Origin of the sequence: Aquimarina aggregata (assembly GCF_001632745.1) — a bacterium.
Lineage (GTDB): Bacteria > Bacteroidota > Bacteroidia > Flavobacteriales > Flavobacteriaceae > Aquimarina > Aquimarina aggregata.
The window spans coordinates 346,028-576,713 of the sequence record NZ_LQRT01000035.1; the positions used below are offsets into that span (position 1 = coordinate 346,028).

The 230,686-nt window shown below is 32.8% G+C and carries 189 protein-coding genes and 2 tRNA genes (2 of these 191 cut by a window edge); 92 read left to right on the plus strand and 99 right to left on the minus strand.

From position 1 onward, the window contains the following. The 6 genes from AWE51_RS19850 to AWE51_RS19875 form a co-directional block, all read left to right on the plus strand. On the plus strand, nucleotides 1-385 hold the 3' portion of the coding sequence (locus tag AWE51_RS19850) for a DinB family protein (protein WP_066317231.1). 86 nt of this gene lie to the left of the window's left edge; the window shows 385 of its 471 coding nt (coding positions 87-471); the start codon falls outside the window, past its left edge; the stop codon is at nucleotides 383-385. Nucleotides 386-446: 61 nt separating this feature from the next. Beyond that, entirely contained in the window at nucleotides 447-1,097 is a 651-nt protein-coding gene (locus tag AWE51_RS19855) for an ArsR/SmtB family transcription factor (RefSeq protein ID WP_262482909.1), read from the plus strand. A gap of 231 nt (nucleotides 1,098-1,328) precedes the next feature. After that, nucleotides 1,329-1,874, plus strand: coding sequence for an HD domain-containing protein (locus tag AWE51_RS19860; RefSeq protein WP_066317236.1), 546 nt, complete (start codon nucleotides 1,329-1,331; stop codon nucleotides 1,872-1,874). Between the two features lie 7 nt (nucleotides 1,875-1,881). Then, nucleotides 1,882-2,343 carry a hypothetical protein gene (locus AWE51_RS19865; protein WP_066317237.1) on the plus strand — a complete coding sequence of 154 codons (462 nt, stop codon included), beginning with the start codon at nucleotides 1,882-1,884 and terminating at the stop codon, nucleotides 2,341-2,343. 145 nt (nucleotides 2,344-2,488) lie between these two features. Beyond that, the gene (locus AWE51_RS19870; protein ID WP_066317238.1) at nucleotides 2,489-3,550 is read left to right on the plus strand and encodes a helix-turn-helix domain-containing protein; all 1,062 of its coding nucleotides are present in this window, start codon (nucleotides 2,489-2,491) and stop codon (nucleotides 3,548-3,550) included. A gap of 63 nt (nucleotides 3,551-3,613) precedes the next feature. Continuing rightward, the gene (locus AWE51_RS19875; protein ID WP_066317241.1) at nucleotides 3,614-4,756 is read left to right on the plus strand and encodes an NAD-dependent epimerase/dehydratase family protein; all 1,143 of its coding nucleotides are present in this window, start codon (nucleotides 3,614-3,616) and stop codon (nucleotides 4,754-4,756) included. A 107-nt stretch (nucleotides 4,757-4,863) separates the two neighbouring features. Here the strand turns inward: AWE51_RS19875 and AWE51_RS19880 are convergent, their stop codons facing one another. Then, a complete protein-coding gene (locus tag AWE51_RS19880) occupies nucleotides 4,864-6,171 on the minus strand; it encodes a phosphatidylserine decarboxylase (protein WP_066317243.1) in 1,308 nt (435 codons plus the stop codon). A gap of 656 nt (nucleotides 6,172-6,827) precedes the next feature. On the opposite strand from AWE51_RS19880, the gene AWE51_RS19885 reads away from it, so the two are divergent. Then, entirely contained in the window at nucleotides 6,828-7,166 is a 339-nt protein-coding gene (locus tag AWE51_RS19885; RefSeq protein ID WP_066317245.1) for a hypothetical protein, read from the plus strand. 39 nt (nucleotides 7,167-7,205) lie between these two features. Here the strand turns inward: AWE51_RS19885 and AWE51_RS19890 are convergent, their stop codons facing one another. Next, complete coding sequence (locus AWE51_RS19890; protein WP_066317247.1) at nucleotides 7,206-8,228, minus strand: PorP/SprF family type IX secretion system membrane protein; 1,023 nt, start codon at nucleotides 8,226-8,228, stop codon at nucleotides 7,206-7,208. Nucleotides 8,229-8,481: 253 nt separating this feature from the next. Here AWE51_RS19890 and AWE51_RS19895 point away from each other — a divergent pair, with 253 nt between their 5' ends. From AWE51_RS19895 to AWE51_RS19920, 6 genes are all read left to right on the plus strand, one after another. Continuing rightward, entirely contained in the window at nucleotides 8,482-9,387 is a 906-nt protein-coding gene (locus tag AWE51_RS19895) for a NifU family protein (protein ID WP_066317249.1), read from the plus strand. A 124-nt stretch (nucleotides 9,388-9,511) separates the two neighbouring features. Continuing rightward, a complete protein-coding gene (locus AWE51_RS19900) occupies nucleotides 9,512-9,712 on the plus strand; it encodes a dodecin family protein (RefSeq protein WP_066317252.1) in 201 nt (66 codons plus the stop codon). Between the two features lie 222 nt (nucleotides 9,713-9,934). Continuing rightward, nucleotides 9,935-11,968: a thioredoxin domain-containing protein gene (locus tag AWE51_RS19905; protein WP_066317255.1), complete on the plus strand. Its 2,034-nt coding sequence runs from the start codon at nucleotides 9,935-9,937 to the stop codon at nucleotides 11,966-11,968. 271 nt (nucleotides 11,969-12,239) lie between these two features. Then, entirely contained in the window at nucleotides 12,240-12,947 is a 708-nt protein-coding gene (locus tag AWE51_RS19910; protein WP_066317258.1) for a hypothetical protein, read from the plus strand. Nucleotides 12,948-13,240: 293 nt separating this feature from the next. Continuing rightward, nucleotides 13,241-13,942 (plus strand): hypothetical protein, encoded by a 702-nt coding sequence (locus AWE51_RS19915; RefSeq protein WP_147405017.1) that lies wholly within the window; start codon nucleotides 13,241-13,243, stop codon nucleotides 13,940-13,942. A 231-nt stretch (nucleotides 13,943-14,173) separates the two neighbouring features. Further along, on the plus strand, nucleotides 14,174-14,881 hold the full coding sequence (locus tag AWE51_RS19920) for a hypothetical protein (protein ID WP_066317263.1): 708 nt from the start codon (nucleotides 14,174-14,176) through the stop codon (nucleotides 14,879-14,881). On the opposite strand, the gene tsaB is transcribed toward AWE51_RS19920, so the two are convergent. From tsaB to cyoE, 15 genes are all read right to left on the minus strand, one after another. Beyond that, nucleotides 14,835-15,500, minus strand: a complete 666-nt coding sequence (tsaB, locus tag AWE51_RS19925) for a tRNA (adenosine(37)-N6)-threonylcarbamoyltransferase complex dimerization subunit type 1 TsaB (protein WP_066317265.1) — start codon at nucleotides 15,498-15,500, stop codon at nucleotides 14,835-14,837. The two genes, AWE51_RS19920 and tsaB, sit on opposite strands and share 47 nt — an antisense overlap. 48 nt (nucleotides 15,501-15,548) lie before the next feature. After that, complete coding sequence (locus tag AWE51_RS19930; protein ID WP_066317268.1) at nucleotides 15,549-16,826, minus strand: efflux RND transporter periplasmic adaptor subunit; 1,278 nt, start codon at nucleotides 16,824-16,826, stop codon at nucleotides 15,549-15,551. A gap of 88 nt (nucleotides 16,827-16,914) precedes the next feature. After that, nucleotides 16,915-18,363 carry a TolC family protein gene (locus AWE51_RS19935; protein ID WP_066317274.1) on the minus strand — a complete coding sequence of 483 codons (1,449 nt, stop codon included), beginning with the start codon at nucleotides 18,361-18,363 and terminating at the stop codon, nucleotides 16,915-16,917. 139 nt (nucleotides 18,364-18,502) lie between these two features. Beyond that, on the minus strand, nucleotides 18,503-19,624 hold the full coding sequence (locus AWE51_RS19940; RefSeq protein WP_066317276.1) for an efflux RND transporter periplasmic adaptor subunit: 1,122 nt from the start codon (nucleotides 19,622-19,624) through the stop codon (nucleotides 18,503-18,505). 29 nt (nucleotides 19,625-19,653) lie between these two features. After that, a complete protein-coding gene (locus AWE51_RS19945) occupies nucleotides 19,654-20,916 on the minus strand; it encodes an ABC transporter permease (protein WP_066317278.1) in 1,263 nt (420 codons plus the stop codon). A 16-nt stretch (nucleotides 20,917-20,932) separates the two neighbouring features. Beyond that, nucleotides 20,933-22,162, minus strand: a complete 1,230-nt coding sequence (locus tag AWE51_RS19950) for an ABC transporter permease (RefSeq protein WP_066317280.1) — start codon at nucleotides 22,160-22,162, stop codon at nucleotides 20,933-20,935. Then, nucleotides 22,155-22,856 (minus strand): ABC transporter ATP-binding protein, encoded by a 702-nt coding sequence (locus AWE51_RS19955; RefSeq protein WP_066317282.1) that lies wholly within the window; start codon nucleotides 22,854-22,856, stop codon nucleotides 22,155-22,157. Before AWE51_RS19955 ends, AWE51_RS19950 begins: the two co-directional genes overlap by 8 nt. A 220-nt stretch (nucleotides 22,857-23,076) precedes the next feature. Next, complete coding sequence (locus AWE51_RS19960) at nucleotides 23,077-23,307, minus strand: hypothetical protein (RefSeq protein ID WP_066317284.1); 231 nt, start codon at nucleotides 23,305-23,307, stop codon at nucleotides 23,077-23,079. Between the two features lie 32 nt (nucleotides 23,308-23,339). Beyond that, nucleotides 23,340-23,882 (minus strand): DUF420 domain-containing protein, encoded by a 543-nt coding sequence (locus AWE51_RS19965; protein ID WP_066317286.1) that lies wholly within the window; start codon nucleotides 23,880-23,882, stop codon nucleotides 23,340-23,342. Beyond that, nucleotides 23,875-24,609, minus strand: coding sequence for an SCO family protein (locus AWE51_RS19970; protein ID WP_066317290.1), 735 nt, complete (start codon nucleotides 24,607-24,609; stop codon nucleotides 23,875-23,877). The genes AWE51_RS19965 and AWE51_RS19970 overlap by 8 nt, the downstream gene beginning before the upstream one ends. Nucleotides 24,610-24,675: 66 nt before the next feature. Beyond that, nucleotides 24,676-25,332 carry a hypothetical protein gene (locus AWE51_RS19975; protein ID WP_066317292.1) on the minus strand — a complete coding sequence of 219 codons (657 nt, stop codon included), beginning with the start codon at nucleotides 25,330-25,332 and terminating at the stop codon, nucleotides 24,676-24,678. A gap of 147 nt (nucleotides 25,333-25,479) precedes the next feature. Further along, nucleotides 25,480-25,839 carry a cytochrome C oxidase subunit IV family protein gene (locus AWE51_RS19980; protein WP_066317294.1) on the minus strand — a complete coding sequence of 120 codons (360 nt, stop codon included), beginning with the start codon at nucleotides 25,837-25,839 and terminating at the stop codon, nucleotides 25,480-25,482. Nucleotides 25,840-25,860: 21 nt separating this feature from the next. After that, nucleotides 25,861-26,844, minus strand: coding sequence for a cytochrome c oxidase subunit 3 (locus AWE51_RS19985; protein ID WP_066317296.1), 984 nt, complete (start codon nucleotides 26,842-26,844; stop codon nucleotides 25,861-25,863). 139 nt (nucleotides 26,845-26,983) lie between these two features. Next, nucleotides 26,984-27,565, minus strand: coding sequence for a cytochrome c oxidase subunit 3 (locus AWE51_RS19990; RefSeq protein WP_066317300.1), 582 nt, complete (start codon nucleotides 27,563-27,565; stop codon nucleotides 26,984-26,986). Beyond that, nucleotides 27,556-28,458, minus strand: coding sequence for a heme o synthase (gene cyoE, locus AWE51_RS19995; RefSeq protein ID WP_066317813.1), 903 nt, complete (start codon nucleotides 28,456-28,458; stop codon nucleotides 27,556-27,558). The genes AWE51_RS19990 and cyoE overlap by 10 nt, the downstream gene beginning before the upstream one ends. Nucleotides 28,459-28,779: 321 nt before the next feature. Here cyoE and AWE51_RS20000 point away from each other — a divergent pair, with 321 nt between their 5' ends. Further along, nucleotides 28,780-29,649, plus strand: coding sequence for an MBL fold metallo-hydrolase (locus tag AWE51_RS20000; protein WP_066317302.1), 870 nt, complete (start codon nucleotides 28,780-28,782; stop codon nucleotides 29,647-29,649). A 65-nt stretch (nucleotides 29,650-29,714) separates the two neighbouring features. Here the strand turns inward: AWE51_RS20000 and AWE51_RS20005 are convergent, their stop codons facing one another. The 23 genes from AWE51_RS20005 to ruvB all read right to left on the minus strand — a co-directional run bounded on the left by AWE51_RS20005 (nucleotide 29,715) and on the right by ruvB (nucleotide 61,407). Beyond that, on the minus strand, nucleotides 29,715-30,455 hold the full coding sequence (locus tag AWE51_RS20005; RefSeq protein ID WP_066317304.1) for an energy transducer TonB: 741 nt from the start codon (nucleotides 30,453-30,455) through the stop codon (nucleotides 29,715-29,717). Nucleotides 30,456-30,561: 106 nt separating this feature from the next. Beyond that, a complete protein-coding gene (locus AWE51_RS20010; RefSeq protein WP_066317305.1) occupies nucleotides 30,562-31,287 on the minus strand; it encodes an energy transducer TonB in 726 nt (241 codons plus the stop codon). Nucleotides 31,288-31,446: 159 nt separating this feature from the next. Further along, a complete protein-coding gene (locus AWE51_RS20015) occupies nucleotides 31,447-31,836 on the minus strand; it encodes a VanZ family protein (RefSeq protein WP_157766182.1) in 390 nt (129 codons plus the stop codon). Then, nucleotides 31,826-32,206: a glycine cleavage system protein GcvH gene (gene gcvH / locus AWE51_RS20020; RefSeq protein WP_066317308.1), complete on the minus strand. Its 381-nt coding sequence runs from the start codon at nucleotides 32,204-32,206 to the stop codon at nucleotides 31,826-31,828. The genes AWE51_RS20015 and gcvH overlap by 11 nt, the downstream gene beginning before the upstream one ends. Nucleotides 32,207-32,345: 139 nt before the next feature. Next, nucleotides 32,346-39,554, minus strand: a complete 7,209-nt coding sequence (gene sov, locus AWE51_RS20025) for a T9SS outer membrane translocon Sov/SprA (RefSeq protein ID WP_066317316.1) — start codon at nucleotides 39,552-39,554, stop codon at nucleotides 32,346-32,348. Between the two features lie 5 nt (nucleotides 39,555-39,559). Further along, the gene (ruvA, locus tag AWE51_RS20030; RefSeq protein ID WP_066317318.1) at nucleotides 39,560-40,141 is read right to left on the minus strand and encodes a Holliday junction branch migration protein RuvA; all 582 of its coding nucleotides are present in this window, start codon (nucleotides 40,139-40,141) and stop codon (nucleotides 39,560-39,562) included. Nucleotides 40,142-40,321: 180 nt separating this feature from the next. After that, nucleotides 40,322-41,242, minus strand: a complete 921-nt coding sequence (locus AWE51_RS20035; protein WP_066317321.1) for a M23 family metallopeptidase — start codon at nucleotides 41,240-41,242, stop codon at nucleotides 40,322-40,324. Between the two features lie 96 nt (nucleotides 41,243-41,338). Continuing rightward, nucleotides 41,339-42,088 (minus strand): Type 1 glutamine amidotransferase-like domain-containing protein, encoded by a 750-nt coding sequence (locus tag AWE51_RS20040; protein WP_066317323.1) that lies wholly within the window; start codon nucleotides 42,086-42,088, stop codon nucleotides 41,339-41,341. 78 nt (nucleotides 42,089-42,166) lie between these two features. Then, nucleotides 42,167-44,476: an NADP-dependent malic enzyme gene (locus tag AWE51_RS20045; RefSeq protein ID WP_066317327.1), complete on the minus strand. Its 2,310-nt coding sequence runs from the start codon at nucleotides 44,474-44,476 to the stop codon at nucleotides 42,167-42,169. Between the two features lie 249 nt (nucleotides 44,477-44,725). Then, nucleotides 44,726-46,660: a trehalase family glycosidase gene (locus AWE51_RS20050; protein WP_082832525.1), complete on the minus strand. Its 1,935-nt coding sequence runs from the start codon at nucleotides 46,658-46,660 to the stop codon at nucleotides 44,726-44,728. Nucleotides 46,661-47,160: 500 nt separating this feature from the next. Continuing rightward, nucleotides 47,161-47,898, minus strand: a complete 738-nt coding sequence (locus AWE51_RS20055) for a hypothetical protein (protein ID WP_066317331.1) — start codon at nucleotides 47,896-47,898, stop codon at nucleotides 47,161-47,163. A gap of 431 nt (nucleotides 47,899-48,329) precedes the next feature. Further along, a complete protein-coding gene (locus tag AWE51_RS20060; RefSeq protein WP_198403851.1) occupies nucleotides 48,330-48,752 on the minus strand; it encodes a hypothetical protein in 423 nt (140 codons plus the stop codon). Nucleotides 48,753-49,223: 471 nt separating this feature from the next. Then, complete coding sequence (locus AWE51_RS20065) at nucleotides 49,224-50,627, minus strand: serine hydrolase (RefSeq protein ID WP_082832526.1); 1,404 nt, start codon at nucleotides 50,625-50,627, stop codon at nucleotides 49,224-49,226. 848 nt (nucleotides 50,628-51,475) lie between these two features. Next, nucleotides 51,476-51,817: a LysE family translocator gene (locus AWE51_RS20070; protein ID WP_262482910.1), complete on the minus strand. Its 342-nt coding sequence runs from the start codon at nucleotides 51,815-51,817 to the stop codon at nucleotides 51,476-51,478. 102 nt (nucleotides 51,818-51,919) lie between these two features. Further along, nucleotides 51,920-52,504: a CPBP family intramembrane glutamic endopeptidase gene (locus AWE51_RS20075; RefSeq protein ID WP_232517420.1), complete on the minus strand. Its 585-nt coding sequence runs from the start codon at nucleotides 52,502-52,504 to the stop codon at nucleotides 51,920-51,922. Nucleotides 52,505-52,818: 314 nt separating this feature from the next. After that, nucleotides 52,819-53,943 carry an epoxide hydrolase family protein gene (locus AWE51_RS20080; protein WP_066317338.1) on the minus strand — a complete coding sequence of 375 codons (1,125 nt, stop codon included), beginning with the start codon at nucleotides 53,941-53,943 and terminating at the stop codon, nucleotides 52,819-52,821. Between the two features lie 173 nt (nucleotides 53,944-54,116). After that, the gene (locus AWE51_RS20085) at nucleotides 54,117-54,854 is read right to left on the minus strand and encodes a DUF3108 domain-containing protein (RefSeq protein ID WP_066317339.1); all 738 of its coding nucleotides are present in this window, start codon (nucleotides 54,852-54,854) and stop codon (nucleotides 54,117-54,119) included. Between the two features lie 17 nt (nucleotides 54,855-54,871). Continuing rightward, nucleotides 54,872-55,162 carry a hypothetical protein gene (locus AWE51_RS20090; protein ID WP_157766183.1) on the minus strand — a complete coding sequence of 97 codons (291 nt, stop codon included), beginning with the start codon at nucleotides 55,160-55,162 and terminating at the stop codon, nucleotides 54,872-54,874. A gap of 25 nt (nucleotides 55,163-55,187) precedes the next feature. Further along, nucleotides 55,188-55,937 (minus strand): helix-turn-helix domain-containing protein, encoded by a 750-nt coding sequence (locus AWE51_RS20095; protein ID WP_066317342.1) that lies wholly within the window; start codon nucleotides 55,935-55,937, stop codon nucleotides 55,188-55,190. A 260-nt stretch (nucleotides 55,938-56,197) separates the two neighbouring features. Next, nucleotides 56,198-57,916, minus strand: coding sequence for a sodium:solute symporter (locus AWE51_RS20100; RefSeq protein ID WP_066317348.1), 1,719 nt, complete (start codon nucleotides 57,914-57,916; stop codon nucleotides 56,198-56,200). A gap of 181 nt (nucleotides 57,917-58,097) precedes the next feature. Further along, nucleotides 58,098-59,027, minus strand: coding sequence for a tRNA epoxyqueuosine(34) reductase QueG (gene queG / locus AWE51_RS20105; RefSeq protein WP_066317349.1), 930 nt, complete (start codon nucleotides 59,025-59,027; stop codon nucleotides 58,098-58,100). Between the two features lie 7 nt (nucleotides 59,028-59,034). Next, nucleotides 59,035-60,363 (minus strand): cytochrome P450, encoded by a 1,329-nt coding sequence (locus AWE51_RS20110; RefSeq protein WP_066317350.1) that lies wholly within the window; start codon nucleotides 60,361-60,363, stop codon nucleotides 59,035-59,037. Nucleotides 60,364-60,384: 21 nt separating this feature from the next. Then, nucleotides 60,385-61,407 carry a Holliday junction branch migration DNA helicase RuvB gene (gene ruvB / locus AWE51_RS20115; protein ID WP_066317351.1) on the minus strand — a complete coding sequence of 341 codons (1,023 nt, stop codon included), beginning with the start codon at nucleotides 61,405-61,407 and terminating at the stop codon, nucleotides 60,385-60,387. A 239-nt stretch (nucleotides 61,408-61,646) separates the two neighbouring features. Here ruvB and AWE51_RS20120 point away from each other — a divergent pair, with 239 nt between their 5' ends. The 7 genes from AWE51_RS20120 to AWE51_RS20150 all read left to right on the plus strand — a co-directional run bounded on the left by AWE51_RS20120 (nucleotide 61,647) and on the right by AWE51_RS20150 (nucleotide 69,178). Then, nucleotides 61,647-62,297 (plus strand): GntR family transcriptional regulator, encoded by a 651-nt coding sequence (locus AWE51_RS20120; RefSeq protein ID WP_066317354.1) that lies wholly within the window; start codon nucleotides 61,647-61,649, stop codon nucleotides 62,295-62,297. Continuing rightward, on the plus strand, nucleotides 62,284-63,330 hold the full coding sequence (locus AWE51_RS20125; protein WP_066317818.1) for an isocitrate/isopropylmalate dehydrogenase family protein: 1,047 nt from the start codon (nucleotides 62,284-62,286) through the stop codon (nucleotides 63,328-63,330). Before AWE51_RS20120 ends, AWE51_RS20125 begins: the two co-directional genes overlap by 14 nt. A gap of 8 nt (nucleotides 63,331-63,338) precedes the next feature. Continuing rightward, nucleotides 63,339-63,974 carry a cyclase family protein gene (locus AWE51_RS20130; protein ID WP_066317358.1) on the plus strand — a complete coding sequence of 212 codons (636 nt, stop codon included), beginning with the start codon at nucleotides 63,339-63,341 and terminating at the stop codon, nucleotides 63,972-63,974. Beyond that, entirely contained in the window at nucleotides 63,974-65,377 is a 1,404-nt protein-coding gene (locus tag AWE51_RS20135) for a four-carbon acid sugar kinase family protein (protein WP_066317360.1), read from the plus strand. The genes AWE51_RS20130 and AWE51_RS20135 overlap by 1 nt, the downstream gene beginning before the upstream one ends. Before the next feature lies 1 nt (nucleotide 65,378). Further along, a complete protein-coding gene (locus AWE51_RS20140) occupies nucleotides 65,379-66,635 on the plus strand; it encodes an MFS transporter (protein WP_066317363.1) in 1,257 nt (418 codons plus the stop codon). Further along, nucleotides 66,628-67,653, plus strand: coding sequence for a Gfo/Idh/MocA family protein (locus AWE51_RS20145; RefSeq protein WP_066317366.1), 1,026 nt, complete (start codon nucleotides 66,628-66,630; stop codon nucleotides 67,651-67,653). Before AWE51_RS20140 ends, AWE51_RS20145 begins: the two co-directional genes overlap by 8 nt. A gap of 235 nt (nucleotides 67,654-67,888) precedes the next feature. Continuing rightward, on the plus strand, nucleotides 67,889-69,178 hold the full coding sequence (locus AWE51_RS20150) for a M12 family metallopeptidase (RefSeq protein ID WP_066317368.1): 1,290 nt from the start codon (nucleotides 67,889-67,891) through the stop codon (nucleotides 69,176-69,178). A 400-nt stretch (nucleotides 69,179-69,578) separates the two neighbouring features. Here the strand turns inward: AWE51_RS20150 and AWE51_RS20155 are convergent, their stop codons facing one another. The 8 genes from AWE51_RS20155 to AWE51_RS20190 are packed head-to-tail and all read right to left on the minus strand — an operon-like array spanning nucleotide 69,579 to nucleotide 81,422. Beyond that, complete coding sequence (locus AWE51_RS20155) at nucleotides 69,579-71,396, minus strand: cytochrome c oxidase subunit I (protein ID WP_066317369.1); 1,818 nt, start codon at nucleotides 71,394-71,396, stop codon at nucleotides 69,579-69,581. 48 nt (nucleotides 71,397-71,444) lie between these two features. Beyond that, a complete protein-coding gene (locus tag AWE51_RS20160) occupies nucleotides 71,445-72,521 on the minus strand; it encodes a cytochrome c oxidase subunit II (RefSeq protein WP_066317370.1) in 1,077 nt (358 codons plus the stop codon). A 33-nt stretch (nucleotides 72,522-72,554) separates the two neighbouring features. Next, on the minus strand, nucleotides 72,555-73,877 hold the full coding sequence (locus AWE51_RS20165; RefSeq protein WP_066317371.1) for a quinol:cytochrome C oxidoreductase: 1,323 nt from the start codon (nucleotides 73,875-73,877) through the stop codon (nucleotides 72,555-72,557). 40 nt (nucleotides 73,878-73,917) lie between these two features. Further along, nucleotides 73,918-74,598 carry a c-type cytochrome gene (locus tag AWE51_RS20170; protein WP_066317373.1) on the minus strand — a complete coding sequence of 227 codons (681 nt, stop codon included), beginning with the start codon at nucleotides 74,596-74,598 and terminating at the stop codon, nucleotides 73,918-73,920. Between the two features lie 5 nt (nucleotides 74,599-74,603). Next, complete coding sequence (locus AWE51_RS20175) at nucleotides 74,604-75,143, minus strand: DUF3341 domain-containing protein (protein WP_066317375.1); 540 nt, start codon at nucleotides 75,141-75,143, stop codon at nucleotides 74,604-74,606. 4 nt (nucleotides 75,144-75,147) lie between these two features. After that, nucleotides 75,148-76,893, minus strand: a complete 1,746-nt coding sequence (gene nrfD / locus AWE51_RS20180) for an NrfD/PsrC family molybdoenzyme membrane anchor subunit (protein ID WP_082832527.1) — start codon at nucleotides 76,891-76,893, stop codon at nucleotides 75,148-75,150. Between the two features lie 34 nt (nucleotides 76,894-76,927). Further along, nucleotides 76,928-80,047: a TAT-variant-translocated molybdopterin oxidoreductase gene (locus AWE51_RS20185; protein WP_066317377.1), complete on the minus strand. Its 3,120-nt coding sequence runs from the start codon at nucleotides 80,045-80,047 to the stop codon at nucleotides 76,928-76,930. Between the two features lie 52 nt (nucleotides 80,048-80,099). Further along, nucleotides 80,100-81,422 carry a c-type cytochrome gene (locus AWE51_RS20190; RefSeq protein ID WP_066317379.1) on the minus strand — a complete coding sequence of 441 codons (1,323 nt, stop codon included), beginning with the start codon at nucleotides 81,420-81,422 and terminating at the stop codon, nucleotides 80,100-80,102. 237 nt (nucleotides 81,423-81,659) lie between these two features. On the opposite strand from AWE51_RS20190, the gene AWE51_RS20195 reads away from it, so the two are divergent. Then, nucleotides 81,660-82,097, plus strand: coding sequence for an SPOR domain-containing protein (locus tag AWE51_RS20195; protein WP_066317381.1), 438 nt, complete (start codon nucleotides 81,660-81,662; stop codon nucleotides 82,095-82,097). 107 nt (nucleotides 82,098-82,204) lie between these two features. On the opposite strand, the gene infB is transcribed toward AWE51_RS20195, so the two are convergent. From infB to rimP, 3 genes are read right to left on the minus strand one after another with little or no spacing between them, the layout of a single operon-like run. After that, the gene (infB, locus tag AWE51_RS20200) at nucleotides 82,205-85,030 is read right to left on the minus strand and encodes a translation initiation factor IF-2 (RefSeq protein ID WP_066317386.1); all 2,826 of its coding nucleotides are present in this window, start codon (nucleotides 85,028-85,030) and stop codon (nucleotides 82,205-82,207) included. Nucleotides 85,031-85,074: 44 nt separating this feature from the next. Next, on the minus strand, nucleotides 85,075-86,307 hold the full coding sequence (nusA, locus tag AWE51_RS20205) for a transcription termination factor NusA (protein WP_066317388.1): 1,233 nt from the start codon (nucleotides 86,305-86,307) through the stop codon (nucleotides 85,075-85,077). A gap of 12 nt (nucleotides 86,308-86,319) precedes the next feature. Continuing rightward, the gene (gene rimP, locus AWE51_RS20210; RefSeq protein ID WP_066317390.1) at nucleotides 86,320-86,787 is read right to left on the minus strand and encodes a ribosome assembly cofactor RimP; all 468 of its coding nucleotides are present in this window, start codon (nucleotides 86,785-86,787) and stop codon (nucleotides 86,320-86,322) included. 260 nt (nucleotides 86,788-87,047) lie between these two features. Between rimP and AWE51_RS20215 the strand changes: the two genes are divergently transcribed. Further along, nucleotides 87,048-87,881, plus strand: coding sequence for a universal stress protein (locus AWE51_RS20215; RefSeq protein ID WP_317041840.1), 834 nt, complete (start codon nucleotides 87,048-87,050; stop codon nucleotides 87,879-87,881). Nucleotides 87,882-87,949: 68 nt separating this feature from the next. On the opposite strand, the gene AWE51_RS20220 is transcribed toward AWE51_RS20215, so the two are convergent. Further along, nucleotides 87,950-88,022: transfer RNA gene (locus tag AWE51_RS20220), tRNA-Gln, on the minus strand. A 211-nt stretch (nucleotides 88,023-88,233) separates the two neighbouring features. Between AWE51_RS20220 and AWE51_RS20225 the strand changes: the two genes are divergently transcribed. Together AWE51_RS20225 and AWE51_RS20230 are read left to right on the plus strand one after the other, a co-directional pair. Next, nucleotides 88,234-91,539, plus strand: a complete 3,306-nt coding sequence (locus AWE51_RS20225; RefSeq protein WP_066317393.1) for a glycosyltransferase family 117 protein — start codon at nucleotides 88,234-88,236, stop codon at nucleotides 91,537-91,539. A gap of 53 nt (nucleotides 91,540-91,592) precedes the next feature. Then, nucleotides 91,593-92,255: a polysaccharide deacetylase family protein gene (locus tag AWE51_RS20230; RefSeq protein ID WP_066317394.1), complete on the plus strand. Its 663-nt coding sequence runs from the start codon at nucleotides 91,593-91,595 to the stop codon at nucleotides 92,253-92,255. On the opposite strand, the gene AWE51_RS20235 is transcribed toward AWE51_RS20230, so the two are convergent. Together AWE51_RS20235 and AWE51_RS20240 are read right to left on the minus strand one after the other, a co-directional pair. Further along, entirely contained in the window at nucleotides 92,236-92,532 is a 297-nt protein-coding gene (locus AWE51_RS20235) for a thioredoxin family protein (RefSeq protein WP_066317397.1), read from the minus strand. The two genes, AWE51_RS20230 and AWE51_RS20235, sit on opposite strands and share 20 nt — an antisense overlap. Before the next feature lie 76 nt (nucleotides 92,533-92,608). Then, nucleotides 92,609-93,847 (minus strand): metallophosphoesterase, encoded by a 1,239-nt coding sequence (locus AWE51_RS20240; RefSeq protein ID WP_066317399.1) that lies wholly within the window; start codon nucleotides 93,845-93,847, stop codon nucleotides 92,609-92,611. A 380-nt stretch (nucleotides 93,848-94,227) separates the two neighbouring features. On the opposite strand from AWE51_RS20240, the gene polA reads away from it, so the two are divergent. Further along, nucleotides 94,228-97,056: a DNA polymerase I gene (gene polA, locus AWE51_RS20250; RefSeq protein WP_099098809.1), complete on the plus strand. Its 2,829-nt coding sequence runs from the start codon at nucleotides 94,228-94,230 to the stop codon at nucleotides 97,054-97,056. Between the two features lie 42 nt (nucleotides 97,057-97,098). Here polA and AWE51_RS20255 read toward each other — a convergent pair whose 3' ends face one another. The 5 genes from AWE51_RS20255 to AWE51_RS20275 form a co-directional block, all read right to left on the minus strand. Further along, entirely contained in the window at nucleotides 97,099-98,622 is a 1,524-nt protein-coding gene (locus AWE51_RS20255) for a KAP family P-loop NTPase fold protein (protein ID WP_066317407.1), read from the minus strand. A 110-nt stretch (nucleotides 98,623-98,732) separates the two neighbouring features. Beyond that, complete coding sequence (locus AWE51_RS20260; protein WP_066317410.1) at nucleotides 98,733-99,200, minus strand: hypothetical protein; 468 nt, start codon at nucleotides 99,198-99,200, stop codon at nucleotides 98,733-98,735. 426 nt (nucleotides 99,201-99,626) lie between these two features. Beyond that, a complete protein-coding gene (locus tag AWE51_RS20265; RefSeq protein WP_082832528.1) occupies nucleotides 99,627-101,168 on the minus strand; it encodes a DUF4832 domain-containing protein in 1,542 nt (513 codons plus the stop codon). A 178-nt stretch (nucleotides 101,169-101,346) separates the two neighbouring features. Further along, complete coding sequence (locus AWE51_RS20270) at nucleotides 101,347-102,540, minus strand: serine hydrolase domain-containing protein (RefSeq protein WP_066317414.1); 1,194 nt, start codon at nucleotides 102,538-102,540, stop codon at nucleotides 101,347-101,349. Between the two features lie 101 nt (nucleotides 102,541-102,641). Continuing rightward, nucleotides 102,642-105,341 carry a DUF5916 domain-containing protein gene (locus AWE51_RS20275; RefSeq protein WP_066317421.1) on the minus strand — a complete coding sequence of 900 codons (2,700 nt, stop codon included), beginning with the start codon at nucleotides 105,339-105,341 and terminating at the stop codon, nucleotides 102,642-102,644. Between the two features lie 280 nt (nucleotides 105,342-105,621). Between AWE51_RS20275 and rplM the strand changes: the two genes are divergently transcribed. The 10 genes from rplM to AWE51_RS20325 all read left to right on the plus strand — a co-directional run bounded on the left by rplM (nucleotide 105,622) and on the right by AWE51_RS20325 (nucleotide 120,051). After that, the gene (rplM, locus tag AWE51_RS20280) at nucleotides 105,622-106,077 is read left to right on the plus strand and encodes a 50S ribosomal protein L13 (RefSeq protein WP_066317423.1); all 456 of its coding nucleotides are present in this window, start codon (nucleotides 105,622-105,624) and stop codon (nucleotides 106,075-106,077) included. Continuing rightward, nucleotides 106,077-106,463 carry a 30S ribosomal protein S9 gene (rpsI, locus tag AWE51_RS20285; protein ID WP_066317425.1) on the plus strand — a complete coding sequence of 129 codons (387 nt, stop codon included), beginning with the start codon at nucleotides 106,077-106,079 and terminating at the stop codon, nucleotides 106,461-106,463. The genes rplM and rpsI overlap by 1 nt, the downstream gene beginning before the upstream one ends. A 128-nt stretch (nucleotides 106,464-106,591) precedes the next feature. Continuing rightward, nucleotides 106,592-107,416, plus strand: coding sequence for a 30S ribosomal protein S2 (gene rpsB / locus AWE51_RS20290; RefSeq protein WP_066317427.1), 825 nt, complete (start codon nucleotides 106,592-106,594; stop codon nucleotides 107,414-107,416). Nucleotides 107,417-107,580: 164 nt separating this feature from the next. Continuing rightward, complete coding sequence (tsf, locus tag AWE51_RS20295) at nucleotides 107,581-108,546, plus strand: translation elongation factor Ts (protein WP_066317429.1); 966 nt, start codon at nucleotides 107,581-107,583, stop codon at nucleotides 108,544-108,546. A 434-nt stretch (nucleotides 108,547-108,980) separates the two neighbouring features. Continuing rightward, entirely contained in the window at nucleotides 108,981-109,688 is a 708-nt protein-coding gene (pyrH, locus tag AWE51_RS20300) for a UMP kinase (protein WP_066317431.1), read from the plus strand. Nucleotides 109,689-109,714: 26 nt separating this feature from the next. Continuing rightward, nucleotides 109,715-110,278, plus strand: coding sequence for a ribosome recycling factor (frr, locus tag AWE51_RS20305; RefSeq protein WP_066317434.1), 564 nt, complete (start codon nucleotides 109,715-109,717; stop codon nucleotides 110,276-110,278). Nucleotides 110,279-110,319: 41 nt separating this feature from the next. Next, a complete protein-coding gene (locus tag AWE51_RS20310) occupies nucleotides 110,320-112,809 on the plus strand; it encodes a DUF5686 family protein (RefSeq protein WP_082832529.1) in 2,490 nt (829 codons plus the stop codon). An 85-nt stretch (nucleotides 112,810-112,894) separates the two neighbouring features. After that, nucleotides 112,895-115,303, plus strand: coding sequence for an efflux RND transporter permease subunit (locus tag AWE51_RS20315; protein WP_066317438.1), 2,409 nt, complete (start codon nucleotides 112,895-112,897; stop codon nucleotides 115,301-115,303). A gap of 668 nt (nucleotides 115,304-115,971) precedes the next feature. Next, entirely contained in the window at nucleotides 115,972-117,414 is a 1,443-nt protein-coding gene (gene asnS, locus AWE51_RS20320) for an asparagine--tRNA ligase (RefSeq protein WP_066317440.1), read from the plus strand. Between the two features lie 87 nt (nucleotides 117,415-117,501). Then, nucleotides 117,502-120,051: a DUF3857 domain-containing protein gene (locus AWE51_RS20325; protein WP_066317441.1), complete on the plus strand. Its 2,550-nt coding sequence runs from the start codon at nucleotides 117,502-117,504 to the stop codon at nucleotides 120,049-120,051. 123 nt (nucleotides 120,052-120,174) lie between these two features. Here the strand turns inward: AWE51_RS20325 and AWE51_RS20330 are convergent, their stop codons facing one another. The 3 genes from AWE51_RS20330 to AWE51_RS20340 form a co-directional block, all read right to left on the minus strand. Continuing rightward, nucleotides 120,175-120,789 (minus strand): hypothetical protein, encoded by a 615-nt coding sequence (locus AWE51_RS20330; RefSeq protein WP_066317445.1) that lies wholly within the window; start codon nucleotides 120,787-120,789, stop codon nucleotides 120,175-120,177. Between the two features lie 904 nt (nucleotides 120,790-121,693). After that, a complete protein-coding gene (locus AWE51_RS20335) occupies nucleotides 121,694-122,275 on the minus strand; it encodes a hypothetical protein (protein WP_066317451.1) in 582 nt (193 codons plus the stop codon). 20 nt (nucleotides 122,276-122,295) lie between these two features. Continuing rightward, on the minus strand, nucleotides 122,296-122,751 hold the full coding sequence (locus AWE51_RS20340; protein WP_066317453.1) for an ankyrin repeat domain-containing protein: 456 nt from the start codon (nucleotides 122,749-122,751) through the stop codon (nucleotides 122,296-122,298). A 409-nt stretch (nucleotides 122,752-123,160) separates the two neighbouring features. On the opposite strand from AWE51_RS20340, the gene AWE51_RS20345 reads away from it, so the two are divergent. Further along, nucleotides 123,161-125,266: a cellulase family glycosylhydrolase gene (locus tag AWE51_RS20345; protein ID WP_066317454.1), complete on the plus strand. Its 2,106-nt coding sequence runs from the start codon at nucleotides 123,161-123,163 to the stop codon at nucleotides 125,264-125,266. A gap of 67 nt (nucleotides 125,267-125,333) precedes the next feature. Here the strand turns inward: AWE51_RS20345 and AWE51_RS20350 are convergent, their stop codons facing one another. Next, nucleotides 125,334-126,092: a helix-turn-helix domain-containing protein gene (locus tag AWE51_RS20350; RefSeq protein ID WP_066317457.1), complete on the minus strand. Its 759-nt coding sequence runs from the start codon at nucleotides 126,090-126,092 to the stop codon at nucleotides 125,334-125,336. Between the two features lie 324 nt (nucleotides 126,093-126,416). On the opposite strand from AWE51_RS20350, the gene AWE51_RS20355 reads away from it, so the two are divergent. The 13 genes from AWE51_RS20355 (at nucleotide 126,417) to AWE51_RS20410 (ending at nucleotide 138,732) form a co-directional block, all read left to right on the plus strand. Then, a complete protein-coding gene (locus tag AWE51_RS20355) occupies nucleotides 126,417-126,812 on the plus strand; it encodes a type III secretion system chaperone family protein (RefSeq protein WP_066317459.1) in 396 nt (131 codons plus the stop codon). A gap of 3 nt (nucleotides 126,813-126,815) precedes the next feature. Further along, a complete protein-coding gene (locus tag AWE51_RS20360) occupies nucleotides 126,816-127,529 on the plus strand; it encodes a PspA/IM30 family protein (protein WP_066317463.1) in 714 nt (237 codons plus the stop codon). Between the two features lie 30 nt (nucleotides 127,530-127,559). After that, a complete protein-coding gene (locus tag AWE51_RS20365) occupies nucleotides 127,560-127,874 on the plus strand; it encodes a YbjQ family protein (protein WP_066317466.1) in 315 nt (104 codons plus the stop codon). 8 nt (nucleotides 127,875-127,882) lie between these two features. Further along, on the plus strand, nucleotides 127,883-128,008 hold the full coding sequence (locus AWE51_RS27140) for a hypothetical protein (RefSeq protein WP_255420472.1): 126 nt from the start codon (nucleotides 127,883-127,885) through the stop codon (nucleotides 128,006-128,008). Nucleotides 128,009-128,036: 28 nt separating this feature from the next. Next, on the plus strand, nucleotides 128,037-128,756 hold the full coding sequence (locus AWE51_RS20370) for a hypothetical protein (protein WP_066317468.1): 720 nt from the start codon (nucleotides 128,037-128,039) through the stop codon (nucleotides 128,754-128,756). Nucleotides 128,757-129,013: 257 nt separating this feature from the next. After that, complete coding sequence (locus AWE51_RS20375) at nucleotides 129,014-131,077, plus strand: flotillin family protein (RefSeq protein ID WP_066317473.1); 2,064 nt, start codon at nucleotides 129,014-129,016, stop codon at nucleotides 131,075-131,077. 203 nt (nucleotides 131,078-131,280) lie between these two features. Further along, on the plus strand, nucleotides 131,281-131,532 hold the full coding sequence (locus AWE51_RS20380; RefSeq protein WP_066317475.1) for a hypothetical protein: 252 nt from the start codon (nucleotides 131,281-131,283) through the stop codon (nucleotides 131,530-131,532). A 2-nt stretch (nucleotides 131,533-131,534) separates the two neighbouring features. Further along, nucleotides 131,535-131,756 (plus strand): hypothetical protein, encoded by a 222-nt coding sequence (locus tag AWE51_RS20385; RefSeq protein ID WP_066317477.1) that lies wholly within the window; start codon nucleotides 131,535-131,537, stop codon nucleotides 131,754-131,756. A gap of 45 nt (nucleotides 131,757-131,801) precedes the next feature. Beyond that, nucleotides 131,802-132,152 carry a DUF3592 domain-containing protein gene (locus tag AWE51_RS20390; RefSeq protein ID WP_066317480.1) on the plus strand — a complete coding sequence of 117 codons (351 nt, stop codon included), beginning with the start codon at nucleotides 131,802-131,804 and terminating at the stop codon, nucleotides 132,150-132,152. Between the two features lie 71 nt (nucleotides 132,153-132,223). Beyond that, the gene (locus tag AWE51_RS20395) at nucleotides 132,224-137,164 is read left to right on the plus strand and encodes a DNA repair ATPase (protein ID WP_066317482.1); all 4,941 of its coding nucleotides are present in this window, start codon (nucleotides 132,224-132,226) and stop codon (nucleotides 137,162-137,164) included. Nucleotides 137,165-137,215: 51 nt separating this feature from the next. Beyond that, on the plus strand, nucleotides 137,216-137,680 hold the full coding sequence (locus tag AWE51_RS20400) for a hypothetical protein (RefSeq protein ID WP_066317484.1): 465 nt from the start codon (nucleotides 137,216-137,218) through the stop codon (nucleotides 137,678-137,680). A gap of 90 nt (nucleotides 137,681-137,770) precedes the next feature. After that, nucleotides 137,771-138,262, plus strand: coding sequence for a MarR family winged helix-turn-helix transcriptional regulator (locus AWE51_RS20405; protein WP_066317487.1), 492 nt, complete (start codon nucleotides 137,771-137,773; stop codon nucleotides 138,260-138,262). After that, nucleotides 138,259-138,732: a GNAT family N-acetyltransferase gene (locus AWE51_RS20410; RefSeq protein WP_066317490.1), complete on the plus strand. Its 474-nt coding sequence runs from the start codon at nucleotides 138,259-138,261 to the stop codon at nucleotides 138,730-138,732. Before AWE51_RS20405 ends, AWE51_RS20410 begins: the two co-directional genes overlap by 4 nt. A 72-nt stretch (nucleotides 138,733-138,804) precedes the next feature. On the opposite strand, the gene AWE51_RS20415 is transcribed toward AWE51_RS20410, so the two are convergent. Next, on the minus strand, nucleotides 138,805-139,647 hold the full coding sequence (locus AWE51_RS20415; protein ID WP_066317492.1) for a carbohydrate-binding protein: 843 nt from the start codon (nucleotides 139,645-139,647) through the stop codon (nucleotides 138,805-138,807). A gap of 674 nt (nucleotides 139,648-140,321) precedes the next feature. Here AWE51_RS20415 and AWE51_RS20420 point away from each other — a divergent pair. The 7 genes from AWE51_RS20420 to AWE51_RS20450 all read left to right on the plus strand — a co-directional run bounded on the left by AWE51_RS20420 (nucleotide 140,322) and on the right by AWE51_RS20450 (nucleotide 147,414). After that, a complete protein-coding gene (locus AWE51_RS20420; protein ID WP_066317495.1) occupies nucleotides 140,322-141,062 on the plus strand; it encodes a hypothetical protein in 741 nt (246 codons plus the stop codon). Nucleotides 141,063-142,090: 1,028 nt separating this feature from the next. After that, nucleotides 142,091-142,774 (plus strand): hypothetical protein, encoded by a 684-nt coding sequence (locus tag AWE51_RS20425; protein WP_066317500.1) that lies wholly within the window; start codon nucleotides 142,091-142,093, stop codon nucleotides 142,772-142,774. Between the two features lie 26 nt (nucleotides 142,775-142,800). Then, nucleotides 142,801-143,487 carry a hypothetical protein gene (locus AWE51_RS20430; protein ID WP_066317503.1) on the plus strand — a complete coding sequence of 229 codons (687 nt, stop codon included), beginning with the start codon at nucleotides 142,801-142,803 and terminating at the stop codon, nucleotides 143,485-143,487. After that, complete coding sequence (locus AWE51_RS20435; protein WP_066317505.1) at nucleotides 143,442-144,257, plus strand: sensor histidine kinase; 816 nt, start codon at nucleotides 143,442-143,444, stop codon at nucleotides 144,255-144,257. Before AWE51_RS20430 ends, AWE51_RS20435 begins: the two co-directional genes overlap by 46 nt. 129 nt (nucleotides 144,258-144,386) lie before the next feature. Beyond that, on the plus strand, nucleotides 144,387-145,025 hold the full coding sequence (locus tag AWE51_RS20440; protein ID WP_066317507.1) for a response regulator transcription factor: 639 nt from the start codon (nucleotides 144,387-144,389) through the stop codon (nucleotides 145,023-145,025). Between the two features lie 323 nt (nucleotides 145,026-145,348). Then, nucleotides 145,349-146,809 (plus strand): RNA polymerase factor sigma-54, encoded by a 1,461-nt coding sequence (gene rpoN, locus AWE51_RS20445; protein ID WP_066317509.1) that lies wholly within the window; start codon nucleotides 145,349-145,351, stop codon nucleotides 146,807-146,809. Next, a complete protein-coding gene (locus AWE51_RS20450) occupies nucleotides 146,809-147,414 on the plus strand; it encodes a hypothetical protein (protein WP_066317512.1) in 606 nt (201 codons plus the stop codon). Before rpoN ends, AWE51_RS20450 begins: the two co-directional genes overlap by 1 nt. On the opposite strand, the gene AWE51_RS20455 is transcribed toward AWE51_RS20450, so the two are convergent. The 13 genes from AWE51_RS20455 to AWE51_RS20515 form a co-directional block, all read right to left on the minus strand. After that, entirely contained in the window at nucleotides 147,409-148,119 is a 711-nt protein-coding gene (locus tag AWE51_RS20455) for a porin family protein (protein WP_066317518.1), read from the minus strand. The genes AWE51_RS20450 and AWE51_RS20455 overlap by 6 nt on opposite strands. 132 nt (nucleotides 148,120-148,251) lie before the next feature. Beyond that, nucleotides 148,252-148,734, minus strand: a complete 483-nt coding sequence (locus AWE51_RS20460; RefSeq protein ID WP_066317520.1) for an ExbD/TolR family protein — start codon at nucleotides 148,732-148,734, stop codon at nucleotides 148,252-148,254. Between the two features lie 20 nt (nucleotides 148,735-148,754). Further along, nucleotides 148,755-149,363 (minus strand): ExbD/TolR family protein, encoded by a 609-nt coding sequence (locus AWE51_RS20465; RefSeq protein WP_066317522.1) that lies wholly within the window; start codon nucleotides 149,361-149,363, stop codon nucleotides 148,755-148,757. A 335-nt stretch (nucleotides 149,364-149,698) separates the two neighbouring features. After that, nucleotides 149,699-150,181 (minus strand): ExbD/TolR family protein, encoded by a 483-nt coding sequence (locus AWE51_RS20470; protein ID WP_066317524.1) that lies wholly within the window; start codon nucleotides 150,179-150,181, stop codon nucleotides 149,699-149,701. 23 nt (nucleotides 150,182-150,204) lie between these two features. Beyond that, nucleotides 150,205-150,813, minus strand: a complete 609-nt coding sequence (locus AWE51_RS20475; protein WP_066317526.1) for an ExbD/TolR family protein — start codon at nucleotides 150,811-150,813, stop codon at nucleotides 150,205-150,207. A gap of 2 nt (nucleotides 150,814-150,815) precedes the next feature. Next, nucleotides 150,816-151,289, minus strand: coding sequence for a hypothetical protein (locus AWE51_RS20480; protein WP_066317528.1), 474 nt, complete (start codon nucleotides 151,287-151,289; stop codon nucleotides 150,816-150,818). 80 nt (nucleotides 151,290-151,369) lie between these two features. Further along, nucleotides 151,370-152,170, minus strand: a complete 801-nt coding sequence (locus AWE51_RS20485; protein WP_066317531.1) for a MotA/TolQ/ExbB proton channel family protein — start codon at nucleotides 152,168-152,170, stop codon at nucleotides 151,370-151,372. Nucleotides 152,171-152,252: 82 nt separating this feature from the next. Beyond that, nucleotides 152,253-152,340: transfer RNA gene (locus tag AWE51_RS20490), tRNA-Ser, on the minus strand. A gap of 69 nt (nucleotides 152,341-152,409) precedes the next feature. After that, complete coding sequence (locus tag AWE51_RS20495) at nucleotides 152,410-153,444, minus strand: asparaginase (protein WP_066317539.1); 1,035 nt, start codon at nucleotides 153,442-153,444, stop codon at nucleotides 152,410-152,412. A gap of 28 nt (nucleotides 153,445-153,472) precedes the next feature. After that, nucleotides 153,473-154,261, minus strand: a complete 789-nt coding sequence (locus AWE51_RS20500; protein WP_066317542.1) for a TatD family hydrolase — start codon at nucleotides 154,259-154,261, stop codon at nucleotides 153,473-153,475. Between the two features lie 70 nt (nucleotides 154,262-154,331). Continuing rightward, nucleotides 154,332-154,619 (minus strand): hypothetical protein, encoded by a 288-nt coding sequence (locus tag AWE51_RS20505; protein ID WP_066317543.1) that lies wholly within the window; start codon nucleotides 154,617-154,619, stop codon nucleotides 154,332-154,334. Nucleotides 154,620-154,887: 268 nt separating this feature from the next. Next, complete coding sequence (locus tag AWE51_RS20510) at nucleotides 154,888-155,652, minus strand: tetratricopeptide repeat protein (RefSeq protein WP_066317546.1); 765 nt, start codon at nucleotides 155,650-155,652, stop codon at nucleotides 154,888-154,890. Next, nucleotides 155,649-156,236 (minus strand): RNA polymerase sigma factor, encoded by a 588-nt coding sequence (locus AWE51_RS20515; RefSeq protein WP_066317549.1) that lies wholly within the window; start codon nucleotides 156,234-156,236, stop codon nucleotides 155,649-155,651. The genes AWE51_RS20510 and AWE51_RS20515 overlap by 4 nt, the downstream gene beginning before the upstream one ends. Before the next feature lie 105 nt (nucleotides 156,237-156,341). Here AWE51_RS20515 and AWE51_RS20520 point away from each other — a divergent pair, with 105 nt between their 5' ends. The 6 genes from AWE51_RS20520 to AWE51_RS20545 all read left to right on the plus strand — a co-directional run bounded on the left by AWE51_RS20520 (nucleotide 156,342) and on the right by AWE51_RS20545 (nucleotide 164,591). Further along, nucleotides 156,342-156,914: a hypothetical protein gene (locus tag AWE51_RS20520; protein WP_157766184.1), complete on the plus strand. Its 573-nt coding sequence runs from the start codon at nucleotides 156,342-156,344 to the stop codon at nucleotides 156,912-156,914. Between the two features lie 96 nt (nucleotides 156,915-157,010). Next, nucleotides 157,011-158,048, plus strand: a complete 1,038-nt coding sequence (locus tag AWE51_RS20525; RefSeq protein ID WP_066317555.1) for a hypothetical protein — start codon at nucleotides 157,011-157,013, stop codon at nucleotides 158,046-158,048. A gap of 176 nt (nucleotides 158,049-158,224) precedes the next feature. Continuing rightward, entirely contained in the window at nucleotides 158,225-159,448 is a 1,224-nt protein-coding gene (locus AWE51_RS20530; protein ID WP_066317559.1) for a serine hydrolase domain-containing protein, read from the plus strand. A 130-nt stretch (nucleotides 159,449-159,578) separates the two neighbouring features. Next, nucleotides 159,579-161,564: a PKD domain-containing protein gene (locus AWE51_RS20535; protein WP_066317562.1), complete on the plus strand. Its 1,986-nt coding sequence runs from the start codon at nucleotides 159,579-159,581 to the stop codon at nucleotides 161,562-161,564. Then, nucleotides 161,545-164,157 carry a CHAT domain-containing protein gene (locus tag AWE51_RS20540; protein WP_066317564.1) on the plus strand — a complete coding sequence of 871 codons (2,613 nt, stop codon included), beginning with the start codon at nucleotides 161,545-161,547 and terminating at the stop codon, nucleotides 164,155-164,157. The genes AWE51_RS20535 and AWE51_RS20540 overlap by 20 nt, the downstream gene beginning before the upstream one ends. After that, nucleotides 164,154-164,591, plus strand: a complete 438-nt coding sequence (locus tag AWE51_RS20545; RefSeq protein ID WP_066317567.1) for a retropepsin-like aspartic protease — start codon at nucleotides 164,154-164,156, stop codon at nucleotides 164,589-164,591. The genes AWE51_RS20540 and AWE51_RS20545 overlap by 4 nt, the downstream gene beginning before the upstream one ends. 35 nt (nucleotides 164,592-164,626) lie before the next feature. On the opposite strand, the gene AWE51_RS20550 is transcribed toward AWE51_RS20545, so the two are convergent. Continuing rightward, complete coding sequence (locus AWE51_RS20550; RefSeq protein ID WP_066317569.1) at nucleotides 164,627-165,880, minus strand: ABC transporter permease; 1,254 nt, start codon at nucleotides 165,878-165,880, stop codon at nucleotides 164,627-164,629. 204 nt (nucleotides 165,881-166,084) lie between these two features. Here AWE51_RS20550 and purH point away from each other — a divergent pair, with 204 nt between their 5' ends. The 6 genes from purH (at nucleotide 166,085) to rodA (ending at nucleotide 173,266) form a co-directional block, all read left to right on the plus strand. Continuing rightward, nucleotides 166,085-167,617, plus strand: a complete 1,533-nt coding sequence (purH, locus tag AWE51_RS20555; protein ID WP_066317572.1) for a bifunctional phosphoribosylaminoimidazolecarboxamide formyltransferase/IMP cyclohydrolase — start codon at nucleotides 166,085-166,087, stop codon at nucleotides 167,615-167,617. Between the two features lie 43 nt (nucleotides 167,618-167,660). Continuing rightward, nucleotides 167,661-168,689: a rod shape-determining protein gene (locus AWE51_RS20560; RefSeq protein ID WP_066317573.1), complete on the plus strand. Its 1,029-nt coding sequence runs from the start codon at nucleotides 167,661-167,663 to the stop codon at nucleotides 168,687-168,689. A 132-nt stretch (nucleotides 168,690-168,821) separates the two neighbouring features. Then, nucleotides 168,822-169,646: a rod shape-determining protein MreC gene (gene mreC, locus AWE51_RS20565; protein ID WP_066317575.1), complete on the plus strand. Its 825-nt coding sequence runs from the start codon at nucleotides 168,822-168,824 to the stop codon at nucleotides 169,644-169,646. Beyond that, nucleotides 169,639-170,145 carry a rod shape-determining protein MreD gene (locus tag AWE51_RS20570; protein WP_066317577.1) on the plus strand — a complete coding sequence of 169 codons (507 nt, stop codon included), beginning with the start codon at nucleotides 169,639-169,641 and terminating at the stop codon, nucleotides 170,143-170,145. The genes mreC and AWE51_RS20570 overlap by 8 nt, the downstream gene beginning before the upstream one ends. Then, nucleotides 170,142-172,013 (plus strand): penicillin-binding protein 2, encoded by a 1,872-nt coding sequence (mrdA, locus tag AWE51_RS20575; RefSeq protein WP_066317579.1) that lies wholly within the window; start codon nucleotides 170,142-170,144, stop codon nucleotides 172,011-172,013. Before AWE51_RS20570 ends, mrdA begins: the two co-directional genes overlap by 4 nt. Further along, nucleotides 172,013-173,266 (plus strand): rod shape-determining protein RodA, encoded by a 1,254-nt coding sequence (rodA, locus tag AWE51_RS20580; protein WP_066317584.1) that lies wholly within the window; start codon nucleotides 172,013-172,015, stop codon nucleotides 173,264-173,266. Before mrdA ends, rodA begins: the two co-directional genes overlap by 1 nt. Before the next feature lie 7 nt (nucleotides 173,267-173,273). Here rodA and AWE51_RS20585 read toward each other — a convergent pair whose 3' ends face one another. Beyond that, on the minus strand, nucleotides 173,274-174,074 hold the full coding sequence (locus AWE51_RS20585; protein WP_066317587.1) for a DNA/RNA non-specific endonuclease: 801 nt from the start codon (nucleotides 174,072-174,074) through the stop codon (nucleotides 173,274-173,276). Nucleotides 174,075-174,307: 233 nt separating this feature from the next. On the opposite strand from AWE51_RS20585, the gene AWE51_RS20590 reads away from it, so the two are divergent. Further along, entirely contained in the window at nucleotides 174,308-175,897 is a 1,590-nt protein-coding gene (locus AWE51_RS20590; RefSeq protein WP_066317590.1) for a vitamin K epoxide reductase family protein, read from the plus strand. 83 nt (nucleotides 175,898-175,980) lie between these two features. Here AWE51_RS20590 and AWE51_RS20595 read toward each other — a convergent pair whose 3' ends face one another. Together AWE51_RS20595 and AWE51_RS20600 are read right to left on the minus strand one after the other, a co-directional pair. Then, complete coding sequence (locus AWE51_RS20595; protein WP_066317593.1) at nucleotides 175,981-177,093, minus strand: ABC transporter permease; 1,113 nt, start codon at nucleotides 177,091-177,093, stop codon at nucleotides 175,981-175,983. A 6-nt stretch (nucleotides 177,094-177,099) separates the two neighbouring features. Further along, a complete protein-coding gene (locus AWE51_RS20600; protein WP_066317595.1) occupies nucleotides 177,100-179,235 on the minus strand; it encodes a carboxy terminal-processing peptidase in 2,136 nt (711 codons plus the stop codon). Nucleotides 179,236-179,405: 170 nt separating this feature from the next. Here AWE51_RS20600 and surE point away from each other — a divergent pair, with 170 nt between their 5' ends. From surE to AWE51_RS20625, 5 genes are all read left to right on the plus strand, one after another. Beyond that, nucleotides 179,406-180,188, plus strand: coding sequence for a 5'/3'-nucleotidase SurE (gene surE, locus AWE51_RS20605; protein WP_066317597.1), 783 nt, complete (start codon nucleotides 179,406-179,408; stop codon nucleotides 180,186-180,188). Continuing rightward, the gene (locus AWE51_RS20610; RefSeq protein ID WP_066317599.1) at nucleotides 180,181-180,471 is read left to right on the plus strand and encodes a hypothetical protein; all 291 of its coding nucleotides are present in this window, start codon (nucleotides 180,181-180,183) and stop codon (nucleotides 180,469-180,471) included. Before surE ends, AWE51_RS20610 begins: the two co-directional genes overlap by 8 nt. Nucleotides 180,472-180,499: 28 nt before the next feature. After that, the gene (gene lpxB / locus AWE51_RS20615) at nucleotides 180,500-181,612 is read left to right on the plus strand and encodes a lipid-A-disaccharide synthase (RefSeq protein ID WP_066317600.1); all 1,113 of its coding nucleotides are present in this window, start codon (nucleotides 180,500-180,502) and stop codon (nucleotides 181,610-181,612) included. A gap of 119 nt (nucleotides 181,613-181,731) precedes the next feature. Then, a complete protein-coding gene (locus tag AWE51_RS20620; RefSeq protein WP_066317611.1) occupies nucleotides 181,732-182,250 on the plus strand; it encodes a C40 family peptidase in 519 nt (172 codons plus the stop codon). Between the two features lie 115 nt (nucleotides 182,251-182,365). Continuing rightward, nucleotides 182,366-184,414, plus strand: coding sequence for a ComEC/Rec2 family competence protein (locus AWE51_RS20625; RefSeq protein WP_066317613.1), 2,049 nt, complete (start codon nucleotides 182,366-182,368; stop codon nucleotides 184,412-184,414). Between the two features lie 2 nt (nucleotides 184,415-184,416). Here AWE51_RS20625 and AWE51_RS20630 read toward each other — a convergent pair whose 3' ends face one another. The 5 genes from AWE51_RS20630 to AWE51_RS20650 form a co-directional block, all read right to left on the minus strand. Then, nucleotides 184,417-185,697, minus strand: coding sequence for a serine hydrolase domain-containing protein (locus tag AWE51_RS20630; RefSeq protein WP_082832533.1), 1,281 nt, complete (start codon nucleotides 185,695-185,697; stop codon nucleotides 184,417-184,419). A gap of 228 nt (nucleotides 185,698-185,925) precedes the next feature. Next, the gene (locus AWE51_RS20635; protein WP_066317616.1) at nucleotides 185,926-186,465 is read right to left on the minus strand and encodes a thioredoxin family protein; all 540 of its coding nucleotides are present in this window, start codon (nucleotides 186,463-186,465) and stop codon (nucleotides 185,926-185,928) included. 95 nt (nucleotides 186,466-186,560) lie between these two features. Beyond that, the gene (locus AWE51_RS20640) at nucleotides 186,561-188,114 is read right to left on the minus strand and encodes a peptide MFS transporter (protein ID WP_066317617.1); all 1,554 of its coding nucleotides are present in this window, start codon (nucleotides 188,112-188,114) and stop codon (nucleotides 186,561-186,563) included. Nucleotides 188,115-188,123: 9 nt separating this feature from the next. Then, nucleotides 188,124-189,512, minus strand: a complete 1,389-nt coding sequence (locus AWE51_RS20645) for a peptide MFS transporter (RefSeq protein WP_066317619.1) — start codon at nucleotides 189,510-189,512, stop codon at nucleotides 188,124-188,126. Nucleotides 189,513-189,529: 17 nt separating this feature from the next. Beyond that, complete coding sequence (locus AWE51_RS20650; RefSeq protein ID WP_066317825.1) at nucleotides 189,530-191,701, minus strand: S9 family peptidase; 2,172 nt, start codon at nucleotides 191,699-191,701, stop codon at nucleotides 189,530-189,532. Between the two features lie 249 nt (nucleotides 191,702-191,950). On the opposite strand from AWE51_RS20650, the gene AWE51_RS20655 reads away from it, so the two are divergent. The 6 genes from AWE51_RS20655 (at nucleotide 191,951) to AWE51_RS20680 (ending at nucleotide 204,274) form a co-directional block, all read left to right on the plus strand. Beyond that, nucleotides 191,951-193,267 (plus strand): hydroxymethylglutaryl-CoA reductase, degradative, encoded by a 1,317-nt coding sequence (locus tag AWE51_RS20655; RefSeq protein ID WP_066317621.1) that lies wholly within the window; start codon nucleotides 191,951-191,953, stop codon nucleotides 193,265-193,267. 266 nt (nucleotides 193,268-193,533) lie between these two features. Further along, a complete protein-coding gene (locus AWE51_RS20660) occupies nucleotides 193,534-198,987 on the plus strand; it encodes a T9SS type B sorting domain-containing protein (protein WP_066317624.1) in 5,454 nt (1,817 codons plus the stop codon). 132 nt (nucleotides 198,988-199,119) lie between these two features. Continuing rightward, complete coding sequence (locus AWE51_RS20665; RefSeq protein WP_066317627.1) at nucleotides 199,120-200,043, plus strand: GYDIA family GHMP kinase; 924 nt, start codon at nucleotides 199,120-199,122, stop codon at nucleotides 200,041-200,043. Nucleotides 200,044-200,400: 357 nt separating this feature from the next. After that, the gene (locus AWE51_RS26685; RefSeq protein ID WP_066317630.1) at nucleotides 200,401-203,130 is read left to right on the plus strand and encodes a sulfatase-like hydrolase/transferase; all 2,730 of its coding nucleotides are present in this window, start codon (nucleotides 200,401-200,403) and stop codon (nucleotides 203,128-203,130) included. A 185-nt stretch (nucleotides 203,131-203,315) separates the two neighbouring features. Next, nucleotides 203,316-203,669 (plus strand): PadR family transcriptional regulator, encoded by a 354-nt coding sequence (locus tag AWE51_RS20675; protein ID WP_082832534.1) that lies wholly within the window; start codon nucleotides 203,316-203,318, stop codon nucleotides 203,667-203,669. Beyond that, nucleotides 203,666-204,274, plus strand: coding sequence for a hypothetical protein (locus tag AWE51_RS20680; protein WP_066317633.1), 609 nt, complete (start codon nucleotides 203,666-203,668; stop codon nucleotides 204,272-204,274). Before AWE51_RS20675 ends, AWE51_RS20680 begins: the two co-directional genes overlap by 4 nt. A 117-nt stretch (nucleotides 204,275-204,391) precedes the next feature. On the opposite strand, the gene bshB1 is transcribed toward AWE51_RS20680, so the two are convergent. The 5 genes from bshB1 to AWE51_RS20705 form a co-directional block, all read right to left on the minus strand. Further along, nucleotides 204,392-205,108: a bacillithiol biosynthesis deacetylase BshB1 gene (bshB1, locus tag AWE51_RS20685; RefSeq protein ID WP_066317636.1), complete on the minus strand. Its 717-nt coding sequence runs from the start codon at nucleotides 205,106-205,108 to the stop codon at nucleotides 204,392-204,394. A gap of 32 nt (nucleotides 205,109-205,140) precedes the next feature. Beyond that, nucleotides 205,141-206,022: a helix-turn-helix domain-containing protein gene (locus AWE51_RS20690; RefSeq protein ID WP_066317639.1), complete on the minus strand. Its 882-nt coding sequence runs from the start codon at nucleotides 206,020-206,022 to the stop codon at nucleotides 205,141-205,143. 95 nt (nucleotides 206,023-206,117) lie between these two features. Beyond that, nucleotides 206,118-207,164: a flavin monoamine oxidase family protein gene (locus tag AWE51_RS20695; RefSeq protein WP_066317642.1), complete on the minus strand. Its 1,047-nt coding sequence runs from the start codon at nucleotides 207,162-207,164 to the stop codon at nucleotides 206,118-206,120. Further along, the gene (locus tag AWE51_RS20700) at nucleotides 207,164-207,460 is read right to left on the minus strand and encodes a carboxymuconolactone decarboxylase family protein (RefSeq protein ID WP_232517421.1); all 297 of its coding nucleotides are present in this window, start codon (nucleotides 207,458-207,460) and stop codon (nucleotides 207,164-207,166) included. Before AWE51_RS20700 ends, AWE51_RS20695 begins: the two co-directional genes overlap by 1 nt. A gap of 134 nt (nucleotides 207,461-207,594) precedes the next feature. Then, entirely contained in the window at nucleotides 207,595-208,344 is a 750-nt protein-coding gene (locus tag AWE51_RS20705; RefSeq protein ID WP_066317646.1) for an SDR family NAD(P)-dependent oxidoreductase, read from the minus strand. Nucleotides 208,345-208,643: 299 nt separating this feature from the next. Between AWE51_RS20705 and AWE51_RS20710 the strand changes: the two genes are divergently transcribed. From AWE51_RS20710 to AWE51_RS20730, 5 genes are all read left to right on the plus strand, one after another. Further along, a complete protein-coding gene (locus AWE51_RS20710; protein WP_232517425.1) occupies nucleotides 208,644-209,252 on the plus strand; it encodes a VOC family protein in 609 nt (202 codons plus the stop codon). A gap of 8 nt (nucleotides 209,253-209,260) precedes the next feature. After that, nucleotides 209,261-210,061, plus strand: a complete 801-nt coding sequence (locus AWE51_RS20715; RefSeq protein ID WP_066317650.1) for a DUF6503 family protein — start codon at nucleotides 209,261-209,263, stop codon at nucleotides 210,059-210,061. Between the two features lie 183 nt (nucleotides 210,062-210,244). Further along, nucleotides 210,245-210,769 (plus strand): peptide deformylase, encoded by a 525-nt coding sequence (def, locus tag AWE51_RS20720; protein ID WP_066317652.1) that lies wholly within the window; start codon nucleotides 210,245-210,247, stop codon nucleotides 210,767-210,769. Nucleotides 210,770-210,793: 24 nt separating this feature from the next. Continuing rightward, on the plus strand, nucleotides 210,794-211,123 hold the full coding sequence (locus AWE51_RS20725; protein ID WP_066317654.1) for a hypothetical protein: 330 nt from the start codon (nucleotides 210,794-210,796) through the stop codon (nucleotides 211,121-211,123). Nucleotides 211,124-211,130: 7 nt separating this feature from the next. Then, the gene (locus AWE51_RS20730) at nucleotides 211,131-212,159 is read left to right on the plus strand and encodes a M14 family zinc carboxypeptidase (protein ID WP_066317657.1); all 1,029 of its coding nucleotides are present in this window, start codon (nucleotides 211,131-211,133) and stop codon (nucleotides 212,157-212,159) included. A 38-nt stretch (nucleotides 212,160-212,197) separates the two neighbouring features. Here the strand turns inward: AWE51_RS20730 and AWE51_RS20735 are convergent, their stop codons facing one another. The 4 genes from AWE51_RS20735 to AWE51_RS20750 all read right to left on the minus strand — a co-directional run bounded on the left by AWE51_RS20735 (nucleotide 212,198) and on the right by AWE51_RS20750 (nucleotide 218,083). Then, nucleotides 212,198-212,737, minus strand: coding sequence for a TetR/AcrR family transcriptional regulator (locus tag AWE51_RS20735; RefSeq protein WP_066317659.1), 540 nt, complete (start codon nucleotides 212,735-212,737; stop codon nucleotides 212,198-212,200). Nucleotides 212,738-212,804: 67 nt separating this feature from the next. Then, nucleotides 212,805-213,770 (minus strand): alpha/beta fold hydrolase, encoded by a 966-nt coding sequence (locus AWE51_RS20740; RefSeq protein ID WP_082832535.1) that lies wholly within the window; start codon nucleotides 213,768-213,770, stop codon nucleotides 212,805-212,807. A 239-nt stretch (nucleotides 213,771-214,009) separates the two neighbouring features. Continuing rightward, nucleotides 214,010-215,239 carry a 2-oxoglutarate dehydrogenase complex dihydrolipoyllysine-residue succinyltransferase gene (gene odhB / locus AWE51_RS20745; RefSeq protein WP_066317663.1) on the minus strand — a complete coding sequence of 410 codons (1,230 nt, stop codon included), beginning with the start codon at nucleotides 215,237-215,239 and terminating at the stop codon, nucleotides 214,010-214,012. 69 nt (nucleotides 215,240-215,308) lie between these two features. After that, entirely contained in the window at nucleotides 215,309-218,083 is a 2,775-nt protein-coding gene (locus AWE51_RS20750) for a 2-oxoglutarate dehydrogenase E1 component (RefSeq protein WP_066317666.1), read from the minus strand. Between the two features lie 115 nt (nucleotides 218,084-218,198). On the opposite strand from AWE51_RS20750, the gene AWE51_RS20755 reads away from it, so the two are divergent. Beyond that, entirely contained in the window at nucleotides 218,199-218,732 is a 534-nt protein-coding gene (locus tag AWE51_RS20755) for a hypothetical protein (protein WP_066317668.1), read from the plus strand. Between the two features lie 94 nt (nucleotides 218,733-218,826). Further along, nucleotides 218,827-219,177: a hypothetical protein gene (locus tag AWE51_RS20760; protein ID WP_066317671.1), complete on the plus strand. Its 351-nt coding sequence runs from the start codon at nucleotides 218,827-218,829 to the stop codon at nucleotides 219,175-219,177. 13 nt (nucleotides 219,178-219,190) lie between these two features. Here AWE51_RS20760 and AWE51_RS20765 read toward each other — a convergent pair whose 3' ends face one another. Continuing rightward, entirely contained in the window at nucleotides 219,191-219,559 is a 369-nt protein-coding gene (locus AWE51_RS20765; protein ID WP_066317674.1) for a hypothetical protein, read from the minus strand. Continuing rightward, on the minus strand, nucleotides 219,552-220,526 hold the full coding sequence (locus AWE51_RS20770; RefSeq protein WP_066317831.1) for a polyprenyl synthetase family protein: 975 nt from the start codon (nucleotides 220,524-220,526) through the stop codon (nucleotides 219,552-219,554). Before AWE51_RS20770 ends, AWE51_RS20765 begins: the two co-directional genes overlap by 8 nt. A 188-nt stretch (nucleotides 220,527-220,714) precedes the next feature. Between AWE51_RS20770 and AWE51_RS20775 the strand changes: the two genes are divergently transcribed. The 4 genes from AWE51_RS20775 to AWE51_RS20790 are packed head-to-tail and all read left to right on the plus strand — an operon-like array spanning nucleotide 220,715 to nucleotide 227,392. Continuing rightward, entirely contained in the window at nucleotides 220,715-221,314 is a 600-nt protein-coding gene (locus tag AWE51_RS20775; protein WP_066317676.1) for a TetR/AcrR family transcriptional regulator, read from the plus strand. Between the two features lie 2 nt (nucleotides 221,315-221,316). Beyond that, nucleotides 221,317-222,684 carry a TolC family protein gene (locus tag AWE51_RS20780; RefSeq protein ID WP_066317678.1) on the plus strand — a complete coding sequence of 456 codons (1,368 nt, stop codon included), beginning with the start codon at nucleotides 221,317-221,319 and terminating at the stop codon, nucleotides 222,682-222,684. Nucleotides 222,685-222,721: 37 nt separating this feature from the next. Continuing rightward, complete coding sequence (locus AWE51_RS20785; RefSeq protein WP_066317679.1) at nucleotides 222,722-223,888, plus strand: efflux RND transporter periplasmic adaptor subunit; 1,167 nt, start codon at nucleotides 222,722-222,724, stop codon at nucleotides 223,886-223,888. Between the two features lie 6 nt (nucleotides 223,889-223,894). Further along, entirely contained in the window at nucleotides 223,895-227,392 is a 3,498-nt protein-coding gene (locus AWE51_RS20790) for an efflux RND transporter permease subunit (protein ID WP_066317680.1), read from the plus strand. 168 nt (nucleotides 227,393-227,560) lie between these two features. Here AWE51_RS20790 and AWE51_RS20795 read toward each other — a convergent pair whose 3' ends face one another. Both AWE51_RS20795 and AWE51_RS20800 read right to left on the minus strand, forming a co-directional pair. Next, entirely contained in the window at nucleotides 227,561-228,925 is a 1,365-nt protein-coding gene (locus AWE51_RS20795) for a RagB/SusD family nutrient uptake outer membrane protein (RefSeq protein WP_066317687.1), read from the minus strand. A 19-nt stretch (nucleotides 228,926-228,944) separates the two neighbouring features. Further along, on the minus strand, nucleotides 228,945-230,686 hold the 3' portion of the coding sequence (locus AWE51_RS20800) for a SusC/RagA family TonB-linked outer membrane protein (protein WP_066317689.1). It continues 1,237 nt past the right edge of the window; 1,742 of the gene's 2,979 nt are visible here — the last part of the coding sequence; the start codon falls outside the window, past its right edge; the stop codon is at nucleotides 228,945-228,947.

Consider the following 230,686-nt stretch of genomic DNA (forward strand, 5'->3'; position numbering starts at 1 on the left):
TTTAAACTGGAAACCCGATCAAAAAGCCTTTTCAATTCTTGAAATGATTAGACACACACTTGAAACCGAACATTTGTTTCATACTATTATAAAAAATCGAGGGGATTTAGGAGATTATAAATCTCCTTGGATGGATTTAGAATATTCTAATTTAGAAAATGAGCTTGCCATTGCTAAAAAATATCGTGAAGATTTCATTTCTATGATTCAGAACTTAACGGCATCTGATTTAAAGACTATCAGGATCGAACGAAGAGAAGTAGGTCAAAGTAAAAACCTAGGAGATTATTTAAATAGAATCGCTTATCATGAATCTGTACATACAGGTCAAATGTTAGGATATTTAAGAACATTAGGCGTTAACCGGCCATTAATATGGGATTAAACAAATACAAAACTACACCATCATCGAAGAATTAGAAAATCAGTTTAGTAAAATAGCTTCTATTTTAGGAGACAAATCTCGTGCTATCATTTTATGGAGCTTACTTGATGGTAGGGCATATACAGCAACAGAATTGGCAATAAGTGCAAATATCTCTAGGCAATCGGCTAGTAATCACTTAACTAAACTTACAGAAGTCCAATTATTAACTGTAGAAAAACAAGGTCGTCATAGGTATTATAAACTTGCTAACGCCAAAGTTGCGCATGTTATAGAATCTATGGCCAGTTTAATTTCTTTAACAAAAGAGTATAAAAAAACTAACGCCCCCAAATTAACCGACTTCACCTATTTTAGAACTTGTTATGATCATATCGCAGGGAGTGTTGGTGTTAAAATAACAAATGCCCTACTAAATCATAAAATCATAGAAGTTTCTGGCAAAGATTACAAGGTCACAAATTCAGGAAAAAAATGGTTTAACAGTCTGGGTATAGATATTGATGCTATTAAACAAAAAAAACGTTCTTTCGCTTTTCAATGTTTAGATTGGAGCGAAAGAAAACATCATATTGCAGGAGCATTAGGAGCTTCGATCCTTGAAACAATGATAGAAAAAGATTGGATACGTAAAAAGGCAAACTCAAGAGAGTTAACAATGACTTCAACTGGAAAAAAAGAATTAAAGAATAGATTAAATATAGACGTATAATGTTTTTTATGATAAAATGTTAAAAAAATAACCAAACCTGATTTCCTAAATCAATACTCAAAATACAATAGATCATTCCATGGTTTGTCCTTCCGGTTCAATCAAAAAAATAAAAAATAACACTTTGATTCCATAGAAATTCAAAACTTTAGTATTTTTAATTGGATGGAAGAACAAAACAAATCAACACATTGCAAAAACTGCGCAAAAAATTCATTGTAAAATATTATTATGACGCAAGAACTATATCAAAAGGCTATTAAATTTGCTGGAGAAAAACATAGTGAACAAAAAGTTCCCGGAACAAATGCCAATTACCTTGTACATATCTCTAATGTCGCCATGGAAGTACTACTTGCCTATAATTTTGATAATTCTTTTGATCATAATTTTGCTATACAAATCGCTATTTTACATGATACAATAGAAGATACTGACACAAACTACGAAGAAATCAAATCTACGTTTGATGAATCTATAGCAAAAGCTGTACTAGCACTAACAAAAAATGAAAAAATACATTCTAAAAAAGAAAGAATGATTGACAGTTTAGCTCGTATAAACAAATTGCAAAAAGAAGTCGGGATCGTCAAAATAGCAGATCGAATTACCAACTTACAGTCTCCTCCAGGGCATTGGTCAAAAGATAAAGTAGTTAAATACTATGAAGAAGCTAAGCTAATATCCTTTGAGTTAAAAAATAAAAACAAGTATTTAAACAAACGACTAGAAACAAAAATTAAGGAGTACAAAGCAAAAATTAGTGAATTAGACTAATCATAAAATGGAAATTGTAATAACAAAAGGTAAAAATCGAAATACATTAACCTGCAAAAGAGTAGATGGAACCATAACTTCTGAAAATTTAGGACCTGACATTCCTAATCATGATATTGCTCATTATGTTATTGAAAAAAGGTTTAAGATGAAAAATGGGTTTTATGGAAAAATAAAATCAGGTATGACAATTACTGAATTATCTGATAAGGACGTTATTAAAAACTTGGGATCAGAAACTTGGTTATCCGAAATAATGTCACGAAATCTCCAATCTATTGGTTCTGGTGCCGCAAATATTGATCAATACATCCAATTAATAAATTGGGAGGCAAAAAGTATTGGTAACATTCCAGTTCCTAATATGGATACAACAGACATAATAGAAATGAAATCAGAATTTGATCTGATTTGTGAAAAGTGGAACGTAATACCCGAAAATGGCGAACTAAGCTTAAAATTTGAATAGATTATAATTTTATTTAAGTACTAGATATAAATTAAAGGTAGTGCATAACCCTATTCTTGTACTTTATCTACTTGATATAATTAAATGATTAGCTCCTAAAATTGATCCGTATTGTATATTTATAAAGTAAATTTATCCTTTTAAAATGTCAAATGCATTAGTTATAATTTTTGGAATCGGTGCAATCCAATGCATTTTGTTTGCCCTGCTCATTCTTTTAAAAAAGCAAAGAAAGTCATCTGATTGGGTTTTGTTTTCTTGGTTTATCATATTTTTTGTTCATTTAGTGTTAGGAATAGGTAAAAAAACAAACCCAACCCAAAGTATCGAAATCTGTATAATGACCATTGGTTTTTTGCATGGTCCGCTTTTTTTATTTTATGCAAAAACAATCTTTACAATACCTATTAAGAAAGTAGAAGTACTACACTTGTTTCCTTTTGCATTTTTTACCATTCTTAGTTTTTTTATTAACGAAGAAAAAGAGCAGTTATGGGAAATTGTAATTCTTATCGTAAAATTAATTTCTTTGATATTTTATCCCTTATACATTCTATATGTGCATCACAAAAAAATTACTTTATTAAAAACCAATATAGCCGATAATAGTATCTGGGAGTTTTCTTGGATAAGGATAATTGCATTTATATTTTTAGTTAGTACTGGAGTTAGTATGATACGACTTGCAACAGAACTTATTGTAGGAGTTACATATTTTGAATTTCTAGATGGATTACGTTATGTAATCTTGATTATTGTTATCGGGTTTTACGGATTAAAATATGGTATGGTTTACAAACCAGAAGGACACTTAAATATGATCGCACATGATAAAAAATACAAACACAGTCCTTTAAAAAATGGTGAGATTAATACATTTACAAATACAATTAATCGTTTCTTTCAGGACAATGATGCCTACCTCCTTCCTGATTTTTCATTAACAACTTTATCAGAATCTGTACAAATTCCTAAACATCACCTTTCTCAAATTATAAACTCAGAAATGCATACTACTTTTTATGACTTAGTAAATTCAAAAAGAGTGGCATATGCAGTGCAAAGAATACAAGAAGGAACGAATCTCACTCTAGAAGGTTTAGGGTATGAGTGTGGTTTTAATTCTAAATCTGCTTTCTTTTCTAACTTTAAAAAAAATATAGGCAAAACTCCAGGTCAATTCAAAAAAGAAATAAGTACTGATTAATTAAGAGGTTCCAATACCTCCAATTAACTTCTTTTTTTTGTATTCAGATATAAAATGAATCATATGGATAAAAGAGAGTTTATTAAAACAGTCGGAGCGGCCTCATTATGCACATTTATAAACCCACTAGATGCCTTAGGGTTTAACTTACTAAATACACAAAATAAAAAAGTACTCATCCTTGGCGGAAGAGGTTTTCTGGGCCCTTCTATTGTTGAAGCATTTTTGACATCCGGGTATCAAGTTACTTTATTAAACAGAGGAAAAACTAATCCTCACCTTTTTAAAAACCTACCAATTATAATTTGCGACCGAGAAAAAGAAAATAAAAAAGGACTGAAAGAAATACCTCAAAAATATAAAGACACGTATTGGGATGTTGTTATTGACACATGGCAAAAGTCTCCAAAATCAGTTGCAGATTTCCTTGACGAGTTTAAAGGTCGTTTTGGACATTATCACTATATATCTTCGATCTCTGTTTATGATAAATGGGATAAAAAATTTATTGTAGAAACCGAACCGTTAAACCCACTCCCTAAATCTCCAAAAACTATAAGCGAAGATTTTAGATATGCCATAAGAAAAACATTTGCTGAAGAAGCTATTAGAGAGCGAATTAATAATTTTACCATATACCGATCCCACGGCATGAGAGATTTTAGAGTTGGAGGACTAGGAAATCCAGATGCTGAACCCTTTTGGCCTGTTAGATTTTATAGAGGAGGAACTATTGCATTGCCTTATGAAGAAAACCATCACATGCAAGTTACTGACATAAAAAGTTTAGTTAATTTTATTTTGCAATGCTCGATAGCCAAGACCTATGGATCATACAACGTTGCATATCATCCAACACCTTTTAAAGATTATGTATCTAGTCTTATTCATGCTACCAAAGTTCCCGAAAAAATGCATTGGATTGATGGTGATTTTTTTATAAAAAATGAATTAATTCCGTATAAAATAGTTCCCTTCTGGAGACAAAAACCTAAAGGATTCTATCATTTCAATGTTCAAAAGGCTATCAATGCAGGATTAGTAAATCGACCTATGGTCAATATGATTACTGATCAAATAAATGGATACAAAAGTAGATATCCAAATGATGATGTTCAATTTGGAGAAATCATAAACGGGAAACAAGTAAAATATTACTCTGCCAAAAAAGAAAAAGAAGTTATACAAAAATGGCTAAACAGATAGAAGCATTATAAGTAAAAGGGTGAAATCAAGTTTAACCGATTCACCCTTTTATTGCATCTCAATGTTAAATCAACAAGGAGTAACAAACTTTTAAGTTTACATTTTAATTATTTATTATAATACACAGCAGTTTGACCATACTGAAAATGAATTGGATTATGTCCGGGGTCTTTTTTGAACATATATAGATCACTAGGATCTTTTTCGAACAACATGATAATATCAGATCCTCCAAACCTAAATTTACCAAACTCTTGTCCTTTGACCACTGTTTTATGTTCTAGTTCTGTATACATCTCAACACCCGATACCTGACACATCCCTATAGGTAGGATAGCTACTTTACCTACTACATCACCCCCATCTACAATAACCAATCCTCTAGCTTGCGTAAACTCATATCCATCAGTAGCGCCATCCGGAGCATCCCATTGCCCATCTTCGGTCATATTTACGTTCAAGTATACTTTACCTAATATCGCTTTGATCTCTAAAATCTTACCGCTAACAGGTGTATGAAAACGATGATAATCAAACGGACTCAAAAAGTAATGCACAAAAGTCCCACCATAAAAATCCTTAGCATATGGGCTATCACTTAATAATTCATCGATGGTTCCAATACTATGTGTTTTTTTAAATGTTACTCTTGTTTTTTCACCACTTTCATCCAGTACATTTCCGTTACTATCAATAGGGTAATCTTCTTTAAAAGTACAATCTGCCGGCGCAACAATTGTTGTATTCGTTTTCGGTTCTGCAATAGGACGTAACGGTGTTATTCCTGTCTCTGGATGAGCATTATTAAATTCTCTAAAGAAAAATGTATTAAAAGTATTCCAACTTTTCTCATTATCCGAATATAAAGGATAATTATACATCGTGTCGTATTTAAAAGAATGCAAACTTTCTTTTGTTAATGATGGTGGAGTATCAAGAAAACTACCCCATGCCTTTGCAAACTCAACCAACCAGGCAGCAAACTTTTCAAAATCCTGCATGGTATGCTTACTCCCTTCTATTTTTTGATCTACCAGCCAGTAAAACTGACATAACAGATCATATACCTTTTGGTTGTATCCATTTTGTTTCCCATTACTTTTCCATGCATTTGGATAATTGGGATTGTCACTCTCATTTGGGACAAGTCGTACATATAAATCTAGATAGTCTAAGTATGTAGGAATGGTAATAGGCCATCCATTTCCTTTAAACTCCTCATTTATGGCCTTATAAAGATCAGGGTTAAGATTTTTTTGAGCCAAAAAGTTTGCTTTTTCTAATGAAGCCAATAACGCCAAACGCATTTCTTTATTGCTATCAAGAAGTGCTTTTAATTTTTCTACAACCGAAGTGTGAACATTTCTTCTTAAACTAAGAGTTTCTACTTCTTCGAATGTTAATGTGTCTGCCATTTTTCAAATTTGTTATACTTACCTACTCTATTTAAAAATAGCTTTTCGGATTCCGCTATTCATAATCAAAAAAGGAATGTATTTCTTAATCTAAATTGTTATTTTTTTGATTACGCCTAAATTTAAAAAGAAGTGTTCAGAAATTTTATTTCATTGTATTTCACTACACATCAATTATTACACAAACCACTATTAAACAAATATTTAAACCTAACAACTACTGTAAAAACGTGGTGTAATTCTACTTATTATTTGGAGTATTTTTACAATGCATTAAACCTAAAATGAGCAATTAATTCTATTGCTCTAAAACGAGTTAAGACAGAAATGATTTTGAATTTGCTAAGATGATAGATCACCAGACAAAGGATCTTACCATATTTACAAATAGAACATCGACATAAAAGCGATCTATATAAAGGCCAATTTATGTAGCACAAAAACTACAATCCCAGAACTATTTTGTCTACGTGACAATACGACCTTTAAACACTCTATATCTAATACTGCAGTAGCAATTTCATTTACTATAAAGAACTAATAGAGAGCACTTTTCAAAGACAAATTCTTAGAAAAAGTATTGTTGTTTTTGTTTCATAACCAGAATTTTCCTTTTTTCGTTATAACCTATTGAGTCCGCGTATAAATCAAAAAAAATGAAAATTAATTTAAACAACAAAAGATTTACATCTATTTCAAATACTAATAATGCGGAGGTATCTTCTGCAACTATTTTTCGATACTATCAAAAACAAAATGTAGTTTGGGCATCCTATAATGGAGGTCAAATAGTACAAGGTCATTTAATTGGTAAGATCGTTAATGATCATTTAGAGTTTGTATATCATCACATTAATCTCAATAACGAAATTATGACAGGGGAGTGCAAATCATATCCCGAAATTACTATTGGTGGTAAAATTTTGCTTAAAGAATTTTGGAAATGGACCTGTAAAGATCATAGCTCTGGTGAGTCTACGTTACTTGAAATGTAATCTTTGCATTTTAATCAAATAAAATGTCCTAATACTTATTTAGTTTTTCGAATTTACCGCAGGGCAATCACAATTCCATCTTTCTTTACGCTTTCCGAAATCATACCCTAGTGTAAGCTGGTGAAAACCTCCATTACTTAGTACCACAGAATTAGATTGGTAACTATAGGTATAGCCCACCATCCATTGTTTGTAGTTAACTCCAAGAAATGGGGTAATATATTGCAATTGTTGGTTTTCTACTAAAAAACCATCTTGAGAAAATTCTGCACCATCTAAACTACGTCTGTATGACAGTCCCCCCCAAAGCGTTGCAACTTCAAATTCTCTATACAACTTGGCATTTACGTCAATTGTACTTTCTTTAGTTTGATCAGTAGCTTGATACATTACAGAAGGCTCAACACTCCAAGGACCCCCTCTTAACTTAAAAAATCTTCCTAATGAGAAAATATACCTTCGTTGATTATTAGACTCTGTAATGGGTGTATCATTATTGAAAATATCTCTTGTTGTAGGTAAGATATTCTTAACTGTAAAATGTGCATACCACTCTAAATAGTTATATGACATCCCTACATCCATATTATAATATGAATCTTTTTGTACTCTATCTAAAATAACAGGATCAGGATCAGAGGGATCATCGAGTCCTCTTAGATCAACATTTGATTGAATAAATCCTCCGCTTACTCCAAAGGAAAGCATATTTAAGTCCGACCGATCTCTAGAAAATAATAAATGATAAGCAAAAGTTACGTACACTCCTGTTTGGGAGAATCGCCCATTTTCATCTTTAAATACAATTCCACCAAGACCAGTTTTCTCACCGATTCTTGTACTCATATTTAACGTTTGTAAATTTGGAGCATCGTCTACATTGAACCATTGCTTCCTGGCGGTTAGTCTAATTTTGTTTGCATTTGCAGCACCAGCCATGGCAGGATGCACCAAATATAAATTATCAGATAAATAGTCAGCGAATACAGGAATTCCCTCTTGCGCAAAAACAATTCGGGAAAACAAAAGTAATACTACTACATAAGTTGTCTTTAAGTTCATTTGGGCACTATCTTTTACGGGGCTAAAATAGAGTTAGTGAATTAAATGTAAACTACTAAAAACAGTTTATATTGTGGGGCTTCACTACAAATTTTTAATTACACCATTACTTTTTGATCTCTCCAAAGATATAAATTTTTGTCAGAAACCAATATTTTAAGTTTTTTAAGTACAATAAGTTAAAAAATGTTAGTAGTTGGGATAGGATAATGTTATCGTATTGCTTTTTAGTAAATTTGCCAAAAATTAGCACATGGAAAAGAATTTTGAAATAAAGATTGAAGCTACTTCGAACCCTAGTATAGTTAAATTCGAAGCTAACTACTTCTTAACGCAACATACTAGTTATGAATTCGAAAATATAGATCAGGCAAAGAGTTCTCCATTAGCCCAACAATTATTTTATTTACCTTTTGTAAGAAGAGTCTTTATCGCACAAAACTTTGTTGCTATAGATAAATATGATATTGTAGAATGGTCTGATGTTCAAGATGAAGTAGCGGCCCAAATTAAAACATATCTTGATAGTGGTCAAGAGGTGATTACCGAGACAGAGACTGTTAAAAAAACGGCAATAACGATCTACGCAGAAAGCACTCCAAACCCAGCTGTACTTAAATTTGTAGCAAATAAAAAACTTGTTACGGCAGGGCATGAATTTAAAAGCATTGATGATGCTAAAGAAGCACCTATAGTTCAAGAGTTATTTCATTTCCCTTTTATTAAAGAGGTTTATATTGATGAAAATTACATCTCTATCAATAAATACGATATGGCCGATTGGAATGACATTACAATTGAGATACGAGAATTTTTACGCAACTATTTAGAACAGGGCAAAGAAGTATTATCAGCTAATGCAACCACATCTAAAACAGAAACGGAACAACAAGCAGATGTAGACTTTGAAAAACTTGACGATGTCTCTAAAGATATTGTAAATATTATTGAAGAATATATTAAACCAGCTGTTGCAAGTGATGGAGGTAATATTTTATTTGATTCTTATGATCCAGAAAGCAAAGGCGTGAAAGTAGTTTTACAAGGCGCATGTAGTGGTTGCCCTTCTTCAACATTTACCTTAAAAAATGGTATAGAAAATATGCTAAAAGAAATGTTGAAAGGCAAAGTTGAATATGTAGAAGCAATAAATGGGTAGTTTACCGACTAACCTTTAATTACATCGAAAAAATTGCCAAAAGAACATCGGTTTTTATTTAAAAAAACTAAAGTATCTCGTATCTTAGAGATTCTTTTAAAATATTAACTAAAAAATTATTAAAATGGCAATAGTAAAAACAATTGAAATTATAGCTAGTTCAGAAAAAGGATGGGAAGATGCTACTAAGAGTGGAATTAAACAAGCTTCAAAAACAGTAAAAAACATCAAATCTGCTTGGGTTTCTGATCAAAAAGTAATGGTAAAAGATGGTGAAGTTTCTGAATACCGAGTTAATCTTAAAGTATCATTTGAGATAAAATAATTTCAAATTAAGAATTTCATAAATTATTCTTGATTTGGTTTTCTAACCTACTTAATAGTAAGAAAATCGTATTTTATTGTATAATAAAGCAAAGCATCCTAATATTCTTGGGATGCTTTTTATATTTTTAGACATTATAAAAAAGTTACTCCAGTGAAATATTCGTTTTTTATCATCATCGCGTTCCTCTTTACACAATGCACAAGTCAAAACAAACCTTCTATGGAACATGCATATACCAATGACTTAGTTCATGAAACAAGTCCATATTTACTGCAACACGCTCATAATCCCGTAAATTGGAAGCCTTGGGGGCCTAAAGCACTTAAGCAAGCCAAAGATGAAAATAAACTTATCATTGTAAGTATTGGCTATGCTGCTTGCCATTGGTGTCATGTAATGGAACATGAAAGTTTTGAAGATCCTGAAGTAGCCGAAATTATGAATACTAATTTCGTAAGTATAAAAGTCGATCGCGAAGAACGTCCAGATATTGATCAAGTGTATATGAATGCTGTACAGTTAATGACTGGTAGTGGTGGATGGCCGCTTAACGCAATCACATTACCTGACGGAAGACCTGTTTGGGGAGGCACTTATTTTCCTAAAGGAAATTGGGTAGATGCTCTTAAACAAATATCTGGTCTATATGAAAAGCAGCCTGAAAAATTATTAGAATATGCTGAAAAACTGGAACAAGGAATAAAAGAAGTAGATATTATTGAAGTAAATACCGATGAAATTAGTTTTGAAAAAGATTTTGTGGCTACGGCTGTAAAGACTTGGAGTAAAAACTTTGATCATCAAAAAGGAGGCACAAAACGAGTCCCTAAATTCATGATGCCCAACAACTATCATTTCTTACTTAGGTATGCTCATCAAAGTGGAGATGATGAGTTATTAGAGTATGTAAAAAACACATTAACAAAGATTTCTTTTGGTGGTGTTTATGATCATGTTGGTGGTGGTTTTGCAAGATATTCTACCGATGATAAATGGCATGTACCCCACTTTGAAAAAATGCTATACGATAATGCACAATTGGTTAGCCTTTATGCTGATGCATATTTAGTTACCAAAGACCCTTGGTATAAAAAAGTAGTTTATGAAACTTTGGATTTTGTTGCTAATGAATTGACTAATAAACAAGGGGCTTTTTATTCATCGTTAGACGCAGATAGTAAAACACCAAATGATGAATTAGAAGAAGGTGCTTTTTATGTTTGGACAAAAAAAGAACTTAAAACACTTTTAAAAAATGACTATGAACTTTTTTCTAAATATTATAATGTAGACACATATGGATTCTGGGAAAAAGAAAACTATGTCTTGATAAGAAAAGATAGTGATATTGAATTCTGCAATAAAAACAGTATTGATAATAAAACACTAGTAGAAAAATTAGAGCAATGGAAAAAGACTCTTGCAGAAGAACGTGAAAAAAGATCCAAACCAAGACTAGATGATAAAACATTAACCTCATGGAATGCTCTTATGATAAAGGCCTATGTAGATGCATATAGAGTATTCGGAGAAAAAGATTTCTTGACTACTGCCTTAAAGAACGCACACTTTATAAAAGAAAACCAACTTAAAAAAGATGCTTCTCTATTTCATAATTACAAAGAAGGTAAAAGTACGGTTAATGGTTATTTAGAAGATTACGCCTCGGTTATAGATGCATTTATAGCATTGTATCAAAACACTTCGGATCAACAGTGGTTGGACATCTCCAAAAATCTTACAGAATATGCGATAACACATTTTTTTGATAAAGAAAAAAATATATTTTATTTTACATCAGATGAAGATCCTGAACTAATCGCCAGAACAATAGAATCAAGTGACAATGTGATTCCTGCATCAAACTCTATTATGGCCAAAAACTTATTTTTATTATCTCATTATTTCGATGAATCCAATTATAAAAATATAAGTCAGCAAATGCTACATAATATCAAGCCACAAATAGAAGCCTATGCTTCTGGATATTCGAATTGGCTGGATTTAATGTTAAATTATTCGTACGACTTTTATGAGCTTGTAATCGTTGGCACCGATGCTAAGGAAAAAATACAAGAAATAAACAAGACCTATATACCCAATAAACTTTTAGCAGGTAGTATTCTTGATTCTGAAAGTCCTCTTCTAAAAAATAGATTTGTAGAAGATGAAACCTTATTTTATGTATGTGTAAATAATGCATGTAAATTTCCTGTTAATGAAACTTCAAAAGCAATAGAATTACTTCGTTAATTTTTTAAGAAAAAAGAATCCAAGTTTCGTCAAGAAAAAACTACCATAAAACGATGAAAACAAACATTTTATAGTTAAAAATCATCAAAAAATACGGTTTTACCATAAAAATTCTATGTGAATTTTGTGTTAAAATGACGTTTTTGTTCTGAATAATTCAATTGTTCTTGGCAATGTATTATCAATTTCGTAAAAATTAACACAAAAAAACATATTAATTTCATACAAAACGTGATTTTATTAAATTTGTCATATCCAAATCAATGAAATTATGAGAAAAACATTACTTATCCTATTCTTAATAACAACCACTATTTCATTTGCTCAATTACCCAAAAATCTTTTAATTCCATCAAAGGAAAATTATACTTATGATGAATACGACGGAAGTATTTATATGAAATCTCGTTTTAAAGAGTCGAGCGTAATAGATGAAAAGTCAAGTTCTTATGATGCAAAATTGAAATACAATATTTTAGATGATGCTATAATGCATTCTTCTAATTCAGGTATTTATGAATTAGCAAAGACCCCAACAATTCATGCCAGAATCGACGGAGACTATTTTTACTATTGTAATTTCAAAAATCAAAGAGGTCTTAACAGAGATGGATATTATATATTGATAGAATTAACTGATCAATATCGAATTTATAAAAGGTTAACTCTTGACATAACAGATCCTGAAGAAAAAGGTCCCGTAAGCAGTGGTATAACTGCACCCGGAAATGTAAAAACGATTACCACCTATTATATCGAAGAATCCGGAATCATCATGGAATTACCTATGAATAAGAAAGGACTTCTTGCGACATTTAGTGATAAACAAAATGAACTAAAGGAATACATCAAAAAAGGAAAAATACGTGTTCGTAAAGAAGATGATTTAATCCGATTAGTAGCAAGGTACAATGCCTTAAAAAGTGATGAAACTTCTCAAAACAGAAGTCTTCTAAGTACTGCAGATGGCAATAGGTAATTTATACTAATCAATCTTCTTAAAATTTAAATTACCCCTATTTCATTAGACACAAACCTTTAAAACGATGTTAATCACATGTTTTAGAGGTTTTTATGCTTTACACACTAGCTTGAATAGGGTTTTACCCTTTAATTATTATGTGAATATCTCATAAAAAAAGCGTATTTACCTCGGATAATCAAAAAAGAATAGCATTATAATAAAAATTTAATAAAAATATTATCAAATAAACATTCTCATTGTATTTAAGCTTCTGATATTCTAATTTTAGCAAATCCAAATCTTAATATATGAGAAAAACATTACTATTATTATCCCTGATGATATCATCAGGATTATTTGCTCAATTACCCATAGATCTGCTTAAACCAATTCCTAGAATTACATCTTTTGATGAGTATGAAGGTTCTATGTATTTAAAATCAAGGTATAAAGAATCAAGTGTTGTAGACGAAAAATCTGGAACTTTTGATGCCAAACTAAGATATAACATTTATACTGATGGCTTAGAATTTAGCAGAAATTCTAAATTATATGAAATTAAGAAAAGTACAACAATACATGCCAGAATAGATGGTGACTATTTTTACTATTGCAATTTTAAAAACCAAAGAGGTCTTGACCGTGATGGTTACTACATATTAGTAGAGTTAAATGATAAATATCGTATTTACAAACGTTTAACTATCGATATTGTAGAACCTTCTCACAATTTAATTAAGAAAATTGATGAAGTTGGAAAACTTAAAATGCATTCTACATATTATATAGAAGAAGCAGGCGTAGTAATGCAATTACCATTAGACAAAAAGGATATACTTGTAACTTTTAGTGACAAAGAAAGTGAGTTAAAAAAATACTTAAAAAAGGAAAAAATACGTTTAAAAAAGGAGGAAGACCTAATTCGATTTGTTGCACGATATAATGCTCTTAAAAGTACTGAAAATAATGCTTCACAAAGTTTACTAAGCAATACCCTCAGAAGAGATTAATAAAAAATGTTATCTCATACTTTTTTTAGCCCTTAATACTTATTACCACTTACAATTTCTTAGTGGTGATTTTGTTGTGGATATTATTTTGATGTAACATTAATTAATTGAACTGGGTATTCAATTGGATGCTATAAATCAAAATAACATATAATACGCTATAAAGTTACAGGTTCTTTTACCTATGCTTTAGAATGGTGTATCTATTCATTACAATAAAAATAAGTAGTCATGAAAACAGTTGTCAAAATATTATTTTTCATAGTATCTCCTGTAGTATTTTCTCAATTTTCTAGAGAAATGGCAGAACCAACTGGTAAAGTAGCAGAATTATTAAAATATAACGGCTCTATTTATAGCAATGAAAAATATTCAGAAGCTAGAATTATTGATGAAAAATCGGGTACATATTACGTAAACCTAAGACATAATGTCTACAGTGATGTTCTTGAATACAAAGAAGGCCCAAAGTCGTATGAAGTCATTAAAAACTCTTCTATTTATGCCTACATTGATAGTGAAGAATATCGTTATTGTAATTTCAAAACTCATAAAGGTCAATTACGACACGGATATTATACTCCCATAGATAAAACAGATACGTATAGTGTCTACAAAAAACATGATCTAAAGATAACTGAGCCTAAAGAAAAGGATCCAATGACAGGAAGTTCTATGACATCAGGAAAAATCAAACTTGAAACGATATTTTTCTTAGAACAAGATGGTATCATAGTATCATTACCAACAAATAAAAAAGAAATACTTATAACTTTTCAAGATAAATCTGATGAGTTAAAAGAATTTATAAAGAAAGAAAAACTTCGTCTTAAAAAAGAAGAAGATTTAATCAAACTAGTAAAACATTATAGTATTTTAAAGAATAATACGGCTAACCAGCCACAAAATCTTTTAAATAATAGGGTTCAAAATAACTAACATCTTCACTATCTTTCTTTAAGAATTTTTCATATGCTATCTGTGCCATCTCTTGAGCAGAAGGTAATTTGTTCTGAATAAATATTGCATTCTCATGCTTACAAATTTCAGAAAATTTTTCTACTCCATTTCCAATAAAATAAACACTGTTTTTGTCTAAATATTCTTTAAAAGAATCTTCCGTTAGGATTTCGGCTCTTGTTTCTCTTAATTGTTCATAGGTATTTGAAAAAACAGCAGCATATACTTCCATTCTTCTTGCATCGATCATAGAAACAATGTAGCTCTCTTCTTCATCACTTTTAACCTGCATAGCAAGAGATTGTAATGTTGGTATAGAAATTAACGGAATATCCAGTGCATAACATAATCCTTTTGCTGCAGAAACACCAATTCTTAAACCAGTATATGATCCTGGACCTTTGCTAATCGCTATAGCCGAGATATCTTTAAAAGATAGTGCTTTATCCTTAATGATTTCGGCCATAAAGTTATGTAATCGTTCTGCATGTGAATATTTTGCATCGTAATCTTCTGCTAAGGCAATTACCTCGTCATTATAAGTTAGTGCAACAGAACAGTTTGTAGTTGAGGTTTCTACACAAAGGATATAGGCCATTCATAAAAAATTTATGCAAATTTAGGGGTTTCTTCTATAATCCAGAAACTATTTATCAGACTTCTCTTTACTCTCTAGAGTAACCTTATCTCCATTTTTAAGTGTTTTTGTAACTACATTATAAGGCCCAGTAATAACCTCATCTCCTACATCTAATCCATTAGTAATTTCAATATTACCGTCGTCTTGTATTCCTGTCTCAATTACCTTTAGTTTCGCATCTTCACCATCTTTAATAAACACACACTCAAATTTCTTGTCAGAATTATTTGTCGTTTTTTCCTTATTGGCAGTTTTGCGAACACTAGAAGTATCATTTTTTATAACAATAGCACTTATAGGCACACCTATTACCTTTTCTCTTTTATTGGTAATTACATCAACTGTTGCTGTCATTCCTGGACGAAATGGTGAATAACTTTCTGGTTTATCTTTAGTCAAATCGCTATAAGATTCTTCAAGAATACGCACTTTGACTTTAAAATTGGTGACTTGATCAGCACTGATTGTATTTTCTGCAGAATTTGCAATTTCTGTCACCAAGCCTTTAAACTCTTTTTTTAAATAGGCATCTACTTCTACTAAAGTAGAATCTCCTATAGAAATCTTAACTATATCATTTTCATTTACATCAACCTCTACCTCCATATTACTAAGATTAGCAACTCTTACAATCTCTGTACCCGCCATTTGCTGCGTACCTACAACGCGCTCACCTAGCTCAACAGATAGTTTAGAAATTGTACCATTCATTGGAGCATAAATAGTTGTTCTATCCAGGTTATCCTTAGCTTCATTTACTGTAGCTCGTGCACTTTTAACACTATAAAAAGCGGATTGCTTAGCAGCTTCGGCAACTTCATATGCTGATACAGCCCTATCCCAATCTGCCTTTGAAATCACACCTCTCTCAAATAATCCTTTATTACGATCATAACTTAGTTTAGCTTCTTTAAGGCTTGCTTCTGCTTGTTGCAAACCAGCTTTTACATTTTCTAAAGCGGCTTGTGATCTATTTAAACCGGATTGAATGATATCAGGATTAATTCGTACTAAAAGATCACCTTTTTGTACCTGTTGACCTTCTTTTATTGGTAATTCAATAATTTCCCCAGATACTTCTGATGAAAGTTTAACCTCTACTTCTGGTTGAATTTTACCAGTAGCAGAAACAGTTTCGACGATATCTATTTTTTCTATAACTGTAGTTGATACCTCCTTAAAATTACCACTCTTACCAAACCAACCGGCTTTTTTTCCATAAATAAGTAGTACTATAGAGAGTATAACTACACTTAATACAATGAGTAATGTTTTTCTATTCATAACGTACTTTAAGTTCTGCTGTATGTGAAAATACAATCTTTTTACTAGAGAAAGCCATAACAGTCAGAAAATGGAAGTTTAGGCCTTACTATAGTTTAATATCTGCAATTTTAACTCCGAAGTAAAGTTCTAATACTTTTAATTTAAAAATATAATCAAATTTATTTCTTACTTCCTGACTCTGTGCGTTCTCCAATCTAAATTTTGACTGACTGAAATCAAATGCATTAGTTAATCCTACATCATAACGATCCTTTGCATACTCATACGCTCTTTCTTGAGCTTTAACAGATACAAGAGATGCTTCATAAGCTTCGGCAGCACCTTTAGCATCAAGATAGGCTTGATATATGTTACTATCAAGATCTAACTCTGCTTGTTCAAGTTGAAATTCTGTCCTCTTTACATTGATCTTACTTCTCTTGACACTATTTCTAACTGAAAACCCATTGAATACAGGAATACTAAGAGATAGACCATAAGAGATCCCGTCGTTATCATACAACTGTTTAAAAAACGGACGTCTTGACGACTCTACCGAAATAATATTAGGATCCTGACCTAATACTGTTTCTCCTGTACTCTGAACAGTACCAATAGGAACAATATCAAAAGGATTATCCGGATCAAGAATTCTATCAATTGGTCTTGCGCCAGATTCTCTAGTATTGTAATTAAACCCCGCATTTAAAGTAGGATAATATGCCCCACGTGCAATTTGTAAATCTTTTTCGGCAATTAATTTATTTTGTTCTGCTATCTGAACCTCATATCTAGATTCTCTTGCCTTTGCAATTACCTCATTAATTGGTTTGCCTAACATCTCTGCTCCAGGTACTAAATATTCTTGTTCTGCAATATCAAAGTTTTCATAATCTTTAATTAACAATGCTTGCGCTAAACTTATTAATGAGATTTGCACAGAATTTTCTGCTTGAACAATTCTTGTTAATTCATCGGCAGAAGTCGCTTCTATCTCTAACAAATCTCCTTGTGGTAAAACACCTGCATCGACAAGCTCCTTAGTTCTTTTTAACTGCTCTAGAGTAATATCATGTTGCTTTTCTACTACTTTTAAAGATTCTCTATTAAGTAGTATTTGTAAGTACCCATTTGCAATAAACAAGGCTATGTCATCCTTTGATTTTCCTAAATTATATTGTGCTAATAAACTATTAAGTTTTGCTCTTTGGAAACGTCTTACATTTCTAAGCCCATCAAATAAATTTAAACCAACATCTACTCTATATGAAGAACTTCTAAATGTTAATGTTCTATTTTGGTTTGTAATTGGGTCAAGAGCTAAACCAGAGCTCCAAAAATTTGAACCTGAAGCATTAACAGTAGGTAAGAAATTACCAAATGCATCACTTTTATCTAACTCTGCAGCTTGTAAATTAAGTGCAGATTGTTTAATGGTAATATTATTTTCTATAGCGTACTCTAGACATTCACGTAATGTCCATTGCTTTTCTTGTGCCTGAGTCCCCAAAACTCCGATAAGCCCAATTAATAAAGTTAAAATTTTTATTCTCATAATGTCTATAAGTATATTATTACTTGATGATGTTACAGATATTTTTAAAAAAAAGTTTTTTTCTTTTAAAAGATGCTACAAAACGACATATATAACACACTATCATTTAGCATAAAACAGTCTAAATGATTATGTGTTACTAGTCTTGTGCTGTTTCAGGTTCTTTTTTAATTGGCTCTGTCTTATTCCAAACTTTAATTTCATCTTCTTCTGTTAATCCAGACAGTATTTCAACATTAATCCCATCAGATAAGCCAATTTCTATATCTTTTCTCTTAAACTCTTGATCACCAATTTTAACTTCTACATATGGATCTTCTGTATCTTTATCGAACTGCAATAGCGCTTCTTTTATCGCAAGAATATCATTTTTAGTGTCCAATACGATTGAAGCATTAGCACTATACCCTGCTCTTACAAAATAAGAATCGTCCAGAAACACTTCTCCTTCTATTTTAAACTGAACAGCTCCTTGCTCTTCATTACCCTTTGGCGCTATAAACTTTAATTTTGCATCAAATTCTTTATCTCTGATTGCTCCTAGACTAACTTTTAACGGCATATTAATTTTAAGCTTACTAACCTCTGCTTCATCCACTTTTCCTTCAAAAATCATTTTAGTAAGATCGGCTATGGTTGCAACAGTAGTACCATCATTAAAATTATTACTTTGGATAACCTGATCACCTTTTTCTACCGGAATTTCTAATATTGTACCAGCAACAGAGGCTCTAACATTTGTAATTGCTTGTGCACCACCTGTTGATCCTTGTCTAATGATTTGCAAATCATTTCTTGCATTCTTAACTTCTTGTTCTGCCTGATCATAACGTAATTTTACATTCTGAAAATCCTGCGTAGATATTACCCCTTTATCGAACAGCGCTTTATTTCTATTAAAATCCTGCTGGGCATTAGCTAAACTAATTTGTGCATTTTGAACACGTCCTCGCGCACTATTTAAAGCTTGCTCGTTTGGAACTACTTTTACCTTTGCTATTAAATCTCCTGTTTTTATTGCATCTCCTTCTTTAACATAAATCTTCTCGATTATTCCCGAAACCTGTGGTTTTATCTCTACTTCATCTTCTGGTATAACTTTTCCAGTAGCAACAGTTTTCTCTTCAATAGATGTTTTAAATGCCTTTTCTGTGGTAAAAATTATGGGTGATTTACTGTTAGAGTCTATAAGGTACTTGCCCGAAAAACCGAGTAAGGCTATAAAAACTACAACTAATAAAATTTTAAAAATCTTTTTCATTTTGATTGATGATTATTCTGGTTATTACTTTATTCTTCTCTTAACGCTTCGATTGGTTTTATACTTACTGCTTTTTGAGCCGGAATAAGCCCTATTAATGTTCCTAATAAAACTATAGATAACAATGCCCCTACTACAGCAAAGAAATCTACCGTAGGATTTAATATTGGGATATCTTCATTGGTTCCTACCGCAGTATTAATTGCCCATAGTACTAGTGTGCCAAATACGAAACCGATAAGCCCTGCTATAAACGTTAATAAGATTGATTCTAGCATTATTTGCCCTCTAACTTCTGCTGGCGTAGCTCCCAAGGCTCTTCGAACGCCTATTTCTCGAGTACGTTCTTTAACGGTTATTAATAATACATTACCGATAGCTATAACACCTGCAATAAGGGTAGCAATACCAACGATATATGTGATTAATCTCATCCCTGATAAAAAACCACTTACTTTAGCCACTTCTTCTCCTAAATTAAAACTACCAAAGGCCTGATTATCGTCTGGGTGCACATTATGTATGCGTTTAAGAGCACTTTTTATAGTGACCTCTGTATTTACAATATTCTTATCAGATTTTGCAGTAATTACCATCCAAGAGATATTTTTTCCTTGATTAAAGATGGTTTGAAATGTCGTGAATGGAAGAAAAATAGAATCATCTCCTTCAAAACCTTGTTGTGTTGGTTTATACACTCCTATAACTTTGAAATAGATTCCGTTAATTTTCACAAAATCTCCGATAGCGCTTTCATCTTTGTCATAAAATTGCTTGTATATATCTTCTCCAATAACACATACTTTACGCTCGTATTTAATATCTTCTTCATTAATAAACCTACCTCCATCAAACATTTTTTTCTTCGACACTTTATCTATAGTCGGGTAATCGCCAAAAACTTGGAATGCTCCTGATTTAGAACCTCGTACAAATTGCCCTGGAGGAGTTCCCCATCTTCCTGTTACATTACGAGGTGCTATATATTCTATATCTGTAACTTGAGATTTTAAAGCATCAACATCATCCAAAGTAAGCTGCATTCTTCTTCCTCTTTTAAAACCTTCGTTAGGAATACTTGTTTGCTGTCCCCAAAGAAACATTGTATTGGTTGCAAAATCATTAAATTGACTTCTAAAACTATTATCCAGTCCTTTTGCCAACCCAAGAAGAATCACAAATAAAAAAACTCCCCATGTCACACCAATAACCGTAATGATAGTTCTTACTTTATTCTTGCGAATAGCTCCGTATATTTCTTGCCATGTATCTCTTTCGAATATAAATTTCATCTGATCATGTTTTTAGTTATTCGTCTCTAAGTGCAATTATGGGTTTTATTTTTGCCGCTCTTCTTGCCGGAATATATCCTGCTATTAATCCTGAAAATATTAATGTAATTGTAGCCACAACAATAACTCCTGTTTCTACTTTGGGGTTGAGTATAAAAAATTCTTCTAGATTATTACCGATTAATCGCAATGATAGCATTCCTAATATTAAACCTATATAACCAGCAACCGAAGTAATTAAAACAGATTCTTGAAGCACCATTGCTATGATAGATCTAGGTGAAGCACCCAAAGCTTTTCGAATCCCTAGTTCTTTAGTTCTTTCTTTAATACTAAATGTCATAATATTACCTATACCAATAATACCTGAAATAAGTGTACCAATACCCACAACAAAAATAACGAGATAAATTCCTCCTAAAATCACCATGGTTTCCTTAATACCTTCGGCAAAACTTCTTACTCTGATTGCACTTTGATCATCTGGAGCTACATCGAATTTTTTCTTAAAATCCTCTTCAATTTGCTTAGAAAACGCTATGGCCTGTTCTGTATTCATAGCCATATTATATGTTAAGTTAATTTGGTCCAATTTTTCATTGTTTCCAAAAAGCAATTGTACTGTTTTATAGGGCATACAAATAATTCTCTCTTCATTATCTCCTCCACTATCTTGAAAAACACCGACAATTTTATAAGCTATTCCATCTATATCTAAAGATTTACCTAGAGCATCTTCATTTTTAAAAAGATCTTTCTCTACTAGCCTACCTATTGCAATATTTTTGGTCTTATCAATAATATCATTTTCATTGATATATCTACCCTTCATCATGATAGTTTTTTCTAGATACTGATGTTCGGGATTTACAGCTATTATTGTATAACTACCAGATTCTTTCTTGTATTTTGCTTGTCCATTACGATAAATTCTTGGGGTAGAATATTCTACTTTTCCTTTATAGTTCGTATTAATAAATTCAAAATCTTCATTTTCGAATTGAATTTTTCTATTTTCCTGAAAGCCTTTATATGCTTTTGAAGTTCTACCAGCTCTAATAAAAATTATATTTTGGGCATCATCAACGAAGCTACTTAAGAAGCTATTAAGCAATCCGTTTCCCAATCCAAGAAGAACCGTAAAAATTAAAATTCCCAATGCTACAGTAAATCCTGAAAGAAAAGTTCGCAACTTATTTTTACCAATAGCTTCAAATATTTCTTGCCACCTATCTCTATCAAACATATTGCGAAGCTCTAACTTGTTCTACTTTTTTATCTTCTACAATAACACCATCTTTTAGGTGTACAATACGTTTACACATATCTGCAATATCAGGCTCATGAGTTACCACTAATATTGTTTTTCCTTCGTCATTGATACCTTGAATAATATCCATAACTTCATAAGAGGTTTTACTATCCAATGCTCCTGTAGGTTCATCTGCTAATAAAACTTTAGGATCTGCAGCTAATGCTCTTGCTATAGCAACTCGTTGTTTTTGACCACCTGAAAGCTCACTTGGCAAATGTGTCGCCCATTCTGCCAAACCAACTTTACCTAAATATTCTATTGCTTTTTCTGTTCTTTCTTTACGTTTTTTTCTCTGGTAGTAAAGAGGTAGTGCTACATTTTCTAAAGCGGTTTTATAGTTGATCAAATTAAAAGATTGAAAAACAAACCCTAAGAACTTATTACGATATTGAGCCGCTTTGGTTTCATTTAATCCTTTAATAGGAACATTATCTAAGAAATAGCTTCCTGTATCTGCTTCATCTAGCATTCCTAAAATATTTAGTAATGTAGATTTTCCAGAACCTGATGACCCCATAATAGCCACTAATTCTCCTTCTTTAACACTAAAATCTATTCCTTTGAGAACGTGAAGCGAATTGCTTCCCATTTGATACGATTTGTGCAAGTCTTTAATTTCAATCATAACATTTGATTAAGATGTTCGAGGCATAAAAGCTATACCTCAATAAAATTGAGACCCACTAACTATTCAATTATACTATTTTTGATTGATTTTCTAGTTTTCCCTACTAGGATATTGTGATTGGTTAGCATCGTCTTGTTACATAAGACTAACAGTATCACATTTTTGTTACAATCTTTATTGTTATGAAAATGTTAAAAATTCAATTAGTCTAGAAACATTAATCGTTAAGAGGTATTGACTTCTTCTTATTTTTATAAATAAGATACCCAACTACCCCTATTAAAATATAAGGAACTATCATTAGATATACTATTCCATTATTAATTCCTTTTGCGGTTTCCTGACCTTCTTCACTCTCTAAGACTGCTCTACACATAGCACATTGTGCTTCTGCTGGAATAGCAAGAAGTAACAAAAAGATGAATACATATATCGCTTTGATTTTCATACTAGTCTTAATTAAATTAACCTTATACTTCGTTAAACATAATACGGAGAAATCATCAAGTATACAACAACACCAGTGATTGCGACATATAACCAGATTGGAAAAGTTATCCTTGCTATTTTCTTATGCCTATCAAACCGCTTTGCTAATGCTCTAACATATGTAATTAACACAAAGGGAATAACTACTATAGATAATATAATATGTGTAATAAGAATAAAGTAATAGATATATCGAATAGCTCCTTCTCCTCCGAAGACTGTAGAATCACTAGTCATGTGATATGCAACATACATAACTAAGAAAAGTACCGAACATGAGATCGCTATTTTCATTAACCTTTCATGCAATGCTATCTTTTTGTTTTTTACTGCCCATAGTGCGGCAATAAGAATAACAGCCGTTAAACCATTTATAGAAGCATAAATTGGCGGTAAAAACCTTAATGGTTCTACATCAAAACCTAATTTTCTTAAATTAACACCAAATAATATAGCTACAGCTAAAGGAATAGCAATAGACAACACTATTATCCACTTATTATATTTTTGCTCAACTTCTGATGTGTTACTCATTCTTTTTTAATAATTTTTTAATATCCTCTAATAAAATAGTTATTTGTTCTTCTTCTCCATCATCATCTATTTTCTCATCAACAGCAATAGTTCCTCTATAATAAATTATAGGATTCCCAGAAGCATCGTACCTAGATCTAACATACCCTTGTTGATCAATTAAAGCAAAATAACCATTATGCTCAAATCCTCCAGGCACATCTGCATTCTCTGCTGCATAAATATTAAACCCAGCATTAGCAAGGTCATAAATCTGCTCTCTATCCCCTGTCAAAAAATGCCAATCTGGATTGGTTACTTTATAATTCTCGGCGTATTTTTTCAATCTTCCAGGAGTATCAAATTTTGGATTGATTGTAAATGAAGCAACTCCAAAGTCTTTACTATCTAATAATTGGTTTTGTAAGTACACTAGGTTTCTACTCATTTTGGGACATATTGTAGGGCAACTCGTGAAGAAAAACTCAGCAACATACACTTTACCTAAATAATCATGATTAGTAATAAGAAGGCTATCTTGATTTAAAAAAGCAAACTCGGGTACTTTTTTAGGTGTATCATTTAATTTTATATAAGCTAGCTTTTCATTGGCAACAGGGTTACTAGCGCTCATTCTATCATTTTTCACAATCGATGACCCTTTAACTCGATTTACAATTTTAGGAATAAATATAATTCCAAAAATTAATACGATAAATGATATACCAACATAAGAATATTTTTTCATAACACTAAACAATTCAAGACAGGGTTTATACAACTTAATCCTTTTTAAAAAAGGAAATTCATTGTTTTATTTTTCTTTGCGATCCGCTTTATACTTTTTAAGAGCCAAACGATATTCTGCAAGAACTACTTTAATATCATCTGTCATTACATTTGCCAAATCGGCAACAGAACTTGCATCGTATCCGAATACTTTTTTGGGCTCATCCTCTTCTAATGTTCCGTCTCTACCTCTTAAACTGGCATTTTTATCAATTATGTACACATATTGTGTTGCTAGATTAGCATCTAATTTATGAGGAGTCTTAAGGCTATCAAACAATTTCTTTATGCTCTCTGGGGTGCCATAAACAAAATTCCACCCAGATACATCGGCGATATCATCCAACTCGTTTAATAGCTTCGTTGCCGCAGCTTCGCTTCCGAAAGGAAGTACCATAACAAACTGAAAGTCCTGAAATCCGTGATTCTTTTTGTAAATCTTTTGATTAAGATTAAAAGCATTACCCTGTTTATTATAAATATCCTTACCTAAAAAACCCAGAACTGTGATCTTATCTTTAAAGGTAATTTCTTTTTTATTTGGTGATTCGAAATCTTTGAGATTTCCTATTGAACTATTTATGACGGGAAGTTTGGCAAAGTTGTGTACTCCCGAAGCAAAGAATAAGTATGCTACTAAAGGCAGAACAAACAATATACCGAGTACAAGAAATTTTTTCATTTACAAGTAGCTTTATTTCTATTTAGTATTTAGAAAATTCACTTTTATATGGCTATAAAAAATGCGTAAAAACCAATTGTGCAAAAATAAAAAAAGACGGTTTAAAAACCGTCTTTTTACAATGCTTTTAACGTATAAAAATGAGAATTAAAAATCCCAGCTTTTATGACCCGCTTTAAATACCTCAAATACATAATCTCCTTCTGTAAGAAGAATGAAAATAAGGTAACAGATTAAGAAAATTGCAGTCCATACTACAGCTCTTCTTAGCCCCTTAGTCTCTCCTTCCATATGCATGAAAGACCATGTAATATAATATGCTTTATATATTGTTAAGATGATAAAAATCCAGTTTAATAATTTCATACTTATAAAAGTAGTCTCAATTAAAAAAGTTGGTTTTATTATCCCTAATATTACTTCTACTATCGTCACTACAGAAAGAAGAATAAACACTTTCCATATTTTTCCTGTGTTGGATTCGTGATGTGCTATATCGTGTGCCATGTTATGCTTATCTTTTATTTATTAAACCAGGTAGAAAAATGTAAATACAAATACCCATACTAAATCTACAAAGTGCCAGTATAAACCAACCTTCTCAACCATCTCGTAGTTCTTTCTTTTCTCATATGTTCCCAGAATTACGTTAATAAAGATGATAATATTAATAATCACACCAGATAATACGTGAAAACCGTGAAAACCTGTTATAAAGAAGAAGAAGTTAGCAAACAATGGTGTACCATATTCGTTATGTACTAGATTTGCACCTTCTACAATACCAATAGCATCGTTTTGCAGTCTTTTTAATGACTCTTCTCTACTCAGTATCGTTTTTTCTCCTTTTTCGGTAAGTACTTGAGTTCTTATAACTACATCATTTCGCTTAGCAAAACCTTTTCTTATTTCATCAATTGTATATGTTGGTAATGTAGCTTCGTTTTCGTACCAGATACCATTTTTGTTTTCGTGTTGCACTCTATTTTTATGCGCATCAAAAATCGCAATATCAGCAAGAGCCACTCTATGTCCGTCTGTATCTACAAATTGTAAAATTTGACCTCCTTTAGTTTCTATAGCCCCATACTCACCTTTAATAAAGTTTTTCCACTCCCAAGCTTGTGATCCTACAAAAATAGCTCCACCAATAATAGTTAAGAACATGTAAAAAATAACTTTCTTCTGTTTCATATGATGACCAGCATCAACAGCCAGTACCATTGTTACCGAAGAAAATATTAATATAAATGTCATTAAAGCTACATAATACATAGGAGCATCTACCCCATGTAAAAATGGAAAGTGATTAAATACTTGATCGGCAATTGGCCATGAATCAATAAATTTAAATCTTGAAAAACCATATGCGGCAAGAAACCCTGAAAATGTAAGCGCATCAGAAACGATAAAAAACCACATCATCATCTTACCGTAACTTGCTTTTAGCGGCTCATTACCACCACCCCAAGTTTTATCTTCTGTACCCGTTTTAGCAACAGCTGTGTCCATATAAAGAATTTGGTATTGTTAAATTTTCCACAAAAATAATCAATTTTATTATTTCACCTGCTCAATTTTATTTTTTAATTAAGTCAAATGTGATTCAAATAAGTAATCCTTTTTTTAGTATACCTACTATTATAATTTCTTATCTGATGAAATACAAAAACAAAAAGAGATAAACCCACAGAAAATCAACAAAATGCCAATACATAGCACCTAGTTCTAATCCTAGTGTTTGTCCTGTTTTATATTTTTGTTTAAAATGATTATAAATTACAACTAAAAGCACAATGAGTCCTCCAAAGATATGTGCAAGGTGTGTTACCACTATGATAAACATAAAAGTAGAAACAATATTTGATGTTGGCCCTGTGAAATGATAGCCTTGATTAATAATATCACTAAAGCCTTCGAATTGCAAAATCACAAAGAGAATACCAAGTCCTAATGTTGACAACAACAATACGGTTGCTAAACCTCGCTTATTTTGCTCAATAGCCTTCTTCACCATATAAAATGTTACACTACTAGCGATAATTACGAGAATACTATATATAAATGCTTCAGGAAAAACTAAATCTGTTTGCCAATCCTTTCTAGATTTACTTACAACATATGCACTAGTAAGTCCCGCAAAAACCATTGCCATACTTATCATAGCAAACCACATCATGGTTTTTTTAGCTCTATCAACTTTTTCTTGTGTTGTCCCTCGTGTTAAATCCATACTCTAATAAATTTATCTGCAACATAAATAACCTGTAACAATGTAATATACAGGACACTCATCAACATTAATTGTTTAGCGGTTTTAGCATCTCTTATTTTATACAATCGAATTGCCGATCGCAACAGAACTGCCCCCAGAATCAATAATATCACCCCTGAAACCGGAGTAAGATAAAGATCTCCTGTAACTCCAAAAACAGGAATTAAAGACGTTACAACCGTCCAAATAGTGTAAATTAATACTTGTACTGCTGTTCCTTTATCTTTTTTACCTGTTGGAAGCATAAAAAAGCCTCCTTTTTTATAGTCATCATACAAAAACCATCCTATTGCCCAAAAATGGGGGAATTGCCAAAAAAATTGCACCATAAAAAGAGTTCCTGGTTCTATCCCAAAATCATTGGTTGCTGCTACCCAACCCAGCATAAATGGAATTGCTCCGGGAATTGCCCCTACAAAAACAGACAAAGGAGTTTTTGTTTTTAAAGGTGTATACAAACTAACATAAATAAATATCGAAATTGCCCCAAACATAGCCGTTTTAGGGTTTATGGTATACAGTACCGTAATACCAATAATTGTAAAAATAGTAGCTATTATAAAAGCTGTATTAACCGACATTCTTCCTGATGGGATCGGCCTATCTTTAGTTCGATCCATCAACTTATCTAAATCCCTTTCGATTATTTGGTTAAAAGCATTTGACGCTCCAACCATACAATATCCACCTACAGTAAGTAACAAAAGTGTACTCCAAGAGATTACTTCAACACCTAATAAATATCCGGCGACAGAAGAAAAAACTACACTAAGGGCCAAACGCATCTTAGTGATTTCTTTAAAATCCTGAATAACAGAAACTTTTGCAGTATTAATTTGGGTTACGCTCAAATCTTGCACGTTTTCATCAATTTTTTGGTATTCCTCTTTTGAAAACACATAAAGCATTTATTCTCTATTGTTATAGTACAGTACTAATAACTCTGTAAATTTTTCAAAAACTGCCTTTTTCAAAAGTCGTGCAAAGATATACCTTAAAAGCATTTTAGACAACTAATAATCAGGTATTATTCACCTTTTAACAGACTTATCCTTAAATCGCAAGTGATTTTGATAATTCCGTTTAAAAAAGATTCTCATTAACAATATGTTATTTCTTCGTTTTATTATCGACTAAAACGATCTAAAACACAAACACCAAACTAATACGTGATGAAAAACCTTGTACTTTTTATGCTATTACTGTGCTATTTTATCTCAAATGCACAAAAAAAAGAAGTTACAATCACCTTAGACTTAATCTCTAAAGATATCTATATGCTTACTGGACAAGGGGGTAATATCGGAGTCTTAAAAAACGAAAAGGGTTTATTTATTATCGATGATCAATTTGCAAGACTATCAGACAAGATACTTACAAAACTTAAAACGATTAGTGACCAACCAATAACGATGGTTGCCAACACACATTTTCATGGAGATCATACTGGAGGTAACGAAAACATGGCAAATCAAGGAGCTACAATTTTTGCACAAAAAAATGTAAGATCAAGAATAGAAAAAAATCAAAAAGAGAAAGGAAAATTTAACCCTAAATCTTTGCCTGTAATAACATTTGACGAAGGGCTTCAGTTATATTTTGAAAACGAAAATATTAATGCATTTCATGTTCACAATGCACATACTGATGGAGATGCTATTATTTATTTTGCTAATGGAAATGTATTACACATGGGGGACACATTTTTTAATGGTCGTTACCCATATATAGATTTAAATTCTGGAGGAAGTATCGAAGGATATATTAAAGCTTCTGAAAAAGCGCTTATGATAGCAAATTCTGACACTAAAATTATTCCTGGACACGGAGCTTTAGCAACCAAAAAAGATCTAGAAAGCTTTTTGACAATGCTTAAAACGATCACAAACACTATTAAAAAAGAAGTCGATGCTGGTAAATCTGAAGAGGAAGTAAAAAACAATACAGCACTAACTTCGGTTTATGATACAAAAGGTTTCGGAGATGGTTTTATTAATTCAGAACGAATACGACAAACCATATACTTAAGTCTTACGAAATAAAGAATTTAAAAATGAGTGTTAATTTAAAAAGCCTACTAGTTTAATCGCTAGCAGGCTTTTTTTCTTTACCCTTGTATTTTAAACACTATCGGCAATTGATACTTTACAGTTACGTTTCTATCTCTCTGTTTTCCTGGCGTCATCTGCGGAAACAAATTAATAACTCGTCTTGCTTCTTCTTCTAATTTTGGATGCGATGCACGCACTCTAATATTAGTTACCTCTCCTTCTTGATTCACATCAAACTGTGTATAGATTTTTTGCAAACCACTTAAACCATATCGTTCGCCTAAACCTGTGTTAAATTTTCTTGCTACGATTTTACCCACTTTTTTAGAAAAACAAGTAGCTCTTTCTTTATTAGTTGCCAGCTTTTCACATCCAGGAAAAATAGGAACAAATTCTACAGCAGAAAAAGGAACCTCTACTGGATCAGGTTCATCCACATCATCAATTTCTCCAGGTGCTACAGGTGCAGAAGTTTCAACTGGATGAACATTTTTGAACTCCTCAGTAACTTTATTAACAACAGCAGTGTTATCAATAACTTTAAACTCTTGAGGCTCAACAGGAGGTTTTGTTTGTTTTACAGCTACTTCTTTTGGTTTGGGCTCTTGATACACCTCAAAGGCTCCATCCCACACATAAGAATCATCTTCTTCTACTATTGGCGGTTTTTGACCCAAAGCCGGAACCGTAGTATACACTTCAAACATAAAATAGGTAAATAGTAGACTTGCAATAAGTCCAATCTGGAAATTCACCAATGTACTTTTTCGTACATTAGCATCGTGCTTGTTACTCATGATATTTAGTTTTAACGTTACAATTGAAACTGAATCAACAAGCATACCAAAAAAAAATCCCGCTCACAGAAATGTGGCGGGATTTTGATATATAACGTACTTTGTTTTAGTCTTGTACTTGAAAAACTATTGGTAAGGAATACAATACACCTACTGCTTTACCTCTTTGTTTTCCTGGAGTCATTTTAGGTAATAACTTTACAACTCTTTGAGCTTCTTTTTCTAGTCTTGGATGCGGACCTCTTGCCTGCACTCCAACAATATTACCTGATCTATCAATTTTAAATCTTACATAGATTCTATTTACACCCGACAGACCTAACTCGTTACCTAATTCTGTATTAAACTTACGGTTAACAAACTTTTTAACCTTATCACTCATACATTTCTTTTTCGCATTATTGTTACCTGCTTTTTCACATCCTGGAAAAATTGGCACATTTTCTATAACTGCAAATGGTACATCAGAGATAACCTCTTCTTCTTCTACATCTTCTACCTCTTCAACTTCTACAATTTCTTCTTCCTGATTAGTTTCAGTAGACTCAATAATAGTTTCCTCTACTTCTTCTTCATCTTCTACTACATCAATAATTTCTGGTGCAGGTGGTGGAGGTGGCGGTGGTGGAGGTGTGTTCAAATTTTGAGTAATCGGAACATCTTCTTCTTCTAACTCATCAAGATTCACCTGACCTATGTCGATATTACTTCTATCATAGGTTTTCCATTCTATACCTCTCCATGTTAAAAATAGAACTAAAATAAGCCCTAGTTGAAGAAACAAGGTACTTCTTCTAGTTAAATCTGCTTTTGGATTTTTCTTCGATTCCATATTATTGTTATGTTATAGGATTGCTAAAATAGCTAAATTCTTTTGTAATTTCCAACTAAACATCAAAATGTAAAACGAAAAATTTGATTTTTAACGTTTATAACATCTGTTATGCATACTTGAAAATTGATTTATGAGATTCACTTAAGAAATTAAAATCTACTTTTCTTTGATCCTAATCAATTTATTTTCAAATATTTTCAATAAAATAACAGCAAAAACTATACCGCTTGTATTAGCTAAAACATCATACCATTCTGAACTACGATAATTCGTTAGTAATGTTTGTAACAATTCCATTAGTCCCCCGTATAAAAAGCAAATAATTGCACTTTTAACAATACTTTGCTTAAAGGTTTCCTTTCTTTTTTTTGAAAAAAAGAAAAAAGCAAACCAAACAATTGTAAAAATGAGGTAAGCAACAAAATGTCCTATCTTATCACTTCCTTGTACTCCGACTTTGAATGGAATAATTAATCGTGCTAATGATGCCCAAGTAATTAAAGCACTATATACAAGTAGTACTGCCAGTAGGAACTTATGCCCCAATAACCTCTTTATAACCATCTGCCGATAATAAACCGTCTATTTGAGAAGTATCAGCTATTTTTATTTTAACCATCCAACCCGCTCCATAAGGATCGCTGTTTACAAGTTCAGGATCACCCTCTAACGTTTCATTAAATTCAACTATCTCTCCTGTTAATGGCAAGAATAAATCAGAAACCGTTTTAACTGCTTCTACGGTACCAAAAACTTCTTCTTGATCTAGTTCTTCACCAACAGTTTCTACCTCAACATAAACTATATCTCCTAATTCACCTTGTGCGAAATCGGTTATACCCACAGTTGCGATATCACCATCTATTTTGATCCACTCGTGGTCTTTTGTATATTTTAATTCTGAAGGAATATTCATCTAAAAAAGTATTTATGAGTTCTTATTTTCTTTATGCTGACGAAAATAATTCTATTTTATTGAATTTTAAGAAAACCCATTAAAAAATTATCAAAAAACAATTGTCAATAACCTTTTCTACCTGTTCACCACAGAAATCTTAGTTTCCGAAGTTATATCGCAATGTAAATCCTCCTCTGATTGTAGTCTGAGGAAAGGCAGTAGAAATAGAGAACTCAGAAAATGTATGATCATAAAAGAATAATGCTGTCAAATTCTTACTTAAAGAATAATCTGCGGTAAACTTTAATCCATAAATATCTTGCCCAGCTGTTACTTGGGTATTTTCTAAGTCAAGATATCTTATCAATGTTTCATTCTGACGAAGTGATATATCTGCTCTTAAATTAAGGTCACTTTTTAGTACTTTTTTCCTACCTCCAATTCGAGTAGCAAAAGTTAATCCTTTAAGTCGATACCCCAATCCAATAATATACTCATTACCTTGAATTTCGGTAAGTAAATTATTATCAAAACTTAATGATAAAGCCCTATCCTTTTTCCATTCGGCAAGAATCTTGATTGAGTTTTTCATTTCCATATCAAATCTAACCAATGGACTAAATTGCTCGGTAAGATTTACATTTGAGTACAATAGTGGATTTCTAAAATTATTAGATTGATCTCTATCATTTGGATTTCTAAATTCGAGGTTAGTCCTAAATTGATTAATCGTATAATTTGCACGATACCCATGAGCTACAGAAAAACGTTTAAATCGTTTTTTAAACCACTTAAGATTCATTAATCCTGTGTATTTAATATCCCAATTTGGTAGCGGGACATCTCTTAAAGCTCCTTTTTGAACATTATCTGCACTAGCCCCTGTATATGCTGCTAAAAATGCTGGCAATAACACTGCTTGATTAGTCCCTCCAAAACCATCAGGAAAACCGTCTCTATCCGCATCTGAATCAACAAAACCATCACCATCAGTATCTGTGAATGGATCAATTCCGCGTTCTTGTGCTAAGCGTTGTGATATGATTAATCTATTTTCTCTAAATTGATCAAATGCTTCAGAACTGAATTGGTCACTTTTTTTAAACGCAGTCTTTATTAGCAATGTAGAAACCGTGAAATTACCAAAAGTGTTTGGCGTTAACGATGTATATGGTTGATTAGGATCACCGGGGTTCACTCTAAAGTTCTCTGTATAGGTTTCAGAATAATTTCTGGTCGCACTTATATCTATCTTAAGATCTTTTAATAATCCTAAAGAAGCTTGAATATTAAGTTGTCTACCTTCGACTTCTTGATACTGCTCATTAAAATCCTGATATAAAGTCAACCAACCATTACGAGCTGCTATATCTCTAATTTCTGCCTGACTACCAAAAACAAATCCTGCAGATGGTTTTAATGTACCAATAAAACCTGGTTCTCTTACAAACCCTGGTAACAAAATACCATTATCTTGTTGATAATTTATATTTACTTTCTTTACAGCAGTAACTAAACCTATAGCTGTATTTAATGCTTTATCACCTATTGTTAATTTACTTTTTACCTTTTTAGTTTTCTTTTTTGCGGCAACTTTTGTTTCTCCTGGTTTTTCTTTTTTAGAGTCTTTGTCTTTTTCCTTAGCTTCTTTTTCTTTCTTTTGTTTTTTCCTTCCAGGTTTTATTTTGGTTAATCCTACATATTTGTAAAGCGTATTCATATCCAAAGAACCATTTACCGTATGAACATTAGAATTTTGTATTGTATTACCTAAATCTGGTATATTCTCCAAAGATCTTAAAATCTCACTACCTTTTGTCCATTGGAAATTTGCACTATAAGAATAAGTAGATCTTATAAATTTAAGTACTGGGATTTTACTAAACGGCAGTTCATAGTTTACCTGAAGCTGCTGATTAAGGGTATTTGGATCTCCAACATCAAGGAAACCGCTCCAGATATCTACTGTATTATCTACAACATTATTCTCATCGATAAAATTCTTAACAATACGATTGTTTGCTGATGTAAAACTAAAATTTAATGATTTGGTAAGATTATAATTAATACCATACTGCCAATCAAAAAGAAAATTACGCTGAAATAATGGATCCAATTCAAGACTTCCTTCTGTACGTGTAATATCTCTAAATCTTTGTCTATTGTATTGTCTATTAATATTAGAACTTACCGAAACACTACTTGGAAGCAGGTTAAAGTTAAAATCTTTCAACAGATCAAAATATTTACTTTTTCCTAAAAGCTTTATCTTCTTAAAAGGTTCTATTTCTTTTGGTTGAAAACTAAAATCATACGTACCTCCAACTCTAACACTTTGATCCAAAGATTCTTCTATCTCAAAATCACGATGATTTGTCTGATTATACGTCCCCGAAAAGGTAAGATTCTCTACATCATATGGCATAGGTTTTGCCTCTCCTGTTCGTTCTTTACGCAATCCTATTACATTAAAACTTTGTCTTTTGGTATACTCGGTAGATTGTCGCTCTCTTCTTTCTCTACTCTCGGGTGTAGGTTCTGCATCTAATAAATCTTCAAGTTCTAAATCCTGGAATTCAGGATCAAATTGAGGGGTAATTAGTTCTTCACCTCTACTGTAATTAAAAGGAATTTGTACTCCCCATTTTTTAGGCAGAAGTTGTCCTAAATTCACATTGGTTGTTAAATCGTACTGCTTAAGATCTTCTCGGCTTCTTTCATTAGGTCCTTGCTCAATTCCTCCAAAACCAATCGTTGTAATTCTTCCTGAGGCGCTAACATTTGCAAAATCTGCAATATTAGCATCAAGACTACCTACGGCAGCCCAACCTCCTCTGTTTTTAAGATCACTAAGACGCATTTCATTAAACCAAACAGATCCTGATTGCGTATTACCACTTTCATTTTTAACCCCAACCATCATCACTCTTACATCTCCAAGACTAGGATTTCCTTTTATACCTACTCTTAAATTATTTGGGCCATCAAAAAAGTTAAGATCAGCGGCATTACCACTGGCTATTACTCTTGATTTTATCTCTTGAAGAAAAGCAAGAGGTACGTCTAATCTATTTTGTTCTGGCCAAATATCATTTTCGTTTCTGTCTGAAAGTTCTGAAACTGCTAGTGGTATTTCAATTTGGTAAAAATTATTGGTAAAATCATTACCCATTCTTACGAAAGCTCTTAAATCTCCGTCTTGAAGTGTCTGCCCTACTAAAGGTTCTGCATGCAGAAACATCTCTAAGTTTTCGTATTGACGCATATCAACATTGAAGTTTTTATACACTCCTCTTGCATCATCTGTTTGAAGATTATTTACTGTAAGCGCTAGTGACCTTTCATCTTCTCTAATAACATTATTGTTATTATTTAATTGTTCACGCACAACTCCTGGTGGCGTTACATATCTTTCTATTTCTTCTCGACTAACAGAGGTTACCACAACATCGCTATCTCCAAACACATTAAGACCGCTTGTTGGATCATTTGTAGTATTACCTACTTGTATATACCTTCTATAATCTCCTCGTACCAAATCTAAACTACCGAACCTAAGCAACACAGGGCTTTCAAAATCGGTAAGATACGTTCTCATAAATCTAATCGATCTAAAATCTGTAACATTCTCTGCCCTTGTTGGTTCATAAATAGGGATTTTAAATAAGAACCATCGATATTCTATATTTCTTCCAGACACCTCAACATTATCTTGTCTAACATCGGCTATAAAACCTGTATTACCATCATTTCCTACTCCCATACCATTAAAAATAGGGACTTCGTACTCAAAGTAACTATCAATAGTATTCATGGTATTATCTCTATTAACATCTTCTGCAGTAGGAAATGTTGTATTTCCACGGTCATCATTGGTTACATTTACTGGTGAGTTCCCTTGAGTACCGTTGTAATTTCTATACCTATTTACTACGTTATTAATCCCGTCAGGATTATCTTGAGGTTGTAAGAAATATGAATAATTATCTCCCGCTGGATCATTTCCTGTAAACCCTAAAGAACCATAAGCTTGAGCTTCTTGAGTATCATTTAATCCATCAAATCCTGCATCTTGATTTGTTCTTGCTTGCCCGTCAGAATCAAAAGCATAAATCAAAGATTGATTATTTGGTACTTGAGCTTTAAAGTTGGTAGGTGTAAATGTTTCTGGAACTTCTGGCAAACCATTCTCATACTGTTTTCTACCATCTTTTAATACATCTTCACTAATGTTTCCTAAATTAAAAACAATAGTACCATTATTTGACTGAGTTAGTGGTTCTTGCGCCCCACTAGGCCCTGTATAAAAAGGATCCAACAACCAAAATTCTATAAATTCTACATTTGATTGCTCAAAATTAGTAGATGTTAACTGTCTAGTAATCCCCCCAAAATTTTCTCTTGGATCTGGAGTAGTTGCACTTCCTTCTGCATAACCTGGGTTGAAATTGTATTGCCCTCTAGTAGTTGGATCATAATTAAGGTCCAATGTAAATAACGCTAAACTTTGTCCTTGCGCAATATCTGTTCTTGAAAAAATCTCATCTATAAACACCCTTCTTGAAGCATTACTTGCCAAGTCTTGATCTGTTATACCACTAGGTCTACTGGTACTATAAAATGTTGGATCAATAGAATACCATGATAGCTTTGCTCTTTTAAAACCAGTTGAAATCGTTGATAAAGGATCTGTATCGTTAGGGTGTCTTGGATTATCATCAAACCCTACTGGCACACTAGAAAGCTCCCAAGATAAAGGAGTACTTACATCTATTCTAGTCTGCGCTCCTTCAAAATCGTCTATATAGGTAGTTACTTTACCATCAAAATCAGCACCTTTTGGAGCACCGGCAATAAGATAGGCTCCTTCTGCTCTTACCGAAACATTAGAAGGTACATCTGTATCTATATTTGGTAATTTATTAACCATTCTTGTTAAAAAAGGAACCTCTGTAGAATAATTCACATTAAGTCCTAGAATGGTATTATTTATAGGTTCAAAATCATAACTAGATTTTTGGGTAATTGGTCTTTCATTTAAATTTAAAAAAGTACCTCCTACAATAAAATCATCACTAAACTTATGCTCGATATTTAATCCTGTAAATCGTTTTGTTTGCTGCCCAAAAACAGCATTATTTTCGGTAGAAACTTGTATTGGGGTATTCGATGACAGCAAGGCCTGGTCTAAGATATTTACTCTACCAAGCTGATAATTTACACTATAATCTACACCTTCTTGCAATACTCGTCCTCCTGCAGTAACAGTAACAGAACCTTGCGGCACATTAAATGCTCCTAACGGAATCCCATCCTGACCAGATGATTTATATCGCCCTTTAAGTTGAAAATAGTTCTTATCGGCAGATCTTTGTTCTGCAACAACCTTAGTTTGTGTATACAAATCTCTAAATACATATTCATCCTGATTAGGGTTATATGTACTTTCATCAGTATAGACAGATCCTACTGGACCATTATTTAATTTATTAAAAAGATGTTCTCCAAAAGGCTCTATACTTGGAAAAATAATTCTTCCATTTTCGGTATCAACAGTAATACCTGGAACATAATCAAAAAATCCATCACCTCCATCTACTGGATCTCGGTTTGGGTTAAGTTGATCAAGATTAAACACTTTAAGCAATGTCGTTTCATTAACATCGTCGGGTAATTCAAGAGTTGATCCTTCTGGCTGACTTATAAAGTTTACGGGAGAAGGGTTTGAGTATAAAATATTTAATCTAAAGTCACTTTGTTCCAGTCTAAATGCCCCAGTACTATAAATATTTTTCATCATTAAATCCCATATTGGCAGATTTACATTTACGATGGGACTTTTTAGCATTTTAACGACCAAACTTTGACTTGAACCAACTTGATCTGTAGTACCTGTATTATTACCAATTGTAGCATCTACGCCATCATTGGCAAATTCTCCTACTTGAAATACATTACCTCCTGCCGTATATTGAAAAGCAACTGCCAGAACCTCATCATTATTCAATCTTTGATTTAACGAGATGTACCCCAATTGTGTGTTTAAGGTATATTCGCTCTCATTTAATTTTCTTGCGTTTTCTAGAATAGCATAATCAAAACCTTCATTAAAACCTGATATAGGCCCTATAAACCCTTGTTGCACCGTAGAAACCTGCCTAACTGCTTCTGTAACAGGACCTGCTGCACTTATAGCTGTTGGATCTAGGTCATTATTACTGTTGTCCGGAAAAGCTCCTGCTCCTGGATTAAATAAACCAGAAGGGATCGTGAAGTTACCTTGCACTGGAGATTCTCCAACATCCTGAAGTGCTACAATATTACGTGCATTTGTAAGGGTCTGGGCACTAGTAGCCCTATTTGTCACCCATACTTCTATTCTAGTAATCTGTATATTATTATTAATAAAAGGATAACTTGCAAGCGACTTATCATAATTGTCTCTAAAGTAATGCGATAAGAAAAAGTGTCGATTCTCATCATAGTCTAAAGCAAAAAGTTCAAAATCTTGAACGGTACCTCCTCCTTCTACATTAACTGATCTTGTTTCTGATCGTTGTTCAGAAAATACTCCTGTGATCGTAGTTCTACCAAATTGTAGCCCTAACTTAACTCCAAAAAGACTTTGTGCTCCTTGTATCAGAGAACTATTTAAAGGCATACTTACGTTACCAACCTCGATACTTCTTATGATATCATCTTCTGTTGGGGTATATTCTAATTTTAATTGATTTTGAAAGTCAAAAGTGGATTCTGTATCGTAATTAGCTGTTACTTGTAATCTTGTTCCGATTTTACCTAGTAAACTCAAACTAATTCTTTGATCAAAATCAAAAGTAAAGTTACTACGATTACGAGGAGAAAATGCAGGATTATCTTGTTTGGTAAACAACAGACCTAAATCCATTTCTACAGATCCTTGTGGAATAATTTCTATTTCTGTACCTCCAAAGATGGATTCAAAAAACCTTGAGTTTACATAGAAAATTGGCAATAAATTTTTTCTTTTTTCTTCACTACCATCTTTCTTACCACTAAATGCTTCTATTTTTTCTTTAAAGTAAGCTCTTTGTTGCTCATCTTCAACTAATGCTATGTATTCGTCTGGTGTTAAAAAAAGAGGGTAACGCACATTAAAGTCACCTAACATTTCTCGATAAATATATCTATTGGTAATTGGATCGTACTCATATTTGGTTACGATACTATTAGGGTCGGGTAATGATAATTGACCAATAGAAAATGTAGTACTTGTAGAGTCACGAACGGTTTCGTTTTCCTGACTGTGTAACACCCCACTGTAAAGTGTTATCAAACATACTATTATTTTAAAAAAATTAAAGTGTAAGTGATTCGACGAACTCAATGTTTTTATAAATTTTTTAGTGCCTGTTTAATAATATTTTCAACTGTCTCTTTGGGGCTATTTTTCAAAACTCTATCAACAACTTTTTCGGCAAGCTTTCGATTAAATCCAAGAGTTTCTAAAGCTGATAACGCTTCATCTTTATTAGTATTGCTTTGCGATACTGAAACTTCATCTATATTATACACTTTAAGTATTTTATCCTTTAAATCTATAATAACACGTTGTGCTGTCTTGGCTCCAATACCCTTAATGGATTGAATGGTTGTTACATCATTTGATGCTATAGCATCTTTAATTTGATCTGGGTGCAAGGATGATAACATTGTACGCGCTGTACTGGTGCCTATTCCCGAAACTGAAATAAGAAGTCTAAAAATCTCTCTTTCTGATTTTTCTACAAAACCATAAAGTGTATGAGAATCTTCTTTAACTTGAAGATGTGTATATAACTGTAACGACTCTCCTTCTGGGAGTAAGGAAAAGGTATGTAATGAGATATGAATCATATAACCTACTCCTGTACAATCTATAACTACGTTTGTAGGATTTTTTTCTATAAGCCTCCCCCTAATATGTGTGATCATTAGTTAAGTTGATGTTAAGCAACCAAATGTAGTAAAATTATACTACAAAAAAGGATAAAAAAACACCCTTTAAACAAGGTTTTAAGCGTACATTATACTTTTAAACAAAAAATAACCAAATCTTCATCCCAAATATTTGAAATTTGGTTTCAAAGACTTCAATTCTTTTTTCTACATTTCTTACTTCTTATACATTCTTTTACGCTCTCTTTTACTCATCTCTTTTTCAATAATTTCCGGCAGGAAAGAAGATGTATATGTTGTATTTGGCAATAGGCTATGTGTCTCCCCTTTATCATAAAACAACGGATTGATATATGTATAACGCGAGGCTTCCTGTTTACCAGTTTTTTTATTATTTGACCTTTTAAATTCTGCATTACTTAAGTAATACAACAACAATCTCATTTCATGAGTATTGGCTTGATAACTACCTGAAACTCCTATTGGTGTTTGAGGATAAACCATATCCCCCTTCTTAACCATCATTCTACCTTTTCTTAGCACACTGTATTTTGCAAAACTACCATCTTTATGTTCTACTAATACAAAATTTGTATCTGTAGAATAACTTAGGCCTTCTTTGTAATTATCAAATTTATCTATTACATCTACTACTTTACCCTTGCGAATTGCACAAATCGTATCTTCTTTCTGAAAAATAAACTGATAGGCTGCCCAATTGTTATCGCGTTCTTTGTTAAAAAACTTCTCACTAATATTATTAAGAGGCTTTACTAATGCGGATGCTTCATTTTTATATGGCAATAAATACACAAAACTCTTATCAACCTTGGCTTTTCTAACCCCTCTTAAATAACGATATCCATAACCATAACCAATTCCTTTTTTAGGATCAATAGGCCTAAGCGTGAATAAAGTCCCTTTCGTTCCTTTAACAGTTTGCGTAATATCTGAAGATGATGCATTTACCAAAGTATTAAAATAGAGGTAGATCACGTAACTTCCCGGATCATTTTTCTCATAAAAAAACGTAACTGTATTATCATCATTACGCTCTGCTGTAATTTTAACTTTGTCCTGTTGTGCAAAAGATAAACAACAAACTAAGGTAAAACATATTATAAGTAACCATTTCATCAACTAATAAATTTAAGTATCAAGAATAAATGTCACAAACAATAGAAATGTTACCCAAGCATCAAAAAACTATTGATTATACAAAATTAGATTGCGTTATTCCTCAAGTATTTCTGGAATTAATTTTTCTTCAATAATTTTTCCATTTTTTTGATGTACGTAATATGAAAAGGATTCAGAATCCAAAGAAACACTTTTACTTAACTTGCCATTTAAAAACACAATTCCAGATTTATCATCACACGCATATCCGTTGGCTAGTTTTTTTTCTAAAATATTTTTATGATACAATGGCCTTCTTGTTTTTTCTGAATGATAATGAGGACAATGACTATAGTCTAAAAACCCAAGACCTTTTACAATTGTTAATTCTTTTGGTCTTGAATCTGTAGTTCCTGCTTTAAACCAACATAAAGAACCTGCACTACCTCCCGCTATTATTATTCCTTTATCATACGCTTTTTTTAGTGCTAAATCGATTTCTTGAGCTTTCCAAATAGCCAGCATATTTAATGTATTACCACCTCCAACAATGATGGCATCCATACTCATCAAAACTTCTTCAAACGATTCTTTTTGGGTCGTTGAGTTAATCCAAACTTTCATCACTTTGGGTTCCACTTCTAACCCCGAACACAGTTCGTACCAATAATTAATATAATATTCACTATCGCCAGTTGCAGTCGGTAAAAAACAAATTTTTGGCTTTTTTTTATTGGTTAACTCAGCCGTATATTTTATAAAACCTTTAGTTACCTGCCCTCCATAGGCAAATAATGTCTTGTCTTTTTGACTAAACACAAAATGACTATAACAAACGATCATTAGTAGCAAAACCCTCTTCATAGAACTAAATTTTAACAGCTTATAACCGAAAAGCACAGATATTACTATTCTCTTTTTGAAAAAAAATTAAACTTGCTATTAGATGTCTTTAGAAATTAAAGACAAATGTAGCTCTCTTTTTTCCTTTTCTTGAGCATCGATAACCGCAACAGCAGCCATATTGATCATTTCTTCTACACTAGCTCCTAATTGAAGAATATGCACAGGCTTATCCATTCCCATCATGATTGGCCCTATTGATTCTACATTATTTAATTCGCTTAATAGCTTATAATTACTATTAGCAGAATCCAAATTAGGAAACACTAAAGTGTTTACTTTTTGTCCATTAAGTTTAGAAAACGGGAATTTATCTTTTCTCATTTTCTTATTTAGTGCAAAATTCATTTGTAAACCTCCATCCACAATCAAATTCGGATAATACCGATGTAAATACGCAACTGCATCCTGCACCTTCTCTGCTGTTTCATGTTTAGAAGAACCAAAATTTGCATATGAGATCATTGCAACCACGGGTTTAATACCAAACATTTCTACCGTTTTGGCGGTCATCTGAGCAATTTTTGCTAATTCTTTAGGAGAAGGATCAATATTTATAGAAGTATCACTAATAAAAAGAGGTCCTTTATCGGTCATCATAACGTTCATCGTTGCAATACGAGTAGCTCCTTTTGCCAAACCTATCAAATCCAACATAGGCTTAACCACAGATGGGTAACTTCTAGAATATCCAGATAACAACGCATCTGCATCACCTTCGTTTACCATCATTGCAGCAAAATAATTACGTTCTCGCATTAACTTCTCTGCATCATAGAGCGTTATCCCTTTTCTTTTGTTTGTTTCCCAATATTTCTTTGCGTATCCATTTTTACGCTCATATTCTTCGTCTGCTTTAGGATCGATAATAAGTACATCACTTGGATCAAAATCAATCTCTTGCATCAATTCTAAAATAATATCTCTGCGACCTAGTAAAATAGGAAATGCTATCCCTTCTTCTTTTACTGTTTGTGCTGCTTTTAATACATCTAGATGATCTCCTTCTGTAAATACAACTCTTTTAGGATTAGTTCGAGCTCTATCTAATAGTAATCTTACAAGCTTGTTATCATTACCCATTCGTTCTAGTAGCTCATCCTCGTATTTCTGCCAATTGGTAATAGGCTCTGTTGCAACACCACTTTCAATTGCAGCTTTAGCTACAGCCGGAGGGACTTTTGCAATCAATCTTGGATCAAATGGTTTAGGAATTATATATTCTTTCCCAAAATTAAGACGTGTTTCTCCGTATGCAATATTTACTTGTTCTGGCACTGGTTCTTTAGCTAGTTCTGCAAGTGCTTTTACAGCAGCCATTTTCATCTCTTCATTAATACCTGTAGCTCTAACATCCAAAGCTCCTCTAAAAATAAATGGGAACCCTAATACATTGTTCACTTGATTAGGATGATCACTTCTTCCTGTTGCCATAATCACATCTTTACGAGTTTTTATAGCCACATCATATTTTATTTCTGGATCAGGATTTGCCATTGCAAATACAATAGGGTTATCCGCCATAGATAGTAACATCTCTGGAGTAACTAGGTTCGCCATTGATAAACCAATAAAAACGTCTGCATCTTTCATCGCGTCTGTTAATTCATGTAAATCTCTATCGGTGGCAAACTCTGCTTTTTCTTTGGTAAGGTTGTCACGATCTTTTCGTATCACACCTTTACTATCGGTCATCGCAATATTCTCTGCTTTTGCGCCGAACGCTTTATATAATCGCGTACAAGAAACTGCTGCAGCTCCTGCCCCACTCACCACTATTTTTACTTCGTCAATTTTTTTACCTGCAATTTCTAAAGCATTAAGTAATGCTGCCGCCGAAATGATAGCCGTACCATGCTGATCATCATGCATTACAGGAATATCGAGTTCTTCTTTTAATCTTCTTTCGATTTCAAAAGCTTCAGGAGCTTTAATATCCTCTAAATTAATACCTCCAAAAGTAGGCGCTATATTTTTTACCGTTTCGATAAAAGCATCTACGTCTTTGGTATCAACTTCGATATCAAAAACATCTATATCTGCAAAGATCTTAAAGAGTAGCCCTTTACCTTCCATTACGGGTTTAGAAGCTTCTGGACCAATATCTCCCAGTCCTAAAACTGCTGTACCATTAGATATAACCGCTACCAGATTTCCTTTTGCAGTGTACCTATACACATTTGATTTTTCTTTCTCAATTTCTAAACAAGGTTCTGCGACTCCAGGAGAATATGCTAAAGATAAATCTCTTTGTGTAGCATATTTTTTAGTTGGCACTACTTTGATCTTTCCTGGGGTAGGCTTTTCATGATAAATTAAAGCCTCGCTTCTTTTACTTTTTGTATTCATATTAAATCAAGATAAATGTGTGATTATATATCGTAATTCTCCAAATGATCTATCCCTTAGACTCGTTTGGTTTTTCAGTATTTAAAAACTTAAAACCATCATAATAGTATAATGGTTTTGCTTTCTTTCTAATACAAAGTTACATCTATGTGTGAGATGCCGAAATTAATAACAGGTTATCTTTAAAAAAATTAAGAATAGAAAAAAGAAATGGTTTTTTTAATACCTCTATTATTAATTATACAGCTATTATTCACTTTCCTTGAAAATATCGTTAGGATCTACTAACTGATCTAATTGATCTCTAAGGTTTTTATTTAAAAAAGTTAATCCTAACTGATATGACGCATTCATCCAGCCAAAACCACTAGGCGTTATATAATCGAATTCTGTTCCTACATTGCCATACTCTGCATATACTTTATGAGTACACTTTACTACATCATATTTTTCGGGAATTGTACCATTATAATTCACTGCATTTTTGGTGATCATCCATAGCCATCGATATGCTAACTCTTGTGCTTCTTTTTGATATCCTTGCGCCACTAATCCTCTCCAGATTAACATTTGATGTGGCGCCCACCCGTTTGGATAATCCCATTGGCGTTGCGGCGCATTAGGATTATTTGGATCTACAATATTTGCTGTACCTGCTACGCCTCCTTTTTCTACCAAACTAGAAAACAAGTTCTGAACCATTCTTGATGCTTGATCATCTGAGCATAACCCAACCCATAACGGATAATAATTTGTAGCAGATGCTATCTTTTGTTGCTTTTTTGTTTCAAAATTATAATCATAATACGTACCCGCAGTATCATCCCACATCAATTCATTCATTACATTTTTCCTTTTTTGGGCTCTCTCTAACCAATAGTTGCTACTTAACAACGCTCCATTATAGTCAAAGCTATTATCAAAGACTTCTTTAATTAAGAAAGCAATATCAAGTTCATATTTATACAACAAACTATTTAATCCTACTGTATTTAAATCTATACATAGGTCATCTAACCGATTAGAAGTATCATGACCACTTTCTCTCATTGCTCGGTCATGGGTAAAATAAAGATCTAATGCTTTATCTTTTAATTCACGGCTTATGTATTTTTTTGTAAACTCTGCAAGGGATAAATTATGCTCTTTTGCATGTTTGCTTAAAATAAAATCAAAATGACCCTCTTCGGTTTCTGGAGGCACCCCTATACCTTCACCATAAAAACGATTTAGTCCCGTATCTGTTAATCTAATTCCTTTTTTCATCCAAACGGTCTGATATTCTTGTATCACCATTTTTAGATTTTTAGAAAGCCAAGATTTAGAAATTTCTGGATCATCAAGATAAATTTCTTTGAGTAACGAACTAAAAAAAGGGGGTTGTGTTCTCGTAAGGTAATAGCTTCTATTGGCATTTAATATCTTACCATAATATTTAATTTGGTACCCGAAATTGTCTGCCATTGCTTTTGCTAAATCTGCTCTACCATCTAGTAATAAGCCTACTGATTCGAAATAACTATCCCAGCCATACATTTCATTAAATCGACCTCCTGGAACTACAAAAGGCGTTCCTTTATATATCCCATTAGTAGTGGTATGAGCAAGATTAAGAATCCCGGATTTGTTATTTAATGTTCTTACATATTCTGGTGTGATTTCTTTTGGTAGCATCTCTACTTTTAGCTTCTCAATTTCGGTTTCTAGAGATCGAAAATAGGCAGCTGCTTCGGCATCATCATGAGGAATATACAATCGCAAAGTATCGTTATTAGATTTGGTATCGCTCAAAACTCTAGTTAATCCTTCTTTATCAATAGATCTGGTTAGATTATCCCAAAATCTATTTTTAATTAATCTTGAGATACGATCAGAAGGTTTCTCTTTTATTTTATCAATTGCAATCTCTTGACCTTTCTTTGCTATTGCTAATTCCTGAAGTAAATTAGATAAATGATACGTTCCTTCTATTTTATGTGATTTTCCATTGGCATCAACAAACTCAAATTGTTTAGGACCTTTATCTTCGATTGTAATTTTTTTATCTCCATCGGTATCTTCTTGGGCAATTAAGGCTTGCAATACCGAGGCATGATCTTGAACCTGTTGCTTAACCTCATTTTTACAACTTATAAAAATGCTACTCATAACAAGTACACCTATACATCTAACATGTAGTTTCATAATATCAATCTTTTATAGCTAAAAAAACTTACCAGAACTGCTGTTAAAACTAATAGTAAAAATGATAAAATCCTATAATTTTATTTTGGGGACTCGTTATTCTTGTTCAAGATCAGTATATCATAAAAAAGATAGCCATCTTCAGTGTGACTATCCTTAATCTACTGGCTATATTTAAAGTATTTATTTATAGTATCATTACATCAAAAACACTGGAGATCGAGTAAAAAACATTCAAATTTGAGTATCAAAGACTCAAATTTGAACCAAAAACACTCGAGATCGAGTATAAAACACTTGAATTTGAATATCAAAGACTCAAAATCCAGCCAAAAACACTCGAACTTGAGTGTTTTTTACTCAAAAGATTACCTATTTTTTATTTTCTAGAAAAGCGTTATTTTAAAAGTGAAGGGAACAGACAGTTACTTCTGGTTAAATGTGGGTTAACGGTCTGTATAAACTACGTTTTAATACCACATACATTTTGTTATAGGTTTTTATACTTCATTATATGGTATCATGGAAAAACCAGCTTTCCAAGATGCATAAATTCTATGTCGTCCTTGAAACAACTCATACCCGATATCACCTCTAGTTACTTCTATTGGATAGACAGGTCGTCTTTGTGTGAATTCCTCCATGATATTTGCAACCTTAGATGTGTCTATATTTCTATTCGATTCTTTTTTCTCCCCAAACCTTTCAAGCATGTCAAGTGCTGCTTCAATAGTAAGATATCCTGATGTCACCTTATCTTTGTAAAAATCATACGATTTCCCACCTAAGTTAGCAATTCCAGGTCTTTCCTCACTTAAGTATTCCGACATATCCGCTTTCTGAGTAAGAAGTTCGTCTAAATAATAACCTTCCCCTGGTTCATAAAACAAAATTTTATCAGTTCCTTTAATTTGATACTCTCCGTATTTTGCAAGTTTAATTAATATCAATTGAGGATAGTCTGAGTCATGAAATTCATTATTATTTTCATTCTTTTTTGGAAAGAGTTGAATAGTTTTCTTCCCAACTGAATAATTATTAGCCCTCATCTGCAATTGAGCAGCTTGTTTAGCTTGAGGACTATTATTCGCCATCCCCTGGAGTTTCCTTTGAGCAACAGCTTCAGGTCTATTATCTACAAAGTAAAAAGTGGAATCACTACTGCTCTTTTTTAGGACAACAGAATTCGCGACCGATTGGCTTTTGTTCTCTTGAGTTTTGTCAGCGTGAGTATTCATAATTTTACTTTTCAGGTTTTGATTAATGCCTATAAAACTGTTGCATAATTACTATGGCAACTATATTTCTTTAGCATCAAGTATATAGCTACTATGCCTATATTCCTTTTATGATCTTAAAGCTCATAAAACTAAACTTATCTTTTAAGAATTGATTACGGAAATCCACATAGGTCCTTAAAAAGCTACACCTATAAAATTAATACCGTTTACGAAAAAAATGTATTAAAACAGTAGCTAACACTAACAGTACAACAGATAAAATCCTATAGTTTTTATACCATAGCAAGCTGGCAAGTTCTTTAGTTTCTTCTGTAAACATTTTCTTTTTGTAGGTATACTCTACAATTTGTTCTTCAGATTGTTGCTTGGTAGTAACGGTTTGACTAAACTGCGTTTCAATTCAGTTTATGTGGTATTGTGCGCTGTTTTTATTCATTTGTGATTATTTTGTTCAAGCATCTAGTAATTGCTTCTCGAATGTCATCTGCTTCAGTAGAACCTTGTCCTTCCGCTGTGCATGAACAAATAAGTGAATTAGTTGTTGATGATATAAACTGTATAGTAACTTCTATTGTATAACCACCTAATCCTGTATTTCTTCTACCACTTTCTCCGTAGTTAATAATCAAGGTTTTCCTAGATATATCATCTTTCAATTCTGGTATTAAAATATATCCTTGTTTTGCTAATATCCCTGTAATAACATCTCTTGGATTAACACTCTTACTAGTTGAATAATATTGTCCATTGATTGATGCTCCAGTACTCGAAGTCAGACTCTTTGTTTGAGAAATGTAAACATATTTATAATCCTTAATCTCTCCATTTTTTATTGCAGTTGCTGGTTTCAAACTAGCACAACTTATTATCGCTAAACAAAGGACAAATAATGTAACAATTTGATTTATTTTCATCTGTATTATTTTTAAAATCTAATTCAGTTGTTCTCGAATTGCGCACAACACTCTTATATAGCTACTATGCCTATATTCCTTATATGCTCTTTAACCCATAAAACTAAACTTATCTTTTAAGAATTCATTACGGAAATCCACATAAGCACTTAAAAAGTTATATACACAAGATAAATACCTTTTACCAAAAAATCCTTTTAAAACATTGGTTAAAAAATGTAATTTGTTAAGCGCTACTACAAGATCATAAATAAAGTACAAGGACCACCAATTCATAGGCTAACAAATGCATCATTACCATTGCGTTCCCCCTTTAAGATATCTCTTTTGAATATATTGATCGATACTTTTATATTAACAACTTACATTTTAAAAAAAACTATACAACGCATAAGACATAAAACAATTTTATTCATTTGATTTTAAAATATTTTTTATCTCCTCGATCTTTGCTTTAGCATTTCCGTTAGTTCCACCTAACTCAACCGCTTTATTATAATTTTTAAGTGCTAAATCATATTGTTTATTTGTATAGTAAGCTTCTCCTAAACTATCATACAAGTTTGCATTATCAGGAAATTCAGAAACAGCTAATTTGAATATTTCAATACTTGCATTCATCTTTTTTGATGTCAATAAATCATACCCAAGTCCATTTAATTCATTAGGATTTTCAAAGTCGTAGATCTCTAAACTGCTTTTTTTCAAGTCATAATAATACTGAATGCCCAACTCAATGTTTTCATGGCATTTTTTACGAATTTGTCTATAAATAGATTTCTTGGGTAAACTAAAAGATTTCCCTTTCATTATATTATGTACAGATTCAATTATTTCAAAGCTTTTGCTTTTATTGTTGGACATTAAAAGAACATTGAGGTCATCCTTAAATTCACTAATAAAAGCTGCTTCAAATTGATAGAATTGACCACCATGACTATGAGTTTCGAATAAATCATCAGATGAGCCAAGAATAGACCTTTGGTTTTCAAAATATTGGTTCTTTAGAAGCGATTTTAAGGATTCTCTAGAAATAAGTTTGTAATTGTGCAAAGCCGTAATCCATGTATTCAAATCATCGATTGAGACCCATAACCAACCTTTACTTGGGGGCATCTCTGCAGTATTTTGCTTATGTACATCAAAACATCTAACCCTATTTGGATAATCATAATCAAGATCAAACCCTACATTTGTCATTTTTAAAGGAATAATAATATTCTCCTTCGCAAACTCTTGAAATGTCTTTTTTGAAGCATTTTCGATAATCTTTTTTTGAAGAAAAATACTATTGTTATTATAATTAAAACCTGTACCCGGCTCAAACAGCAAACTAGGTAGCAATTGTAAACCTTCTAAGATACCTTTATCATTTTTTACATTAGCATAATCTATTTGAGGAATCCCACTAGTAAAGTTTAAAAGATGCTTTATGGTGACTTTTTCAGACCACGCTGGTAGCTCTAAATCAAATTGAGAAAGTTTGTCATCTAAATGTAAATCGCCTTTTTCAATTAACATCATAATAGAAACGGCAACAAATTCTTTTGCAATAGAACCCGGACTAAAAATAGATTTTTTTGTCAGTTCAGTTTGTCCTGAACCGTCTGTGTATCCAAATGATTTTTGATACACAATAGAATCATTCCTCGTAACTAACACATTGCCATTATAAATACCTCTTTCAAAACTAATCTGCATAAGCGAATCAATGGTTTCATTGTATTTTGAAAAGGGTTGAGTTTCTTGTTTTTGTGCGTTACTACATCCTAAAAAAGATAAAGAAAGGATAAGAATAATGTATTTTTTCATATTTATATGGTTTTAGATACAAAGGATAAGATAGTTTTGAAATTGTTACAATTTTTTATAATCTCGCCTCAAATTTTCAATTTAAAAGGTTCGCTATAAAGCTTGGTTGTTCGGTTATTTTTATACATAATTATTTTGAATTACACAGCCTTACTTTCAGGACGGGGTAGCTATAAATAAAGGGGAACTGACTGGCCGTAGTTAAATTCGTATTTCTGTACGTATGTTGATTAGATACTATGAATAGTATTTTGTCTTGTTCTTTCCTTGGGCTTTTACATCCGATTAGCATAGACAGGGTTAATAAAAGGAATGTTATTTTTCGCATACGATATTAATTTATTGTAATATGCAATCATTCCTATTTAAAAAGGTTTTCTATTATAAATCCGTACTACTACTATGTAAATAAAGACTTTTAATTGGTTTCCTTTTGAGGGTTTTGTTTGAGATACAGTATATAGGTACAGTGCTGATCCAATTAATACATAAGCAGAGAGCCCTATTTAAACAAAACACTAAATAAATTTGAATTAAAAAATAAGAATACAGATTTGATAATTCTTATACACAAGACCAGCAGTAATAACGCTAAAAAGTAATTTAAAAACTTTTTCCTTTGTATGACAATAGCAAAGTAGAGCGATACTAAAAATCCATTAAATACTCCTAAAGCACTAAAAAAAGAAGATGAGTTGGTTTCAAAATTCATTTATATAATTTGATTATTTTTTAAAGATTTCAACTGTTTGTTCTAATATTTGCTAACGGACTTGTGTATGAAACGTTGCGCGCAAAAAGGCACTAACTTTTCGGATTAACACAGAACTGAATGTTATATTGTGTTTTTATTTCACTTTTGCAAATGCCATTTTCATAGCGAGTCCAGTCAATACAGAAGCCATAAACCATTTTTGTATTCTTAACCAAATTGGTTTTTTCGAGAACCAACTTGCCATTTTAGCAGCTGATATGACGATCAGAAAATTAACTAAAAAACTTATTATTGTTTGTATAATTCCTAGTTGAAAACTTTGACTTAATACAGAGCCATATTCAGGTTTTATAAATTGAGGAAAAAATGAAAGATAAAATATTGCCATTTTGGGATTCAAGATATTTGTCAAAAGCCCAATATTAAAGAGTTTAAAAGGTCTATCCGATTTTAAGTTTTGGTTAGCGTCAAAAATTTTGTTGTTTGTTTACTTTAGTTTAGCTTTTAAAATCAAATTACGTTTATGTTAATTCTCGGTTTATAATATAATTTTGTAAGGTTGCATTTCCAGTTCTTGTCACCAATAATCTAATTTATTATTTTTTGCAGCAATCAACAAGCCTGGTTCTATAAGAGCGGTGATGATAGAATGAGCAATTATACAAGGCGCTAAACTTCGCTCAGAAATTACATATACAATTGCTAAGGCAACGCCTAATAAAGATGTAGAAATAAAAGCATTTATTCCTGCCTTTATATTTTTTATTCCCCACATAAGATGAATAATTCCAAAAGCAAAACCAGATAATATAACTTGCAATACTATAGAATAATCGTGTGAGTTGAGATAATCTATAATCCATTTTCTGTAAATTATCTCTTCCATTATTCCTGCAAAGATAGCTGCCAAAATTGCGACTACTTTCAGTTTATCCATTCTGAACATATAGTTCTTTACATCTGATAGTTTTGAAGCACTATAGCAATATATAATTATTGTAAGTAGTGCCAATGCCCAACCTAAAATAGTTCCACTATTGCCATTTATAAAGCCTAGATACGATAAAAAGCCAATAGGATTAGAAAAAAAATTAACTATAACAAATGAACCCCATAAAACAATCATGGATATTAGAATAATATAAATTGACCTATTTTTCACAGAATTTGTTTTAATTGGTAGTTAATACTTAAGATATATATCTTAATTTACTTAAAAGCTACTACACAAATTAGCAACCTATTTAGTTCTACGAGAATATTTTTGCTAACGTCTAGCATAAGAGACTTAGGCCCGGTGATAAACGATACGTTTCGTATTGGCATTGAGCCAAATATAAATATTTGCTTTTAGCTTTTTTCTCATAAACACCAAATTTTATATTTGACGACTTTGCCAATACGTACAGACCTTTTAGATACTAAAGTCCTATATATTTTCTTATACATTGTTGTTCGTTTGTGCTTAGTAGTCCACTATTCAATAGTTTTGTAAAATTTTATGATATCTTCTGCCAATAATGATGGCTTTTCCATAGCTGCAAAATGCCCTCCTTTCGACATATTTGTCCATTGTGTTACATTATAACCTTTTGACATGTATGCCCTAGGAGGCTTTGATAATTCTTTAGGGAAATTAGCATAAGCAACAGGAGGTTTTACGAAATCATTTACGCCAAACTTCATTGGGTTTTTACTGTTTTCGTTATAAATTCTTACCGATGAATGAATGGATTGTGTTACCCAATAGAGAGTAATATTAGCTAATATTTCATCTTTTGTAAATATGTTTTCAAGGTTACCCTCATTATCACTCCAACTATTAAATTTTTCTACTATCCACGCGCATAATCCGATAGGAGAATCATTTAATCCATAGGCCAATGTTATTGGTTTTGTGCTTTGTATATAAGCATATCCTGCTTCTTTTGCCGACCATTCTTCAAGTCCTTGATTGTATTTTATAACATCCTCAGAAATTTCTTTTTCTTTAAGATAGGGTTTAAAAGAATCAGAGACATAATTAAGATGTATCCCTATTATATGCTCAGGGTATTTCATACCTAGTCTAGTACTAATTCCTGAACCTATATCTCCTCCTTGTGCACCATATTTTTTATAACCAAGCTCTAACATTAATTTATGCCATAGATCAGCCACATAAGCATTATCACATCCAGTTTCTACACATTTGCTGGAAAATCCAAATCCAATAACAGAAGGGATTACTAAATCAAAAGAAAAATTTTCATCATTGGTTAATAGTGGTATGAGCTTTAACATCTCTATAAATGATCCAGGCCATCCATGTGTTATAATTAATGGTATAGATTTTTTACTTTTACCTCTAATATGTAAAAAGTGAATTTGATGGCCATCAATATCTGCCATAAAATTAGGGAATGAATTGATTTCACTTTCAATCTTTTTCCAACTAAAATCATTAAGCCAATAACTACTTAATTCTTTCATATAAGATAAATTGGCACCATAATTCCAATTAGAATTATTAATTTCATCAGGCCAACGACTATTCTTAATTCTTAAGTTTAAATCATCAAGAATTTCTTGGTCCACATTTACAAAATAGGGTTCTATCATATTTTTTTATTTAACTATGGTTTTTGCATGAAGCATAACTGTTCGTATAAGGATAATAGTCAATTTATAAGTACTTATTTTTTGATTTTAGACATATCCTAAATATAAAAAAAGCGATTTCGATGAAGTACCAAAACCGCTATTATTTTATACTTTGTTGTACATAGTGTTTTCTATTCAACCAATTTCATAATCATTTTTCTACCACTAATATCAATTTCTTGTTTTAAAGTTTTTCTTGTCGATATATCAATATAATAGGTATTTATAGCAGTATTTTTTGAAATCTCATCTGTAGTTTCAACCCTCCATATTTGTTTTAACTCTCCATTGTGTTTTATGGCTGATATTTCGGTATTCAAGATTGTTGCTGTAATGACTCCAATTTTTGATTTTGGATTATAATCAAATATAGAAATAGAGTTAGAATAACCATTTTTTAAAGGAAGTAACCTTATAAGTTGAGGATAAAAATTACTGTCAAAAAAGGGCTTGTCAGCTTCTTCAGATATCTGAGTTCTAGTGTTGGTTCGTTTATCTAAATAATAACCCGTTATTTTTTCGTCAAATTTTAAAACCATATCTCTTTGTTGGTTGAATGAAGAATGGTAAATAGGGGCAAAGTTTTTAGTGCTAACAATTGTACTATCAATCCATTTACTTGCTGATTGTTGCATCACTACGGTTGTTATAATAGAAGTTCTATCTTTTTCTTTACTAATTTTAGTGTGAATGTCTCCTATTTTAATTTCAATTGAATCCTTAACCATAAACCAAGACATTTTCGAAGTTTCCGACTCGAGCAGATTTATGTCCGAAGGATTGTTTTTAGGACTTAAGGGTAATTCTTGACAAGTTGCTAGAGTAGAAGATCCAAGAATAAACAATAAAAGGTAAAATATTGCTGGCATTTATAAGAAGTTTATTATTAATTACGTAATTGAAAAAGTATATCCATAATTTCAATATCTGGCGTTTCGGTGATAGTGTAGGCAGTTGGAATACTTTTGGCTAAATCAGATGTTTGGTATTTTTGTAGAGATGTTATAGAATCCCAAACATAAACTCCTCCATATTCTCCCTCAATACCTGTTTTTACATAGTATTTTTGTAGAAGTCCTGGAATAGATTTAAAATTCAATTCTCTTTCTTTTGCTCTTCGTAATAACTCATCTTCTGGCAAATCTGATTTCAACTTTATAATTTGTAATATCATCATGAATAAGTTTTATTAGAAATGCAAGCTATTCATTTTTAATAATTGAAAATTGTAAAAATCGGTCGTTTTTATTTTTCAGTAATACTTTTGGTGTAAATCCAGTTATTTTCTTTATTCCTTTTATAAAATGTGGTTGATCAAAATAACCTTGTTGCGGATATAATTCTCCTTTTTTTATCTGACTAAAAGTAGCAGCTCCTTTTCTAATATTACTATACGTTTTTAATGAAAGACCAAAAGTGGATTGAAAATATCGATTTATTTGTCGTTCTGACCAATGAGCTGTTTGCGAATAATATTGAACAGTCTTATTTCCTTTTGTTTGATTAATCGATATTAACAGCTTCTCTTTTCTTGGATCAATTGAGTTTTCTTCTTCAATACATGATTGTAAATATTGGTTAAAATGTTCAAATATACTTGAGTCAACATATTCGCTAAGCTTATAAAGATGTGAGTCAGATTTTTCTAATTCTTTTATAGTATTGAGCATTGTGCTCATTTTTTTACGAATTATATTTTCGATGGCAAGCAACCTAAATTGTACACCATAAATCGTAGTTTCTGGCGCGATAAGTACATTTGTTTTTTGATCCCATAAGCCACTTAAAAACACCCCTTCTAAATTGTTCTTATGATAACAAATCAATACATCGAAAAATCCATCGGGGAATATCGTGTAATATTGAAAATCTTTATTCTTGTTTTCAATCTTCCAATAACATCTTACATAGTCCTTAAGGTTTTGATTAGGTTGTTGCTGAAAATAAATCATCCAAAATTGTTATTTTAAATTTTGTCACTTCTTATTTACATTTATCTATCTTATTCCTTTGTTATTTATTAATTCTATTCTCAATTAATTATGTACAACACTGTAGTAAAGTTACCCTGGTAACTATATTTCTTTATTATCAAGTATATAGTTTACTCTTTTTATGCTCTTAAGCCCATAAAACTAAATTTATCTTTTAAGAATTCATTACTAAAACCCACATAGATTCTTAAAAAGTTATATGTATATGATGATACTTTTTACCAAAAAAAACTTATTAAAACAGTAGTTAACACTAACAGTACAACAGATAATATTCTATAGTTTTTATACCAAGGCAAGCTGGCTAGTTCTTTGGTTTCTTCTGTAAAAATCTCCTTTTTATAGGTATACTCTACAATTTGTTCTTCAGATTGTGGCTTGGTGGATAAACTGGTAATAACATGTACTAGTAAACTAATCACAAAAAGCAGATTTGCTTTGGCTAGAAAATGTAACTCGTTAAGCTCTATTACAAGATCATATTTAAGAGATAAAATCATAAATAAGGCACAGGCGCCACCAATTAACAGACTAACAAATGCACCATTACCATTGGCCCTTTTCCAGAACATCCCTAATAAAAAGGCTGCCACTACAGGTGGACATGTAAATGCAATCACCAACTGTAAATACCCCCAAAGAGAATCACTTACTTTCTCTATCACGGGCACCCATAATGATGCAAGAATCACCAAAATCAAAGTCGCTATTTGCCCTGCACGCACCAATTGTTTACTAGTCATTTCTGGTCGTAACTGCTTTATAAAATCCATAGTTATCAATGTCGAAGCAGAGTTAAAAGTAGCAGAAACTGATGACATCATAGCGGCCATTAATCCTGCAACCACTAGACCTAATACCCCAACAGGTAATAATTGAAACAATAGCACAGGATACGTTAGGTTAGGACAATCTGAAAGACTCTGGCACATGGTACCATCTGCTAGTGGGTAATTTAACTCAGAAATATCTAATGTATTAAATAATAACAATGCTAATACACCAGGTACAATCATTATAAAAATAACAGGTAGCTTAAGCAATCCCGCAAAAAGTGCTCCCCATCGACCATGATTTAAATTTTTGGCCCCAAGAACACGTTGCACCATAAATTGATTATTAGCCCAAAAATAAAACCCTAATAAAGGCACACCAGTAAGTAATCCCCACCAAGGCATAAATTCGTCATTACTTGGTCTGACCAAACTAAAAACTTCATTAGCATTTTGTGGTATAAATTTTCCTTCCTCGGCTCTATTTCCAAAATTTACTTCACCGGCAGCAAGCATTCCGTCAAGTTTACCCATCATCGCATTCCAACCACCACCCAACTCATCAAATGCAAAATAGGTAAGCAAACAAGATCCTATAATTAGCAATACTGCTTGAATTACTTCGGTTTGGATTACAGAATTTAATCCCCCAGGTATCGTATATGCTGCTGCTGCAATAGCTAAACCTATTATGATAACCGTAGATGAGGTCTCTGGAAACAATAACTTAAGAACAATACTACCCACATACAATCCTGCCGCAGTATCTACCATTACATTACCGATAATGGTAATAAAAGAGAAATAATACCGTGACCTTTTATCGTATCTTTTTTGTAGAAATTCTGGCATTGTATACACTCCAGATTTTAAATAGAATGGTAAAAAGAATATGGCAAAAAATATCAAAACAACAACAGCATACCACTCGTAGTTATATACATTAATATTTGTTTGATAGGCATCTGAGGCTAATCCAACAAGAGTCGAACTTGAAATATTTGCAGAAAATAAAGCAATCCCAACAATTGGCCAGGTCATTGTACGACCTCCTAAAAAATAATCCTCTGAGCTTTCTCGTTTAGATTTTGATATTCCGTAGATAATAATCCCGATTAAATACACAACAATTACTGTAATGTCTACGTATGATAATTCATTCATATGTGAAATATTTATATTCTATTTTTAACATGAAGATTAGGGGATTAAAAATTAAATAGTTTTTAATTTTTAGCACAACGTCAATGAAATATACAAGATAATTACAAAATGATCGTTTTTTTGGAAGACAAAAAGCGTAAAACCAGCAATACAAACGTTTGTATTATTAAATTTTCAAAATCTATTTATTTTTCAGGAATTGTATGTTTCTATTTAATCCTGAAAACTTAGTTCTTTTTACTGCAGATTTCTGAAAGACTTTAGAAAATACGTCTTGGGTAATTTCTTCCCAATCTTTTTTTGTCATCTCTAACAATTCTGGTTTTGGATTAAAAAGGGGTTCATTATGCGCTTTTGAGAACCTATTCCATGGGCAAACATCCTGACAAACATCACATCCAAACATCCAGTCATCAAACTTACCTCTATAATCTTGCGGAATTTCTTCTTTTAATTCAATTGTAAAATAAGAGATGCATTTGCTGCCATCTACAACATAAGGTTCTACAATCGCTTGTGTTGGACAAGCATCTATACAGGCAGTGCAAGTACCGCAATGATCTGTAACTGGCGTATCATACTCTAATTCTAAATCTATAATTAATTCTGCAATAAAATAAAATGAGCCAACACGTTGTGTAATAAGGTTACTATTTTTTCCTATCCATCCTAATCCACTTTTTGCAGCCCAAGCTTTGTCCAGTACAGGAGCAGAATCTACAAAAGCTCGTCCGTGAACTTCTCCTACCTCCTCCTGGATAGTATGTAACAATTCTTTTAATTTATCCTTAATTACAAAGTGATAATCTGTTCCATAGGCATATTTTGATATTTTTGGAGCTTCCGGATCTTTCTGTGTTTCTGAAGGATAATAATTCAGCAATAAGGAAACTACACTTTTTGATTCTTCTACTAATTTTGTAGGATCTAAACGTTTATCAAAATGGTTTTCCATATACTGCATTTGGCCATGCATATTTTTATGTAACCATTTTTCTAGACGCGGGGCTTCTTCTTCTAAAAAACCAGCTTTACTAATCCCGCAAGAAAGAAATCCTAATCTTTTGGCTTCTGCCTTAATAAATTGAGTATGTTTTCTACGAGAATCCATATCAACTTTATCTTTGTGTAAATTTTAAAGTAGAGCCTTGTGGTTTTAGGGTGATTAAAGGATTTACCTGAATTTCTTCTGACGTTGTTGTAATTGTATATTGTTGAATCAATTCACTAACCACAACAATCATTTCATACATTGCAAAATTACTTCCAACACACATTCTTGGTCCTGCTCCAAAAGGAAAATACCAATCAGCATATTCTTTTTTATTTTCGGGGTTAAATCGATCTGGATTAAATACCAATGGTTCTTTCCAAAAATCTAGATGCCTATGAATTTCGAAAAATGAAATTAAAACTGTAGTTCCTTTCGGTAATTGAAGATCTTTATAGGTATCGGATTCAATAGCAACTCTGTCTGAAAAATATACTGGCGGATATAATCGCATTGCTTCTTCTATGCACTGTTTTGTATATTGACTTTTTGCAAATTGATCCATAATTGACAAATCTTCATCTTTAGATTTCATCACTTCATCATATGCCTTTTCTTGTATTTCTGGATGCATCCCTAGTAGTAATAATGAAAAGGTTAATGCATTTGATGTGGTTTCATGACCAGCTACAAAAAGAATCAAGATTTCATCTATTAGTTGCTCATTATTCATAGATGTACCATCATCATACTTTGATGCCAATAGCATATCTAAAAGATCATCATAAGTAGCAGTATCGTTTCTGCGTTGCTCAATAATAGTATTTAATATATTCCGTGCTTCATTTGTGAGCATTTTTGAACTCTTCATCTGCCCACTAAGATAGAACCACCATCGTTTATAAGGTTGTCGTATCTCTTTGATTAAAGAATTTTGAGCAGTTTCGGTGATGTATTGCAATCTAGAAATTGTATTCCCTGTATCGGTATAACTAAATAATGATTTTGCGACTACTTTAAACGCTAAATCACTCATAAACGGATGTATATCTACAGTTTGATTTGGCGTTATCTTAGACAACTCTTCTTTGATTGTTTCTTTAATGGTTCCTGCAATAAGATCTAGTTTCTTTTTATAAAAAGCAGGTTGTATTAGTCGTCTTTGTTTTAACCAATACTCGCCATTAGATGTCAACAAACCATTTCCGATATACCTACCTAAGTCTTTTGTTTGTAATGAGGACTTATGATACGAACGATGTTGATGTTGTAACATATGTTTTGCAAAACCAGCATCTCGAGTAAAAATTGCAGATTTTCCGAATCCTAAATTCACTTCAAACACATCTCCGTGCTTCTCAAAATTTTCATTGTGAAAAGGAAGCGGGTTTTTTAAAATACGTTTTGCATTTCTAAGTACTCTAAGAAATGAAACCTCAGGAATTGTCTTACTCATATATTGATCAAATAAATAATCTTAAAATAATCCACCCTGGATTCCGCCTTTGATGCGTCCCAGATGCTTATATGCTGCTTCAGTAACTTCTCTACCGCGTGGAGTACGCATAATAAATCCTTGTTGTATTAAAAATGGCTCGTATACTTCTTCTATAGTTTCTGCACTTTCACTTACTGCAGTTGCTAAAGTTGTAATCCCAACAGGGCCACCTTTAAACTTATCTATTAATGTGGTTAAAATCTTATTATCCATCTCATCCAAACCGTGAGCATCCACATTTAAAGCTTTTAAAGCGAATTTTGAAATTTCAATATCAATTTTACCGTTACCTTTAATTTGTGCAAAATCTCGTACTCTTCGTAAAAGAGCATTAGCAATTCTTGGTGTTCCTCTACTTCTTCCTGCAATTTCGATTGCTGCTTCCATAGAAATAGGAACATTAAGAATATGTGCACTTCGTTCTACTATCGTAGCAAGAAGTTCGGTTGTATAATATTGTAATCGTGATTGAATACCAAAACGTGCACGCATTGGGGCAGTTAGTAATCCGGACCTAGTTGTAGCACCGATAAGAGTAAAAGGATTAAGAGTAATTTGCACTGTACGCGCATTTGGACCACTCTCAATCATAATGTCGATCTTATAATCTTCCATTGCAGAATATAAGTACTCTTCTACAATAGGACTTAGACGGTGAATCTCATCGATAAATAAAACATCTCTCTCATCTAAATTAGTAAGCAATCCTGCCAGATCTCCCGGTTTATCCAAAACCGGTCCAGAGGTTACTTTTATACCAACACCAAGTTCGTTTGATAAAATATGTGCTAAAGTTGTTTTTCCTAGACCAGGAGGACCGTGAAACAGGGTATGATCCAGTGCCTCTCCTCTTAGATTAGCCGCCTGAACAAAAATCCTAAGATTTTCTAATACTTGATCTTGCCCAGCAAAGTCTTCAAATGTAAGAGGCCTTAATGCTCTTTCAATATCAAGATCTTCATTAGATAAATTATCGTTTGTTGGATTAAGATTTTCGTTCATTTTTTAATGCATTATCAATTCCCGAGTAGATTGCAAAACAAATATACTAGAAAAAGTCCAGCAGTATTGACATATCCCCTATCGAAAATAAAATACACTTAATTGTCAAAGCACATAAGCATTGCCAACACAACTAGACCTATTAGATGATTTTTATTTTTAATTAAAACGTAACTACCTATTATACAGATTAAAAAAAATTGTATATTGCATTTTGTATACAAAATACAATATTATTCATGATACAATATACAGATCTAAGTCAACCAATTTATGAACGATTAAAAGAAATGATCGTTAACGACGAATTGAAACCTGGAGAAAAAATAGTGCAAGAGAAAATTGCTGAATTATTGGGAGTAAGCAGAACCCCCTTAATGAAAGCACTTCTTACTTTAGAAAATGAGTTCTTAGTAGAAAGTATTCCTCGTCGCGGAATATTTGTAAGAACTCCTGATTTAAAAGAAATCATTGATGTATACTTTTGTCGAGAAGCTTTAGAAGGTATGGCTGCAAGATTATTAGCAGAACAACATGACACCTCAATTATCAAACAACTCAAAGATTGTTTTACACCTTTTATAGCGAAGAAAAAAATCAACACTAAAGCCTATGCCAAGGCAGACGAAAATTTTCACAAACTACTCATTAAACTTACCGGCAACACCCCTCTCGACAAAATTTACTTCTTTAGCAATATCCATGACAAGGTAATAGGCTACGGATTAGTGAGACCCCCAGAAGAGACTATGGAAGAGCATTTTAAAATCATTAATGCCATAGCAACTGGGGATTCTGATACTGCAGAACAATACGCAAGAGCTCATATCAGAAAATCAAGAGAAATATTAATTGATCAATATAAAAAAAGAACCAGTGAAGAATTATAATATTGCCGTTGTACCAGGAGACGGCATAGGAAACGAAATTGTACCCGAAGGAATAAAAGTTTTAGAAGCGGTTGCAAAAAAGCACAATTTTAGCATTACTACAGAAAGCTTTGATTGGGGTGCAGGGTACTACTTAAAAAACAAAAAGTTTCTACCAGAAGATGGCTTAGAGGTTTTAAAAAAATTTGATGCTATTTATTTTGGATCCGTTGGACTACCTGAAGTAGATGACACACTACCCGCAAAAGATTACACTTTCAAGGTAAGAACAAACTTTGAACAATACGTAAACTTTAGACCGGTTCGCACATACCCGGGAGTGCAAAGACCATTAAGAACAGAAAAACATATTGATTTTGTTATTATTAGAGAAAATACTGAAGGTGAATTTGTGCAGGTGGGTAGTCAATATTTACCAGATTCAGAAAATGGAATGGGAGTCGACACTAGTATTTTTACTCGAAAAGGTATAGAACGAATCGCACACTATGCCTTTAAACTTGCTCTTAAAAGAAGAAAAAAAGTCACACATATTACAAAGTCTAACACTTTAATCAATAGTCTTACCTATTGGGATAGAATCATAAAGGAAGTAGCACAACAATATCCAGAGGTAGCGCATGACCAAATGTATATTGACAATTCTACAGCAAACTTTGTCCTAAAGCCAGAAATCTTTGATGTTGTTCTAACCACTAATCTTTTTGGAGACATTCTTAGTGACTTAGGTGGTGCTGTTATGGGTAGTCTTGGTCTAGGTGGTAGTGGCAATATTAATCCTGAAAAAGATTTCCCTTCAATGTTTGAGCCTATTCATGGATCTGCCCCAGATATTGCAGGTCAAAATATAGCAAATCCCTATGGTCAGATTTGGTCGGGAGCATTAATGTTAGAGCATTTAGGAGAAGTAAAAGCAGCAGATGCGATTATGCAAGCCATTGATAGATCAACAAAACGCGGAGTTTTAACTGTTGATCTTGGTGGTAAATCCAGCACTGTAGATGTTGCGAATGCTGTAATACAAAATCTTTAAAAAAAGTCATGTATAACGTCGTTGATCTTACGGTTGCCTATTCTAATGAAATAAATGGTTTTACTATACAACCCAGTAAAACCATTGAAACCGATGGATGGAACGCCAGTATGTTGAGTTTTTACTCTCATTGCGGCACTCATATGGATGCTCCTATTCATTTCGATGTTACGAATCAGACTATTGATCAAATTTCAATTTCTAATTGTATAGGCAAGGCATGGATAATAGACGTTCGAAAAGTTAGTGCTAAAGGTTTACTGTACTCAGACCATATTCAACAAAATATAAAAGAGCGATTTATAGCTGGAGATAGTTTAATCTTTTGGACCAACTGGTCGCAACACATATATTCTCCTAAATACAGAGATGAATTACCCAGAATAAGTGAAGAACTGGCATTATGGTGCCTTGAAAACAAAGTGAAAATGATTGGTGTCGAACCACCATCTGTAGCAGATGTAAACAATATAGAAGAGGTCACTAAAATCCATCAAATTTTACTAAAAGGTGTGATAATTATTGAAGGACTCACCAATATTGATAAACTTAAATCTGATTGTGTAGAACTAATCGCATTACCATTAAAAATAACTGGTGGAGACGGTGCTCCTGCAAGAGTAATTGCCATTGAAAAATATTGATGAATATAATCCTATCTGAAATAGAAAAAGAATTACCTGTAGTCGATAAAACCGATTACAGGAGTCAGAACAATTCTCTTTTTTCTCAACTTCATAGGACTTGTATTGTTATTGATGACGACCCCACAGGTAATCAAACCGTTCATGATATTACATTACTAACTAAATGGGATGTAGAGACTATTGCTAATCAATTTCGAAAACAAAATCCAATATTCTTCATCCTTACCAACTCCAGAAGTTTAACTTCTTCTAAAACATCAATTATTTATAATGAAATTATTAGCAATATTACTATTGCTTCAACCATTACACAACGCAGGTTTTCTATTATTAGTCGCAGTGACTCTACTTTAAGAGGCCATTTTGTCGAAGAAACGAATGCTTTACAAAAAGCAAAAAAATATAAAGATGCAATTACAGTTTTTATACCTGCAATGTTTGAAGGAGGTAGAGTAACAGTAAATGACATTCACTATATATCAGACAGCAAACAATTAACCCCTGTTAATGAAACTCCTTTTTCAAAAGATCATTCTTTTGGATATACTGAAGCCAATCTGGTATCATGGATTATAGAAAAAACTAAAAATAAGATTAATTCATCAGAAATATCAACATTCTCAATTTCAGAAATTAGAACACAATCTATTCAACAATTATCCAGAAAAATAATTGACTTAACTCCCAATACATATTGTATTGTAAATACACTCAATTATTCTGACCTCGATAAGATAAGCCACGCTTTATTAAAAGCGCAAAAAGCAGGAAAAACTATCCTGTTTAGAACCTCTAGCTCATTTGTACCTAGTTACATTGGTCTTATAACAAAAGGACTGTTAAAAGCAAGAGATTTTATTGCCGACCTCCCTCAGAACGGTGGCTTACTTATCGTTGGTTCATATGTACAAAAATCTTCAGATCAATTAAAATACCTTTTAAAACATTGCAATCCTGAAAACGTAATAGAAATAGATGTACATCAAGCCTTAAATGAAGATACAAGTACCTATATCAAATCTATAATAACTGTTATAAACAATCAACTTCTACGTCATAATGATATCGTAATATACACCAGTCGAAAACTAATTACAGGAAAAAATACCGAAAGCACTATTGATATTGCCTCAAAAGTATCGTACCTACTCACCTCTTTAATACGCAAGATTTCTACGAGGCCTAAATATATATTAGCCAAGGGTGGCATCACCTCTCATGACATTGCAGTCCATGGACTCGGAATGAACCAATCAAATGTTCTTGGACAGATATTGCCTGGTGTTCCTGTTTGGGAAATGGGTAACGAAACTAAATTCCCAAAGCTACCCTATATTGTTTTTCCTGGAAATGTAGGAGATGAAAAATCATTACACACAATAACACAAAAATTATCTTAACATGACTATAGCATCTAGAAGGTATGGCTTTTTTGCAGGTTCTTTTTTCATCACATTACTACTTTATATTGATAGAGTATGTATATCATCTGCCAAAGAGGCTATTAGTACTGATCTCACTCTTACTGATATTGAAATGGGTTGGGTATTAAGTGCATTTGCCTTAGGGTATGCATTATTTCAAGTCCCAGGAGGAGCTTTAGGAGATAAATTTGGTGTACGAAAAGTAATGACGATCATCATGATCACATGGTCCTTATTTACGTCATTAACAGGTGCTGCATGGAATTATGTTTCGATGTTATGTTTCCGGTTTATTTTTGGAGCAGGAGAAGCAGGAGCTTTTCCAAACATATCAAGAGCTGCATTTTCTTGGGTTCCTCTAAAAGAACGTGGAATTTTTCAAGGTATAAATTTCTCTGGTTCACGTCTGGGAGCCGCATTTGCATTACCATTAGTAGCTTATCTTATTGATGCGTGGGGCTGGAGAACCATTTTTTACTTTTTTGGAGCTATTGGTATTGTTATAGCCTTACTATTTTATTGGATGTTTAGAAATACTCCTGAAGAACATAACGCAATTTCAGAAAAAGAAAAACAATACATTATTGAAAACCGTCAAAAAGAAAAAATATCAGACAATAAAGGAGTCTCAATTAAACAAATTTTAAGCTCTAAAAATGTTCTTTTTGCCATGGGTCAATACATTGGTAGCAATTTTATTTTCTTCTTTACACTTACTTGGTTATTTCCTTATATCAAGCAAAAATATGGACTTAATCTTGTAGACGCAGGGTTTTACGCCATGGTTCCATTATTAGCAGGCGCACTAGGAAATTGGGTTTCGGGATTTATGGTTGATGTTATCTATAAAAAAGGTAAATGGAAACTCTCGAGAAGAGTTCCTGCAATAACAGGATTCATATTTGTTATTATTGGTATTATCTCAAGTTTATACATGAATACGCCTCTTGGTGCTGTTTTATGCATCTCTATTGCTATATTTGGTGCAGATATGACTCTAAGTCCCTCATGGTCTTTTTGTATGGATATAGGGCAAGAAAATTCTGGTAAAGTATCAGGAATGATGAATATGGCAGGAAATCTGGGAGCATTTGCGACAGCTCTTGCTTTTCCTTATTTACAAGAATGGACAGGATCAAATGATCCTTTCTTTTATACTGCCGCTGTATTAGCAGGAGTCGCAATTATATTTTGGTTAAATATGAATCCCGATAAAACCGTTGTGAATGACTAAGAAATTGAAAGGTGTAGCTATAGGAGCAGGATACTTTAGTAGATTTCAATATGAAGCTTGGACCAGAATACCTGAAGTAGCAATCACTGCGCTCTGTGATTTAAATACTACTCGTGCAAAAGAGGTCAAGAATACCTACTTGATTAAAAAACAATATCAGGATTACAAAGAAATGCTAATTCAAGAAAAACCTGATTTTGTTGATATTATTACGCCTCCAGAAACACATTTTGAAATGTGCTGTTTTGCAGCTGATCAAGGAATAGATATTATTTGTCAAAAACCATTGGCTCCAACTTATGAAGAAGCTATTCGACTTGTCGCTTATGTTAAAAGTAAAGGAGTACGATTTGTTGTTCATGAAAATTTTCGCTTTCAGCCTTGGCATAGAGAAATAAAAAAAATTATTGATCATAATGAAATTGGTGACCTTTTTAATCTGAATTTCAGGTCACGATTAGGCGATGGCTGGGGTAATGATGCCTATCTTGAAAGGCAACCCTATTTTCGGGACTACGAAAAATTATTAATTTATGAAACAGGTGTACATTACATAGACACTTTTAGATATCATGCAGGTGAAATCAAAAATGTATATGCAATACTAAAAAAACTAAACCCAATTATTAAAGGCGAAGATTGTGGTATGATGATCCTTAACTTTAAAAATAACGCACACGCCACCTGGGATGCCAATCGCTATAATGAGAGTAATTATCTATCCCCTAGATATACTTTTGGAGAATATCTTATCGACGGTTCAAAAGGCTCTATTAGATTATATCCAGACGGAAAAATAACTATACAACTACTGGGTGAAAACGAAAAAGAACATGCGTACACACATAATGATATTGGTTTTGCTGGAGACTGTTGTTATCTCTTTCAAAGAGATTACGTAGACAACATGATTTTTGATGGGGTTTTTGAAACTAATGTAGATAATTATTTAAAAAACCTTAGTGCCCAAGAGGCAGTATATCAATCTGCAAAAATTAACATGCCTGTTGAGGTTTAACTCCAAAAAACTTAGTTTAAACTAAATAAATTTCATTAAACAACTAAGACATATCTATAAACCCTTTTCTCTAATATAGGTGTATTACTACAACACTCTATACAGACAAGATTTGTTCTCTCTTCTTAGAAAAAGTGTAAAACAAAAGGTGCAAATTCCCTAAAAAAGGGGATGTTCTACCTATAACTTTTGTTGTTTATTTGCCGCATAAATATTAACTACAAACTAACAAATTATGAAAAAATCAAACGTACTTGGCTTTACTAGAATGTCTTGTATGCTAGCACTAGCTGCGGCACTATTAAGTTGTGAAAAAGAAAATGACACCACAGCTGTATCGGTAATCAACTCTACTGAAACTAATTTTTCGCAAGAATTAGCATTTCCAAATAAAACTGGAGATTTAAAAGAAGTTCTTCTGAACAATCAAACAGTTATTGTTGAAGAAATTAACAACAATTATGTTTATCAGGGTGATATTTTGATTAATCCAAATATTGAAAATACCCTTGAAGAAAAAAGTGTTGGTCGATCATTAGATAAATGGAAATGGCCAAATAGAACTGTATTTTTTACCATAGACAGTAATTTACCTAATCAAGCCAGAGTTACAGATGCCATTGCTCATTGGGAGCAAGAAACTGATCTAAGATTTGTAAGACGAACAAATCAGCGTGACTATATTCGTTTTAGAAACGGTAATGGATGTTCATCATTCGTAGGTAGACAAGGAGGTGCTCAAAACATAACACTTGCAAATGGTTGTTCTACTGGAAATACTATTCATGAAATTGGTCATGCAATTGGATTATGGCATGAACAAAGTAGAGCTGACAGAGACAGATACATAAACATTAACTTTAATAATATCGAAAATGGAAGAGCATTCAATTTTCAGACTTATGGACAGCAAAACCAAGACGGAAATGAATATACTTCTGCTTTAGATTTTGGAAGTATAATGATGTACGGACCATTTGCATTTTCTAAGAATGGACAACCAACTATTACTAGAAAAAATGGAACTACATATAGTGTACAAAGAAATGCTTTATCTCAACAAGATATTGATGGTATCGAAAGAAGGTATGCTAATGTGTCTTTTTGGTTAACAAATAATCGAAGAGGAGCTTCTAGAGGTCAAAAGATTATTGACGGTAGCGTTAGAGGAATAAAAGTAAGAGAACAATCTGGATATGGCGTTATCAATGCTGCTATTACCAGAGGCAGTGTCTCATCTGCTTGGACAACAACCAACACTAGAGGACGTATCAAATCTGTTTCTTTTAGCAACCCAAATGATTATGCTACTGGGATTGAAGTAAGAGAACAATATGGTTATGGAATCATTGATGTAAGGCTTATTAGCCAAAATGGAAACAAAACTCCTTGGGCGACTAATAATCCAAGAGCGAATAGAGTTTTAAGGTACAATGCTCCTTCTGGAAGATTTATTACTGGAATTGAAGCTCAAGAACAAAGTGGATATGGAATAATTGACTTAAGAGTTTTTGTAAACAACTAGATATAACACAAATTTTAATCACGTAATAGATTTGTAATCATAATCTAATAAAGGCTGCTACTAACATATAGCAGCCTTTTAACTTTATCAAACTTCTATAGGTTATATTACTTAATGGCAAACTTAACCCATACTCCATTCTTATATTTCAAACATTCTAAAACTTCTCTTTTATAAATTTCCATATTATAGATATGATAAAAGTAAATAGTGATTAATTTCTGCTTTAAATATTAGTTCTACGAGTAGATCTTTTAAGAATCTATTATATCTAAACAAGGTTTTTAAACAGTTTTATAGTTACATAAGTGATACAACTCTTTACTGTTCGATTGTACGTATAAAAAAAGCTCTTTCCTAGATGAAAGAGCTTTTATATTTTAAACATCAATATAAATCATTAATGATGCATTTCTTCTTCGTTATCCTGCAATGGTACGATTTGAGGAACAAAGTCCTGTCCAGCAATTACATACTCACCATTTTCATTAGTTTTACTGTAATCGTAAGGCCATCTATATACGCTAGGGATTGCTCCTGGCCAGTTACCATGCATATGCTCTACTGGTGTAGTCCACTCTAAAGTATTTGAACTCCATGGATTTTGCGTTGCTTTCTTACCATAGAACATAGAATGAATAAAGTTATATAAGAATACTAACTGTGCCGCAGCGGTAATTAATGCAAATACTGTTATTAACACATTAGTATCTTGTAAATCATCAAAATATGGGAAATTAGAATTTGTATAGTAACGACGTGGTAATCCTGCCATACCAATGAAGTGCATTGGGAAGAATACTCCGTACGCACCAATTGCTGTTACCCAAAAATGTACATATCCCAAGTTTTTATTCATCATTTTACCATACATCTTAGGGAACCAATGATATACACCTGCAAATAATCCATAAAGAGCAGATATTCCCATTACTAAGTGGAAATGCGCTACTACAAAATACGTATCGTGCACATTAATATCAAGAGTACTATCACCAAGAATGATTCCTGTAAGACCACCTGTTATAAAAGTAGATACCAATCCAATAGAGAATAACATTGCTGGGTTAAGTTGCAAATTACCTTTCCATAGTGTAGTGATATAGTTAAATGCTTTTACTGCTGATGGTATAGCGATCAATAATGTTGTAAATGTAAATACTGATCCTAAAAATGGATTCATTCCCGATATAAACATATGGTGACCCCATACAATTGTAGATAAGAATGCAATTGCTAATATAGAAGCAACCATCGCTCGGTATCCAAAAATTGGTTTACGTGAATTTGTAGCTATTATCTCTGAAGTAATACCCAATGCCGGTAATAAAACGATATACACTTCTGGGTGACCTAAGAACCAAAATAAATGTTCAAATAATACAGGTGACCCACCTTGATTATGTAATACTTCTCCTTGAATATAGATATCACTTAAATAGAACGAAGTACCAAAACTTCTATCCATTATTAATAGTAAAGCTGCAGATAATAAAACTGGAAATGATACAACACCGATGATCGCAGTTACAAAGAACGCCCAAATTGTAAGTGGCATTCTTGTCATAGACATCCCTTTAGTTCTAAGGTTTATAACCGTTACCACATAATTTAATGACCCTAATAAAGATGATGCTATAAATATAGCCATCGATACTAACCATAAAGTCATCCCTGTTCCGGAACCACCAATTGCCTGTGGCAATGCACTTAAAGGTGGGTAAATTGTCCAACCTGCAGATGCTGGCCCAGCTTCGGCAAATAATGATAGCACCATGATTACACTACTTAAGAAGAATAACCAGTACGATATCATATTTAAGAATCCTGAAGCCATATCACGTGCTCCAATTTGTAATGGAATTAGTAAGTTACTAAATGTACCACTCAAACCTGCAGTAAGTACAAAGAATACCATGATAGTACCGTGAATAGTTACTAAAGCCAAGTACATACTTGGATCCATAACCCCATCTTTACCAAATTTACCAAGTAAAACTTCATAAACTGTAAACTGGTGATCTGGCCATGCCAATTGCATTCTAAACAATAAAGACATTGCAATACCAATAATTCCCATAATCAAACCAGTAATCAAATACTGCTTAGAGATCATTTTATGATCTTGACTAAAAATATATTTAGTAATAAATGTCTCCTTATGGTGCCCGTGATCGTCGTGACCGTGATCGTGGTTATCTCCTTGATGTGCTGACATAACGCTCATTTCTTTTTTAATATACTATATTAATTTTTCTTTCTCTTCTTAGTTGCTTGCTTGTGCAGATAATTGTTCTCCAAAAGTTGGTTGTGTTTTTAACCAAGCTTCATAATCCTTTTCAGATTCTACAACAATCTTCATTTGCATATTATAGTGAGATGCTCCACAAATTTTATTACATAACAAATAATACTCGAATTCGTATGTTTCTAAAGCCTCGTCACCTTTTGCAACTAATTTTTTACTCTTTTCTTTTCTAATTTTATTGATCGTAGCAACTTTCTCAACCATAAAATCACTATTCTTCATCTCTTCAGAAGTCATTGTAGGTGTATATGAAAATTCTGTGATCATACCAGGAACAACATTCATCTGTGCTCTAAAGAAAGGCATATATGCAGAGTGCAATACATCCTGTGATCTCATCTTAAAGATAACCTTTCTATTAACAGGTAAATGTAATTCGGTAGTTATTTTATCATCTTTACCATAATTGTCTGCAACATCAATACCTAATGTATTAATTCCTTCAATAAAACGAACATTCGCTTTACCTAGTTCATTATCTGATCCAGCATATCTTGCTCTCCAATCAAACTGATAAGCATATAATTCGACAATTAATGGATCTCCTTCTTCTTCGTCGATATTCATAATATCGGTCCAAGTAAATAAACCATAAATAATTAATCCAGCTAATACGATTACCGGAATTATCGTCCAAATAAATTCTAATTTATCATTATCAGCAAAGAATAAAGCTTGATTTCCTTTCTTACCTCTGTATTTGTATGCGAAATAGTGTAACAATCCTTGTGTAAGGAATTGAACAATAAATATAAGCACCATAGAGATGAACATCAATTGATCATAATCTACCCCATGCTCAGAAGCCGATTCTGGAAGGAAGAACGTATGATACTGCACAAAGCAATATAAGGTTAATAAGTACATGAATATTACAAATGCAAGCATAAGCTTACCTTGTAAATTGTTATCCTTATCATTTGCGACTTGAGAATTATCCGCATTCTTTAATTGAGACAATTTCAAAATTTTTGACATTTGCCACAATGTAATTCCGAAAAGCGCTATAACTACTATGGTTAAAAATACACTCATTTTTATCTATCTTCTTATTTTACAATTCAAATTTTAATAATGGAAATGTTTACTTTCCTCTAAATACGGATTACCCTTAGCAAGCAACGGAGCTTTTGTTAGTGCTCTGAACACTACAAATAAGAACAGTCCTAAGAACAATAACACAGCGCTTATTTCGCTAATCCCAATAAACCAAGATTCACCAACAGTTGCAGGCATAACCATATTATATACATCTATATAGTGACCACAAAGGATTACAATTCCTGCCATTACCACGAACCAATTTACACGTTTAAAGTCACTATTCATTAACACTAATAAAGGGAAAATGAAATTCATTACTAACATTCCGAAGAATGGAAGTTTATAATCTTCGATACGTGTAATGAAATAGGTTACCTCTTCTGGTATATTCGAATACCAAATCAGCATAAATTGAGAGAACCAAAGGTATGTCCAGAAAATACTAATACCGAACATAAATTTAGCCAAATCATGTATATGACTATTATTTACAAATTCTAAATATCCTTTAGATTTAAGGTAAATTGTTATCAGTGCAATTGTAGTAATTCCCGATACAAATAAACTTGCAAACACATACCAACCAAATAATGTACTAAACCAGTGCGGATCAAAACTCATTATCCAATCCCATGACATCATTGATTCTGTATAAATAAAGAATACTAAGAATCCAGCTGCAATTTTAAAACTTTTCTTATACCAAACGTTACCTTCAGGGCTTTCGTCTTGTTTTCTAGAAAATTTAACGGCAAAATGGCGATATAATAACCAACCACCCATAAAAATAGCCGCTCTAATTATAAAACCAGTTCCGTTTAACCAACCTGATTTACCTTGGATTAATTTATCATGTGCAACAACTTCTGGATCTGCCCACACGAATAAATGGTTTACATGAAATCCTGATAAAGCCAAGATTACAAATAAGATCAAACCACCGGGAACTAGATATGCAGTAATTGCCTCCATTACCCTAAACAATACAGGAGACCATCCTGCTTGCGCCGCAAATTGTATCGCATAAAATGCAAGTACACCTAAAGCGATCATAAAAAAGAAGAACGCTGCAATGTATAATGAAGCCCAAGGCTTATTTTGTAGTTGATGTAAAATGTGTTCATAATGTGCGTCACCTCCATGAGCATCTTCAGCATGTGATTCTCCATGAGACGCGGCTTGTACTGCTTCACCATGACCACCTCCATGAGCGTCGTGCGCTGCCATCATTTCTTTTACCTCTTCTATAGAACCAGGTCTATCAGCAAATCCTATAACAAGACCTACAAGACCTACAACCATAAGGATGATAGAAAATAATCTTAATCTATTTGATAGCGTATACATATCTTTATAATATCGTTATTCTTAACTTTTTACTACTGCACTAGTGTGCGTTACTATGTTCTTCTGTTGATTCGTGATGATCTTCTTCTGTTGCTGTATGATGATCTTCTTTGATCTTTTCTGTTTCAACAATAGCAACATCAGCATCAATTCTCGGTGTTTTACCTTCGAGATCTGCTTTTAGTTTTTCAACATATTGAACAATCTGCCAACGTTCATGTTCATTAGTCTGAGAAGCATAAGACCCCATAGAATTAATCCCGTAGTACATTACATGATAGATACTTCCTTCTGTAATAGCTCTACCTGCATCATCGTAACTTGGTACTCCTAGAATCTTTTCTCTTTTTACTAAAGTTCCTTTTCCGTTTCCTTTATCTCCATGGCAAATCGCACAATAAATATTGTAAAGCTCTTTACCTTTTTCTTCATTTTCTTTTGTGTATCGAATAGGATTCTTTAATGTATCCTTAGCCAGTTGATACCCTTCGTTAGAGTTTTCAAAGTCATACGGCATCCAACCTCTTGGGATAGATCCTTCTGCTGGTAATTTAGCTTCTTGTCCATTTTCTCCAAATACACCATACTCACCATAAGTCTCGTAACCTACAGACTCATACATATTTGGCATATACTGATAATTTGGCTTTGTATCTTTTTGACAAGAAACAACACTAATCATCACTACTGCGGCTGCTAATATTTTAATAGTATTTTTCATTAGTACTAATGGTTATCTTCTTCCTTATCTATTACTTTAATTTCTACTGCTCCTGTGTCTCCTAATAAACTAGTTAGTTTATTAACATCATGATTTCCAGCATCAACTTCCATTAAGAAATGATCATCTGTAGTTCTTACATCAGGATTTTCTGCTTTTTTAAATGGCCATAATCTACTTCTCATATAAAAAGTAATTACCATTAAATGCGCTGCAAAAAATACAGTAAGTTCAAACATGATAGGCACAAATGCGGGCATGTTTTCAAGGTAACTAAAACTTGGTTTACCACCGATATCTTGTGGCCAGTCCTCGATCATAATAAAATTCATCATTAAGATCGCAACTGTTAACCCAACACAACCATACATAAAAGCTGTAATAGCTAATCTGGTATGTGGTAATCCCATTGCTTTATCAAGTCCGTGAACTGGAAAAGGTGTAAATATCTCTTCGATATGATAATGTTCTGCTCGAACTTTCTTAACAGCGTCCATCAGAACGTCGTCATCTATATATAATGCATGTATAACTTTTGATGCCATACTATTAGTTATTTTTAAGTTGTTCTGCCTGACCAGCCCAATCATCACGTTGTGCTCTACCAGGGAAAGATCCTGTTATACTATCTAATAAATCGTACTCTGCTTTAGTCATTTTACTTACTTGATCGAAAGTAAATATTCCAATCTCGTTAAGTTTATTTTCCATAACAGGTCCAATTCCGTTTACTTTCTTAAGATCATCAGCAGTTTGTGTAGAAGCATCAAAAGTACCTAAATTATCAAGTAAACTATTGATGTCATCTTGACTAGCTTCCTTAGCTTCTGTCTTTTCTACTACTTGCTCTGCCACTACCTCTTCTGTAGTAATCTTCACGTTACTTTTTGGTAATTGATCTCTATGATCAATCCCAGCTTCTCTTAATTTTTTATACTTCTCTCCCGAAGATTTCAAAATAGTTTTTACTTCAGCTTGTGCAATCACTGGGAATGTACGCGCATATAATAAGAACAATACGAAGAAGAATCCTATCGTTCCGATAAAAATTCCTATATCAACAAAAGTAGGAGAGAACATTGTCCATGAAGATGGTAAATAATCTCTATGTAATGATGTTACAATAATTACAAAACGCTCAAACCACATCCCTATATTTACAACAATAGAAATAAAGAAAGAGAACATGATACTTCTTCTCAGTTTTGGGAACCACATAAACTGTGGAGAGAATACGTTACACGTCATCATTGCCCAATATGCCCACCAGTAAGGTCCAGTTGCTCTATTTAAGAAAGCATACTGTTCGTACTCTACTCCAGAGTACCATGCAACAAACAGTTCTGTTATATATGCTACACCCACTATAGAACCAGTAATCATGATTACAATATTCATTAATTCTATATGCTGGATAGTAATGTAGTCTTCTAGATTAGAAACCTTTCTCATGATAATAAGTAAGGTATTTACCATTGCAAATCCTGAGAAGATTGCCCCTGCCACAAAATAAGGAGGGAAAATCGTAGTATGCCACCCTGGTATTACAGACGTAGCAAAATCAAAAGATACAATTGTATGTACAGAAAGTACAAGTGGTGTTGCCAAACCTGCAAGTACTAAAGACACTTCTTCAAAACGTTGCCAGTCTTTTGCTCTTCCACTCCATCCAAAAGAAAGGATACCGTATATCTTTTTATTAAATGGTGTAATTGCTCTATCTCTGATCATCGCAAAATCTGGTAATAAACCTGTCCACCAGAAAACTAATGATACTGATAAATACGTAGAAATTGCAAATACATCCCAAAGTAAGGGTGAATTAAAGTTTACCCACAGAGATCCAAATTGATTTGGAATAGGCAGTACCCAATATGCTAACCATGGTCTACCCATGTGAATAATTGGGAACAAACCTGCTTGAATAACCGAGAAAATGGTCATCGCTTCTGCAGATCTGTTAATTGCCATTCTCCATTTTTGACGGAAAAGCAATAGTACTGCAGAAATCAGTGTTCCGGCGTGACCTATACCTACCCACCATACAAAATTGGTGATATCCCAGGCCCAACCTACTGTTTTATTTAATCCCCAGGTTCCTATACCTGTAGAAACTGTATATATTATACAACCTATCCCCCAAAGGAAAGCAATAAGCGCGATAGAAAATACAATCCACCATGATTTGTTTGCTTTACCTTCAACTGGTGCTGCAACATCGACAGTTACGTCGTGGTACGTTTTATCGCCAGTTACTAAAGGCTTTCTTATAGGTGCTTCGTAATGAGACATAATCCTTTATAATTGAATTGATTCTTTATTTAGTTAATTAGGCTTCTGTAGTATTTCTTACTTTAGTTTGGTACATAACATTAGGTTTTGTTCCAACATGCTCAAGTAAGTGATACATACGGTTATCTTCTTTAAGTTTAGCAACCTCGCTATCCTTATCATTAATATCACCAAATACCATAGCACCTGATGAACAAGCAGCAGAACAAGCAGTTTGGAATTCTCCATCCTTGATTACTCTACCATCTCTTTTTGCATCCAAAATAGTTTTTTGAGTCATTTGGATACACATAGAACATTTTTCCATAACCCCTCTAGAACGTACTGTTACATCAGGATTAATAACCATTCTACCTAAATCATTATTCATATGATAATCAAACTCGTCATTGTTATTATACAAGAACCAGTTAAATCTACGTACTTTATAAGGGCAGTTATTTGCACAGTATCTTGTTCCAACACAACGGTTATATGCCATGTGATTTTGACCTTGTCTACCATGAGAAGTTGCCGCTACAGGACATACTGTTTCACATGGAGCATGATTACAATGTTGACACATTACAGGTTGAAATACTACTTGTGGATTCTCTGCAGGGCTTTCCATCTCTCCAAATTCTGACAAAGAACTTCCTAATCCAGCAATATTATCTTTTTTAACATTATCTGTATCAAAAGTATCTTGAGAAGAATAATAACGATCAATACGTAACCAGTGCATATCACGAGATCTACGTATTTCTGATTTACCAACTACAGGGACATTATTTTCTGCATGACATGCAATCACGCAGGCACCACATCCAGTACAAGCATTTAAATCTATAGAAAGATTAAAATGATGACCTACAGAACGATCGAATTCATCCCAAAGATCAACCTCTGGAGAAGTTACCTCATACTCAATATGATTTTTACTAACTTCAGGAATTGCATTCCATTCGTGCTTATCTTTTGTGTTGAATATTTCAAGCGTGGTCTCTTTTACAATATCACCACGTCCCATTAACGTATTATGCAACTGCACACAAGCAAACTCATGCGTACCTTCTGCTGCTGAAACAGATACATTCTGTACTGCATTAAGGTTTTGATATAATGTATAGGCATTAACACCTACTACCATTTCTTCTTTAAGGCCGTGAGATTTTCCGTAACCCAACGCTAATCCAACAGAACCTTTTGCTTGTCCTGGCTGAATAATTACTGGTACAACGACATCTTTTCCGTTAGCAGTAACTTTAGCATAACTACCATTTAATGCACCGTTAGCTACATTTTCATTTGTCAACCCTAACTCTTGAGCATCTGCTTTAGAAACTGTTAAATAGTTATCCCAAGAAGCTCTAGTAATTGGATCAGGCATTTCTTGTAACCAAGGATTATTTGCCTGTTGTCCATCTCCTAATGATGTCTTAGTATATAAAGTAAGTTCTAAACCACTTGCTTTAGCTATTGAAAGTCTTCTTGCAGCAGCACCAACATTAGGCCCACTTACAATAGGAGCTTCTCCTTCTACAACAGCATCTCCTTCTGGAGCTGCAATAGCATCAACCAATTCTTGTTTTGGTAATGAAGGTTGCACTAACACTCCATCATGCAAAGCTTGGTTCCAAGAAGATCCTCCTAGAATACCAGTCCATGCACTTTTAATATAATCGTGATAAGTAGATGAGTTACCTGTCCACTTCAATAATGTTTCTTGAAACTGTCTTGTATCAAATAAAGGCTTGATAGTTGGTTGCACAAGGCTATAACTTCCTTTCTTCAACTCAACATCTCCCCAGGCTTCTAAATAATGTGGAGTTGTAGCAATATAATTACACTCAGACGATGTTTCATCATCATGCATACTGAAAGCTACAGAAATATCAACTTTACCAAGACCTGTTTTAAATTCCTCGGCATTTGGCAATGAAAACACAGGATTTACTCCTGCTATCAATATACCTCCAACACGACCAGCATTCATATCTTTTACAAGCTGAGCAACAGCTTTAGCATCACCTTGTCTTATTTTACGAGGTGTACTTTCGTTAAATGCTTTACTTTTTATTGTCTTATTTATCTCTAGCACTACTAATTGTGCATCAACGTCTTGTATACCCGATACTACTAATGCGTTACTACCAGCTTTCTGGATTTCTTTAGCCGCTTTTACTACAGCTGCATCAAGATTAGCTCCTAAAGAGCTTTTTGATCCAGACCCTGTTACATAAGCGTATAATGCCGCCAACACTTGTTTTTGCTGTGAAGGCTTTATTGCTACTCTTGTATCTGCATTAGCTCCTGACAAAGACATGTTCGATTCAAACTGAATATGCTTTGACATTTTACCATTTTTAGGCACGCGCCCTTGAGCATATCCACCATCATATCCACCACCTTGCCAATCTCCTAAGAAATCTGCTCCAATACTTACCACGGTATTAGCTTTTGCAAAATCATAATCTGCTAAAGCTCTTTCTCCGTACATAATTTGATACGCATCTAAAGCTTCACTTTGAGAAATCGCATCATATACAACATGCTTTACATTTCGATATTTAGCTTTAAATTCTGCAATCAGCTTTGATGTAGAAGGACTAGCAAACGTTTGAGTAAATATTACTAACTCTTTTCCACCAAGTGCATTTAGCTTAGCCCCTACTTCTTTATCTAAATCTGCCCAACTAATATCTTCTTTCCCTTTTTTAGGTCCTTGAAGACGTGTATTATCATACAATGACAATACAGAAGCATGCACTCTTGCATTAGCTTCTCCATTAGATCTTGCCAGATTATTATTTTCTACTTTGATAGGTCGACCTTCTCTTGTTTTTATTAAAACACTAGCGAAATCAAAACCATCAGCTATAGTAGTAGCATAATAGTTTGCCACACCAGGAACAATTCTGTCTGGCTGAACAACGTAAGGTATTGATTTTTTAACAGGACCTTCGCATGCTGCAAGTGAAGCAGCTGCTGTACTAAAACCTACATATTTAAGAAAATCACGACGTGTAGTTGACGAATTCTCTAAGGATGACTTATCTCCCAAAAACTCATCTGTCGGAATTTCCTGTACAAATTCGTTTTGTTGTAGCGTCTCAACAATAGAGCTATTTTCGTTTAGCTCTTCAACACTTTTCCAGTATTTCTTGTTTGATGACATATATAATTGATATTAGCTTCTTAATATTTATCCGAAATCGGATACAATTTTATTAGTAATGACATTTACCACATTCCAGACCACCCATTTGAGCAGCTGTTAGTTTATCCACGCCATATTTTTTAGAGAGTTCTGAATGAATCTTCTCATAATATTTATTATCCGCCACTTTTACATTAGTTTCTCTGTGACAATTGATACACCACCCCATAGTAAGTGGAGCATGTTGATACATGATTTCCATCTCTTCTACCGGTCCATGACATTTTTGACATTCAACACCTGCAACGCTTACGTGTTGTGAGTGATTAAAATATGCAAAGTCAGGTAAATTATGAATACGAACCCATTTTACTGGCTCTGTTTCTCCTGTATATTTTTGAGCATCTGCATCCCATCCCACAGCCTTATATAGCTTTTGGATTTCACCGTCATAAAACTCCTTAGAATAATCTTCTGTAGCTGTAGTTTCTGCAACTTCACCTATAGATTTATGACAATTCATACACACATTAAGAGAAGGAATCCCAGAATGTTTTGAAACACGTGCAGAAGAGTGACAATACTTACACTCTATCTGATTATCACCTGCGTGAATTTTATGCGAGTAATGAATTGGCTGTATTGGCTGATACCCTTGATCAACACCAACCTGCATAAAGTACCCATAAACAAAGTAACCACTTGTTAACAATAAGAATATAGCTGTAACTAAAACTAAGAATTGATTTTGAACAAAAGCTTTCCAGATAGGAGTTCTAGCTTCTGGTTCTGGTAATTCTATATTACTAGCTTCTGCAAAACGTTTAAGTGTATTATTTACTAAAAACAATATCACAACTAACATTAAGAAAACTAATGCCAAACCAGCAAGGATAATATCGGTAGATACTCTTGAATCACTAGATGTCGGAGCAACCGTAGATCCTGAACCTGCAGCAACGGCTGGCGCAGCTTTTGGCTCCATTACATACGCCAAAATATTATCTATATCACCATTAGTTAACTGCGGAAATGCGTTCATCGCAGTTTTGTTATACTCTTCATAAATAGCTACCGCTTGTGCATCACCAGATGCAATCATTGCTGCACTATTTTTTACCCAAGAGTATATCCACTCTCTTTCGTACTTATCAGCAACTCCAAAAAGAGCTGGACCTGTCATCTTTTTATATCTTTTATGACATGCTGCACAAAGAGAATTAAATAATGCTTTTCCTTTTGCTGCATCACCTCCAGCAGAGGCTTCTGTTGCAACAGCACTATCAGCAACTGCTTCTTCCTGTCCAAAAACAGGATTAAAAAAAGTAAATAAAAAAACAGTTCCTATGATTAGGATTTTGGAGGCTGAATTTCGGTGTTTCACCTGTTTCATATTATTACGTAGAATTATCGTCTTAATTTTGGCATGGTTTTTTCGTTTACTATCTCGAAAAGATAAAAAACCATCACTTTTAATTCGACGACAAAAGTACTATAATAAGTCGATTTTAGAAATGTTAGAGAACCGTTAAGTATTAATTTATAATAATTCTAAATAATATTTTTTAACCATTGTGAGTTATTAAACTTTACCTTTGCTTCAAATCAATTTGTAATGAGAATGTTAAACATGAAAGGCTACATTTTACTATTAGGTTTTTGTTACTTTAATAGTTCATCTTTAATTGCTCAGGATACTATAAATACTCAAATTCCTGACAGTAATGGCTTTGTAAAAGCTATTATCCCCCCTAGACAAGAGGCTTCTGTGACCATAAATCAAGACCCTAGAATCAAAATGCTTCTTGATTTAAAATCAAAAATGGAAAAAGATGGAGAGTTTAGTGATCGCTATAAAATTCAGCTATATTATGGAAATTTAAATAAAGCTAACGAAATTATGAGGTCCGCTAAAGAGAATTTTCCAGATTGGAGCGCAACAATGCAATGGGAAACACCAAATTATAAAGTATGGATAGGGAACTACAGAACGCGTCTTGATGCAGATAAAGCTCTTAAAGAAATCCACGCTGAGTTTCCAAATGCCTTTATTTTTAAACCCGAATAACAAAGTATTAAACCGAAGTCCTATCTTTTAATAAAGATAGGTCACTTATACATAAAAAAAAGCCGTTACAATTGTAACGGCTTTTTTTTATGTATAAACTTTAATAGCTACAGTTTCTTTTTAACTGCTACTTCTTGATAAGCTTCAATAACATCATCGACTCTTATGTCATTATAATTCTTGATTTGCATACCACAGTCATAACCTTTACTTACCTCTTTAACATCGTCTTTAAAACGTTTTAATGAAGAAAGCTCTCCTGTATACACCACAACACCTTCTCTTATCAATCGGATTCCTGAATTTCTAAAAATCTTACCATTCTGAACCATACATCCTGCAATTGTACCAATTTTAGAGATTTTGAATGTCTCTCTAATCTCTGCAGTACCTGTAATCTCTTCCTTCATTACTGGAGAAAGCATACCTTCCATTGCATCTTTCAGATCATTTATAGCATCATAGATAATAGAATATGTTCTGATATCTATTTCTTCTTTATCAGCAACCTGTCTGGCATTACCTGCAGGTCTAACATTAAACCCAATAATAATTGCATCAGAAGCAGAAGCCAATAACACATCACTTTCGGTAATAGCACCTACAGCTTTATGAATAATATTTACATGAATCTCTTCTGTAGACAATTTCTGGAAAGAATCTGTTAATGCTTCAACAGAACCATCAACATCACCTTTAAGAATTATATTTAACTCTTTGAAATCTCCAAGTGCAATACGTCTACCAATTTCATCAAGAGTAATATGTCTTTGCGTACGCACCGATTGTTCTCTATGCAACTGAGCTCTTTTAGAAGCAATATCTTTTGCCTCACGCTCATCTTCTAGCACATTAAACTTATCACCAGCTTGTGGCGCACCATCTAATCCTAAAATTGACACTGGCGTTGAAGGACCAGCTTCTTTTACATTATTACCTCTCTCATCCTGCATTGCCTTAACCTTACCACTATTTTTTCCTGCAAGAACATAATCTCCTACTCGAAGCGTTCCTGTTTGAACCAAAATAGTAGAAACGTATCCTCTTCCTTTATCCAAGAATGCCTCAACAACAGTTCCCGATGCTAATCTATCTGGATTTGCTTTAAGCTCTAATATCTCAGCTTCTAAAAGTACCTTTTCTAATAATTCTTTTACACCTAATCCAGTTTTTGCAGAAATATCATGAGACTGTATTTTACCTCCCCAATCTTCCACTAACAAATTCATAGAAGCAAGCTTCTCTTTTATTTTCTCTGGATTAGCTTCTTGTCTATCTACTTTGTTTATAGCAAATACAATAGGAACGCCAGCAGCTTGTGCATGACTAATAGCCTCTTTTGTCTGGGGCATCACATCATCATCTGCAGCAATCACAATAATTGCTAAATCTGTTACTTGTGCACCACGAGCACGCATTGCTGTAAATGCTTCGTGACCTGGAGTATCTAGGAATGCGATTTTTTGCCCTCCTGCCAACTGAACTCCATATGCACCAATATGCTGTGTAATACCACCACTTTCACCGGCGATTACATTTTCTTCTCGTATATAATCTAGAAGCGAAGTTTTACCGTGATCTACGTGACCCATTACAGTGACTATAGGAGCTCGTGTAACTAAATCTTCAGGAGCATCAACAACTTCTTCAATAGACTCTTCAATATCTGCGGTTACAAAATTAACCTCATAACCAAATTCATCTGCAACAATAGAAAGTGTCTCTGCATCTAAACGTTGATTCATGGTTACCATAATCCCTAAAGACATACAAGCTGAAATTATATCAGTTGTTGGCACACTCATCATCGTAGCGACTTCTGCAGCTGTAACAAATTCTGTTACCTTTAGAACTTTACTTTCTTGTTCTTGTTGTGCAACATCATCTTCTGCTTTTTGACGGTGTTGATCCCTTTTATCTCTACGGTATTTAGCTGCTTTTGACTTGTTAGATTTACCTTGTAATTTCTCTAAGGTTTCTCTAACCTGTTTTTGCACTTCTTCTTCGCTTGGCTCTTCCTTTACAACAGGCGGTCTTTTGCCTTTTGCGGCACCACCACGACCCCTATTACCAGGACCTCTATTACCAGGGCCTCTATTACCTCCCTGGCCACCCGGTCTATTACCACCTTGTCCACCAGCGTTATCTTTACTTATTCTTCTTCGACGTTTTTTAGCGTCTGCAGAACCACCACCAGTCTTCTTATCAGACTTATCATCTTTTTTCTTTACCGGCTTCTTAAACTGAGTTAAGTCAATTTTTTGTCCTGTAAAGTTTGGACCATCTAACTTTTTATACTGAGTTTTAACACGCCCCGACTCTTCTGGTTTCTCTTCTGTAGCAGGTTTTTCTTCGCTAACAGGCTCAACAACCTTTGGCTTTTCCTCGGCTACTACAGGTGCTTTTGGCTTTTCTTCTTTTTTCACTTCCTTCGGAGGAGCTTGTTTCGTAATCTTTATTCCTTTTTTAACAGGTCTATTTGAAACTATTTCAGGCTCTTTTGCCTTCACCTCTTCTTTTTCTTTTTTAGGAGGAACATCTGCTACTTTTTCTTCGGGCTGCGATGTTTGCTCCTCTTTCTTATTTAAGTCAATTTTGCCTACTTGTTTAGGCCCACTTAGTTGAGCTTTGGCTTTTACGACTTCACGAGCTTCTGCTTGCTTACGCTTTTCTTCTTGCTCATTCTCGATCTGCACGCGTAACGCTTCTTTCTCTTTCTTCTTTTCTTCACCAACCTCTTTTGAAGCGACTTTCTTACTCTTATCAGTCTGAAATTCATCACACAAGAGCTGATAAATCTCTGAAGAAATTTTTGTGGTAGGACGCGCATCAATATCATGACCTTTTGAACTCAAAAAGTCAACAGCCCGATCTAGCGAGATATTGAATTCACGTAATACCTTATTTAATCTCATTGTTTTTGCTTCAGCCATAAATGCCTATTATTTTATGCTCAAATATAAATTAATTGTGTTTATTAATCCTCAAATTCTGATTTTAATATTTTAAGGACTTCACTAACAGTTTCTTCTTCAAGATCTGTTCGTTTTACTAAATCAGCTAAATCTTGCTCCAAAATACTCTTCGCAGTATCTAACCCTATCTTAGAGAACTCTTCTATTATCCAAGAATCTATCTCATCAGTAAATTCTGTAAGCTCTACATCTTCTTCAACACCTTCTCTAAATACATCTATCTCATAACCTGTAAGTTGACCAGCCAGTCTGATATTGTGTCCTCCACGACCTATTGCCTTAGAAACTTCTTCTGGTCTTAACATTACCTCTGCTCTACTTGTTTCTTCATTAATCTTAATCGAAGTTACTTTTGCAGGACTTAATGATCTTGTTATATATAACTGTAAGTTATTTGTATAATTTATAACATCAATATTTTCATTTCCTAATTCTCTCACTATACCATGAATACGAGAACCTTTCATTCCAACACATGCTCCAACAGGATCAATTCTATCATCATAAGAATCTACAGCAACTTTTGCCTTTTCTCCTGGTATCCTAACTACTTTCTTAACCGTTATTAATCCATCAAAAACTTCAGGAATTTCTGATTCAAAAAGTTTTTCCAAGAACAAAGGAGATGTTCTAGACATAATAATTGCCGGCTTATTACCTTTAAGCTCAACAGACTCTATAACACCTCTTACGTTTTCACCTTTACGGAAAAAATCAGAAGGTATTTGTCTATCTTTTGGCAAAATAATCTCATTACCCTCATCATCTAACATTATGATTGCTCTATGTCTTATATGATGAACCTCTGCCGTATATATCTCTCCTTCTAACTCCTTAAATTGCTTATATATATTCGTATTATCGTGTTCATGAATTTTAGAAATCAAATTTTGTCGTAATGCCAAAATTGAACGTCTTCCTAAATCAATAAGCTTAACCTCTTCAGACACATCTTCACCAACTTCAAAATCTGGTTCTATTTTTTGAGCCGCTGTTAATGATATTTCTTGATTATCATCCTCTACTTCCCCATCTCCTACAACAATTCTATTTCTCCAAATCTCTAAATCCCCCTTATCTGGATTTATAATGATATCAAAATTATCATCGCTACCAAATTTCTTCTTAAGAGCATTCCTAAACACATCTTCTAAAATTGACATTAGCGTCACACGATCTATAAACTTATCATCTTTAAATTCTGAAAATGATTCTATTAATGCGATATTTTCCATATCAATGAATAATTAAAATGTTATCATAACTTTTGCTTCCACAATATCTTCATAAGCAACAGTTGCTTCTTTTACTACTGTTACTTTACCTTTTCCAATTGGTTTTGGCTCTCTAGTTTTCCAAGTAAGCAAAACCTTGTTATCATTGGTTACTGAAATCAATTCCCCTTCTACTGTTTCGTCTTTAGTTTTCACTTTTAGTTTTCTACCTATATTCTTTCTGTACTGACGAATATGCTTTAAACCTTCAGAAACCCCTGCAGACATCACTTGCAAAGAAAAATCTTCCTCATCTCTATCCAAATTATGCTCAATTGCTCTGCTTATAGCAATACAATCTTCAACTTTAACCCCTTGATCTCCATCAATAATAACTTCGATACTATTATCGGGATTAATCTTATAATCAATTAGAAATAAAGACGGGTTTTCCGCTAGTGCTTCTTCTAATAATTTTTGAGACTTATCTTTTAATGACATAAGTAGATAAAAAGAGGGGACTTTTCGTCCCCTCCATCTGGTTTTTTAATTTCAACGGTGCAAAGATAGTAATAATATCTTAGATTCAAAATATGATAAAGAATGAATTTATTCGTAAATTTAAGATACCAAAGTCATAGATAGCCTACTTAAAATTAGAAAGTTACAACACTATTCTTAATCCCAACACTCATCTTGTGATTATTCTAAAATCTAAATACATGCAATAATTAACTAATTTATTTCAAAAAAGCAAGATTATGATTAAAAGTATACTGGTGCCAACAGATTTTTCGGAACAAGCAGAAAGCGCATTAAAAGTAGCTGCTCAAATTGCAAAAAAAAATGACGCTCAAATTTATTTACTTCACATCTTAGAGCTACCTATGCACCTCTCTGATCTAATGTCTTCTGGCGCTCCAGCCCCAGCTCCAGAAGCTATATTTTTCATGAAGCAAACTCACAAAAAGTTCGAAGAAGTTTTAGAACAAGATTACCTTAAGGATATCGAAGTTATCGAAACAGTAAGTTTTGAAGATGTTCTAAACGGTGTTATCGACTCGAGTAAAAAGAACAATGTTGATATTATAATTATGGGATCTCACGGATCTTCAGGTTTTGAAGAATTATTTATTGGCTCTAATGCAGAAAAAATAGTTCGAACATCAAAAAAACCCACATTGGTAATAAAAGAAGATTGTGAAATATTTGAAGTCAATGACTTTGTGTACGCCACAAATTTTGATGACGAAGACAAACCATCATTAATTGCAGCAGATGAATTTGCAAAATCAATTGGCGCAAAACTTCATTTGGTATGGATTAATACCGCAAATGGTTTCAAGACCACGTACGAAACTGAAAGCAAAATGAATGATCTTATTTCCGGCCTACCTATAGACAACTATACACTTAACATCTACAATGACATCACCGTAGAAAAAGGAATTTTAAATTTTGCAGAGTCAATTAACGCAGGTATGATAGGTATAAGTACCCATGGTCGAAAAGGAATATCCCATTTTATCAACGGAAGTCTTGGAGAAGATGTTGTTAATCATGCTAAACGCCCTGTCTTAACTTTTAAAATATAACTCAACAAGATAGACACTCTATAGTCACAAAATAAAAAGGAGTAACAAATTTTGTTACTCCTTTTGCGTTGGTCTACTAGGGCTCGAACCTAGACTCTTCTGGACCAAAACCAGACGTGTTGCCAGTTACACCATAGACCAATGTATCTTTGCGGGTGCAAATTTAAAACTTTCTTTTTTCTCTGCAAACATTTTTTTAAAAATTATTACATTAAAATTACTAATTCGCTCTTTTCTAAGATGAAATATATATTTAAAATATAAACTTGTGTTAAGCGTTTGCTAAAAAAAACAAGGTAGAAGTATTTTTATTATTAAATTCGCCTCAAGTTATATAACCGAATACATTTTTATGAGCACATTCAACTTTAGTAAGTGGAATAAAATTATTGGCTGGGCAGTATTTGCCATCGCACTATGTGTATACTCTTTAACCGTAGAACCCACTGCAAGTTTTTGGGATGCAGGTGAATACATTGCTACTTCATCAAAGCTTCAGGTAGGACATCCACCTGGCGCACCATTATTTCAAATGATAGGAGCTTTTGCATCATTATTTGCAACCGATCCTACGCAAATCGCCTTAATGGTAAACATGACTTCTGCCTTTGCTAGCGCATTTTCTATATTATTTATGTTTTGGTCGATTACAATTTTGGCAAAAAAAGTAATTGTAAAAGATGAAGAATTTACAGAAAGTAAGGCTATTGCGGTTTTAGGTAGTGGACTAGTAGGAGCACTATCATTTACATTTACAGACAGTTTTTGGTTTAATGCTGTAGAAGCCGAGGTATATGCTATGGCCATCTGCATACTATCGGTTCTCTTTTATCTAGGATTACTTTGGGAAAGAGATATGCATAAGCCCAGAGGTAACAAATGGCTTATTTTGATTTCTTTTATAGTAGGTCTGTCCTTTGGAGTTCATTTTATGGGACTATTATCTATACCTGCTATAGGACTGTTATATTACTTTAAAAATTACAAAGAAATAACTATAAAGAATTTTATTATTGCTAATGTATCTGTGGTTGCAATACTCTTATTCATTTTTAAATTACTACTACCATCTACCCTTAAGTTCTTTGGAGCTGCAGAGGTGTTTTTTGTAAATTCGATTGGACTACCTTTTAATTCAGGTACAATCATAGCTGGACTTATTATCATAGCAGCCTTTTACTTTGGTATAAAATACACTCGTAAGAAAGATTATGTTCAACTAAACACATTGTTACTATGTGTTGTATTTATTCTATTAGGATTTTCAAGTTGGGTAATGCTACCTATTCGTGCAAATGCTGGTACCGTAATTAACGAGAACAACCCAAATAATGCGCGTGAGTTATTAGCATATTATAACCTAGAGCAATACCCTGAAACCCATCTATTTTATGGTCCTCAGTTTACTGAAATCTATTCTCAATTAGACGAAAATAATCCGTACGAAGACGATAAACCTAAATACGAAAAAGACCTTAAAACAGGTAAGTACATCATCGTAAACGATTGGAAAAATGCTAGACAAAATCTTGATAATGCCCATAAAGCATTTCTACCAAGAATGTGGAGCACCGAGCATATTGCCAATTATATGGAGTTTACTGGACCCATAAAATTTACTATAAAACCAGAATACCAAAGTGAAGAAGAATTGCTGAAAGCAGTTACCGAATTTAGAAGAGAATATGCCGTAGGAAAACTTGATAATAGTGATTATCATAAATTTCTACAGTCTTTTGGAAACTATATAGATGTAGAAAAACCTTCACTATGGGATAATGTAGTATATCTCTTTGACTACCAAATGGGATATATGTATTGGCGTTATTTTATGTGGAATTTTGTTGGACGACAAGATGATAATCAAGGTAAATTAACTAGCCTAGAAGGGAATTGGTTAAGCGGTATTACATTTATTGATGAAATGCGCTTAGGATCTCAAGATAATTTACCTTCTGACACCCTTAAAAACAAAGCAAGAAATACATATTATTTCTTACCGCTTTTATTAGGATTAATAGGCTTTGTATTTATGTTGCAAAGAGATAAGAAAAATTTCTGGGTATTATTTATCTTTTTCATGTTTACCGGTTTAGCATTAAAAATATACCTCAACGAAAGACCTTTTGAACCAAGAGAACGAGATTACGCATTAGTAGGATCTTTTTATGTGTTCTCCATATGGATTGGCTTTGGAGTATACGCTTTATTTGATTTATTAAAAGGATATCTAAAACCAAAGCTTTTAGCCCCCATAATAACCGCAGTTTGTCTACTCGCAGTTCCTGTACTTTTAGCATCAGAAAACTGGGATGATCATGATCGATCTAATAGATATACTGCTCAGGCTATGGCAAAAATGTATTTGCAGTCTTGTCAAAAAGATGCCATTCTTTTTACCATAGGAGATAATGACACTTTTGCCTTATGGTACGCTCAGGAAATAGAAGAATACAGAACCGATGTTAGAACAGTAAACACAAGTCTTTTTGCTACTGATTGGTACATTGATCAGATGAAAAGAGCCGCGTATGAAGGCAAGCCAATTCCATCACAACTCACGCATGATTTTTACAGGTTTGGAAATAATGATGCCATTTACTTTAAACCTGTTACTAGCGATACAATGCTTATTAAGAATTGGATGAGATGGATCGAAACGGATGACCCAAGAACCAAAGGCGATCTACAAAGTGGCAAAAAAGTAAATACATTTCCTACTAAACATATAAGAATACCTGTAGATAAAGAAGCTGTGCTTAAAAATGGTATTGTATCTCAAGAAGATGCTGATCTTATAGTGCCTTATATCGACATTCACTTAAAAGGAGATTTATTATTCAAAAATAGGCTTTTAATGCTTGACATTATTGCCAATAACAATTGGGAAAGACCAATCTATTTTACAGGTGGAAGCTATGGAGATGATGATTTCTTATGGATGAAAGATTACCTACAACTTGATGGTGTTACCTTCAAACTAGTACCTATTCGTACAAAAGTAGATAAGCGAAATCCATATGAAATGGGTAGAATCAATACAGAGCTTATGTATAATAATGTTATGAGTTGGGACTGGGGTAATAGTAATAGTCCAGATATATATCATGACCCAGAAACTAGAAAAAATGCAATAACCTACAGAAGTAATCTTGCCAGATTAGTTGAAACTCTTATTAAGGAAGGCAAAAAAGACAAAGCTAAAGATATTATTGACTTAGCTATGGACAAGATGCCTATAGAGTATTATGAATACTACACCTTACTAGAACCTTATGTAACAGGATACTACCAAATAGGAGAAAAACAAAAAGCTCGTGATCTTTGGAATAAAATTGCTAAAAAATATCAGGAAAAACTCACCTATTTTGGAAGTTTGGATCTTAAAGAACAATACAATTATGCCGAGGATATCGTTACAAATGTAGAGCGTTATCGAAGTGTTGTAGACCTGCTTCTAATGAATCAAGATCGTGAAATGATAGAGGAAAAAGCTGACGAATTTAACAGATATCTTGGATTATTTACAAGGCTTTACTCTGCAGATGAAGGGTATGATGATGAAGAAGCCATAAGAAAACAAGAAGAAGACTTAATTAAAGAGTTTCAAAACCAACAGGAACAATCATTAGACTCCTTAGATACAATTACAAAATAAAACTCAAAAAGAGAGCTTTTTACAAAGCTCTCTTTTTTATTAATTGAAACAAATTGATCCCTGCAAAGACCCCAAAAATTCTAAAACAATTTTTCTCTACATATACTTGGGATCTACATGTCCAAAACGAAAAAAATATATATTTAACTTTTGATGATGGTCCAATACCAGAAATAACAGAGTTTGTTTTAGCACAGTTAAAATTATACAATGCCAAAGCTACCTTTTTTTGTATTGGAGAAAATATCAAAAAACACCCTCATATTTTTAAAAAAATAATAGATCACGGACATGCTATTGGTAACCATACGATGAATCATTTAAAGGTCTGGAAAAGCAACTCTAAAACATACCTAGACAACATTAGTGATTGCGAAGAACTAATACTGCAGCATTATCAAACCACAGATATATACACAAAGCTATTTAGACCCCCTTATGGCCAGATAAGTTATTCTAAATTTAAAACAATAGAGAAACTAGGATACAAAATAATTTTGTGGGATGTTTTATCAAAAGATTGGGATAAAACTATTCTTCCGCAGGAATGCTTACAAAATGTAATAAAAAATACAGAATCGGGAAGTATTGTGGTATTTCATGATAGCAAAAAAGCATCCATCAACCTTAAATATGCGCTACCTAAAGTTTTAGATTATTTTTCTAACAGAGGCTACACTTTTGAAGCGATTTCTATTAAACATACTCCTTCATAAGACCTATCAAAGTATTAGCATCTTGCTCACCACTTTGTCGCCATACCATTTCACCTTCTTTATAAATCATTAATGTAGGAAGTCCCTTAATTCGCAATGCAGTAGCAAGCTCTTCATTTTTATCTACATCAATTTTTATAACCTTACCCTTATCACCAAGAGCAGCAGCCACATCTTTCAATACGGGATGCATAGAAACAGACGGCTCATTCCATTCGGTATAAAAGTCCAGCAACACCGGAACACCAATACCTATTATATCTCCAAACTTTGACATGTTCAAAAATTTTTATGTTTTAAGGTTTTCTAATATATTACCCATAAACAATTGTAAATATAACACTTTCTATGAATTAAGACGGCTTTGAACCCTTTCTCAATTCTATAACTGTAATCTCTGGCCAAATCCCCACTCTTCCGGGAAAAGCATGAAAACCAAATCCACGATTCACATTTAAATATCGTCCCATTTCATCATACATACCTGCCCATTGCTTGTATACATATTGTACCGGGCTCCATCTTACAAATCCTGGAATCTCGATTCCAAACTGAAAACCATGCGTGTGACCACTTAGTGTAAGATGAAAATGATCATCATGTTTTTTAACTTCATATTCCCAATGAGAAGGATCGTGGCTCAACAAAATCTTAAAATCTTCTTTGCTTACTTTTTGTGATGCCTTTGTAAGATCTCCTGCTTTTTTAAAATTATGTCCCCAGTTTTCTACTCCAATTACAGCAATACGTTCTCCTTCTTTTTCAACAAAGGTGCTATCATTAAGTAACAGATTAAAGTCAATTTTATTATGAATATCTTTTATAGCCTGGAAATTAGCTTCTTTTTCTTCTTCACTATCCCAAGTAACGTACTCTCCATAATCATGATTACCTAATACAGAATACTTACCATATGTTGGTGTTTTGATACGCTTAAAAGTAGTTATCCAATCATCCATTTCTTTTGCCATGGTATTCACTATATCACCCGTAAAAAGAAGCATATCGGTATCTTGCTCATTAATAAGATCTACAGCATATTCTATTTTTTCTACATCATCAAAACTACCAGAATGAATATCAGAAATTTGCGTAATTCTAAAACCATCAAAAGCATCAGGAAGATCTTCAAAATGCAACACATGACTAATTACCTTAAAATTGTATTTACCTCTAAAAATGCCATGTAACAAGCCTGCAAAAGGTATAGCGGCTATACCAATCGCTATCTTACTTATAAATTTCCTTCGATCAGGAAGATATTCTGTTGCTGTACCATCAAAAAAGGTATTGGTTAAATATGTATATCCAGCTACACATACTCTAATGATATCTTCTCCGAACATAAACAACACTATAATCAACTTAGGAACTATTGTTAACAACAACATTGCACTAGCCCTTAAACTATACTTTGTAGGACCAACGCTTCGATCATAATTAGCAAAAACATAAATTGCATAACCTAGAATTGCCAAAGATAAAACCAGATAGCCTATTTGCACTATTTGATTTCTTGTAAGAGTTTTGATAGCCTGATACGCATAGAACTCGAGTAACAGGTATATAAAAATAGGAATTAACCAACGCATAATATTCTAATTCAATAACAAAGCAAAGCTATCTCTCCTTTTTAATATGATACTATTTTTAAGTAAAAATTAACGATATAATAAAGAAAACACTAAAAACAGTTAAATTTAACCCCATAGAACATGATAAATCTTAATAAAATCTTTTACATGTAAGATTTTTATTTGTAACTTCGAAGAATTATTTATTTTAAGAAACAATTTTTTTCTATATAAAATTACAAACGCATTTAAAGTAGTTGATACATTGTTATCAATTTTATTTTGGGGCGAAATGCCGTCAGGTCTTGACGGCATTTCTTTTTTCTGTTTTTTTGAAGCTTAATTAATTTAATCTTCTCGATTATATCAATATATTGCATTCCTAAAAATTTACGCACATCATGTCACAAAAACGTCTTTTTCTTCTAGATGCATTTGCCCTTATTTTTCGTGGATATTATGCTTTAATCAAAAATCCAAGAATTAACTCCAAAGGTCAAGACACCTCTGCGGTAATGGGTTTTGTAAACTCTTTATTTGATGTTATCAAAAGAGAAAATCCAGATCACCTAGCTGTAGCCTTTGACAAACAAGGAAGTAAAGATCGTTTAGAAATTTTTCCAGAATACAAAGCTAATCGTGATGAAACTCCAGAAGCCATTAAAATAGCAGTACCTATTATTCAGGAAATACTAAAAGCAATGCACATTCCTATTATCGAACGTGCAGGTGTAGAAGCCGATGATTTGATTGGAACAATTGCCAAACAAGCAGAAAAAGAAGGGTATCAAACTTACATGGTGACTCCAGATAAAGATTATGCCCAGCTAGTTTCTGAAAACATATTTATGTATCGCCCAGCCAGAATGGGTAATGGTATTGAAATTTGGGGGATTCCTGAAGTTCAAAAAAGATTTGAGGTAGAGCGCCCTGAGCAAGTAATTGATTACTTAGGCATGATGGGAGATGCGGTAGATAATATTCCAGGTCTTCCTGGAGTTGGAGATAAGACCGCCAAAAAATTTATCGCAGCATATGGGTCTATGGAAGGGCTTTTGGCAAATACAGATCAATTAAAAGGAAAAATGAAGGAAAAAGTAGAAGCTAATGCCGAGTTAGGTCTACTTTCTAAAAAATTAGCTACTATAATTCTTGACTGCGATGTTACTTTTAATGCAGAAGACTACGAAGTCTCAAAACCTGATATTAAAAAGGTGAGTTCTATTTTTGAAGAGCTTGAATTTAGACGATTAACAGATCAATTAGTTAAAATATTCTCAGAAGAAACCTCATCTACTGGAACAACGGGTAATAAAGAAGTTTCAAAAAAACAAACTTCCCAAGCCGGTGCTGGACAATTTTCTTTATTTGGAGATACAGAACAACCTGGAGAAACAGCATCACATTCTAGTAGAAAAACAATTGCTAATACAGAGCATTTTTACCAAAGTATTGCCCCCGGGATGGCAATGAAGTTATTCTTGCAAAATTTACTTAAGCAAGAGAACGTCTGCTTTGATACCGAAACTACAGGACTCGATCCATTAACGGCAGAGCTAGTAGGAATTGCTTTTTCATGGGAATCTGGCAAGGGGTTTTATATTCCGTGTCCCGAGAATCGTGAAGAAACACAAGAGCTCATCGAACAACTTAGACCATTCTTTGAAGCAGAAAACATTACAAAAATTGGACAAAATTTAAAATACGACATCAAGGTATTAGCAAAATATGATATCGAAGTAAAAGGCGTATTGTTTGATACCATGTTAGCCCATTACCTTATCAATCCAGATATGAGACATAATATGGATGTACTGGCTGAAACATACCTAAACTATAGTCCAGTTTCAATTACAGAACTTATAGGTAAAAAAGGTAAAAATCAACTTTCGTTCAGGCAAGTTCCTGTAGACAAACAAACAGAATATGCTGTAGAAGATGCAGATATTACTTTTCAATTAAAAGAACATTTTGCACCTGAATTAATAGAAGCAAGTACCATTTCTTTATTCGAAGACATAGAAATCCCGCTTTTACGTGTTTTAGCAGCTATGGAAGTCGAGGGTATTAATCTTGACAAAGAATTTTTACAATCGCTCTCAAACGATTTGGATAATGACATTAAAGACCTTGAACAAAAAATATATACTGAAGCAGGAGAAGAATTCAATATCGCTTCCCCTAAACAATTAGGTATTATTTTATTTGAAAAAATGAAATTGGTTGATAAACCTAAAAAAACCAAAACAGGTCAATACTCTACTGCAGAAGATGTATTATCATATTTAGCCAAAGATCATGAAATCATTCAGAATATATTAGATTTTAGAGGACTATCTAAATTAAAAAGTACTTATGTTGATGCACTGCCTAATCAAATTAATGAAAATACAGGACGTGTACATACAGATTATATGCAAACGGTTGCTGCCACAGGGCGACTAAGTTCTAACAATCCTAATTTACAAAATATCCCGATACGAACCGAACGAGGTAGACAAGTAAGAAAAGCATTTGTTCCTAGAAACGAGGAGTACACTTTATTAGCAGCAGATTATTCTCAGATAGAATTACGTATCATAGCGGCCTTAAGTGAAGAAGAAACTATGATCGAGGCCTTTAAAAACGGAGAAGATATTCATGCATCTACCGCTGCCAAAGTATTTAATGTTTCTCTTGACGAAGTTAGTAGAGAACAACGTAGCAATGCAAAGACGGTTAATTTTGGTATTATTTATGGAGTTTCTGCTTTTGGATTAAGTAATCAGACAAGTTTATCGCGTAGCGAAGCTAAAGAATTGATAGACACTTATTATAAAACCTATCCGAAGTTACGTAATTATATGAGCGAGCAAGTTGATTTTGCTCGAGAAAATGGCTATGTACAAACTGTTTTAGGCAGACGTAGATACCTTAAAGACATTAACTCTGCAAATGCAATAGTTCGTGGAGCAGCAGAGCGAAATGCTGTAAATGCTCCTATCCAAGGAAGTGCGGCGGATATTATAAAAATTGCCATGATTAACATTCACAACAAATTGAAAGAAGGCAATTATAAAACAAAAATGTTATTGCAAGTACATGATGAATTGGTTTTTGATGTCTACAAGCAAGAACTTGAAGTTATCAAAACTCTTATAAAAACAGAAATGGAAAACGCATACAAACTTGCTGTGCCATTAGATGTGGACTTAGGCCTAGGTAATAATTGGCTAGAAGCACATTAAAACAAAAATGTATTAAAATATGGTTTCAAAACTTCTAATGATTTATAGAAGTTTTGAAACCATACTTTTAATTTCTAATAGAGATAAACTACTTAATCTCTCACATTGACTCACAATTATTTGATTGCTCAAAATATATTTAAAAAATAAATAATCTATGGATTTACGCATTGGGATCAAATCTTCCATCCAATCCAAATGCACAAGGGAACTTCCTTTAATTTTTATGACATCTACAGGTCCCAAACAAACATAAAAAGCCCCTAGTTTTCTTCTATTTTTACCCGCAATATTCCCACTTAGATTCGTACCCGCTACTAAATCATCTTTACAGTAATTGATCGACAATTTATTTAAAGGAGTTTTAAGAGTATTTGAGTTAAAAAAGTCACCTATATATTCTAATCCTGACTTAACAACCCAATCTTCTTCATGAGAAAAAACATGCTTCAATCCTTCTTCATATCTACTTTTTTTCTTTTTTAAATCAAAAATACTGTTTGACAATTCTGAATAAAACTCCTCAATAATTATAAAATATAGCACTAGTACTGTTTCAAAAAAGCTACTTTTATCAACTTCTCCAATAAAAATATTAGGTATAGATTTACTATAAGTTTGCTCTTTTACAATTTTTTTTACTCGGGTTAGCAAAACATATTTATTCAGCACCTTTTTTATTCTTCTTGGATTATCAAATTTAAGCTCTTTAAAAAAATTGGTGATAGCTTCATCCCATTTTTGCTTTATTTCTTTATGCTCTATAGTTAGACTTGGAAAATAACACCTTACCAATTTCGAAATTTCATGATCCCTAGGCATAGAAAAAGAAATATCAAAAATCTTTTCTAAATACTCATCAGCTTTTAAAACCTCTCCGTATTTGGTTTTTACAGCTGCTCTTACTGCTTCCTTATCAATTCCAAAGAAAAAAATTGTTTTCTTGCCATAACTAAACAATAGCTTTATTGCTGACAAAAGATTCAAAACATTTTCGGGTTCACAACGATCAAGATCATCTATAAAAACAATATTATATTTAGGAGCATCTCTTTTTGTAACAAAATCTTCCCATCTAACAAACTCAGTTTTAAACTCTTCTTTAAGTTCTAAAAAAGACTTTTCTTTTTCACCCTCTAAAGCTTCGACTATTTGTTTACCATCTATACTTAAACCAGGAATCGACAATCTTATTGATTTGGTAAAACCTCTTAGAAGCTTCTCGGCTATATCTAAAATTTCTTCAGACACCTGTTCTTCAACTAATTTTGTCTTTTTAATTAAGTATTCTAGAAGCGATAAAGATAAATTCGAGTCACTTTCAAACTCCCAAGCTTCAAAAAAATAAGTATTAAAAGAAGTTTTTAGTTCTTTTTCAAGATACTTCATCAAGGTACTTTTACCACTTCCCCACTCGCCATATAATGCAAACATCTTGATTTCAGAAAAACCTTCTGTATTGGCTTCTAAAAAGATTTTAATCAAATTTGCCTTATCAATAATCCCTAGGTAATCTGTCTCGGCGGTAAGGTTTTTAATTGGTAGGTTTGATAAGAGTTTTGGCATAAAAAAAGAGTTTATCTAAAAATAAGAAAAACTCTTTTGTCTAATTATAGTAATCAAAATTATATTACAATTTCCTACATCTTACACAAGATTGATATCTTGTACCTTATTTACTGTTTTTGATACACAAGTTCTGCTTTCTTCTCTAAATCTCCGTCAAAAAATGTCCACTGATACGACACTATAAGTTTATCCCCTGTTATTTCAAAAGTTTCGACTCCTTTCTCATCGCTTTTCAGCATTAATTTGTTATCTACAAACTCATAAGACCCATTATATCCATCACTTTGACAACTCACAGATAACTGCAAACCTGTATCTAAGTATCCAAATTTTCCATCTACATTATAAAATTCTGTTGGGCTCTCTAAAACAAGTTGAGTATTCTCATAACAGTCTGTTTCTAGCATTTCATTTCTATTTGCTATCCCATCTCCATTCCCATCTGTTGGGTTTTCTACATTTACCTCAATCAATGTATAGGTAACTCTCTTGAAACTATCGCCTGCATCGTCATCGTTTGAACAAGACACTATTAATAATCCTAATGCTAAAATGCTTACTATTGTTTTTTTCATGGTTTAAATAATTTATTGTTATGATGGGTGTTTAACCAATCATTGTACCAATAAAATTAGATGAAGACATGTTAACTTTTAATTAACTTTTCTATATCATATTACCCTGATGCATTCATCATAAAATCTTACCACTACTTTCATCTTAAAGGATATTTTTTCCTACTTAAAGCCATTTTTTCCCTTTGACTTAATATTATTCTGATATAAGATGATATCTATATTTCTTTGTTATAGACAACACATCGAATAAGAATATCAAAACAAGAAAAAACTGTAGTCTTTAGAAACTACCAATAGGTGATAGAGGCTTTCGTTTAGAATAATTAATTTTTATTTTTTTGACCCCAATACCTAAAACCCTGTTGATTAAAATAATAATCAGCGGGGTTTTTAATTTTTCTTACTAGAGCTCAAACAAAACAATTACTCTACTTTGAGTACATAATTTAGATTATTATATCCAGTAGATGCATCCCATATATCTTTATTAGCCAATCTAATACTATACTCTGACCTTTTTGAGATTGTCTCATACTTATCTGCTAGATGAATAAAAACATCATAATCTCCAGGCAAAGCTGCATCTGGTAAAGTAAAAGTTTCTTTTAAATTAACAGAAGAAAACCATTTACGAACATCTGTATTAAAGACAAACCTTAAAACATCATCAGAAGACTTATGCTTTAAAATCAAAATCACATTTCTGCCTCTTACTGGCGATGCATATCCAATATTTTCTAAATCTATTGAAATTTCGAAGCTATTTCCTAAAATAGCTTTGGTCGGAAACAGGGCTTCTTTTAAAACAAACCTATACCCTAGATTCTTTTTAATTTCTTCTATACATCCTCCATCAGTCCAATCATTATTGACTTCATTGTTATAATCTGCATTTAAAAATGTATAATGCAGTTCTCTTAAATCTGTATCTGCTATGCCAATTGGAGTACAATCATTCTGAGGACTATACCCATCATTACATGTTTCGCCACCAACAATAACATACTTACTATCTTCTTTAAAATACTTTTTTAAGTTATCTATATCGGTAACACTAGATGAGGATGAGTTTCCATAATCTGTATATGTACCAAAATCATCTGCACTAGCAAATAAACAATCATTATGAAAACCAATTCTTGCTTTATCATTATCAGTAAAAGCTTCTTCAATAACCAAAGCCTCTGCACTTGTTGGCGAACTTATACCATAGACATATCTTTGTTTCATCTGAGGGTAGCGAACCTGTATCATTAAATCATTTGGAGTCGCATCCAATAATGCTTTTAAAATAACGATTCTATCTTCCCAGTTCTTATCTATCAATTTTCCTTGCGTATCATTATTCGAAGCATCTCCAAAAAAATCGGTATAGTAATTTTCTCCCCAAGTTCCGATCAACCCCATTTGTAAACAATTAATAACATCTATATTATTGGTTATTACAGGCCCTATTTGAGCTATATGATTAAGAATAATATCTTTAGATGCATCTCCGTAAGGTGGGCAGATAAATCCAGCTGGGCATGGCCCCGAATTAGCCGTAATGGTATACGTAAACCTTGGTATTAATTTTACCCCTGCATTTCTTGCCGCAATAAAATCTTCTTCCATTTTCAACAAAAAATCACTAGAAATAGGCTTATCTACAAACTCGTCTAATACGTAATACCTAAAAATTAATGTACTTACAGAATTATAATTTGCTCCTGAGGACATCGAAGGGGCTCTATATTCTTTTAGTTTATTTTCATTCAGCACTACATAGCTACTAGCTTTTGTTTCAGAATACCTATAAAACCCTCTATCCGGATTCGGAAAATCAGAGTCATCCTCGAAATATGTGACTCGCACTTGATCTATAGTATCACTGTCCGGATCTTCTGCTATAGTCGAGTCACTGTTAGAACATCCTTTTAAGAAGATTATGGTAATCAAAAAAAGTAGTACACTTGCTTTTTTCATGATTTTAATTAAATGGTTATCATTTAGTAGTTAAAACTAAAACAGAAACCGTTTTATTGTCAACTGGTCTAAATTTAAATATCATGAAAACATATAACCATATGGTTAAGTTGATACCCATAAAGAAGTAAGACCATACAAGACCTTCCTAATAGATTATAAACAAATAATATTGTACTTAGTTTTCTAACACATCCTTGTAAAAGTCGTAATAATTAAGAAATGTTGGGATCACAGGTCCATTAAAAGGGTTGGGGGCATTAAACAATACACAAATGGCAATTTTGTGATCAGGGTCTACCATTAATTGGGTTTTATATTGATTTACATTACCTCCATGATAGACAATTCGTCTTCCTCTATAATCTAATATTCTCCAGCCTTTTGCGTAGAATGAATCCGTAACACCATCCCATAAATTAACATAGGTGTCCTTATCGCTAGTACAAATTACCGGATTAAAAATTTCTTGAAGTCTTTCTTTAGAAATAATATCTGGTCGATATCCTAATAACACTTTAAGATACTCTCCCATATCAGAAATTGATGCATTAACACCACCAGCTGCAGCTACATTATAGTAATTTTTATGTAAGCGATCTAAGCTATATTTTTTTGAGTAATGATTATATGAATGTGGTAACGCAACATTAGTGTTACTTTTTATAGCAGCAAACGTGCTCGAAGCAGTATGCATTGATGCTGGCTCAAAAATTCGCTCTTTTAATAATAATTCAAAGGAAGTTCCTGTTTGTTTTTCCATTATTTTTTCAATGACAGAAAATATAGCATTTTGATACTCATAATTTACTCCTTCTCTAGCGACTACCCCTTTTCTTTTAAAGCGTCTTATTATCTGATCCAATGACAATCCTTGTTGTATAAGTCGAGTATATGTGTATGGATACAATCCTGTTGTGTGTGACAATACATGATTCACTTTAAGTCTACTAGCTTGCTCCTTGTTTCTTAGGTCAAATGTATTTAAAGACTCTTTAATGTACTGATTCCATTTTAACTCCTGCTGATCTACTAAATTACCTGCAAGCACAGCGGTTACACCTTTTGACAAGCTCGCAATTCGAAAAACAGAATTAACATCTACAGAATCTTGAGTGTGAATTTCTTTTACTCCAAATCCTTTTTTATAAACCACTGTAGAATCTTTAACAATTACAACAGCAGCACCAGGACATTCTGATACATTAAAATTAGTAGCAAAAAACTTCTCGTAATGTTCTAAAAACAGAGATAAAGAATCTTTTTTTGATACTACTGGAGTCTCTACTACAGTTACCGTTTTCTCTTTGGGAGCTGGAGCACTACATGATATTGCAAAAAAAACAAAGGATACTACATAAAAATACTTCATACACTAACACTATCTTAATTGTTGCAAAATACACTTAAAATAGTATGCATAAAAAGTTTTTCACTCACAAATACCTATAAACTAAGAAAAATAAATCCTCTCTATAAAACAAAACGATATGTAGCCTTTATTAGAAACGTGTTTTCGGGTTGCTGATCTAAAATTTGATTATTCAAGCTCCTAAACAAATGATCATTGGAGTCTCCACTTCCTGTAACACCCTGCGACCAAACCAAAAATATTTCAGACCCAGGAATATACTCCCATCGCAATACCAAATTAGAACGAAACTGCACAAATGCAAAATCTGGATTATCAACAGTATAATCTACAGTACCATTTCTATCTTCATCTATACTATAGGTATCATCGGCAAAAGAGATTTGATTATTATCAAACAAAGTTACCCTTTCGGATAAATCTTTAGCTATTGGGTTATTTACAAAATTAAAATCCTTGTACCTACCTCTTGAAATAAAAGGTTGTCCATAATATTGTATGGTTAGATTAGGGTTAATATTATAATTTAACCGAATACTGGCACTTAACGTTTGTTGTTCTATATCTGCAGTTATATATCTTGGCGTACCATTAAAATCGGTTTCGGTTACATATTGTGTTTTATTAGGATTGATACTAAATTCTGGATTTAAAGACAGACTAAAAGCATCAAATGGCTGATAATTCAACCGTAGTACATATCGTTTAAAAGAAAAGTTATTATCCCATGTCCAAGAATTCACATGCCCCATTACAAAGCTGAATTTTTTTCTTCGATCCGAACCAAAAAACAATACGGCTATATTTTCTTCTGAAAAACGAAAACGTGGTCCACCTCTTAAAATGGTATTGGTAAAAATTCTAGGTTTATGAATATACTCTCCTTCTGTCCACCAATTATTTATATAATTAATTTCACCCCTTACACTGTATTGAATACGATTATAATTGCCTTCAAAATCGTAAGTACTAAACTGATCAAAGCCAAGGTTAGCCCTTCTATACAATTTAGTTGGTTTCAAAAATAAATAACGCACATTAGCAAACTGCCTTATTTCGTCTGCTTGACGCAAGAAACCAATATCATTTAACTCTAATTCTGGAGAACGCCAAAACATCCCTACATTGTAACGCCAATTACCACCTCCTGATTTTCCTCCTACGAGCTTCCCTCCTGTTCCGGTAAGTGAAGTTCTATTAGGGTCTACTTCGACATGATCAGCATCTACGCGATTAAATAGGTGTGTAAGTTCTTCTTGTGTATTTTCTATTGCTTCTTTTGACCCTTCTACACGACTTGTTACTATATTTCCTTCAACATAATACTTTCTATCTTTCCAATTATGTCTAAAATCTATACCCCCACTATAAGCCGATTTTCTAAGAAGATTTAAATTATTTTCTCTTGTCCCTGCAACTTCAATGGTTTCATCTGTATCTGGATTATCCTCGTCTATATCAAACGCATCTCCTAAGTTGCGATTAGTAGCGGTAAAAATACCTCCGATAAAAGAATTTCTATCATTGAAATCCTTTTGCACTCTACCAACAAAATAATTAGTTTGCGGCTCTACAATAGCCTCCCTTTCATTTCCATTTTCATCTTCAATCTTAGCTATTTCTCTAGAAGTTACACTCTCTAATATACCAATAGACCATCCATCCTTTGTTTTACCACTAAACTTAGCAGCACCTAAAATTGTTGTGTTTACAGGTCGATCTACAGATTCATTGTTTAATTCTGAAATACTACCTTGTGGGCTTCTACCAATTCTACGCGAGTAAAAAACATTATCCTGACCATTAGCAAAACGATAATCAAAAATGTTCTTATTCTCAACAAAAAATGGTCGTTGTTCTCTAAAAAATATCTGAAAACCGTCAAGTGCAATTGCTGCAGGATCTGCTTCGACTTGACCAAAATCAGGATTTACTGTCAAATCCATTGTTAGGTCATTTGTAATTCCAATTTTTGCATCTAGGCCTCCATTAAGTTTAAAATCATCCCCATCTCTAAAAGGATTACCTTCTTCTTTAGGGAAAGTATCATATTGCACAACTCCAAAAGGCTGAATTTCTAGTTGTTTTTGTGGTTCTATATCTATTAACCCATGAAGTTCTCCAAATTCGCTAACCCAACCCGGTGCATCTTGAGGCACACGTTGCCATACGGATCGTTCTTCTTTTCTAAAAAGTCTCCTATTTACTTGCAAGCCCCATATTTGTTCTTTACTCTTTCCAAATTTTAATTGACTTAAAGGAATTTTAACTTCTGCGGTCCAACCTTTATCGTCTATATTTGTAGCAGCATACCAGATTGGATTCCAACTACTATCCCAATTATTTCCATTTCTAGAAATAAACTCATCACCTTTAACACCTGCGGCCGTAATGGTGAATGAAAACCCGGTACGTTTGTCATGATAACTATCTAAATTCATCTCTACCCAATCCCCAGCAAAACCGTCGCGTCTAGACAATCTCTTTTCAATTTTATCTGGTTCTGTGTCAAAACAACGATAGGCTACATACAGGTATTTTTGATCATACAATATCTTAAACCTTGTTTCTTGACTTGGTGGTGTGTTTTCATCAGGTTCGTTTTCTACAAACCCTTCTCCCCAAGACACTAAATCCCAATTAGTTTCATTAATAATTCCATCTATAGTCGGTGGGGGAGTTCCATTTAGTGGTTTTGTTCTATAAATCTTTTTTTCGACAGCTTTAGTTGCTGTTGAATCTTGTGCAAAAACAAGAGGTGGAAATAAAAAAAGTACCCAAAAAAGGTGTAAAATTTTCATACTGATTATTCGTTTGATGATTGATATCCCTAATATGATATGAATTATCAACTTTTGTCACACTACATATTATTTTTTAATAAAAAATTAACAAGAAATGATGATTCTAAAGCAGAAAATAAACAATTACCTAACTACTTAAGCAATCTATCTGAAAACCAATAGATCCAACATTAAAAATAATATCAACTAGCGGTTTGCTATATAAATATATAATTGTACATTTGCACCCCTATTTTATATAGGAAAAGGAATGTTTAATAAGTAAAAATTAATTAGTGTGGACACATTAAGTTACAAAACAGTATCTGCAAACAAAGCTACCGTTACAAAAGAATGGTTGCATGTAGATGCTGAGGGACAGACTTTAGGACGTCTTTCTTCTGTAGTAGCGATACTATTAAGAGGTAAGCACAAACCTAGCTTTACCCCACACGTTGATTGCGGTGATAATGTTATCATTACCAATGCCGATAAAATCAACTTAACAGGAAAAAAGTGGACGGAAAAATCTTATATCCGTCACACAGGATATCCTGGAGGGCAAAGAAGTCTTACTGCTCAGGAATTGTATGACAAGAATCCAGAGCGTTTAATCGAAAAAGCGGTAAAAGGAATGCTACCTAAAAACAAATTAGGAGCGGCTTTATTTCGTAATCTAAAGGTTTATGCTGGCGCAGAACACAATCAAGATGCACAGCAGCCAAAAACTGTTAACTTAAAAGAATTTAAGTAATGGAAGTTATTCACAAAATTGGTCGTAGAAAAACGGCTGTAGCTAGAATTTATCTTAAAGATGGTTCTGGAAAAATTACGGTTAACAAAAAAGACCTTAATGAGTATTTCACTACTGCAACTTTACAATACAAAGTAAACCAACCATTAACTTTAACAAGTAATGAGGACAAATACGATGTAAATGTAAATGTATATGGTGGAGGAATTACTGGTCAAGCAGAAGCTGTTCGTTTAGCTATATCAAGAGCGGTATGCGAATTAGACGAAGAAAACAGATCTATCTTGAAACCAGAAGGTTTGTTAACCAGAGATCCAAGAATGGTAGAGCGTAAGAAATTCGGTCAGAAGAAAGCTCGTAAGAAATTCCAGTTCTCTAAACGTTAATTTATTAAAACAGTATTTGTTGTTATCCCCTTTAAGGGAGTTAGTTTAGCATCTAAATGCACAAGGCCATACGTTAAAGTAGCCACTTGTACATTGCTAATTCAACAGAACGTAAACTATTACAAAAAATGGCAAACAATATCGAAGTAAAAGAATTACTTGATGCAGGTGTACACTTTGGACACCTTACAAGAAGATGGGATCCCAATATGGCACCATATATTTATATGGAGCGTAATGGTATTCACATCATTAACTTATATAAAACTGCTGCAAAAATTGATGAAGCTAGTGAAGCTTTGAAAAAGATCGCAGCATCAGGCAGAAAAATCCTTTTTGTCGCAACCAAAAAACAAGCTAAAGAAATCGTAGCCGAAAAGGCAAGCAAAGCAAATCAGCCATATATTACTGAAAGATGGCCTGGTGGAATGCTTACTAACTTTGTTACTATCCGTAAAGCCGTTAAGAAAATGGCCGCTATTGATAGAATGAAGAAAGACGGTACTTTTAACACACTATCTAAGAAAGAACGTCTTCAAGTAGATCGTTTAAGAGCTAAATTAGAAAAGAACCTTGGTTCTATTTCTGACATGACTCGTCTACCTGGAGCTTTATTTGTTGTAGATATTACTCGCGAGCACATCGCAGTAAAAGAAGCTCAGAAATTAAACATTCCTATTTTTGCAATGGTAGATACTAACTCTGACCCACGTCAAGTAGACTATCTAATCCCTGCAAATGATGATGCTTCTAAATCAATCGATAAAGTAATGACTTATGTTAGTGATGCTATTATTGAAGGGTTAAGCGAAAGAAAAGCTTCTAAAGAAGCTCCTAAAAAGGATGCTCCTGCAAAAGCTAAAGCTGAAAAACCAGCACCAGCAGCTGTAGCTACCGAAGCAGCACCTGCTCCTGCAGTGACTGAAGAAGTTGCAAAGCAAGAAGAAGAATAAACAGATTGACAAGCTAACAATCTTTTTAAAATTCGAAGTTGAGTTTTAATTTTAATTAAGCTTAACTTTAATATAAAATCGATGAGTCGTTTGGTTATTTACTTTTGCAGTACTTACTAAACGACTTATTTTTTTAAACACAAAATAATTAAATATTTAAAGATATGGCAAAGATTACAGCCGCAGAAGTAAATAAATTAAGAAAAGCTACAGGTGCCGGAATGATGGATTGTAAAAAAGCACTTGTAGAAGCTGACGGAGATTTTGATAAAGCTATCAAAATCCTTAGAGAAAAAGGGCAAAAAATTGCAGACAAAAGAGCCGACAGAGATTCTTCTGAAGGTGCAGTTATCGCAAAAGTTAACGAATCTAAAAACAAAGGAGTTATTGTATCTCTTAACTGTGAAACAGATTTCGTTGGAAAAAATGACTCATTTGTTTCTCTAGCAAAAGAATTAGCTGAACTTGCTCTTAACACGAATACAAAAGATGAATTTTTGGCTGCAGACTTTAATGGCATGACTGTTCAGGAAAAACTTACTGAACAAACAGGTGTTATCGGAGAAAAAATTGAAATTGGAGATTTCAAAGTACTAGAAGCTCCTTTCGTTGGTGCCTATGTTCACGGTAATAAAATTGGTGCCCTAACTGGTTTATCTACAGCTATAGATAGTGCAGAAACTCTTGCAAAAGATATTTCTATGCAAGTTGCCTCTATGGGTGCTACTACATTATCTTACAAAGATTTTGATCCAGAATATGTTGCTTCTGAAACACAAGCAAGAATTGCTGCCATTGAAAAAGAAAATATCGAATTAGGAAGGTTAGGAAAAACTTTAAAAAATGTTCCTCAATTTATTTCTAGAGCACAATTAACAGATGATGTTATTGCTAAAGCTGAAGAAAGATTAAAAGAAGAACTTAAAGCTGAAGGAAAACCTGAACAAATTTGGGATAGAATTCTTCCTGGTAAGTTAGAAAGATTTATTTCTGACAACACAACTTTAGATCAAGAACAATGTCTTCTTGACCAAAACTTCATTAAAGATGAAAAGAAAAGCGTTGCTGATTATGTTCAGTCATTAGGTGATGTTGCTGTTGTTAGTTTCGAAAGAGTATCTTTAGGATAAACAACACTATAAATATTTTGCCTTGTGCAAGAAACAAAAACCGCTTCTATAAAAATAGAAGCGGTTTTTTCTTCTTCATTTTTCAAAATATTTCTTCAATAATATTTACAACAACACTTCGCCTTAAATTGCTTCAAGGTTTTGCCCCCAAATAAAGACTAACTCCCCAATCAGTCAATACTGATGTTAAAACACTATATTAAAAACACTTATCATCCCCCTCATTTTTTTTGTTTTCCTCAGGACAAACCTATGACATAAATCAAAGCCAATCAACAAAAACACTAGGGGAAAAAAACCCATTTTAAAAGGGGGATTTTAATATCACAAAAAGTCCCTAGAATCCGAAAAAAAATCCATTTCCCTTCAAATTCATTTAAAGTATTTTCTAAATTAAGAATATCATTATATTTGCACCATAGTTAAACCTCACGATGAAATACAAAAGAATATTACTTAAATTATCTGGTGAAGCCTTAATGGGTGATCGCCAATATGGTATAGACCCAAAAAGATTGGCCGAGTATGCCCATGAAATCAAACAAATCACTAACGAAAACGTGCAAGTCGCTATTGTTATAGGAGGAGGTAATATTTTTAGAGGTGTTGCTGGGGCTAGTAAAGGAATGGATCGAGTGCAAGCAGATCACATGGGAATGTTAGCAACAGTAATTAATGGATTAGCATTACAAAGCGCACTTGAAGATGCAGAAATACCAACTCGTTTACAATCGGCAGTAAAGATTAATGAAGTTGCTGAGCCTTTTATAAGAAGAAGAGCAATGCGCCATTTAGAAAAAGGTCGTGTTGTTATTTTTGGAGGAGGAACAGGAAATCCATATTTTACAACTGACTCTGCTGCAGTATTAAGAGCTATAGAAATTAATGCTGATGTAATACTTAAAGGAACTAGAGTAGATGGAATTTACACTTCTGATCCCGAAAAAAATGCAGATGCCACAAAATTTGATTTTATTTCATTTGATGATGTTTTGCGTAAAGGTTTAAAAGTCATGGATACTACAGCCTTTACATTAAGTCAAGAAAATGAATTACCAATAGTAGTTTTTGATATGAACAAGGCTGGCAACTTACTTAAAGTAGTTTCTGGTGAAGCTATTGGAACTCAAGTAAATTTATAGATCAGTCCAAAGAAAAGTAATACAAAATGAACGAAGAAATAGATTTTATTGTAGATTCTACCAAAGAAGCTATGCAAGCTGCAATTGCTCATTTAGAAAAAAAATTACTTAACATTAGAGCTGGTAAAGCTTCTCCTGCAATGTTAGGTGGTGTAATGGTTCAATATTACGGAGCCCCTACTCCGTTAAATCAAGTAGGTAACGTAAGTACACCCGATGCAAGAACCATAACTATTCAACCTTTCGAAAAATCTCTTATTCAAGAAATAGAAAAAGGAATTCTAGTGGCTAATCTAGGTTTTAACCCTATGAATAATGGAGAAAGTGTTATCATTAGCGTACCTCCTCTTACCGAGGAAAGACGTAGAGATTTAGCAAAACAAGCTAAAGCCGAAGCTGAAGATTCTAAAGTTGGTGTGCGTAACGATCGCAAAAACGCTAATAATGATATTAAAAAACTAGAAAAAGATGGTCTATCCGAGGATATGGCAAAAAATGCTGAGCTCGATATTCAACAATTAACAGATAATTACATCAAAAAAATTGATGAAATGTTAGCTCTTAAAGAAAAAGAAATAATGACAGTTTAGTATTTTTATACACCAAAATTATATATCCAAGCGTTTTCAATATGAAAACGCTTTTTTTGTATCTTCGTTTCTTGAATCTGATCACTATAATGCGAAACAAATTATTTTGTTTATTACTTTTTTCTCAATTTGTTTTACTATCTCAAGTTAACATAACGGGCATTGTAATTGACGCAAGCTCATCCCAGCCCCTACCTTTTGCTTCTATAACAACTGAAGTTTCCTCATACGCACTAACCTCGGTTAATGGTGAGTTCACTATACGATGCGAAAATCATCCCGTGCATCTAACGATAAGTTACCTAGGTTATGAAACGAAAAAACTAACAATACAATCTAAAAGTGCCGATAAAATAGAGATTAGGCTTCATCCTAAAGAAGAAAATCTATCTACGGTAAAAATTGCAGTTGCAGAAAATATAGCTTCTAAAGTGATCAAAAAAGCTATCCGAAGAAAAAATCAAAACAACCCCAAAAAGGCCTTAAAAAGTTTTAGCTATAGTAGTTATAATAAGTTCAAGATTACAGAAGATAATCAGGCTACAATAGAAACCCAAGACACAACAAATGTTGAGATAGAACAATTGCTAAATAAATCTCACTCTTTCTTATCAGAAAAAGTAAGCCAACATCAATACACCAGAAAATCAAAAGGAAAAGAAACTGTTCTAGCAACTAGAATGACGGGGTTTGAAGAGCCTATATATAATGTACTTGGGATAAAAATACAATCAAATTCACTATACGAAGAAGATTACACCATTTTTAACGAGAAATACATCGGCCCACTATCTAATCGAGCTCTTAAAAATTATTATTATAAAATTCTCGACACCGTTCAAAGCAAAAGACCTTCTTTAGTCGTCCTTTTTCAACCTAGAAAGTCTAAAAAAATTGCAAGCCTAGAAGGTGTATTATATCTAGATATAGAGACATTAGCAATACAGAAGGCTATCTTAGAATTAAGAGGTGAGCTAGATGTAATGGCAACTCACAATTTTAAGTATTTCGATTCTCAAAATAGTTGGTTTCCTATTGATCAGGAAATATCTATTCGACCAGGAAAAGGTAGACAAAAAGTAAGCCTTTTTGGAGGTCGCATTTCTGTAGGTCGTTTAGGTAATGACAAAAGAAGTTTTACCGGAAACAATGACTTTTTGCTTTCTAAAACAGATTTATTCGACATTCGTTTAAATGATCGACAAAATGTAAAACTACAAGATGCCTCTATTAAAGTTGACCCCGAAGCCAATAATAGATCAGAAGAATACTGGAATAAATACAGAACGAGTGGTATTACAGAAAAAGACATCAATTCTTTCCCCATTGTTGATAGTATTGTTAAAGCTCAAAATATAGAAAGAAGAATTGATGTTATACAAAGTTTTAATATCGGATATTATCCTGTTGGTTTCTTTGATTTTGATCTTACCTACCCTATTAAATATAATAATTTTGAAGGTTTACGATTAGGTCTTGGTGGATTAACTAACAAGAAATTCTCAAAGCGTTTCCGATTAGAAGGTTACGCAGTTTATGGTTTTAGAGATAAAAAATCAAAATTCGGTATTGGTGGTGGTGTCTTATTAAACAAAAACTCAAGCTCCTGGTTAAATCTAAATTATACAGACGACCTTAAAGAAGTAGGTAGTTTTTTATACCTCACCGATAGACGAGTCTATTCATTATTCGAACCCCGATTAGTAAATATTGATTTTTACTATAAGCATAGAACTTGGAGAACAAGTTTACAACATCAAATTTTTCCTAGACTCTTATCCGAAACTGAATTTTCTGTTAGCAATATCGATCAAACGGGAGGATACCAATTTCTTAATAATGGAAATTTATTTTCTTCATATAAAACTGCAGAAGCTACAATTGCTTTACGATGGAGTCCTTTTAGCAAGTTTTTAAAAACACCCAACGGCATTAAAGAAATTCATGACGGATACCCAAAAGTAACTGCTCAGTACACTCAAGGTATTAAAGGTATTTTTGACAGTGATTTTACTTACGGAAAAATAGGAGTTAAAGCTCAATATGTGATTACAAGAATCAATCAATCTAGAACCAGTGTCTTATTTGAAGCTGATCTAGCAACTGGAGACGTTCCACTAACCCATTTGTACCACGCATTTCCTAATGCTCCAACAAAAGAAACTGTTTTACAACGATTCTCTGTAGCCGGCAGAAGAACCTTTGAAACTATGTTTTTTGGAGAATTCTTTAGTGATCGCCTTGCTACCTTGCAAATAAATCACAGAATTAGACCTTTGAAAATTGCAAATTGGTTAAAACCCGAATTAGTTTTCATTACGCGATACGCAATTGGAGATGTTAGTAATCCAGAAAATCATCAAGGAGTGAGCTTTGACTCACTACAACAAATTTATCAAGAATCAGGTTTTGAAATCAATAAATTATTTGCTGGATTTGGATTAAGCTTTGCATACAGATATGGTGCATATCACCTACCTAGATTTGAAGATAACATTTCTTTTAAGTTTACTTTTTATCTAAAACTTTAAAGCATTATATAATTATTAATTTTCTTGCTATAATTCGCAAATAATAAACCTTCAAATTCTTACATTTGCATCAGGCAAATAAAGAATGGCAAAATTATTCAGTTTCGGGTTTTGGAATGCACTGGCTGGAGTTATACTTCGAAATAGAGCTATAATATTCCTAACAATAGTAGGGATTACAATTTTTATGGGTTTTCAATGGAAAAATATGAAATTTTCCCATTCGGAGGCCAATTTACTTCCTGATGATCATGAGATCAATATCAAGTATCAAAACTTCCTGCAAAAGTTTGGAGAAGAAGGCAACCTTATTGTAATGGCAGTAAAAGACAGTAGTCTTTTTACTCCTACAAAACTAAAAGCTTGGAACGATTTTAATAATTCTTTTAAAAAATACGAAGAAATTGATCTTGTCGTGTCTATCGCTGATCTTAAAAAGTTAATCAAAAAAGACAACCCCCAAAGGTTTGAATTAGTCGATTTTATTAAAGATTCTACATATACCGATGAAAAAGTTGCTGCCTATGAATCTGAGTTGTTTACTAAACTTCCTTTTTATGAAGGACTCGTTTACAGCAAAAACTCTAAGACTATACAAAGCGCAATTTATCTTAAAAAAGATATTGTAAATACTAAAGCCAGAAAATTATTTATTGAAAATGTTTTAAATCCTGCTGTACAGGAATTCGAAGCAAAATATGAAATGGATGTTAAGGTATCTGGTATGCCATATATTAGAACCATGAATTCTCAGAACATCATGGATGAAATTTCTGTTTTTATACTTGCCGCTTTACTTGTAACCTCGTTAATCTTCTTTTTCTTTTTTAGGTCATTTAGAGCGACTTTTATATCCATGACTGCGGTTATTATTGGGGTAATGTGGGCTTTTGGAATCTTGGGTATTTTAGAATACGAAATAACCGTTCTTACTGCTATAATACCTCCTTTGGTAATCGTTATTGGAATTCCGAATTGTATCTTTTTAATTAATAAGTATCAACAAGAGATTAAAAAGCATGGTAATAAGGCTAAATCATTACAACGTGTAATAACAAAAGTTGGTAATGCTACTCTTATGACTAATGTTACTACTGCGTCGGGATTTGCAACTTTCGCTTTGACAGAAAGTAAGCTACTCAAAGAGTTTGGTATTGTGGCTTCGCTAAATATAATAGCGTTATTTATACTGTGTTTACTAGTCATTACTATTATATATAGTTACATGCCACAACCTAAAGAAAGACATCTTAAACACTTAGGAAAAGGCTGGATAGAGAAGTTAATCGACTGGATGGAAAATATGGTAAGAAATAGACGAATTACCATCTATTTTTCATCTGTAATAATTTTAATAGTAAGCATCATTGGTATTTACACTATTAAAGTTTCTGGTAGTTTATTAGAAGATATGCCCAAAGCTGCTGGGTTTTATAAAGACATAACGTTTTTTGAAAAAGAATTCGATGGTATTATGCCATTAGAAATATTAATAGATACTAAACGTAAACAAGGCGTTTTAAAGCTTTCTACTTTAAAACGAATGGAAAAACTGCAGGAATTATTAGAAGAAAATCCGCAACTATCAAAACCTATATCCATTGTAAGTTTGGTTAAATACTCCAAACAAGCATTCTATAATGGTAATCCCAAATATTATCAGATACCAACAAGTCAGGAACGAAACTTTATACTACCCTATGCTAAAAGTTTTGAATCAGACTCAGGAATTATGAAAAGTTATGTAGATTCTACAGGCCAATATGCCAGAATCACAACTTTCATGAAAGATGTTGGAACAGAAGAAATGGATAGAATTGAAGCAAGTCTAGCTCCAAAACTAGAAAAAATATTTCCCAAAGAGCGTTACGATGTATCATTTACAGGAAAAGCTCTTATTTTCCAAAAAGGAACAAAGTACTTGGTGTGGAATCTTACTTTTTCTTTAGGCCTTGCAGTTATACTTATTGCAATATTTATGGCTTGGATGTTTAGATCCTGGAAAATGATAGTAATCTCCTTAATACCAAATTTACTACCTCTACTAATGACCGCAGGACTTATGGGATATCTTGGAGTACCTATAAAACCTTCGACTATTTTAGTGTTTAGTATTGCCTTTGGTATTTCTGTAGATGATACGATACATTTTTTAGCTAAATATCGACAAGAATTAAAATCAAATCACTGGAGAATTAGAAAATCAGTTTTTGCATCACTTAGAGAAACAGGCGTAAGTATGTTTTACACATCTACGGTATTATTCTTTGGTTTTTCTGTATTTATGATTTCTAGTTTTGGTGGAACGAAAGCCTTAGGAGGTTTAGTTTCTACTACTCTTTTATTTGCAATGTTGGCTAACCTATTATTATTACCTTCTTTATTACTGTCTTTAGAACGCAGTATTGCCAACAAAAAAACACTAAAAGAACCTACTTTAAAAATTATTCCGAACGAAGAAGAACTAGAAGAATCTGAACAAGAGGAAGAATAGCGGATAATACACTACAAAACAAATTCAACACTTCCCTTTAATTTATTTAAAGTTATCTTTTTAAAATAAAAAAAGCCCCGTTAAAATTAACGGGACTTCTGTAAGATAGATTACCCCAAAACCTATCGAACTAAACTTAACGTAAACACAATCGTCATAATTGCATATGCAAGATACTGCCCCTTTTTGTATTTTAAAATAGCCCTAGGGGGGGAAAAATCCCCTTTTTCAGAATTTAACTGAAATTTTAACATTTCTTACATTTAAAAAAAACGCTTAAAATCAGTTTAATTACTTGATTTGCAGTATTTTAATTGTTTCAAAGAAAATAAAAACATGTAAGATTTTATCGAAAAAAACTTTCTAAAATATGGTTTACCACCCACCAAAAGACGGTATTTACGGTTTTCCTCATTGAACCTTATTCCAAAAAAACGTCAGATTCTAAAATTTCACTTGTTTATATATTACGTCAAACAAAAAGGATACCAAACTATCCCTATATAAAAAATTCGCTATAAATTTTTGAATTCATAAGATTATGATTCTATCAGATTAAAAAATTATCTTTGCTACCTCAAATTTTATACATCGCTTAGAATTATAATTAAATTTAAGCGTCTCGTATAGAATTAAAATTTATTAATATTAGTAAACCAGCACAAATAATGAAGCATACTAAAGTAATAGAAGTATTAAAAAGTGATAAGCTATTACAGCCTGTAACCATAAAAGGATGGGTTCGTTCTTTTCGTAATGATCGTTTTATTGCCGTAAATGACGGATCGACTATTAATAACATTCAATGTGTTGTCGAAGATGACACTATCGATTCTAAAATTCAGGAAAGAATAAATATTGGTGCAGCTCTTACTATAACAGGAACTTTAGTAGAAAGTCAAGGAAAAGGACAACGTGTAGAAATACAAGTAACAGCTATAGAAATAGAAGGTGATGCAGATCCAGAAGAATTAAAACTAACTATTCTTTCACCTAAACGTCATAGTTTAGAAAAATTGAGAGAACAAGCACATTTAAGAGTGCGTACAAACACTTTTGGTGCGATTATGCGTTTGCGTTCTAAATTATCGTTTGCTATTCATGAATACTTTCAAAAAAACGATTTTTACTATGTACATACTCCAGTAGTGACAAAAAGTGATGCAGAAGGTGCCGGTGAGGCTTTTAAAGTTACTAATTTGGATCTAAATGCTGTTCCGAAAGATGAACAAGGAGAAGTAGATTACAGTAAAGATTTCTTTGGAGGAGAAACTAACCTTACCGTTTCTGGGCAGTTAGAAGCTGAGACTTATGCTATGGGCTTAGGTCAAGTATATACGTTTGGCCCTACTTTTAGAGCAGAAAACTCTAATACTTCACGCCATTTAGCAGAATTTTGGATGGTTGAACCCGAGGTAGCTTTTTGTGATCTTGATGGCAATATGGATCTTGCAGAAGACTTTATAAAATATGTTATCCAATATGCTTTGGACAATTGTCAGGATGATTTAGAATTTCTTGAAAATCGTCTTGTTCAAGAAGATAAACAAAAGCCTCAAGCAGAACGTGCAGAAATGTTATTGCGCGATAAATTAAAGTTTGTATTAGAAAATAACTTTAAACGCGTTAGCTATACTGAAGCAATCGAAATTCTTCAGAACTCTAAACCGAATAAAAAGAAAAAATTTAAATTTCCTATAGAAGGATGGGGAGCAGATTTACAAAGTGAACATGAAAGGTTTTTGGTTGAAAAACATTTTAAATGTCCGGTAATTTTGTTTGATTATCCCGCAGATATCAAATCTTTTTACATGCGCTTAAATGAAGATGGAAAAACTGTACGAGCCATGGATATTCTTTTCCCTGGAATAGGTGAAATCGTAGGTGGTTCTCAAAGAGAAGAGCGCTTAGATGTCCTGAAAGAGAAGATGGCTGCACTGCATATCCCTGAAGAGGATCTTTGGTGGTATCTTGATACACGTCGTTTTGGAACATGTGTACATAGCGGTTTTGGCTTAGGGTTTGAACGTTTAGTCTTATTTGTGACTGGCATGAGTAATATTCGAGATGTAATTCCTTATCCTAGAACACCGCTTAACGCTGAGTTTTAATTTACAATATAGCTAAACAACTTTGTTAATCTTATTCTTTTTGAAAGAGCCCCACCTTTCTTTCAAGAGGTATATTAATTCATTTTTATGAAAAAAATTATACTTCTATTTTTGTACACATTAGTCTACTTAAATGGGTTTGGGCAAAAAAATAAAATCTCTATTTCTAAAACCCCTGAATGGGTACAAATAATAGAAAAAACAACTACTAAAAACAAAAAAAAAGAAACTACTTCTGGCTATTATTATCATATAATTGATTTTCAAAACAATATTCGAAATAATCAAAGTTTCTCGCACTATAATATTGAAGTTATTAATAATGAAGGCATTCAACAAGTGTCTGATTTAAGTGTAGATTTTGATCCTTCATATCAAAAATTAGTTTTTCATAGTATCAATATCATTAGAGATGGTTCAATAATCAATAAACTCTCGTATGACCAAATAAAAACAGTCCAAAGAGAAACAAATATGGAAAGGTATCTTTATGATGGTACTCTTACTGCTTTTGTAAATCTAACCGATGTAAGAAAAGGAGATTTTATTGATTATTCTTTTACGATAAAAGGTAGAAATCCTGTTTATGAAAATAAATATCATAATAAGTTGGTTTTTCAATATTCAATTCCAATAGGGTATTTATTTAATAGACTTGTAGTTCCTTCAAATCGAGAGTTATCGTTTAAATACTTCAACGATGCTGATAAGCCTAAGATTAAGAAAAGTGAAAAAATTACAGAATACCTATGGGAACACGATACTATTGAACCTATAATCTATGATACAAATACACCATCGTGGTATGATCCAATACCTAGTGTATCTATTTCAGAATATAACTCATGGAAAGAGGTAGTCGACCAATATACCAAACATTATACATTTAGTAGTATTGAACAAAAAAAACTTAAAAAAGAAGTTTCAAAATTATTTTCAGATACTCCTAAGGATTCTTTGTTAACCGAAATAAGAAAATTTGTTCAAGATGAGATTAGATATTTAGGTTTTGAAGGAGGTTTAAATTCTCACAAACCGGACAACCCACTTAAAGTAATAAAACAGAGATATGGTGACTGCAAAGCAAAATCCTTTTTATTAAGTGAAATCTTAAGAAACTTTGATTTTGAAGCAAACCCCATTCTAGTTAACTCGTACAATGGAACTAATATAGTTAATGAATTACCTTCACCAAACGTCTTCAATCATTGCATCGTCCAGGTTAAAAAAAATGATCAAAGTTATTTCATTGATCCCACAATAAGTAATCAAGGAGGAAATATTGATAATCTTTATGTCCCAAATTATACAACTGGACTTATACTAAACACATCAGAACGTGAGCTCTCAAAAATAAAATCAGCATCTGAAAATACTATTAAAATAACAGAAGAATTTGATATAGAAGAAATAGGAAGTACGGCATACCTTTTCATAACCACTAAGTATAGTGGATCATACGCAGATGATCAACGAATAAATTTTGCGCAAAAAGATATTGAGAAAATCCAAAAAGAATACTTGAATTTTTACAGTGCTATTTATCCAAGTATAAGGGAATTCTCTAAAATTGAATTTATTGACAATAGAGAAAGTATTAACGAAGTAACAATTAAAGAGGGTTACTTTATCGATTCATTATGGAAAGCATCTACTCAAAATAAAGACATTCTTGTTAGTGAATTTTATCCTCTTAATATGGAATCATATGCCAATCCGGATAAAACTCCTAAAAGAACTATGCCATACTATGTTCAATACCCTGTCGATTTCGAACAAAGTATAGTTATAAATTTACCTGAAGATTTAGATGGCGAAAATGAAAGAACCGTAATTGAAGAAAAGTCTTTCAAATATATCTATGACATAGATTATTCATATAAAAAAATTACTCTGAGACATCAATACAAAACACTAAAAAACCATGTCAAACCAGAAGAGTCAAATAAATTTATCAAGAAACATGAAAAAATTCTTAATGGCTTATCTTATCTACTTACCTATGATAAAAATATAGCTTCAGGAAGTTCTAGTTTAAGTTGGTATCTTATTATTTTTGGTATCTTTATCCTAATTACCAGTCTATTTTTTGCATATAGAATTTATGCTAATTACAATATTAAAGTAGAAGAGTCAATCAATAATCCACTTCAAATTGGCGGATGGCTTATTCTTATTTCAATTGGCCTCATCCTAACACCTTTTAAAGTAATCTTTCAGTTATTCAATAGTTATGAAGATTTTTTCGGAAATAATACTTGGAACTATATTATACAAGATCATAAAAATTTAAATGAATTATTTTATTCATTATTAGTTCTTTTAGAATTAACATACAATATTGTACTTGTTGTTTTTTCCATACTTTTAATCATATTATTTTTTAAACGAAGGAATATTTTACCTAGATTAATGATTATATTTTACGTTGGAACATTTCTTTTTCTAACTTTTGATTCTATTATTGCGTTTAACCTTAACACAACTTTGTTTACAGAGGCAGAAAAAGTGCAAACTTTTAAAGAGATCGGCACTTCTTTTATTAGAAGTATAATATGGGTTCCTTACTTTTTAATATCCAAAAGAGTAAAATCAACCTTTACCCTAAGGATTAAAGAAAAAAATAACGATACGTAAATTCAATAAAAAAAGAGCTAAATCATATGATTTAGCTCTTTTTGTATAGCTCCAATCTACTAAAAAAGGGTATACTAATGTATTTTATAAAAAAGAATTTATCGCCAATTCTATAATTAATAATTACATTCCTAAATTAATTTGATCTATTCTTTTTTCTATTCTTTTTTCTTGTTCTTCATTAAAAGATTGTCTTAAATCTTTATTTAAAGTGGTACTCATAATATTTGTAATTTCATCATCGTGAAAAAGACCTAGAGCATGACCTATTTCATGCGGGCTTGTTGAATTAAATATGTTTGTATCCGTTAGCAAAACTCTTTGGTTTCTACCCATCCCTGCAACACCAATAATGTTAGATCTTTTAATAATGTAAATATTCAATTTTCCTTTTTCATATGAATCCTGAGATTGCATAAAAAATGTACTCGCCTCAGAACCTACATTATCTCTTAAATCATAAAGTTCTTCATTTGCCAAAACCTTTGATTCATTTAATTCTAAACCTATACCAAGTCTATGAAAGTAATATCCATTTAAATAGTTCATAAATTCTTGCTCATTAAAATTATATGACCTTTTAGCATCTCCTTCATTTTCAACATATATAATATTTACTTTTACAGTTCTCTCTGGGTTTTCTACAAATATTTTGTCCATATAAACTGGTTCAAAATCGTCTCCGTTACTACAAGATAGAGAAAGAAAAATTGTGGCGATAAATAGTAATTTTTTCATGACAAACTTTATTTATTTATTAAAAACATTTTACTAAAAAATGTCTATTTCACTTTGTTAACATTTTTATTTTCAAGTATTTAACAAGTTTTTCGTTGAGAAAATTGAGCAAAAGTTATCCTATGTCAAAAAGAAATTCTTTTTGATAAATTTTAAAATACTCTAGCTTGTTAAATGAATTATTTGATTTGTTTTTGAAATTTTGCTGACCTATTAAGTAACAAGCAACATCTCATTGTGTAGTGAATTTTAATAAAAGCCCTTATTAAGTATCATTCATAAAATAGAAATGAAGAACTGGTCTTTTTTTCGGAAGTAAAAAATTGAATCGATTTCGTCATTTTTATTTTTAGATTTTATAACGCTTCTCTTTTAGAAGGTTATAGATTAAAAAAGAGTTTATTTCTTTTTTAAAATTTGTTAAACATTCTTCTGGGGATTTTTGAAGACTATTTGACATTTTGACGAATCTAATTTGGTAATGAACTTGTGATAAACATTGGTTATCAACTCATTGTAAAATTAATAACTGTTTCACTATATCTGTATACGGTTAAACCGTAATATAGTTATGCGAAAACCAAATGAGCTTGTTTTTCACCGATAAACAGTGGCTTTAAACGGAAATGTTAAAGTTTTAAAGCATCAAAAAAGAAAGAATAAACTTACAAAATAAGAAGAATTGATACTGATTACTAATACTTTTACATTACAATAAGGGGGGTATTTCCCCCTAACCAACCAAAATAATTTTCAGAATTTGATCACAATTACTCGTTTTTTTCATCAAAAAAACAACAAAATAATACTTTGCTCAAAAAAATTATCACATAATCATCTGCAATACAAAACTTTACTATAGACAAATTAATTGTACTGAAAAAAAAGTAGCAGTAAATAAGTTTTAATTATGATGCTTTTTAAGAAGAATTTCTGAAATCAGTTTTTTAACAATCATTTTATGTGTATCCGATTGATGATACTTATTTTTTGCCTTTTTTATTTTATCATGATGGGGCATCTTTCCAGTTTCTGTAAGTACTTTTAAGGTTTCTTCAAAAAAATTGTTTAAAATCGGAATCACAAAACGACTAGACTCATTTTTATTTTTAAGATGAATAAATTTCTTTGTGTACGCGAGAAAAAGTTGTGGATATCTTGAAAAAGTCTGCAATGCTTCACAAAAACTCTGATAAACTTCTTCCCTATCTAAATTGTTTCTGAACTTTAATTTAGACTGGTCGAGTTGTTTTATGGTGTATAATAAGAGACTTTCTTTAATAAAAGTACTATAGTTGTTCTTAGCGTAGTAATACACTTCCATCCCTATATTGGTGTTAACCACTACAACCTCATTACCTATATTTTCTTTCAAAAAAGATTCAAAAATAGCAACCATAGATGAAGACATCAAAAGACGATTATTGCCTTTTAATGATCTGACATTTACAGATCTTATATCTTCTATACTATAATCGTATTTCATTAACTAAGACTAAACTAAAATTAAATAAATTCAGAAAAATCAATACCTTGATTCTTTGCATGCATCGCTGCCGTATATCCCTTATTATCCTGAGCATCTATATCAGCTCCATTTTCTATTAATAATTTAATGATTTCCTTTTGACCAAAAGTAGCTGCATAAATTAATGCTGTAGCATCATTAAAGTTTTTCTGATTTACATCAGCTCCTTTATCTATTAATAATTTAGCGATATCATAATATCCTTTAAAACACACTCCCATTAAAGCCGTATTTCCAGAACTATCCTTAGCATTTATATTCGTAGTATGTTCTAATATCACTTGAGTAATCTCTTGAAAACCGTAATACGAAGCTAATAGTAAAGGTGTAGAACCACGAGAATCTTTTACATTTACGATTTCAGCGTTTGCAGTTAAAATTTCTCTTACACTATCTAATTTCTCGGATCGAATAGCATTAAATATATCTTCCATGTATTGTATTAAGGTAAATTAGTATAACAAATCATTGTTCTTTATTTCAAAATATCAAAAAGAATAACGATCAGGCTCTAAATTAACAGAAAATTATCGCATTTCTTAATATTCTCTTACTCATCATCAATTACAGAACAAAGGCGTTAGTTATGCTCAGTCTTTTTTTTAGAATATAATCATAAAGATAATTTTTTCTTACTATGAAATCAATAAGTTAAATTGATTGTTCAAATTTCACAATAAGAAAAAATTATTTACTCCATTAACTTTCGTATTCATTCTTAAATATAGAAATAAGATCACTTTTATCTAAAACCATATTTTAAAATCAAAATAACTATCTTAATGTATCGTTTTTAAAATAATACCATTTTACAAACTTACTCTTTAACACCTAAAATTAATTATGAAAACACAAGAACACTTTTTACTCAAAAAAAACAAAAAAACTATTCTAAAGTCTTTTGTTTTAGCCTTACTTTTTATTTCTACTCAGTCCATTTTTTCTCAATCCATTGTTCAAAAAAATGGTCGACTTAGAGTTTCTGGAAATAAAGTAGTTAACAAGAATAACGATCCAATAAGTTTAGCTGGCAACAGTTTATTCTGGAGTAATTTTGGTGAAGGAGCCAAATTTTATAACGCTGCTACAGTTAATCATCTAGCTAAAGATTGGAATGCTAGTATCGTTAGAGCTTCTATGGGAATTGAAGAACCTGGAGGTTACATCTCTAATCCAAATCGAGAAAAAAACAAAGTAAAAGCCGTTGTAGATGCTGCTATCGCAAATGGAGTTTATGTTATCATCGACTGGCATTCTCATAATGCAGAACAATATCAACAACAAGCAATTTCATTTTTTACAGAAATGGCAGAATTATATGGTACTAATGATCATGTTATATACGAAGTATACAATGAGCCTATAGCACAATCCTGGCAAACTGTAAAATCTTATTCTGAAGCTGTTATTGATGCCATAAGAGCCAAAGATCCTGATAATTTAATTATAGTAGGTTCTCCGCAATGGTCACAAAAAGTGGTTGAAGCCTCAAACAATCCTATTCAAAAAAGTAATATAGCCTATACATTACATTTTTATTCGGGGACTCATAAACAATTTTTAAGAGATGAGGCTACTCGTGCTATGAATAATGGTATTGCCATATTTGTTACAGAATGGGGCGCGGTAAATGCTAACGGAGATGGAGCGGCAGATAGACAAGAAACTCAAAAATGGTTAGACTTTATGAAAACAAATGGTATTAGTCACGCCAACTGGTCTGTAAGTGACAAAGCAGAGGGAGCCTCTGTAGTTGCCAGCGGCACTGGAGTTTCTGGACTTACCAGTAACAATCTTACAACAACAGGTATCTACATTAAGGATATTATCAAAAATTGGAATGGACCTATTGTAAATCCACCTGTCGAAGAATGTAAAGGAAATGGCGTTTCTATTAATAATATTATAGAAGCCGAGAGTTTTTGCGAACAAAAAGGAACACAAATTGAAGCGACAACAGATACAGGCGGAGGTAGTAACATTGGCTATATTGATAATGGAGATTATTTAAGGTACAGAGTGAATATTCCTTCAAGTGGGGATTATGATATAAAATATAGAGTTGCAAGTATTAAAAACACAGGTAAATTACAATTCAAACTTGGAAACTCTGTATTAAAAACATCTAATATTCCTTTAACCAGTGGATGGCAAATTTGGGAAACAATATCAACAACAGTATCTCTTACATCAGGTTCTAAAACAATAGAACTATATGCTTTATCCGGAGCGTTTAATATTAATTGGTTTCAAATTACTCCATCAAATTCAAATCCTCCAGATCCAGATGGTAATGATTGCGAATATCAAACTCCGATTTCAACACCACTAGCCTCTACAGGCAATAGTTCGTATTCTAATATACATGTATTAGGAACTGGTGGCCCTAACCTGAGTAATGTTACTAATTTTACTATCAACTGGGATTTATCTAATAATGGATTATACCAACTTTCTATGAATACTAATAATGGGACTCCTAATTGGTGGAACGACCTTTTGGCTAATGCTACTCAAAGTTTTAATGCAGCTATGCCTGCTATTAGTTTAAACGGAACAGGTTTTACAAATCTTGACGGTGATTATTGGGTTACAAAAGATGGCGATAACTTTGTTATGGTTTCAAAAACCAAAGGATTCACTCTCTACTATAGCAATTCAAGTACTCCACCAAATTGTGGAACCGCAAAAAGCGGCCTAGAGAACTCTGAAAATGTAACGTTAAGAGCATATCCAATTCCCACAACAAGAAATTTAAATATCTCAGGGTTGCAAGAAAAAGCGCATATTAACATAGTTGATATTTCAGGTAAGACAATATTACAAACAATACTAGATTCTGAAAACAATGCTATAGACGTATCAAAACTTCCTAATGGAACTTATTTTGTAGAAGTCAAAGGAAGAAAAACTCGAAAATCTATACAATTTATAAAAACAAATAAATAAGCTTTAACAGTACAGAGTAAGAAATGGTAATTCTAAAAAAGGGTTGATATTAATCAACCCTTTTTCTCTATCCTAACTGTTCTTTCATTTTTTGAAGTTGTTGCTCGATAAGCAGTAATTTGTCTTCTACTTGGTCTCCAAATTCTGGTATTCTTTTACAAAAGACATATCGAACCCTCCATAATTCTTTAATATCTGAAAGTGCAAAACGCTCATCATCAATATTTTTATGATCTGCTCTCAATACAACCTCATCTTTTGTTATATATAATCTTCTAAAAATCAATTTATTTTCTACTACAACAAATACCAAAGTACCATTATTAAGTTTTTTAATAATTGAAGAAGGAACTTTTTCTCCTACTACAATATCTTTAGGATAAAACCCTTTATCATGTGAAGTCATTTCTAAATTACTAACTGTATATGCGCGAAATTTCTTGGTTGCATTTAGTGGTAATTGTAATGTTGGAAGTTCATTAACAAACCCTTCTTTATCATAAAAAGCAATATAATCATTTGCTGTTGCGTCTGTTATACAGGGAATTACAGCAAATTGCTCTCGTTTAAGATCTTCTGCATAGGTTGTCAGGTCTCCTTTAAACTTTAAAAGCTGATTTACAGTTAACTCACTAGTTAGCAATTCATCTATTTTTATGCTAAAATGATTAGCAATTTTAATAATTGTTTCGATTTTAGGTTCACTTCTACCCTCTTCATAGGCACCTAACGTACCTCTCTTAAGCTCAAACAACTCTGCAAATGCTTGTTGACTTAAACCTTTTACTCCTCTAATTTTTTTGATATTTTTTCCAAAAAAAGACATTTTTGCTAATTTTATTTGCAATTATAAAAAATAATTGTACATTTACACTAACAATATTAGCTATTATTTGATTAAAAAGCTAATTTTAGTAGAATTACTTCTAAATTTAATACCCAAAATGAAGAAGTGAGGGACGTTTTACTAAAAATTTTAGCACACAACCAATTACTAATTTTAATTTTTATACCCATGATCACTTTTATATATTATTTGGCACATTTAGCCATAAATATTGCAGAAAAGTTATTCGACTTTTTGTAATATTGATTTACAGTCAGATACTTGAAATTTTTTTACTAATAATCCAACAAAAACAACCATCTTATGCAAGATCATTTTCAACTCGTGAAAGATTATTTACTTGAACTTAAGTACACTATCACTCATGAGAATAAAGGGGAAGGAATCATCATGATTAGCAAAGAAAATGAAGGGATTAAAAATATGATTATAGGAGTAGCTCCTCCAATTTTAATTATGGAACAACATATTTTTAATATCAAAAACAAAAACGAAGTTGTCTATCGAAATTTACTTCAAAAAAACAGAGATATCGTTCATGGAGCATTTGTACTTGACGAAACTGGTGAAAAAGTAATTTTTAGAGACACATTACAAGTCGAACATCTGGACCTTAATGAAGTCGAAGGATCATTAAATTCTTTAGGATTGCTATTAAGTGAATATTCAGATCAAATTATAAATTATTCAAAATATTAAACTATGAACTTTTTTAAAAGACTATTTAAAATAGGTGAAGCTGAAGCACATTCTGCAATTGATAAAATGGAAGATCCCATTAAAATGACAGAACAAGGCATTAGAGATATGAAAACTGATCTTGAAAAAAGCTTAGAAGCACTAGCTCAAGTTAAAGCTTTAGCAATTAGAGCCAAAAATGATACCGAAGAATATGCTAACAAGGCAGAAGACTATCAGCAAAAGGCTATGTTAATTCTTAAAAAAGCTCAAAACGGAGACCTAGACAGTACTGAAGCAGATCGATTAGCGAAAGAAGCTTTAATTAAGAAAGAAGAGTCTAGTCAACATGAAACTCGAAGCAAAACAGAAGCTGAGAAATTTAATACTTCTGTTGAACAACTAGAAAAAAATGTTCAAGAAATAAAGCAAAATATTAGCAAATGGGAAAATGAACTTAAAACACTAAAGGCACGTGTAAAAGTTTCTGCTGCTACCAAAAATGTAAATAAGCAAATGGCAGAAATAGATAGTTCAAGTACAGTATCTATGCTAGAACGAATGAAAGACAAAGTAAGTCAAGAGGAAGCTCTTGCCGAAGCTTATGGGGATATTGCTAACACTTCGAAATCAATAGATGAAGAATTAGATAAGGCTATTGATGTTACTAAAGCCAATGCCGATGATAATTTAGCTAAGCTCAAAGAGCAATTAGGCATGAACGACAAAAAGTCGTAATACATATTTTAATTCTAAAAAATTAAAGTCATGATCATTTCAACAACAGATATAATTCCAGGTCAAGAAACTGTAGCCATTTTAGGAATCGCAAGAGGTAGCACCGTACGAGCCAGAAATATAGGAAGAGATGTTTTTGCCGGTCTTAAAAATATTGTAGGTGGTGAAATCGAAGAATATACCAAGCTGCAAGCACAATCCAGAGAGCAAGCAATGCAAAGAATGACAAACGATGCAAAAAAATTAGGTGCAGATGCGGTAATAAATGTTAGACTCACGACATCAATGGTTATGCAAGGTGCTTCAGAGATTTTAGCCTATGGTACTGCTGTCAAATTAAAATGATATAAATCATGCCAACTATAGCAATACTGATACAAGGTTTAATTTGGCTAGGAATATTTATAACACTAGTCTATTTGATCGTAAGAAGAATCAAAATTAAAGGAACTGAAGACTTTGAAGACAGAGATAACTAGATAATTACTAACTAAACAACTTATTACATTGAAAGAACTCTATGACATCGCGATATCAATGGTCAATCTTCCTTTGACACTCCTGTTCGGATTATTGATCTTATATTGGTTATTAACTACCTTAACTGGTATTGATCTTGATTTTTTTGATGCCGATATCGATGTAGATGTAGACGTGGATGCCGATGTAGATATGGATACCGATTTTGATGCCAGAGGAAATCTGGATATTCATGATGTTTCAAATACAGAGGTTAAAAAAGAAGATATTATACGCCGTAGAGGTAAATTAAACTTCTTTCAGATATTCTTGATTTATTTCAATTTTGTTGGACTCCCCTTCATGTTCACTTTTACTTTTTTTGTACTATTCTGGTGGGCTATTACAATGGCAGGGACATCTATAACACATAGTTATGCCAATGACTTTGGGTTTACTTTTTTCTTTGGAGGCATTATCCCGGCGCTATTCTTAACCAAGATATTTACAACTCCGTTTAAAAGGTTTTTTACCAATTTTAATAATAAGGGAGAAAGTGCTTTAGAATTATTAGGAAGACAAGGTGTATTACAAAGCCCACTTTCTGGTGAAAAAATTTCAACATTAGAAATAAAAATACAATCCGATCCAATAAAAGTGATGGTGCAGTCAAAAAACGGAATGGAAATTCCGGCAAATACCCAGGTTGAAATTGTGAACCAAGTAAAAAACAAACAACTATATATCGTTCAACCGTCAAATTATTAAAATTGCAACCAATACACTTTTAAAAATTAACTAGTATAATGAAACTATTCTTAAACTCAAGACACTTATAGATGTTATCCCATTTTACAAAAAAATAACACAAGAAAAAGTATCTTATAGAAACATCATTGATCATTACACAATTCATGATATACTAGTAATACTAATAAAAATATAATCATCGAACTTTATCAATTAAAACATTGAATACAATTAAATAACACTAATAATATCATTTAACAACTAAAATAATTTTTATGAGCAACATAGGTAATTTAGCTATCATCGTGGTAGTAGCATTAGTACTGCTAATTGTACTATATTTTATAATCATCGCCATATTCTACAGAAAGATTCCGCAAGGAGAATCACTTGTGCGTACTGGATTTGGGGGAACTGCGGTAGCTTTTGATAAAGGGCTATATGTTATTCCGGTACTACACAAAGTAGAAATCATGGATATTTCTATAAAAAAGATCGAGATCGAACGTACAGGAGTAAATGGGTTAATCTGTAAAGATAATATCCGAGCAGATATCAAAGTAGCTTTCTTTGTTAGAGTAAATAAATCTGTAGAAGATATTATAAATGTAGCACAAACCATTGGTTGTAATCGTGCGTCAGAAATCGATACACTACGTAGTTTATTTGATGCTAAATTCTCTGAAGCATTAAAAACAGTTGGTAAAAAATTCGAATTTGTAGAATTGTATGAAGCACGACGTGAGTTTAGAGACGAAATTATAAATATTATTGGTACAGATCTTAATGGATACATCCTTGATGACTGTGCTATCGATGATTTAGAACAAACATCATTAAGTGTTCTTAAACCAGATAATATTTTAGATTCTGAAGGGATCAAAAAAATTACCGAATTAACTGCTGCTCAAAATATAAAATCTAATCTTATTAAACGAGATGAAGAAAAGGTTATTCGTAAACAAGATGTTGAAGCTCGTGAAGCCATACTGGAGTTAGATAAACAACTAGCAGAAAAAGAAGAGCAACAAAAACGTGAAATTTCTAATATTAAATCTCGTGAAGAAGCCGAAATTCTAAAAGTTTCAGAAGAAGAACGTTTAAAATCTGAAACAGCACGTATTGCAACACAAGAAAAAGTGAAAGTTGCAGAAGAAAACATGGAACGCCAAATCATTGTTGCTGCCAAAAACAAACAACGTACCGATGCTGTAGAAACAGAAAGAGTAGAAAAAGACAGAATGCTTGAAGCTACAGAACGCGAACGTATCGTTACACTTGCTCAGATCGAAAAAGAAAAAGTAGTAGAAGTAGAAAAGAAGAATATACAAGATGTAATCCGCGATCGAGTAATGCTAGAAAAAGGTGTGGTAGAAGAGCAAGAAAACATGAAAGACATCCAGGCATTTAAAACTGCAGATCGTGATAAACAAGTAAAAATAACAGTTGCAGAAGCTAATGCTCAAGAAGCATTAATTGCAACTATTAAGGCTGCCGAAGCTCAAAAAGAAGCTGCTAAGCAAAAAGCAGAAGAAATTAATATTGAAGCACAGGCACAAAAAGAAGCTAGTGAAAAAGAAGCCGAAGCACGTAAAACACTTGCTGAAGCACAAGCTAAAGAAGAAGCAACTATAGGAATGTCTGAAGCACAAGTGATGCATGCCAAAGCTGATGCCCATGAACGTGAAGGTCTTGTAGAGGCGACCATCATTGAAAAGAAAGCAAAAGCCGAGGCAGCAGGTATACTTGCCAAAGCTGAAGCTGTAAAAGAAGAAGGTTTAGCAGAAGCAGAAGTAATCAAAGAAAAAGCACTTGCCGATGCTGCCGGAATCGAAGAAAAAGCTGAAGCTATGAAGAAACTTGATGGTGTTGGTAAAGAACATGAAGAGTTCAAACTTCGTCTAGACAAAGAATTACAAGTTGATCTAGCACATATTAATATCCAGAAAGAAATAGCTGATGCGCAAGCAGAAGTAATTGGAGAAGCACTTAAAGCCGCAAATATTGATATCGTAGGTGGTGAAACTATGTTCTTTGATCAAATAGTAGGTCAAATCACCAAGGCTAAAGGTATCGATAGATTAGTTAATCATTCTGATAACATCCAAGATGTTAAAGATGCTATTTTAGGAAGCGATGATGTGAAAGGAAATCTTTTAGAAAAAATCAAAGAATTCGCTACCAAATACGGAATCTCATCAGAAGATATTAAGAATCTAACGGTTGCTAATCTGTTGATAGAATTAAAACAGAAAACTACAGATCCTTCAGAAAATAATCTATTTAGTAACCTGTTAAATCTAGCCAAAGGTTTAGGTCTTTCAGACAGAAAACTTTAGTACAAGAATCTCCTCTCCTGTAAAAAGGAGAGGACTACTATACTATCGGACACTAACTATATCTGAAATTAAATCATTGCATGTATACCATCACAATAATATTTTTAAACCCATAAAAGTCAATCCCTGAAGGTCAAGAACTCTCTGTGGGGTAGCGAGGAATTGACTAGATGGGATTTGTTTAACTTTTAATACGTTTAATTATGGGAATTGCAGCTATGATAACTTCGATTAAATTTAATGATCGAAGAAACAAAAGAAAAGTTTTTAGTCGTGTAAACAGAAATACAAACACTGAAAACCTCGGAATCAAATTAGTACCTGTTTCTGAAGACACATTGCAAGAAATCAGAAACAAACTAAAGAAGCAAAGATTAGCAGTTTTTAAAAAGCAATTACTAGTCTCTGGGATTTTGATTATGGTAATTACGACTATCATAATATATATAGCATAGTTATGGGAGTGTATGGTCATAATTTAAGTAATCTTCTTAAAAACAGTAGAAGAAAAGAACGAAAAGCTTATGATGGATGGACAGAAAGTGATGAAGAAAGCCATGGCATAAAAGTAGAGTCAGTTTCTGAAGAGAAGTTACAAGAAATCAGAGATAAACTTAAGAAACAACGCCAATCACTTTTTAGAAAGCGGTTAATTGGTTTTTGTATCGTTATAATTTAGATTATTGGAGCTATAATTTATACATCCATTTAAAAAATATAAAATATGAATAAAAAACTTATAGGGGTAATCGGCTTATTATTAGTATGTATTTGCGTGCTAACATACAATACATATACGAAAAAAGAGAACCTGATAAAAAACGGCGTAAGTACATCGGCTATCATTGAAAAAATTTCAACGAATAGAATTGACAATGATTTCTCCCCTACCGTAGAAAATATTCATATTAAATACAAATACGAAGTAGACACTAAAGAGTTTATAAAAATGCAAGAGATTTCAAGACATGAACACGATTTGTATTTTTCTAAAACTGGAAAAATAGGGGACTCTATTAAAATTATGTATGATGCTGAAAAACCTTCAAATTCGAGGATTGAAAAGATCAAATAGTAACTTTTAATTGTCAAACTAAACTTGTTAACACTCTTGAGTAAACGAATGAAAATTCGATTTAAAAAACTATGGAAGAAACCAACAAAGAAAAAGATATACAACTAGACGGAGGTACTTATGAGATTATCCAGAATCGTCTACAAAAACAAAAAGGTGAACTTCAAAACCGTCTTACACAACTTAATGATGCTCGAAAAGAAGTTTTTGGTAGTGTAGAAACCAAACTCATTGCTAATAACCGAATCAATACAGAAAACAATTGTATTGCACGAGATATTGTTACCATAGACGAATACTGTCTTTTTGGATATAATGTACATTTTGGACTTCGAACTGAAATAACACTAGCAGATGTATTTAGTATTTACACCTATAGTAATGATCATTTTGTAGCCAAATCATTAGATTTAATTCATGATCCTATATTTATAGATGACTTCACAAATCTATATAAATACTACCGAAATACGATATTTTCAAAATTTGCTATAGTGGGGAATTACCTGCATATGGTATTTCAACTAAGTGAAAGTGTCTCTGATATCAAAACCTTTAAGTGGTTAATTAATGATGGTAAATTAACCTATGTTGACAACCGTAGTGAGCATGAATTCAAATTTCCAAAACAACACGAGTTTAATTGGACAGAAGTTACACGAGATATGCATCGGTATGGTGCGCATCCACATATTTCAATTCTTGACAAGGTATTTGTAGAAACTATAGGTGGCGATCTAACTATCAAAATAGAAGACAATACCGATGAAGGAAAAGGAATTCTTGACGAACCTGTAGAACATATAGATCAAACTCTTGACGATGGACAATATCGCTTTGCAAACTTAGGCAATCTAATCATATTAGAGATCAAGCCTTTTCAAGAAGCACCACGTTACTTTGTCTACAATCATAAAATACAAGAAGTTAAAAAAATTGATTGTATAAAAGACGCTTGTGTATTACTTCCAGATGATCAAGGTGTTATTTATCCAAATGGATATTACCTGCAATCAGGAGGTTTTAAGCTTTTTACAAATGAAGTATCGGATGTAAAGTTCCAAGAAAAAATTATCTCTCCAAACGGAGAAGATTTCCTCTATGTCTTTTATGAAAGTGAAAAAGGGTTATACACTCTTATGTCATATAATGTTATCGAACAAGAAGTAAAAACACCTATTATCTGTAATGGTTTTACAATTTTACAACATGGAGAATTATGCTATTTTAAGACTGAAGATGATCAAACACGCCATCATGTAATACAAATTTGGCAAACGCCATTTATGAAGGGAGATGTATTGCCATCAGAACATACAGATACATTACTATACAAAATTGGTAATAAAGACATTGTAAAAGCAATGGCAGAATGCCATGCACTTATCACTTTACTCAACAAAGAAGATAGTTATGATGGGTTATATGATGATATTGCAAAATTTTCGAGTGATATTACCGATAGTTATTATTGGATCCGTGAAGAAGATACGCATAGATTAGATATTCCTTTAGAAGAAATTAACGGAGCTGCAAATGCCGCTATAGATGAATTCGAAAAAGTAGTTCAACTTCGTAAAACTGCTTCTAATATAACAAAAGAAACCAAAGACAAAGCTGATACCATTTTTAACAAAATCAAAAGTAGTTCTTTTAAATCTATAGATGATTTTGTGCACGTATTATCGCAATTACGAACCTTACGTGGTGAGGTGATTGGTCTTAATGACATACGCTATGTTGATCAAACATTTATCAACGATATAGAAACAGAAATTGCCTCGCAAACTGAAAAAATATCACAACGTTGTGTTCAATTTTTACTAGATGACAAAGCACTTCTGCCCTACCACTCCCGTATCGATGAAAAGCAATCACAATTAGACGGTATTAAAAAGGTTATAAACGCCAAAAAATTAGAAGAAGAAGTAAATCAAATTGCTACAGATTTAGAAATGTTAATCGATATTGTTTCTAATTTACAAATCGAAGACACTTCACATTCTACTAAAATAATCGATAACATTTCTTTGATTTTTGCTACGATAAATCAGTTAAAAGCAGGAATCAAAAATAAAATTAAATCTTTAGGAAGTAAAGAAGCCACCGCAGAATTCGCCGCCCAATTAAAATTGGTGGATCAAAGTATTATTAATTATTTAGATATTGCTAGTACTCCAGAAAAAACAGATGAATTATTAAACAAAGTTTCTGTACAGTTAGAAGATTTAGAAGGGCGATTTGCAGATTTTGAGGAATTCATTACCCAAATTATTGAAAAACGCGAAGAGGTTTATAATGCTTTTGAAGCGCGAAAAAACAGCTTAATCGAAGCGCGAAATAAAAAGGCTGTTGCGTTAGAAACTGCTGCAAATCGAATTTTAAAAGGAGTAACTAAGAAAGCTTTAGGTTTTTCTTCGGTCGTTGATATTAACGGCTATTTTGCTTCTGACCTTATGATCAATAAGCTCAGAGATATTATAGTACAATTACAAGAGTTAGATGATGCTGGTAAAGCAGAAACTATAGAAACCGCCATAAAAGTTGCAAAAGAAGACGCTACGCGTAAGCTTAAAGACAAACAAGACTTATATGAAGATGGTGAAAATATTATTAAACTGGGTAAACATAAATTTGGCGTAAACAAACAGCCATTAGATTTAACCATTGTTTATAAAGATAACGCACTAGCTTATCATCTAACAGGAACGGATTTTTATCAAGAAATTAAAAACGAGACCTTACTAAAATCCAAAAAATACTGGGATCAAGAGTTAATTTCTGAAAATCAAGATGTATATCGATCCGCATATCTTGCTTATAAAATATTTAGCGCTTCTCAAGCCGAGCTTGTTGAAGCACAAGCCATCGCATTAGACAAAAAAGATTTCGACAAGCTAAGTCTGAAAACAATGAGCGAAGAGCAACTTTTAGAACTTATAAAAACTGAAAGCAGCAAAAACTATACAGAGGGCTATGTAAAGGGAGTACATGATGTAGATGCTGCTAAGATTTTAAAAGTACTAATTACTAAAAGCAATGACTTAGGTGTATTACATTTTGCCCCAAAAACCAGAGCATTTGCACAATACTTTTGGCATGGACTTACACCAGAAACACAAGCGTATTGGAACCAAAACATTAAGGCTTCGGGTCAAGTATTAGAAGTATTTCCTGATAGTCAAGAACATCAAAATGTTATTTCAAAATTAACTCAAGAAGTTATTTCTTTTTCTGAAAGTAAAAAGCTGTTCGATGCTACCTCAAGCAACGCAATCGCTGCATATTTGTTTACCGAACTGCAAAGCGACCAAAGTTTTTGTATTAGTCAAATTGCGAATGAACTACATGATGCTTTTGTAAATGAATTAAAAAAGAAAAAAGTTTTTACAAAATTAAAAACAGCTTTACAATTAGATGCTAAACCCAATTTTAATGGAGATTCCAGACAGAACGACCAGATAAATTTAGCATTACAATGGGTAAGTTCTTTCTTAAAAACCATGCACCCTAAACAAATTGCATATGCCCATGAAATAGTTTGTGTTTTACTATTCAAAAATGAATCAACTTCAGAGATTATTCATGTTAACCCATTACAAAACATAGATGGATTAAAAGGTAGTCATGAGACCATTAATGAAGGAGTTTTTGAATTTGATTATCATAATTTCATTACTACATTAGCATATTTTGCACAAATCGAAGTTCCTGCATTTGAAGCCTATCGAGAAGCAAAACATACGGTAACAGAAGAGCTTAAAGAAGACCTAAAACTCAATGAATTTGAGCCCAAAGTACTCTCCTCTTTCGTGAGAAATAAATTAATCGATCAAGTATATCTTCCTTTATTTGGAGATAATTTATCCAAACAGTTAGGAAGTTTAGGGGATAATAAACGTACCGATCGTATGGGTATGTTATTACTAATATCACCTCCAGGTTATGGTAAAACAACTTTGATGGAGTATATGGCAAATCGTCTAGGGTTAGTCTTTATGAAAATAAATGGCCCAGCGATAGGACATGAAGTTACCTCTGTAGATCCAATGGCGGCAAATAATGCTGCCGCAAGAGAAGAATTAAAAAAGCTTAACCTTGCTTTTGAAATGGGTAATAATGTAATGTTATACCTTGATGATATACAACACTGTAATCCAGAGTTTTTACAAAAATTCATTTCTCTTGCCGATGGTACTCGAAAAATTGAAGGAATATACAATGGCAATCCAAAGACATATGACCTAAGAAGTAAACGTTTTTGTGTAATTATGGCCGGAAACCCATATACAGAAAGTGGTGAGAAATTCCAGATTCCTGATATGTTAGCCAATCGTGCCGACATCTATAACTTGGGAGATATTATTGGTGATACTGCAGATTTATTTAAGTTAAGTTTAATTGAAAATGCTATGACTTCAAATCCAGTATTACATCAATTAAGCAATACTTATTTTGAAGACATCTACTCTTTGATTGAAATTGTTGAAACAGGAACACAAGAAGGTATCGAGCTTAAAGGAAACCATACCAAACAAGAAATACAGGATTACTTGGCAGTACTTAAAAAGGTCATTATTATACGTAACACTGTTTTAAAAGTAAACGAAACCTATATAAAATCCGCAGCCATGGAAGATGCATATCGTATAGAACCTTCTTTCAAATTACAAGGGTCTTATAGAGATATGAGTAAGCTGGTAGCAAAAGTGGTTCCGATTATGAATGAAAAAGAATTACAAACCTTGCTCCTATCCCATTATGAAAATGAATCTCAAACGTTAACCAGTGCAGCAGAAGCTAATCTACTTAAATATAAAGAAATGACTAAAACCATTTCTGAAGATGAAGTTAATCGCTGGGAAGTTATCAAAGAGACTTTTGTAAAAAATAACAAGTTAAAAGGCTTTGGAAACAAAAATGAAATGGCACAAGTACTTGCACAAATGATGCAGTTTAGCGATCATCTACAAGGCATTCAAGAGGTATTGAAAAAAGGGTTGAACAATTAATTTAGCACGATGTATTAACATATAATTTTAGAACAATTTGAAATAAAAATAATGAATAATAAAACAAGGTTTTTAGTTTCATTTCTAATAATTATTGTAAATCGTTCATTAGGTAGTTTTTTTACGTCTATTGATGTCTTATTATCCCCAGTAGCACTAATAAGTATAGCAATATTATTTAGAGATAACGAACAGAACTCTATTCTGAAAAGTGGAATTTTAACATTCTTGCTGTCTGTTCACAACTACAATATAGCACCCCAATTTCCAGTCATTGATTACGAAGATGTATCTCAATGGATATATGTATTACCGTATTTGAGCATAATTCTTGCTTATTTTATTTTTATCAAAGGAACTCTAAAAAATAACCATGAGACTAAAAATGGTAAAATAGTGTCAATCATACTTTTTCCTATTCTCTTAATTTGGTTTCATTTACTACCATATATCGACTTTGAAGACAACAGAATAGAAGACCCATACGAGAAAGTAAGAACAGGAAAAGCTAGATAATAAAAAAACATTATAATTTATATACTTTACATTATCCTTAGAAATTAAATTAATTTTTATATTTTTACATAAGCACTTATATAACCACTTATGAAAGATCAATTACAACATTACGGAACATTAGGATTGGGATCTCGATTTAAGCGATTAAGTGAATTTATGATGAAAGAAATTCAGATAGTATACCAATCTTGTAATATTGATTTTGACCCATATCTTTTTCCTATTTTCAAAGTAATTATTGATCAGAAACTTGTTACGACTACCGATATCCAAGAACAACTACAATACACTCAACCTGCCATAACGCAGGCACTTAAAAAATTAATGGATAAAAAACTGGTAGGATACAAAACAGACACTACAGACAAACGAAAAAAACATTTTAAACTTACGAATAAAGGAAAAAAAATACATCAGGAAATGATCCCACTTTGGAAAGTAATTGATGAACAAATAAAATGGCTTACAGAGGGGAGCGCAATAAGTCTTTTACATCATTTAACACATCTTGAAAGTCAATTACGTAAAAAATCTTTAAGTGAAAGAATTCTTGAGAATTATAACAAACTATCCATATGAATACAATTAAAAATGCGTCGATCATACCATTTGATTCAAAATATGCCAAAGATTTTGCAGCTCTTAATGTAGCATGGCTAGAAAAATATTTTGTGGTTGAACCTTTAGATGTTGAATTATTAGAAAATTGTCAGGAAACTATTATTAATACAGGTGGATATATCTTCTTTGCCAAGGTAGACAACGAAATTGCAGGAACATTTTCGTTGATTAAAGTTGAAGAAGATATGTATGAACTTGGAAAAATGGCTGTATCTCCTAAGTTTCAAGGACATAAAATTGGCCAACAATTATTACAATTTTGCATCGATTTTTCAAAGGATCAACAATGGAAAAAACTCATACTATATTCAAATAGAATTCTGGAAAACGCAATTCACATTTATAAGAAGTATGGATTTAAAGAGATTGAGATTGAGAAAAACCCTATGTATAAGCGAAGTAATATTAAAATGATGTTGATCTTATAGTAATCTGCTCTATCTAACTAAAGACAGAGCAGATCAAGCATTAGTTAATTTCCCTTTTTAACTACTTAAAAGTTATTTAGAAATGCTATAGTTTTGCCCGTAGTTGTTATCCCAATATTGCTGCCCATTTACCTTGTAAACTACTGCATACTCAATATCATCTACTTCTTCGTTAATTGTTACCGATCCAGTCCATCTTTCAACATTAAACGGATTAGGGCTTGTAAGCACATAGTCATAACTATTATACCAATACTTTGTATACGCAAGAGAAAAATACCGTTCTGTCTCCCATCCATCTGTAGTATAAACCACTTGGACTTCTTTTGTTGGAGATATATTTCTAACATCTGCAACAATATTAAGTGTTGTAGTAACACCATCAAAGGATGTATATAGTCTATCAAAATCACTATCAACGCTTACATTTAAATCTGGCTCTGCAAAAAAACTTCCTATTTGCTTCTCTTCTATCTTATAGTTATTATTATTGTTATTATCCCAATACGTAGTGTTATTTACATCATATTTCACCACAAATTCATCCTCATAAATTTTACCTGGTGTATATGCATAATATCGATATTGACCTTCCCATATTTCATCTCCGTTATCTAAACTTATGCTATATGACAATGGAATTTCTTCCCAATTACCATCTACTTTTTCATGATAAATACTTACCGATTTATCATAATTAAGATTTGCAACTTTTACAGTAAATTTTCTAGTCCATGTATTAAATCCTCGATAGAAACTATATGAATTCCAAGCCTTTACCAATTGCACAGGGCTACTATTTTTGAGGTTAGCACTTTTTTCAAGAGACAAACCATTTTGATTTGGTATAGCATCATCCTCTGTAGAACATGATAAAGCGAATAGGGTTATTATTAAATAAAAATACTTTTTCATTGTTTTAAGGTTTTGTTTGATTTTGTTGTTATTTGTTTACTACTAATTTTTTCGAAAAATTTAGTGATCATTAAAAGCTTTGTTATGAAAATACAGGCACAGGTAATAATCATGCAATTTTGGGTATTGCATTTAACAATTATTTCACGAAAAACGTTTTCGAAGAACATGAAGTTTAATCAAAATATAAAGTGTAAAAATTGGAATTAATAACACCTAAAAATTACTCTTCAATTTTTGTCAAAATGACTTTAGACAACGAAAATTTTAGCTCATTTTAAACGAAAATTAGCGTTAATGTTTTCACAACGAATTCACTCTTATATGCTTTTAGTAAACATTCATGAAAACAGTTTCATGTTTTTTCGTAGATCGTTTTAACACTTATAGTCCATATTTCAATAATCAAAAAAATACAAATGACATTACCACGTACTTTTAAAATATTTACTGCAGAATTCATAGTCAAAAAGCAATAAACACCTGTACAAAGACAACTTATCAAGGAATAATCTCACAATTAACAAATAAGAATAAATTGTACTTTTGGGCATACGTATAACACTTACTATTTAAGTGGGATACCTATTAATCCACTTTTTTGAGTATTCTTAAAACCTAATTCGAAGACTCTTACATTGGACATATTAACACATAAATCTTAAGTAATCGTCATGAAAACACCAACTCACCTAAGCAAATACATTGCGCTATTTACAGTTTTAATCATTAGTATTTTCTTTTTTCATTCATGCCAACAAGACTCTACTGTAGATGTTTTTCAGGAAGAAGAATACATAAAAAAAATAGAAGCATACGAGGCTAAAATTGCATCTTTAGAAGAAAAATTAGGGCAGGAAAAATCAAATAGAAGAAGGCCCGGTAATATTATTGATTTTAGAAAGGCTCAGCAAATTTATAAAGCTTATGATAATAGAGCCGACCTAATAAGTGAAGCCGTTGGACCAGTAAACGACATAAATAATTCTGCTCGTGGTGCTGCTCGATTTGAACCAACCAGATCTTTGTTTTATGAAATTTCTGAATTACGTAAGTATTTAGCATATATAGATGATTTATCAAAAAAAGCAGATATAAAACCAACAGGACTTCGTTTCTATTTTGCTTTATACCCCAGAGATCACGTATCTTCTAGCGGAAGTAACGAAAACGCGAGACGTCAAACCATTTTTATAGCACCAACCACAGAAAGAAAATATGAAGATCGGATTGTACAAATGGGATACACTCTTGACAATAATTTCAAAGTCGTATTTTTAAATAAAGATAGTGGGTTTAGTCATTTAAGAAGAAATAGAAATAAAAGTACAACTAGTTATTTTGGAAAAACAAGCGGACATGACAAATACAGTCTTATTGCAAATGAAATGCAAGGCACTCCTCCTTTTCACTAATTAACAAATATTTGACTATGCCGGTAGAATATTTGAAGTTTTTAATAAAAACTTCATTAATCATTCAGTTTATAACATTAGTATTTAGTACTATATATTTTAATAAAATAAAAAGAATTCCCGTTCTTAAATATTTTACACCTTTAGTATGGTATATTTTTTTTAATGAACTTCTCGGGCTTTTTATACGATTATACATATCCGATTATAACGCTATCATTTATAATATATACTATTGTCTAAGTTTTAGTTATTTTTTTATTCTATATAGAAAAAACATCACTAAAAAATGGTCGAAATTGTTAGTTTTCATATTCTTATGTATATATTTATTAATATTCATAATTAATGGTTTTTTTGAGAACTATTTGATCCAATCACAAATAATTCCTTACATTTTAGCTGCATTATTTTTAGTAACAACGATAGCCTTATATTTTATCGATATCATAAATTCGAATACGGTACTACATGTAAAAAGTAGTCTATTATTCTGGATTAGCGTAGGATTATTACTGTACTATATTAGCAATTTCCCCTTTAGGATTATACGAAATTACTATACAGAACTAGCCGATTCATCGACTATGATTTTAGTTGGTTTTATATCTACGGTAGTAATGAACACGTGTTTTTGTATAGGATACGTGCTTCAAGATAATGTTTCTTCGTCTCAGTAATCGTAAAACCAAAATCTACTTTCTCAAAAAGCAAGCTTACTTAAAAGCATAAAAGCAACAGTCAATTCCCTTTTTTAAACAGGGGGATTTACCCCCTTTTTTGGAATTTCACCACCTTAACAACTCTTCAAAAACTCCTTATAAACAAGGGTTTACCAGTAAAAATCTTGCATAAGACTTGTGATTATTTTTTCTAATTATAGAATATTGGTATTTTTAATTCAAATAAACCTAATGATTCGAGTAAGAAAAAATAATCACCATCACCTTTTTCGAAGCTTGAATTTGATTAAAAAATATAATTTACTAATAAACAAATCACATCTAATATCTTAAACATCTTTAGAAATGGAACGAAAAACTAACTTTATAGGATACCCCATTGTTATCATCCTAACTGCATTGATAACATATTTTTGCTTAAAAAAGACAGGCTCTGATCCCGCAAATCCTCCGGTAGTGCCAACTCCTGATGAAATAATTACATTGCAAGATGCTTTTCAACTATATGAAACCTATTCAAAAAATCGTGCTTGCATTATCGATGCATATGAAGGCAGAGTAGATAGTACACTAAATACACTTTGTACGTCTGACAGACCTCGTGATCTAGGTTTTGTTCCATCCAGATCTTTTGAATTAGAGAAAGAATTTCTTGAACAATATCTGGCCTATATTGATTATGTAACTGGAGATTCAATACCAATTACAGGATATCGTATATTCCTTGGCAATTATCCTAACAAGGATAAACTAATTAGTGGAAGACCTATCCCAGATCCTAGACGAAATACAATATTTATTGCCCCTACAACTTTTCAAAATGGATCGAATCGAGCATTTACTTTCATTAAAGATCAAAACAATGATGGAAAACCTGACTTATTATTTTTACAAGATACCTTTGAAAAAGGAATTGGCAACCAAAACCATGCGAAAGTAAACGCAAATACAGCTAGTTTTTTCTCATTCAGTACTATATATAATGATGAGTTAAGTACAATAGCAAATGACATGGGAAGCTACCCGTGATACATTAATTAATCCTAAATTTTATTGTGGAAATAGAACGAGAACATTTAATTACATTATTGTATGTAATAATTTCAATAGAATTAATTACCGCAGTAGTTGGCACATTATATTTAAAGAAGTATAAGGATACAAAACTTAAATATTTCGTCTTTTTCTTATGGTATACTGCTATAAATGAAGCTATAGGGGGGATCTATTTAAAAAGATATGTAAATATTGAGTGGGGTGATTTGATTTACAATATTTATTATTTTATAAGTTTTGGTTATCTTCTTATTTTATATAAAAATCATTTGGTTAATAAAAGAAATAAAAGTCTAGCTTATTTTTTCTTGGTAACCTATATAGCACTATTAATCATTAATGGATTTTATCAAAACTATGTATATGAATTACAAATAATACCATATATAGCGGCATCTTGCTTTTTGGTTATAACTATTTCGTTATATTTTATTGAAATTCTTAATTCACAAAGAGTATTATACGTAAGTAAAAATTTGTTATTTTGGATTAGTATTGGATTACTTCTATATCATATTGGTAATATTCCGTTTAGAATTTTAAGAAACTACTATACTGATATAACAGATGCTACTACTGCATTTTTACTTGGTGCTTTTTTAACTGTCACTATGAATCTTTCTTTTATCTTTGGTTTTATATGGAGCAGCAAGAAACAGAAATATTACAAGAAACAGCAATACTAGTAGCAAGTATTGTTCTTGTCTTAATTATCATTTTATTGATCGCTCTCTTTGCTATTTTTCAAAAGAGGAAAAACAGTTTATTGATACAACAAAAAGAAGCCAAGAAAAAATTTGAGACTACAATTATAGAGACTCAGGTAGAAATTCGCGAAGAAACTTTGCGTAATATTAGCTGGGAACTACATGATAATATTGGCCAGCTACTTACGCTGGCCAAAATACAAGTAAACATTGCCCAAGACGATCCTAGTAAATTAGAAGAAGTTACAGAAACAATTACTAAAAGTCTTACAGAACTTAGATCCTTATCTAAATTAATTAATCCAGATGTTATCAAGAGTCTTAATCTAACCGAAGCTGTTACTCTTGAGATTGAACGCTTTAATAGGATGCAATTTATCAAAGCAACCATACAGAGCAATGAAGAATTAGAAGAATTAGACGATAAAGTAGAAATTATCATTTTTAGAATATTACAAGAATTCTTCACCAATACAATAAAACATTCTAAGGCCTCAAACCTTAATGTAGACTTAAACTATCAAAATGATAAACTTATAATCCATGCAAAAGATGATGGTATTGGTTTTAACGATAAAAACTCTAGTCTTAAAAAAGGCATTGGTCTCTCAAATATCCAAAGTAGAGGAAAACTAATAGGCGCAGATATTCAATTAGATTCGGAAAAAGGAAAAGGAACCGAAATGACCCTTGTATACTATTATAAGAAAAACTTAAGCTTATTAGAGGATGATGTCGATTATGATTAATTTTGTAATTGGATACAAGAATAAATAAAAACGTATAGTGATAGTTAGATTCGTAAAAGCAACATCGATGAATTATGAATAACGATTTTGCATTTCCTCTTGACTATTAACAACAATAAATTCAAACAGATGAAATATTCAGTAGTAATCGTAGAAGATCATATTTTACTGTCTCAGGCATTATCAGGGTTAGTTAATGGATTTGATAAGTTCAAAATATTATATATCTGTAAAAACGGAAAAGAACTTATTACTCGCTTTAAAGATCCCAAAAACATTCCAGATATTGTTCTTATGGACATTAACATGCCTATTATGAATGGTATAGAAACCACTGCTGCTCTTAAGGAAGAATATCCGCAGGTAAAGGTATTAGCATTATCAGTAGAAGAAGATGAAAACACTATTCTAAAAATGCTAAGAGCTGGTGCAAAAGGATACTTACTAAAAGACACCGAAAAAAGTATTTTAGAAAGTGCTTTATTGCAAGTTCAAGAAACTGGCTTTTATCACACCAAAGATGTTACTAATTTATTATTAGGTTCGTTAAACCCTAAAGAAGAAAATAAGGCAGTTTTAAAAGAACGAGAAGTTGAATTTATTAAACATGCTTGTACAGAAAAAACATATAAAGAAATTGCAAGTGACATGTGTTTGAGCCCTAAAACGATTGAGGGATACCGAGATTCTATTTTTGAAAAATTAAATTTAAAAAACAGAACTGGCTTAGTAATTTATGCTATTAAAAGTAAAATTTTTACACCATAGAAGTCTCTATCAAAAACTTAAATATCAGACGTTTACCCACAAGCATATTTGTTTATTTTTTAAAATCATCCTTCTACAAACCAAAATCTTATACTGCCTTCGCCTTATTTTAAGATTTTTTTAAATCTAAAAAAGTTATCTTTATTACATATTGTAATTACTTTTGGCTCGTTTATTGATAAATGCAAAGACAAAATCATTATTGTTACTAAAAAAACAAGACAGATTTAACTGCTTATTTATAATAAACTAACCATCTTATACTTTCATAAAAACACTGTTTTTTTGTTTATTTTTGTGAGTAGAAGAACATTGATATTTTTATGCTAAAACAACAACTAAATTTTAAGCTTTCTCAAAAACTATCTCCTCAGCAAATTCAACTTATGAAGCTGATTCAATTGCCTACACAAGCTTTTGAACAAAAATTAAAACAAGAGATGGAAGAAAATCCCGCATTAGATAGCGGTAAAGATAAAGCAGACGAATATGATGATGCTTTTAGTAATGAAAATGCAGCAGATGATGATTATGGTAATGAGAAAATTGAAACCGAAATCAATGTAGACGAATACTTAAGTGATGATGAAATTCCGAGCTATAGATTAAGTTCAAATAATTACAGCAATGATGATGAAGAAAAAAGTGTACCCTATGCTTCTGGTACATCATTTCGACAACACTTAATAAACCAACTAAACACCTATAGATTTGATGAAGAAGAGCGAGAAATAGCAGAATTTCTTGTTGGCAGTGTAGATGAAAGCGGATACATAAGAAGATCCCTGTCTGACATTCTTGATGACTTGGCGTTTACTCAAAACGTTTACACTACTGAAGAAAAAATCGAAAGCATCTTAAAAGTTGTACACCAATTAGATCCTGCTGGTGTTGGAGCACGTAACCTACAAGAATGCCTATGGATTCAATTGGACAGAAAAGAAACTACAATACCTATAAAATTAGCTTCAGAAATACTGAAAAAGGCTTTTGACCATTTTAGCAAAAAGCATTATGATAAACTTTTGGCCAAATTTGACATCACAGAAGATCAGTTAAAAGAAGCAATAGATGAAATTGAGCACCTTAATCCTAAACCAGGAGGAGCTTATGCAGGTAACAACAGGATGATAGAACATGTCGTACCTGACTTTACTATAAGAATTGTTGAAGGCGACCTAGAACTTACTCTAAATGGGCGTAATGCTCCAGAACTTCATGTTTCTAGAGAATACAATAACATGCTACAAGGCTACAAAGCCAGTAAAGAAAAATCTAAATCTCAAAAAGATGCAGTAATCTTTATCAAACAAAAGTTAGATGCTGCTAAATGGTTTATAGAAGCTGTCAAACAAAGACAACAAACACTTTTTATCACTATGAGTGCAATAATGCACTATCAAAAGAGTTATTTTCTTAGTGGTGATGAACGTACTTTAAGACCAATGATCCTAAAGGACATCGCTGACGAAATTGACATGGACGTTAGTACAGTTTCTCGTGTAGCTAATAGTAAATATGTAGACACTCCTTATGGCACTAAGCTCATTAAAGAGTTCTTTTCAGAATCCATGACAAATGATCAAGGTGAAGAGGTTTCTACAAGAGAAATAAAAAAAATACTAGAAATAACAATAGGCGAAGAAGACAAGAAAAAGCCATTAACAGATGAAAAACTTGCCAAAATCCTAAAAGAAAAAGGATATCCTATTGCTAGAAGAACTGTAGCTAAATATCGGGAACAATTAGAAATTCCAGTTGCGCGGTTACGAAAGAAAATTTAATGAATTTTTTTCTAAAAAGTATTTCTTACATTTTACATCCTTTATTGATGCCTCTAGTGGGCGCAATAATTTATTTCTCTGCTGCGCCAAGATTTATCCCGGAAAACATTGTACAAGCAAAAATTTTTGGAGTAGTAGTAATGACCATTTTAATTCCGATTGTCTTATTTTTTTTCCTTAAAAGTATTGGAGCAATTACTTCGGTTCATTTAGCAACAGTCAAACAACGTAAAATTCCATTATTACTCCAAGCCTTGTTGTTAATTGTTGTTATAAAATTGATCGTAGACATTTATCACCATCCAGAACTCTATTTTTTCTTTTTAGGAGTTTTATTTTCTATTCTTACTTCTATTTTTATGGTTTTATTTAATGTAAAAGCTAGCATACATATGATTGGCATAAGTGCTGTAACTATGTTTACAATAGCATTAAGTATTCATTTTGGAATGAATTTAATACTACTTATTACATCTCTTATGATTGCCAATGGACTAGTAGCGACCTCTCGATTACACTATAAAGCTCATACAAATTTGGAGTTGATATTAGGTTTTTTAATTGGGATAATTCCGCAACTAACTCTTGTAAATTTTTGGTTATAAAATATAAAAGATCAATCCGACCTTAACAGGATTCAAATTAACTTTATCACTATCATCGATCAATGCATTTTTATCAAATAGCGTATTTAAGCTATAGTAAAAGTGAAAATTAAAGGTATTCCACCCAAAAGTAAATGTAGCCCCAAACCGCCATCGTTCTAATTCGTCAATTTTTGTTTGCCTAACTTGCAAATCACCTTGATCAAAGTTAGAGCTAAAATGATACAGATACCCTACTCTTAAACCTGTATAAATTCGATAAAACTTATGCGTCTCTGGCACCGATGTTCTCCATCTAAATTCAAGAGGAGCTTCGACTAAATGTGTGTTAAATCTATTTCTTTTAAAATCAACTCCATTTAAACGATTAAAAATACTTTGTTCTGTATTCTCTTCTTCTCCTATAAACAGATTATGGTTAAATAGATTTACAGAATATCCCAATCCCAATCCTATGGCAATGTTTCGTCTCTTATTTATTGGCATATCTCTAGTATATCCCATATGTATTCCTCCAGAAAAATCAGATTGACTAAAACCACTAGGCGTGTTTAAAAGAAAGTTATACGTAACGGCTACGTAAAATTGATCCTCTCGATACAATGAATCTAACACCTTTTTTTCTTCCTGGTTTACATCAATTTCTTGTCCAAAGCAACTCAAGGCAGAAATAAAACATAGAACAAATAAAAATACATTCTTCATACAGATCACTAAAGTAAATTTATTTCCTCAAAAAATAGGTAAACTTTAAAAAAAACAACTATCACATTGTGAGTAAGGTCCAAAACACACTTTTTGTTTTAGACCCTACTCAATTGTACTACCCTACTAATATTATGGCCTTAAATTATCTGTAGCCATTCCTTTTCTAGTAGTGTAATTAATTTTAAGAGCCTGTATCTCTCTTAATTCTTTTTTAATATCTCCTACCAATCCCATATTAGTATCTTTATCTACCTTTAAGGACGTTATTAAAAATGGAACTAACTCATCAGGCTTAGATGCTCTTTCTGCTAAAATAAATGCTTTAATATCCTTAATCTCGGCAAATTTATCATTTAGTTGAATTCTTGCTTCTGTTCCGACATTCTTATACCTTGAACTAGGTTTACCAGCATATATATTCATAATCAAACTTTTATTATCAAGTTTTTCTACTTGGTCCGCAAAAGGCAGCTCATTTTTAATCATTAGAGTATCTTTTCGCATTTTTGTAGCTACCATAAAGAAAAACAATAACATAAACACGATATCGGGTAATGAAGCAGTTGAAATTTCTGGTAACTGTGTACCTTTCTTATTTTTAAATTTAGACATAAGACTAGAGAATTAAGTTATTATTGAAATACTGGTTCTGCTTCAGAAATTTTTTCTGGAAACATAGATTGTATTTTTTTAATCTTTTCTCTTAAATCTTTCCTGTCAACACTATTTGTTGTATTCTTTAAATTCCTTTCGAGTTCTTGAAATGAAGTACCAAATAATCTAATTGCCTCTCTGTTACGTAAAATTGTATAAGCCCCTACCAATTCATTTTGAACGGTAATGTATGTTTCATAATTGGTCTTACGATTATTAACAACTGATATTACAGCTTTATCTGGGTTATCAGAAGAGTGTATATCATGCTCTCCTTTACAATAAGCGCAACTTAACTCTCCTGTACCACCTCCATTATCTAAAAATGCGAGAGCCGCATTCTTAAGCGCTGTGACATCCATTTTCTCGCCTTCTACTAAAAGCTCATTCAATTGATTTAATTCTACAGTAAAGATGTTTCTTTTTCGGATAACATTATCTACAGGATCGTCTATTGGTGGTGGAAGTTTTCTGGATATCCCATAATCCGTCTCAATAGTTGTTGTAACCAAAAAAAAGATGAGTAATAAAAATGCAATGTCCGCCATAGAACCTGCATTTACACTTGGTGCTGATCTTCTTGCCATAATAAATATATATTTAATTAATAATTACTTACAGAATCAACTAATTGTGACTATAAGTGACAAGAATGATTTAGAAGAGACTATTGAAAACGACAGGTTGGTAGGTTAGTAAGGTGTCTATTTCAAATAAAAACTGGGATTATCTACATATAATTCAATATCACTTTGGATGGCTAGATATTGATACTAAAATGTTAGATCACAATTATTAAAACAACAACAATTGTTATACCACTTTTTAAAAATCAAAGGAATAAAAATGAAAATCATAAAAAAATCCCACCTTTTGGTGGGATTTTAATCTAATATTATAATAAGATGAAGTACCGTAGATTCTATTCAATATTGTTAACAGCCTCTCCGGTTCTGGTTGTATAGTTAATCTTCAGCGCTTGTACTTCTCTTAATTCTTTTTTGATATCACCTACAAGTCCCATATTAGTATTACCATCAACTTTTAAAGCAGTAGTTAAGAAAGGTACTAATTCTTCTCTTTTAGCAGCTCTTTCGGCTAATATGAACGCTTTGATATCTGCAACTTCGGCAAACTTATCATTAAGTTGAATTCTAGCTTGGTTACCAGCACTTGCACTGTATCTTGAACTAGGTTTACCTGCATATATATACATTACCAAATCTTTTTTATCAAGCTTCTCTATTTGATCGGCTTGTGGTAACTTATTCTCAATCATCAATGTATTTTGACGCATTACTGTCGCAACCATAAAAAAGAATAATAACATAAATACAATATCCGGTAATGAAGCTGTAGAAATCGCTGGTAATTCACCACTTTTTTTCTTGTTAAACTTAGACATAAGAATTTTGTTTTTGTTATTACTTATTTCTTTGGTTCTGCCTCAGAGAGTTTCTCTGGGAACATAAACTGTATCGTTTTAATATCTTCCTTAAGTGATACTTTACTACCTGTATAGTTCACATCTTTTAGGTTTTTTTCCATCTCTACGAAAGTTTTACCAAAAAGACGTTGTGCTTCTCTATTACGTAATGTTGTATATGCTGCAACCAATTCATTTTGAACAGCTATATACGTTTGATAATTAGTTTCTCTATTATTACGCAGAGAGATTACGGCTTTAGTAGGATTATCTGATGAAGATGGATCTCTATCACCTTGACAGAATTTACAAGCTTCATCTCCTGTACCACCACCATTATCTAAGAATTTGATTGCTGCTTCACGAAGATCCTTTAATTCCATCGGAGCTTCTTCCACTAACAAATCATTATTCTTGTTCAGCTCTACCACAAAAATATTTTTTTGTTTAAGAACTGGTGGTTCAACATTATCCTCCTGTGGTGGAGGAAGCTTACGGCTAATACCGCTATCCGTTTCAATAGTAGTAGTAACCAGGAAGAATATAAGAAGTAAGAATGCTATATCTGCCATAGATCCTGCATTAACTTCTGGTGCTGATCTTCTTGCCATAATTATTTACCTATTAGTTTTTTAATACCAGAGAAAAACATTAGTCCAACTGCAACTGCAGCCAAAACATAAAATGCATATAATCCAGTTCCTACCCACTTAGATCCACTAGCAGAAAGTACTTCACCATCTTTCATTGGGGTTTCTACACCTGTTGCAAGCGCAAAACCGATACCAACGATAATTAAGAAAGCAACAATACCTATAGCAGCATTTTTAAGACCTGCAGGGTTTTTTGCCAATGTTGAAAATACAGCAATTAAGGTAGCAATAATAGTAACTACAAAGATAATCAATGTAAGACTATATAAAGGATCTACTGATGGGCTAGCCAATTCTAAAGGAAGTTCTCTAGCTTCAGAAACACCATTTTGATCCATTAAATCACTAATTGAACTACTCATTACATACCAAAGGATTGCTCCGATGATACCAATTGCCATTACAACATATGATAATATTTTAGAAATTTTCATGTGTCTTATTTTTTAATTTGGAATGCTTACCGCACTCATAATAAACAATAACGATTTACTTTTCTGTAGGTAAACTGTTATTATTTTTTGTTTTTGTAAGCTACCAACATATCGATTAACGTAATCGAAGCGTCTTCCATATCATTTACAATTCTATCAATTTTTGCAACGATATAGTTGTAAAATATTTGAAGGATAATTGCAACGATAAGTCCAAATACTGTAGTAAGAAGTGCTACTTTAATACCTCCTGCTACAAGTGAAGGTTGCATATCTCCTGCAGCTTCAATCTTATCAAATGCTTGAATCATACCTATTACCGTTCCCATGAAACCAAGCATTGGTGCAAGAGCGATAAATAAAGAAACCCATGATACATTTTTCTCTAACTGTCCCATTTGAACACCTCCATAAGCAACAACTGCCTTCTCTGCAGCATCTATGCTCTCGTCTGCTCTATCAAGACCTTGATAGTAAATTGATGCAACTGGTCCTTTTGTATTTCTACAAACTTCCTTAGCTGCTTCAACACCACCACTGTTAAGTGCATCTTCAACATTTTGTTGTAATTTCTTAGTGTTTGTTGTAGAAAGATTTAAAAAGATAATTCTTTCAATTGCAATCGCCAGACCTAGAATCAAACATAAAAGTACGATTCCCATAAATTCAGGTCCTCCTTCTATAAAACGCTTTTTAAGGTTTTGATGGAAGGATAACTCTTCTGTAGCATCGGCTGCCACATCTTGTATTGTTGTCGTAGTTATAGGAGCAATTAATAATTGCACATTTGCCGTTAATAACTGGGCTGGTGCAGTAGATGCTTGTAAGTTTCCAAAAGCTGTTACCGCTACGATTGCCAGAATAGAAAATAATCTTTTCATTGCGCTGAATCTTAATTTTAATTAGTTAAAGGGTTAAAGATATAAAAATAATATATATTCTTTCAAAAATTTAAATATATTGCAGAGAGGAAGGGATTCGAACCCTCGATACGCTTTTGACGTATACACACTTTCCAGGCGTGCGCCTTCGACCACTCGGCCACCTCTCTTCACTATTCCCTATAAATTTAGGGATGGGCAAATAACAAAAAAAATGTTAAGTACTAAAATTTGAGGCGTTAATTTTCTGACATTTCCCCTCGCAGAGAAGTTTCATAAATGGTTTTGAGCACTTTAAGAGGTAAATTTTCTCCTAACAAATACATTAATTTAGCGAGTGCAGCCTCGGTTGTTATGTCTTTCCCAGAAATTACACCAACTTTTTTTAACGCTACACTAGTATCATATTTCCCCATTTCTACACTTCCTCCCGAACATTGTGTTACATTTACTACAGGAATCCCCTTCTTTATGGCATCAGAAATAATTGAAATAAACCATTTTTTTGTGGTTGTATTTCCTGATCCATAAGTCTCAAGAATTATGCCTTTTACATCATCTGAAGAAAAAATATGTCGAACTATATTTTCATTAATCCCTGGAAAAAGTTTTAAAACGACAATATTATTATCAAAATGGGTATGATAAACCATTTTTTTGCGCCTATTTACCGATCTTAAAAAAGATGTATTCACTTTTAAATGAACTCCAGACTCTACCAGTGCAGGGTAATTCATTGACTGAAAAGCTTCAAAATGTTCTGCATTAATTTTTGTAGTTCTATTAGCTCTTAGCAATTTATATTCAAAATAAAGTCCAACTTCTGTAACCACAGGCTTACCCTTCTTTTGTAAAGCAGAAATTTGTATAGCAGTAATTAAATTTTCTTTAGCATCAGTTCTCAAATCACCAATTGGTAATTGAGAACCTGTAAAAATGATAGGTTTGGTCAAGTTTTCAAACATAAAACTTATAGCCGAAGCTGTATATGACATTGTATCGCTACCATGCAACACAACAAAACCATCATAATTGGCGTAATTATCATTAATAATATTACCTAATTCTTTCCATCGTTCGACATTCATGTCTGAGGAATCTATAGGAGTTTGAAAACTAATTGTGCTAATTGTGCAATCCAGTTGTCGCAGCTCGGGTATTTTTAACAACAACTCATCAAAATCAAAAGCTATTAATGCTCCTGTTTCAAAATCTTTGATCATACCAATGGTACCACCAGTGTAAATCAGCAATATGTTTGGTGTAGTATTCATATCGCAAATGAACGAAATTTAATACACTTTATATACCAAAAACGTCTTTAGAGTTTTTAGTTGTGATTGCGGCTATTTCTTCTGCTGATATCTGATATACTTCTGCAAGTTTATTTAGTACATTGATCAAATAAGAGCTTTCGTTACGTTTACCGCGATATGGTGTTGGAGCTAAATAAGGTGAATCTGTTTCTAACACAATATGATCTAAAGATATTTGATCCAAAAACCTATCTATTTTACCATTTTTGAAAGTCACCACTCCACCAATACCTAATTTCATATTGTAATCTATTGCACGCTTTGCATCCTCTATTGTGCCTGTAAAACAATGAAAAATACCAAATAAATCATCTGCCTTTTCTGATTCTAAAACCTCAAAAACTTCTTCAAAAGCCTCTCTACAATGAATTACAATAGGTAAACTATATTTCTTTGCCAATTTAATTTGAAATTTAAAGGCTTCTTTTTGAAATTCTAAAAGTGTTTTATCCCAATATAAATCTATACCTATTTCGCCTACAGCAAAAAACTTTTTCTCTTCTTGATTTTGAAACCGTTTTTCTAACTCTTCTTCTACATGATGTAATTCTTCTCTATAATTTTCTTTCACATGAGTTGGATGCAACCCCATCATCAAAAATACATTTTCAGGATATTTTGATTCTATATTATACATTGATTGGGTATATGCAGAGTCAATTGCAGGAACAAAAAAACGAGTGACCCCATTTGCTATAGCTCGTTGCATCATTTCATCTTGATCATCATCAAAGGATTCGCTATAAATATGGGTGTGGGTATCGGTAAGTATCATCTCGCAAAAATAAATAAATTTTATAATCGACAAGGATACATGTAAGAGATATTATGCTCTAGAAAAAAGATTAATTTACACTAATAATTCTTTGAAGAGGTATAATAGTAGATTGTTTAAGAATTACAGATTTTTCGGTAATCCCCCAAACAGTAGTTTCTACTTTTTTTGCACCATTATCATCAACAAAAGTAATCTTAACTTTTTCGTGCTCTAAATTACCTAAACTCATTGCTCTTTTTAAATTCAGGCATCTGTTATGCATATCCATTTTATTGTCTAAAACCTCTTGTTTTGGGAAATTTAAAAATTGTATTTGTTCTTTATCAATTGCTTGTATATGCTTATGTGCTCTCATAACTTGTAATTTTAATTATTCTTAAAACTTAGTAGCATTCACCTACAATACATTACAAATTCCGATCTTCACAATGTTAAAAACACCGTTAATTAACAAATTGATTAACAATTCAATAAATAATGTTTTTTAAGTATTTAGCACTAAAGCAAGATTATAATTCATTGATCATGAACACCATATAGCAAGTATCGAAAAGAATTCTGTAGTAAACCTGTAGAATATTTTACGTAGATTTTTTTTCCTTAATTCTGAACAAAAAACAATTTTACAATTTGTCCAATAGTTTTTGAGCATTTTGATAATCTTCTGCGGTTTTAGGAAGTTTTTTAAGCAATATTCTACATCGGCTGTATTTTTTCTGCTTTAACTCAGCTAAGGCCTCAAACCAAAGTGCTTTGTACTTAAACAAAGAATCCCCTTGATACAGTTTTTGAAAAACACTTTTTGCTTCAGGATACCTATTCAATTCTAATAATGAAATTCCATAATAGAACTGGTATTCTGAGTTATTTATATCTTTCTGCAACAAAGCAAAAAGATTATCTGCAGCAACATCATATTTTCTTTCATTAAAAGCTTCTTCTGCTTTCTTAATGTAAACCTCTCCCCCACTTCTTTCTGTTAGTGATAATTCAGGAATATCAACAAAATCCTTATATACAGGGTCAGACGGGGTTAAAAAGTAAACTCCTATTATAATAGCTACACTTGCCGCTATTGCATATGTCCAACGGGGTATTCGAATTACTTTGGGTTGCTTAGTAATATCTTTATGACTTTGCTTTACTTCTTCTTTGCGCTTTGAAAAGAAATTATCACCAATATGTTTTAAGTTATTTTCTAACGCTTTTTGTTCTTTTTCTGAAGTACTACTTACCTCTATATGCAAATGCAAATCTTGATACAATCTAAATTCTTTTGCAAAAGCAGTATCTTCTTTGACTAATCGATCTAGTCTTTTTTGATCATTTATTGTTAACTGTTGAGTACAATATCGATCAAACAAATCATATTTTTCTTCTGGGGTCATAGCAAATCTTGTATTTGATTATACTTAGGAGCGTTTTGAACCAACTTAGTTAATTGCCCAATGCATAATGATTTCTTTTTACGAACGTACCCATATGATTTTCCTAGCTTTAGCGCTACTTCTTCCATAGATTTGATTGTAAATGTCATTTTTAGTAATTCCTTACATGCATTACCAAGTAGATTAAACATCTCTGTAAAAAGTTCGTGTTTTGCATTAAAAATTTCGGTTTCATCTGCAAAACGAACACTCTCATCATCTATAGATACAACCTCTTCATTAATTGTTACCTCTTTACCAGAAAGTTTTTTTAACTCGTTTAACCACTTTCGTTTACATAATAAAAAGAAATAAGCATCAAAAGGACAGCTTAGCTGTAATCGGTTTTCTTTTGCTTGCTTATATATAGTCATTAAAGTTTCCTGTACAATATCTTGAGCTTTTGATTCATCTCCATTATTTTTTTTTATGTACCCCACAACCTTAGGAACAAATTTCTCATAAATCTCTACCAAAAGTCGGGTATCATTTTTTAAAAGAGCCTCGATATATTTTTGATCAGAATGTAGTTTAGAATTGGACATAAATGATTAGTTGCAGGAACTAATTTAAAAAAAGTTTAAACAAATAAGGGTAACAAAAAATCAAAGTAGTTGATATAGGGGTGTAAATAATAAAATTAAAGCATCATGAAAATTATTAAAAACCACAAGCTCCATACATCAACACACTACCTAATAAAACTACTCTTATTTTTTACAGTGTCTTTTATTGTACTTTCATGTGAGGGAGAAGATGGAGCAATCGGACCACAAGGAGAACAAGGTTTACAAGGAAATACAGGAGAATCAGGAACAGCAAACATCATCTATTCTGAATGGATCAACACTGGTTTAAGTGATAATATAACAAGCGTAAATACATCTTTTACGTTTGATGCACCTGAGATCAATGCTGAAATCCTTAATTCTGGAATCATTTTGGTGTACGGAAGATTTTTTGACACCAATAATGGGATCAGAGTCTATCAATTACCAATAACTGTCGGTGTGGGTTCTACACGACTATCATATTTATTTAATGCTTCTTCTGGAAAAATAGAAGTTCGTATAAATTCTGCAGAAATTATAGGAACAAACGATTTTCTGCAACAATACAGGTATGTAATAATACCACAAGATCAGGCCTCAAAATCCTCTCTGGATTATACAAAAATGTCTTATCAAGAAATTAAAAACATACTTGAAATCCCCTTTGAATAATTGGCAATCTCATTAAGTATAAAAAATAGTTCTAATAAAGGGTAACAAAAAACAATAACCTTTGATATAAAGGTATAACTATTAAAATTCAATATTATGAAAACAAAAAATACAACAATCACAGTATCCAATAATACTAGGAATACAAAATACAAAATAGTCAATTTTATGTTTTTAACGCTATCTATTCTTTTTTTAGGAAGCTGTAATACAAACGATGACAATGATAATCCACCTGTAGAAACTCGCGATGGATTAGAATTTAAAGCAGAAATTATTGAAAATCGAAATGAAGCCAAACAAATTGTCGATATAAACGGGAGTGCTAATTCAGAAGTTTATGGAACCGAAGGAACTATATTATACTTTCCTGCCAATAGCTTTGTTGATCAAAATGGAATTCCTGTTACTGGAAATGTTGCTATTGAGCTTGTAGAAATTTATGATAAAGCAAAGATGTTATTAACCAAAATGCCAACAAACGGCAAACGTCCTAATGGAGATGTAGAAACATTAATATCTGGAGGAGAATTTTATATAAATGCTACTCAAGCAGGAGAACAATTAGAACTTGCCAATGCGTTTCAATTAATTGCCCCTGCTGAAACATTTGATAATGAGATGACTCTTTTTAATGGTCAGAACAATAATTGTGATGATGAATTCGAATGCGATATCGTGTGGGAGGAAGATGAAGAAGCTGACTTAGAGCCAATACAAAGAGAAGGACCCGATGGAGGTGTAGTAAATGGTTACGGAGGTTTTATTAGCAATTTTGGGTGGACTAATATTGATCGATGGTATAATGACCCTAGACCAAAAACGCTACTACAAGTTGATGTTCCTGAAGGGTACGACAACACAAATTGCAATGTATACATTTCTTATGACGGTGAACCTACCGCCCTTGCATTACTAGATATCTACGATCCAGAAACCGAATTATTCTCTGAACATTATGGATTAATCCCAATTGGCTTAGAAGCACATATAATCTTTGTTTCTGTTCAAAACTCAGAATATGTATATGCAATCCAAGAAGTGGTTATAGAAGAGGATCATATAGAAGTAATAGAAACAACCAGTACTGCAGCAGAATCACAATTAATTGATTTAATTAATGAGTTACCATAAATCTAAAAATATGATGTCTAAGATGCTAGAATATGTTTATTAGTTTAACGGGGGTTACAACAGGTTCTAGTCTAAATTCCGAGAGATAAATCCTCTCGGAATTTTTTATATCTAAAAAAGGGTAACAAAACAATTATGTTTTTGATATAAGGATATAAACACAAAATCCAAGTATTATGAAAACTTTAAAAACCTTATTCACTCTATCAAATCATAATAGGTTTGCAAAACAATTATTATCAAAGCCGTTAATACTTTTTTTAAGCATTTTCATTTTGACAAGTTGTGAAACAGATGACACTATAAATGACTTACAAACCAATGGACCGGTTTTCGATATTAACCTTTTTGAACAAAACATTATAAATTATGTAAATTCAGGCGGTAATACTCCTGTAGGTTGGTCCTATACAATAAGCAAAAACGGAAATCTAGCTAGGTCAAATAGCTACGGTCAAGCTAGAACAGCTGTAGACGGAGTATTAGATTTCACTTTGGATAAAGAAATAAACGTAGCAAGCGTCACAAAATTCTATACCGCCATTGCGGTTATGCAATTACTCGAAACTAATAATCTAACTATAGATGATAAGATATCAGAATGGCTTCCGTCGTCTTGGCCTCAAGGACCAGGAGTAAGCGACCTTACTTTCAAAGATTTATTGACACATCGATCAGGACTAGAAAGCTCTAATAACAATTTTAATACAACTCTAGGATACCAAGGTCTTGCTGTTTGCATACGAACAGGAGTAATAAATTCTAAAAACTACAACTACCTTAATGTAAATTTTGCTTTATACCGAGTACTTATACCATCACTTTGGAGCGCACTACCAAATGCCCCAACAATCGATATTAATAGTGATACAGATACTCGATCTAAATACATTCAATACATGCAGCAAAACATTTTCGACAGAATATCACTTCCAGATGTTGGTTGTTCTCCAGAACCTGAAGATATAGTAACCTTATATTATAATGTAAATGATATAAATACTAATGCCAATGGACTTGTATATAGTGATTGGAACAATAAAGCCGGAGGTGGTGGATATTATATGACAACAATTGAAATGGCTAAAGTAATTGCATTCTTTGAACACTCTGAAATATTGGTTAATCAAAACCAAAGAGCAATAATGAAATTACATCGAATTGGAATGGATCGAGCTGATCTAGCAGATGAAATCCATGGTAATTATTATGGAAAAGGTGGATCTATTGGTACAAACAGTAATCAAACCCTATCCAAAGGAGTGCTTACACAAATGGTTATGTTTCCAATTAATGGCATTGATTGTGTTGTTGTAATGAATTGCAGGGGAGTAACTCTAAACAATAATACAAATCTAAGACAAATGATTTATGACGCTTACAACAATGCTTGGCAATAATTCGGATTAAATATTCGAATGCAAAAACACATATCAAAAATTTAATATCTCAACTCATATTCTGGGGGATGTATTCTCCCAGAATATTACAGTTTAACTTTTTACTTATCTTTAGTAACAACTAACAAATATGAAGGGGTTCATTAGTATATATTGGATTATAGCATTTCCTTTTGCGTGTTTTGGGCAAATCTTAGTTAATGATACCATAACAAGATTTGCACCTATATCTTATGAAATCCAAGGAAATCAAGTCATGTATAATGCTCAAATGCCGCCTCTAAACCAAATTGCTGGCGCTCCTAAGGCATTTTATACATACTATTGGGAAATGGGTGATGGTAACTATAGTTTTAAAGAAAAACCAGAACACAAGTACAATAAATCTGGAACCTATACAACTAGACTTTGGGCTACTAACAATTATGATAACGGAAAACCACCATCTAGCAGGCCTCAATCTGTTTCAATCGGTAAGATCAACGACGAAGCTACTCTACAAAACGTTATCTCTCCTTTTACAGAAGACCAAGATCTAATTTTAAAACGAAATCGTGAACCCATTCCAGATCAGGAAATGATTTTAATAACGAGTTATAAAAACACTTCTAATTATGTTTCTAGTGGGAAATTATACCTATTCTACAATGACAATCAATTTAAAAATGACAATTTTATCTTAGAAGACACAAGAATGTATCATGGTGAGCGCATAACAACATTAGATGCTCTATCGGCAGCACAAAATTACTCAAACGATCAACATACGCTTTTAGCATCTCTTGATGATTTTGTAACATCGCATAAAAGAACGTTTATTCAAGACAGCACCAAAAGAAAAAATCTCCCTCTTACTTTAGAAGAGTCTAAAGCGCTATATCGAAACCACCAGATGATTGAGTTTAATAATATGAAACCTGGTGAAGAACGGAACATTTTTAGAACGCTAAGAACCACTCCCGAAATGATTAAAGACACTAGTGCTATTGTAACTTTACGTAGTATCTATGTTCCTGATGAAAATTTTGATAACCACACCGTAAAAGACACCGAAATGGAAATCGTAACTTCTCATGATCCCAATAAAATGTCTTCTAATGGTTGGCTTATGAATTATAGATTAGTGAGATTTAAAAGGTTAAAATTTAAAGTGCGTTTTCAAAACAATGGAGAAGGCCCTGCCAATACAATAAGATTAGAGGTTGACACTCCAGAAATGTTTGACAAATCTACTTTACGAATTGACGGCATGTATCCTGATTGCCCAATTTGTCCAAAAGAAAAAGAGGTGAATTATAGTTGTTTAGACACTACTTTACAAAAAGACAAAATCATCTTTCAATTTAACAAAATTTATCTCCCAGGAAGTCAACAAAAAAACGTCTCCGAAATTGATTCTACAAAAGGATTTGTAAAATATTCTATGAAATTTGGCAATGATTTTCACAAGAAAAAAACAAAAAGTAGAACGGCAATTTTTTTTGATAAAAATGAACCCATTATAACCAATTATGCTACTACTCGTTTTATGCCCGGGATCTCTATCGGAGCAAAAGCTGGGTATATTACATCTCCTAATCTAAATAACTATAAAGAGTATTTTTTAGGTGCCACAATATCACCTTTCAAATCATACAAAGCATATTATCAGGCAGAATTATTTTTTTCTTCCGGATCTTACAATGAGACTCGAGATTTTGAGACAAGAAACGTTCAAGCCGACGGAACAGTAAATCTTATTAGATTAAGAGAATCCAATAATTTTAATACAACTTCTATTTATGCTGTACCTGGATCGATTCGGTATAATCTCAATAATTTTATGGCTATTGGAACTGGTATTCAGCTAAAAATTGATGCTACTTTAAACAATGATCGTGAAACCAACGGAACAGGTTTTCAAATCATCCAGAATGGAAATGAAAGACCAAATCCAGACCTTAACTCTTTTAACGCTGAAGAAATCGATGATAGTTTTACTAACCTACAAACAGGAGTGTTTATCGGTATAAATTTAGGAACTGTTAGAATTGGACCTAGTTTAGGCATTAGATATGTGTACAGTTTTGATAGTCCAAACTCTCAAATTCAATTTTATGGAATTTGGAAATTTTAAAATATTTTTTTTATCTATTGGTTTTGCATGGTTCATAGGGAATCCAATTCAAGCTCAAACGCAGCATAAAACGTCTGATTTTTTATACAATCAGTTGGATTATTTTTTACAAAACCCCACTTCATCCAGCGCTTTACGTTTAGATAAACTTATTGATTCTAAAAAACAAAAACTACATACCAAAACAGATCAACTTGCATGGGTGATCACCCATGCTAATTTGGGATTTTATCTAAACAAATTTGGCAATCTACCTGCTGCTATTCATCATTATGAAATATCATGGAAAACATACTCCGACAATACCCTATCGAATTATGATATTATAGAGAACTGTCTAAAACCTCTTGGAAACTTATACATCAAAATAGGAGATTTAGAAAAAGCAGATAGTACTATAAAAAGCTATTTATATTTAGCAGAACAAAATCAAAACAAGTCTAAGGTAGTTTCAGGAATTACAAATCTTTCGATCGTATACAATAACAAAAAGCAGTATCAAAAAGCTATACAACTATTATATAAAGGTCTAGAAATTGATTCTAAGAACCCTAACCTTCTTACTAACCTTGCTACAAACCAGTTAGCACTCAAAAATTATAACCAAGCGCAAGAATTAGCACAACAAATAATCACCATTGCACCTAATCAAATTAATGCATACCAAATTCTTGCGGCCATAGCACTAGAAAAAAAAGACATAGAACTAGCAAAAAAATATATCAATAAAGCAAAGAATCGATTATTAGAAAATAAAAACACATCTACAAGAGATCTTGCCAAATGGCAATTAGCTTACATTGATATTTTATTATCCAAATCAGAATTTACAGAAATTCAAAAAGTATTAACCGAAATTTATACCACGCTCTTACCAGAATACACTGAAACAAGTAAACTACCTCTTGAAAAAAACCTAATAGCCGATAGAGTACTTCTTAAAGCTCTTGATATTCAATCCTATATTTACGAGCAGACCGGGCAATCAATTAAAGCCATTCAATCTTATGATTTAGCATTTGTCGTAAACACAAAATTAGACCTGCTTTACCCACTACAAGAAACTAGAATTTTACAACATAGTCAAAACAGAAATAGAACTGAATCTTATATTGATCTGTTATTTTTACTACACCACAAGACAAATAACGAAAAGTATATTGAAAAAGCATTTCTAGCCGCCGAACAATCCAAAGCCCCTTTTGTAAACGAAGCTTTAGTATCAAAAAAAATATTATCTCGGTATAAAAATGATTCTTTGGTGCTCGAAAAAAAGCAATTGACTCAAGAAATTGCCACTCAAGAAACATTAATTTTAAGAGAAAAACTACAAGGTCAAAATGCTAATATTGTTAAAATTCAGGAACTCACTACTGCTTACAACACAAAATCAATAGCATTAAAAGAGCTTTCAAAAAAACTTGAATACAAATACCCCATATTACTGGATCATCAAAAAACTATCTCTATTTCTGACCTTCAAAAAAAAATTAAAGAAGATAACATTGTACTGATTGAATATTTCTATGGAAACCAAAACATTTATCAATTCAAAATACACCATAATCATTTTGAAGTCAGTAAAATTGAAAACTCTGAAGATTTCAAAAAAACTATTAGATCTTATATCGATTTTTTTGATAACGCCTCAAAAATCAAAGACGATATTAAACGTTTCACAAAGAATAGTTATGAAGTTCTAACGGCTCTAAAGATTCCTACAAATACTGATAAACTAATAATCATCCCTGATAGCTTCTTAAATTTCATCCCCTTTGAAACGCTACTTACAAGACCTGTAGATACTTATATTTTTCAGGACATGCCTTTTTTACTCACTTCTACCGAAGTCAGTTATGAAATTTCTGCAAAAAAGTACCTAAGATCAACTACCAAACACAATACAAACAACAGCATTTTAGGTGTTTTTCCTGTGTTCGAAAAAACAGAAATTGCATTACCTAATTCCGTTTACGAAAGTGAATCAATTCAGCAATATTTTAAAGGTGATTTTTTGCAAAACGAACAAGCAACTTATAAAAACTTTCTTAAAAAAGCAGAACAGCACAATATCATACATTTATCTACCCATGCAACTCCAGGTAATTTTTTAGTTCCTGCAGCCATTAAATTTAGAAATCAAGATATTTTTGTAAACCAATTATACTCTTCATCACTTTCAGCCGAATTAGTAGTATTAAGCGCATGCGAAACTGGCATCGGGAGACTTTCAAAAGGAGAAGGCCCAATCAGTATTAGTAGAGGTTTTCAATATGCAGGAATAGAAAATGTTCTTTTTTCACTATGGAAAGTAAATGATAAAACAACAGCACAACTTATGAACAGCTTTTATAAAAACCTGAACAATTCTAACTTAAAAGCTAAATCACTACACCAAGCAAAATTAGAATACCTTAACCAAAAAAACATATCCAATATTCAAAAATCCCCATATTATTGGGCTGCTTTCGTATATTATGGTTCAATCGAGGATCAAAGACATTCATCACTTTACATCTGGTATTGTATTGGCATTATTGTATTCTTATTAATTGTTCTATTTTTACACAAGTTTCTTCAAAATAAAAAATGAACACACTTCGAAAATTTTTAACTCAAAAAGAATACAAACCAATAAAGTTAGTTTTTACCAAAACAAATCATTTTGAAATCAAGGCTACGTTAAATGGCATTGAGGGCAACTTTATTTTAGATACAGGAGCATCCAACTCTTGCGTTGGTTTTGAGGCAGTAGAAAAATTCAACTTATTTGCACAAGACAGCGACGTATTAGCTGCTGGCGCTGGTGCTACAGATATGCTCACACAAGTTTCCAAAAAAAATACTATCCAAATTGGAAAATGGTCTAGAAAAAGAATATCGCTAGTTTTATTTGATTTAAATCATGTCAATACAGCTTTAATAGCACATCAAGCAGAACCTGTAGATGGTATTATTGGAGCTGATATTCTTAAACGAGGAAAAGCTATAATTGATTATGAGCGAACGTGTTTATATTTAAAATAATAGTTACCAAACTACGGTTGCTATTATTAGAAAAATCACATACCTGTTCTTATTGCTTCAACTGGATCTAGTTTAGATGCAGATATTGCGGGTAAAATCCCAGCGATTAATCCAATTATGGTAGAAGAAAGCATACCCCAAAACATATTAGAACTAGACAGTATAAATTCAAAATCACCTGTGAAATTAGACGCTAAAATTGATATCAACCAGACCAAAAAGAGTCCTATTAATCCCCCAAAAATAGCAAGAATTATAGCTTCAAATAAAAACTGAAATAATATAAATCTTCGCTTGGCTCCTAGTGCTTTTTGTATTCCGATTAGGTTAGTTCTTTCTTTCACACTGACAAACATAATATTAGCGATTCCAAAACCACCAACCAACAAAGAGAACATCCCTATAAACCCACCTATTTTTGACATTGTACCCGTAATATTATCTATAAAATCAGTAAACCCCTGTAGTTGGTTTACAAAAAAATTATCTATCTGATCTGGTTTCAAACCTCTATATGTACGCACCTTTTGTTTCAAAACAGCTATAAATTCTTGAACATCTGTATCTGATTCTGGTTTTATAATAATAGCCGGAAAAGAAGACTTATTATTATCTCCATAAATCTTTCTAACCATATTCACAGGCAATATAATCATGGTATCCTTACTATTCCCAAAAAGTCCACTCCCCTCTTTTTGAAGTACTCCAATAACTGTAAACTTTCGTCCATACAATCGAACTTTTTTCCCGACCGGGTCGGCCGAACCAAATAAGCTATTAGCAATCTCATCACCTATAACAATTACAGGAGCACCACCAACAGATTCTTGTTCATTAAAAAACCTACCCTTTACAACCTGTAACTCTTCAATATCATAATAATCATTTGTTACTGGCGCAATATCTACATTACTAATACTTTCATCCTGATATTTTATAGTTTCTGGCGTAACATTAAGCGTAAAACTCGTAGCTCTTAATTCGGGCATTGTTCTTTTAATATACTGATATTCTTCAAAAGTAACATCAGGAAACTGCTCTCGTTTCCATTGCGGTATTGATGTAGGACCAAACGAAAAACGCATTAGATAAATTGTACTATTATCTAGCGAGCTAATACTACCTTTGATCTCTTGTTTTAAAGAATCGACCGCGGCTAGTACGCCTATAATTGAGAAAATCCCAATAGTCACTCCTAGTAAAGAAAGAAATGTACGCAACTTATTATTTTTAAGCGCGTTGATGGCAAAATTCAAACTCTCTTTAAATACTCTAAGATAAATTAGCATATCTTACTTAACTGAAATTAAAATTAATATCTCTTATTAGGCATAAATTTTCTGATAAGAAAACAGACGATTTCGCTGGTATTTTAAAGATAGGACGTTTTCCTTTAATTTTTGTTACAAATTACAACAAACAATTACACATAATTGATTGTCTAATTGCATAGTAAATTACTACTTTTGCGTTTTTACTAACTAAATTTTCTCATGAGCAACACAAAGACAGCGAAATCCGCATTAATTTCTGTATTTAGTAAAGACGGATTAGCACCTATCGTAAAAAAATTAGACGAACTTGATATTACCATTTATTCTACTGGAGGTACTGAAAAATTCATTAGAGATTTGGGAATTGATGTGATTCCTGTAGAAGATGTTACTTCATACCCTTCTATCTTAGGAGGCAGAGTAAAAACATTACACCCAAAAGTATTTGGTGGAATTCTTAATCGTCAAAATAACGATAATGATGTTGCAGAACTTGAGCAATACGAAATCCCGCAGATAGATATCGTAATTGTAGACCTTTATCCTTTTGAAAAAACAGTTGCTTCTGGAGCTTCAGAACAAGATATAATTGAAAAAATAGATATTGGCGGAATTTCTTTAATCAGAGCTGCTGCTAAAAACTTTGCAGATGTGACTTGTGTGGCTTCTGTTGATGATTATGCCGAATTTTTAGATGTTATTTCTGAAGGAGACGGAGAAATATCAATAACCGATCGCAAGCGTTTCGCAGCAAAAGCTTTTAATGTTTCTTCACATTACGATACTGCAATCTTCAATTATTTTAATAATGACCATGAAATACCTTCATTAAAAATTAGTGAAACCAAAGGTAAAGTTTTGCGTTATGGAGAAAACCCTCATCAAAAAGGTTTTTTCTTTGGAAATTTTGATGCCATGTTTGATAAATTACACGGTAAAGAATTATCATATAATAATCTCCTTGATGTGGATGCTGCAGTAAACTTAATGAGTGAGTTTAAAGGAGAGGCACCTACATTTGCAATTTTAAAACACAATAATGCTTGTGGATTAGCACAACGAGAAACTGTTTTACAATCTTATGTTGATGCTTTGGCAGGAGATCCGGTTTCAGCTTTTGGCGGAATCCTGATTAGTAATACCGAAATAGATGAAGCTACCGCAGACGAAATACACAAGTTATTTTGTGAAGTAGTGATCGCACCATCTTTTAGTAATGAAGCTATCGAAGTTTTAAAAGGGAAGAAAAATAGAATTCTTTTAGTTCAAAAAAATATTGATTTACCACAAACTCAGGTCCGTTCTTGTCTTAACGGTGCTCTAGTTCAGGATAAAGATCTTAAAACAGATGCTAAAACGGATCTAGAAACTGTTACCACATTAGCTCCTACTGAGGCACAAGTTGAAGATCTTTTGTTTGCCTCTAAAATATGTAAACACACAAAGTCTAATACAATAGTTTTTACCAAAGGAAAACAACTATTAGCTAGCGGAACTGGACAAACATCAAGAGTAGATGCTTTAAAGCAATCTATAGAAAAAGCTAATACTTTTAATTTTGATCTTAATGGTGCAGTAATGGCAAGTGATGCTTTTTTTCCATTTCCGGATTGCGTAGAAATAGCAGACAAAGCAGGTATCAAAGCAGTGATACAACCAGGAGGTTCTATAAAGGATAAATTAAGCATAGAGTACTGTGATCAAAACGGAATTGCAATGGTTATGACCGGAACTCGCCATTTTAAACATTAATTTTATTACATTTACTGAATTTTAACCCCTTTTTTGACATTTTATGGGATTTTTTGACTTCTTTACCGAAGAAATAGCAATAGATTTAGGTACCGCTAATACGTTAGTAATTCACAATGACAAAGTAGTGGTGGATAGCCCGTCTATTGTTGCCAGAGATATTATAAGTGGCAAAATAATAGCCGTAGGGAAAGAAGCGGCTATGATGCAAGGAAAAACTCATGAGAACATAAAAACCATTCGCCCTCTCAAAGATGGAGTGATTGCAGATTTTGATGCTAGTGAAAAAATGATAAGTATGTTTATCAAAGATATCCCAGCATTAAAGAAAAAACTATTTGCACCAGCTTTGCGTATGGTAATTTGTATCCCATCTGGAATTACAGAAGTAGAGATGCGAGCGGTAAAAGAAAGTGCAGAACGTGTAAACGGAAAAGAAGTATATCTAATTCATGAACCTATGGCTGCAGCCATAGGTATTGGTGTTGACATTATGCAACCTAAAGGAAACATGATCGTAGATATAGGTGGAGGTACAACTGAAATTGCAGTCATTGCATTAGGAGGTATTGTTTGTGATAAGTCAGTAAAAATTGCAGGTGACGTATTTACTAATGATATCATTTATTATATGCGTACTCAACATAATTTATATGTTGGTGAACGCACTGCCGAAAAAATAAAAATACAAATAGGGGCAGCTACAGAAGATCTCGAAATACCACCAGAAGAGATGAATGTGCAAGGACGTGACCTTTTAACCGGAAAACCAAAACAGGTTCAAATTTCTTATAGAGAAATGGCAAAAGCCTTAGATAAATCTATTTTACGTATCGAAGACGCAGTAATGGAAACTTTATCTCAAACCCCACCAGAACTTGCTGCAGATATCTATAACACTGGGATTTATCTTGCAGGAGGAGGTTCTATGTTACGAGGATTAGATAAAAGATTGTCGCAAAAAACAGATTTACCTGTATATATTGCAGAAGATCCATTAAGAGCAGTTGTAAGAGGAACGGGGATCACACTTAAAAATTTGAGTAGATACAAAAGCGTACTCATTAAATAGTAGTGTTAAAAAACAGCATTTAAAATATACATAATTTTCTGATTTTACGTTATCCTGCTTTAATGCGTTATTGCCAGAACTTAAAACCTATAAATATAACGTGTAACTAAAGAAACAACCACAGCCTAAATCATGCAGCAGATTATTAATTTTTTAATCCGAAATAAACATTCATTGTTGTTTCTTCTGCTTTTATTTTTGTCTTTAGTCTTTACAATACAATCGCACTCCTATCATAAAAGTAAATTTGTAAGCTCTACAAACTTCATTAGTGGGGGAATGTATGGGTGGCAGCATTCTATAAGTGATTATTTTGGGCTAAAAGACGAAAATATGCGTTTATTACAAGAGAATGAACACCTTCGTAACCAATTAAGTCTTCTAGGTGTTGACTCTGTAACTACAAAACATCTGGATACAATTTCATTTAAAACCCCATATACCTTTACACAAGGAAGAGTAATCAAAAATGATTATAGTAAAATTGATAATTATATTCTTATTAATAAAGGTAAAAAAGACAGTATTGTTACCGATATGGGAGTAATAACCGATAAAGGTATTATTGGTATCGTAGAACAAACTTCTACTAATTATAGCAGGGTAATATCTATTCTTAATAGTAATTCTCGTATTAATGCAGGTTTAAAAAAATCTAATCAATATGGTTCTTTGGTTTGGAATGGAAAAGATCCTAATATAGTTCAATTAGAAACCGTGCCAAGGCAAGCAATACTTAAAAAAGGTGATACAATTATAACCCATGGTCGTTCTACCATTTTTCCAAGAGGCATTGGCATAGGTACCATTGTTAGTTATAAATTAGATGAAAACAAAAGTTACTACCTTATTGATGTTGAGCTATTTAATGATATGACGGATATTGGTTTCATTTATTTTATTAAAAACAGTGATATTAAAGAAATCAAACAATTAGAAGCTGTGAGCAATGAATAGAGATACATTGTTACATATCATCAGGTTTATTAGTTTGATCTTAATTCAGGTACTTATACTTAACCATGTCGATTTTCTAGGATACTTAAATCCGTACATCTACATTATATTTATCCTTTTAGCACCTATTAATATCAATAAAAGTCTTTTTCTTTTATTAAGTTTTATTCTTGGTCTTACTATAGATATTTTTGGAGATTCTGGCGGTGTGCACGCGGCAGCTTGTCTGGTTATTGCATTTTTTCGTCCGATCGCATTGCGAACCGTTTTTGGTCTTAGTTACGAGTTTCAAACTGTAAAACTAAGCAACACAAGATTTGGCGAAAAATTAGCGTATGTAATTCTATTGGTTTTAACACATCATATTGTACTTTTTTCATTAGAAATTTTTAACTTCTCTCACATACTATTAATAGCTAAAAAAACGTTATTTACCAGTTTATTCACTATTGTGATTACAATGCTGATATTAGTATTATTTAGAAGAAATGATTCATGAGAAAATTATTACTATATCTAATAATTGTTATAACAGGGTTTGTTTTTGTTTCTAGGCTTTTTTACCTACAGATTTATAATACATCCTTTGCTTCTCTATCTGAAGACAATGCCATAAAAGTACTTTATGACTATCCGCAAAGAGGAGCGATTTATGATAGAAATGCACGATTATTAGTAACCAATCAACCTTCATATGATGTCATGGTTATTCCCCGTGAATTAAAACCTTTTGACACTTTAGAATTTTGTTCAATTCTCAACATTACAAAAGACAAACTTATTAATAGATTAAAAAAAGCCAGAATATATTCTCCTAGAGTTCCTTCTATTGTTATACCGCAATTAACTAAAGATGAGTATGCGTATCTACAAGAAAAAATGAGAAAGTTTGATGGCTTCTACATTCAAAAACGATCTTTAAGAGATTATCAAATTGATAATGCTGCTAATGTTCTAGGATATATTGGAGAGGTAAATGATGCTTTAATCAAAAAAGACCCTTATTATCTTTCTGGCGATCTTATTGGTATTGATGGCGTAGAAAAACAGTACGAAAAAGAATTAAGAGGTGTCAAAGGTGTAAAACGTATTCAAAAAGATAGATTTAATAGAGACATCGGCCCCTATAAAAATAAAAAATTTGACACATTACCCGTAAACGGAAAAGACCTTACCATAACAATAGATTCAAAACTTCAGTCTTATGGCGATATGCTTATGAAAAATAAGCGTGGCGGGATAGTTGCTCTAGAACCTTCTACGGGAGAGATTCTTGCTTTGATAACAGCTCCCACGTATAAACCAGAATTGTTAGTTGGTAGAAAAAGATCTCCAAATTTTACCAAATTGGTTTATGACTCAATAGCAATCCCTTTATTTGACAGAGGCTTACAAGCAGAATACCCTCCAGGTTCTCCCTTTAAGACTATAAATGCTTTAATAGCCTTACAAGAAGGAGTAATAGATACTAAAGAGAGTGTTTCTTGCAGAATGGGATATTATTATGGCAAAAGAGGTCAGAAATTAGGGTGTCATTCGCATAGAAGCCCATTGAGTATGATCCCCGGAATCGCAAATTCGTGTAATGCATATTTTGCAACGGTATACCGTAGAATTATCGAGAAATATGAAACGCCCCAGAAAGGAATTGATACTTGGAGAAAACATGTACAAAGTTTTGGCCTTGGAAATTATTTAGGGAATGACTTACCTGTAGGAAAACGGGGTAAAGTACCAACTTCAGAATATTATAATAAAATATATAATTACCCAACCTACAAGTGGTACTCCACTGCAACCATATCTAATGCTATTGGTCAAGGTGAAGTATTATCTACTCCCATACAATTGGCAAACATGACTGCCGCTATTGCTAATAGAGGCTATTATTACACCCCACATATCATCAAAGCTATTGATGGTAAACCTATCTCAAACGAAGAGTATACCAAAGCAAAAATAACTACAATCGATAAAACTCATTTCGAACCTGTAATAGAAGGAATGCATGAAGTCTATACAAAAGGAACCGCAAGTTTCTTACAGGTAAAAGGAATTGATATTTGTGGAAAAACAGGTACTGCAGAAAATTTCACAAAAATAGATGGCGTAAAAACTCAACTTACAGATCACTCTGTATTTGTAGCCTTTGCCCCAAAAGACAATCCTAAAATAGCTATTGCGGTATTTGTAGAAAATGGATATTGGGGAGCCCGATATGCCGGAAGAATTGCCTCGTTAATGATAGAAAAACATATAAATGGAGAGATCTCCAGAACAGATCTAGAACAATGGATACTCACACATAGTTTACAAGAAGAGTACGCAAAACCCCTTAGTGGCGAACCTTTTAAAATTAATCAATAATGGCAAAATCAAGTGTTGCCGCTATTGATTGGATAACGGTTTTAATATTTCTATTGCTTGTTGCTTTTGGATGGGCAAATATATATTCAGCTTCTTATGAAGGTGAAGCTTTCTCTATCACAGACCTTTCTCAGGTGTATGTTAAACAAGGGTATTGGATTTTATTAAGTATTGTACTAATAGTTATTACACAGGCTATTGAAGTCAAATTTTATGAACGTTTTGCCGGATTAATTTATGTGATATCACTAGTATCCCTGCTAGGGTTATTCATTTTTGGAAAAAACATAAACGGAGCAACCTCATGGTATGCTTTTGGCCCTATTGGTTTACAACCATCAGAGTTTGCTAAAGCCTGTACTGCGCTAGCTTTAGCCAAATTCTTAAGTGATATGCAAACCAATATCAAATTTCTTGGTCATCAGGTAAGAGCATTTTTAATTATTGCAATACCTGCAATAATTATTGTACCGCAACCTGATCCTGGCAGCGCATTGGTATATGCTGCTTTTTTCTTTCCTTTATACAGAGAAGGATTAGCTGCTATATATCTTATAGTAGGTGCCTCTGCAGCTGCGTTATTTATACTTACACTACTTTTTAAACCACTATGGGTAGTCCTGGCTATAGCCGCCATAATGTTATTTATTTTAATTAAAAACAGAAAGAAGAAACCTAAATATTCAAGGTTTTTACTTGTTCTTGTTGTGATTACAGGGTTTTGTTTTTCTGTAAACTATATTTTTAATAACGTATTTGAACAACGTCATAGAGATCGATTTAATATTGTACTTGGCAAAGAAGTTGATTCTAAGGGAATTGGCTATAATACCAATCAAAGTCAGATCGCAATAGGCAGCGGAAGTTGGACAGGAAAAGGATGGAAAGAAGGCACGCAAACCAAAGGAGGTTTTGTCCCTGAACAACACACAGATTACATTTTTAGTACTGTTGGAGAAGAGTGGGGCTTTTTAGGAGCTACTACAGTTGTTATTTTATTTGTGTTATTGCTTTTACGTCTTCTTCACCTTGCAGAGCGGCAAAAATCACAATTTAGCAGAGTATATGGATATAGCGTTATTGGAATCCTATTCATCCATTTTGCCATCAATATAGGTATGGTAACGGGGTTAATTCCAACCATTGGTATCCCTCTTCCTTTTTTTAGTTATGGTGGATCAGGCTTATGGGGGTTCACACTCCTACTCTTTATTTTTATCAAACTAGACTCTAATCGCGTAAATGAGTGGTAATATCTCTTTAAAATTTCCAATTTTTCAAAGAAGAAGAAGCCTCTAGTTTTTTCTCAAGGGTATCATCTAATTCTGGAAAAAAATCAATACCGGTTAATTTTTCAATCTTATCTGTTGGCACTACAAATTTTGTTAATCGCTCATTTGTTTTTTGATGTGGCACTAAAAAAGCAATCATTTTTGGTGTCGCTGCACTTTTATCCAAAATAATCTTATAAAAATACTCCGGAACAGAAACCGCTTCATAACCAATTGACTTAAGATCTTTTGACAAAACCCCGCCTGTTACAACATAAACACCATCATATTTTTTTGCCCAGTACCGTACTTTTTGCTCTAGTTTATTCCAAACACCGCTATTAAATTCATGATTTTGCGGAGTAACATTTGAAGTCAAAAAAGTTTCCTCGAACGCGTCATAACTAAATCTTCTATCTCCAGCTGGACATAAATGCCCCCTATCATAACCCGATTTTTTATAATTACGCCAATCGGCAGACGATGATCGCACCTTTTTGTCTTGTTCAAAATATGGTCTTTTAAAATCATTATTTATTAAATGTTCTTTTTTTAATTCATAGGCAACCCACTCTGCTTGCTCATGGGTTTCAGAATATGATAACGAATAATGATCATGAACTATAACGGTTCCTGTAGTAGATGTTGGTAAATAGAAAAAACCCAAATTTTCATCCTTGGCTTGATCCTCATTTGACCTTATAACATCTTTAGGTTGGTAATCTTCCAGATAATAAAACCCAACGGTCACAATGATGATTAATATGGGATATAGATATTTTCTTTTCAATGTTTTAAAGTGTTTAGGGTTTTTAAAATAACAATGGCAAAAATATCAAATAGCAACTTAGAATACTAGTAAAATTTTTATGTATAATGATCTTATTTTAAATTGAAAAACAAGTGTTTATCAAACCTTGTAGCGGCTTTAGGAATTTAAATTTTAACATAAAATATCTTATTTATGAATTTTCAATTTCTATTTTTAATGAAGTTATTCACAAAACCATCTTAAGAAATCGCATGAAAAATAACATCGAAAAGATTGTTGAAAATGTTTTAATTCAAAATCGTATAGGTGACTATGACAAAAAGGACTTAGAACTACAACTTCAAATACACCCTAATTACCCCAGTTTTCAAAGCATTACAGATACTCTAGATTATTTTGATATCGACAATATTGCCGTCGAAGTACCAACAGAAGCATTAGATCAGCTTCCAGAAAGTTTTATTTCGCTAGTAAAAACAGAACGTTCTGAAGAAATTGTATCTGTAATTAACAAAAACAATAGTATAGAAATAACGCATACAAGTTTATCAAAAAAGAAATATAATTATGATCAGTTCAAAGAAATTTGGGCCCCAAAGGTAATTGCAGTAGAATATAGTGAAAAACAAAAATTTTCGTTTGGTAAATCATTTTTACAGACTCTTTTAATAAGTGTATTAGCATTAAGCATTGTTGCTACACTTTTTCTTAGACCGTGGAGTATTGGTCAAGCATTATTCTTACTTGTTTCTCTAGCCGGTTTAATTTTTAGTTATTTTGCCCTTCAAGAAAGTCTTGGTATACAGTCTCAAACTATTCACCAATTCTGTACTACGGTTGGAAACACAAATTGTGGAGATGTCATTAACAATAATAGTGGTAAATTGTTTAAAAATTTCACCCTTTCAGATGCGGGTATTGCATTCTTTGGTTCTCTAACCCTATATCAGGTTTTCTTTGGATTCACCAACATACTGATTGTCCCAGCAGTTATCGGAATTCCTTTTGTCGCTTATTCACTGTATTCACAAGCTTTTATTATTAAAAAATGGTGTGCTATATGTTTAACGATTGCCGCTGTCTCTATAGCATTAGCAGTATTGGCATTAAGAAACCTTGAATTTAGTATCGATAGCGCACTTATTCCTAGTTTTCTTATGCTTGCTACATTATTTACTTTGGGATATCTTTTTATAAAAGAAAAGTTAGTCGAAAACAAGGGTTTCAAAGCCGATAACCTCAAATTAAATCAATTTAAGAGAGATGGTGATATCTATAAACATTTATATACTATATCAGACAAAATCACAGATAACAGTCCTATCGAAAATGAAATTGTACTAGGTAATCCTAATGCTACATTTAAAATCATTAGCTATACAAATCCTATGTGTGGATATTGTAAAGATGCATTTGGAGCATATTCTCGTGTTTTAAAAACTATGGGAGAAAATCTTCAAATCACAGTTAGACTTGGTGCAAATCTAGAAGATTTTGATAGTGAAGTATCCAAAATTACCTTAAGACTTCTAGAAATATATGATGCTCAAGGTGCCGATCATTTTATAACCGCATACAATGAATGGTTTGCTGATAGAACTTTTAGCAAATGGAGTAAAAAATATGGTACTCCAGTTGGCAAATCAAAACATATTGAAGTTATAAAAAAGCAATCTGAATGGTCTATAAATAATGACCTAAGATACACTCCTGCCTCAGTTATTAATGGAACTGTTTATCCGAAAAAATATAGTTATACAGAGTTTTTTCATTTTATAGGTATAATGCTAGAAGAGCATATGGAATCAGTATCTGAAACTGAACAAGCTATTGAAATGTAATCTAAAAAGAGACAACGAATACACTTCTAACTAAAAACTGGCCTAAAAAGGTCAGTTTTTGTATTCAGGGTACAACCGTCTAATTAATTCTTCACATCCAACGCATCTCTAAGCGCATTTCCTATTAGCATAAAAGACATTACTAAACTCATAATTCCTAATCCCGGAATGACAGCTAAATAGGCTTTTCCTAAAATAATATAAGAATAATGATCCTTGATCATTGCTCCCCAACTTGCCATGGGTGGTTGTGCTCCTATTCCTAAAAAACTAAGACCGCTCTCTATCAATATCGCAGAAGCAAAATTTGCTGCAGAAATTACGATTACAGGAGCTAAACTATTAGGTAAAATATGTTTTGTAATAATTCTGAAATTTGTAAAACCAAGGGCTTTTGCCGCAGTTACAAATTGCATTTGTTTTACACTCAACACCTGCCCTCTCACAATACGCGCAACTTCTACCCACATAGTCAAACCTACAGCAATGAATACCTGCCAAAAACCTTTTCCTAAAGCCAATGTAATAGCTATAACCAACAATAAAGTTGGTATTGACCATGTCACATTAATTAACCACATTATAGCAGCATCTATTTTCCCTCCATAGTATCCAGCTATTGCTCCTAACGAGACGCCCAGTAATAATGAGATTAGCACAGCTACAAATCCGATAGAAAAAGAAATACGTATCCCTATCAACATCCTGCTCAATAAATCTCTACCATACTTATCGGTACCTAAAATGAATTTTTGGTTTTTAACAAATGCATTTGTAATCTCTTTTGCGCTGAGATCTTGAGGAAAAAGATCTAATGATATTTCTTTTGAAATACCTACAATCTCTCCTTCACTATACGGAATTATTTTTATAGCATTATTAGTTATCGAATATGATTCTATCGGTAGTTCTGTATCTGTATTTTTTTTACCAAAAAACACTTGGCTAAAAAAAGACTGATCATAAGAGTTTTGAGAAGGAACCGTTAGCATCAACACTTCAAAACCAGGAGATTTAGAGTGTATAGATAAGTGCATTTGATTAGCGTTTTGCGAATCATCTGGCGCTAAAACGTATGCAAAAACAGCTACGATTCCGCAAAAAAGAATAAAGTAAAAACTCAAAACGCCCCAAAAATTCTTCTTGAATTTTTGGAGCGCCAATATACTTAAAGAGTTAGATTTTGTTTTAGGCATTAATGCTTAATTCTTCAGTGAAAGCGGATTTTTAGATTTTCTAATGTTATTTATCTTCATATCCTCTAATACACTAATAGCCTCTTCTACATAAACGTCTTTACTAAGGCTTTTATGCCATCTCTTTCTTTTTTCTGCCAAAACAGAATCCTTTTTCATTAATGCTTGCTCATATGGCAAGGACTCAAAAGTAAAGTTTGTTTTGTAGTCATTTATAGCATCAAAACGTTTAGCTTGTTGTTCGTTAAGTTTAATATTTGCTTTATACTTATCGTATTTTAGCGAGTAAACATTAACATCTCTTTTTTGTCTAACCCATTTTGCATTCTCTTCGATCAATTTTAATTGCTCGTTTTTAGCCATTCTGGCATTACTATTATTAATCGTTTGATCAAAATCTATATAACCATCCCAAGGTTTATAATCTGCGGCTGGAATTTTATCCCATGGTAACGGATTTTCTTGGTCTTTCTCTCCTATATCAATATAACTATAACGATCTGGTACTACAACATCACTTTTAACACCTTCTAATTGAGTAGAACCACCATTTACTCTATAAAATTTTTGAGTGGTAAGTTTTAATGCTCCTAAGTCACCAAAATCGTTACTACGCATCCATCTATTAAGATCCATAACATTTTGAACAGTACCCTTACCATAAGTTTGTTTACTACCTATAATAATTGCTCTTTTATAGTCTTGCATAGCTGCTGCCAAAATTTCAGAAGCAGATGCCGATAATTCATTTACTAATATCACTAGTGGCCCATCCCATAAAAGATTACTGTCTTTATCACTTAATACTTCAGGAGATTCTCCTTTGGTTCTCACCTGTACTATCGGTCCTTTTTCGATAAAAAGTCCAGCTATATCCACAACAGTTTGCAATGATCCTCCTCCATTATCTCTTAAATCTATAATCAAGCCGTCCATGTCTTGTTCTTTCAGGCGTACAATTTCTTGTTTAACATCTTTTGCAGCATTTCTTTGATTGTAATCCTGCATATTAAAATAAAACTTCGGAAGATTAACAATTCCAAACGTTTTATCTTCTTTTTTCACCGTAGAAGATTTTGCATAGGTCTCTTCAAGCTCAACGACATCTCTTACGATATCTATAACCTCTATAGTACCATCTACTTTTTTAACGGTAAGACTTACTTTAGTTCCTTTTGGGCCTTTTATCAAGCTTACTGCATCATCAATTCGCATTCCTACAATACTAACTGGCTCTTCTTCATCTTCTTGTTTTACTTTCATGATGAAGTCCCCTACTTCAACATCGTTACCTCTCCATGCAGGGCCTCCAGAAATAATCTCAATAATTTTAATGTTATCATTTTTCTTCTGTAATCTAGCACCTATTCCCTCTAACTTTCCTGACATAGCAATATCAAAACGATCTTTATCCTGTGGCGCAAAATAATATGTATGTGGATCAAATTCTTCAACTATAGAATTAATATAGATTGAAAACCAATCTTTTCGCTCTAAATCATCTGCGAATTCAAAATATTCTTTTAGAGAAGATTTTGTAATATCACGTGCTTCATTTTCTAAAGTGACTGATGTTTTTCTTTTGTAGTCTTTATTTGCTGCCAAAGAATCCATTTGCTCTTCAGCTTTATCAAAATAGCTAGATAATGCATTAAACTTAAGCTGCAATCTCCAACGATTTTCCATTTCCTTTCGAGTATTAACGTAAGGAAGTTTTTCGTACTCTGTGCTTATACTTTCATCTTTTTCAAAATTAAAAGGTCGTTCCAAGATTTCTTTATAAAGTGATCTAGCATCACTCATTCTATCTTGCAAACGATCATACGTTAAATTAAAAAAGTTGATTTCTTTGTTTCTAATTTCGTCATCGATAAGTTCTTCATACTTCTTAAACTCTTCGATATCACTTGCATAAAAATATCGCTTTAAAGGATCTAAAGCATCTATATAATCAGCAAAAACTTCTTTAGAGAAATCATCATTAATATCTTTTGCATCATAATGACCTTTTCCTAAGACATAACTTATTAAATCAATTAATAATTTATCCTTATCAGGTCCACTCTCTACTTTGTTGGTAAAACTACACGAAACAGCCGAAACAATTACGGTAAGCATCAAAATCAAAAAACTCTTTTTCATACGCTCAAAAAAATTTAGGGGTTTACGGCAAAATACATTAAAAATCGTGCCAATAACACGTAATAATACTAAAATTTTCTTAAATGAACTAATAATATTTAGTAGTCTTTTTCAACCCTACATTACGCACAAAAAAAGTGTACTTTTACCATCGTAAAAAAACTAAGGCCATGGCACAAAAAAAACCTTTGATTCTAGTTACTAACGATGATGGTATTACGGCACCAGGAATACGTGCATTAATCAGCGTTATGAACGAAATTGGCGATGTTTTTGTAGTTGCGCCAGATAGTCCCCAGAGTGGCATGGGTCATGCTATCACTGTGAATAATACGATTTATTGTGATCCTATAACTATAGATAAAAATGCCCCACAAAAAGAATTTAGTTGTTCTGGAACTCCTGCTGATTGTGTAAAAATGGCATCTCGCGAAGTCATGCCACGAAAACCTGATCTTTGCGTAAGTGGTATAAACCATGGATCAAATTCTGCAATTAATGTAATTTATTCTGGAACTATGAGTGCCGCAGTTGAAGCAGGAATAGAAGGAATACCCGCAATAGGATTTTCTTTACTTGATTACGGAATGAATGCTGATTTTGAGCCTTCCAAAAAATTTGTGAGAACAATTGTAGAAAATGTCCTCAAAAATGGACTGCCAAAAGGTCTTGTTCTTAATGTAAACATCCCTAGGTTACCAGAAAAAGAAATTAAAGGTGTAAAAATTTGTAGACAAGCGAATGCACATTGGGTCGAAAAGTTTGACAAAAGAATAAATCCAATGGGAAGAGAATATTATTGGCTTTCTGGTACATTTGTAAACGAAGATAAAGGAGAAGACACAGATGAATGGGCATTAAGTCAAGGGTATGTATCTATAGTACCCACTCAATTTGATCTTACAGCTCATCATTTTATACAACAATTAAATAATTGGCCGTTACATGATTAAAAAAGAAATAGGTATTGGTTTACTAAGTGGAATACTTGTAAATAGTTTAGGGTTTATTTTATGCGTATTTATTTTTTCGATATTACGCAATCTAACATTTATGAGTACTATTAATGCAGCAGTAAGCAACGATTCTCTTGGAAGCATTATTGTTTTGGGAGCAATTCCTAATTTGGCTGTTTTCTTTTACTTTTTGAAAAAAGAGAAGATATATAGAGCTCGAGGTGTACTTCTTGCTACACTTATTGCAGCTATTTGTATTGCAATTAGTAAATTTGGATAAACAAAAGAACAAAAAGTACAACTCTAAGATGAAATACTATCTGATCGCAGGAGAAGCGTCTGGTGATTTACATGGCTCTAATCTCATGAAATCTATTCTTAAAGAAGATCCCGAAGCTGAATTTAGGTTTTGGGGTGGAGATTTGATGCAAGCCGTTGGAGGCAATATGGTTAAGCATTACCGCGATCTTGCATTTATGGGGTTTGTAGAAGTTCTTTTTAATTTATTTACCATTTTAAAAAATATAAAGCTTTGTAAGAGTGATATTTTAGAATACAAACCGGATGTAATTGTTTTTATAGATTATCCTGGTTTTAATTTGCGTATTGCCGAATGGGCCAAAGAAAAAGGATTTCGTACACATTATTATATCTCTCCACAGATATGGGCATGGAAAGAAGGTAGAATCAAAACCATTATGAAGTGTATTGACATGATGTATGTAATTCTTCCTTTTGAAAAACCATTTTATGAAGATAAACATGAATTTCCTGTTCAATTTGTAGGCCATCCCTTGATTGATGCAATCGCCGATCATAAACAAATTATGCCCGAAGATTTTAAGGCAAAACACAAACTTGATGATCGCCCAATTATTGCCATATTACCTGGTAGCCGAAAACAGGAAATTCGTAAGATGCTCGAAGTAATGTTAACCGTTGTTGATGATTTCCCGGACTATCAATTCATTATTGCAGGTGCTCCCAGTCAAGACGCTTCTTTTTATACACCTTTTATCAAAAAACAAGGTGTTCACTTAGTGATGAATCAAACGTACGACCTTTTAAGCTTAAGTAATGCTGCTCTAGTAACCTCTGGTACTGCTACTTTAGAAACTGCTTTATTCAAAGTACCCGAAGTAGTTTGTTATAAAGGAAATTATATTTCTTATCAAATTGCAAAACGTATAATACACCTTAAATATATTTCTTTGGTTAATCTCATTATGGACAAACAAGTTGTTACAGAACTAATACAAGGTGAATTTAATACCAAAAGACTAAAAGAAGAGCTTGCTATTATACTTGATGATTATAAAAGGGCAACATTGTTCTTAGAGTATTATGATCTTGAAAAAACGCTAGGAGGTCGAGGTGCTAATGATAAAACAGCGAGGTTTATTGTAGAGTCTATAACATAAAGGATCAAGAAACTCATTATAAAACCACAAATATACCTTAGGCATTATTCTTGCTAGTTCTTAAATATAAAAAAGTGAACAGTTTTAGCTATTTTTGATATGAAAGAAAACGCCCTACAATGAAAAAAATAATTACCTACTTCATAATTGCTTTATTTACTACTGTTACTGTTTCTTGCGGAAGCTCTTCAAAAAGTAAGGCAGTAATTTCAAAAAGCACAAGTACTAAAGCTAAGCAAAAACAAAATCCTGAGAACAAAAAAATAAAAAGTATCGTAAGCTATGCCAAATCATTTGGGGGTACACGATATAAATATGGCGGAACCACTAAAAAGGGAATGGACTGTTCTGGTCTGGTGTATACTTCTTTTAAAAAAGAGAATATAATTCTCCCCAGAACCTCAAGAACAATGGCTACACAAGGTAAACCTATATCCTTAAAAAAAGTCAAAGTTGGAGATCTACTATTTTTCAAAACCAATAAAAGAAAAAATGTAATTTCTCATGTTGGATTAGTTGTTGAAACTAAAGGCGTTATTAAATTTATTCATGCCTCTACTTCTAAAGGAGTTATCATATCGAGTCTTGATGAAAAATACTGGAACAAAGCTTTTACAAGTGTTAGACGAATGCTCTAACACAAATCAATACTTCTACATTAATATTTATCTAACCTTACTATTTATCAGTATTAAAAAATGATACTGAAGATATATACTATTGCATAGCATTCATCGATTTAGAATATTTGCTATGAGGCTAATTAATGTACCTTTTGTTATCATAACATGTGCTACTTTGTTAGGAATTGTAGTAGGACATTATTGTTCTATTACTCTTTCTTCTTCTATTCTTTTGTTCTCTATTTCAATTCTTGTATTAACTGTAGTTTGGTTGCGATCCAAAAAAATCTTTTCTAAAGGGTATTACTTTGGTTTTTTAACTCCTCTAATTTTTATTTTTTTTGGTATCGCGCTGATCAAAATACATGATCCTAAAAACAACAGTAATCACTATACAAATCAAATCGACTCTGGTGTTTTTTTATTGAATAAAGTTGGCGTTAAATTTCATATTGCAGAACGCTTAAAATCTACTACCTATTATGACAAGTATATTGTTTCTTTACATATTTTAAATCAAAAATTTGTTGAAGGAAACTTATTACTTAGACTCCCCAAAGACAACACTAATCGAATTCTAGAAATTGGAGAAACCTATAGTTTTCTCGGAAAAATCACCCCAATAGACAAACCTCTTAATCCTCATCAATTTGATTACAAGCAACATCTTAGTCATCAAAAAATATTTCATCAAGCCACCGCAAGTACAAATCTACTTATTCGTCATAAGGATATACAATGGTCAATATTTCGTATCGCAGATCAAATTAGAAAAGATATAAATCAAAAGCTTAAGAAGTATTCTTTTAATACGCGCCAATTATCGATTATTAACGCGTTGCTACTAGGACAACGACAAGAAATAACTCAAGAAACATTTAATGCTTATCGAGATGCTGGTGCTATTCATATTTTAGCAGTTTCTGGACTACATGTTGGTATACTTTTACTAATTATTAATTGGATAACAAGTCCTCTTAAATTCTCTAGAAATGGAAAACACATAAGCGTTTTATTGTCAATAATTTTACTTTGGTGCTTTGCTATTATTGCAGGATTATCTCCTTCGGTACTTAGAGCTGTTACCATGTTTTCTTTTCTTACTATAGGAATACAAATTCAATCCAAAACAAGCATTTATAATTCATTATGTGTATCTATGTTTGTATTGCTTTGTTTTAATCCTTCATTATTATTCTCGGTTGGATTTCAATTAAGTTATTTGGCTGTTTTCTCTATTGTTTGGATACAACCAATAATGGCTAAAACGTTTCATCCGCGATTTTATATTACCAAAAAACTTTGGGAAACTTTTACAGTTACTTTTGCAGCACAGCTTGGCTTACTACCCATAACATTATTTTATTTTCATCAATTTCCTGGATTATTTTTTATTTCTAATCTCATTATAATTCCTACATTAGGACTAATTCTCGGCTTAGGTATCTTAGTAATTGCATTAGCTTATACCACAATTCCGTCACAAGCCATAATTCTAATATTCAAAATCTCAATAGATACAATGAACAATATTGTTATTTGGGTATCACAACAAAAAAGCTTTCTAATAACCGATATTTCTTTTTCATGGAAAACCTTAATTACATTATCTCTTGTTATTTACACCTCGATCACACTATTCAAGAAATATCAAAGAAGAAAAATATATTGGTTGGTAGTAAGTCTAAACCTGTTTTTTACAGGATTGATTATTGATAAATACATCGTCGATACCAAAGAAGAACTCATTATTTTTCATACGAATCGAAACACTGTTTTTGGGGTTTTAAAAAATCAAAAATTAAACCTGTATCATAAAGATTCTTTATCCTATCAAAACCATAACTTCTTACTTAAAAATTATCTCATTCAAAACAAAGCTAAAATTGATTCTACATATACATTAAAAAACATATATCGTTACAAAAAACATACAATTCAAATTATAGACCGCAGTAACATTTATTCATTAAAGGGACTTCAACCTGACATACTATTACTATCAGGATCTCCTAAGATTCACTTAGAAAGAATCATTAGAGATGTACAACCAAAACAGATTATTGCAGACGGAAGTAATTACAAGAATTATATAGATCAGTGGGAGAAAAGCTGTACTACACTAAATATTAGTTTTTATAGAACGGATAAAAAGGGTGCCTTTTTACTAAAACAATAGTATTACAATGCTACCAAAGAAGTTTTAAAGACTTCTTTAGTGGGTATATTTAATACTTCTTCTATAATTTTATGAAGCTCAGGTATACAATTTTTTGCTAATTTATTTGGGCTGTTAAAAAGCACGCAAATTCCTAAATCTTCATTTGGAAAAAGAGCTATTTCACTTCTATAATTATTCACACCACCACCATGATGTATTACTTTATTGATTCCTTTTGTATTATCATCTTTAAATTCATGTATTCTCCAACCCATACCGTAAAAAGAAGAATTATATCCAGGCCATCTCTGATAATAATTTCTTCGACCTCCAACTTGCACCACAGGGGTAAAAACGTCTTCTATAACTTTTGGCATAAGTACTTCTGGATTATTACCTAACAAGAACTTCATCCATTTACCCATATCTCTAGCACTAGCATTAACACCTCCAGCGGCTACTGCATTATAATACTTTTTATTTATGGGCTTAGATCTCCATCCGTAACGTACTTTCTGGTGAGGTAGAGCAACATTATCAGACTCTTGTAGTGCTTCATAACTAGCTGAAGCGGTTTCCATTTGCAAAGGATTAAAAATTCTTTCCTGGATAATATCTTTTAATAGTTTTCCCGTTTTCCTTTCAATAATTTCGCCACTAAGTGCAAAAACGGCATTTTGATAATTATATATGCTTCCTGGTTTATCTAATGGTAACACCTCATTAAAACGACCTGCAATAGTGCTTAACGACAACCCATCTTCTACTAAATTTGTAAAACTATGATACGGCAATCCCGAAGTATGAGATAATACATTAGAAATGGTAACCTGATCAGTATTTGTTTTGTTTGCTAACTTAAAACCAGGAATATGGTCTACAATTCTATCTTCCCAATTAATCAAACCATCTTCTACATGAATTCCTGCCAAAATACCTGCAAATCCTTTAGAAACTGACCCTATTCTAAATACTGTTTCAGAATTTACTTTATTTTTAAGAGCTATATTGCGATGACCAAAACCACCAGAATATATAATAGAATCACATTTTACAATAGCTACTGAAGCTCCTACGATCTGTTTATTCTTAACCGCTTTATCAAAGTATTTTTTAATAGCATCTGTTAATCTTCTTTTATGAATATCAGGAAAATAAGCTTCCGCAGATTCAGGTTGAGGAAATTGAACTTTTTTTGCATGTTCAATTTTTACGTGCTCTGGTTGTTTTGCTGATATAAAAGAAAAAAGCAATACAACTAGCAACATAGAGGGGGTGACTATGGCTAAGTATTTTTTCATAAGTAAGCTATCAATTAATAATAAAAACTACAATAGTTGTTATTATTATACTAAATCTGACTTGGGCAATTTTAGTTACATACGTCTAACGCGTACATATATAATTAATTGTTCACAAATATAATATTTTATCCTAATCAACAATAAAAAAAATGCATTTTATCGAGATAAAATGCATTTTATCGTTATTTTAATACTATTAAGGTTTATTTTTTGCAGTGTTGCAAATTAGTTTGTAAATGTACCTACAAACGATTTCTCATATTTTTGCCAAGCTCCAGCACTTGTTAACTTTTTATAATCATCATTTTGAATCATCTTTAAGTATATCTCTAATTGTTCTGCTGTCTTGTAACCGACAACAGGTGCAATTAAATTGGCATTCTCATCAAAGAAAACCATACTTGGATATCCTGTGATCTTTAATGCGTTTGCTAAAAAATGTTGACTATTCCTACCTTTTCTATTAGGATTGTAATTAGGGTTAGTATACGTAAAATCATTATAACGAACCTCTTCTGTACCCTCTGCATTAAATTTTACAGCATAGTAATGCTCATTTACAAATTGTACTACATCTTTGTTATGAAATGTTTTTTTATCTAATAATTTACATGGGCCACACCAATTGGTATATACATCCATAAAAATCTTCTTTGGTTCTTTTTTCTGAGCTTCTAATGCCTCATTCATAGACATCCAGTTGATTTCTTGTGCTTGGGTAGATAAACACATTAGAAATACAAACGCAATAAGTAGGTTCTTCATTATTATAGTTTTTTCATTAGTCGAAAACAAAAACTGTTCCTTATCTTAAAAACTTCTCTCATCTTGGGAAACGAGAGAAGTCAAATATTATTTTATTAATGCACACCGTGCATCATTTTCTTCATCTTAGGGGTTATTACTATTAATATTAATCCTACCAAGATAGGAATAATAGTAAAAATTAAAAAGAAAGCAGACATAGAGTACTTATTTACAATTACATCTATATAACTCCCCACAAAACCTGCTAATTTATTACCAATAGCAATCGCTAAATACCATAAGCCAAACATTATACCTATTTTTTTTGCGGGTACTAATTTTGAAACATAGGATAATCCTACTGGAGATAAACATAACTCTCCCATAGTATGTAGTAAATATGCCAAGACCAACCAAACTAAACTAACGGAAGCCGTTTTAGCGCCTTGTGGGATAGATGCTGATCCCCATGCTAGCATTCCAAATCCAATACCTAGCAATATCATCCCTAATGCAAATTTAACTGTTGCGGATGGATTATATTTACTTTCCCACCATTTAGAAAATAATGGTGCTAACGTAATAATAAATAAAGAGTTTAAAATCAAAAACCATGAAGCTGGTATTTCGGCCGTTTCCTGCGGAAGAATTTCAGATAATTTCCAAATGGCAATTCCCCAAACACTAAGAAAACTTATTGCTAATACTATATTGGATAACGTAATCTTTTTAAATGTTTGCGAAAATAATTTTAACAACACCCAGGTTATAATCCCTAAAGGTACAATCGTAATTAAGACATCGACTATTTTAAATATTGAAGCCGCATCCCCGTTTAATAATCGTTGCGTATAGTTATTCGCAAAAATAGTCATCGAACCACTAGCTTGTTCAAAAGCAGCCCAAAAAAACACTACAAAAAAGGCCAGTACTCCTACTACTATATAGCGATCTCTTTGCACATTACTTGATACTTTTTCTACAACGTTCTCTTCTTTATTTTCAATAGCATCGGATAAGTTTACTTTTTTAGATGGTTCTACACCTACTTCTCCAAAAATACTTCTACCAAACCAAAATTGAAACATCCCTAGCATCATAAAAATACCTGCTAGTCCAAATCCCCATGCCCAACTTAAATATTCACCTAAGAAACCACATAATAAAACACCTATAAATCCACCAGAGTTCACTCCCATATAGAAAATAGTAAATGCTCCATCTTTTCTATCCGGATATTGATCGTAAAGTCCACTGACCATAGATGTAACGTTGGGTTTAAACAAACCATTACCTATAATCAATAAACCTACTCCTATATATAATGTAATTTCTGTATCTAATGCCATAGCAGTATGCCCTAGAGTCATTACCAAAGCTCCTAATGCTACTGCTTTTTGATATCCTGTAAATTTATCTGCAATCCAGCCTCCTAATACTGGAGTTACATACACTAAGGAGGTATATGTTCCTAACAGGGCTAATGCTCTTTCGTTAGACCATTCCCAACCACCGTCTGCAAATGTAGCAGTTAAAAATAGCACGAAAATAGCACGCATTCCGTAGTATGAAAAGCGCTCCCACATTTCTGTAAAAAACAATACAAATAGTGCGGGTTTATGTCCTAAAAGACTAAATTCATTTGAAGTTTTTATTTCTGTACTCATCAGAATATCTTAATTATCTGCTAATTCAAAACCTTCAGCTTCTTCATGAACGGTTCCTTCTTTATCCTCTACTCCGTGAGTCAATATTTCTAATTTCTTTCTAAAAATCATTACAAGTAAACCAAACACAACACTAAATACTGCTATACCGGTAAAGATTGTAAACTCTCCTAAATTTTCTGCAGATTCCCCTAATAAACCAGCTAACTTATTTCCAAAACCTGTCATGGCAAAATACACCCCCATCATTAATGCCCCATACTTTACAGGAGCTAATTTGGTAATAAATGACAAAGCAACAGGCGAAATACAAAGTTCTCCAATGGTATGAAATAAGTATGCTAATACCAACCAATACATAGCAGAAGAGCCATTTGAATTAAACTCCATAGATGCTGCTGTCATAAAAAAGAAACCAATACCCATAACAATAAGACCTATTATCATTTTAAATAATGAACTAGAGACCTTACCCTTTAATTTTCTACCAGCCCAATACAATGCAACTGTTGTTCCTAGGAAAATAATAAACATTGAGTTTAAAGACTGAAACCATGAAGCAGGTACTTCCCACCCCATTAGCATTCTATTCGTTTTTTCTCTTGCATAAAGGTTCATTAATCCACCCGCTTGCTCAAAAGCTCCCCAAAAAACGATAACTAATAAGAACGAAATAAGAAGCACTATAACTCTATCTTTCTCTATCTTAGTTAAAGGTTTTTTCATAGCCTCTTTGTCTTCAGTTTTTTCAGAGGTCCCTAAGAAGTTACCTACATTAACAAGATATTTTTGTCCCCAAAGAAATTGAATTAACCCTAGAGCCATTCCAATTCCGGCAAGACCGAAACCATAATGCCAACCATGAACCTCACCTACATATCCTACTATAATACCAGCAAGAAAAGCACCAACATTTATTCCTATATAAAAAATAGTAAACCCTTTATCTCTACGAATATCTCCTTGTTTATATAAACCACCAACCATTGTAGAAATATTTGGCTTTAGCATACCAACTCCTGCAATGATCAAACCAAGACCAGAATACCATGCCCACATTTCTTCGATTGCCAAAATACTATGCCCCGCAACTAGTAGAATACCTCCTACCAAAACGGATTTTTTTTGACCTAAAAACTTATCGGCAATCCATCCTCCAGGAATAGATGCTACATACACTAACATTGTATACCAACCGTAGAGTGCTAAAGCTTCACCAGATGACCATCCTAAACCAGGGTTTTCATCCACAGTTTTGGTTGTAAGATATAATACAAAAAGTGCTCTCATTCCATAGTACGAAAAACGCTCCCACATTTCTGTAAAAAATAGTATGTATAATCCTACCGGATGTCCAAAAAGCTCTTTTTGATGAGCTGGTTTAACTGTATTTGCCATTATGTATGTTTAATTAATTATAAGTTCTCTTTAATGAAATTTGTCATCTTATTATACAAGTGCAATCTTGTATTTCCACCATAAATACCATGATTCTTATCTGGATAAATTGCCCAATCAAAATCTTTATTTGCTTGAACTAAGGCTTCAACCAATTGCATAGTATTTTGCACATGAACATTGTCATCTGCACTACCATGAACCAATAAAAACTTACCTTTTAATCCTTTTACGAAATTAATCGGTGAATTATCATCATAACCTTTAGCATTTTCTTGTGGAGTCATCAAATATCGTTCCGTATAAATGGTATCGTAAAACCTCCAACTAGTTACAGGTGCTACTGCGATTGCCATTTTAAATGTATCTGGGCCCTTAAACAAGCAATTACTAGACATAAATCCACCATAACTCCATCCCCAAATACCTATTCTACTAGCATCAATATAAGGCAAAGCTCCTAGTTGTTTTGCCGCAGCTATTTGATCTTGCACTTCTAAATTTCCTAAATCATTTTGAGTAGCTTTCTTAAATTTTGCTCCCTTTAAACCCGTTCCTCTACCATCTACACACACTACAATATAACCTTGTTGCGCTAACATCATATACCAATAATCATTAGCTCTATGCCATGTATTTGCAACAGACTGAGATCCTGGTCCAGAATATTGATACATAAACAAGGGATATTTTTTCTTTGGATCAAAATCTTTAGGTTTTATGGTCCACATATTTAATGTTTCCCCATTTACTTGTATTGTAGAGAATTCTTTGGGTCTCACATCATAACCTTTTAGGTTATCCAGCAATGCCTTATTATTTTTAATCTCACGCACCACTTCGCCATTTGCGCCATTATTTAATGTAAACTCATAAGGGGTAGTTGCGTTAGAGAAATAACTTATATAAGAACTAAAATCAGCACTAAATTCAGCATCATTGGTTCCTTCTTTTTTACTTAATCGTTTCTTACCTTTTCCATCTAAACCGATTGCATACACATCACGGTTAACACTACCGTTTTCTACACTTTGATAAAATATCTTCTTATTTTTAATATCATAACCATAATATTGGGTTACTTCCCAATTTCCTGTGGTCACCTGATTAATTAATTTACCAGTTGCTGCATAGTGATAGATATGGTTGTAACCATCTTTTTCGCTAGTCCAAATAAAACTATTATCTTCTAAAAAAGTAAGATTATCTGTAATATCTACATAGGCTTCATCCTTTTCATTAAGTACTATTTTTGGAGCCTTTGTTTTAGCATCTACAAAAACTAAATCCAAGTTATTCTGGTGTCTATTCATTACTTGTACACTCAAAACATCTGGATTTGCTGTCCATTTAATTCTTGGGATGTAGAAATCCTTATAATCACCTAATTTAATCTCATCAGAAGTCATGGCAGAGAGGTCTGCAACAAACAAAGAAACTTTTGCATTCTTTTCTCCTGCTTTAGGGTACTTAAACACATCTTGTTTTTGATATAGTTCTTTTCCATAAACATCCATAGAAAATTCTGGGACGTCTCTTTCATCAAATCTTAAAAATGCAATCTTATTGCTATCTGCACTCCAGTCAAAAGCTCTTACAAAAGAGAATTCTTCTTCATAAACCCAGTCTGTAATTCCATTAATAATTTCATTTTTCTTACCATCGTCTGTTAATTGCACTTCTTGTCCAGTAACAAAATTTAACATGAAAAGGTTATTATCTAATACATATGCAATCTTATTGCCATCTGGTGATAATAAAGGAGATTGAATTTTTTTATCACTAACTTTAAAAATACCTTGAGTAGGTACATCATAGATATGAAAAATCCCCCTAGAAGAGCGACGATATATTTGTTCTAATTCACTTGAAAGCAGTATCCTATTTTCATCTTTACTAAAGGTATATCCTTGAAAAGAAGCCAATCCGTCTATAGATGAAGAACTAACTAGTGTTTTCGTCTTCTCACCAGTTTTATAATCGTAAATATTAATATTACTGGCCCCAGAAGCTTTATCCCGTTCTAAAACGGAGTATTGCGTTCCGTTTTTCAAGGAGTGTAATGACTGGAAACCTTCGGTAGAAAAGGCTCCTCCCCATATTTCATTAAGTGTAAAGCTTTTGTTTTGAGCAATGGTTATACTACTTACAAAAAGAGTAATTCCAAAAAACAATTTTGTTATTTTCATACTATACATGTATAAATTGTTACTATCAAGAATACTAAAAAATCCGTGAAAAATACAACAATTGCTGTTAAATACAATAAAATTATTGGGCTAGAAACGATATTTTTTAACATATCGTCAAATAAATCTAAAATGTGCTGTATAATTAAATGATACTGCGATAGTTTAAAAATAACTCTATGATACTTTGATTATGTATATGATAAAACAGAATAGTATATTTGAACGCACTTAATAATTTAAAGTAAAATGACTCCCGTAGTTTCTGGATTTTCTAAACTCTCTAAAGCAGATAAAATAAAATGGATTGCAGAATATCATTTTAATAATGATGTAAACGCAATCGATACACTAACCAAGTATTGGAATTCTAATGAGAAGTTACAGAAATTACACGATGAGTTCACAGAAAATACAATCTCTAATTATTACCTTCCTTTTTCTGTAGCCCCCAATTTTTTGATTAATGGGGAACGATACACCTTACCAATGACCATCGAAGAAAGTTCGGTTGTTGCAGCTGCTAGTAAAGCTGCAAAATTTTGGCAAACTCGTGGAGGTTTTCGTGCAGAAGTTATATCTACGACTAAAGTTGGACAGGTACATTTTACATACGCCGGGAACGTAGAAAAACTAGAACATTTCTTCTCTACTATCAATAAGAAATTAATAAATAGCGTTGCGCATATCACTAAAAATATGGAAAAACGTGGCGGCGGCGTTAAAAAAATTGAACTTAGAAATAAATCTACTGATATTGATAATTACTATCAATTGCATTGCACTTTTGAAACAGCAGATGCTATGGGTGCAAATTTCATTAATTCATGTTTAGAACAATTTGCTAAAACTTTACTATCAGAAGCTCAAAGTTATAGTGAATTTAATGATGATGAAAAAGAGATTGAAATTATCATGAGTATTCTCTCTAATTATGTCCCACAGTGTATAGTAAGAGCCTCTGTTTCTTGTCCCGTTTCTGAATTACCTAATACAAGTAAGCTTTCTTCTCTACACTATGCAAAAAAGTTTATTCGTGCTGTTCGTATTGCCGAGGTTGAACCTTATCGTGCCGTCACACATAATAAAGGAATAATGAATGGAATCGATGCCGTAGTCTTAGCTACTGGAAATGATTTTAGAGCTATTGAAGCTGGAGCACATGCCTATGCTTCTAGAAAAGGTTCATACGCAAGTCTTACCGCCGCTACGATTAAGGATGATGTTTTTACATTTTCTATTGAAATTCCTTTGGCTTTAGGTACTGTTGGAGGTTTGACAAACTTACACCCTTTGGTTAAACTTGCATTGCAACTCCTGGGTAGTCCAAATGCAAAGAAACTAATGGAAATTACTGCGGTTGCAGGTCTTGCTCAAAACTTTGCTGCAATAAATTCCTTAATTACTACAGGAATTCAACAAGGCCATATGAAAATGCACCTAATGAATATCTTAAACCAGTTCGAAGCTACTAAAAGTGAAAAAGAACAGCTTATCGAATATTTTAAGACCAATACAGTTACTCATAGCGATGTTGTTACTCAAATTGAAAGACTAAGAAACTAATGCAACATTTCTCTTTTAGGTATCATCTTAATTTTATTTTCTGACAACACAATTTATAACTGATCTTATACACTTCAAAACAAAACACTTATCCATATATCAATTTATTTTGACACCAAATTTGTGCTCTTATAAAGGATATCTCGAATTATAGTTGTTATTCTAATAGACTATAAACTCAAGGAATCATCTCGTTAAGTTAACCTTTAACAGAAAAAGCTAATATCTATAGTATAGGTATATGCAACAGACACAAATCAATAATAATGAAGCAACCTCACTTCACATTACTTTTACTAGTATTATTCCCTTTCTTTTTACATTCACAAGTACCTACAGATATCAATTCAGGTAATCCTAATTTTCCATTTCCTCAATTTCTGGCGTATGAATATAACACTAGTCATCGTCTAGAAAATTTAGCCAATCAAAATGCAGATGGTCTCGTACATGCCGAGATGGAAAAAAGAATTCGAGAAGCATGGCGTATAATGGCCAATCGATTTAAGTATACAGGAGAATCTCATGCTGGTGTACCCTATCTTTACAGTAATATTGGTTGTCCATATGATTGTAGTGAAGGCGTAGGGTATGGTATGATAGCCGCTGCATATATGGGAGACAAAACTATTTTTGATGGTATCTGGTTTCGTGAACATGATGTACGAATGGTAAAACATCCTAGATATATCGATGGTAATATCCCTAGACCAACCTATGCATATGGCGACAATTCACTTGCAGAACCAAACAATGGAGTATTACCCGGCACTGGTGATGTGTCAATTGGAGAAGTTGGAAATGATTCGGCTACCGATGGAGATGTAGATATAGCTTTAGGATTATTAATGGCCTGGAAACAATGGGGAGATGACTCTGGCTATTTAGATTCTAGAGGAAATAAAATAAGCTATAAACAAGAAGCTTTAAATGTCATACGAGGCTTAGTCGAAATACAAGATTTTCCACTTTCTACAGGATGCGACGCTGTTGTTGGTGTAATTGGTTTTGACGGGTATTTTAAAGACGGAAACTCACAAGGAGAGTTAACAAATTGGGCATTAGGTCAAAACCCTTGCCCCGAAGGAGGTAAAGTAAAAGGACAACTTCATATTGATTACGTAGCTCCTGCATATTGCAAAGCCTTCGGTGATTTTCTTGAAGCCGAAGGAGATCCTAGTGATGTCGCCTGGAATATTCCCCAATTTAGAAGAGCAGAAGCCTCATCAGACTGGTTAATGGGTGAATTATACAAACAAGGCCCCAACACAATTCCAACTGCAGGTGATGTTTTTATGGATGCCGCGAACAATGCCACATTTGCTAATTTTAATCCGGGAGAAGATTTTAGGCATGCCTGGAGAACAATCCTAAATCACACCTGGCATGGTAATCCAGAAAATTCATGGAACCCCACGACCCATCAAGTAATTCCGGGAGCAAATTCAATCAATAAAGATATGGGGCAACGATTTAGTAAATTTCTCGCAGATCCTGCCATAAGTGGTAACCCCTGTGTAATTCCTGGTGGTGCATTAGGTATGACATTTCAAGGGCCATCCCAATTACTTTGGCAATATGATCCCAATACAGGAATTGGATCAGGGTTTACTTTAAATTGGACCCCTGCAGCTGGCACTCCATCTGCTGTGTCTTCTCAGGATTTTGATCTTATGGGAAAGTTATATCGTCAATGCGCCATAGAATGGGAACAACAAGATCTTAGTATTGTAAACTTAGATTCTAATCCAACATATTTTCATGGCTTTTTTAGGTTATTAGGCATGTTAATTACCACTGGAAACTTCCAATCACCTATGAATATAAAGCCAGAAGCTAACATAAAAGTATATACCAAAGTAGATAAAACTGCTGCTTTTACTGGTGACGAAGTAACATTTACTATTTCATATCGAAATTACGGATCTGTAGCTGCGCAAAACGTCATCGTACAAGATGTAATCCCTGTTGGATTAGAATTTGTATCCGCTACTAATGGTGGGGTACATACTGGAGGTACAGTTTCCTGGAATATCGGAACGGTATCGGGTTTCAAATCTACAGGAGGTATTACTCCAACTACAGGAGAGGTTAAAGTTACCTGTAAAGTACAACCGTCATTTTCTGGTCGAATTTGTAACCCAGTTACTATTACAACCACTAACGGAAAAGGGTGGACCTCTAATGATTTTCCTAATAATCTTACTCCGGTGATGGAACGTAATTGTGTTGATATTATCGAAAAAGCATTAGAAATTGAAAAAACTGTAGATTTTGATACTGTAAATCCCGGTGACGTTGTAACCTATAGTATTAATTTCAAAAATTCGTCAAAAGGAGGCTATATTAATGGAGGTCGATCAGGTGTAAATTTTGCATATGCTCGATCTGGTGCTCCTAATGGAAACACTCAAGGAATCAAGGTAAGTCTATATCACGGAGCCGCAGAACCCTATATTAATTACGAGAACTATCGAATTTCTTTATTTTTAAATGACAATACCTTTGACTGTTTATCTGGAGAACCTGGTTGCACTAATGGTTGGGGATTACGTACCAATGTTTACGAAGGAGGTAGCGCAGGAGGTATTCGGGTTTCTCATGAAAATATAGTTCCTGGATCCGATGCAAAAGGTGCCTGGAACCAAAGAGTGATCGTACAATTTTCAGATCAACTATGTGCCCCAACTCCCCATTTATTAAGATATTCTGGCACATCTCGAATTCATGAAGGAGGAAGCATGCCTTTAAGAGCCATATGGGATTTATTTACAAGTAATTTTGGTAGTATTGACTGGTCAGACGATTGGTCTTGGGATGCAACTGCAACTGATTTAGATACAGGTTTCTTTTATCCTATCACAGATGATTGGACCGATCCTGAAAATCCAATTCCGGTTGACAAATATCATAATGAAGCATGTGAAAAACCTACAAAGACCGTAAATAATATTTTAGTCGAAGAATGGGATGGTTATGTTTGGCGTAGGGTATTTGGAACAGGACCAGTACCAGGTCGAGATGTAGAAAACGTGGTCATTACGGATATATTACCGCAAGGATTTACATTTGTTGAATTTGTTGGCGATTCTCCGTTAGGCATTGCCCCTATAGCATCAACACTTCCTGATGGAAGAACAGAAATTAGATGGGAAATTCCTAGATTACAAATTAGCCAAGGCGGAACAATAAGTTATAAAGCCAGAGCAGATTTTAGTAGTGGCACATGTGATCGAGCTGATGAAGTTCAAACAAACTCGGCATCAATTACTGCATTGAACGAATCTGCTATTGTAAGTACTGCAGATGTGACCATAACCTGTAACCCTGTTATTCTACCTCCAAAACCATCTTCAATGACCAAAATTGCAACTCCTAAAGTAGCTGATGTTGGAGATCAAGTAGTCTATACTTTAGCATACACCAATACAGATGGTTCTCCTATCGAAGTTGATTTTAACGATACAAATAACTGGACAGCTCAAACCGGAACTAAAATGGGTGTAACTGGAGGCTCATTAGCATCTGTACCAAATAACTTAGGAGTAAGCACGTATAATTATTCTCATGGTACCAATGGTACTTTAGAAGCTACTATAGATTTCGACCCAAATCAAGCTTTTGGATTTACCATGCGCCATACTGGAGGAGCGATCAATAATGGATTATACATTGTTTTTAAACCAAATCCCGGTGGCGGATCGGTAGATACTCAAGTATATAACGGGACATCAATCATTGATCAAACTACTCTGGGTTTTCCTGGAAATCCTATGGATATTAAATTGTTATTAAACGGAAATCAATTAAATGTATGGTTAGGAAATACTACCAACCCTACACCAACATGGTCTGTAACGGGCTTACCTGTAAAAGCCGGTAGCGCTGGATTTATTAACGCTTTTCCTGATGGAAATGATGCTTCTGGATCCCATACTGTATCTCGTTTCAAAACAAGTATGGACTCTGCTTTTAATGTACAGATTACAGATCCTATCCCTTCCGAAGTATCTTTTGTTTCAGCTTCTGACTCTGGCACAAGCAATGCCAATATCGTTACCTACCCTATTATACCAGGACCGGTACTTGCAGGAGAAATAATAAATTATACATGGACAGCATTAATAAACAGCTGTCCAACGAGCACCTCAAAAATTGTAAATATTGGATATACTAATATTCTAGGGGTTCCCAACAATAGTATTGCTGCTCAAGCCTTAGTTGACTGCTCTGGAATAGACCTATGCGCAACACCTATCCCCGAACCTATTGTTAATAATGCTAATTTTTGTTTAAACGATAGTCCGGCAGATCTCAATACATTTATTAGTGCAACAGAAACAATCATTTGGTATGCCAATGATTTAAATACTAGCCCACCTATAGCAAAACCAACGGTAGACACTTCTATCTCTTCAAATACCACCTATTATGTAAGTCAACAAGATAGTAATAGTTGCGAAAGTACCAGAATTCCTATTATTGTTAAAGTCATAGATCCTGGAGCACCTATTAATGATACTAAAACTATTGTTAGTGCTACATCCGTACGATATGACATTACCGTAGGTTTTGGGCTTACTCTTGGAGATTTTACTTGGACAGCTATGAACAATCCGGAAGTAAATGGAGCAACTGTCACAAATGCTACTGACGCGATTATCGATGATATTCTGGTAAATACTACGAGCATACCTCAAGTAGTTACGTATTTAATCGAATCAAATACGGCGGGAGCATGTGGAAGTACAAGTTTTGAACTAGAAGTAATTGTAAATCCTTTACCTTCGGTAACACTTAATGCTACATCTGTTATTGAGGGTGAGTCTATTGAAGTTTCTATAGAGTTAAATCAACCCAGTACTACCGATATCACATTAATTATTGGATTCACTGGAGTTACAGCCGATCTAAATGACGTAGACTTATCGACAGAAAGAATCATCATATTAGCCGGCCAAACTACTGCTACTTTTATACGTTCTACAATTGATGACATTTTAGTTGAATCCAACGAAACAATCTCTATAGGAATTGATACTATAGAAACAGGTTCTTTAAGTGATAGCAATGCAACCGCAATTGCTACAATATTTGACAATGATGGTGTAACTAACACTCCACAAATTACCTTAGTAGACAATACCGTTGAAGAGGGTAGTACTTTAAACTTCTCTGTTACTTTAGATCAAGTGTCAACCGAAGATATTATGCTAACATTTGGCATTGAAGATATAACTACTACAGCACAAGATTATGAACCGATAAACTTGCAAATCACTATTCTGGCAGGAGAAACAAACTCTTTAATCTCTATACCTACGGTTGATGACACCATAGAAGAAAATAACGAAACCATGCTTATTAAAATAAATACTGTTGACGCAGGTTCAATTAGTAATCCCGATCAAACCGCAACTGGAACTATTATAGACAATGATGATAATACCACAGAAGAAATCATTTCTTTTCCAAAGTATTTCACTCCTAATGGAGATGGTTTTCATGATAATTGGAATGCAAATACTAGTGTTAGAGACAGTGTAAAATTTATCTGGATATTTGATCGATATGGTAAATTACTAAAACAGCTATCACCACTAGGTAATGGTTGGAATGGCGAATTTAATGGTCGATTGCTTCCCGCAGCAGAATATTGGTTTAAAGCAGAGTTTAAAGATGGCACATACCATCAAGGACACTTTAGTTTAATCCGATAACCCTAAGACCCACTATACTTCATTTAAGGCTACATTATGTAAGATAAATAAAGTTGAGATGAAGATAAATTTATTATTAATTTATTTCAAAATTCAACAAGTATATTATATTTACATTATATATACCTACACATGAAAAAGTCTTTTTATAGCCATGGCAAATTATTACTTACCGCAGAGTATTTAGTATTAGATGGTGTTAATGCTCTGGCAGTTCCTACTCAAAAAGGACAATGGTTATTTGTTGAGGAAAATGAGACAGATCAAATCATTTGGCGTAGTTATGACCAAGAAAACACGTGTTGGTTTGAAACACGATTAACCATAAATGAAACAAGTTTATCTCCTACTCAAGAGAATCCAGAAGAAAACTCAATAACAAATACATTAATCACGATCCTTACTTCGGCAAAGGAGCTAAACCCTAACTTTCTTTCTTCGGGAAAAGGATATCTTGTCGAGGCGCGACTAGAGTTTAATCGTCAATGGGGACTTGGCTCTTCTTCGACATTAATCAACAATATTGCCCAATGGGCAAAAGTAGACGCTTTTAAACTCTTGGATCAAAGTTTTGGAGGAAGTGGTTATGATATTGCATGTGCTCAAAACGATACTCCAATACTATATAAACGTAATGAGGGCAAGCCTATAATTAAAGAGATCAATTTTAATCCTAAATTCAAAGAAAACTTATTTTTTATATACCTCAACCGAAAACAAGATAGTAAAGAATCCATAAAGAGGTATCAATCTTTACCTCTAAAAGACTTTGATAAAGCCGAAGAAATGGTAAATCAAATTACAACAAAGCTATTAGATTCTGCTACTCTAGAAGAGTTTAAATCGTTAATAGATCAGCATGAAGAAATTATTTCTAAAATTATAAAAACTCCTACGGTTAAATCTACACTATTCCCTGAATATGGTGGTAGCATAAAGAGTTTAGGTGGTTGGGGAGGAGACTTTATTCTAGTTACTGGTACTTTATCTGATATTGAATATTTCAAAACTAAAGGATATTCGACGATTATTCCTTACGAGAAAATGGTTTTGTAAAACAATAAATTTCGAAGATTTTAAGACTACCTCTTTAGTAAACTCATAGAGTCAAAATTCAACCCACTACCCTTCTAATTATAGATTCGCTTAAAAAACAAAATAACCTTGTACTTAGAAGAAATTCTAAAACAAGCGTAGCTTCTATTCTCTAAAAAGAATTAAACTCCATCTTATTTCATACCAAAAAAAACATTAGTAGTACACAATTACCAATATGGTATATAATTAATTATCAATGAACTGCAAATATTAGCTACTTTTAATGTTGGTGAAAGTACCTTAAAACCTATCTCAAAACCTATCACCATATAAACGTTCATACCAGAACACATTAACTAACTTAACATATTACACATGAAACTAAAATCAAGATTATTTGTATTATTTCTTTGTTTTGCCTTTTTATCAATCGCCCAAAAAACAAAAGACTCAAAAGCGGCAGTAAAACCTAATATTGTAGTAATACTTACAGACGATGTCGGTATTGGTGATATTTCTGGTTACAGGAAAAAAAACTCTAACAATATTATTGTACAAACACCCGAAATCGACAAACTAATGCGTGATGGGATGCATTTTACAGATGCTCATTCACCTACAGCACTATGTGCTCCCTCCAGATATAGTATTATGACAGGAAATAATACATATCGAAGTTTTGCACCTTGGGGAGTATGGGGATCTTATCAAAAAAGCCCTGTTGAAAATAATGACCTAACCCTAGGTAAAATCATGAAACAATCCGGTTACAATACTGCTTTCTTTGGAAAGTGGCATTTAGGAGGCGATTATTATCGTAAAGGTCAAAGGCCCAAAATATATAGAGGCCCTCGTAATGCACCCGAATTAAATGTGGATATTACCGAGATTGTAAAAGGCCCTAAAGAGTTAGGCTTTGATTATAGCTTTATGTACCCTGCAGGAATTCAAGATGCTCCTTATGTTGTTTTTGAAAACAGCAAATGGTATCCTCTTAAAAACAATTCAAAAATTGATTTGATTACTCAAAAAAAGATGGATCAAATCAATGTTACATTAGATAAAGATGAAGGACTTGGTGATTCTGAATGGAATCCGTTTAATATGGGCCCCTTATTAGCTACTAAAGCAGTTGATTATATCAAAACCAATGCAGGTAAAACAAATCCTTTTTTTATGTATTACTGTACCCAGGCGGTACACAAACCCCATACTCCTATTGATTTTCTTGACGGCAAAAAAATTAAAGGAAGCACCCCCGTACTGCATCTGGATATGATTGCAGAACTAGATGCACAGATGGGCATGTTAGTTAAAGCTCTTAAAGAAAAAGGGGTGTATGAAAATACTATTTTCATTTTCACATCTGATAATGGTGGATTAACATTTGGGCAAACTACTCAGACTGGTCATAGACCAAGTGATATTTACAGAGGTGGTAAAAACCAAATTTATGAAGGAGGACATCGGGTTCCTTTTATTGCTGTATGGCCTAATAAAATTCCAAAAAACAGTGTTTCTAATGACATAGTTTCTGCTCAAGATATTTTATCTACTATTGGAGCTGTTAACAATCAAGCAATTCCTGATAATGAAGCCAAGGATTCGTTTAACTTATTACCTATCATGCTAGGAAAAGCAGATGCCAAAAAGCGTAAGTTTTTAATGATTCAAGGTGGTACAGCTAGAGAAGTAGCTTATCGAGAAGGAGATTGGAAATTGATTATGAAAATGAATAATCAAAATCAGCCATCGGCTAGAGAACTATATAACTTAAAATCTTCACCATCTGAAAACAACAACTTAATTAATGCTCAGGCTCAAAAAAACAGAGTTACTCAAATGTTGGCTAGTTATAACCAAATCAGAAACTCTAAAACCCCTACAAAAACCTTGCATGGTGATAGTTCTGGACCAGATCCTGATCCAGGATCAGGAGATACAGCGCCTATAGGAAAAATAATTACTTTGCAAAAAAGTGGAGGAGATAAAAAATTTGTTACTACCGAGAGCGGGAATAACAATCAACTAAGCGCACAAGTAAGTAGCGCAGGCACTAGTGAAGAATTTTTAGTAGAATCACATCCAAAAGGAGGAATAGCTTTAAAATCTATGGCAAATGACAAATATATTAGAGTACTTAATAATGACACTAATATACCCATTCGAGCAGCAGCCGTAGCTAAAGGAGATTGGACTCAATTTACATGGAAAAACCAAGGTACAGGAAAAGTAGCACTTAAAAGTGTACATGCAAATAAATGGATTCAGGCTAGTTGGAATCAAAACAACGCTGTTCTTTATCCCAAAGGTGAAAACCCACAAAACTGGGAAACCTTTGATTGGAAATCAATAACCGATGGTGGGAATGGAAATAATACAGTTCCTATTGGAAAAGTGATTTCATTACGCAAAGATGGCGGAGATAAAAAATTCGTCACTACCGAGAATGGAAATAACAATCAACTTACAGCAAATAGCGCTTCCGTTTCTGGTGATACACAAAAGTTTTTAGTTGAAACACACCCTAAAGGAGGTGTTGCCTTAAAAGCATTGTTAAATAATAAATACATTAGAGTATTTGGTCAAAATACGGATATCGCAATTAGGGCTGCAGCTGGTGTAAAAGGAGATTGGACCCAATTTACATGGCAAAGTAAAGGATCAGGAAAAGTAGCACTTAAAAGTGTGCATGCAAACAAATGGATTCAGGCTAATTGGACTCAAAACAACGCTGTTCTTTACCCTAAAGGAAATAGTGCAGAAAACTGGGAAACTTTTACATTTCAAATAGAATCATCCAACAAACAAAAAGAAACCAGTTCTTTGGATATAGACTCAAACTCAAATATTAAAGTACATCAAAACTTTATTAAAAATAATAGCCTACACCTAAAAGCTGATTTTCCTGCAGTTGGTAATGCAACTATAACAGTATATAACCTTACTGGCAAACAAATATATTCGGCGCTACATAAGGTATCGAAAACAGGAATACATACGATTTCAATGGATATTAACAAACTAAACATTTCAAAAAGAGGTGTTTATATTTTAAAAATGACCATGAATAACCTTGAGACTCTAGTGAAAATTATTAAGTAAACAATTTCTACATATGAAACAAAAAAGGTGCCTAATACAATAATTAGGGGCCTTTTTCGTGTAATATATTATCCCTCCTAGTAATTTCTTTTTTATGTAAAACAACTTCAAGATTCATTAGAGCCTTAATATTCTATTTATAATATAAAAATATAATACCTAGAATTATGATATATTGTATTTTTATGTATATTTACACTATGTATTCAAAAGAACTACTTAAAGGAACACTTTCTGTTATTATTCTGAATTTATTAGCAGAGAATGACAGAATGTACGGTTATGAGATTTTTAAGAAAGTTAAAGAACTATCCGACGAAAAAATTTTATTGAAGGATGGTTCTTTATATCCTGCTCTACAAAAAATGGCAAAAGACGGACTGCTTTCTTTTGAAGAAGTCCATATTGGCAAAAGAGTAAGAAAATACTATTTCTTAACGCCAACAGGGAAAAAGGAAAAATCAAGGCATTTAGACGAACTTAGAGACTTTATCGACACATTAAATAAAGTTGTATTTAACCAGTTAAAACCTATATGAAATTAACGGTCGAACAAGAAGAAAAAATTAGCCAATACGTATTTGATCAAGGGTTAAAAATACCATCTCTTAGTGATGATGTAATCGATCATTTATGTTGTGTTATCGAAAGTGAACTGGGAAAAGAAAAATCATTCGATGAGCTTCTACAAAATGCTATTGCTGATATAGCCCCTAATGGTCTCGCGGACTTAGAAAACAAAACAATCTTTTTATTAAACTCTAAACGAATATTACTTATGAAAAAACTAATGTATTTAATCGGTTTTATTGGCTCAGTAACATTAACGACAGGGATTACGTTTAAATTATTATCGTATCCTGGAGCCAACGTACTTTTTATAATTGGTTTCCTAACACTTCTATTGGTTTTTATGCCTTTATATGCTATTGACCGTTATAAGGTTGCCATTTCTAAAACAATTTCTGAAAGATTAAAAGTCATTTTAGGGCTTACTGCTGCTATAATCACTGGATTATCTGGCTTATTCAAATTAATGCATTTACAAGGAACTCAAATATTATTACTTGCCGGTGCTTTTATTTTTGCAGTTGGTTACTTACCTTTTTTCTTTTTTACAATGTATAAGAAATCCATTGCCTAACAATAATGAAAATCGTTACGTTCTGATCAATTCTTAGTATTTTATGTAATGCTCTTGATCTGTTTCTTTATCAAGAGTATTTGCCTTATAAAGTTAACTTTAAAAATACTGTTTTTATCAAATCAAATCAAAAACAGAATCTACGGCTATATGACGTTCTGCCGTGAAAGCCTCTGCATACTGTACACCTGCAATTCTACCAAAGTCATATGCTTTATATCGTATACTCTCTTTATAAATTTCACTTGAGATAGGTATAGATGGTTCTTTGCTCGATGGATCATAAAATTGTGATCGATATGCCAAAATGCTTTTCATTTTAACATCCATATAACCACTTATATCGACTATAAAATCGGGTTTCATATCATACCATTGTATATAATGATACACCTGTTTTGGTCTCCACGCTTTTTGATTTTGTCCCTCTACTATAGTTTCTATTTTTCTTAATCCAGATAAAAAACAAGAATCACTTACCAACTTACTCCCTTTACCATGATCTACATGACGATCATGTATTGCATTGCATAGGACAATTTCTGGCTGATACTTTCTAATCATTTTAATAACTTCTATCTGGTGTTCTTCATCATTCTTAAAAAAACCATCTCTAAAAGCAAGATTTTCGCGAACAGCTACATTTAGGATTTCACCCGCTGCCTTAGCCTCTGCATCACGTATCTCTGGAGTTCCTCTTGTGCCTAACTCACCTCTTGTAAGATCAAGAATTCCTACTTTTTTACCATTAGCAATTTCTTTTGCAATGGTCCCTGAGCACCCTAATTCAATATCGTCTGGATGTGCTCCAACAGCTAGTATATCTAATTTCATAGATTCTATTTATACCTTATTTTTTTGAATCATTAATTCACCGTTTCGTTTCTATACTTTCTCGGAGAACTTCCTACGTGTCTTTTAAAAAATTTCACAAAATATGATGCGTCTTCAAAACCTACTTTAAATGCTATTTCTCCAATCTGTAAACTAGTAAAACGTAATAACCTTTTTGCTTCAAGAATAATTCTTTCTGATATCAATTGAGATGCCGATTTACCAATCACGTTTTTAGTAATTGTGGTTAATGTTTTTGATGATATATTAAGTAATTCTGCATAATCACCAACAGACAAGCCTTTTTCATAATTCTCTTCTATAAGCTCTTTGTATTTTGCAAATTGTAACTCATAGTGATTGTTAAACTTAAGATGTATTGCACCATCATTTCGGTGTATACGTTCTAAGTTGATAAGTAGTGACTTTAATGAAAACCTTACAATATCTTCATAACCAAACATACCCCTTTGAGCAAGTTCTTTTCGAATTAAATCCATGTAAGAAGTAGCAGTTATTGCCGTTTCATTATCTATTACATAACATGGATTTTCTTGAGAATTAAAAATATTATACTTTAAAAAAATATCCACATCGTTATGCATAAAGAAACTCTCATTAAAATGTATAAGCCATCCTTGTACTTCTAGATTATCATCAAAAGCATGAATATGATCTTTAGAAATAAAAAGTATTGTATTTTTTTTTATAGTATACGTTTTAAAATCAACTACGTGCTCTCCTCCTTCTTCAAAAAACCAAATTATCTGATAGTAGCTATGCGAATGAGCAATCGCAGCTTTTTTTCCACTTTTCTTTCTATACTCATTAAGATTATACACCTCGAACTGAAGTTTTTCTGGATGCGCCTTATGCAGGTGGTACTTTTCTATCTTATTATTTGAATCTTTCACGTGATTACTCTTACTATGATTTATCTCAAAAATACAACTACTGTGCCTTTAATATCCCATTCATCTTTTCGAACTTTATCCTAATTATGATTTTTCTATTTCTCTAGTATGTTTTTAGCTGCTACAACACCACTATAAATGGCACCATCCATATATCCACCATATACGGGTGAGGTTTCTGCTCCAGAAAAAAGCACTTTTCCGTTTACATAAAACTCTTTGAATTTTGAATCCCCATACCTTGGACTCATATAAATAGATTTAATAGTATCACAAGAAGTATTTTTATCTTGTGACCAATCTTTTTCTTGATATGTAATGTAGTCTAAAACTTCTGCTCCTAAAAACTTTTGTAAATGTTCCAAAATTCTAGTTTTACGTTCTTTTTCAGATACGTCACGTAACCCTTCATTAACAAACCCCATTAATGCAAATCGGTCTTCATTTATATTACTATGATCATATAGTTCTGTAACTGCTCCTACTTGACCAATAAGAGTTCCTGATAACTTCTTATCCTTCCAAAATGGATTTTTAAATGTTATCCCTACTTTTATAGCATTACTCATCCAAGTATGCGTATTTTCCATTGTTTTTGTTAGCATTTCTGGCAAGCCAGGAGAAAAAGATATACGTGTTGCAATTCTAGGTGGTATGGTAATAATTACTTTTTCGGCTTTAAATTCACCTTTGTCCGTAATTACAGACACACCATTATCATTGTCATTAACCTCTAAAACCGTAGTTTTCGTTTTTATTTTATCTGCATTGGTTTTGGCAAGCTCCTGTATCATTGCAGTTGTTCCTCCTGCAATTCTAAAAGCAGATGGAGTACTTGGATCATTCTCAAAATAATGTGCTGGTGCCATCGTACTATATACCAAAACACTTTTTCCTTTGTTAAATTGATGAAATTTATCCACAACTATTTCATCAAGTAAATCAATTACATTTTGATGATGATTTTGAAACCATGTTGCTCCGAAGTCAATATTATTATCTGTCAAAATACGTCCACCTATTCGGTTTCTGGATTCTAAAACGAGAAAATCGGTCTCCCCCTGCTTATTTAAGACATAAGCAGAAGTAAGACCTGAAAGACCTGCACCAACTATAATATATTTAGCGGTGTTATTTGTCATTATTTTTCCATTAAATGAGTACCATGTACGACTGCAGCACCTGCACGTAGCGCAGCAGCTACAAATGTAACTTCTGCTAACTCTTCTTGAGTTGCACCAGCTTTAATCGCATGATCCTTGTGTATTTCTAAACAGTATGGACACTGGGTTGTTAATGCTACCGCTACTGCCATAAGTTCCTTGTATTTTTTTGGTATTGCACCATCTGCCAAAGCAGCTTGATCTAATGCCTGAAATGCTTTCATAGCAGGTTCGGCATTTTTTCCTAAAGCACCTAATTGTTTTAGGTTATTCATATCATACATAATATATACATATTTAAAGTTAAAAAAAGAGAAGCTATCCAGGAAATAATGTCCTACAACAAGTCTCCCCTACATTGAAATTGAACAATCTTAATTTTTCAAAGATAGCCTCTTGCATAAAAAGTTTAGTTTCTTCCAGACATAACACCACCATCTGTATCCCAGATAGCTCCAGTTACCCATCCTGCTTTATCCGAAAGTAAATATGAAATTGTATCTGCAACATCTTGTGCTTTTCCATTTCTTCCTATTGGATGAAAAGCATGAAAATTTTGAAGTGCATCATGCGCTTCTTGCTTTCCTCCAAATACACCTTCATAAACCGGAGTTTCTACTACTGCTGGTGAAACCGCATTTACTCTAATCTTATGATCTGCAAGTTCCATTGCTAAATGTTGCGTTAAAGAATGTAAACCTGCCTTTTGCATAGAATATGCAGAAGAAGGTGTAGCTTTTACCGCTTGTTTAGCCCACATTGATCCAACGTTTACAATAGCTCCTCCTGCGGTTGCGCTCATTTTTTTTGCAGCCGCCTGAGTAATAAAAAAGAATCCTCTATTAAGATCTTGATATGAATCGTAATCTGCTACTGTATGATCTAAAAATGGTTTTGGACCAAAAATACCAGATGCATTTACTAAGTAATCTAAATTATCAAACCCATCAATCGCTTGATTTAAAGCATCTACCTCGTTACTATTCGTGATATCAACTTTGTGGGTGTGTAAATTTCCAGAAGCTTCATTTCTAAATGCTTCTAGTTTGTTGTCATTAGTACCTACTACATGTACCTCAACTCCTTCGTTTAATAAGTTTTGTGCAGTTGCTCTTCCTATTCCACTGCTTCCTCCTATAATTAATGCTCTTTTACTCATAATCTATTATTTTATTTAAATGATTAATAACACTGCAAAGATATTTTGCAAGATTCAGTAGCAATAGTGTAAAAAAGAGAATGAATGGTAATTTTAGGAAACTATCGCAATTATTGTATTTTTTATGGCGGTTATTTTAACAAACAATTCACAAACCATAGTGTAAGGTCTTGTTTTTTTTACCGTCTCGTCTTAAACTACTGTTTATTTTCTTAAATATACCATTTAAGAGTAATTGATATAAATATCTTTGAACTGTTTTAAAAAAAGAGAACACTATCAAAAGAGTAATTGACCATATTGTATATGCCGTTCATAATCTAGAAGAAACCGTACTAGAATTTGAAAAAAAACTAGGTGTACGACCAATTTTTGGAGGATATCATAGAAGTCAGGGAACCAAAAACGCCCTTATCAATTTAAATAATGAATCGTATTTAGAGTTGCTTTCCGTGGATCATACAAATACAATTATTTCTTCACCTAGATGGATGGGTGTAGATGTATTAAGTAAAAATCAAATCACACGTATCGCTCTAAAATCTAATACTCTAGAAAACGATCAAGCGGTATTAAAAAAACATGATGCTACTATGGGCAAAATATCCGGAGGATCGAGAAACACTACTAATGGATCCGTATTACAATGGCGACTCATAATGCCCTTGTCTACTCCAGAAGTAGAACTTGCTCCTTTTATGATAGATTGGTCAAAAAGCCAAGCGCATCCATCAACATCATTGCCAGATATGGGATGTACACTTATTGAGCTTTATGCTACACATCCCAGACCCGAGCAAATAAGACATTTGTATGAAACATTAGATTTTAAAATAGAAATAAAAGAAAGTCAGAAAATTAGTTTAAACATGGTGCTAAACACACCCAATGGTAATATTACACTATAAATCAAAATATGATTAGACAAACAATAATCCTAGTAAGTATTGTATTTGGTATAATAGCCTGTGGTAATAATAGTTCAAAAACAGAAACTAAACTTATCGCTAATAATTATACTGAAAACAATGAAACATTAAAATCACAAAAATTAACAAAGGCAGATAGTATAATTAACGAAGCCATACAAGCGCATGGCGGAACGTTATACAATACAGCCAACTACTCTTTTATCTTCAGAAAAAAAGAATATCGCTTTACCAATAACGATAATCAATATACATATTCTGTAAAAAGAGATCAAAATACTAATGATTTTATAATCAACGGTACTTTTAAACGGCATGTTAATGAAAAACCTATTGAAATCTCTAAGAAAAATACAGAAAAATACACCGAAGCACTTAACTCTGTAATCTATTTTGCTACATTACCTTATAAATTAAATGATGCTGCGGTAAATAAAAAATTCATTGAAACCACTAGTATTAAAGGTATAAATTACGATGTAATAGAAGTCACTTTTAATCAAGAAGGGGGTGGCAAGGATCATGAAGATGAATTTCATTATTGGGTAAATCAAGAAACTAAAAAAATTGATTATCTAGCTTATAAGTATAATGTTAATAAAGGTGGTGTTCGTTTTAGAAGTGCATATAACCCGAGAGTCGTAGATGGTATCACATTCCAAGACTATATTAATTGGAAGGCACCAGTTGGCACTCCTTTAAAAGAATTACCTGCTTTATTTGAGCAAGGTAAATTAAAAGAATTATCACGTATCGATACAGAAAATGTAATTAATTTAAAAAAGTAGTTAAATCATGAAACGTATAAGCCTTATCATAAAGCAGAAATAATACATTATTTATGGTTAGAGAACAGAAATACACTTACTTTATCTGTAGATGAAAACCTTTTACTTGATCTATTACAACACAAATAGTTTAAAAATGAGACGAGACAAACACAAAAATGGGTATCTAAATTTTCATCAAACATGGCCATATTAGAAGTAATAAAAATGGGGCATCCCACCTTAAGAAAACAATCTGAATTGATCGACGAAGATACATCTTCTTCAGAATTTCAGAATTTTGTCGATGACCTTATTCAGACTATGCGTCACCAAAACGGAGCAGGTATTGCTGCTCCTCAAGTAAATGTTTTAAAAAGAATTTTTACTATGGAAATGACTGATAATCCAAGGTATCCGGACAGAAACCCTTTTCCGTTGTATGTTGTCATAAATCCAGAAATCGAATGCTTAGGCCATGAGCTTGTAGATAGTTGGGAAGGTTGCTTATCTATTCCTAATATTAGAGGAAAATTAAAACGTTATAAAAGGATAAAGCTTAAAGGATACGATCGCAACGGAAAATCTTTTGAAGAAGAATTAGAAGGTTTTGCTGCCATAGTTGCCCAACATGAATTAGACCACCTTAATGGCGTCTTACTTATCGACAGAATGGACTCTATGAAAACGCTTACTTTTCAAGAAGAGTATGAAAAATACTGGCTATAATTCGTACTACTCAAAATCATTATAATGAAAATAAACTATAACAATAAAACTTTTAGAGTTTCTGGAGAAAACGAGGAAGCTACACATTTTAAATATTTCCAGAAAGGAAATATTGTTTGGGGAGAATATGAAGGTGGAGGAGTAACCAAAGGCACTCTTATTGCTAAAGTAGATGACGAAGGTATATTACATATGCATTATAACCATCTTAATGCCAATTTAGAGTTTAAATTAGGCAAATGTATTTCGACTCCCAAAATACTAGAAGATGGCAAAGTAGAGCTTTTTGAAAAATATGAATCTATAAATACAGCTGTTGTTTCTAAAGGCGAAATTACACTTGTAGAGGTGTAGTAAATTTATGAAACTATACAATTATATACACAGTATTTTAGACACTCCTATATTTGAACCAAAAGGACAGAAAATAGGGACTTCTTTTGAAGGTAGAGATTTATTTGGGTTTACATTTGGTACGGGTCATAAAAAAATCAGTCTTATTGCAGGAAATCATGCAGACGAGCCAGTAGGGCCATTACTTCTCAAGAAACTAACAAACTACTTATCACGATTAGAAACACACCATACCCTATTAAAAACATATACCTGGCATATTATCCCTCATACAAACCCCGATGGAGAACAAAGAAATTTAAAATGGTATTCTTATGAAGATAATACTACCGATCTTGCTAGATATCTGAAGCATGTTACACGTGAATTACCTGGTAAGGATATCGAATTCGGTTTCCCTATTGAGGGACAGATAGGTTCACTAAGATCCGAAAATGAAGCTATTTATAACTTCTGGAAAACTGCAAATACCCCTTTTAATCTTCATGTATCACTACATGGCATGAGATCTACTTATGGACCTTGGTTTTTGATTGACGAAAATTGGATTAATCGCACAAAAAATCTTAGACAAACTTGTACTATGCGGACAAAAAAGATGGGGTATCATTTATTTGATCTTAATCGGTATGGAGAAAAAGGCTTTAAACGAATTGATGAAGGGTTTAGCACTAGACCCGATAGCAATGAAATGAGAAAACATTTTCTTACACTAGGTGACTCAAATACTGCTAAAAAATTTCATGCCAGTTCTATGGAGTCCATACGCAGTTTAGGTGGAGATTGTTTGACATTAGTTACCGAAATGCCTCTATTTATATTTCCCAAAGAAGAAAGAACGCTCAATTGGCCTGATTTGTACTTACAAAAATGGTCAGACCACTTTTCAAAATTAAAACTAAAACTATCTTCTAATGAATTGACTGCTAATGAATGTAATGAGCTAGCTAAAGATATAGGGATGATTGCTATGCCATGGCGAGACCAAATGTGCTTGCAATGGCAGCTTATTGTTGCTGGTTTAGAAAGTATTTAGAATTCAAAACCTTTTTAAAAAATTAGAAAGTACATCTACTAACTTTTATTCATTAAAGAAGCTGCTATTTTTTGTAATCGCAATACTGGTTGTTGATTTCTAAAAAGCTGGCTCTCAACAATAGCATTTTCAAATAACGAGTATACTGTATAAGCTAATTCCTCATCTATAAGTTCGGTTGAAAAAAAACTCAACAATTCTTCTTTATGCCTTTGTAATTGCCAAAAAATATCACTTTTTGTAGGAGTTGTTTCAGAAAGCATATTTAAAAAACTACAACCTCTATAATCATTTTCTTCATTATCAATCATTAGAAAATCAAATGAAGAGACTACTTTATCCTTTTTGTTTTTTAAAAACTCTGTAAAACTCTCTTTCCACAATTCATGGCGCTGTTGCAAATAAGCTATACACAACTCATCTTTTGTTGCAAAATGATAGTATAAACTTGCTTTAGCTACTTTTGCTTCTTTAATAATCTGATTAATCCCAGTCTCATTATATCCTTGTTTATGAAACAAGGCACCGGCGACTTGTAAAATTCGCTCTTTTACATCTAATTTATGATCACTCTGCATCGCTAATGGTTAATATTTAACTAAGGTATCGTGCTTTTTTGAGACACAATACCTTAGTCTTGTTTCATTATTTTAAATTACCCATAAAGGTGCGAATTTTTTTAATAATAATATCCCCATCTTCTTCTAGTGCAAAATGTCCTGTATTATAAATGTTAAAATCAATATTTTTAACGTCCTTTTTAAATGCCTGTGCTCCCGATTCTGGAAAAAACGCATCATTTTTACCCCAAACAATAAGCAAAGGTGGTTGGTTGTCTCTTAGGTATTTTTGCCAAATTGGATAAAGTTTTAAGTTGTTTTGATAATCATAAAATAAATCCAAATTAACCCTATGTGCATTGGGTCTAGACAATCTTAAATAATCTAGATTCCAACAATCCGGATTTATGTTCTCTGGATTTCTGGTTCCGTGTGTGTATTGCCACTTTAATCCATCAAGAGAGAATACCGGCAACAATGCTTTTTCGTTTTCAGAGGTTTTGTTTTTCCATAATGTCCTAATACCAGCCCAAGCTTCACCCAGCCCTTCTTCATAGGCATTTCCGTTTTGATTTATAATTGCCGTAATTTTCTCTGGATGTGCCGTTGCAATTCTTAGACCTATAGGAGCCCCATAATCCTGAATCATTATACTATATGTATTTAAAGAAAAACTTTCTAAGAACGCATCCATAACCTTAGCAAGGTTATCAAAAGTATACTCAAAACTCTCTTGAGCAGGGAAATCACTTTCTCCAAATCCTGGGTAATCTGGTGCAATTAAATGGTATTGATCGCTTAATTCTCTTAGTACTTTTCTATATTGGTGAGAAGAGCTAGGAAAACCGTGAAATAGAACTATTGTTGGGTTTTTAGGATCTCCCGCCTCGCGATATGCAATTTTGAATCCGTTGATTTGTTTTGTCTTAAAGGTGGTAGGAGTGCGCATATTGATTTCTTGTTTCTCTTTTACATTTTCTTTCTGAGATGTTACAGGTTGGTTACAACTTATCAGTAAAGATGTGGTTAGTAATACAATTAATTGTTTCATAAGTTTCTATTTATAGTTATTTAAAATTACATGCACATTAAACAAAATGATATACATATTCAGACTAGTCTGTCTATGTAAAAATTAAAAACTTACAATTACATTAAAAAATCTTTCAAAATTAATTAGTGAGTAGTTATCTAACTTACCATAAATCCTAAAGAAACAAACTTTTAAAACAAAAAAACTCAGAGGTTACATCACCTCTGAGTTTTTCAATATATTTTTAGATGTTTAGATTACATTTCTAATGCCCTCATCACATCATTATTCATTAATAATTCTTGTGGATTTTCTAATGCTTCTTTTACAGCAACTAAGAATCCAACAGATTCTTTTCCGTCAATAATTCTATGGTCATAAGATAAGGCAACATACATAATAGGTGCTACCACAATTTGCCCATCTCTTACAATAGGACGCTCTACAATATTGTGCATTCCTAAAATTGCACTCTGCGGAGGGTTAATGATTGGTGTAGATAACATACTTCCAAAGACACCTCCATTAGTAATCGTAAACGTTCCACCCGTCATTTCATCTACAGTGATTTGCCCTTCTCTAGCTCGAATAGCCAAGCGTTTCACTTCAGACTCTACTCCTCTAAAACTTAAATTTTCAGCATTTCTAATTACAGGCACCATTAATCCTTTAGGACCAGATACCGCTATACTTATATCTTGAAAATCATATGACACCATAAAATCTCCATCAATCATAGAGTTTACTGCTGGATACATCTTTAATGCACGTACACATGCCAATGTAAAAAAGGACATAAATCCAAGTCCAACACCATGTTTGCTTTTAAAACTTTCTTTATGTTGACTACGCAGATCAAATATAGGTTGCATATCAACCTCATTAAATGTCGTAAGCATAGCTGTTTCGTTCTTTACTGAAACAAGGCGTTCAGCAACTTTACGACGCAACATTGATAGTTTTTTACGGCTTTGTCCTCTTCCGCCTAAACCTGGAGTACCCATAGATGGTGTGGCATCTACAGCATCTGCCTTAGTAATTCGACCATCACGTCCAGTACCTTTTACTTGTGCAGCATCTATACCTTTTTCTGCAAGTACTTTTTTGGCTGCTGGTGAAGCCGTACCCGTTGCATAAGTTTCTGTTTTTGCTGGAGCAGCTACTGGAGCGGCCTCTTTTTTCTCTGGTGTTTTTGCAGTTTCTGCAGCTGGTGCTGGTGCTGGTGTTGATCCTCCTCCTGCAGGTTTTGCAGCATCAGTATCTATAAGACAAACAACTTGCCCAACAGCAACAGCATCACCTTCTTCTGCCATTAGTGTTATCACTCCACTTGCTTCAGCTGGTAATTCTAAGGTTGCTTTGTCACTATCAACCTCTGCAATTGCTTGGTCTTTTTCTACATAATCACCATTCTCTACAAGCCATTGTGCTATTTCTACTTCTGTAATGGACTCTCCCGGTGATGGGACTTTCATTTCTAAAGCCATAATTCTGAATTTATACTTTATGCAATTTCCTAACGAAATTATTTATTCTATACTTATTTTACTAAAACCTTATCTTCTTTGATTATCTTTCTTTTTATCGAATACATAATCTATTACTTCTTGATGTCTTCTTCTTGATCTTGTTGCAGATCCTGCCGCCGGAGCACCATAAGGTCGTCTACTGGCGAATCTAAAACTTCTTGCGTTATCATAATTCAACAACATATGGCTTAAAGCCCCCATGTTTCTCGGCTCTTCTTGTGCCCATACAACATCATCAACTTTATATTTTTTGATAAGCTTATCCATCTCTGCAATAGGCAATGGAAACAATTGCTCTACTCTGACCAAAGCAACATCTTTTCTTTCTAATTTTTCTTTCTCTTCTAAAAGATCGTAATAGAATTTTCCTGTACAAAATACCAGTGATTTTACTGAAGTTGGCTTGGCATCGGTATCATCTATAATGGTTTGAAAACTACCATTAGTAAACTCATCAACCGAAGAAACCGCCTTAGGGTGTCTTAGTAAGCTTTTAGGTGTAAATACAATTAATGGTTTACGATATTTCGCTTTCATTTGTCTACGTAACAAATGAAACATATTAGCGGGTGTAGTTACGTCTGCCACAAACATATTATCTTTTGCACAAAGCTGAAGATATCTCTCCATACGTCCTGATGAATGTTCTGCCCCTTGTCCTTCATAACCATGAGGTAACAACATCACTAAACCATTTTGTAATTTCCATTTATCTTCTGCAGAAGATATATATTGATCAATCATAATTTGAGCACCATTACTAAAGTCTCCAAATTGTGCTTCCCAAATCATTAATGTATCTGGACTTGCCATGGCATAACCATAATCAAAACCAACTACACCATATTCTGAAAGTAACGAATTATATATATAAAAATCGCCTTGATCTCCTTTAAGATTATTTAATAGCAATACTTCTTCTTCACTATCTTCTACCTTTACAACTGCATGCCTATGTGAGAAAGTACCTCTTTCAACATCCTGCCCACTCATTCTTACATCGTATCCTTCTTTAAGTAATGAACCGTACGCCAGCAATTCACCCATTGCCCAATCTAGTTCACCTTTTTCAAAAAACATCTTGTGCCTTTGCTCAATCAATCGTTCAATTTTACGAAGGAATTTTTTATCAGACGGAAGTTTGGTAATAATTTCTGCAATTTCTGTAAGCTTATCTTTAGCGTATGCAGTATCAACAACGGCCATCATTTCATCTTCTTGCACTCGTTCAAAACCAGCCCATTCATCTTGCATAAATGGGGTTATCACAGTTTTTTCTTGCTTACGAGAATCTTCTAATTCTTCTTCTAGAGAAGCTTTATATTCTTTTTCTAAATCTTTTACATATCCCGCATCAATAATTCCATCTGCAATCAATTTTTCTGCATAAATATCTCTTGGATTTTTATGTTTTGCAATGGCTTTGTATAATTTAGGTTGCGTAAAACGCGGTTCATCTCCTTCGTTATGACCATATTTACGATACCCTAACAGATCAATAAATACATCACGTTTAAAATTCATTCTAAAATCCAGCGCAAAGTTAGCTGCATGAACTACTGCTTCTGCATCATCTGCATTTACGTGTAATACAGGAGACAATGTAACTTTACCTACATCTGTACAATATGTTGATGATCGTGCATCCAAATAGTTTGTTGTAAATCCTATTTGGTTATTTACAACGATATGAATAGTCCCTCCTGTTTTATAACCATCTAGGTTAGCCATTTGCACTATCTCATACACCAAACCTTGACCTGCAACAGCAGCATCCCCATGTACTACAATTGGTAATACTGCAGATGTATTTTCTTGGTAATGTCTATCTTGTTTTGCACGAGCAATACCTTCTACAACAGCTCCAACAGTCTCTAAGTGAGAGGGGTTTGGAGCTATATTCATATTAATATCCTTACCAGAATCTGTTTTACGTTTTGAGGTCCATCCTAAATGATATTTTACATCACCATCAAAAACGGCTTCTTCATAATCCTTACCATCAAATTCGCTAAAAATATCTTTAGGGCTTTTACCAAAAATATTGGTTAGTGTACTTAAACGGCCACGATGCGCCATACCCATAACAAATTCTTTTACTCCTAAATCAGCTGCTTTTTCTACTAACGCATCAAGAGCAGGAATAAGAGATTCTCCTCCTTCTAGCGAAAATCTTTTTTGTCCTACATATTTGGTGTGTAGAAAACTTTCAAAAGAAACTGCCTGATTTAATTTTTTTAGAATATGTTTTTTCTGCTCTACAGAGAACTTTGTCCTGTTTGTATTGAAGTTAACGCGCGACTGTATCCACTCTCGTTCTTTCGGGTTACGAATATACATATACTCAATCCCAATAGAATCACAATATATTTGCTCCAAATGAACAATTATATTACTTAACGTATTTGGACCAATGTCAATTATTTCTCCAGCATTAAAAACAGTATTAAGATCACCTTGACTTAAACCAAAATTCTCTAAAGCTAATGTTGGTGTATACTTTCTTCGGTCTCTTACCGGGTTTGTTTTAGTAAACAAATGCCCCCTAGTTCTATACGCGTCAATTAATCTAACGACTTGAAACTCTTTTTGAACATTTTCGGGAACAGTAATTGTTTCTCCTGATTCTTTTTCTACATAAATGGTTTCTCCGTCGCTATCAGCGTTCTCTAAACCAAAATCAAATCCTTGAAAAAAAGCTCTCCAACTAGGTTCTACACTATCAGGGCTTTGTAAGTATTGATCGTATAAATCTGCAAAAAATGCGGTATGAGCCGCATTCAAAAATGAATATTTATCCATAAGTAAGTACTCAGTTGTCTTTTTTATGACAAAACGTTACAAAAATACAATAATTACAATTCATTGAGCATTGAAATATCTATATTTATATAACATTTTTTTTGAATTTTTGATAATGAAAGATTATACCAACGAAAACAGCAAAATCCTGATATTAGTATTCATTATTATTTTTTCCTTACAAAAAGTTTATTCTCAGGATCAAAATTTCTGGTCTAACGTAAGGTTTGGAGGAAATATCGGGATCGGTTTTTCTGGAGATACATTTAATGGTGTTATTGCTCCATCTGCAGTTTATGATTTTAATCAATGGTTTAGTGCTGGGCTAGGTTTACACTTTGGATATACCGATGGGTTAAACTTTACAGCTACAAATTACGGAGCAAGTATTATTACACTTTACAATCCATTTCAAGAATTACAACTCTCTGCAGAGTTTGAACAAATGGGAGTAAGTAGATCGTTTGATACAGATATACGCAACAACGTTAATACCATAAGTCAAAATTACTGGTATCCCGCTTTATTTTTAGGAGCAGGTTACAGAACTGGCTTTGTTAGTATTGGTATTAGATACGATGTTTTATATGATGACGACAAAAGTATTTATGCCAGCCCATATTCTCCTTTTGTAAGAGTATTTTTCTAAAAAAACAACATCAAACCATAAAACAACTACTGTTAAACCATAATTTTGCTGTTTTTTTATATCTTTATCCTATTGTCACCCAAATCACTATCTAATGAAATTTTTAATTCCTATATTTTTTTGTGCTTTTATATTGGCTTGCTCTAGCTCTAAAACTAAAAATACGTCTGTTCAAAAAAACAGTGTTTCTTCGTCATCGGTTATTAACTTAAAAGATGCTCCTCCTGGTAAAATAGATACTTCTGAAGTTGTCTCGAAAAAAGCAATCGAAGTTATTAAGAAGCATACAAAATATGCTACCAAAGATATAGCCCGTTCACAGATTATAAAAACAAAAAATGGGTACTGGTGGAAGTTCGTAAATGTTAGGTACGGTCAAAAGTTTATCGTTACTACCGATGCCAGTTTTACTAATGTGCAACTGATAAAACAATCTAAAAAATAAATCTTAAATTATTTTATTTAGCATTACTGTCATGATAACGATACCAAACTTTTTTCCATTCTCTTTTTAGGATTAAGTATGTTGCGTGCACAGCTATATCATCAATGTTTTCTAGATTAGACTTCATTATCTCTTTCTCAGAAACATCTACTGCATATAACAGATTTAAATATTCATTAAAAGCACTCTGCAATTTATTTTTAAGTAACTCTGTTAACTCATGAACGAGTTCGTTAGATTTAAGTTTTGATCTTATACTAAAACCAATACCAGCTCTATCCATATCTTTTTGGAGCTGAGTAAGCAATTTTGCGTATAAATCAAAACTATCAACTTCAACCAAAAGATTTTGAACTAATATAAGATCTCTATTTTTAGACACTTCTATTCATTAATGTTTCTCCAAAGAGTCTTAAAAGTTGCTTTTTATCTTCAGAAATAGTTAAATTATCTAATGCCGCAAAAGCCATTTGAGTATACTTTTCTATTTCAGTCCTAGTAACATCTTTTGCTCCTGTAGATTCAAAAAGTGATTTAACTGTACTAATTTTTTCTGAAGGATCATCCGGATTCAAAGAAAACAAGCCTATAAGCTGTTTTTGTTCATCTTTTGAAGCAAACTCTAATGCCTTTAAATATAAAAAAGTCTTTTTATTTTCGATTATATCCCCTCCAACTTGCTTACCAAATGTTTCTGGATTCCCAAAAGCATCTAGATAATCATCCTGTAATTGAAACGCTAATCCTAATAATCTTCCAAAATCATAAATAGAAGTCCTACATTGTTCTGTTGCACCGGCAACTATAGCTCCCATCTTTAAAGCTGCACCAACCAAAACCGCTGTTTTATATTCTATCATTTTGATATACTCTGCAATAGTAACATCATCACGAGTTTCAAAATCAATATCATACTGCTGTCCTTCACAAACTTCTATTGCAGTCTTTGTAAAAAGCTGAGCCAATTCCTTAAAAGTATCTCCATTATAATTTTCGAATAATTGATACGCATTAATTAACATTGCATCTCCAGAAAGAATACCTGTATTAATATCCCATTTTTCATGAACAGTCTCTTTACCTCTTCTTAATGGGGCATCATCCATAATATCATCATGAATAAGAGAAAAGTTATGAAAGACTTCTACTGCTAATGCCGCATCTAAAGCTTCTTTGTAAGATCCATCAAAAATATCAGCTGCCATTAATACTAGTGTAGGGCGTAATCGTTTGCCTCCCAAATTTAGAATATAAGAAATAGGAGCGTAAAGGTTCTTAGGTTCTTTAGTAATTGTTTTTTTGGATAGATACTCTAAAAAATAGCCTTGATAATCAGAAATTTTGTGCACAGTACTTTTTTGTGCTAAAGTAAAATAAAAAAATTTGCTACTAAATATTATCGAATACAAACATTATGTTAATAAATATTATCCAAAGCTATGGGCAATGTTAAATAATTGTGAAACTTAGGAAACTTTTATTGTTTTTTTAGTTTCCATATGTACTTTTGACCTCGAAATTTGAATTCCACCCCTTAATGAAAGAGAAAATAATAAATAAAGCAAATGATATGTTCTTGAACTTAGGTTTCAAGAGTGTAACTATGGATGACCTAGCTTCGGAAATGGGAATTTCAAAAAAAACCATTTATACTCATTTTCAGAACAAAACCAAATTGGTAGAAGCAACTACTCATCAGTTGTTTTGTGAAATAAGCGACGGTATTGATGCTATTTTAGAAGAAACTTTTGATCCTATAGAAGAGCTCTATGCTATCAAAGCTTTTGTAATGCATCACTTAAAAAATGAAAAAGCCGCACCATTACATCAACTCCAGAAATATTACCCAAAAATACATGAGGGCTTAAAAGCGAAACAATTTGAAGTATTTAAAGTATGCGTAATTGACAATTTAAAAAGAGGAATTGAGAAAGGTGTTTTTAGAAAAAACATAGACATCGAATTTATTTCGAGAATATATTTCATAGGAACAAACGGCATAAAAGATAAAGGGATGTTTCCCGATCAAGTATTTCCCGTTGCCAAACTTATGGATGACTATTTAGAATATCACATTTTAGGAATAACCACAGAAAAAGGACGTAAAATTTTGAACAACCTTATTAAAGATCAATAAATATGAAAAACAACCTTTGGCTACTTTGTTTGGGTTGGCTATTTACTGCCACATTGCAAGCCCAACAATCCCCAATAGATACTATCTACTCATTTACTTTAGATGAAGCCGTTGAGTTTGCTTTAGAAAATAGCTACCAATCAATTAATGCTAGACGCGATGTTGCAAAAGCTCTAAAAAGAAAATGGGAAACTACTGCAGATGGATTACCACAAATTGAAGGTGTAATCGACTATCAAAATCAGCTCAAACAACCCGTCACAGTTCTTCCAGGAGAAGTTGTAGGTGGTACACCTGGGACTTTTGTACCTGTAGTTTTTGGAGTAAAACAACAAGCATCTGCTACTGCTACTTTAAGACAACTTATTTTTGACGGATCTTACCTTGTAGGCCTCGAAGCTGCTAAAAGCTTTTTACAGTTTAGTAATGATTCACAAGAAAAAGTACAACTAGAAGTTAGAAAAGCTGTCATTAATGCCTACGGTAGTGTACTTGTTGCCCAAGAAAGTGTTCTGATTCTTAAAAAGAATGTAGAAACTTTAGAAAAGAACTATCAGGAAACTAAGAAAATTTTTGAGAATGGTTTAGCTGAAGAGGAAGATGTAGAGCAATTACAAATTACATTATTGCAAATCAAAAATCAACTTACTAATACCGGACGGCTAGAAAAAATTGCCATGCAGATGTTTAATCTTACTATAGGTGTAGATGTCAATGCTAGTACAGAGCTCTCTGACAAGCTTGAAGATCTATCTATGAAGAACATGGATAAATCAGTGATTACGACACCTTTTGTCATAGAAAACAACATAGATTACCGATTGGCAGAATTGCTTACGGAACAACGTCGATTAGAGCTGAAATTAGAAAAGAGTAAAGCACTACCTAGATTATCAGCCTTCGTTAATTACGGAACTGCTGCATTTGATAATGATTTTGTATTTCTTGACAGCGATACACCTTGGTTTCAGTCTTCAATATTAGGTGCAAGTCTTAATATTCCAATCTTTAGTTCTTTTAAAAGAAGCGCCAAAACTAAACAAGCAAAAATTGCAGAGGATCAGGCCAAAACTGATTTCTTAAGAACGCAAAACGAACTGCGTCTTAAATATGATTCTTCGATAAGTGATTTTAAATTTTCGATAGAAAGTTATGATACCGCAAAACAAAACCTTGCTCTCGCAGAACGTATAGAGAAAAAGAATCAAATTAAATACTCAGAAGGACTCGCAACTAGTTTTGATCTTAGACAGGCCCAATTACAATTGTACAGCTCCCAACAAGAACTATTACAAGCCATGCTAGATATCATTAACAAAAAAGCTGAGTTGGAAACCATATTAAACACCCCACAATCAACTAATAATTAATTTCATCTGATCCTTGAAAACGATAAAATATAAAAAAATGAAAAAATTACTGACCATATTATCTATACTCCTATTGATGATATCATGTGGACAAAACGATACAAAATCAATCGATAAAATAATCGAAGGAGGAGATCTTCAAGCACTACGTGCCAAAAGAACAGAAGTTGTTGCAGAGCAACAATCAGTTGCCGATAAACTAAAACAATTAGATGCTGCTATTGCTTCTTTAGACTCTGTAAAAAAATTGCCATTGGTAACTACAATTATGGCAAAAGATACCTTGTTTAATCATTATTTAGAATTGCAAGGAAATGTTGAAACCAAAAAAAACATAGTATTATATCCTGAAATGAATGGTATTCTTACAAGGGTTTATGTTCAAAAAGGTCAAAAGGTTACTAAAGGACAATTATTAGCCAGAATCGATGACGGAGGATTAAGTCAGCAATTATCACAAGTAGAAGTGCAGACACAATTGGCAAAAACTACTTTTGATCGTCAAAAAAGACTTTGGGATCAAAAAATTGGTTCAGAGATACAGTTTTTGCAAGCCAAAACAAATTTCGAAGCACAACAAAATGCAGTAAATCAAATTAAACGTCAACTAGCAAAAACAACAATAAACGCTCCTTTTTCTGGTGTAATAGATGATATCATAACAGAACAAGGTAATGTAGTCAGTGTTGGACAAAATGCTATAATTCGTATTGTAAATCTTGATGATATGTATATCGAAACTGAAGTGCCTGAACGTTATATCTCAAGCATTATCAAAGGTAAAAATGTAGAAGTATATTTCCCTATTTTAGGTAAAACAATACAAACAAAAATACGTCAGGTAGGAAATTATATCAATCCTAACAACCGTTCTTTTGCTGTAGAAGTAGGTATTCCTTCTAACGGAGGTACCATCAAACCAAATCTTACCGCTAAAGTTAAAATCAACGATTACACCAATGACAAGGCTATATTAATTCCGCAAAGTATTCTTTCTGAAAATGCTCAAGGAGATCAATATACCTATGTAACCTCAACAAAGGACAATAAAAACATTGCACAAGCTAAAAGAGTAATTGTAAAAACAGGAAAGACTCAAGGTGATCTTATCGAAATACTAGAAGGTCTCACTAGCGGTGATGCAATTATAAGTGAAGGTGCAAGAAGCGTAAAAGATGGTCAACAAGTGAAAATACTAAACTAAAACTGTATGCAAGTCAACAAGAAAAAAGTAGATAAAGAATTTAAGATATCGTCTTGGGCGATTAACAATCCGACGACAATTTATGTCATGATTGGTATCTTCTTGGTTTTAGGATTGTCGGCATATTTTTCTATGCCTAGAGAAAATTTTCCAGAAATCAATGAAACCAAAATTTATATCAGTGTGCCTTATCCAGGAAACACTGCCGAAGATATTGAACGATTAATTGTAGATCCTTTAGAAGATAAACTAAAAAACGTAAGTAACGTTGTAGAAACGCTTTCTACTTCACAAGAGGATTATGCAATCATCACTGTTGAGTTTGAAGAAGAACTTACGGTTGCAGAAGCGAAGCAAAAGGTAAAAGACGAAGTAGATTCTGAAAAGGCAAATGAAGATTGGCCGACCTTTAATGGGGCCAAAGTAGAACCAAATGTTTTTGACTTAAGTATTTCTGAAGAGACTCCTATTATGAACATTAACATCACAGGAGATTACCCTGTAGAGAAGTTAAAAGAATATGCAGAGTATCTAGAAGATGAAATAGGCGACCTTGAAGAGATTAAAAAAGCAGACATTCGTGGTGCTCAGGAAAAAGAAGTAGAAGTAGCTGTCGACATCTATAAAATGATGGCTGCCAAGGTAAGTTTTGATGATGTTATTAATACCATAAGAAACGGTAATATGACAATGTCTGCAGGAAACATGATTTCAAGCGGACAAAGAAGAACTATTAGAATTTTAGGTGAAATCGAAAGACCATCTCAATTAGACGGATTCGTTGTTAAATCTCAAGATGGTGCCGTATACTTAAGAGATATCGCAAAAGTAACGTTTAAAGAAGAGGACAAAACGACCTATGCAAGAGAATACGGCCAAAGCGTGGTTATGCTGGATGTTAAAAAACGTTCAGGAAAAAACATGATCGAAGCGGTAGAAAAAATTAATGTTATTATTGAAGATGCCAAAGAAAATGTATTCCCAAAAGATCTAAAAATCACTGTTGCTAATGACCAATCAGAAAAAACTGAAAATCAAGTAAGCGACCTTGTAAACAACATTATTTTCGGAATCATATTAGTGGTTGGAGTATTAATGTTTTTCTTAGGGTTTAGAAATGCACTTTTTGTTGGATTTGCCATCCCAATGTCTATGTTCATGTCATTTATGATCTTATCTCTTTTGGGATATACGATGAATACAATGATTTTGTTCGCCTTAATTATGGGACTAGGAATGCTTGTTGATAATGGTATCGTTGTTGTTGAGAACGTATATCGATTAATGGAAGAAGAAGGCATGTCTCGTATTGAAGCTGCCAAAAAAGGAATTGGTGAGATCGCTTTTCCTATTATTATATCAACTTTAACCACTGTAGCTGCTTTTATACCTCTAGGAATGTGGCCGGGAGTAATGGGGCAATTTATGATTTACTTCCCAATTACTTTATCAGTTGTATTAGGGTCATCTCTTTTTGTAGCAATTTTTATTAACTCTATGTTGGTATCTCAATTTATGGAAGTTGGTGAAAAAGTACTAACCGTAAAACAATTAATTCGTCTAAGTATTATTCTAGGCGGTTTAGGAATCTTTATTTTACTGGTAGGAGGACAAGTAAGAGCTTTAGGAACACTTATGATCTTTACAGCTATTATGTTCTGGATCTATAAATATGTCCTTAAAGGTGCTGCCAATTTCTTTCAAAAAAGAATTCTGGCTTGGTTAGAAAATAGATACCAACGTTTCTTGGCTTTTGCATTAAAGGGATGGCGAGCGTACATGTTTACTTTCGGAACCTTTGTTTTACTTTTTATTGTATTTGCCATGTTTGGAGCTTCTGTTGGAAGTCAACGAACTAAAATAGAATTCTTCCCGGATAACAAACCTAATCAGATTGTTGTTTATGTAGAATACCCGCAAGGAACCGATATCGAAAAAACCAATGCGATCACTAAAGAAATTGAACAACGCGTATACACTGTTGTAAATGACTCAGAATATGTTGAAGGACAAAATCGAAATTTCTTAGTAGAATCTGCGGTATCACAAGTAGGAGAAGGTGCTGGAAACCCACAAACTGATGGTGGTAGTAATGCAGAAATGCCACATCGTTCTAAAATTACCGCTACTATGCGTGAGTTTAAGTATCGCAAAGGAAAAGATTCTGAAGTATTGCGTCAAAAAGTACAGGAAAATCTTAAAGGAATTTATCCTGGTGTAGCAATTTCTGTAGAAAAAGACCCTGTTGGACCTCCGGCTGGATATCCTATTAACATAGAAATTGAGGGACCTGATTATAATGATTTGATTAACATCGCAGAACAAATGCGAAACTTTATCAACGAAAAAAATATCCCTGGTATCGAAGAACTAAAAATCGATGTGAATAAAGGAAAACCGGCAATGCAAGTTATGGTTGATCGAGAAAAAGCTGGAGAACTCGGTGTTGCCGCTGGACAGGTTGGTAATCAATTACGTCGTTCTATTTTTGGTGAAAAAGCCGGTGTGTATAAAAAAGATGGTGAGGATTATGATATATATGTGCGCTTTAATGAAGATAACAGATACAATACCAGTGCACTATTTAATCAAAATATAACTTTCAGAGATCAAGCCACAGGTAGGTTAAAAGAAATCCCTGTATCGGCTGTAGCATCACAAAAAAACACTTCCTCTTTTAGTGCCATTAAGCACAGGGATGCTAAGAGAGTGGTAACTGTATATTCAGGTTTGCAGCCAGGGTTTACAGATGCAGGTGCCATTGTATCACAAATTCAAACAGAAATGGCAAGCTTTTCTGAATTACCAAGAGGTGTGAAAATTGATTATACTGGACAAATTGAGGAGCAAGGTAAACAAATGGCCTTCTTAATGGGTGCATTTTTCTCTGGGCTAGGACTTATTATGCTGATCCTTATCTTCCAATTTAGTTCTATTTCTAAACCTACCATTATTATGATCGCTATCTTCTTAAGTTTCATAGGCGTTTTTGGAGGTATTTTAATCACTGGAGCTTCTTTTGTTATTATGATGACCATGATGGGGATTATATCTCTTGCTGGTATTGTCGTAAATAATGGGGTAGTTTTATTAGACTATACTCAGTTATTAATTGACCGTAAAAAAGTAGAGCTTAATGTTCCTGAAAAAGAATTACTACCTAATGAAGAGGTGATGAATATCATTATTAAAGGAGGTAAAGCTCGTTTAAGACCTGTATTACTAACTGCGATTACAACAGTGCTAGGACTCATACCATTAGCAATTGGATTTAATTTAGATTTCTTTTCCTTATTTAGTACAGGTGATCCTAAAATATACTTAGGAGGAGATAATGTTATTTTCTGGGGGCCATTGGCATGGACCGTAATTTACGGACTAATCATAGCTACGTTCCTTACATTAATTATAGTACCATGCTTATTCTTTATCGTAAATCGGGTAAAAGTAAGATTTAGTAAAAAGAAAGTTGTAGAAGTTCCTGTAACCCCTGCAACCGTTTAGTATTTTGTAAAATTGATTAGAAAAACGTCTTGTATACTGCAAGGCGTTTTTTGTTTTATTTCAGTTTTCTTATCTCATGATGTAATGAACTAATCTTAAGCAGTTTTATCTAAGCATAAAAAAACCCTCGATTACTCGAGGGTTTCCTTAAATATATCAAATCATTATTTATTGATTCTCATTTGCAGGTATAGGAAATTGTACAAAAGTACCATCTCCAGTTCTGTCTAACGGTTCTAGATCACTTATTCTATCAAACCTTCTTAAGTCAATCCATCTATGTCCACCTTCGGCATATAAAGAATACCTTCTCTGATTTAAAATTTCTGTAACTAGATCTGCTGGCGTTGTTCCTCCAGAATATGCTGGTAATCCAGCAGCTGTTCTGATCACATCAATAGCTGCAACAGCTGCAACAGGGTCAGAAATATGATTTGCTTCTGCAGAAAGTAAGATTAACTCTTCATTTCGCATAATAGCCACAGAAGCTACATTACTATCATAAATAAATACATCATGCGTACCTGTTAACCCATCTGAAGTTAATGGATTAGCTTCCATCATTCCAGTATCTGCATTTTCAGTTTCCCTTAGTACTACTTTTCCTAACCTTGTATCACCTGCTTCAGCATCAGCAATAAAAGAAGGATGTGCTATTCTTGCATTTGCTACTGTAGAGTTTTTAGCAAAGAATAAAGGGTTTGCGATATCTGCTCCCGTTAAGGAAAAAGTAAAATATGCACCTGTAGTAAGATCTCCTGCCATATCCATAAACGAATTACCTAATAAAGTGTTTACAGAAGCATAGTTACCTCTATAAGCCTCTACTCTAGCCGCTAAACCATTAGTAAATGTTGCAAAGTCAGCTGGTGTTATTGCTCCAGCAGCATCTGCCTTCAACCCATCAAACCCTGAGGGCACTGTAAAAGGAAAAGCCGCACCACCATTTGACAAATCTGTAGCCGCAGAAGTTAGCATATCAAAAATAGCTGTCAAAGCAGCATCATAACTTACAAAAGGGCCTAAATTATTAGGATCATTAACATCTAAACGTATTCCATTTTGGAATTGTTGATTTAAAACCATCAATAATTCATGAGCCTTGATCGTATTAGCAAAACCTCTTGTCGCAGCTTTTTCAGCATCCGAAAAATCAGCAGATGAATTTTCAAGTCCTCCTAAGATTATATTTATATCTTTTACTGTTGAGTATCTCGCAGCAAAAGGCCCTGTTGTATAAAAGGTATTGTTATCTAAAGTACCTGTTAACAAATCTGCTGTCCACCTTGGGTCAGAACTCTGGAATCTCCAGTATTCTCTACCAGCAACAGCATTGGCATCTATTTGAGTTCCTAATCTTCCTCTCATATCGGCAAGAGCACCTGCCATCGTTTGTATTAATTCTGCTCTAGACAAATCCCCTGAAGCAGTATCAGTTGTTGGTCCGTTTAAGTTTTGTCCATCTTCGACTTCGCAAGAAATCACTGCTAACGAAAACAAACCTAATAGTACTATATTTTTTAGTTTCTTCATTTTCTTATAATTTTTTTATTTAAAAGTCAACAGCTAGGTGAAATAAATATCTCTTTGAAGAAGGGAATGGTGTTACCTCAACTCCTGTAGATAGCCCATTAGAACCAAAGTTAGAAACCTCAGGGTCATAACTATTATAATCAAATACGTTAATTAAGTTATTTCCTGAAAAACCAATTTTAAGATTCGATACATATTTTCCGAAAACTTGCTCACGCAACTTACTAGGTAGATTATAATATAAACCTATTTCTCTTAATCTTAAATATGATGCATCTTCAACAAACGGTGTTGCGTTTCCTGCTCTAAATGCACCGATTCTAAATGGTCCATTTGAAGTTGCTCCTGCAGGGTCAACATCAAAATCATCATAATCTGGACTTGTTCCTCCAAAATCAGTTAATAAGTTCGTCAAATTAATATTATCACCGCCTTGTTTCCAATGCCATAAGAATGATAATGTAAAGTCTTTAAAACTTATATTATTACTCCAAGTCATTTGAAAATCCGGTGCAGAATCACCAAGTTCAACCAAATTACCATTTGCATCATTACCTACGATTTGCGTAGCACTTTTTCCTTCTTCTATTCTAAAAGTACCTAGACCAGCTCCAAATCCACCAAGGTTAAATGGTGCAACATCAAGTTTTGTGATTTCAGATTCATTCGTAAAGAAAATCAAATTAGAACTCCAGTTAAAATCTTCTTTTTCTACAATAGTTGCATTTAACGCGATTTCAACACCTCGATTCTCAAGGTTACCTGCATTTGCAAATCTAGTACCAAAACCAGAAGACGGTTCTGTATTAGCTTGTAAAATAAGATCATCAACTGTTTTATTATAGTAAGAAAATTCTAAACTTATTCTACTTTCTAAGAAACTTGCATCAAAACCTACTTCAAATTCTTTCTGTCTTTCTGGAGTAATATCAGGATCTCCAAGTGTTGCTGGTACTACAATACCAACATTACCGTCAATTAATGAATTTGTATATGCCGTAAACAAAGCTCCGTTTGGTGCAAAGTTACCCGCTTCACCATATGCAGCTCTTATTTTAAACTGATTTACAGCATCGATATTCCAAAAATCAAAACTGTGTAAATTCACAGCTGCAGAAGCTTTAGGATAGTAAAATAACTCATTTGCATCACCGTTGTTATTTGATTTATCTCCTCTTATACCAAGCGTACCAATAATTTTATCTTGATAATTCAATTCTTCTTGCACAAAAAATCCTTGATCTTCTTGTTCTTGTCTAAATTGAGTAACACTAACATTCGCTCCTTGATCCAAGTTTGTTTGAGATGCAATTAAATCTGAGGTTGTATTACGTATTGTATTTCTAGAAAATGTTTGCTTTGTAAGCCCTGCTTGCGTAGTAAAACTAAGATCATTACTAGTGGTATAGTTATGTACTAAAAAAGCTGAATAGTTAGCATCTTTATTTTCTGTCGTTCCTGTTGCTACAAGACCGTTTAAACCACCGTTAGATGGTTTTTGAAATTGTAATATTTCAGGGAAAATAGCTGTGGTTAATAATTCATAGTAATCAACTCCTCCACGTAAAACCAACTTTAAATTAGAGTTGTCGTTCTCGTAAAGTTTAACATCAAGTGAACTACCTACTATAAATCTATTTACGTTTTCTCTGTTTGTAATTAAATCTCTAGTTTGTAACGGATTCGAAGAACCAAAAGGGTTATCTGGATAATTACCATTAGCATCTGGAGATAACTGAGCCCATGGCGGTGTAGAAGAAA

Coding starts and splice junctions, on each gene's coding strand:
- AWE51_RS19860 (WP_066317236.1), top strand. CDS start 1,329: ATGACGCAAGAACTATATCAAAAGGCTATTAAATTTGCTGGAGAAAAA.
- AWE51_RS19865 (WP_066317237.1), top strand. CDS start 1,882: ATGGAAATTGTAATAACAAAAGGTAAAAATCGAAATACATTAACCTGC.
- AWE51_RS19870 (WP_066317238.1), top strand. CDS start 2,489: ATGTCAAATGCATTAGTTATAATTTTTGGAATCGGTGCAATCCAATGC.
- AWE51_RS19875 (WP_066317241.1), top strand. CDS start 3,614: ATGGATAAAAGAGAGTTTATTAAAACAGTCGGAGCGGCCTCATTATGC.
- AWE51_RS19880 (WP_066317243.1), bottom strand. CDS start 6,171: ATGGCAGACACATTAACATTCGAAGAAGTAGAAACTCTTAGTTTAAGA.
- AWE51_RS19885 (WP_066317245.1), top strand. CDS start 6,828: ATGAAAATTAATTTAAACAACAAAAGATTTACATCTATTTCAAATACT.
- AWE51_RS19890 (WP_066317247.1), bottom strand. CDS start 8,228: ATGAACTTAAAGACAACTTATGTAGTAGTATTACTTTTGTTTTCCCGA.
- AWE51_RS19895 (WP_066317249.1), top strand. CDS start 8,482: ATGGAAAAGAATTTTGAAATAAAGATTGAAGCTACTTCGAACCCTAGT.
- AWE51_RS19900 (WP_066317252.1), top strand. CDS start 9,512: ATGGCAATAGTAAAAACAATTGAAATTATAGCTAGTTCAGAAAAAGGA.
- AWE51_RS19905 (WP_066317255.1), top strand. CDS start 9,935: ATGGAACATGCATATACCAATGACTTAGTTCATGAAACAAGTCCATAT.
- AWE51_RS19910 (WP_066317258.1), top strand. CDS start 12,240: ATGAGAAAAACATTACTTATCCTATTCTTAATAACAACCACTATTTCA.
- AWE51_RS19915 (WP_147405017.1), top strand. CDS start 13,241: ATGAGAAAAACATTACTATTATTATCCCTGATGATATCATCAGGATTA.
- AWE51_RS19920 (WP_066317263.1), top strand. CDS start 14,174: ATGAAAACAGTTGTCAAAATATTATTTTTCATAGTATCTCCTGTAGTA.
- tsaB (WP_066317265.1), bottom strand. CDS start 15,500: ATGGCCTATATCCTTTGTGTAGAAACCTCAACTACAAACTGTTCTGTT.
- AWE51_RS19930 (WP_066317268.1), bottom strand. CDS start 16,826: ATGAATAGAAAAACATTACTCATTGTATTAAGTGTAGTTATACTCTCT.
- AWE51_RS19935 (WP_066317274.1), bottom strand. CDS start 18,363: ATGAGAATAAAAATTTTAACTTTATTAATTGGGCTTATCGGAGTTTTG.
- AWE51_RS19940 (WP_066317276.1), bottom strand. CDS start 19,624: ATGAAAAAGATTTTTAAAATTTTATTAGTTGTAGTTTTTATAGCCTTA.
- AWE51_RS19945 (WP_066317278.1), bottom strand. CDS start 20,916: ATGAAATTTATATTCGAAAGAGATACATGGCAAGAAATATACGGAGCT.
- AWE51_RS19950 (WP_066317280.1), bottom strand. CDS start 22,162: ATGTTTGATAGAGATAGGTGGCAAGAAATATTTGAAGCTATTGGTAAA.
- AWE51_RS19955 (WP_066317282.1), bottom strand. CDS start 22,856: ATGATTGAAATTAAAGACTTGCACAAATCGTATCAAATGGGAAGCAAT.
- AWE51_RS19960 (WP_066317284.1), bottom strand. CDS start 23,307: ATGAAAATCAAAGCGATATATGTATTCATCTTTTTGTTACTTCTTGCT.
- AWE51_RS19965 (WP_066317286.1), bottom strand. CDS start 23,882: ATGAGTAACACATCAGAAGTTGAGCAAAAATATAATAAGTGGATAATA.
- AWE51_RS19970 (WP_066317290.1), bottom strand. CDS start 24,609: ATGAAAAAATATTCTTATGTTGGTATATCATTTATCGTATTAATTTTT.
- AWE51_RS19975 (WP_066317292.1), bottom strand. CDS start 25,332: ATGAAAAAATTTCTTGTACTCGGTATATTGTTTGTTCTGCCTTTAGTA.
- AWE51_RS19980 (WP_066317294.1), bottom strand. CDS start 25,839: ATGGCACACGATATAGCACATCACGAATCCAACACAGGAAAAATATGG.
- AWE51_RS19985 (WP_066317296.1), bottom strand. CDS start 26,844: ATGGACACAGCTGTTGCTAAAACGGGTACAGAAGATAAAACTTGGGGT.
- AWE51_RS19990 (WP_066317300.1), bottom strand. CDS start 27,565: ATGGATTTAACACGAGGGACAACACAAGAAAAAGTTGATAGAGCTAAA.
- AWE51_RS20000 (WP_066317302.1), top strand. CDS start 28,780: ATGAAAAACCTTGTACTTTTTATGCTATTACTGTGCTATTTTATCTCA.
- AWE51_RS20005 (WP_066317304.1), bottom strand. CDS start 30,455: ATGAGTAACAAGCACGATGCTAATGTACGAAAAAGTACATTGGTGAAT.
- AWE51_RS20010 (WP_066317305.1), bottom strand. CDS start 31,287: ATGGAATCGAAGAAAAATCCAAAAGCAGATTTAACTAGAAGAAGTACC.
- gcvH (WP_066317308.1), bottom strand. CDS start 32,206: ATGAATATTCCTTCAGAATTAAAATATACAAAAGACCACGAGTGGATC.
- ruvA (WP_066317318.1), bottom strand. CDS start 40,141: ATGATCACACATATTAGGGGGAGGCTTATAGAAAAAAATCCTACAAAC.
- AWE51_RS20035 (WP_066317321.1), bottom strand. CDS start 41,242: ATGAAATGGTTACTTATAATATGTTTTACCTTAGTTTGTTGTTTATCT.
- AWE51_RS20040 (WP_066317323.1), bottom strand. CDS start 42,088: ATGAAGAGGGTTTTGCTACTAATGATCGTTTGTTATAGTCATTTTGTG.
- AWE51_RS20045 (WP_066317327.1), bottom strand. CDS start 44,476: ATGAATACAAAAAGTAAAAGAAGCGAGGCTTTAATTTATCATGAAAAG.
- AWE51_RS20050 (WP_082832525.1), bottom strand. CDS start 46,660: ATGAAACTACATGTTAGATGTATAGGTGTACTTGTTATGAGTAGCATT.
- AWE51_RS20055 (WP_066317331.1), bottom strand. CDS start 47,898: ATGAATACTCACGCTGACAAAACTCAAGAGAACAAAAGCCAATCGGTC.
- AWE51_RS20065 (WP_082832526.1), bottom strand. CDS start 50,627: ATGAAAAAATACATTATTCTTATCCTTTCTTTATCTTTTTTAGGATGT.
- AWE51_RS20080 (WP_066317338.1), bottom strand. CDS start 53,943: ATGATAGAACCCTATTTTGTAAATGTGGACCAAGAAATTCTTGATGAT.
- AWE51_RS20085 (WP_066317339.1), bottom strand. CDS start 54,854: ATGCCAGCAATATTTTACCTTTTATTGTTTATTCTTGGATCTTCTACT.
- AWE51_RS20090 (WP_157766183.1), bottom strand. CDS start 55,162: ATGATGATATTACAAATTATAAAGTTGAAATCAGATTTGCCAGAAGAT.
- AWE51_RS20095 (WP_066317342.1), bottom strand. CDS start 55,937: ATGATTTATTTTCAGCAACAACCTAATCAAAACCTTAAGGACTATGTA.
- AWE51_RS20100 (WP_066317348.1), bottom strand. CDS start 57,916: ATGAATGAATTATCATACGTAGACATTACAGTAATTGTTGTGTATTTA.
- queG (WP_066317349.1), bottom strand. CDS start 59,027: ATGGATTCTCGTAGAAAACATACTCAATTTATTAAGGCAGAAGCCAAA.
- AWE51_RS20110 (WP_066317350.1), bottom strand. CDS start 60,363: ATGAGTAAGACAATTCCTGAGGTTTCATTTCTTAGAGTACTTAGAAAT.
- ruvB (WP_066317351.1), bottom strand. CDS start 61,407: ATGAACGAAAATCTTAATCCAACAAACGATAATTTATCTAATGAAGAT.
- AWE51_RS20120 (WP_066317354.1), top strand. CDS start 61,647: ATGATACAATATACAGATCTAAGTCAACCAATTTATGAACGATTAAAA.
- AWE51_RS20130 (WP_066317358.1), top strand. CDS start 63,339: ATGTATAACGTCGTTGATCTTACGGTTGCCTATTCTAATGAAATAAAT.
- AWE51_RS20135 (WP_066317360.1), top strand. CDS start 63,974: ATGAATATAATCCTATCTGAAATAGAAAAAGAATTACCTGTAGTCGAT.
- AWE51_RS20140 (WP_066317363.1), top strand. CDS start 65,379: ATGACTATAGCATCTAGAAGGTATGGCTTTTTTGCAGGTTCTTTTTTC.
- AWE51_RS20145 (WP_066317366.1), top strand. CDS start 66,628: ATGACTAAGAAATTGAAAGGTGTAGCTATAGGAGCAGGATACTTTAGT.
- AWE51_RS20150 (WP_066317368.1), top strand. CDS start 67,889: ATGAAAAAATCAAACGTACTTGGCTTTACTAGAATGTCTTGTATGCTA.
- AWE51_RS20155 (WP_066317369.1), bottom strand. CDS start 71,396: ATGTCAGCACATCAAGGAGATAACCACGATCACGGTCACGACGATCAC.
- AWE51_RS20160 (WP_066317370.1), bottom strand. CDS start 72,521: ATGAGTGTATTTTTAACCATAGTAGTTATAGCGCTTTTCGGAATTACA.
- AWE51_RS20165 (WP_066317371.1), bottom strand. CDS start 73,877: ATGTATACGCTATCAAATAGATTAAGATTATTTTCTATCATCCTTATG.
- AWE51_RS20170 (WP_066317373.1), bottom strand. CDS start 74,598: ATGAAAAATACTATTAAAATATTAGCAGCCGCAGTAGTGATGATTAGT.
- AWE51_RS20175 (WP_066317375.1), bottom strand. CDS start 75,143: ATGGCATCAAAAGTTATACATGCATTATATATAGATGACGACGTTCTG.
- AWE51_RS20185 (WP_066317377.1), bottom strand. CDS start 80,047: ATGTCATCAAACAAGAAATACTGGAAAAGTGTTGAAGAGCTAAACGAA.
- AWE51_RS20190 (WP_066317379.1), bottom strand. CDS start 81,422: ATGAAACAGGTGAAACACCGAAATTCAGCCTCCAAAATCCTAATCATA.
- AWE51_RS20195 (WP_066317381.1), top strand. CDS start 81,660: ATGAAAGGCTACATTTTACTATTAGGTTTTTGTTACTTTAATAGTTCA.
- infB (WP_066317386.1), bottom strand. CDS start 85,030: ATGGCTGAAGCAAAAACAATGAGATTAAATAAGGTATTACGTGAATTC.
- nusA (WP_066317388.1), bottom strand. CDS start 86,307: ATGGAAAATATCGCATTAATAGAATCATTTTCAGAATTTAAAGATGAT.
- rimP (WP_066317390.1), bottom strand. CDS start 86,787: ATGTCATTAAAAGATAAGTCTCAAAAATTATTAGAAGAAGCACTAGCG.
- AWE51_RS20215 (WP_317041840.1), top strand. CDS start 87,048: ATGATTAAAAGTATACTGGTGCCAACAGATTTTTCGGAACAAGCAGAA.
- AWE51_RS20225 (WP_066317393.1), top strand. CDS start 88,234: ATGAGCACATTCAACTTTAGTAAGTGGAATAAAATTATTGGCTGGGCA.
- AWE51_RS20235 (WP_066317397.1), bottom strand. CDS start 92,532: ATGTCAAAGTTTGGAGATATAATAGGTATTGGTGTTCCGGTGTTGCTG.
- AWE51_RS20240 (WP_066317399.1), bottom strand. CDS start 93,847: ATGCGTTGGTTAATTCCTATTTTTATATACCTGTTACTCGAGTTCTAT.
- AWE51_RS20255 (WP_066317407.1), bottom strand. CDS start 98,622: ATGCCAAAACTCTTATCAAACCTACCAATTAAAAACCTTACCGCCGAG.
- AWE51_RS20260 (WP_066317410.1), bottom strand. CDS start 99,200: ATGAAAAAAACAATAGTAAGCATTTTAGCATTAGGATTATTAATAGTG.
- AWE51_RS20265 (WP_082832528.1), bottom strand. CDS start 101,168: ATGAAAAAAGCAAGTGTACTACTTTTTTTGATTACCATAATCTTCTTA.
- AWE51_RS20270 (WP_066317414.1), bottom strand. CDS start 102,540: ATGAAGTATTTTTATGTAGTATCCTTTGTTTTTTTTGCAATATCATGT.
- AWE51_RS20275 (WP_066317421.1), bottom strand. CDS start 105,341: ATGAAAATTTTACACCTTTTTTGGGTACTTTTTTTATTTCCACCTCTT.
- rpsI (WP_066317425.1), top strand. CDS start 106,077: ATGGAAGTTATTCACAAAATTGGTCGTAGAAAAACGGCTGTAGCTAGA.
- rpsB (WP_066317427.1), top strand. CDS start 106,592: ATGGCAAACAATATCGAAGTAAAAGAATTACTTGATGCAGGTGTACAC.
- tsf (WP_066317429.1), top strand. CDS start 107,581: ATGGCAAAGATTACAGCCGCAGAAGTAAATAAATTAAGAAAAGCTACA.
- pyrH (WP_066317431.1), top strand. CDS start 108,981: ATGAAATACAAAAGAATATTACTTAAATTATCTGGTGAAGCCTTAATG.
- frr (WP_066317434.1), top strand. CDS start 109,715: ATGAACGAAGAAATAGATTTTATTGTAGATTCTACCAAAGAAGCTATG.
- AWE51_RS20310 (WP_082832529.1), top strand. CDS start 110,320: ATGAAAACGCTTTTTTTGTATCTTCGTTTCTTGAATCTGATCACTATA.
- AWE51_RS20315 (WP_066317438.1), top strand. CDS start 112,895: ATGGCAAAATTATTCAGTTTCGGGTTTTGGAATGCACTGGCTGGAGTT.
- asnS (WP_066317440.1), top strand. CDS start 115,972: ATGAAGCATACTAAAGTAATAGAAGTATTAAAAAGTGATAAGCTATTA.
- AWE51_RS20325 (WP_066317441.1), top strand. CDS start 117,502: ATGAAAAAAATTATACTTCTATTTTTGTACACATTAGTCTACTTAAAT.
- AWE51_RS20330 (WP_066317445.1), bottom strand. CDS start 120,789: ATGAAAAAATTACTATTTATCGCCACAATTTTTCTTTCTCTATCTTGT.
- AWE51_RS20335 (WP_066317451.1), bottom strand. CDS start 122,275: ATGAAATACGATTATAGTATAGAAGATATAAGATCTGTAAATGTCAGA.
- AWE51_RS20340 (WP_066317453.1), bottom strand. CDS start 122,751: ATGGAAGATATATTTAATGCTATTCGATCCGAGAAATTAGATAGTGTA.
- AWE51_RS20345 (WP_066317454.1), top strand. CDS start 123,161: ATGAAAACACAAGAACACTTTTTACTCAAAAAAAACAAAAAAACTATT.
- AWE51_RS20350 (WP_066317457.1), bottom strand. CDS start 126,092: ATGTCTTTTTTTGGAAAAAATATCAAAAAAATTAGAGGAGTAAAAGGT.
- AWE51_RS20355 (WP_066317459.1), top strand. CDS start 126,417: ATGCAAGATCATTTTCAACTCGTGAAAGATTATTTACTTGAACTTAAG.
- AWE51_RS20360 (WP_066317463.1), top strand. CDS start 126,816: ATGAACTTTTTTAAAAGACTATTTAAAATAGGTGAAGCTGAAGCACAT.
- AWE51_RS20365 (WP_066317466.1), top strand. CDS start 127,560: ATGATCATTTCAACAACAGATATAATTCCAGGTCAAGAAACTGTAGCC.
- AWE51_RS27140 (WP_255420472.1), top strand. CDS start 127,883: ATGCCAACTATAGCAATACTGATACAAGGTTTAATTTGGCTAGGAATA.
- AWE51_RS20375 (WP_066317473.1), top strand. CDS start 129,014: ATGAGCAACATAGGTAATTTAGCTATCATCGTGGTAGTAGCATTAGTA.
- AWE51_RS20380 (WP_066317475.1), top strand. CDS start 131,281: ATGGGAATTGCAGCTATGATAACTTCGATTAAATTTAATGATCGAAGA.
- AWE51_RS20385 (WP_066317477.1), top strand. CDS start 131,535: ATGGGAGTGTATGGTCATAATTTAAGTAATCTTCTTAAAAACAGTAGA.
- AWE51_RS20390 (WP_066317480.1), top strand. CDS start 131,802: ATGAATAAAAAACTTATAGGGGTAATCGGCTTATTATTAGTATGTATT.
- AWE51_RS20395 (WP_066317482.1), top strand. CDS start 132,224: ATGGAAGAAACCAACAAAGAAAAAGATATACAACTAGACGGAGGTACT.
- AWE51_RS20400 (WP_066317484.1), top strand. CDS start 137,216: ATGAATAATAAAACAAGGTTTTTAGTTTCATTTCTAATAATTATTGTA.
- AWE51_RS20405 (WP_066317487.1), top strand. CDS start 137,771: ATGAAAGATCAATTACAACATTACGGAACATTAGGATTGGGATCTCGA.
- AWE51_RS20410 (WP_066317490.1), top strand. CDS start 138,259: ATGAATACAATTAAAAATGCGTCGATCATACCATTTGATTCAAAATAT.
- AWE51_RS20415 (WP_066317492.1), bottom strand. CDS start 139,647: ATGAAAAAGTATTTTTATTTAATAATAACCCTATTCGCTTTATCATGT.
- AWE51_RS20420 (WP_066317495.1), top strand. CDS start 140,322: ATGAAAACACCAACTCACCTAAGCAAATACATTGCGCTATTTACAGTT.
- AWE51_RS20425 (WP_066317500.1), top strand. CDS start 142,091: ATGGAACGAAAAACTAACTTTATAGGATACCCCATTGTTATCATCCTA.
- AWE51_RS20435 (WP_066317505.1), top strand. CDS start 143,442: ATGGAGCAGCAAGAAACAGAAATATTACAAGAAACAGCAATACTAGTA.
- AWE51_RS20440 (WP_066317507.1), top strand. CDS start 144,387: ATGAAATATTCAGTAGTAATCGTAGAAGATCATATTTTACTGTCTCAG.
- rpoN (WP_066317509.1), top strand. CDS start 145,349: ATGCTAAAACAACAACTAAATTTTAAGCTTTCTCAAAAACTATCTCCT.
- AWE51_RS20450 (WP_066317512.1), top strand. CDS start 146,809: ATGAATTTTTTTCTAAAAAGTATTTCTTACATTTTACATCCTTTATTG.
- AWE51_RS20455 (WP_066317518.1), bottom strand. CDS start 148,119: ATGAAGAATGTATTTTTATTTGTTCTATGTTTTATTTCTGCCTTGAGT.
- AWE51_RS20460 (WP_066317520.1), bottom strand. CDS start 148,734: ATGTCTAAATTTAAAAATAAGAAAGGTACACAGTTACCAGAAATTTCA.
- AWE51_RS20465 (WP_066317522.1), bottom strand. CDS start 149,363: ATGGCAAGAAGATCAGCACCAAGTGTAAATGCAGGTTCTATGGCGGAC.
- AWE51_RS20470 (WP_066317524.1), bottom strand. CDS start 150,181: ATGTCTAAGTTTAACAAGAAAAAAAGTGGTGAATTACCAGCGATTTCT.
- AWE51_RS20475 (WP_066317526.1), bottom strand. CDS start 150,813: ATGGCAAGAAGATCAGCACCAGAAGTTAATGCAGGATCTATGGCAGAT.
- AWE51_RS20480 (WP_066317528.1), bottom strand. CDS start 151,289: ATGAAAATTTCTAAAATATTATCATATGTTGTAATGGCAATTGGTATC.
- AWE51_RS20485 (WP_066317531.1), bottom strand. CDS start 152,170: ATGAAAAGATTATTTTCTATTCTGGCAATCGTAGCGGTAACAGCTTTT.
- AWE51_RS20495 (WP_066317539.1), bottom strand. CDS start 153,444: ATGAATACTACACCAAACATATTGCTGATTTACACTGGTGGTACCATT.
- AWE51_RS20500 (WP_066317542.1), bottom strand. CDS start 154,261: ATGATACTTACCGATACCCACACCCATATTTATAGCGAATCCTTTGAT.
- AWE51_RS20505 (WP_066317543.1), bottom strand. CDS start 154,619: ATGAGAGCACATAAGCATATACAAGCAATTGATAAAGAACAAATACAA.
- AWE51_RS20510 (WP_066317546.1), bottom strand. CDS start 155,652: ATGACCCCAGAAGAAAAATATGATTTGTTTGATCGATATTGTACTCAA.
- AWE51_RS20515 (WP_066317549.1), bottom strand. CDS start 156,236: ATGTCCAATTCTAAACTACATTCTGATCAAAAATATATCGAGGCTCTT.
- AWE51_RS20520 (WP_157766184.1), top strand. CDS start 156,342: ATGAAAATTATTAAAAACCACAAGCTCCATACATCAACACACTACCTA.
- AWE51_RS20525 (WP_066317555.1), top strand. CDS start 157,011: ATGAAAACAAAAAATACAACAATCACAGTATCCAATAATACTAGGAAT.
- AWE51_RS20530 (WP_066317559.1), top strand. CDS start 158,225: ATGAAAACTTTAAAAACCTTATTCACTCTATCAAATCATAATAGGTTT.
- AWE51_RS20535 (WP_066317562.1), top strand. CDS start 159,579: ATGAAGGGGTTCATTAGTATATATTGGATTATAGCATTTCCTTTTGCG.
- AWE51_RS20540 (WP_066317564.1), top strand. CDS start 161,545: ATGGAATTTGGAAATTTTAAAATATTTTTTTTATCTATTGGTTTTGCA.
- AWE51_RS20545 (WP_066317567.1), top strand. CDS start 164,154: ATGAACACACTTCGAAAATTTTTAACTCAAAAAGAATACAAACCAATA.
- AWE51_RS20550 (WP_066317569.1), bottom strand. CDS start 165,880: ATGCTAATTTATCTTAGAGTATTTAAAGAGAGTTTGAATTTTGCCATC.
- purH (WP_066317572.1), top strand. CDS start 166,085: ATGAGCAACACAAAGACAGCGAAATCCGCATTAATTTCTGTATTTAGT.
- AWE51_RS20560 (WP_066317573.1), top strand. CDS start 167,661: ATGGGATTTTTTGACTTCTTTACCGAAGAAATAGCAATAGATTTAGGT.
- mreC (WP_066317575.1), top strand. CDS start 168,822: ATGCAGCAGATTATTAATTTTTTAATCCGAAATAAACATTCATTGTTG.
- AWE51_RS20570 (WP_066317577.1), top strand. CDS start 169,639: ATGAATAGAGATACATTGTTACATATCATCAGGTTTATTAGTTTGATC.
- mrdA (WP_066317579.1), top strand. CDS start 170,142: ATGAGAAAATTATTACTATATCTAATAATTGTTATAACAGGGTTTGTT.
- rodA (WP_066317584.1), top strand. CDS start 172,013: ATGGCAAAATCAAGTGTTGCCGCTATTGATTGGATAACGGTTTTAATA.
- AWE51_RS20590 (WP_066317590.1), top strand. CDS start 174,308: ATGAAAAATAACATCGAAAAGATTGTTGAAAATGTTTTAATTCAAAAT.
- AWE51_RS20595 (WP_066317593.1), bottom strand. CDS start 177,093: ATGCCTAAAACAAAATCTAACTCTTTAAGTATATTGGCGCTCCAAAAA.
- AWE51_RS20600 (WP_066317595.1), bottom strand. CDS start 179,235: ATGAAAAAGAGTTTTTTGATTTTGATGCTTACCGTAATTGTTTCGGCT.
- surE (WP_066317597.1), top strand. CDS start 179,406: ATGGCACAAAAAAAACCTTTGATTCTAGTTACTAACGATGATGGTATT.
- AWE51_RS20610 (WP_066317599.1), top strand. CDS start 180,181: ATGATTAAAAAAGAAATAGGTATTGGTTTACTAAGTGGAATACTTGTA.
- lpxB (WP_066317600.1), top strand. CDS start 180,500: ATGAAATACTATCTGATCGCAGGAGAAGCGTCTGGTGATTTACATGGC.
- AWE51_RS20620 (WP_066317611.1), top strand. CDS start 181,732: ATGAAAAAAATAATTACCTACTTCATAATTGCTTTATTTACTACTGTT.
- AWE51_RS20625 (WP_066317613.1), top strand. CDS start 182,366: ATGAGGCTAATTAATGTACCTTTTGTTATCATAACATGTGCTACTTTG.
- AWE51_RS20630 (WP_082832533.1), bottom strand. CDS start 185,697: ATGAAAAAATACTTAGCCATAGTCACCCCCTCTATGTTGCTAGTTGTA.
- AWE51_RS20635 (WP_066317616.1), bottom strand. CDS start 186,465: ATGAAGAACCTACTTATTGCGTTTGTATTTCTAATGTGTTTATCTACC.
- AWE51_RS20640 (WP_066317617.1), bottom strand. CDS start 188,114: ATGAGTACAGAAATAAAAACTTCAAATGAATTTAGTCTTTTAGGACAT.
- AWE51_RS20645 (WP_066317619.1), bottom strand. CDS start 189,512: ATGGCAAATACAGTTAAACCAGCTCATCAAAAAGAGCTTTTTGGACAT.
- AWE51_RS20650 (WP_066317825.1), bottom strand. CDS start 191,701: ATGAAAATAACAAAATTGTTTTTTGGAATTACTCTTTTTGTAAGTAGT.
- AWE51_RS20655 (WP_066317621.1), top strand. CDS start 191,951: ATGACTCCCGTAGTTTCTGGATTTTCTAAACTCTCTAAAGCAGATAAA.
- AWE51_RS20660 (WP_066317624.1), top strand. CDS start 193,534: ATGAAGCAACCTCACTTCACATTACTTTTACTAGTATTATTCCCTTTC.
- AWE51_RS20665 (WP_066317627.1), top strand. CDS start 199,120: ATGAAAAAGTCTTTTTATAGCCATGGCAAATTATTACTTACCGCAGAG.
- AWE51_RS26685 (WP_066317630.1), top strand. CDS start 200,401: ATGAAACTAAAATCAAGATTATTTGTATTATTTCTTTGTTTTGCCTTT.
- AWE51_RS20675 (WP_082832534.1), top strand. CDS start 203,316: ATGTATATTTACACTATGTATTCAAAAGAACTACTTAAAGGAACACTT.
- AWE51_RS20680 (WP_066317633.1), top strand. CDS start 203,666: ATGAAATTAACGGTCGAACAAGAAGAAAAAATTAGCCAATACGTATTT.
- bshB1 (WP_066317636.1), bottom strand. CDS start 205,108: ATGAAATTAGATATACTAGCTGTTGGAGCACATCCAGACGATATTGAA.
- AWE51_RS20695 (WP_066317642.1), bottom strand. CDS start 207,164: ATGACAAATAACACCGCTAAATATATTATAGTTGGTGCAGGTCTTTCA.
- AWE51_RS20700 (WP_232517421.1), bottom strand. CDS start 207,460: ATGAATAACCTAAAACAATTAGGTGCTTTAGGAAAAAATGCCGAACCT.
- AWE51_RS20705 (WP_066317646.1), bottom strand. CDS start 208,344: ATGAGTAAAAGAGCATTAATTATAGGAGGAAGCAGTGGAATAGGAAGA.
- AWE51_RS20715 (WP_066317650.1), top strand. CDS start 209,261: ATGATTAGACAAACAATAATCCTAGTAAGTATTGTATTTGGTATAATA.
- def (WP_066317652.1), top strand. CDS start 210,245: ATGGCCATATTAGAAGTAATAAAAATGGGGCATCCCACCTTAAGAAAA.
- AWE51_RS20725 (WP_066317654.1), top strand. CDS start 210,794: ATGAAAATAAACTATAACAATAAAACTTTTAGAGTTTCTGGAGAAAAC.
- AWE51_RS20730 (WP_066317657.1), top strand. CDS start 211,131: ATGAAACTATACAATTATATACACAGTATTTTAGACACTCCTATATTT.
- AWE51_RS20735 (WP_066317659.1), bottom strand. CDS start 212,737: ATGCAGAGTGATCATAAATTAGATGTAAAAGAGCGAATTTTACAAGTC.
- AWE51_RS20740 (WP_082832535.1), bottom strand. CDS start 213,770: ATGAAACAATTAATTGTATTACTAACCACATCTTTACTGATAAGTTGT.
- odhB (WP_066317663.1), bottom strand. CDS start 215,239: ATGGCTTTAGAAATGAAAGTCCCATCACCGGGAGAGTCCATTACAGAA.
- AWE51_RS20750 (WP_066317666.1), bottom strand. CDS start 218,083: ATGGATAAATATTCATTTTTGAATGCGGCTCATACCGCATTTTTTGCA.
- AWE51_RS20755 (WP_066317668.1), top strand. CDS start 218,199: ATGAAAGATTATACCAACGAAAACAGCAAAATCCTGATATTAGTATTC.
- AWE51_RS20760 (WP_066317671.1), top strand. CDS start 218,827: ATGAAATTTTTAATTCCTATATTTTTTTGTGCTTTTATATTGGCTTGC.
- AWE51_RS20775 (WP_066317676.1), top strand. CDS start 220,715: ATGAAAGAGAAAATAATAAATAAAGCAAATGATATGTTCTTGAACTTA.
- AWE51_RS20780 (WP_066317678.1), top strand. CDS start 221,317: ATGAAAAACAACCTTTGGCTACTTTGTTTGGGTTGGCTATTTACTGCC.
- AWE51_RS20785 (WP_066317679.1), top strand. CDS start 222,722: ATGAAAAAATTACTGACCATATTATCTATACTCCTATTGATGATATCA.
- AWE51_RS20790 (WP_066317680.1), top strand. CDS start 223,895: ATGCAAGTCAACAAGAAAAAAGTAGATAAAGAATTTAAGATATCGTCT.
- AWE51_RS20795 (WP_066317687.1), bottom strand. CDS start 228,925: ATGAAGAAACTAAAAAATATAGTACTATTAGGTTTGTTTTCGTTAGCA.